Consider the following 230,686-nt stretch of genomic DNA (forward strand, 5'->3'; position numbering starts at 1 on the left):
GGATCAGGTCGTCGGTCGGCTCGCCGCGGCCGGAGTAGCGGTTGGCCAGGTGACGCGCGAGAGGCAGCCAGGCCTCGATCGCCTTGTCCCGCAGCCGCGACCGGTTCCGGCCGGTCGGCGCCGCGGTCATCGCGTTCAGCAGATCGGTCGCGGTCGTCTCGGCGGTCAGGAACTCCTGCTCGTCATGAACCTCGATCACTGTCATTTTGGTGGTCCTCCATCAGCGGGCAGAGAGCCGTGCCCGCACGCGGCGACCGTTCTGAAAAGCAACGCTAGACGAGAAGCCTAGCCGTGACTAGCCGAAAGTATGAGTGACCTAGCGTGAGCGGGGAATCTACGGAGAGAGTTCATCCTTCGGTGCCACCCGTATCGACCCAGGAACGCGCAGGATTCGATGTCGGACCTTCGTGATAGACACACGGACGAATGACCAGCAGGAAGACGGGAAGACACGGATGACCATCCTCGGCATCGACATCGGTGGCTCAGGCGTCAAGGGGGCGCCCGTCGACACGGTGCGCGGCGAACTGCTCGACGAGCGCTTCCGCGTGCCCACTCCGCAGCCGGCCGACGTGGACAGCGTCATGGACGCGGTCGCCGAGGTGGCGACCAAATTCGACGGCTACGACAGCGTCGGCATCACGTTCCCCGGCGTGGTCGTCGACGGCGTGACCCGCACCGCGGCGAACGTGCACAAGTCCTGGATCGACGCGCCCGCGGCACGGCTGTTCGCCGAGCGGCTGGGCAAGCCGGTCACCCTGCTCAACGACGCCGACGCAGCGGGCGCGGCCGAGGTGGCGTTCGGCGCCGGCCGCGACCAGTCCGGGCTGATCATGATGGTGACCCTGGGCACCGGCATCGGCACCGCCCTGTTCATGGACGGCGTGCTGCTGCCCAACACGGAGCTCGGCCACCTGGAGATCGACGGCAAGGACGCGGAGCTGCTCGCCTCCGACCGGGTGCGCGAGGCCGACGACCTGAGCTGGGAGAAGTATGCGCACCGGGTGAGCCGATACCTGAGCCACGTGGAGATGCTGCTCTCCCCCCGGCTGTTCATCATCGGCGGCGGGGTGAGCAAGAAGGCGGACAAGTACTTCCCGCTGCTCCAGATCCGCACCCCGGTCGTGGCGGCCACGCTGCTCAACAACGCCGGCATCATCGGCGCGGCGGTCAGTGCCGAGCAGGCCGCGGCCGGTCCCGGCGGGCAGCACCCCGGCGCGATCCCGGTGCACGCCGGCAGCTGAAAAGACCGCGGGCCGGCACCCCAGGAGGACAGGGGTGCCGGCCCGCGGTTCCAGCCCTCTCCACAGGGGGTCCGGCGTGCTGTCCGGCGGGCGCGAACGCCCCAGCACACCGGGCGGAGAAGGCTGGGTGGGGGGTCACAGACTCAGGCGAGTTCCGCAAGGGTTGACCTAACCCACCACGGATCGCGCCGGTCGTTGTCGAGGGCGCCGAAATCGGCTAGGCGCAGCCGTGGTCGATTTCGGTGCCCTCGACAACGACTTCAGGCGGCGCGATCCCCGCCGAGCGGAGCGAGGCCATAAGCAGAGCCCTCAGGCGGCGCGATCCCCGCCGAGCGAAGTGAGGCCATCGGGCACAGCCTCGGCGTCGAGCAGGTACAGCAGGGCGTCGCGGTGCATGGAGGCGATCGGGTCCAGCAGGTCGGGGTGGCGCAGCAGCACGGCGGCATCCCGGTCCCGGGCGTCCGGCTGCAGCAGCCGGCGGAACTCGCTGGGCAGTCCGCCCATCCGGCGCGCCTGCGGCCGCGGGCGGGGCTCGGTGGGCGCCGGCATCGCGGCGATCACCGCGTCGACGCCCCGGCGGGCCAGTGCCGGGTCCGCGAGCAGGCAGGCGGCCCAGCTGACGACGACCTCGTCGACCCAGGTGCGCCAGCCCTCGCCGTCGGCGTACTCGTCCTCGGGCTCGCTGCCGACCCGCCAGTCCAGCAGCGCGGACCCGCCCGGTCCGGCGATGGCGACCAGGGCCGCGTCGATCTCGGTCGGGTAACGCAACCATGCCGCGACGGTCACCGCCTGCCGGGCCTGCAGCTCGGAGAGCGTGTGCGCGACCGTGTTCGACTCCCCGCCGGGGTAGGCCCGGGCGAGCCAGTGGGTGCTGGCAGCGATCACGGGCGACAGTGCGGTGGACGGACCGGCCACGTCGTTCTCCTTGTCCTGCGGTGCGGCCGGCGTTCGGCTGCGTCAAGGGGATAACTCGGTCGGCACTCCCGCTCTTTGAGCAGGGTTCCTCGATGGCAACGCACGGCAACCGACGCACTCCCGAGCGCGGGAGATCCGCCGTCGGTGCCACCGAGCCGGTCCCCGGCCCGGCCCGGCGCCGCTGGTGGAGATCGTCGGCGGCGACGTGCGGGAGGCGGCGGAGCGGACACCCGATCGGGTGTACGACGTCATCATCACGGAGGTCTTCGCCGGTGCCGCGATCCCGGCGCACCTGGGCACGGTGGAGTTCGCGCGCGAGTTGAGGCGGGTGTTGCGACCGGGTGGGTCGCTGGTGACGAACCGGACGCGGGTACCCCGATGGCCTTGACGAGGACTCAGGTGCGACCGCGGCCGCCGCGTTCGACCAGGTGGGGCTCCTGAGCGAGACCGGGGTCCGGCGCGGGCGCCGGGCCGGCGACGTGATCGTGCCGGCCGGAGCCGTTCCACCGCTGCGGATGAGCCGCGCCGAACAGCTGTTGCGAGATGGTGAACTTGTTGTGTTTTTCAGCGGCGCACGGCCACGTACGGATGCGAAGCCGTAGGGGGTCTCCGGTAGGTTGAGCGGCATCGGCGATCGACCGTTTCAAAGGTCTCCACCCCGGAGAAGTCATGGAACGTGACCGCGGTGGTTTCTCCGGTCGCCGGATCTGCTGAACCCCTCTGACTACGGTGGAGATCATGACCGGTCGCTTCCCCATCGAAGACGTGACGCCGGCCGTTTCCGGTGGCCGCTACCCCGCCAAGGCGGTGGTCGGCGAAGTGGTACCGGTCTCCGCGGTGTCCTATCGCGAAGGTCATCACGCGCTCGGCGTGAGCGTGGCGTGGCGCGGCCCGGACGGGAAGACCATGCCGTTCACCCGGATGACCCCCGGCACGCCGGGACTGGACCAGTGGCACGCGACGATCCGCCCGGACCAGGTGGGCCGCTGGACGTTCTCGATCGAGGCGTTCGATGATCCGTACCGGACGTGGCGGGACGCCGTGGTGAAGAAGATCGGCGCCGGGCAGGGCGCCGAGGACCTGGCGAACGACCTCTCCGAGGGCGCCGACATCCTCGACCTGGCCACCAAGATCGTACCGGCCGAGCACGAGGAGCGGGTCCGGGACGCGGCGGCCGCGCTGCGCGACCGGCAGCGCTCGCTCTTCTCCCGGGTCACCCCCGCCCTCGACCTGGAGGAACTGCTCTGGCACAACCCGGTGCGGCATCTGGTCACCACCACCCGCTCGTTCGCCGTCTGGGTGGATCGCAAGCGCGCCCTCTACTCCGCGTGGTACGAGTTCTTCCCCCGCTCCGAGGGCGCCGAGATCGGCCCGGACGCCACCCCGATCAGGCACGGCGACTTCCGCACCGCCGCCCTGCGGCTGCCCGCCATCGCGGAGATGGGCTTCAACGTCGTCTACCTGCCGCCGATCCACCCGATCGGCAAGATCAACCGCAAGGGCCGGAACAACACGCTGGTGGCCCGCCCGCAGGACGTCGGCTCGCCCTGGGCGATCGGCTCCGACGAGGGCGGGCACGACGCCATCCACCCGCAGCTGGGCACGCTCGAGGACTTCGTCGCCTTCCGCGAGCGGGCGGAGGAGCTCGGCATGGAGGTCGCGCTCGATCTCGCGCTGCAGGCCGCGCCGGACCACCCGTGGGTGCGTGAACACCCGGAGTTCTTCACCACCAAGGCCGACGGCACGATCGCGTACGCCGAGAACCCGCCCAAGAAGTACCAGGACATCTACCCGATCAACTGGGACAACGACTACCGCGCGCTGCGCGACGAGGTCTACCGCGTGGTCATGCACTGGGTGAACGCCGGTGTGAAGATCTTCCGGGTCGACAACCCGCACACCAAGGCGGTCAACTTCTGGCAGTGGCTGATCCCCAAGGTCAAGGAGACCGACCCGGACGTGCTGTTCCTGGCCGAGGCGTTCACCCGGCCGGCCATGATGAACGGGCTCGGCAAGATCGGCTTCACCCAGTCGTACACGTACTTCACCTGGCGCAACAGCGCCGCCGAGATGCGCGAGTACCTGGAACAGCTGCTCACCTCGATCGACTGGATGCGCCCGAACTTCTGGCCCAACACCCCGGACATCCTGCACGAATCGCTCCAGCACGGCGGCCCGGCGATGTTCAAGATCCGTTCGGTGCTGGCGTCGATGCTCGCCCCGTCCTGGGGGCTGTACTCCGGCTACGAGCTGTTCGAGCACGTGGCACGACCGGGGTCGGAGGAGTACATCGACAACGAGAAGTTCGAGCTGAAGCCGCGCGACTACGCCGGCGCCGAGCGCTCCGGCCGGTCGCTCGCCCCCTACCTGACGAAGCTGAACCGGATCCGGGAGCAGAACCCCGCCCTGCACTGGCTCCGCAACCTGCGCTTCCACGAGATCGACAACGGCGCGCTGCTCTGCTTCTCCAAGCGCGACGCCGAGACCGGCAACACCGTGCTGGGGATCGTCTCGTTCGATTCCACCGATGTGCAGTGGGGTAACACCACTCTGGACATGCCCGCGCTGGGTCTGGACTGGCACGACCGGTTCACCGTCGTCGACCAGATCACCGGGGCGACGTACGAGTGGGGGCAGTACAACGCGGTCCGGATCGACCCGTACGTCGAACCGGCGCACATCTTCGTGGTGCGGGCGGGGTGAGGGGATACACCTGATGGAGTCGACGAGCGAGTACGACCCGGCAGAGGGAAGTCACACCGAGGACGGGAAGGTCGAACACCCGTCCGCGGACGATTTCGGTCACGCCCGGGTCCTCCCGGCCGACCGCACCTGGTTCCAGCGGGCGGTCTTCTACGAAGTGCTGGTCCGGGCGTTCTACGACTCGGGGACGGACGGCGGCGGCGACCTGCGCGGCCTGATCGAACGTCTGGACTACCTGCAGTGGCTCGGCATCGACTGCCTCTGGCTGCCGCCGTTCTACGACTCCCCGTTGCGCGACGGCGGCTACGACATCCGCGACTTCTACAAGGTGCTGCCCGAGTTCGGCACGGTCGACGACTTCGTGGCCCTGCTGGACGCGGCGCACAAGCGCGGCATCCGGGTGATCACCGACCTGGTCATGAACCACACGTCCGACTCGCACCCGTGGTTCCAGGCGTCCCGGCACGACCCGGACGGGCCGTACGGCGACTTCTACGTCTGGAACGACACCAGCGAGAAGTACCCGGACGCGCGGATCATCTTCGTCGACACCGAGGAGTCGAACTGGACGTTCGACCCGGTGCGGCGGCAGTTCTACTGGCACCGGTTCTTCTCCCACCAGCCGGATCTCAACTACGAGAACCCGGCGGTGCAGGAGGCCATGCTCGACGTCCTGCGGTTCTGGCTGGACCTGGGCATCGACGGGTTCCGGCTGGACGCGGTGCCGTACCTCTTCGAACAGGAGGGCACCAACTGCGAGAACCTGCCGGCCACCCACGCGTTCCTGAAACACTGCCGCAAGGTGATCGACGACGAGTTCCCGGGCCGGGTGCTGCTGGCCGAGGCGAACCAATGGCCGGCCGACGTGGTGGAGTACTTCGGCGACCCGAAGTCCGGCGGCGACGAGTGCCACATGGCGTTCCACTTCCCGCTGATGCCGCGGATCTTCATGGCCGTACGCCGGGAATCGCGTTTTCCGATCTCGGAGATCCTGGCACAGACGCCGGCCATCCCGGAGAACTGTCAGTGGGGCATCTTCCTGCGTAACCACGACGAGCTGACGCTCGAGATGGTCACCGACGAAGAGCGCGACTACATGTACTCCGAGTACGCCAAGGATCCCCGGATGAAGGCCAACGTCGGCATCCGCCGCCGGCTGGCCCCACTGCTGGAGAACGACCGCAACCAGATCGAGCTCTTCACCGCCCTACTGCTGTCGCTGCCCGGCTCGCCGGTGCTCTACTACGGCGACGAGATCGGGATGGGCGACAACATCTGGCTCGGCGACCGGGACGGGGTGCGCACCCCGATGCAGTGGACGCCGGACCGCAACGCCGGCTTCTCCACCGCCACCCCCGGCCGGCTCTACCTGCCGGTCAACCAGGACCCGGTCTACGGCTACCAGGCGGTCAACGTGGAGGCGCAGCGGGACAGCGCGACCTCCCTGCTGAACTGGACCCGGACCATGCTGGCGGTGCGCCGCCGACATGAGGCGTTCGCCGTCGGCACGTTCCGTGAGCTCGGCGGCTCGAACCCCTCGGTGCTGGCGTACCTGCGCGAGTTCGGCGACGACGTGGTGCTCTGCGTCAACAACCTGTCGCGGTTCCCGCAGCCGATCGAACTCAATCTGCAGCATTGGAACGGGTACACCCCGGTGGAGCTGACCGGCCACGTCAACTTCCCGCGGATCGGGCAGTTGCCGTACCTGCTGACCCTCCCCGGACACGGCTTCTACTGGTTCCAGTTGTGCGGGTCTGAGGAGAAGCAATGACGCTGCCCTACGCCGAGTGGCTACCGAAACAACGCTGGTACGCGGGGCGCAGCCGGGTGCTCGCGGACGTGAAACAGGCGTCCGCCACCCCGCTGGGCGACGATCTCGAACTGGTGCTGATCGACGTCTCGTACACCGACGGCAGCTCCGAGCGGTACCAGGTGCTCGTCGCCCGGGGCGCCGAGCTGCTGCCGGAGTACAGCGCGGTGGCCACCATCGGCACCGACGAGCACGGCCGGATCGCCTACGACGCCCTGTACTCCCCGGAGGCGGCGAGGCACCTGCTCAGCCTCTTCGACCGGGCCGAACCGGTGGGCGACGTGACGTTCGAGAAGGAGCCAGGCGTCGAGCTGCCGCTGGACCTGTGGCCGCGGGTCTTCGACGCCGAGCAGAGCAACACCAGTGTGATCTTCGAGGAGGACGCGATCCTCAAGGTGTTCCGCCGGGTCACCTGCGGGATCAACCCGGACATCGAGCTGAACCGGGTGCTCGGCCGGGCCGGAAACCCGCACGTGGCGCGGCTGCTCGGCTCCTTCGAGACGTCCGACGACACCGGTCGGTGCTCGCTCGGGATGGTCACGGCCTATGCGGCGAACTCGGCCGAGGGCTGGGCGATGGCCACCGCGTCGGCCCGGGACCTCTTCGCCGAGCAGGACCTGCGCGCCGACGAGGTGGGCGGGGACTTCCAGGGTGAGTCGTACCGGCTGGGCGAGGCGGTGGCCTCGGTGCACCTGGCCCTCGCCGCGGAGCTCGGCGCGGGCCCGTCCCCGTTCCCGGTCGACGCGGTGCTGGCCCGGCTGCGCACCGCCGCCGATGCGGTACCCGAGCTGCAGCAGTACGTGCCGGCGATCACCGCGCGGTTCGTCGGCCTGACCGGCGAGCAGGTGACCGTCCAGCGGGTGCACGGCGACCTGCACCTCGGGCAGGTGCTGCGTACCCCGGAGGCCTGGCTGCTGATCGACTTCGAGGGTGAGCCGGGGCAGCCGCTCGACGAGCGGCGGCTGCCGGACTCGCCGCTGCGCGACGTCGCCGGGGTGCTGCGCTCCTACGAGTACGCGGCGTACCAGTTGCTGGTCGATCAGGACGACGACTACCTGGCGGGCCTGGCCCGGGAATGGGCGGACCGCAACCGGGCGGCGTTCTGCGACGGGTACGCGCACGCCGCCGGGGTCGACCCGCGCGCCCAGGGTGCGCTGCTGTCGGCGTATGAGCTGGACAAGGCGGTCTACGAGGCCGCTTACGAAGCCCGACACCGCCCCGGCTGGATGCGGATCCCCCTCCGCTCCATCGCCCGGCTGGTCGGCTGACCCCCTCGCAGAAGGAAAACCAGAGATGATCGGGCACAGCACCCCCCGCCTCGCCGCCGACCGGCGCGCCATGGACAACGTCGTCGCCGGCGACACCCACGATCCGCACGCCGTCCTGGGCGCGCACCCCGGCGGGGGGCACACCGTCGTCCGGACCCTGCGCAAGGGCGCCACCAAGGTCGCCGTCCTGCACGAGGGCGAGCGGTACGCGATGACCCGGGTCCACCCGGACGGGATCTTCGCCGCCGAGCTGCCCGGCACGGTCCTGGACTACCGGCTCGACGTGGACTCCGAGGAGCACGACGACCCGTACCGGCACCTGCCCACCCTGGGCGAGCTGGACCTGCACCTGATCGGCGAGGGCCGGCACGAGAAGCTGTGGACGGTGCTCGGCGCGCAGCCGCGCGGCACCGGTGTGGCGTTCGCGGTCTGGGCGCCGAGCGCCCGCGGTGTCCAGGTGATCGGTGACTTCGTCGGGTGGGGGCCGTACGACGGGTGGCCGATGCGCTCGCTCGGCTCCAGCGGCGTCTGGGAGATCTACGTCCCGGACGCGCACCTCGGCAGCAAGTACAAGTTCAAGATCCTCGGGCGGGACGGGGCGTGGCGCGAGCACGCCGACCCGCTCGCCCAGCACACCGAGGTGCCGCCGGCCACCGCGTCGGTCGTCTTCGAATCGTCCTACGAGTGGCAGGACGAGGCGTGGCTGCGGGCGCGGGCGTCGAAATCGTGGCACCAGGAGCCGGTGAGCTGCTACGAGGTGCACCTGGGCTCGTGGCGGCCCGGATTGACGTACGTGGAGCTGGCCGAGCAACTGGTGGAGTACGTCGTCGAGACGGGCTTCACCCACGTCGAGCTGATGCCGGTGATGGAGCACCCGTTCGGCGGATCGTGGGGCTACCAGGTCACCGGATATTTCGCCCCTACCAGCCGTTTCGGAAGCCCCGACGAATTCCGGTATCTGGTCGACAAGCTGCACCAGGCCGGCATCGGCGTGATCCTGGACTGGGTCCCCGCCCACTTCCCGAAGGACGAGTGGGGCCTGGCCCGCTTCGACGGCACCCCGCTCTACGAGCACGGCGACTGGCGGCGCGGCGAGCACCCGGACTGGGGCACGTACGTCTTCGACTTCGGCCGCCGCGAGGTGCGCAACTTCCTGGTCGCCAACGCGCTCTACTGGTGCGAGGAGTTCCACGCCGACGGCCTGCGGGTCGACGCCGTCGCGTCGATGCTCTACCTGGACTACTCCCGCAAGGACGGCGAGTGGACCCCGAACCAGTACGGCGGCCGGGAGAACCTCGACGCGATCAGCTTCCTGCAGGAGATGAACGCGACCGTCTACAAGAACCACCCGGGCGTGATGACCATCGCCGAGGAGTCCACCGCGTGGCCCGGCGTCACCCGCCCCACCCACCTCGGCGGCCTCGGCTTCGGCTTCAAATGGAACATGGGCTGGATGAACGACACCCTGGCCTACCTGGTCAAGGAGCCGATCCACCGGCAGTGGCACCACCACCAGATGACCTTCGCGACGATCTACGCCTGGAGCGAGAACTACATCCTGCCGATCAGCCACGACGAGGTCGTGCACGGCAAGGGCTCGCTGACCGGCAAGATGCCCGGCGACCTGTGGCAGCAGCTGGCCAACACCCGGGCGCTGCTCGGCTTCATGTGGGCGTTCACCGGCAAGCAGCTGCTCTTCATGGGCTCCGAGATGGGCGACCCGCGGGAATGGAGCGAGGAGCGCGGCCTGGACTGGGCGCTGCTCGACGACCCGCGGTTCGGCGGGATCAAAGTCCTGGTCGGCGACCTGAACCGGGCCTACCGGGACACCCCCGCGATCTGGACCCAGGACACCTCCGCATCCGGCTTCCGCTGGATCACCAGCGACGACTCGCACCACAACACGTTCTCGTTCGTCCGCTTCGCCCCGAACGGCGACACCATCGCGTGCATCGTCAACTTCGCCGCGATCCCGCACGAGAACTACCGCATCGGCCTGCCGAAGGCCGGCCGCTGGGCCGAAGTGATCAACACCGACAGCGAGCTGTACGGCGGCTCCGGCGTCGGCAACATGGGCGCGGTCGAGGCCGAGAACGTACCTTGGCACGGCTTCGACCACTCGGCCGCCCTGCGCGTCCCGCCGCTCGGCGCCCTCTGGCTCAAACTCGAAAGCTGACAGCACCACGTGCCTAGGGGACGGGCCTCAGCCCGTCCCCTCGGGACCGCCCGCTGCCCTCTCCGCGCCACTCCCACCACGCACCGCCGCACGCCGCTGCTCCCCCCGCCGCACCTCGCTCCTCCCCACCGCGCACCGCCACACGCCGCTACTCCCTCACCGCCGCACCTCGCCGCTCCCCACCGCGCACCGCTACTCCCCCGCCGCACCTCGCCGCGCACCGCCACACGCCGCTACTCCCCCGCCGCACCTCGCCGCTCCCCACCGCGCACCGCTGCGCGACTTGCGACAACCCGCGCATCCGCTCCCGATAGACGGTGGTCCTTGTACAACCCTTCTTCGATACGACCTGTGGAGTCTCGTGGCCAGGCCACAGGCCAAGCCCAGTGACGATCTCGCGCCACGTCGCCCCACTCCAGGTCCGCACCGCGCCTCCCGACCGCCCGCAACCCGCACGTTGACCGTGCAGGACGCCCGGCTGGCCCGCAATTTGGCATCAACCGTGGCGTCCGTTACGACGCTGACAACCAGCCAGGCCGACCCCAGTACCGCTTAGCAAAGTCGATCTTGAATGGAATCGCATGCGTCGTACCAGCGGTGCCGCTGAGGGCGCTCGCCAGCCACCATCCGCCTCTGGCCACTACCCGCGCGGCTTGCGGATGGGTATTGGCGCTCGCAAGCCACCGTCCGCCCCGGGTCACCACCCCGGCCGCCACCCTCGGTTCACCGGTGGGCACTGGCGCCCGCCAGCCACCATCCGCCCCGGGTCACCACCCCGGCCGCCGCGTACGGTTTGTGAGTGGGCGCTATCGGCTGCAACCCGCCAGCCACATCGCATGGCATCCAAACCCAGCTACCCAACCCACTCCCATCGCGAACAACTCCCGAGAGGCCGTGCCTTCCGCCTGCCGCCACGTCCAAGATCAACGACTGGTGGATTGACCCCGACCCGGCCGGCCCCAGAGTGGCATCAGCCGCCTTGGGTGGCTGGCAACCAGCCCTGGGATCGGGCGCGGGCGGATCTGGAGTCGGAGCCGCCTCGGGTGGTGATCGCCTCAGGCCCAGCGCGCGCTTGCTGCCCGCAATGGTGCGAGCGTCGCGCGAGATCAATGCCACGGGGCTTGGTCCGAGAGGACTGGCCACGGGACTACCCAGGTCGTACCGGCGAAGGGTTTGAGCAAGGACCACTCCCTCACCCGCCGCTGGCCGGAAACAGTTCGCGCAGCGCTGGATATTCGCCGATCTGGCTCCAGTCCGGTGGGAACGGATCACTGCGGGTCCGGAAGCCCCGCGCCGCCAAGGCCTTCTCAAGATCACCGGGATGAGCCTGGCCGGGAACGTAGGCGAGCGACTCCCACCAGGGCCACTCCTCCTCCGCCCAGTCGTGGAACGTCCGGCCGGCCAGGCGCCGGATCGACGGCAGGCCGGCCAAGGCGTCCGGCGCGGCGGCGATCTCCTCGAAAGCCTCGCGGCCCTGGCCGATCAGCCAGCACTGGAAATACCAGAACGTGTCGGTGGAGGCACCGCCGTAGACCACGTCGACGGCCGCCCACATCGCCGCGTTGTCGACGCGGTCGCGGCATTCCTGCAAGCGGATCGCGAAGTCCTCGATCTGGGTGCCACCGAGTTTCCGCAGCTCGCCGATCAGCCACTGCTCGCGCCCGTCCAGCGTGTCCCGCTCACGGCCGCTGCGCTCGATCAGCGCCCAGAATCCCTCGACGTCCATGCCCCGGATCCCATCACGCGGGTACGACATTTGTCGCGCGCCGATCGCGAAGTGAGTCGCCGGGGGCCGACGCCGATCGCCGCGTCGCCGTCGGCAGCCTGGGTTCCCGGACTCGCCGTCGGCCGCTCCGCCGGCAGGATGAAAGTAGGACCGTGAAACTGAGCATCAGCGTTCCGGACGACGTCGCGGCCTATCTGCAGAGCCGCGGCAACGCCTCCGCGGCCGTCACCGAAGCGGTTCGCCGAGTGCCGCCGGACGCCCGTCGGGACCGCCGGCGTGCCGCCGCGCAAGCCACCCGCGTGCCGCCGCGCAAGCCTTCGGTGAGTTCTACCGTTCCCGCACCCCGGAACAGCTCCAGGCCGACCGCGACCTGATCGGGAGCAGTAACGACATCGCGCTGCGCGACGCCGAATGGTGAGCCGCGGGCAGTGCGCGGCAGGGCACGGCACCGCGTGCTGGTGATCAGCAACGACGAGTACAACGCGGTCGAGGAGCCGGCGATCTGGGCCCTCGCGGTCGTCCGCAAGGTGCCGCACCGGAATCATCTCGCCGTCCGGCTCGGACCCGGCGCCCCGCTGAGCGGAGCCTACGTGCGGCTCCACAACGTGGTGCAGATCCTCGACAGGTCCGCCCTGCGCGACAATCACGGCTATGTGTCACACGCGACCATGAACGCTGCCGAGGACGCCGTTCGAGAGTTCCTGGACCTGCCCTGACCTCGGTAGCTATTTGACCGAACAGGCGCGGGCAGGGCTTGTCAGTCCCGGTCGCGGGCCAGCCACTCGGGGGCGAGGATGCCGAAGAGCAGGTCGTCGGTCCACTCCCCCTTGATGAAGGTCTGCTGCCGCAGCAGCCCCTCCCTGGTGAAGCCGAGCCGCTCCATCAGCGCCGCCGACGCCGTGTTCCGGGCGTCGCACTCCCCCATCACCCGGTGCAGCCCCTGGAGGCGGAACAGACGGTCCAGGACGGCGCTCACCGCCTCGGTCGCGAAACCCATCTTCTGGTACGCCGTGGCGACCGTGAACCCGATCTCCGCCTGCTTGTGGTTCTCGTGCAGCCGCACCGCGACGTCCCCGATCAGCACCCGCTCGGCGGCGTGCTCGATCGCGTACTGGAACCAGCCCGGCTGATCCGGCGAGCTCGCCGCGAAGTTCCGTACCGCCGTCTCCGCCCGGTCCAGCTCGAACGGCGCCTCCCAGGACTGGTAGCGCGCCACAGCCGGATCCGACCGGTACTCCGACAGCGTCGGCGCGTCCGACGCCCGGAACCTCCGAAGGATCAACCGCTTCGTCCCCATCAGCACCCGCCGAGAATACGGTGTCGCGTGGCCGGTCGGCCGATCGATGTGACGCCCTCGCCCGGCTGATGATCGCGATCGATGTCGGCCCCTAGAATCGGGCCCGTGAAGCTCGCCGACGTTCTGCAGGTCATCTCGCTGATCGCCGTCGCTGTCGCACTGTTCCTGAACTACCGGCAGGCCCGCGAGACCGCACGTCAGGCCCGGGAGGCGGCCCGGCAGGTGGAGCTCTCCACCGCCGCCCTCCGGCAGGACTCCTACCGGCAGCTGGTCACGCACGGGACGAGCGCGAACCAGACGCTGCTCGCCGGCAACCCCGGCCTGCTCGACTGGTTCCTGGCGAGCCGGGGCGTGCCGACCGGCACACACGAGGAGAACCTGCGGCACATGTTCGTCTTCTGGCGGATGGACAGCCACGAGGAGATCTTCCGCTCGCACGCGGCCGGTCAGCTGCCCGGTGACGCGTGGCAGGCGTGGCGCAACGTGATCGAGGCCGACGCCGCGCTGCCCGAGTTCGGCACCGTGTGGGCCCGGGTGCGACCGCAGTACACCCGGGACTTCGCGGATTTCGTCGACACGCTGCTCCCCCGCCGTGACGCCCCGGCGGAGTAGACCGGAGGCGGCCGGTCAGACCTCGACGACGTCGGCGATGATCACCGTGACGTTGTCCGGGGCGCCGTTCTCCAGGGTCCGGTTGACCAGCTCGGCCGCGCAGGTGCGCCGGTCCGGGTTGTCGCGCAGGGTCTGGGCGATCACCGCGTCCTCGACGTAGTCGGAGAGGCCGTCGCTGCAGAGCAGGTACCGGTCGCCGACGCGGGCCGGGATCATCCGGCCGGCGGGGCGGAACGGGCCGCCCTGCACCGCCTGGGTGACCAGCGCCCGCTGCGGGTGCCGGCGGGCGTCGTCCGGGGTGAGCACACCCTGGTCGACCAGCGCCTGCACGTACGTGTCGTCGCGGGTGAGCTGCTGGAAGTCGCCCTCGCGCAGCAGGTAGCAGCGGGAGTCGCCGACGTTCAGCGCGGCCAGCCGGTCGCCGGAGAGCAGCAGCGCGGTCACCGTCGTACCCATGCCGTCGCGGGCGTCGTCGTCCGCGACCGCCTTCTCGATCTGCTTGTTGGCGGTCTGCAGCGCCTCGATCAGATCCTGTAGCGGCTCCCCCGTGTCGGGTTTCTGGTCGACCTCCCCGAGCGCCTGCACGAGGATGTCACTCGCCAACTCACCGGCGGGCAACCCGCCCATGCCGTCCGCGACCACGAAGAGGCGATTACCGACGAAAACCGCGTCTTCGTTGTTGGACCGGACCAGGCCCTGATCAGTGGCGGCGACCGCCCGGACAGCAAGCGTCATGTAGCAAGAGTGCCAAAGCCCCGAAGGGTTGTCTCTAGTAAACGTCCACCTCCGCGCGCGCCGTCTCCGCCGGTCCGGTGTTTCCGCAGGTCGCGGCGGTTCACCCGGCCGGGCGGTTCACCCGGGAGTCAGACATCGGCGCGGCGCGTCGCGGACGCCCGGCCGGCGCCCTACGGGTGATCATCCACGGAGATGTCTGCGGGGCGGCGCGACAAGGCCCCGCGGCCTCGGTAACAATCGTCGGCGTGACTACAGCGATCCATCAGCGCATTGCCTCCGAGTTGGGCGTCCGGGAGGGCCAGGTCTCCGCGGCGGTCGAGCTGCTCGACGGCGGGGCCACGGTGCCGTTCATCGCCCGTTACCGCAAGGAGGTGACCGGCACCCTCGACGACGCCCAGCTGCGCACGCTGGAGGAGCGCCTGGGCTATCTGCGGGAGCTGGAGGACCGGCGGGCCGCCGTGCTGGAGTCGATCCGCGCCCAGGGCAAGCTGGACGACGCGCTGGAGCGGCAGATCCTCGAGGCCGACACCAAGGCCCGGCTGGAGGACATCTACCTCCCGTTCAAGCCGAAGCGCCGGACCAAGGCGCAGATCGCCCGGGAGGCCGGCCTGGAGCCGCTCGCCGACCGGTTGCTGGCCGACCCCACCCTCGACCCGCGCGCGACCGCTGAGGGCTTCGTGGACGCCGAGAAGGGCGTCGCAGATCCGCAGGCCGCGCTGGACGGCGCCCGGGCCATCCTGATCGAGCGGTTCGCGGAGGACGCCGACCTGATCGGTGACCTGCGGGAGCAGATGTGGAACCGGGGCCGGCTGGTCGCCAAGGTCCGTGACGGCAAGCAGAACGACGGTGCGAAGTTCTCCGACTACTTCGACTTCGCCGAGCCGTACGGCAAGCTTCCCTCGCACCGCATCCTGGCGATGCTGCGCGGCGAGAAGGAGGAGGTCCTGGACCTCACCATGGAGCCGCACCCGGAGGAGGACGAGGGCTACTTCGAGGGCCGGATCGCCGGGCGCAACGGGATCACCGACCACGGCCGGCCGGGCGACAAGTGGCTGGTCGACACGGTCCGCTGGGCGTGGCGCACCCGCATCCTCATCCACCTCGGCGCCGACCTGCGGGTCCGGCTGCGCGAGGCGGCCGAGGACGAGGCCGTCCGGGTCTTCGCCGCCAACCTGCGCGACCTGCTGCTGGCCGCCCCGGCGGGCACCCGCGCCACCATGGGCCTGGACCCGGGCTTCCGCACCGGCGTGAAGGTGGCCGTGGTCGACGCGACCGGCAAGGTCGTCGCCACCGACACGATCTACCCACACGTGCCGCAGAACAAGTGGGACGAGTCGATCCACCGGCTCGCCGCGCTCGCCTCCAAGCACCGGGTCGACCTGATCGCGATCGGCAACGGCACCGCGTCCCGGGAGACCGACAAGCTCGCCGCCGAGCTGATCAAGCGGCACCCGGAGGCGAACCTGACCAAGGCCGTCGTCTCCGAGGCCGGCGCGTCGGTCTACTCCGCCTCCGCGTACGCCTCGCAGGAACTGCCCGGCATGGACGTCTCGCTGCGCGGCGCGGTCTCCATCGCCCGCCGCCTGCAGGACCCGCTCGCCGAGCTGGTCAAGATCGACCCGAAGTCGATCGGCGTCGGTCAGTACCAGCACGACATCTCCGAGGTGAAGCTGGCCCGCTCGCTCGACGCGGTGGTCGAGGACTGTGTGAACGGCGTCGGGGTGGACATCAACACCGCCTCCGCCCCGCTGCTCACCCGGGTCTCCGGGATCACCGCGGGCCTGGCCGAGAACATCGTGCTGCACCGGGACCAGAACGGCCCGTTCAAGAACCGCAAGGAGATCAAGAACGTCGCCCGGCTCGGCCCGAAGGCGTTCGAGCAGTGCGCCGGCTTCCTGCGGATCCGCGACGGCGAGGACCCGCTGGACTTCTCCAGCGTGCACCCCGAGTCGTACCCGGTGGTCCGCACGATCGCGGCCGACGCGGGCGCCGAGATCCGGTCGCTGATCGGCAACAGCCCGCTGCTGCGCGGCATCCGGCCGGACAAGTTCGTGACCGACAAGTTCGGCCTGCCGACCATCACCGACATCCTCAAGGAGCTCGAGAAGCCGGGTCGCGACCCGCGACCGGCGTTCACCACGGCCGCCTTCGCCGAGGGCGTCGAGAAGATCTCCGACCTGCAGCCGGGCATGATTCTGGAGGGCCAGGTCACCAACGTGGCCGCGTTCGGCGCGTTCGTCGACATCGGCGTGCACCAGGACGGCCTGGTGCACGTCTCGGCGCTCTCCGAGAAGTTCGTGCAGGACCCGCGCGAGGTGGTCAAGTCGGGCGACGTGGTCAAGGTCCGGGTCCTCGAGGTCGACCCGGTCCGCAAGCGGATCTCGCTGACCATGCGCCTCTCCGACGAGCCGAACAAGGGCCGGCAGCCGCGCGACGACCGGGACCGCGGCGGTCGCGGCGGGCAGCAGGGCGGCGGCCAGGGCGGCCAGCGGGGCGGTCAGCCTCGGCAGGGTGGCGGCCAGCCGCGCCAGGGCGGTGGGCAGCCCCGGCAGGGTGGCGGTCAGCCGCGCCAGGGCGGCGGGCAGGGCGGCCAGCGCGGCGGCGGGAACTCGTTCGGCAACAGCGCCATGGCCGATGCCCTGCGCCGGGCCGGGCTGACGAAGGACTGACGGCAGGCCGGGCTTGCGGTTACCGCTTTGTCCGTACGTACGGACAAAGCGGTGACCGCAACCGGCGCCGGCGTTCGTATCCGGCATCGCCGGTTCTGGCCGGCAGGGTCTGGTGGTGACTCCGGCGCCGGTCGAACAGCCGGTCAGGGATCAGTTCGAGAGGGAGCGACCTGCTCAGTACCAGAGCTTGATGTCGCTGAAAGCGACCTCGTAGGGTCCCTGCCCCGAAGCCGACGGGTCGTTGCAGACGCCCAGCACCACCCGGCCCACGGTCAGCCGCGAATCGGTCAGCGCCAGCGTCCCGACCGACTGTCCGTCCTGAAACACCTCGACCGAGTTGCCGTGGACCTTGAGGCGGATCCGCGTGGGCGTCGCGGCGAAGAACGGGATCGACTTCGGCAAATGCAGCTGGTCCTGCACCTTGATGTCGTTCCCCGCGTGCACGGCGAGATGCACGTCCTTCTCGCAGACCCGCAGCTGGTAACCGCCCAGGCCGTCGTCGATGGCGTGGTCAGCCAGCCGGAACCAGATCCCGGCGCAGCTGAGCCGCCGGTCCAGGCGCACCCCGACCTCGACGGTCACGTCGGACATCTCGGTCTTCAGCCCCCTGCACCGGTAGATCCCGGTGTCCTCCCGGCGGGCCACCAGCACGCCGCCGGCGAACTCACAGCTCGCCTGTTCACTGTTCTGCTCGGTCGCGGACCAGACCCTCGCGCGGTCCAGCTTGTCGGTGACCTGCGGCGCCGGCTCCGACGTGGTGGCCTCGGTCACCGGCGTCGAGGTGGAGGCGGCCGGCCCGGTGGGGCCGGTCTTGAACTCATCGCGCAGCAGCAGGCCGATCATCCCCACGCCGGCCGCGAGGATCAGCACGGTCACCGTGGCCAGCAGGGCCGGCAGCACCCGGCGCCGGGGTCGGCCGGACAGCTCCGAGCCGGTCAGGGTCGGTTCCGGAACGGCCTCGATCGGGACCGTGACGATCACGTTCTCGTCGTAGCCGACGAGGCCGGGCGGGATGTCCAGGAGCGGGGCGGGGGTGAGCACCGGGACCGGGGCCGTGGCGGTGGGCGGCAGCGCGTACCCGGTCACGGCCTGCGCCTCGACCGCGGCGGCGCGCAGGTCGGGCTGGTCGGCCAGGGCCGCCGAGATGGCCGCCGGCCGGTCGCCGGAGATCAGCAGGTCGAGCAGCTCACGGGCGCTGGGCCGGTTCGCCGGGTCCTTCTCCAGAGCGTGCGCGACCAGGTCGCGCAACGGCCCGCTGAGGCCGTCGAGGCGGGGCGGCTGGGTGAGGATGCGGGCCGCGGTGGCGGTCGGCGAGTCGGCGTGGAACGGGGTCTTGCCGGTGCCCGCGTACGCCACCACGCCACCCCAGGCGAACACGTCGGCGGCCGGGGTGACCACCGGCGAGTCGGAGTCGGTGTCGAACCGCTCCGGCGCCATGTACGCCACCGTGCCGACCATCTGGTCGGGCCGGGTGTTGCCGCTGGTCGCCGACATCGCCCGGGCGATCCCGAAGTCGATCACCTTGGGCGAGCCCGGGGCGAGCAGCACGTTACGCGGCTTGAGGTCGCGGTGGATCACCCCGGCGCCGTGGATCGCGGTCAGCGCGGTGGCCACGCCGATCGCGACACTGTGCAGGTTCGCCGAGGTGAGCGGGCCGCGCTCCTCGACGACCTGGGCCAGGGTGGGCCCGTCGACGAACTCCACGACGAGATAGGGCTGCTCGTGGTCGGGGTCAGCGTCGAGCACCTCGGCGGTGCAGAACGGCGGAACCTGCTGGGCACGCTCCACCTCGCTGCGGAACCGGAGCCGGAACTCGTCGTCGTGCGCCAGGTCCAGGCGCACCACCTTGACCGCGACCAGGATCTCGCTGCTCTTCTTGCGACCGAGGTAGACGGTACCCATGCCGCCCTCGCCGAGCCGGCCGAGCAACTCGTACTCGCCGACCGCGGCTGGGTCGTGCGGACGTAACGGTTGCGTCCGCTCGCCCGGCATCGTGCTGTCGACCATGGTGTCCCGCGTCCCCCCAGTTCCCGCTCGCAGCACTGTATAGGGCGGGTTCGCTCCCGAGTAGTCCGGTGTCCGGTTGGGATCGAACCGTCATGGAGGACCCTGAGATCCGGCTCCGGGATCGATCCGGGTGGTGCCGGATGGTAACCGCCGTGTCCGGGTAGCACTCTTGAGACATCACCTCCCCGCCGGGGAGGGCAACCAAGGAAAGCGAGAGACCCGCCATGAACGCCGTGCACGACACGATGGCCCGCCAAGGCCTGGTCCGCCCGCGTGACGGCCGCATGCTCGGCGGCGTCTGCGCGGGTCTGGGCCGCCGCTTCGGGCTCGACCCGTGGATCGCCCGCCTGCTCTTCGTCCTGATCCTGTTCGTGATCCCGGGCAGCCAGATCCTGATCTACCCGATCCTCTGGATCCTGATGCCGGCCGAGCAGACGGTGTACGAGCCGCCGGTCCCGCCGGCCACCTGGTGACGTCCCGGGCCGGCCGGCTCCGCCCCGCCCGGCCCACCATTCCCCCACGGAGCAGCTCATGACCATCGTCGGCACGCTCATCGTCGAGGGCCCGCCGCGGTCCCTGACGAACTTCGCCGGGTCCGTCCCGATCTCGGTCGACGGCTCGGTGAAGGGTCAGGTCAGGTCCGGCCGACGGCTGTCGCTCGCGCTGCCGCCCGGGTCGCACTCGATCCAGGCGGGCGGCGGGCCGGCGTTGCCGGTGCGGCTCGGCCCGGGTCTGGTCACCCGGGTCCGGGTGGAGCGCGACGGCGCGGGCCGGGCACACCTCGTCGAGGTCGGCCCGCTCAGCTGACCAGCTTCCTCAGGGCCGCGGTGAGCTGCAGATCGTCCAGGTAGCTGCGGGTCACGATCTTGCCGGCCGCGTCGAGCAGGACGTAGGTGCTCTGCTCGACGATCGCGAACTTCGACCAGATCTTGCCGCCCGGATCGTTCAGGTGGGTCACCTTTCCGACCTCGAGGTCGGAGACGAACTCACGCATCGCCTCGGTGGTGCCCATTCCGGCGACGCCCAGGAACGTGAGCCGGCCGGCGTACTCGTCGTGGAAGTCGCGGACCGACTGGGCCTCGCTGGCGCAGGTGGCGCACCACGGGGCCCAGAACCAGAGGACGGCCGGCTTCCCGGCGAGCTGGGCGGCGTCGAACTTCGCGCCGTCCAGCGTCGTACCGGAGAATCGCAGGGTCTCGGGAATCGGCCCGGACCCGCTGGATGACGACGCCGCGGCCGGTTGCGCGGTCGTCGCCGAGGGCGACGACGCGCAACCGGCCACCGCCATGGCCAATGGCAGTGTCAGCAGGACGCGGCGGCTGGTCATCAGTGCGCCGCGGCCGGGTCGATCAGACGCAGGGCCAGCGCCGGGCAGACGTTGACCGCCTTGCGGGCGCCGTCCTCCAGCCACGGCGGCAGCGGCGTCTGGGGGAACGCCGGGAAGCCGTTGTGGTCCAGCCGGATGATCTCCGGGGCGACCGCCGAGCAGAGCCCGTGACCGTCGCACCGCGACCAGTCCAGGGCCAGCTTCCGGGCGCCCTTCTCGGCGGTGTACGGCAGCGGCAGGATGCCCCGGGTCTGCTTGCCGCAGCCCTCCCCGTTCGCGTGCGCCTCGACCTCCTTGTGGAACACCTCGAGCGCGGAGAGCGCGAACCGCGAGGTGCCGTCCGGGTGGCTGCACGCGCCCCGGCCCTTGACCAGACCGGCCGCCTGGCGCACCTGCTCCAGGGCGGAGCCGCCGAGCGACACCAGGGTCACCGCCCGGGCCAGGTCGGGCAGGCCGAGCCGGCACGGGCCGCACTGACCGGCCGACTCGCCGGCCAGGTACTGCACGACCTGGGCGACCTCGCCGAGCGCGCAGGTCTTGGAGCCGATCGGGATCAGCATGCCGGCGCCGAGCGTGCCGCCGACCTTGGCGAACCCCTTGCGGGAGATGGTCACGGTCTTCGCCTGCTCGGCGGTGATCCACTTGCCGTGGTAGCCGCCGACCAGCAGGCCCGGGCCGATGTCCGCGCCGCACATGGTGAGCACGTCCATCAGCGGGGTGCCGCTGGGCGCCTCGACCACGGCCGGTGCGCTGGACGCGCCGCCCACGGTCAGCATGACCGTGCCCGGCTCCTCTGGGATACCGACCGAGTTGTACTCCCACGGTCCGAGCCGGGCCGCGATCGCCAGCTGCGAGTACGTCTCGGCGTTGGAGAGCAGGGTGGGCAGCCCCATCACACCGTTGTCGCTGGACCGGACCTTGCGGCCGGGCGGGATGTGCGCCTCGCCGTTGATGCCGCGGACCAGCGCGCCGCCCTCGCCGGAGATGAACCGGTGCGGGACCGTGACGATCCGGGTCGGGCAGGGCATGTTCCGCTCGGCCAGGGCCGCGGTCAGCGAGTTCTGGCCGATGCCGTCGTCGGCGATGCCGATGACGATCTCCTCGGCGTCCAGGGCGGCGGCGGCGAGCGCCGCGCCGTCCAGGATCAGGTGCGGGCTGCGCGTCAGGATCGCCTTGTCCTTCCAGGACGGCGGCTCACCCTCGGTGGCGTTGACCACGATCACCGGGGGCAGGTCCTGGCGCTTGCAGGAGTCGATCACGGCGCGCACCTTGCGGGCGTACGGGAAGCCCGCGCCGCCGCGGCCGCGCAGCTCGATCCGGTCGGTGAGCCCGATCAGCTCACCCGAGGTCAGGGCCGCGAACCCGCCGTGCACCTCCTGGTGCGCCTGCAGGTCGAGGCGGCCGTACTCGTCGTAGCCCGCGGTGATCCGCGGGACCCCGATCGCGGTGACCGGGGGAACCTGTGCGGTGCTCAATTCGAGTCACCACGCAGCTGCGAGAAGTACGAGTCGTCGTCGTCCCGGCCACGGCCACGGCCGGCCGGGGCGCCACCGCCGCGGGGCTGGTCGTCGCTCAGGTCGACGAACTGGCTGCGGCTCTGCCGGCCGTCGTCGGCGCGGCGGCGGCCGCGCGGCTCGTCGTCCTCCTCGTAGCGCGGGGCACGCTGGCGGGGGACGTCCTCGTAGCGGTCGTCGTCGGCGCGGCGGCGACCACGGCCGTCGTAGTCGTCGTCCTCGGCGTAGCGGCGCATCCGGGTCTGGGTGTCGTCCAGGCGCATCCGGGTGCCGGTCTCGCCGGCCCGCAGCCGGGTCCCGGTCTCGTCCGCGCGCAGGCGGGTCCCGGTCTCGTCCGCGCGCAGCCGGGTCCCGGTCTCCTCCATCGACGAGCGGGAACGGCGGCCACGGGGCTCCTCGTCCTCGTCCGCGTACCGGCGGCCACGCGAGCGGGGGCCGTCGTCGAAGTCGTCGTCCCGGCGGCGCCCGCGGGCAGCGGGCTCCTCGTACCGGTCGTCGTCGTAGTCGCGACGGGGCATCGCCCGGGTCGGCTCGTCGAAGCGGTCGTCCTCGGCGGAGCGGCGCTGGCGCGGGGCCGGGGCCTCCAGCTCACGCTGGCTGGCGACCGGAGCCGGGGCGGGCTCCGGGGCGGCCGGGGCGGCGGGCTGCGCGGCCGGCACCCAGTTGCTCACCGCCGGGGCGGCCGGGGCCATCAGGTCGGCGTTCTGCTGCTCACCCCGGCCACCGCCGCCCCAGCGGTTGCGAGGCGCGCTGGCGGTGGGTACCACGTTGTTCGACGACGGCTTGGACGCGCCGACGCCCGCGGCGGAGGCGAAGTCCTTGCGCCGGTTGAGGCTGACCGAGAGCCGGACGGCCAGGCCGATGAGCACGGCCAGGACGCAGACGACGTAGCTGACGATGACCCAGGTCGCCGCGGCGCGGCCGGCGCTCAGGCCGTGCACGAGGGCGAGCGGCCAGATCAGGTACGAGATCGAGTGGATCGCGCGCCACATCCACGGCTTGCCGCGGCCGATGAACTTGGCCCGGACCAGGCCGCTCCAGGTCACCACGATCATGACGATCCCGGAGATCTGACCGAGCCCGATGAAGACCGTGTTGGTCGGCGTGATGAAGGGGACGAAGATGTCGATCACGCGGATGTGGCTCTCGACCGTCTTGGTCCAGAGGTGGAACGCCAGTGCGGAGATCGCCATCACGCCGGTGGTCCGGTGGGTGGACTGCAGGAACACCCGCTGCCTGATGGAGAGGACCAGGCGGTCGGTGGAGACCAGCCCGACCATGATCGTGATGGAGAGCGATACAAGGGTGAGCACACCCATGTAGAACTCCGCGTAAGTGAAGAAGTAGACGTACCCGACACGACCGGGCACGGTCATCATCGCGACCGCCCAGAGTGCCGCCAGCACGCATACCACCAGCAGGATGACCGCGCCCGTGGGGACGTTGCCTTTGCCGGTGGAGCCGATGTCGACCGCGACCCTACTCGCGGTGCGCTCATTTTTCTTCGACCGGGCCATTTACTCCTCGTTTTCCGCAACGGTCACGTCCCGTGGGCGGTGGGACGCCGGCGTCCGTGGGGAACGCCCCGTGCTCAAGTTGTTCCGGACCCGTCCGTGGCGGTGCTTTCCCCTGCGTTGCCACGGCCGCGTCCTCCCCGGTTTACGTGCCAGGCGGGGCTTCGGATGAACGCGTGCGAAATTTCTGGGCGACTCTTTTAAGTGATCCTCTCGCTACGTTTCGCACAGGCCATCTGACCTGCGTAAACGGCGGTTCTCCGAGCGCCTTAAGGAAGATATAAGGTGCGCGATGGAGTGACCGCCGCCACCCGGTGAACCATTCGGCCCAGCCCGGCGAACTTACTGGTGAAGGGGACGTCTGAGAAGGGGGATCGACGTGCGGCATTCCACCATGCGGCTGCTGGCGGTGTGCACCGGGGTCGGGCTGGGCGCGGCCGGCGTGACGACACCGGCGCTCGCCGACGTTCCGGGGTTCGGGGTGCGTGTCACCGCGCCGGCCACGTTCCAGGCCGATGGGGCGGCGAAGACCCTGACCGCGGTCGCCACCTCGGAGCAGCTGCGCTGCCGCAAGGTGCGCTGGACGCTGCTGGTGCGCGGTGGAGATGTGCCGCTGGAGCGGATCCGGGTCGCCCGGGTCGAGGACAACGGCGAGTTCCCCACCCGGGTCGCCGTGAACGGCGACACCGCCACCATCGTCGACGAGCAGCTCGACCCGGGCACCCTGTGCCGTAACCGGACGGTGACCGGCAGGTGGCAGATCGCCTTCAGCGGGAACGACGGCGGCGAGGTGCGGTTCGAGGCGCGGGCCTTCGACGCCCAGAACACCCTGCTCACCACAAGCTCGGCGACCACCGAGGTGGCGACCCGGGTGGCCACCTCGTCACCGTCTCCGTCCCGGACGACCGCCTCGCCGGAGCCCACCGAGGACGAGCCCACGGAGGAGACCGACGAGCCGACGGAGCCGGCCGACCAGACGCGGAGCGCGTCGGCGCTCGTCCCGGCGTCGGCCGGCGACAGCAACGTGCTCGGCCCCGGGCTGATCGTCGGCGGCGTGTTCTTCCTGCTCGGCCTGGTCCTGCTGCTGCGGCTGCGGTCCCGGACGCGGCAGGCGCGCCGCCGGGCCGCGACTCCGCCGACCGGTTTCTACACGATGCCGTAATCCGTCCGGTTATTCCCTGATCTCCTCGGTGATTCCGTCTCTAAACGGGACGAATACGTCTACGGTGCCCGTACCGTGATCCACAACGTCACCGTCCATAGGGGAGGGGCCCCGTGGCACATTCCGCAAAGATCGCGGGCGCGGTCGGCACGCTCGCGCTGGTCTCCATCGCCGTACCGGCCGGGGTGTCCTTCGCCGGCACCGACCGGCGCGCCCCGGAACCGGTCTCGCGCCCGGCCACCAGTCAACAGGAGAGCTTCCTGGGTGGTCCACCGCAGGTCCCGGCCGCGCTTCAGCCACCGCCCGACAACACGCTGCAGGCCGTGCTCAAGGCCCGCGGCGTGCAGCTCTACGAGTGCAAGCGCGGCATGTGGGAGCCCCTCGAACCGGCCGCGTCGCTGACCGGCATCACCATGAGCCCGGTCAAGAAGGTCACCGCGCTGCACTTCCGCGGCCCGGCATGGGTCTCCGACCAGGACGGCTCGATGGTCGAGGGCGCCGAGCCGGTCGCCGTGCCGGCCGTGGGCGCCGGTAACGCGCCGCAACTGCTCTACAAGAGCGCCAAGAACCGGGGCGGCGGCCTGTTCGGCGCGGTCACCTACATTCAGCGCATCGACACCCAGGGCGGCGCGGCCCCGGCCAGATCCTGCGGCGGCGACCAGCCGATCGCGGTCCCGTACCACGCGGTATACCGATTCTTCAGTAAGAAGCAGCCGGCCGTGGTCAACTGACCGCCAGCACGATCGCGGTGGCGTTGTCCTCGCCACCGGCCCCCAGCGTCGCGTCCAGCAGGGCATTGACGACGACGGCCGGGCTGCCCGAGGCCAGCAGACGGGCCAGGTCGTCGTAACCGACCTGGCCGCAGACGCCGTCGGTGCAGAGCAGCAGCCGGTCACCGGGGTGCAGCGGAATGTCGAGCACGTCCGGATCGGGCCGGTCCGGGTGGCCGGCGTAGCGGGTCAGCCGGTAGCCGTCGGCGTGGGCGCGGGGGTCGCCGGCCGCGTACCAGCCGTGCACCAGGCCGAGCCAGGCGACCGTGTGATCGACGGTGAGCAGTTCGAGCAGGCCGGCCCGCAGGCGGTAGGCGCGGGAGTCGCCGAGCTGCACGATCCGCGCGGCGGCCGTCGCACCCTCGGCGACTCCGGCCAGGGCGGTCAGGGTGCATCCGGTCAGCTCGTTCAGGGTGCGGGCCTTGTCCCGTACGCGGGAATGCACTTGCGCGACGGCGGCCCGCAGCGCGGCCGGCGAGGGATCACCGAACTCGCCCGCGAAGGTCGCCACCGCGATGCGGCCCGCGGCCGCGCTGCCCTCCCCCGCGCCCATCCCGTCCGCGACGATCGCCAGCGGCCGGTCGGCGTCGAGGTGCGACACGTCGTAGTTACGGTCGTAGCGCTGCCCGATGACGCTCCCCGCGGCCGCGCTGATCCGGAGATCACCGACCGGCCACGACACCTCGCTGATCATGCCGTCATCATTTCATGCAGGAGGACCCCCGCCCCGGGCGTGATTCGGGGCGGGGGTCCGGTCTGCTGAACCGTTGTTACAGGGCCGGGTAGGCGTTCGCCATCAGCTGCTGGAACTGCGCCGAGAACCAGGCACCCGAGATTGGGGCGTTGGGCAGGGCACCGCTCATGCTGTTGCCGTTGCGGGCGTTACCGGTGTAGGTCGGGTCGCACATCTGGTCGAAGCCCTTGCCCTCGTCGTTCGGGATCAGCGAGGACGAGCCGTCCGACTCACCCGGGGGCTTCACCCAGACGTAGGCGTCGATGCCCGTGGCCGGGGCAGCCTTGGGACGCTCGCCGAGGCCCGCACCGGACTGGTTGCACCAGTTGCCGGCGTGGATGCGACGGTCGATCCGCGACTCGTTGACGTAGGTGTCGATGACGGTGGAGGTGCTCGCCTTGGTCGGCCGGGCCGAACCGCCCCAGCCGTTGCGGGAGGTGTCGATCAGCATGCCGATGTTGGAGTTGAAGCCGATCGAGACCAGCTTGGTCCGGAACGCCTGGGCAAAGGTCAGCTCATCGCTGTACTGGTTCCAGTCGATCCACTTGGACTGCCGGATGCTCTGGCCACCGACCGTCGTGCTCGGCTGGATCCACGGCTCACTGAGCGCGGAGTAGTTCGCCGTGTTGGTGATGAAGCCGGTGACGTTGTTGACGCTGCCGGAGGCCTGCGCGGCCTGCAGCATGATGTCGGCGGTCGGGCCGAAGTTCGAGTCCCAGCCGATCCAGCCGTGGTGGGCGGCGTCCACGTAGTTGTAGACGTTGCTGATCGCGCCGAGCTTGTTCAGCGCGTAGCCGACGCCCTGCACGTACCCGCCGTTGGCCTTCATCGTGTCGCACATCGCCGTGGCGCCGGCCTGGCCCGAGGTGTTGGTGACCAGGTTCGGCAGGGAGTCGATCTCGACGACGTTGATGATCCGCAGGCTCTTGTACTTGGCGTCGTTCTCGATCGCCGCGATCGGGTCGATGTACGCCGACTTGTAGCGCGGCAGCTCTGTCGGGCCGAGCTCACCGTTGGAGGCGAGCGCGGCGCAGTCCCGGCCGGGCAGGTTGTAGATCACGAACTGGATGTAGCCGGCACCCTGGGCGAGCGCCGCGTCCAGGTGGTCCCGGACGCCCATCGAGCCGTTCGAGCTGCTGTCGTCGGTGCCCTCGATGGCGGCGATCCGGTCCAGCCAGACCGCGGTCGGGTTGTTCGAGACGCGGCTGCCGCCGGCCTCGGCGTCGGCCTTGGCCTTCCACTCCGGGTTGACGTAGCCCTTCGCGCCGGCGTAGGGGTTGTCCACCTTGGTGCCGGGGTTCGTCGGCGTCGACGGGCTGGTGGACGGCGAGACGCTGGTCGACGGGCTGGTCGACGGGCTGCTGGACGGCGACGTCGGGACGGTGCCGGTGCAGGTGACGTTGTTCAGCTTGAACGACGAGGGCGCGGTGTTCGTGCCCGAGTAGTTCGCGTTGAAGCCGAAGTTGGCCGTCCCGTTCGTGCCGAGCGAGGTGGACCACGACGGGTTGGTCGCGGTGACGTTCTGGCCGGACTGGGTGATGGTGGCGCTCCAGCCCTGCGTGATCGTCTGGTTCCCGGGGAAGGCCCAGGTGACGTTCCAGCCGCCGGAGATCGGGTCACCGAGGTTGGTGACCGTCACGTTGCCGGTGAAGCCGGTTGACCACTGGTTCACCGCATAGTCGACGCGACAGCCGGCGGCGGCGCTGGCCTCGGTCGAGATGGCGACCGCGCCGGCGCCGGCCACGACACTCACGACGGCGGCAGCCGTGAGGGCACGGGCCCGGGTGGGAATGGGTCTCATGAGGACTCCTCGAGACGTACGGCGGCGCAATGATGAGCGCCAATGGGAGCGACGACCGACGCATCGGTGGGGATCGAAGGCCGACGCGCACAGCATTACATGGGAGCGCTCCCAGCGCAATGATCCCGAAACAGCCGAGCAACTACCCGTTCACCGCGAAAAGCCGGCCCGCTATGCGGACCGGCGACAAACCTTCCTTCCAGTACGACCATGGAGCCCCGCGAACACGCCGCTCGGCCGAGCGGACGGAGTTGCGCGGGGACGACCGCGGCGATCCTGGCGACTCCCGCCCCGTACGGGGGGCTCGAGTCGCCGGGATCGCATCGAGTCTCAGGTCGTCAGCCGAACCCCGCCGCCGGACCGCTTCGCCTCGTACATCGCGGCGTCGGCGTCCTTCATCAGGTTGCTGAACTCGGTCGCGTGCTTCGGGAAGAGCGCCACCCCGATGCTCGCGCCGATCTGCACCGTCTGGCCGTCGATCTCGAACGGCTCCTTCAACCGCGCGCAGATCCGCTCGCCGACCTTGACCGCCACCTCCGCGTCCGGGTTCCCGGTGACCAGCACCGAGAACTCGTCGCCGCCCAGCCGGGCGACCAGGTCCGGCTTGCGGATCAGCTTGTCCAGCCGGTCGCCGACCAGCTGCAGCAGGATGTCCCCGGCGTGGTGGCCGATGGTGTCGTTGACCTGCTTGAAGCCGTTCAGGTCGAGCAGCAGCAGCGCCAGCCGGGTACCGGTGGACATCGCGATCTCGACCGCCTGCTCACCCCGGTCCAGCAGGTGCTTGCGGTTGGGCAGGCTGGTCAGCGAGTCGTGGTACGCCTGCCGGGTCAGCTCCTCGACGTGCATCTGGTTGGCCTGCCGCATCCGGGCGCTGTCCATGACCAGCGCACCCTCTGCGGCGAGCTGCTGGGCCAGGATACGGTCCCGGCCGCTCCACTCCCGCAGGCCGGAGGAGTCGCCGCAGATCACCAGTCCGACCGGGCCGAACCCGGACATCAGCGGCATCGCGATGAACGAGCTGAGCCCGAGCGTCTCGGTGATCCCACCGGGCCGGACCTTGACGCTGGCGGCGTTGTTGACCAGCACCGGCTCGCCGGACTCGACCGTGCTGCGCCAGATCGGCGACTCGATCGCCGACTTGCCGACCAGGTTCACCATCAGCTGCTGCTGGCGCTCCTCGGGGCAGCCGACGCTGTAGACGTACCGGATCCGCCCATCGCCGTCGATCAGGTGCAGGCCGGCATGCTCGGCGCGGAACGCCGTGGCGCAGGAGTGGGTCAGCAATTCAGCCGCCTCCTCCACGTTGCCGGCCTTCATGCCCTTCTCGAACAGCTCCTGGATGGTGGCGCTGGTGTGCGCCACGAACTGGCGCGCCTTCTCGGCGAAGAGCCCCTGCAGCGTCGTGGCGAAGTGCAGCGCGATCGTCGAGATGGTCTCCGGCCGCAGCTGGTCCAGGGTCTCGCCGGTCAGCAGCAGCACACCGACGGTCTGCCCGCCGATCCGCAGACGAATCGCCATCTGCTGCCCGTTGATCACCGGAGGACCACCGGCCGCCGTCCGGAACACCTTGCCGGCGACCACCTGATCTCGCCGGCCCGGCTCGCCGAACTGGGCGGTCCCGGCCATCAGACCGGTCTCGGAGTCCAGTTCGAAGACGGTCGCCGCGGTCAACCCGGCGATTTCCCGCAGATGCGGGGTCATCAGGTCGAGCACATGCTGAACCGAAGGAGTGTCCTTGGTCATGAAGCCGACCAGTTCCGCCAACAGCAAGACCTGCCGGTCCGGCGTCACACCTGTGTCGCCGGGGGCCTCCAGCTGAGGTCCGGTTGTGTGCAATCCGCTGCCCACGCTCATGGCCCTAGTGGTCGGCACTGACGGGGCCGGGTTGAGCCGGGCGAGCGACTCGGCCGGTCTCAGTTCGGTTGCGGACCGGTTGCAGCGCCCGCACCGGACAGCTGAAAGGGCGTGTCTGACCTGGTAATCGACCCGATGGGCGGTTAGCGTCGGTGACGACCCGCGCGCTGACTGAGCCGGAGGGCCCGTGGACGCGTACCCGAAAATCGCCCCACCGTCCCGAATCGTGACCGCCGTCGCGGTCACGCTCTTCGTCACGGCCGCCCTCGCGGCTGCCGTTCTCTCCTGGATCGACCACCACAGGCCGGTCCTGCCCGTCTCCGTCGCCACCCGGCCGCACACCGGTCTCGGCAACAGCCCGGAGTCGTGGCCGTCCGCGACCGCCGGGCCGCAGGCCGAGCTGGACTTCACCCACCGTGATGACCTCGCCACCCTCGACCTGCTCGGCCAGTACGCCGCCGAACTCGCCGCACCTCCCGCCGGCCGCACCGGCCCGGCCACGGTCCTCGCCGAGCACCAGCGCCTGCGCCGGGCGATCTCCAGCGACGAGCACCTGGTGGTTCTGCTGCTCAGCACCGACCTGGCCCATCCGGCGAGCGACGCGGGAAGGTGGCTGACGCTGGCGCTCGGCGACTTCCCCGATCCGGCGTCGGTGACCGCGTGGTGCCACACCGTCGACGCCCCGCACTGCGTCCCCCGGCGCCTCGACCCGCCACGCTGAGCAGTGGTGAGGCCGGACAGCGGTCGCTGAAAGGTGTAAAGATCACCGGCGGGCATATTCGCTGGCATTCCGTGCGGGGCCGGGCCCTAGACTTCGGCGCATGCTCACCATGCAGGAGGCTCTGTCCCGTTTGACGGCGTACTGGACGGCGCAGGGTGCCCTCGTCGTCCAGCCGATGAACACCGAGGTGGGAGCGGGCACCCTGAACCCGGCCACGTTCCTGCGCGTGCTCGGTCCCGAGCCGTGGCGGGTCGTCTACGTCGAGCCGTCGGTGCGGCCCGACGATTCGCGCTACGGCGAGAACCCGAACCGGTTGCAGACCCACACCCAGCTCCAGGTGATCCTCAAGCCCGACCCGGGCAACTCCCAGGAGCTCTATCTCGGCAGCCTGGCCGCGATCGGTATCGACGTGGCCGCGCACGACGTGCGGTTCGTCGAGGACAACTGGGCCTCCCCCGCGCTCGGCGCCTGGGGGCTGGGCTGGGAGGTCTGGCTGGACGGCCTGGAGATCACCCAGTTCACCTACTTCCAGCAGGCCGGTGGGCTGAACCTCGACCCGGTGTCGGTGGAGATCACCTACGGCATCGAGCGGATCATCATGGCGCTGCAGGAGAAGCAGCACTTCAAGGAGATCGAGTACGCGCCGGGCGTCAGCTACGGCGAGGTCTTCGGCCAGTCCGAGTACGAGATGTCCCGCTACTACCTGGACGACGCGGACATCGAGGCCAGCCGCGGGCTGCTCGATCTCTACGCGGGCGAGGCCCAGCGGATGATCGACGCCGGGCTGCCCGTGCCCGCGCACACCTTCGTGCTCAAGTGCTCGCAGGCGTTCAACGTCCTCGACTCGCGCGGCGCGGTCTCCACCGCCGAGCGGGCGTCCGAGTTCGCCCGGATGCGCCGGCTCGCCGGTGAGGTCGCCAAGCTGTGGGTGGATCGCCGCACCGAACTCGGGCTGCCGCTGGGGACCACCGTCGCACCGGAACCGGCCCGGCCGATCAGCGCCGTGCAGACCGACGACCGGCCGCGGACCCTGGTCTTCGAGATCGGCGCCGAGGAGCTGCCGCCGGCCGAGCTGCGCGCCGCGCGGGAGCAGGTGCTGCGCCTGGTCACCGAGGGACTGGCCGGCACCCGGCTGGAGCACGGGGAGATCCGGGTCTTCGGCACGCCGCGCCGGCTGATCGTGGTGGTGCAGCAGGTGGCCGCGCGCGAGGACGATCACGTGCGGACCGTCAAGGGCCCGAAGACGCAGGCGCCCGCCAAGGCCATCGAGGGCTTCGCCCGCGGTCACGGGGTCTCGGCCGACGACCTGGAGACCGAGGAGTTCAACGGCGTACCCCATCTGGTGCTGCGCAGGCACGAGGCCGGGCGCGCGGCACCGGAGGTCCTCGCCGACGTGCTCGCGAAGGTCGTCAGCGGCCTGCGGGCCGCCAAGAACATGCGGTGGAACGACCCGAAGCTGGCGTTCAGCCGCCCGCTGCGGTGGCTGACCGCGCTCTGGGGTGACGACGTGGTCCCGGTCGCGGTCTCCACCCTGGCCGCCGGCCGGCAGACCCGGCTGCTGCGCACCGCGGTCCCGCCGGTGGCCGACATCGCCTCGGCCGAGACGTTCCTGGAGACGCTCGGCGTCAACGGCATCGTCGCCGACCACGAGGACCGCCGGGAACTGATCGTGATCGGCGCGCAGGACCTCGTCTACCCCGACGGCCGGATCGACGTGAAGGGCGAGGCCGCGCTGATCGACCAGATCACCGACCTGGTGGAGCAGCCGCTGCCGCTGCTCGGCACGTTCGACGAGGGCTACCTGACGCTGCCCGACGCCGTACTGACCACGGTGATGCGCAAACACCAGCGGTACCTGCCGGTCCGCGACGAGGACGGCAAGCTGCTGCCGATGTTCGTCACGGTGGCGAACGGGCCGGTCGACGTCGAACTGGTCCGCGGCGGCAACGAGGCGGTGCTGCGCGCCCGGTACGAGGACGCCCGCTTCTTCTACCGCGCCGACCTGGACACCCCGCTCGCCGAGATGACGGCCCGGCTGTCCCGGCTCACGTTCACCGACAAGCTCGGCTCGATGGCCGACCGGGCGGGCCGGATCGGGGCGCTCGCCCGGCAGCTGGGCGACCGGCTCGGCCTGGGCTCGCCGACCCTCGACCGGGCCGCCGAACTGGTCAAGTTCGACCTGGGCTCGCAGCTGGTCACCGAGATGACCAGCCTGGCCGGGGTGATGGCGCGGGATTACGCCCTGCACGCCGGCGAGTCCCGGGCGGTGGCCGAGGCGGTCTTCGAGGCGGAGCTGCCACGCAACACCGGGGACGCGCTGCCGCGGACGCTCCCGGGCGCCCTGCTGTCGCTCGCCGACCGGCTCGACCTGGTGGCCGGCCTGGCGGCGACCGTCGGGCTGCCGACCGGCTCCAGCGACCCGTTCGCGGTGCGCCGGGCGGTGCTCGGCCTGCTCGCCGTGCACCGGTCGACGCCGGAGTTCGCATCACTCTCGCTCACCGACGCGCTGGCCGTGGCCGCGGCGGCACAGCCGGTGCCGGTCGGGCCGGAGGTGCTCGCCGCGGTGAGCGACTTCCTGGCGAAGCGGCTGGAGCAGGCGCTGACCGAGGAGGGGCGGCCGGTCGACCGGGTCCGGGCGGTGCTGCCGCACTTCGCCCGGCCGTCGGTGGCGGACACGCTGCTGGCGCAGCTCTCGGTCGCGGTCGGCGACGCGGACTTCGCCGCGGTCGCGGCGGCGATCCAGCGGGCGCGGCGCATCGTCCCGGAGGGCACGATCGCCTCCTACGACACGGGCGCGCTGAAGGAGCCGGCCGAGCTGGCGCTGCACGACGCGGTCACGGCGGTTCGCGGCGGCCTCGACCCGTCCGTCGTGGACCTGCCGCGGTTCGTGACGGCTACCGGCCAACTGGTCGAGCCGGTCAACAGGTTCTTCGACGACGTGCTGGTGATGGCGGAGGACCCGGCGATCCGGGCGGCACGGCTGGGTCTGCTGGCGGCGGTCCGTGACCTCGGTGAGGGGCTCCTGGACTGGCCACAGCTGCGGATCTGAACCGCAGGACACGCTGACCGCTGACCGCCGCCGGGCCACCCGGCGGCGGTGGGCGGCGCCGCGGTCGGTGCGGTCGCAGCCCGTTCATGGCGAACGTGACGGTCACGCCGCGCGCGGAGCACGGAGACCCGGACGGCCGCGGATGATCCACTCGGCGACGAGGATGTTGATGATCCAGCCGGCGGCCATCATGACCGCGCGGGCACCGACGCTCGGCGTCCCGCCGATGAGCAGGGCGGGGAGGTGGGTGAAGACCTGGGTCCCCGCGCCCTGCGCCAGCGCGTAGGCCCGGATCATCCAGGCCCGGTGGCTCGCGATGTCCCGCCGGCGGATCGTCACCACGGCCAGGACCAGGGACACGACCATCACGGTCCCGACGATCAGGCGCATGATCTCCACGAGCACGCCGTCGACCGGCGGGAGGTCGTAGAAGACGGCCATCCACATCCCGCTGACCGCCACGGTCGACCCGGCCGCCACGAGGAACCGGCCGGCGACCCGGTGCCAGCGCGGACGCCGGCGCCGGAACGCCGGGGCGAACTGGAACGCCCCGACCACGCAGTAGAGGATCGCGGCGATGATGTGCGCCACGACCGGCACCGGCATGTCGAAGAAGCGCGCGTTCTCCTCGGTGACCGGCACGTTCGTGGCCAGCTCGCCGAGCCGGTGCGCGCCGGCGATCGAGGGCACCAGGCTGAGGGCGATCAGCGCCGCCGGAATCCGCCAGCCACCCCGTCGCCGCGGCCCACGCCGCCCGTCGCGCCCCGGCGGCGCCACGGGCCGCGCGTCGCCCCCGGCCGTGGGGAGCGGGCTGTCGCTTCCGGACCGTCCCGGCTCCAGGTCCGCGTTCGTCGTCATGCGTCGATGGTGGCCGCCGGAGACGTCCGGGACACCGGTCCGAAGACCGGTCCCCACCCTTCTTCGGAACGGTTCGAAAACCGTACTTCCGGCCGGTTACCGTCGCCCGTTCTCGTATGCCCACATGGCTATCTCGACCCGGTTCCGCACCCCGAGCTTCGTCATCAGATTGGCCACGTGCGTCTTCACGGTGCTGAGGCTGATGTACAGGTCGGCGGCGATCTCACCGTTCGTCCGCCCGCCCGCCACGGCCAGCAGCACCTCCTCCTCCCGCTCGGTCAGCGGATCGGCCGGCCGCCGCGGTGGCCCCGCGGAACCGCCCCGCGCGAAGGTCCGCAGCAGCCGCGCGGTCACCGCGGGCGCGATGAGCGCGTCCCCCGCGGCCGCCGCCCGGACCGCCTGGCCCAGCAGCTCGGCGCCGGCCTCCTTGAGCAGGAAGCCGCGGGCACCGGCCCGCAACGCCCCGTAGACATGCTCGTCCAGGTCGAACGTGGTGATCACGACGACCGCGATCGGGTCGGCCACACCCGGACCGGCCAGCTCACGGGTCGCGGCGATGCCGTCCACGCCCGGCATCCGGATGTCCAGCAGGCACACGTCCGGGCGCAGCCGCCGGGCCAGCTCGACGGCCTGGTGACCGTTCGCCGCCTCGCCGATCACCTTGATGCCCGGCTGAGCATTGAGAATCATGGTCAACCCGGTACGCACGATCTCCTGATCGTCCGCCACCAGCACGCGCACGGTCACGCCGGCAGCACCGCCTCGACGTGCCAGCCGCGCTCCGGGCCGGGCCCGGCCGTACACCGGCCGCCCAGCAGCTCGGCGCGCTCCCGCATGCCGCTCACGCCGTACCCGGAAATCGTCCCGGACCGTCGCAGACCCGGCACCGCGCCGTCGTCGGTGACAAGTAGCCGGACCTGATCCTTCTCGGCCACCACCCGGACCAGGATGCGGGTCGCACCCCGCGCGTGCCGCCGCGCGTTGGTGATCGCCTCCTGGGCGATCCGGTAGATCGCGGCGCCCACCGCCGGTGCCACCGCGCCCAGGTCATCGCCGACCTCTATCTCCACCTTCGGCCCGGCGCCGCCGGACAGAGCGGCCAGGTCGGCGAGCCGCGGCGGGTCCGGTTCGTCGGTGCGCAGTGCTCGGATCACCGTACGCATCTCGGTCAGCGCCTCCTTTGCCTCGCTCTCGATCAGGCGCAGCGCGTCGGTGGCCGCGTCCGGATCACTGCCGGCCGTGGCCAGCCCCGCCTGCGCCCGGATCGCCATCGCGGAAACATGGTGGGCCACCGTGTCGTGCAGGTCGCGGGCCAGGCGCTCCCGCTCCCGGAGGCGGACCTGCTCCAGCTCACGGGCCCGGGCGCCGGACCGGAACCGCATCGCCGCACCGAGGGCGAGAACCGCGAGGGTGAGCGCCGTCCCACCCACCGTGTCACCGGCGTTGACCTGGCCGGACCCGAACGACACCAGCTGCTTGACGATGATCACCACGAGCCCCAGCGCGGCCTCGCGCCCGGAACCCCAGCGGAACAGCGAGTAGAGCACGATCAGCAGGTAGACCAGCGCGTACTCCTCCGGCGGCACGTTTCCCGAGAAGACCGGCGCGATCAAGGTCGCTCCGAACGCGACGGTCACCGCCAGCAGCGGCCGGCTGCGCCGGATCAGCAGGGTCGGGGTGAGCGCGACCGCGAGCACCGGTGCCGCCACTCCGCCGGGCGGATCGGGACGAAGAACCCCTTCCAGTACGGCGACGAGCGCGCACACCGCGACGAGCGTCCAGTCGCGCCGGCCGACGGGGCGGCCGCCGGGAGGACGCGGTTCCGCGAGGAACGAACGCAGGGCGCCGGGCACGCCCCGATCGTACGATCGCGCCCGGATTTTGTCGGACCCCGGATCTAGGGTGGCCGCATGTCGATCAGCTGGGACGCGATCCTGGTGCGGGCCGGTGACGCCGCCGCCGTCACCGAGCTGCTGCTCGCCACCCCGGAGCGGGAGCGGCGGGCGTTCGGGCCGGAGCTGCTGGCCCGGGTCAAGGCCCTGTCCGACGCGGACCTGTGGCAGGCCCATCCACGGCCCGGCCCGGTGATCGCGCTGGCCGCGATCGGCTGCCTGCCCAGCCCGGCCCAGGCCGCCACCGTGCTCGGCCGGCGGTGGGTCCGCGAGTGGCCCTGCATTCCGGTGCCCGAGTTCCTGACCATCGCCCGCGCCCGACAGCTCGACTGGCTGGGCGACCTCGGTCTCCGGCTCGCCGAACGGGTCGGCGCGGGTGCCGGCGGGCCGCGGGCCGCCGAGTGGGCCCTCGTCGACGCGCTGCTGGTCGAGGGCGGGGTTCGACCGCCGATCACCCGGAGCTTCGTCCAGGGCTGGATCCGCACCCTGCCGGAGGGGCTCACCGCGGGGCTGCGCGACAGTCCGTGGCTGGACGTCGCGTTGCCCGCGGTGTTCGAGCTCGACGGCATGGGCTCCGAGCTGCCCGAGCCGGGCTTCGCCGAGGCAGTCGTCCAGTTGATCGCCGAGGGCCGTCTCGACCGCGCGACGATCCTGGACGCGACGATCGACCGGCAGCTCCGCGGGGATCGGCCGGCCTTCCTGCGACCGTTCACGCAACTGCACGACCGGCTCGCGCCCACCGTCGACGAGGTGGCCGCGCGGGCGTCGGACTACGCACGGCTGATCGGCTCGGCGCCGTCCCCGATCGCCGGCAGCGCCCAGCGGGCGTTGCGCGCCGCCGACGAGGCCGGACGGCTCGATCCCGATGTGCTGCTGGCGGCGAGCACGGAGGTGCTCACGCGTAAGGAGAAGGCGCTCGTCCGGGCGCAGCTGTCCTGGTTGGAGCGGGTCGCCGCGCGCGAACCGGCCCGGTCCGACGAGATCGCCGGGACGATCGCGATCGGTTTCGAGCACCGGTCGCTGGACGTGCAGGAGTGGGCGCTCGAGGCGATCGGTCACCTCGTGTCCCGGCTCTCCCCCGCCACCCGAGCCGCGATCCTGAAGGCGGCCGGCTCACTCTCCGGTGCCCTTCCCGCCCGAGCCACCACCCTGCTGTCTCCCCGATCCGGCACCGGCCCGCCCGAGGCCACCCCGCCCCGACCCGCCCTGCCCGGGTCGGCGCTGCTCGGGACGCACGCCGGTGAGCCCCGAGCGGCCGCGATGCCACCGCCCTTCCAGCGCCCGGCCGAGCTCGCCGAGGAGTTCCTGGCGCTGATTCACGATCAGACCGCCATCGGCTGGGAGCGCGTCCTGGCCGCGCTGGTCGCCCTCGGCTCGCGCGGCGACCGGACCGCCATCGCCGAGGCGCTCGGCCCGGTACTGACCCGGCACACCGACCTCCTCAGCGGCTACGGCTGGTCACGGCTGCTCTTCCTCGGCGAGGCGACCCGGGCGATCCTCGACGGCGCCGAGGGGCCGATGTCGGGCCGCGTCCGGTGGGAAGCCGTCTACGCCGGTGACGACGCGTCCCTCATCCACATGCCGGACGACGTTCTGAAGCTGCGGATCGCCGAGGTCGCCCAGCGCTGGACCGCCGCCCCGGTCCCGATCCTGTTGGCCACCCCGACCCATGTGGACGGCAGCCTGGACGCGGGCGTGCTCGCCGACCGGCTGGCCCGGGCCGAGACGGAGGGCTGGGAGCCGTGGCCGCTCGACTACGAGCAGGCCCTGCTCCGCGTCGTGGTCGATCCGGCGGTGGTGCCCCGCGCGGAGCGGCTCACCTCGGGTCGCGGCCGGCAGTTCGCCGAATGGCTGTCGACCGGCGGGCTGCCCGAGCCGGTCAGCACCCGTTTCGAGCAGCGGGGCAGTGCCCTGATCCGGGTGGTGGCCAACCTCGACCCGGCCCGGTCGGACGGCCCCGGCCTGATCCTGGAGAACGCGCTCTGCACGCTGTCCCGCTCACCCCGTCCGGGCTGGAGCGGCGGCCACGACTTCACACCGGACATCCTGGCCATGGTGCTGCCACGGAACCGCGAGGTGGCCGCGGCCTGGACCCTGCCCGCCTTCGCGGCCCTCGCCGACCAGGACTGCCGGGACGCGTCCCTGCTTCCGCTGCTCGCCGACGCCGCCGGACCGATCGGCCCGGCGATGGCGCTCGCTCTGGTCTACGCGCTGGCCGCCCGGCACGAGCCGGACCGGTTCGCGGCGGTGGACGCGTTCCTGGCCCTGGCCGGTCGCCCCGAGCCGTTCGCCGAGGCGGTCGGCGCGGAGCTGGGTGCGCTCGGCAGGGACGGCGTCATCAAGCTTCCCCGGGTGGCGGTCGCCCTCGCCGACGCCCTCCGAGCCGGGGCCACCACCCCGGTCTGGGTGACTCTGGCCGCCGCCCTGCCGATCATGCTGCCGGCCGCCCCGCGCGGCCTGCCCGACCTGCTGGAGGTCGCCACCCAGGCCGCCGGCGCGGTCCACGCCCGGACCGACCTCCCGGAACTGACCGCCATCGCCGACCGCAAGGGCGGCTCCCGCCTCATCCGGGAGGCCCGGCGCCTGCGGGAGGTGCTGGGCGGTTGATGACCATTGGCCGGGCGTTCGCGGACACGCCATGAGATCGTCGCTTGGCCGACGAATCCGTCACCTGGACTTCCTGTCGGTGAATCCGGTCACCGGGCCGGACCCAGGATTCCGTGGAGGAAACGTGGCAGATCGCCGTCAGGTGCTGCGCTTCGGCGCGGTGGCCGCCGCCGCTCCGGCGCTGGGTGGGGCCGTCGCCTCTCCCGCGTTCGCACACGACCGGCCGGGCGGTCACGAGCGGAGGACGACGCTGGTCGTCGGCCATCGGGGCGCCTCCGGATACCGTCCCGAGCACACCCTGGCGTCGTACGAGCTGGCCGCCCGGATGGGGGCCGACTACCTGGAGCCGGACCTGGTCAGCACGAAGGACGGCGTCCTGGTCTGCCGGCACGAGCCGGAGATCGGCGGCACCACTAACGTCGCGTCGCACCCGGAGTTCGCCGACCGCAGGCGCACCGTGGTCCTGGACGGCGTGAGCGTGACCGGCTGGTGGACCCAGGACTTCACGCTCGCCGAGCTGAAGACGCTGCGCGCCACCGAGCGCATCCCCGGCACCCGCCAGCACAACACCCTGTTCGACGGCCTGTTCGAGGTGCCGACCTTCCAGGAACTGCTGGACCTGCGCAAGCGCCTGGTCAAGGAGCTGAACCGGGACCTCGGCGTGTTCCCGGAGACCAAGCACCCGACGTTCTTCCGCGACCTCGGTCTCGAGCTGGAGACCCCGCTGGTGCGGGTGCTGCGCCGCAACGGCCTGGATCGCCGTGGTGCGAAGGTGTTCATCCAGTCGTTCGAGGCGAAGAACCTGAGGACGCTGGCCGACCAGCACCGCGTCGAGGTCCCGCTGGTCTTCCTGAGCAGCGCGTCCGGCACGCCGTTCAACGACACCCGCACGTACGCGGACTACCTGACCCCGGTCGGTCTCAAGGAGCTGTCCGAGTACGTCGACGGCCTCGGCCCGGAGAAGGGCCAGATCATCCCGCGCAAGGCGGACGGCACCCTCGCCACGCCGACCACCCTGGTCCGGGACGCGCACCAGGCCGGGCTCAAGGTCATCCCGTACACCTTCCGCGCCGAGAACTCGTTCCTCCCGGCGGAGCTGCGGGTCGGCACCGACCCGAACGCCTATGGCAAGGCGATCGACGAGCAGGTCACCTTCCTGCGCGCCGGCATCGACGGCCTCTTCACCGACCAGGCCGACATCGGCGTCCTGGCCCGCAGCCTCGCCTGACGACCCGGGCACGAAAAAGCGGGCACACCAAGCGGGCGCGACGAAGCGGGTCCCGAAAGACACCAGGACCAGTCCGGGGATACCGGGCTGGTCCTGGTGGTCGTTTTCGCCGGGTGAAGCCCCGGAACCGACTACTTGGGGACGATGGTCGGGTAGATGTGCTCGAAGCTGATCTTGTTACCGAAGCCGGAGGCCACGATGAAGGTCAGCCCGAGCAGCACCCCGGCCACGACGATCGCGAACAGCAGGTAGCCGAGGACCGTACCCAGCGGCCGCTTCGTTCCGGCGGTGACGCCGGAGGCGTCGACCGAAGCCTCACCCGCCCCCCACGCCAGCGAGCGGATCCCGAGTGCGAACAGCACCGGCAGCCCGGCACCGAGGACCAGGCCGGCCAGCAGGACCCGCCACGCGCCGTCGAGCGCGAAACCCAGGTTGTGCATGTCGACTCCGCTCAGTTCGCCGCGGCCACGGGGGCCGGGTCGGTGATCGCCGCATCCGTCTCGTCCTCGGCCGGGGCCTGGACCACCGCTTCCACGTCGGCCAGGGCCGAGGCGTGGGGCACCGAGTCCGCCTCGACCGGGTCGGAGTGGAACGCGGCCGAGTCGCCGGCGGGAGCCGGACCGGACGGGGTGGCCTCCCACTCGTCGTTGACGTTGTCCGAGGAGACCTGGTGGGCGCGGGAGCGCAGCCACATCGCCACCGAGGCGGCGACCAGCAGCACGAAGACCACGACCGCGCCGGGAATGCCGCCGATCAGGTGACCGATCCACCACATCACGGCGCCGATCAGGCCGGCCGCGGGCAGGGTGATCAACCAGGCCGCGACCATCCGGCCGGCGACGGCCCAGCGCACCTGGGCGCCGGGCCGGCCGAGGCCGGAGCCGAGCACCGAACCGGTGGCGACGTGCGTGGTGGAGAGCGCGAAGCCGAGGTGGCTGGAGGCCAGGATGACGGCGGCGGCGCCGGACTGCGCGGCGGTGCCCTGCGGCGGGTTGATGTCGGTGAGACCCTTGCCGAGGGTACGGATGATCCGCCAGCCGCCCAGGTAGGTACCGGCCGCGATGGCGACCGCGCAGGCCGCCTTGACCCAGAACGGGATGTTCTTGGTGTCGCTCCAGTCGCCGGAGGCGATCAGGGCGAGCGTGATGACACCCATGGTCTTCTGCGCGTCGTTGGTGCCGTGCGCGAGCGAGATCAGCGAGGCGGAGCCGATCTGGCCCCACTTGAAGCCCTGCTCGGTGAAGCGGGCCGCGATCCCGGCGGTGATCTTGAAGATCAGCCAGGTGCCGACCGCGGCGACGACGGCCGCGATGACCGGCGAGAGCACGGCGGGCAGCAGCACCTTGCCCACCACGCCGTCCAGCTTCGAGCCGTCACCGCTCCAGTTGACGCCGGCCCAGCCGAGACCCGCCACGGTGGCGCCGATCAGGCCGCCGAAGAGCGCGTGCGACGAACTGGAGGGGAGGCCGACCAGCCAGGTCAGCAGATTCCAGACGATCCCGCCGACCAGACCGGCCAGGATGATCAGGAGCAGTCCGGATCCGCCGTCCGCCAGGAGTTCGGCTTTCGGCGCGCCGGTCTTGTCCTGGATCTTGACGACCGCGTTCGTGACGGTCAGCGCGACCTCGACGGAGAGGAACGCCCCGATCAGGTTCAGCACACCGGAGAGGGCTACGGCGGTTTTGGGCCGCAGGGCTTTGGTAGCGATGGAGGTGGCCATCGCGTTCGCCGTGTCGTGGAACCCGTTGGTGAAGTCGAAGGCGAGTGCCGTCACTACTACCAGCGCGAGGATCACGGAGGTTTCAGTCACGCAGTGATCGTGAATGGTCAACCGGGTCCACTGCCAGAGGGGGAACGCAACATGTACAAGGTTCCACCGTCGTTAACCTGATGTTTCCCCAAATCTCACATAACGCACCCGGCCGACTACACGGGGTGTCTGTCAACAAAGGATTGGTGAACATTCGCCAGATAATCGACGTGGACCTATCCGGACATCCAGAACAATGTTCCGAAGACGTTACTATCGGGTAAATCGAGACGATCTTGGGTGCCGGCCGGACCTGACGGCCCGGCCGGCGTCCATCAACCGGTCGGGGTCAGCACGACGGTCGCGGTCCCGGTCCGCCGCGGGGTGCCCGAGTCCGTGTACGACGCCACGAACACCGCCGTGAGGTTGCCGGCCCCGGCGTGCCCGGCGTCGACGAAGGTGGCGATCGTGCCGGTGCAGCCCGACGAGGTGGAGAGCGGGTGCCCGTGCTGGTCATGACCGAGGATGTAGGTGACGGTCACGTTCGCGCAGTTCACCGGGGTGTCGTCGGCAACCGTGACCGCGTAGCTCACAGTCTGCCCGAACTCGAACGGCTGGCCGGTCACCGGGCTGACGAACGTCACCTGCGGGGCGAGCGGGCCGACCGGCAGGATCACCTCGGCGGAGGCGGAACGACCGGTGCTGTCGGTGACCTTCAGAACGGGGCGGTAGTCGCCGTCGGCGGTGTAAGTGTACGAGGGGTCCGGCTCCGTCGAGTCGACGTGCCCGTCGGCGTCGAAGTCCCAGGCGTACCTCAGTGCGTCGCCGTCCGGGTCGGCGGTCCCCGCGCTGGAGAACGACACCGTGAGCGGCGCCCGGCCGTTGCCCGGGTTCGCGCTGACCCGCGGGATCGGGGTCCGGTTGCCGCGAACGTAGTCGATCCGGGCCAGCTGCGCGTCCGGGTTCTCGCTGAAGTACCCGTCGCCGTACTCCAGCACGTAGAGCGCGCCGTCCGGGCCGAACTCCAGGTCCATCGGGTTGTCGAAGACGATCTCCGGCAGCACCGGGTCGATCTGCGTGACCCGGTTGCGCCGATCCAGGTGGAACCCCTTCACGTAGTCACGGGTCCACTCGGCGAACAGGGGCACCCCGTCGAATGCCGCCGGCCACTTGAACGGCGACCGGGACCGGGCGGAGTAGTCGTAGGCCGGTCCACCCATCGGGCCGATCCCGCCGGTGCCCAGCTCCGGGAACTCGGCACTCACCCCCGTACGAGTAGATGATCTCGGCCTTCTCCACCGGCGGCAGCTCGCGCAGGCCGGTGTTGTGCGGCGAGTCGTTCACCGGCCCGGCGCAGTCGAACGGCGCGCCGGACACCCCGGTGGCGAAGTCGTAGTCCACGTACGGCACGTCCGGCGCCACGCAGTACGGCCAGCCGTAGTTCGCCGGCCTGTCGATCGCCATCCAGCGTCCCTGCCCGGCCGGGCCACGCGCCGGGTCGGCGGCCCGCGCGTCCGGCGAGTAGTCGGCCAGGTAGACGACGTCCGTGGCCGGGTCGACGGTGAAGCGGAACGGGTTCCGCAGGCCCATCGCGTAGATCTCCGGCCGCGTCCCGGGGGTTCCCGGGCGGAACAGGTTGCCGCGCGGGACGGTGTAGCCGCCGTCGCGGCCGACCCTGATCCGCAGCAGCTTGCCGCGCAGGTCGTTGGTGTTCCCGGCGGTCCGCTGGGCGTCGAAGGCCGGGTTGCGGTTCGCCCGCTCGTCGAGCGGCGCGAAGCCGCTGGAGAAGAACGGGTTGGTGTCGTCACCGGTGGACAGGTAGAGGTTGCCGGCCCGGTCGAAATCGATCTTGCCGCCGACATGGCAGCACATGCCCCGGTCGGTGGCCACCTCGATGATCTTCTGCTCGGTCTCCAGCCGCAGGGTGTTGCCGGCCAGCTTGAACCGGGAGAGCCGCATGACGCCCTGGAACGGGGCGAAGTCGGCGGCGGTCCCCTCCGCGGGCGCGTCGCCCTCGTTGACCGTCGGCGTGGCCGGATCGTCGACCGGCGTGTCCAGCATCGGCGAGTAGTAGATGTACACCCACTTGTTGCGGCTGAACCCGGCGTCGATCGCGACGCCCTGCACGCCCTCCTCGTCGTGCAGGTAGACCGGGATCCTGGCGGCGAGCACGTTGCGCCCGGTGGACGGCTCGTGGATGCGGACCTCGCCGCCCCGGGCGGTGTGCAGCACCCGGCGGTCGGGCAGCACGGCGAGCGCGATCGGCTCGCCCGGGAAGTCGTCGAGGGTGACCTTCTGGAAGTCGGTGGACGGCGGCAACTCGTGCCCCGGATGGGCCACGGCCACGGCCGGGGTGACCAGCACGGCCACGCCGACGGCGCCGATCAGTGCGAGGCGCCGGAACATCAGAACCTCAGCCCGTCGAGGTACGCGTATCCGCGCCGGGCCGTGACCAGGGCATCCGCGGGTGTACGGGGCGGGGTGCCGGCATCGTCGCGCTCGACGATGTACTCCACCAGGCCCGCCTCCCGGGCGTGCCGGAAGATCCGGCCGAAGTCGATCAGGCCGTCGCCCGGATCGGCGAAGCCACCCGCCACGTTGAGGTCCTTGACGTGCACCTGCCGGATCCGGCCGCGGTGCTCGGCGATCAGGTCGACCGGGTCGTGGGCACCGCGGAACGCCCAGAAGAGGTCCACCTCGAGGTGCACCAGGCGTGGATCGGTCTCGGCGGTGAGGATGTCGAACCCGGTCCGGGCGGTGCCGTCCTGCCGGAGGAACTCGGCCTGGTGGTTGTGGTAGCCGAAGCTCAGCCCGGCCCGGCGGGCCAGCTCACCGGCCCGGTTCAGGTCACGGGCGAAGGCGCGGTAGACGGCGGCGTCCCGGATCGGGCCGGCCGGCCCCTGCCCGAAGAACGGGTGGACGATGAACCTGTTGCCGACGACGGCGGCGTCCTCGAGCGCGCGCTGCCAGGTGGCGGCGTCGAACGGCTGCGGGATGCCGACGTGGCCGGAGGTGGCGCGCAGGCCGGCACCGTCCAGGGCGGCGCGGAACCGCGCCGCGGTGCGCCCGACGAAGCCGGCGTGCTCGACCCTGGTGTAGCCGATCGCGGCGAGCTCGGCGAGGCTCGCCTCCAGGTTCAGGCCGAGCTGATCGCGCAGCGTGTACAGCTGCACGCTGATCTGGTCCCTCGGGACCCGGTGCGCGGAGCCGGCCCCGCCTGCGGCGGCGGCTCCGGGAACGGCGAGTGTGCCGGCGGCGCCCGCGGCGGCGGCGCCGAGAAGTTGACGGCGGCTGAGAGACGGCTTCATCGCGGCCCTCTCCATCGATAAATCGATATGCGTGTGGAGGCTACCGAGATGTTTCGTCCCCAGTGAAGGCAAGTTTCTTCAGAACAAGCCAAAGTTCGCGAGCCGCCGACGAAACCCGCCGGCGCCACGCGTCAGGCGATCCGGGACTCCGCGTCGGCCGTCGCGATCGCGTCGACCAGGACGGCCAGCCCCTCCCGGGCCTCGTCCTCGGTCAGGGTCAGCGGCGGGCCGATCCGGAGCACATTGCCGTACAGGCCGCCCTTGCCGACCAGCAGGCCACCGGTCCGGCAGAGCTCGAATACGCGCAGGGTGGCGGCCGGGTCGGGCTCGGAGGTGCCGGGGCGGACGAACTCGACGCCGATCATCAGGCCCCGGCCGCGGACCTCACCCAGGATGTCGTACTGCAGATCGCGCAGCCCCGCCAGCAGCAGCGAGCCGACCCGTTGCGCGTTGCCCTGCAGATCGTGCGAGAGCACGTAGTCCAGCACCGCGTTCCCGGCGGCCGCGCTGATCGGGTTGCCGCCGAAGGTGGAGAAGCTGAGCGCCGGAACCGCGTTCATGATCTCGGCCCGGCCGACCACCCCGCCGAGCGCGAACCCGTTCCCGATCCCCTTGGCGAAGGTGATCAGGTCCGGGGTGACCCCGTGCGCCTGATAGCCCCAGAAGTGCTCGCCGGTGCGCCCCCAGCCGGTCTGCACCTCGTCGGCGATCAGCAGGATGCCGTGCTCGGCGAGCACCTTGCGGTACGCCCCGAGCAGCCCGTCCGGCCCGTGCACGATCCCGCCGACCCCCTGGATCGGCTCCGCGATCAGGCCGGCCACGTCGCCGGCGGTGACCGTGGCGAGCACCTCGCGCAGGTCGTCGACGGCCGCGTCGATCAGATCGCTGTCGGACAGGCCGGCCATCCGGCCGTGGAGCCGGTCGGCCGAGGCGAGCCAGTGCACGGTGAGCGGGCTGAGCGAACTGGACGACCAGCCGCGATGCCCGGTCACCGCCATGGTGGCGAAGGTCCGGCCGTGGTAGCCGTTCTTGATCGCCAGGATCTGGTTGGAGCGGCGCGCGTTGGTGGCGAACAGCAACGCCGACTCGTTCGCCTCGGTGCCGGAGTTGGTGAAGAAGACCCGGGCGTCCGGGATGCCGGAGACCCGGGCGATCTTCTCGGCCAGCTCGACCTGCCGCCGGATCAGGTAGAGCGTCGAGGTGTGCGCGACCCCGGTGGCGAGCTGCGCCCGTACCGCGTCACTGATCTCGGCGATGTCGTAACCGACCATCGTGGTCAGCACACCGCCGAAGAAGTCCAGGTAGGAACGGCCGGTGGCGTCGGTGACGCGGCGGCCGGAGCCGGAGACGATCTCCAGCGCGTCGTCACCGTAGTAGAGCGGCATCCATCCGGGCATGACGGCCCGGTGCCGGTCGAGAAGAGACATGGCTACCTCCGCGAGTGTGAGTCAGCGCCAACCGTGCGGGTGTCCACGACCGCGCGCGCCGCTGCCGCGGCCGGTCTGGAAGACGGCCGAGGCGAGCACCTCGGCCAGGTCGTCGAATCCGCCGGCGACCAGGCCGGCGGTCAGTCGTAGGTGGTCACCGCCGAGCGGGGTGACGCAGAACGGGGCGCCGGGCGCCGCGCCGATGCCGTGCGCGGCGAGCGTCACCATCGCGTTCTGCTGATCCGGAACGGACATCCACAGGTTGATGCCGTCGGCCGCCGTAGCCGTCACGCCGCGCCTGCCCAGCGCGGCGAGCAGGGCGGCGCGGCGCTCGGCGTAGGCGGTCCGGGCCGCCGCGACGCTCTCGATCACCCCGGGATCGGTGAGCAGATCCAGCAGTACGCCCTGCAGGAGCCGGCTGGACCAGCCCGGCCCGAGCAGCCGCCGCTCGATCACCTGGTCGACCACCGCCGCCGGCCCGCCGACAGCGGCGAGTCGCAGGTCCGGTCCGTGTGACTTGGAGAAGCTCGCCACGTGCACGGTCCGGCCGGGCAGGTGCGTGCCGAGGCTCACCGGCGGCGCGGTCGCGATGTCCCCCGCGTGGTCGTCCTCCACGACCAGCAGGTGCGGCGCGCCCCGCAGGACCCGGGCGAGCGCCGCGGCGCGCGCGGCGGTCATGCTGACCCCGGTCGGGTTCTGCGCCCGGGGCTGGAGGAAGAGCGCGACCGGGCGGCGCTCGGCGAGCAGCTGACGCAGGACGTCCGGGTCGAGCCCGGCGTCACCGAGAGGCACGCCGATCACCGTGGCACCGGCCGCCTGGAGCCGGTCGAGCAGCGGCGGGAAGGCCGGGTTCTCGACGAGCACGTGGTCGCCGTAGCGCACCACGACGTCGACGAGGCGGTCCAGCGCGTCCAGGGCGCCGTCGACCACGGTCAGCCGCTCCGGCGGGAACGGCCACCTGTCGCGCAGCACGGCCTCCAGGGCGGGGAGCACCGGCTCGTCGAGGTAGCTGCCGGCCCAGCGGCCGTCCCCGATCCGGCCGAGCGCGTCGCTCAGGTCGGGGAGCAGCTCCGGATCCGGCACGCCGGTGGACAGATCCCGGGCGAGGGCGACGGACGGCCGGCCGAGCTGGGCGAAGCGCGGCAGGGCGGGGCCGGAGACGTACGTCCCGGACCGTCCCCGGGTGTCGATCGCGCCGGCCAGGGTCAGGTTGCGCCACGCCTCGCTGACCGTCGTCGGGCTGACGCCGAGCGACCCGGCGACCGCGCGCACGGTCGGCAGCCGCTCCCCCGCCGGGAGCCGGCCGGTCGTGATCAATCGGCTCACGGCCGCGGCGATACCCCGGGCGCTACGGTCCTCGACCGCCCCCGTGATCAACGGAAGCAAATTACCTCTCCGAAACAGTCGGTTACATATTGGCAATTGTTCGGCTCAATGTGTGTCGTTAAGGTCCTACGGCATCAGACGCTGCTAAGCAAGCCCTAGCGCTGGGGATACTGCGAGGAGTAGACACACGATCACAGGCGCCTCTCCGGCGCACTGCGCGTGCTGAAGATCAAGAGAGAGGGGCCGCGATGACGACCGGAGTCGTCCGTGCCGCCCTCGTCCAGACCAATTGGACGGGCGACAAGGAATCGATGATCAAAGCGCACGAGGATTACGCCCGTGACGCCGCCGCTCAGGGCGCGAAGGTGATCTGCTTCCAGGAGCTCTTCTACGGGCCCTACTTCTGCCAGGTGCAGGACGCCCAGTTCTACGAGTACGCCGAGTCGATTCCCGGCCCGACGACCGAGCGCTTCCAGGCGCTCGCCGCCGAGCTGGGGATGGTGATGGTCCTGCCGATGTACGAGCAGGAGCAGGAGGGCGTGCTCTACAACACCGCCGCCGTGCTGGACGCCGACGGCACCTACCTCGGCAAGTACCGGAAGAACCACATTCCGCAGGTCAAGGGCTTCTGGGAGAAGTTCTACTTCCGGCCGGGCAACCTCGGCTACCCGGTGTTCGACACCGCTGTCGGCCGGGTCGGCGTCTACATCTGCTACGACCGGCACTTCCCGGAGGGCTGGCGGGCGCTCGGCCTCAACGGCGCGCAGATCGTCTTCAACCCGTCGGCCACCAGTCGCGGCCTGTCGTCGTACCTCTGGCAGCTGGAGCAGCCGGCCAGCGCGGTGGCGAACGAGTACTTCATCGGCGCGATCAACCGGGTCGGCGTCGAGGAGTTGGGCGACAACGACTTCTACGGGCAGTCGTACTTCGTCGATCCGGAGGGCAGGTTCGTCGGCGAGGTCGGCGACACCCACCACCCCGAGCTGATCGTGCGTGACCTGGACCTGAGCCTGCTCAAGACGGTCCGGGACCGCTGGCAGTTCTTCCGCGACCGCCGCCCGGACAGCTACCACGGGCTGGTGCAGCCATGACCACTTTGCTCAAGGGTGGGACTGTCGTCGGGCCGACCGGCGCCGTGCCCGCGGACGTGCTGATCGACGGCGAGACCATCGTGGCGCTCTTCGCCCCCGGCACCGCGCCGGAAGGTCCCGAGATCATCGACGCGACCGGGAAGTACGTGATCCCGGGCGCGGTCGACGCGCACACCCACATGGAGCTGCCGTTCGGCGGCACACACGCCAGTGACACGTTCGACACCGGCACCAGGGCCGCGGCGATCGGCGGCACCACCACGATCATCGACTTCGCGGTGCAGCGCACCGGCGAGGTGGTGCAGGACGGGCTGGCCGCCTGGCACGGCAAGGCGGACGGCAACTGCCACATCGACTACGCGTTCCACCAGATCCTCGGCGGGGTGGACGACGAGTCGCTCAAGGCGATGGATCACCTGGTCAACAACGAGGGGATCACCAGCTTCAAGCTGTTCATGGCGTACCCCGGCGTCTTCTACTCGGACGACGGGCAGATCCTGCGCGCGATGCAGAAGGCGCGAGACAACGGCGCCATGATCATGATGCACGCGGAGAACGGGCCGGCCATCGACGTACTGGTCAAGCAGGCCCTGGAACGCGGCGAGACGGACCCGATCCACCACGGCATCACCCGCCCGCAGGAGCTCGAGGCGGAGGCGACCAGCCGGGCGATCTGGCTGGCCGCGGTCGCCGCCGACTGCCCGCTCTACATCGTGCACCTGTCCGCGTCGAAGGCCCTGGAACAGGTCAGGGCCGCCCGCGACCTGGGCCGCAACGTGTTCGCCGAGACCTGCCCGCAGTACCTCTACCTGACCCTGGAGGACCAGCTCGGCGCGCCCGGCTTCGAGGGCGCCAAGTGGGTCTGCTCGACGCCGCTGCGCAGCAAGCACGAGAGTCACCGCGCCGACCTGTGGCAGGGCCTGCGGACCAACGACCTGTCGGTGGTCTCGACCGACCACTGCCCGTTCTGTTTCAAGGACCAGAAGGAGCTGGGCCTCGGCGACTTCTCCAAGATTCCGAACGGTATCGGCGGCGTCGAGCACCGGGTGGACCTGCTCTACCAGGGCGTCGTCGACGGCAAGCTGTCGCTGGCCCGCTGGGTGGAGACGATCGCGACCACCCCGGCCCGGATGTTCGGCCTCTACCCGAGGAAGGGCGTGATCCAGCCGGGCTCGGACGCCGACATCGTGCTCTACGACCCGAACGGACGCACCCGGATCAGCGTCGAGACGCACCACATGAACATGGACCACTCGGCCTGGGAGGGCTGGGAGATCGACGGCCGGGTCGACACGGTCATCTCGCGCGGCGAGGTGATCGTCGCCGGCGGCGAGTACACCGGGCGGGCCGGGCGCGGCCGGTACGTCAAGCGCGGCCTCTCCGACTACCTGCTCTGAGGGGACTCGTATGGACATCGGAGTGGTACTGCAGAACGACCCACCGGCGCTCGAGATCGTCGAGTGGGCGAAGAAGGCCGAGGCGGCCGGCTTCAGTCATTTCTGGACCTTCGACTCGCACGTGCTCTGGCAGGAGCCGTACGTGGTCTACTCGGCGATCCTCGGCGCGACCGAGCGGATCATGGTCGGGCCGATGGTGACCAACCCGGGCACCCGGGACTGGACGGTCACCGCGTCGACCTTCGCCACCCTCAACGAGATGTACGGCAATCGCACCGTCTGCGGCATCGGCCGGGGCGACTCGGCGCTGCGGGTCCTCGGGCTCACCCCGCAGACCCTCGGGCAGCTGCGCGAGAGCGTGCAGGTGATCAAGGGGCTGGGCAACGGCGAGAAGGTGGCCGTCCGGGGCAACGAGATCCAGCTGGCCTGGGCCTCGGAGAGCCGCCTGGAGGTGTGGGTCGCCGCGTACGGTCCCAAGGCTCTCGCCCTGACCGGGGAGGTCGGCGACGGCTACATCCTGCAGCTGGCCGACCCGGACATCGCGGAGTGGATGATCGGCGCGGTAAGGAAGGCCGCCGTTCTTCACAAGAGGGACCCGGACACCATCAAGTTCTGCGTGGCGGCACCCGCCTACGTCGGCGGCGACCTGGCCCACCAGCGGGACCAGACCCGCTGGTTCGGCGGGATGGTCGGCAACCACGTGGCGGACATCGTGGCCCGGTACGGCGAGGGCGGCGCGGTGCCGCGCGCGCTGACCGACTACATCAAGGCGCGGCAGAGCTACGACTACGCGGAGCACGGTCGGGCCGGCAACGTCCACACCACGTTCGTGCCCGACGAGATCGTCGACCGGTTCTGCGTGCTCGGGCCGGTGGAGAACCACGTCAAGCGGTTGCAGGAGCTGAAGGAGCTGGGGGTCGACCAGTTCGCCGTCTACCTCCAGCACGACGCGAAGCAGGAGACCCTCGCCGCGTACGGCGAGCAGATCATCCCGGCGTTCAGCGGATGAGGAGGGTGCTCGCGGTCCTGGCCGGCCTCCTGACCTTCGCGGTGCTCTGGGAGGGCTACAAGGCGGTCGGCAGCCCGGACGGAACGGTGCTGTTCGGCGTGCGGATCCTGCCGCGCGCCGACGACCTCTCCATGCCGCACCTGCTGACCGTCCTGCGGCGGCTGGGCCGGCCCGAACTGGCCGGCGGTGACCCGGTGTGGCTGGTGGTGCTGCGGGCGTGCCTGTTCACGCTCGGCATCACCGCGGCCGGGTTCGCCGCCGGCGCCCTGGTCGGGCTGCTGCTGGCGGTGGCGATGCAGCGGTTCCGGATCGTCGAGCGCGGGCTGCTGCCGTACGTCGTGCTCTCCCAGACCGTGCCGCTGGTGGCGCTCGCGCCGCTGGTGGCCGGCTGGGGCGGCAGCATCATGCCGCCCTGGGCGACGGTCGCGGTGATCGCGGCGTACCTGGCCTTCTTCCCGATCGCGGTGGGCATGCTGCGGGGTCTGCAGTCCCCGCCCGCCGCCGGGGTGGAGCTGCTGCGCAGTTATGCCGCCGGGTGGTGGCGCACCCTGGTGAAGCTCCGGTTCCCGGCGTCGCTGCCCTACCTGTTCCCGGCGCTGCGGCTGGCCGGCGCGGCGGCGGTGGTCGGCGCGGTGGTCGGCGAGATCTCGACCGGCACCCGGGGCGGGATCGGCCGCCTGATCATCGAGTACTCACGGGAGGCCACCTCGGATCCCGCCAAGGTCTACACGGCGATGCTCGGGGCGGCGCTGCTCGGCCTGCTCGTCGCGGGCGCGGTGAGTCTGCTGGAGATGCCGCTGATGCGCCATCGCCGCCATGTGGAGGTGGCCACGCTATGAGCGCCGTGGAGATCAAAAGTGTCGTCAAAGTCTTCAACCAGGGGCGCGCTGACGAGGTACTCGCTCTCTCCGATGTGGACCTCACGGTGGGCGTCGGCGAGTTCGTCTCGCTGATCGGGCCGTCCGGCTGCGGGAAGAGCACACTGCTGCGGCTGATCGCCGACCTCATCCCGGCGACCACCGGCACGGTGACGGTGGCCGGCAAACCGGCCGGGCAGGCGCGCCGCGAGCAGGCCTACGGCCTCGCCTTCCAGCAGGCCGGCCTCTTCGAATGGCGGACCGTCCGCAGGAACGTGGAGCTTCCCCTCGAACTGCGCGGGATCGGCAGGGCCGAACGCAGGGCCCGCGCCGAGGAGATGCTGGCCCTGGTCGGCCTCGCCGAGTTCGCCGGCCACTACCCCGGCCAGCTCTCCGGCGGCATGCAGCAGCGGGTCGCGATCGCCCGGGCCCTCGCGGTGCAGCCGCCGCTGCTGCTGATGGACGAGCCGTTCGGCGCGCTCGACGAGATGACCCGGGAACGCCTGCAGTCCGAGCTGCTGTCGATCTGCGCGAAGACCGGCACCAGCACCGTCTTCGTCACCCACTCGATCTCGGAGGCCGTCTTCCTCTCCGACCGGGTGGTGGTGATGTCCGCCCGGCCCGGCCGGATCACCGCCGCCATCGAGGTCGGGCTGCCGTCGCGGGACGAGGCCGCACGCCAGTCCCCGGCGTTCTTCGACCGGATCACCGAGGTCCGCCGGGCGCTGCGCGGCGCGCCGCTGGCATCGGAGGCGACCAATTGACGCGTACGATCGGACGCGCCCTGCCCCCGCTCCTCTTCGGCGTCCTGGCCCTGGCCGGGTGGGAGCTCTTCGTCAAGCTCGGCCGGGTCGCCCCGTTCATCCTCCCGGCCCCGTCGGCGATCTGGACGGAGCTGGTCGAGCAGCGCGGCAACGTCTGGGACGCGGCCCTGGCCAGCGGCCGGAACGCGCTGATCGGCCTGATCGGCGGCGCCCTGGTCGCGATCCTCGCGGCACTGGCCGCCGGCCGGTTCCGGGCCCTGGGCGAGATCTCGGTGCCGTTCGCGGCGGTGTTCAACGCGCTGCCGATCATCGCGCTCGCCCCGATCCTGAACAACATGTTCGAGTCGACCAGCAGCGTCCCGCGTCGCCTGGTCACCGGCATCGTGGTGTTCTTCCCGGTCTTCCTGAACACACTGCGCGGCCTGCGCGAGGTGGATCCGGTGCACCAGGAGCTGATGCGCACCTACGCGGCGAGCGGCTGGACGTTCGCGGTCAAGGTGCGCCTGCCCGGCGCCCTCCCGCACCTGTTCACCGGGCTGCGGCAGGCCTCGTCGCTGGCCGTCATCGCGGCGGTCGTCGCCGAGTACTTCGGCGGGCTGCAGGACGGGCTCGGGTCGCGGATCACCTCGGCGGCGGCCTTCACCGCGTACCCGAGAGCCTGGGCCTTCGTTGTCGGCGCCTGTCTCCTGGGGCTCGCCTTCTACCTGGTGACGCTCCTGGTGGAGCGTCTGGCGATGCCGTGGCGTGAGCGGCTGATCGCCTGATTCCCCCGCACCGTTTCGAGGAGGATGTTGTGCCACGTAACCGGATAATCGCCGCTGTAGCCGCCGCTTCCGTTCTTGTGCTCACCGCATGCGGCACCGCGGACACCCCCACCGCCACCGCCCCCAGCGGCGCGCTCCTGCCGGTCAAACTGCAGCTCCAGTGGTTCTACCAGGCCCAGTTCGCCGGCTACATCGCCGCTGTCGACCAGGGCTTCTACCGGGCGCAGGGCCTGGACGTGACCCTGCTGGAGGGCGGGGTCGACATCGTCCCGCAGACCGTGCTCGCCCAGGGCAAGGCCGACTACGCGGTGGCCTGGGTGCCCAAGGCGCTCGCGTCCCGGGAGCAGGGCGCCGGGATCACCGACGTCGGGCAGATCTTCGCCCGCTCCGGCACCTATCAGGTCGCCTGGAAGACGAGCGGCATCAGCACCGCCGCGGACCTGAAGGGCAAGAAGGTCGGCAACTGGGGCTTCGGCAACGAGTTCGAGCTGTTCGCCGGCATGACCAAGGCCGGGCTGAACCCGGGCAAGGATGTCACCCTGGTGCAGCAGCAGTTCGACATGCAGGCGCTGCTGAAGAAGGAGATCGACGCCGCCCAGGCGATGAGCTACAACGAGTACGCCCAGCTCCTGGAGGCGAAGAACCCGGCCACCGGCAAGCTGTACACCGCCGACGACTTCTCGATCATCGATTGGAAGACCCAGGGCTCGTCGATGCTGCAGGACGCGGTCTGGGCGAACACCGCGAAGCTCGGTGATCCGGCGTACCAGCAGCAGACCGTGAAGTTCCTGACCGCCACGATCCAGGGCTGGGCGTTCTGCCGGGACAACGCGGAGAAGTGCCGTGACCTGGTCGTCGCCAAGGGCTCCAAGCTCGGTAAGAGTCACCAGCTGTGGCAGATGAACGAGGTCAACAAGCTGATCTGGCCGGCGGCCGGCGGGATCGGCGTGGTCGACGGGGCGGCCTGGCAGCAGACCGTGGAGATCTCGCAGACCACCAGGAACCAGACCGGCGACACGGTGCTGAAGAAGGCGCCGGAGGGCCTGGCCTACACCAACGACTACATCAACCAGGCGATCGACCGGGCCAAGGCCGCGGGCGTCGACGTCAACGGCGCCGGCTTCCAGCCCGCCACGGTGACCCTCACCGAGGGCGGTGCCTGACGGCTAGACCGGGATGATGCGAGCCGCGAGGGCGATCGTGATCAGGTCGCCCTCGCGAAGCTTCTCCGCCGCACCCGGATCACCGTAGGCCTCCAGGCGCAACGCGGACGCCTCGATCAGGGCCGCCTCACCCGCCAGCAAGCGGCGCGCGAACCCTGCCTGGGCCGGGCTGAGTTCCGCGTACGCGAGCTGGCCCAGCGCGTTGGCCGTCGCCTCGTCGAGAGCGTCGGCCATCGCCCGCTCGGTGACGACCTTCAGCAGCCAGCTTGGCCACCACGCGTACTGGCCGACCACCTGGCCCGAGCGCAGGGCCTTCGCCGGCTCCTGCCCGGCGATCAGGAGCTTCACCGCGAGGTTGCTGTCGAATTTCTCCAGCCGCAGCGCGCTCATGAAGCATTGCAGCATCGGCTCCACCTTCAGGAACTCCTGGGCCTCGTGAGCCGCTTCGCCGGGCTTGCCCTCCAACAGAAGAATCGCAGCGCGCTCCTCGTGCAGCACGACATCCTCGCCGGAGGTCTTCTCGATCCGCGCCACCGTGGCGACGAGCCGTTCCACAGAACTGGCCGACCGCTCAGCCAGCTCCTTGGCCTGAGGCTTGTTCAGGTGCCGGACCCGCAACTCCAGCGCGGCCTCGACCTCTCGTCGCAGCAGCGGCGCCGAGATCTTGCGAGAGATCTCGGAGCCCAAGCTCTCGGTGATTATGGCGAGGTCGAACTTCTCGGATGCCTGTTGGAACTGATCCCACCACGCTACTGGCTGCTGCTGTCCAATCACACAACCAAGAGTGACCCACTGATCACTCTGCGACAAGTGGTTCGGCCATCAGCCGGAATGCGGTCTCTCACTCGCGGCCTTGCTCAACCCAGCCGTATCCAGCAGGCCCGCCTTCACGATCGTCCGGCTCAGCGGGCGGGTCAGCTCGGCCAGCCGCAGGCAGCCCCGCTCGCCGAGCGTCTCGTACGCCGGGTCGGCCAGCCGATCGGTGGTCGCCTCCAGCTCCGCCCGCAGGCGGCGGCCCTCGCCGGAGAGCTCGTCGCCGGCGAGCAACCCCCGCTCGCGCAGCCCCTCGGCGGCGGCCGCCCACCGGTCGGGGCTCCAGCCCCGGGTGGCCCGCAGGAACCTGCTGTCGGCGCCGGCCGCGACGTGCAGGATGATCGCCTCCAGGCCGCTGATCCCGGCGGCCATCAGCGCCGCGACATGCCCGTCGCCACGGAACTCGCGCAACAGCGTCTGTGCGTGGAAGAGCACCAGGTGCGGAGCCTGCGGCCAGGGCAGCTCCGCGTGCGCGGCGAACAGCGGCCGCCCGCTCGGGATCTCGGCCGCGTGCAGCGCCGCCGTGCGGGCCAGCCCGGCCGCCTCGGCCACCTCCGGGCCGGCCAGCGTGTCCGCGCCCAGCCCGCGGGTCAGTGCCCGGTCGGCGATCTCCAGCCGGGCCGCGATCATCTGCGCCGGGTTCACCGTCGACCAGGCCGCCGGCAGTGCCCGGGCGATCACCGCGGGGTTGAAGTTGTAGAAGGTGGCCGCGACCAGCCCCGGACCGGCCTCGCCGAACGCGGCGCCCCGGGCGGCGAAATAGCCGGCCATCGGGTCCAGCCCGGCCCGGGCGTAGACCTCCGACGCCTCCGGCACCAGGTAGACCAGGGCGTGCAGCGGCTCGGTGACGCGCCAGGCCAGGCGGGACGGGCTCTCGGTCACGGATTCCACGGCAGCTCCTCGGCCTCGGCGACGACCGGGCCTGTCCCGGAGTGCTCCGGGGCGGGCCGTTCGGACACCGTATGCCACTTCCCGGAGCGGCGCGCCGCCTGCCTGGTCACCATGTGCACCGGCAGCGGCGGGGGCGGGAACGGTCCGGGGCCCCAGCGGACCCAGATCGCCACCCGGCCGGCGGCTGCCTCGGCGAGCAGCTTGTCGACCGTGCGCTGCCGGTCCAGGCGGTCCACCTCGATCGCGACCGGGGCGACGCCGCCGGGCCGGGCACAGGCCACGTCCAGCACGGAGTTTCCGCGCAGCGGCGGCGGCAGCGGAAAGACGCTGGGCGCCCGGCGGTAGACCCGCCACTGCCGCTCGGTCGCCCACTGCTCGATCGCGTCGACGATCCGGGCCGTGGCCTCGTTCTCGGTCAGGTCGGCGAAGGTGACCCGTTCCAGCCAGGCTGCCAGCGAATCCGCCGTGCCGGTTCCGTCGTCCGCGATGTCCATCGCCGGTACCTTATCGGGATTTCGCACTCGGTTTTCCGACCGGTCACGCGACGAGGGGAACGCGCTGCCGCTGGTCCAGCAGCCGGGCGGTGAACTCCTCCGAGCTGACCGGCCGGCCCAGGTGATAGCCCTGGCCGACGGTGTAACCCAGCTTGAGCAGCCGCTCCACCTGCTCCTGGTTCTCGATCCCCTCGGCCACGGTGGCCAGGCCCAGCGCGTCGGCGAGCTGGACCACCGCGCGGGCCACGGCCTGCCGGGCCCCGGCCGCCGCGCTGTCCGGCTCGTCGAGCTCGATGTTGTCGACGAACGACTTGTCCAGCTTGACGACCGCGGCCGGGAACGCGCGCAGCAGGCTGAGCGACGACTCGCCCGTGCCGAAGTCGTCCAGCGCCAGCCGCACGCCCATCTCGTGCAGTTCGTGCAGCACCCGGAGCACCTGGTGGCCGCGGAGCACGGCGGACTCGGTCAGCTCCAGGACCAGCCGGTTCGGCGGCAGGCCGCTGTCGGCGAGCGCGGCCCGTACGTCGGCGACGAAGTCCGGGTCGTGCAGCTGCCGGATCGAGACGTTCGGGGCGGCCTTCTCCAGCGCCTCCGGCCCGAACCGCTCGAGCCAGGCGGCGGCCTGCCGGCACGTCTCCCGCAGCACCCACCGGCCGAGCGGGACGATGAGGCCGCTCCGCTCGGCGGCCGGGATGAAGTCGGCCGGCGACACCATGCCGCGCTCCGGGTGGATCCAGCGGGCGAGGGCCTCCACCCCCGTGATCCGGCCGGTCCGCAGGTCCACGATCGGCTGGTAGACCAGCTTGAACTCGCCGGCGTTCAGGGCCCGGCGCAGGTCTCCGCCGAGCTGGGCGTGCGCCTGGGCGGGCTTCTCCATGCCGGCGGCGAAGCGGACCCAGTTGGCCTTGCCACGCTGTTTGGCGGTGTACATCGCGGCGTCCGCGGCGCGCAGCAGGTGGCTGGCCGGGGTGCCGGCCGGCGCCGACGCGATGCCGGCGCTGGCGTGCACCAGCAGCCGGTGCGCGCCGATCGGTGTGGCGATCTCCGTCATGATCCGCTCGGCCACCGCCTCGTCCCGGCCCGGCGTGGTGACCAGCACCGCGAACTCGTCGCCGGCCAGCCGGGCCGGCACGCCGTCGGCCCCGGCCGCGGCACGCAGGACGCCGGCGAACGCGATCAGCAGCTCGTCGCCGACGTCGTGGCCGAGCGAGTCGTTGACCGTGTTGAAGTCGTCCAGGTCGACCAGGAGCACGGTGGCGGCACCGGCGGCCAGGACGGTGTCCAGGCGTTCCCGGAACAGCACCCGGTTGCCCAGGCCGGTCAGGGCGTCGTGGGTGGCCTCGTAGCGCAGGCGGGACTCGGACGCCTCACGCTCGCGCAGCAGCCGGGCGTTGTCCCGGTTGACCAGGTACTGACGCAACGACACGAGCATGGTGACGGTGGCGGCCGCGCCGGCCACCAGCCGGATCTCCGGGGTTCCGCCGTGCACCGCCGGCGTGCCGAAGATGACGTCAGCGAGCGGGACTTCGACCGCCAGCACGGTGAGATAGGGCAGCCAGACGTTACCGCGGCGGGTCGGCGGGCGCCCGGCCGCGTTCCGTTGCCGGTAGGCCGCGACGGTCACCAGCAGCGGCACCAGCGGCAGGCACAACGCCTGCCCGGGCAGGATCCCGTCGTAGCCGTACTTGCCGTGCAGCAGCGCCACCCCGCCCGTCGCCAGCCCCACCGACGCGACCATGCGGACCGCGATCCGATCCACCGGGCCGCCGACGATGTAGGAGACCTTGGTGATCGCGCCGGCCGCGAAGGCGAACGACAGCATCATGATGATCAGAGTCGTCGGCTTCCACGGCACGTCCGCGGTCAGCAGCGGAAACAGGCCGAAGTGCCAGAGCACCGCGAAGCAGCCGAGGAACGCGATGGTCCGGTCCAGCCACTGCCGGACCCGTTCGCGGCGGCTGGTCACACCGAGCGGGACCCGGGCGACCGCCCAGATGGCGGCGAGCAGCCCGGCGCAGGTGAACATCGCGCCCGCCGTCGGCATGGACGGCATGTCCGGCGTCGGGGTAAGGGCCGCCCACGCGAGGAGCGCGAACCCGATGGTCCCCAGCAGGCAGCCGACCTCGATGGCCCGCCAGAACCGGAGGCCGACCGGGGTCAGCGACGTCTCGCGGCGCAGGGCACGCACGGAGAGTGCGGCGACACCGGTGGCGAGCGGCATGAACACGTAGCCGACGGCGATCGGGCCGAGGCCGGTCGTCGCCCACAGCACCAACCAGAGGGCGCTGAGCAGCACGAGCGTCCCGGTGACCACGGCATGACGCCAGGGCCGGGTCGTCACGCGAGCTCCCGGGAGCGTTGCTTGTCGGCGTACATCCGCAGGTCGGCGTTGTGCAGCAGGCTGTCCTGCCGTTCGGCCGGGCCGGACGCGACGCCAACGCTGGCGCCGACCACGAGCCGGTGGCCGCCGACCTCGACGGGCTCGGTCAGGGCCGCGTGGAAACGGCCGGCGATCCGGTCCGCCTCGTCGGCGCCGTCCTCGACCAGCACCGCGAACTCGTCCCCGCCGAGGCGGGCCACCAGGTCGTCGGGGCCGGAACCGGCCAGCAGCCGCTGGGCCACGTAGCGCAGCACCGCGTCTCCGGCGGCATGGCCGTACGTGTCATTGATCTGCTTGAACCCGTTGAGGTCCACCAGCAGCACCGCGACCTCGGCGGTCCCGGCCGCGCGGATCCGATCGGTGAACAGCCGCCGGTTCGCCAGGCCGGTGAGCGCGTCGTGCCCGGCCTGGAAGCGCAGCCGTTCGCGCAGCTCCCGCTCCTCGGTCATGTCCCGGGCGTTGATCACCACGCCGCCGATGCCGCGCTCCTCGACCAGGTTGACCGCGACCACGGAGAGCCAGCGCCAGCTGTCGTCCTCGTGCCGTACCCGCATCTCGAAGGTCGCCTTCGTCCCCGGCGTGGCGTACACCTCGGCCATCTCGGCGGCCACACGCGGCACGTCCCCCAGATGGATCAGCTCCAGCATGGGCCGGCCCAGGTACTCGTCCACGGTGCCGCCGACGATCCGCTCGACGGCCGGATTCATGTATCCGACGATGCCGGCGGTGCTGACGATGGCGGTGATGTCGGAGGCGTGCCGGAGCAGCGCCTCCTGCCGGCGCTCCCGGTGGCGGATCTCGGCGAGGCTCTCGTCGAGCCGGTCCAGCAGGGTGTTGTTCTCGGCCAGCGCCAGCAGTTGCCGGGCGACCACCAGGGTCACGTTGAGCAGCAGGCCGACCAGAGCGCCCCAGGCGGTCAGCCCGAGACCCTCGGCGAGCAGCACCGCCACCAGGATCGCGGCGCAGAGCGCCGTGCCGAGGTAGGGCAGCCAGCTGTAACGCCGTCCGGACCCGGTCCCGCGCCGCGCCTGCTCGCCCCGCCCGGCGCGCATCTCCAGCGTCTGCATCCGCGGCGCGGCGACGATGAACAGGCACGGGATGATCACCAACAGGGCCGGCACGACGACGCCGTCGACGCTGGCGGTGGAGAGCAGCGCGTTGCCGAGCGCCTGGGTGCCGGCGGAGACGATGATCGGGACGGCGGCCGGCATGACGAGCGGGCTGACGCCGCTCAGACCGAACCGCACGGCCAGGAAGGCGCTGCAGAGCGCCACGCCACAGCCGAACAGCGCGGGGTAGTAACCGGCCGGGCCGGCCTCCACCACGCTGTGCCGGGTCAGCAGGCACCAGACCAGCACACCGGCCCCGGTGTTCACCATCGCCGCGTCCAGCGCGACCCGGATCCGGCCGCCCCGCGACCACTTCTGGTTGGGATGGAAGAGCGCCACGGCACAGACCAGCAGTACGCCCCCGACCGCGCAGACGATCTGCATGGGATGCAGGACGAACTCCCTCAGCCCGCCGGTCAGCTCATAGACGAGTTGGGTGAGGTCGCCGGTCGCGAAGATCAGTCCGGCCGCGCCCATCGACCGCCAGAACCGGCGGGTCGCCCGGGGCAGGCCGGGAGTCCGCCACACCTGCCGGGCGAGCGCGAAGAACGACAGGTCGGCGAGGGGCACGACGACCCAGCAGAGCAGGATCCGCTCCCGGTCGGTGCCCAGACCGAGGGCGTAGAAGCCGCATACCGCCGCCGTCACCAGAGCCAGCGGGCCGAGCACTCGGTCACGCCAGAGCATCTCCGCCTCCTGCCATCACTCGGCCCACGACCTGTCCGAGGCTCGATCGGCGCGGTGATCCACGCGTTTAGGGTTTCCGCGTCCGGCCTTGCGATGAACTTCGCCCGATGGTCATCGAACACCCCTATATTCATTGATCTGAATCTCTTGACAGAGGGGGAAGTCGATGCGACTGAGCGGTGCGATCATCGCCGGAGTACTGCTGGCGGCCGTGGGGGCCGTCCCGGCGCGGGCCGCGGCGAGCAACGCCGATCTGGCGCTGCGCTGGGCGCCGATCCACTACCAGGACGTGGACGCGACCGGCAGTCACGCCCTCGGCGGGAAGTCCGACTACATCACCCGCTATGACTTCGACGGTGATCTGAACGGGCGGAACAACTGGGACAACGCCGGACAGGAGAGCACCGCGTACGCGTACTACTCGGTGGTGGAGACCGGCACGCACTGGTACCTGACGTACTTCTTCTTCCACCCGCGCGACTGGGTCGACCACCCGTTCTTCGAGACCGAGCACGAGAACGACGGCGAGGGGCTGCTGGAGATCGTCGAGAAGGACGGCTCGGAGTACGGGCAGTTGCGCGCGGCGGTCACGGTGGCGCACAGCGACTTCTACTCGTACACGCCGGCCGGCAGCACCTGGACCTCCGGAGGCGAGACGATCGACGGCACCCTGCAGACCCAGTCGTCGCCGCACGACTCGTTCCAGCACCCGGTGACCGCGCAGGAGGCCAAGGGCCACGGACTGAAGGCGTACCCGCAGTACACCATCAACGGCGACGGGATCGTCTACTACCCGTCGACCGTCGCCGAGGCCCCGTCCGGCACGAACGACCGGGACGTCCGCTACAAGCTGGTCGACATCTTCGCCTCCGGCGGGATGTGGGCGCAGCGCACCAACACGAACCTGTTCGCGGCGCTGGGGACGTTCGCCGGGGACACCACCGGCGGCTGTGGCACCGGCACCTACGGCTGCGGCACCAACTCGGCGAACGCGCCGTGGGGCTGGGACGACGGGAACGACACGCCGGCCCGTGGTGAGCTCGCGACCGATCCGGCCAAGCTGGCCGTCGCGTACTTCACCGTGCCCGGGTCGCTGTCCCGGACCTACACCGCCAACGGGTACGCCGTCGCGGCCGCCGCACTGCGCGCCGCCGCCGAGACCCTTCCCCGGACCATCGACTGATCCACTGTCCAGCGGGCACCCCGATAAAACACCACTGATACGGAGAAATCAGTAGATTTTCCGGCGCCGCTGAGCCTGCGGCGCCGGAAAATCTTGGTTCCACCGGCCACAAAGGCGCTCCGCCACCCGGCGAAGTGGAGCCGGCCCTCGGACCTCCGGTTGACACGCGGGGCCGTGCTGGGCGAATGTTCCGGCATGCACGATGTTTGGCCGGCGCCGGGTGCCCTTCTGGTCTCGCGGTACCGCCTCGTCACGTTGCTGGAGACCGGCGGCATGGCGCAGGTCTGGCAGGCCACCGACGACCTGCTCGACCGCCCGGTCGCGGTCAAGCTCCCGGCCGGCGACATCCGTGCCGCGCACCTGGCCTGGCGGGAGGCGCGCCTCGCGGCCCGGCTCTCGCACCCGGGCATCGCGGCCGTGCACGACTACCGGGAGGCCGTCCGCCCGGACGGCTCGGTGGTCCCGTTCGTCGTGATGGAGCTGCTCGCCGGCGAGACCGTCGCGGCCCGGCTCTGCGACGGCCCGATCCCATGGCCGGCCGCCGCCGCGGTCGGTGCCGCGGTCGCCGGGGCCCTCGCCGCCGCGCACGCCGCCGGGGTGGTGCACCGGGACATCAAGCCGGGCAACGTGATGCTCTGCGAGGGCGGCGTGAAGCTGCTCGACTTCGGGATCAGCGCGGCCGCCGGGGAGCCGGACGACGACGACACCGGGGCCACGTTCGGGACGCCGGCGTACGCCGCCCCGGAGCGCCTGGACGGCAAGCCCGCCGAGCCCGCCACCGACCTGTACGGCCTCGGGGTGCTGCTCTTCGAGATGGTCGACGGGGAGCCGCCGTACAGCGTGGACACCTGGGAGGAACTGGCCCTGGCCCGCCAGGCCGGGCCCACCACCCTGCCCCGGGGTCTGCCCGGACCTCTGACCGAGCTCATCCACCGCTGCCTGGACGACGACCCGGAGCGCCGGCCGTCCGCGGCCGAGGCCTGGAAGGCGCTCACCGAGCTGGCCCCGTCGCAGAACAAGAGGACGCCGACCGTGCCGCTGCCCGGGGCCCGGCCGACCGGGCACGCCCGGGTTCCGGCCGTGGAGCCGCCCGGGCCGATCACCCGCGGCCGCAAGATCGCCGTGGGAGCGGCGGTGGCCGCGACGGCTATCGGGTTCCTGGCCCTGGTCCACGTGGTGTCGCAGTCCGGTGACGACCTGACCCAGCCCCCGGTGGTGCCCTCGGCCGCACCCTCGGCCACGGCCTTCGCGCAGCCGCCGTCGGCTCCCGCCGTGGAGAAGGCGACCGTGTCCCCGTCCGTGAAGAGGACGACCGCCTCGCCGACCGTGACGCTGACCGTCGACGCCGCCCTGACACGCGTGCGGACCGCGATCGACCAGGGCGAACGGGCCGGGGACCTCCGTCCGGACGTAGCGCAGGATTTCCGGAATCTTCTGGGCCAGCTGTCCATCCAGGACAACCCGGACATTCGCGGTCAGGTCGACCTGCTCCGCAAGAAGATCCGGCAACGGCTCAGCGAGGGCGGCATCACCGCCGACCGGGCCGCGGTCCTGCAGGGCCGCCTGGACGATCTCGCCAGAGCCGGCACCTGAAATTCCCGGGTACGACGACGGAGCCCCGCGCCCAGGCTCGAGCCAGCCCCCGTGACACCCTCACGCAAGGCCCACGGCAGGCTCGGCTGGTCTGCACGGTCGTATCGGCGGCCTCGAGCCGACCGTGACGCCCAGCCGAACCGCCGGCGCGGGCGATGCCGCTATGAGGTCGTCACCGTCACGGTGCCGCGGACGAGACGGTGGTCGGAGCAGGGGCCACCGCACGAGTTCGAGATGGCGACGCTGTCCGCGTCGTACGTCGTGTAGCGGTTCTCCCGGACGAAGATGAGGTCGAGCTTCTTGCCGAGCCCGCACGGCCCTTCGGTGTTGCCGGCCGGGGAGGTCGTCTCCCCGTACCCGTAGCAGTGGAAATCGGTGTCGTCGAGCTCGCGGTAGTGGCCCCGGTTGCCGGCGTTGTTCGCGTGGTCGAGCGTGCTGGAGTACCAGCGGTCCATCCGGCCGTAGTTCGGCTGGGCGTTGAAGTCACCGCCGATGATGACGGTGTAGCCGTCCCGCTCGAACTCCTCGACCCGGTCCAGCACGTACTGCAGCTGGATGCCGTTGATGCCGACGACACCGTTCTCACCGGTGTTCAGGTGGGTGATGTGGGTGGTACAGAACTTCACCTTCGGCTGATCGGCCGGCGGGGCGCAGATCAGCTTGCGCTGTTCCACCCGGCCGTCATCGGGGAGCGTGAAGCGGCTGGCGTTACCGAACGGGGTCCGGCTGAAGATGGCGATGCCGCCGGACTTGCTGTTGCAGCTGCCATCGCGGCCGTCGTTGGTGGCCTCGAAACGGGAGAAGTTACTCGAATCCTGCGGCCAGCCCTGCGCCCGGAGCGCGTCCTGCACCGCGTGCAATTGATCGAAGCAGAGTTCGTTGAGGGCGAAGAAGTCCGCGTTCGCGTCGTTGACGGCTTTGACGACCGCGGCCGCGAGCCCATCGGTGGCCGAGCCCCGGTGCAGGGTCCACCCGGCCACGTTCCAGGTCATCACCCGGTACGTCAGGTTGTTCGCCGCTTTCGCCGGAGCCGGGCCGGTGAGTACCAGCAGAATCGCCGTCGCGGCGGCCGCGGCGGCACGGAACAGTTTTCTCATGATCCCCCCGATTGAAGATCCTGATTGTATGCACACCCGCCGGCAGCGCGGTGACCGGCCCCGTGGCCACCACTGACTCTTACCATGATGAATATGCTGTTAACCTTTTCGAATGATCGTGGCCTTGACCTCCATCGATGCCTTGACTTAATTTGAAGCATTCCAGAGGTCACGGATTCCCTATGTCGCACCCCCTTATAGTCGCTTTGCCGCACGGGGGGTAAAAACGTAGATCAATGGATCAGCGGCCCCCCTGTGCCCGACGGCGATGCAGCCCAAACACTGCATCCGGCCCGATTCCTGCGAAAAGGGGACACATGCTGCGACGCCTCAGATCACTATTGATTGCGGTTCCGCTTTCCGGAGCACTCGCCGGAGCGGCCCTCTCGGCCCCGGCCCAGGCCGGCCCGGCGGCCGCCACCCGCGGTAACGTCGGCACCTCCGTGGCCTCGGCCACCACCCGCACGGCAGCCGGCTACTGGACCGCGGAGCGCATGCGCAACGCGAAGCCCGTACCGCTGCCCGAAGTGGATGCGGCCACCAACGCGAGACTGTCCGCGCAGGCGGCACCCCAGGGGCCCACCGGCCGGGTCGACGGCGCGGCCGACGCGACAGTGAGGCAGGGTCCGGTCGCACGGCTCGCCGACCCGGGCGCCACCGCCGCCACCTGGGCGGGCTCGTCGAGTTCGCCGCCGAAGGCGACGTCGGGCAAGGTCTTCTTCGTCGGCGCCGACGGCGGCAACTACGTCTGCTCGGGCAGCACCGTCAACAGCGACGGCAAGAACCTCGTCTTCACCGCCGGCCACTGCGTCTCCAACGGCTCCGGCACCTGGTACAACAGCGCGCCATGGACCTTCGTGCCCGGCTACGACAACGGCAGCGCGCCGTACGGGTATTGGACGGCCCGCGAGCTCTGGACCCGGACCGCGTGGCACAACGGCGCGAACCGGGCCGAGGACATCGGCGCGGGGGTGATGAACACCAATGCCGGCGGCACCCGGATCGTCAATTACGTCGGCGGGCAGGGCATCGAGTGGAACTACCCCCTGTCCCAGTACCAGTTCCAGTTCGGCTACCCGACCAGGACGCCTTTCAACGGGCAGGTCCTCAAGTACTGCACGGGGCAGTCGTACAGCGACGGCGGACACAACGGGATCAACTGCAACATGACCGAGGGCGCCAGCGGCGGGCCGTGGCTGGACGACTTCGACGGCACCTTCGGCTGGCTCGACTCCGTCAACAGTTGGGTCTTCTGGAACTCCAGCGGAGTCCGGTACAAGTGGAACGGACCGTACTTCGGAAATAACGCCCGCGATTTCTACAACACGGTGGCCAACCTGTAAAGAATGATCGAAGGGTGCCGGCCGAAACAGGCCGGCACCCTTCGCATGGAACCGGTGAGTCCGCCGCGACGTCCCATCGGTCGACGACGAGTCAGGAGGATCTCATGGGCGCTGCCCGAATCAATATCACGATCGCGATCGGTGTATTGATCGTCCTGTCCGGATGCGCGAGGCCGGACGCGGGCGGCCGATCGCCCGGCCACGACGAGGTCCTCACCGTGCAGGAGGCGATCGACGCCGGCACCGGCCAGGTTCGGGTGCGGGGCTACGTCCTGATCGCCGCGGACCAGGTCACCCGCCTCTGCACCGGGCTCGCGGGCTCGTATCCCCCGCAATGCGGCGCCCCGGCACTGGTCGTCCAGGGACTGGCCGCCGAGGCCATCCCGCACCGGGAGTCGGCGCAGGGCATCGTCTGGGGCGGCGAGATCACCCTCCGGGGCAACCTGGCCGCAGGCGTGCTGACCGTGGGCTAGGCGGAACCCCGCAGGATCAGCCGCGTCGGCAGGACCGTCTCCCGCTCCACCGGCTCCTCACCGTCCAGCTTCGCCAGCAGCAGCCGGACCATCTCCTGGCCCATCTGCTCCACCGGCTGATACACACTGGTCAGCGGCGGATCGGTGTGCCGCGCGATGACCGAGTCGTCGAAGCCGACCACGGCCACGTCCTCCGGCACCCGCCGGCCGGCGCGGCGCAGCACCCGCAACGCCCCGGCGGCCATCATGTCCGAGGCCGCGAAGACCGCGTCCAGCTGCGGATAGTTGGTCAGCAGCCACTCCATCGCCATCGCGCCGCTGATCTCGCCGAAGTCGCCGGCCGCGGCCGGGCCGTCCCCGACGACGTCGCGGTAGCCCTGGTAGCGCGCGAGCCCGGGAGCCGTGTCCATCGGGCCGGTGATCGTGGCGATGCAGCGCCGTCCCTGATCGTGGAGGTAGGCGACCGCGGCCCGGGCGCCGCCCCGGTTGTCCGCGTCGACGAAGCTGATCGGCCCCGGTTGCGCCGGGCGGCCGGCCCGGACGGTCGGCACGCCACGCTCCTCCAGCACCGCCGGCAGCGGGTCGTCGCCGTGCACCGAGAGCAGCAGCGCGCCGTCGACGTGCTGGCGGGTCAGGTAACCCTCCAGCTGGTGCCGCTCCTCGGGGGCCTGCGCGATCATCAGGACCATCTGCAGGTTCCGCGCGACCAGCACGGACGAGACCGATTGGACGATCCGCCCGAAGAACGGCTCGGCGAAGAACCGCTCACCGGACTCGAAGACCACCAGGGCGATCGAATCGGTTCGCTGGGTGACGAGGGCGCGCGCGGCGCGGTTGGGCACGTAACCCATCTCGTCGATCGCGTCCTGGACCGCTTTGCGAGCTTTCGGGCTGACCTGGGCCGAGCCGTTCACCACCCGGGAGACGGTGCCCCGGCCGACGCCGGCCCGGGCCGCGACCTCCTCCAGGGTCGGCCGCCCGGCCGAGCGGTTGCTGTGGTCCCTCATCGCCAGCTGTCCTCTCCACGTCACCGGCTTGAGACAAGGTACAACCGCCACACCGCCGGGCCAGTGATTCTAGTGGTCGCCTTTCCGACCGCGGGAGCGCTCTCGGTCGTTCGGGTGGCGCGATCCTTGCGACAGTGCGCCGGACAGCCACTTTCCGGGCACCCGGCACACCCGGCACAGTGGTGACATGCGGGGACATACAGTGGCAACGCTCATCCTGCCCGGGGCCGCGCCCCTCGACGTCGGCATCCCGGCGCAGGTCTTCGCTCCCCGGCACGGCCTGAACTACCGGTCGGTGCCGTGCGCGGTGCAGGCCGGCCCGGTGCCCGGGCGCGACGGCCTCGGCCTCCACGTCGACGCCGGGCTGGAGGCGCTCGACGAGGCCGGCACGATCATCGTGCCGGGCTTCGCGAACCCGGCCGGCCCGATCGACCCCCGGGTGCTGGACGCGCTGCGGACCGCGGCGTTCCGCGGCACCCGGATCGTCTCCATCTGCGGCGGCGCGTTCGCGCTGGCCGCGGCCGGCCTGCTGGACGGGCTGCGGGCCACCACGCACTGGCAGCTGGCGCCGGTGCTGGCCCGCGAATACCCGAAGGTGACGGTGGACGGCAGGGTGCTCTTCGTCGACGAGGGGCAGGTGCTCACCTCGGCCGGGGTGGCCGCCGGGATCGACCTGTGCCTGCACCTCGTCCGGCGCGACCACGGCGTACAGGCGTCGAACGCGATCGCCCGGGTGCTGGTCGCGGCGCCGTACCGCAGCGGCGGCCAGTCCCAGTACGTGCCGCGCACCATCCCGGAGCCGCTCGGCGACGTCTTCGCCGTGACCCGTGAGTGGGCGCTGCGCCACCTGGAGGAGCCGCTCACGGTCGACGTGCTGGCCCGCCACGCCGGCGTCTCGGCGCGCACGTTCGGCCGCCGCTTCGTCCAGGACACCGGCTACACACCGATGCAGTGGGTCCTGCGCGCCCGCGTCGACCTCGCTCGCGAGCTGCTGGAACGCAGCGGACTCGGGATCGACCAGATCGCCGCGCGGGTGGGCGTCGGCACCGGCGCCAACCTGCGCATGCACTTCCAGCGGATCCTCGGCACCTCGCCGAGCGAGTACCGGAAGACCTTTGGCGGCAAGCTTGCGTAGCTTGGCGCTGCGCCACCTGCCCCGCGGCCGGCCGGCACACGACGCTGGAGACATGACAGCACCAGTCACTGCAAAACGGGTCGCCATCAACGGTTTCGGACGCATCGGCCGCAACGTCCTGCGCGCGGCCACCGGCAGCGACGTCGAGATCGTCGCGATCAACGACCTGACCGATCCCGGCACCCTGGCCCACCTGCTGCGCTACGACAGCTCGCTGGGTCGTTACACCGGTACCGTGCGGGCCCACGCGGATCACCTGGTCGTCGACGGTCGCCGGATCGAGGTGACCGCCGTCCGTACCCCCGGAGATCTGCCCTGGAAGGACCTGGACGTCGACGTCGTCCTCGAATCCACCGGCCGGTTCACCGCCGCCGCGGACGCCCGCGCCCATCTCACCGCCGGCGCCCGCCGGGTCCTGGTCGGCGCCCCGTCCAAGGGCGCGGACCTGACCATCGCCTACGGTCTCAACCACGGCGACTACGACCCGGCCGCGCACCACGTGCTCTCGAACGCCTCCTGCACCACGAACGCCCTGGCCCCGATCGCGTCGGTCCTCGACGACCTGGCCGGGATCGAGACCGGCTCGATGACCACGATCCACGCCTACACCCAGGAGCAGAACCTCCAGGACGGCCCGCACCGCGACCTGCGCCGCGCCCGCGCCGCCGCGGTCAACATCGCCCCGACGACGACCGGCGCCGCCACCGCCATCGGCCTGGTCCTGCCACGCCTGGTCGGCCGGCTCACCGGTTACTCGGTCCGCGTCCCGGTCCCGGTCGGATCCCTGGTCGAGCTCAACGCCGTGGTCGAACGCCCGGTCACCGCGGAAGAGATCAACAGCGCCTTCGAGGCGGCCGCGAGCGGTCCGCTGCGCGGCATCCTGGAGTACTCCACCGATCCGCTGGTCTCCAGCGACATCACCGGCAACCCGGCGTCGTCCATCTTCGACTCGCAGCTCACCGCCGCCAACGGCCGCCTGGTCAAGGTCGTCGCCTGGTACGACAACGAATGGGGCTTCGCCAACCGCGTCATCGACACCCTCTCCCTCCTGGCCCGCTGACCCCAAAACCCCTTCTCCGGTACGACCTGGGTCTCCCGCCGAGCATTCCCGTCCCGTGGCACCACCGCGCGACGCGCCGCCCGCTCCGGGCGCGCCGCGCGGCCTCGGGCCCGGCTGGGTCCGGGCCCGATGGTGACGCTGCCGGGCGGGGCCGACACGCCCGGCCGGAGGTGGGCCGCCGAGCGGACGGATCTTTATCTATGCTGTGCGGATGGCGGTCACCCTGGCAGACGTGGCCCGGCTGGCCGGGGTCTCCCCCGCCACCGTCTCCCGCGTGATCAACGACAGTGCCAAGAAGGTCGCGCCCGAGCTCCGGGAGCGGGTCCTGGCCGCGGTCGCCCAGCTGCACTACGTGCCGAACGCGCACGCGCAGAACGTCGCCCGGCCACGCAAGTCCGCGGTCGGGGTGATCGTGCACGACGTCTCCGACCCGTACTTCGCCGAGATCACCCGGGGCCTGCAACGGCAGGCCGCGGCACACGACCGGCTGCTGGTGATCTGCAACAGCTACCGTGAGCCGGAACGGGAGCTGGCGTACGTCGCGCTGCTGCGGGCGCAGCAGGTGCACGCGCTGATCCTGGCCGGCTCCGGCTATCACGACGACGAGTTCACCGCCCGGCTCAACGGCGAGCTCAACGCGTACCAGCAGGGCGGCGGGCGGGTCGCGGTGATCGGCCGGCACGAGCTGGTCGGCAGCGCGGTGCTGCCGGCGAACGAGGCCGGGGCGTACGAGCTGGGCTGCCGCGTGCTCGGCCTCGGCCACCGCCGCTTCGGCGTGATCGCCGGCCCGCGAGCGCTGACCACCACCACCGACCGCCTCTCCGGGGTCCGCCGGGCCGCCGACGAGCTGGGCGTCCCGCTGCCGGCGGAGCGGATCGTCTACGCCGACTTCACCCGGGACGGCGGTGCGGCTGCGGCCGCCGAGCTGCTCGCCGCCGCACCCGACCTCACCGCGATCCTGGCGCTCAACGACTCGATGGCCGTCGGCACCCTCGCCACCCTGCGCGAGCGCGGCATCGCCGTCCCCGGCCGGATCTCGGTGACCGGCTTCGACGACATGCCGATCGCCCGTGACGTCACCCCCGCGCTGACCACGGTCCGGCTTCCCCTGGTCGACATGGGTGAGCGCGCGATGGCGCTGGCGCTCGGCGACGACGCGGGGCCGCTCTCCGAGCCGGCCCCGGCCGACGTCATCTGGCGGGAGAGCTGCGCCGCCTCCACGTCCTGACCGGGCTCCTACCGGCCGGGACCTGCGGGTACATTGCGCGGGTGACTGACCTCGACCCGGCCCACCGGCGCTCGACCACCGGACGGGCCGTGGTCGCGACGCAACTCGTGCTGCTCATCGCGTACCTGACAGGCAGTTACGGGATTTTGATCATCGCGGCCGTGCGCGCCGGCGACCTCGGCGCGGTTGTGCATCCCTTCCTGGATCGGCTCGGCGATCCGAAGGATTCGATACCCGGGATCGGGCCGGAATCGTTGTGGAACCCGCTGATCTGGTTTGTCGGCGCCTGCCGGCTGATCGCGTTGCTGATCTTCCCGATCGGCTTCGCCATGCTGTCGTTCGGGGCGGCGACGCTGGTGCAGGCCTGGCGGCGGGGCGACCGCCGGATGTCCACCTGGCTGGCCGTGCTCACCGGGATCTGGCTGGCCCTGACGATCCTCGCGACCACGACTCACGGCATGCACCTGACGGGCTGGCTGGCGGATTGAGAAAAGCGGCCCCGGAGGAATCCGGGGCCGCTTTGTCGAACAGTAGGTCAGGCCGGAGTGGTCTCCGCGGCCTGGTCCTCGATGGCCGCCTTGATCCGGTCGGCCTGCAGCCGGCTCTTGACACCGGTCACCGCGGTCACCCGGTAGCGGGTGAGCTTGCCGGTGGCGCGCAGGTGGTCGTGCAGCTGAGCGCCGAAGAGCTCGAGGACCTCCTCGTCGCTCGGACCACGGCCGCCCTGCGGCCGGGGCAGCAGGTGCTGCCACGGCTGGTCGGCCCCGGTCGGCTGACCGCCGAGGGCGGCGAGGTAGTCGTTGACGAACTCGCGGATGGTCGCCTCGTCCAGCCGCGGCACGCTCGGCGCCAGCGTCATCGCCAGCTCGCGCGGGTCCGTCTCGTCGCTGCCCTCCATCTCCTCGACGAGGGCGGTCTGCAGGTCCTCGATCGCCGCCATCCAGGTCGCGGAGCCCACCGGCGCGGTGACCGGGGCCGGGAGCAGGTCACGCCAGGGGAAGGCGGGCTCGCCCGGCTCACCGTTCATCTCGCGCACGTAGTCGTTGACGAACGACCGGACCACGCCCTCGCCGAGGTCCGGCACCCGCGGGGCGAGGGTCCGGACCAGCTCAGCGGTGCGGGTGTAGGTCATCTCGGGCAGGTTGTCGGCGTTGATCTCGCTCGCGACCATGCGGCTGAGGCGCTCGACGGCGAGCCGCCACCACGGGGAGCCGACGATGTTGACGGCCCGCTGGGCACCGGTCGGGGTGGCCGCCCAGGAGGGCACCTCGCGCCCGCCGGCCGCACCGGCGCCGTTGGCCCCGTTGGCCCCGTTGCTGCCGTTGGTTCCGTTCGCCCCGTTGGCGCCGTTCGTCGGCGTGACCGGAGCGGTCGAGATGAAGGGCCGGGGCGCCGGGACGGCCGGGATCGAGCCGAGCACCGCGGGCACCGCACCGGGCACGGCCGCCGGGCTGCCGTTCTCAGCGGGCAGACGCGGTGCCGGAACCTCCGCCGAGGTCTCGGCGGGCGCCGGCATCCCCAGCAGCTCCTCCGGGGTGACCGCCGCGGCCAGCCGCTCACCGAGCGACGGCGTCTCCGTGGTCGAGTTCACCAGCGCGGCGAGCCGCGCCACCGTCGGCCGGACCACGACCGGCTCGTCCGCCGGCTCCTCCACCGGCTCCTCCTCGGCCACGGGGGCGAGGGCCGGCGGCGTGAACTGCACCGGCTGAACCGGGCGACCGGCGGCGACCGGCTCGGCGGGAGCGGCGGGCGCGATCGGAGCGGCGGCGGGCGCGACCGGAGCCGGAGCGGCGATCAGCTCGGCGACGGACGCCGGGGCGACCGCCGCGGCGGGCCGCGCCTCCGCGGGGATCAGCAGGTCCATCACCCGCTGGATCCGGGCGAGCTGCTCGATCACGTCCTCGACCACCGGCTCGCCGGCGGTCCGGGCGTCCTTCAGCAACCGGCTGCGCCACCAGCCCTTCGGCCAGCGGCCCGAGCTGACCCGGTGGTGGTTGATCACCATGCGGCGCATCTGCCGCTCGCCGGCCATCCGCTCGAGGTCCGGGTCGTCATCCGGGATCAGCCAGCCCCAGCGCTCGGCCATCCGGCGTGGGCTGTACGCGAACCGGCCGCGGCGCACCCGCTGCCCGGCCGCGGTCAGCGCGGCCCACCACATCAGGAAGATCACGCAGGGCACGGCGAGACGCAGCAGCTTCTCGGTGCCGGTGACCGCGTTGCTGGCGACGATGATGCCGGAGACCGCGGCGATCAGCGCGGCGATCCAGAGCATCGGGCCGGGGTGACCGGGGGTCAGGATCTTGCCGTCCGGGCCGTAGACCGAGGTGTTGCGGTACTGCTCCGCGGCGAGGCTGGTGGCGGTCAGGAAGCAGATCTCGAAGACCGCGAAGACCAGGATCGCGAACACTTTGGGCAGTTGCAGCTGCTCGGTGGCGATCACCCACATGCCCTCGGCGTTGAGCAGCAGCGCCAGGTTCATGCTGAACGAGAGCGCGATCGGCCGCAGCGGCTTCTTGGAGCGTTTCGCCCAGACGGCGAAGCCGATCAGCAGGGCGACGCCCAGCACACCGCCGGCCAGCAGGACCAGCGCGGCGTAGTCCTGCCAGAAGTTGGCGATCTGGCTGTTGAACTGCTTCATGCGGGGAGGCCCTTCATTGGAACCGAGAAGGTACGCGTGGAGCGCGGGCCGACCGCGAGATGCACGATCACACTGCTCCCAGTGATCATGCGTGCACTGCCTGGCACCGCGGGCCCTCCTCGTCGTCGGGGCATTCTTGCTGGCCCGGATTTCTATCACGTATCCGGGGTCGCCCGCGAAAGGAGCGCGTCACAGGCACTGTCCGAAGCCGTACGCGCCGCGCGATGTCAGGGCCTAGATGCCCCGCTCCTGCCGCTCCTTGCGAAGCTGCACGAAGGAGGTCCAGCGTGGATCCTCCTGCCGGCTCTCCGCACGATAGAAGTCGGTCACCGAGAGACCCGACAGGTGGGTCGCGGCGGCGATCAGCGCGCCGATGAGGAGCAGGTCCAGCTGCACGGAAAGGTACCCGTACCACTCGGCGAGCGGGTAGGTGCCGAGATCACGGTGCGCGTCGGCCACGCTGGCCAGGTCGGGGATCGGCGAATCGCCGCCGGAGGAGTCCATCGCGATGCTGGCGACACCGACGATCAGCAACATGACGGCGAGGCCGGCGAACCAGAAGGCGGTCATCCGCGCCCACGGCCACGGGCGTCGCAGCGCGAACGTCAGTACCGCGGTGACCACGGCGGTCACCGGCCCGACGACCATGTTGAAGGCGAGTCCGAAGCGCAGGCCGTCGGCGTCCTGGTCCAGGCTACGAAACTCCTGGTCGGTCCACGCCAGCGTGTGGTAGGCGTCGGCCACCGCCCCGACCCGCACCCAGCAGGCGATCGCCGCGACACCGAGGATCGTGGCCGCCACCGCGCACACGCCGAACAGCACCGAGCTTCGCCGGACCAGTACCGGCGGTCGTACGTCCACAGTCTCCCCCGTTCCAAAAACGAGAGCGAGCATAGCGGGACCGGCAAGTGAGAAAAGGGGCCCCGCAGGGCCCCTTTCTCACCGGGTTGTCACTGGTTGAGGGAGCAGGTGGAGAGCCCCTCGGCGTTCAGGTTCGGCTTGGCCGCGGTGCGCCCGATCGCGGTCTCCATCCGGTTGATCGTGGAGAACCGCTTGTCCTTCAGCGGGCCGAGGATCGCGTTCTGGATGAAGTTCGGACCACCCTGACCGACGGTGCTGGCCAGGCGCTTGTTCGCCTCCTGGATCTGGGTCTGCAGCAGCGCCAGGTTCCGGTCGATCTCGGCCTGCGCCGACGCCGGGATCGCGACATTGATCTTCACGTCCGGGCAGTTGACGGTCGGCACGGCGCCGTTGTTGCCGCCGGCCGGCGCGGCCGTGGTCGCGGCGGCCGTGGGCGCCGCCGTGGCGCCGGCACCCTGGTCACCCGTGGCGCCACCGCCGTTCTCGTTCAGCGTGCAGGCCGACAGGCCCTCGGCGTTCAGGTTCGGCTTGGCCGCGGCCCGCCCGATCGCGGTCTCCATCCGGTTGATCGCCGCGAACCGCTTGTCCTCCAGCGGGCCGAGGATCGCGTTCTGGATGAAGTTCGGACCACCCTGACCGACGGTGCTGGCCAGGCGCTTGTTCGCCTCCTGGATCTGGGTCTGCAGCAGCGCCAGGTTCTGATCGATCTCGGCCTGCGCCGACGCCGGGATCGCGACATTGATCTTCACGTCCGGGCAGTTGACGGTCGGCACGGCACCGGCGCCGTTCGCTCCGGCGTTCCCGGCCGCGGCCGTCACCGCCGTCGGCTCGGGCGCGGCGTTCCCGCCACCGTTCTGGTTCAGCCCGCAGGTCGCGAGCGAGTCGACCGGCAGGTTCGGCTTGGCCGCGCTCCGGCCGATCGAGATCGCGATCCGGTCGATCGTGGACGCCCGCTTGCCCTTCAGCGGGCCGAGGATCGCGTTCTGGATGAAGTTCGGACCACCCTGACCGACCGTGCTGGCCAGGCGCTTGTTCGCCTCCTGGATCTGGGTGTTCAGCAGTGCCAGGTTCCGCTCGACCTCGGCCTTCGCCGAGGCGGGGATCGCGGGCAGCTGCGGCGCGACCTGCGGGCAGTTGACGGTCGGTACGGCGTCGGAGGTCGCCGCGTTCGCCACGCCCAGCCCGACACCGACCAGGGCCACCGCGACGCCCGCGATGCCGGCGACCCGCCAGCGCCGGACGTTGGATCCACCCGCGTTGCTCCGGTAGCTCCGGTAGCGCTTCATGTGTGCCGCCTTCCTGCTCGGACGTTCTCAACCGTCCTTACGGGAACGCTCCCAAGCCGGATCGAACTAAAGGAAAACTTAAGGAACGAGGGGCAGCGGTGTTAAGACTCGCCTCTCAAAGCGGCCTGCCATACCGCCGATGAGCTGGGGAAACACCATTCCTAACGGATAAGGATCTTTCCGGTACGGCCGACCCCCACCTGTGTCCGCGACCACGGTTTCCCGCCGAATCCTGTGCCAGACTCGGCGACCATGAATCTCCCTCCCGAGGTCCGCGCGATCGTCCGCACACGTTTCGCCGAGGAGACGGCGACGGCCTACCTGGAGATGACCCGGCCATCGATCGGCTACGCGCCGGCCGACGAGGGCTGGAGCGCGTTCGGCGGCGACCCGTCGGTGGCGGCCTTCCCCTGGCCGGCCTACCAGGGCGTTCCCATGCTCATGCTGGCCCAGATCGACTGCGCCGAGGCGGCCGAACTACTCGGCGACGCCTGGCCGTTCACCGCCGACGGCCGCCTGCTGTTCTTCCACGACGACGACTTCGCGGCGCCCTACTCCGGGGCCGAGGGCGACGAGGCCTGCCGAGTCATGCACGTGGCCGGCTCCCCCGTCGCCCCGCTCCCGGCCGGGCGCCGGACGATCCCGCCGCTCCCGCTCGTCCCGGCCCCGCTCGCCGCGCTACCCAGCTGGCAGAACGACGCGGACAAGGCCCTCGGCGTGGGGGTCCTCGACATGATCGACCTCTGGGAGGACCTCTCCCCGCTGCTGCCGGCGCCACGTCACCGACTGCTCGGCTACCCCGACAAACAGGGCCCCGAGGTCACCGGTCACCGTCCGCTCCTGCAGGTGGAGGCCGAAGAGGGCACGGCCTGGGGCGAGATCGTGAGCGTGACGTTCTGGATCACCGACGCCGACCTGCGCGCCGGCATCCTTACCAACGTCCGCCGCTCCTACCAGGTCGCCTGACCGGTCCGGCATGGGAGAATGCCCTGGTGGAACTGCGCCCTGAACTCTGTGCGCCGGTCATCTCGCAGGAGCGGCTCGCCGAGCTCCGTGCCACCATCGAACGAATCGGCGACCTGCTGGAGAACGGCCGATCCGTGGTGGCCGAGATCGCCGCACTGAACGCGGACACCGGGCACGACTACATTCCGGAGGACTTGCGGCGCTGCTGCGACCAGGACGTTGAGTGGCTCGTGCTCGACGCCAGGTACCCCGCCCGGCCGGAGGTCCCCGACATCACCCGCGACGAGATGGTCGAGATCGCCCACCGCATGCTCGGTGGTGACCTCGAGGAGCGGCAGTTCTACATGCGTCTCTTCGATGCGAACGTCGACCCCAACACCACGTCCGCGCTGTTCGTCTACCCGCCGGGGAGCCTGCTGGACGCTTCGCCGGAGGAGATCGTCGACTACATCCTGGCCTACCGCCCGACCCCCCATTCGCCGATGCCGTTCACCCCGCTGACATTCGGCGCATGACGCTTCCCGCGGATGCCCCGGCGAGATGTGGACCGCCCCGAGCGGTCCACATCTCGCGGCTGAGCTCCGTCAGCTGAGGCAGAGGCGGCCGGCGCCGGACCGGGCCGTGACCACCGACGGCACCTGGGCCGTCGGGATCAGCGGACCGGGGCGCAGCACCGGCGTCCAGCCGGCGTCGGTGCCCAGGTCCGGGTCGTGGGTGGCGTTGTACTCGGCGAGCAGGTTGACCTCGGCGATCCTGCCGGTGCCGACGCGGATCAGGGTGCCCTTCTCGGTCATGCCGGGGCCGCCCCAGTTGTAGACGACGGCGTCGAGCGGGATGTCGGCGCTGCGCAGGAAGAAGTTGTTCTCGGCGTAGATCGCCGAGTAGACGCCGACGCCCCAGGAGTACTGGTAGAAGTCCTCGTCGGTCTCGTAGTAGTAGTTGTCGTAGACGTCCACCTGGCCGAAACGCACGCGCGGCGCCCGCTGGCCGATGTTGGCGAACCGGTTGTGGTGGACGGTGACCCGGAGCTTGCCGACGTCCGCGCCGACCGTGTTGGTGGAGCCGATCAGCATCGTCTTGTCGTGCTCCTGGAAGACGTTGTACGAGATCGTCACCAGGTCGGACGCCCGGATCACGTCCAGCGCCCCGTCGTGGACCTGGTACGGCCGCCCGTAGTGGAGCGGCTGCAGCGAGTCCACGTTGTCGCCGTCACTGAACGTGTTGTGGTCGGCCCAGACGTGTGTCCCACCGGTCAGCGTGATCAGGTCGTACGCGGAGTTCCAGTTGCCGGCCGAGCCGTCGGTCGGATCCCAGGCCGGGAAGCAGTCGGCGGCGTCCTCGAGGCGCAGGTTACGGACGATGACGTTGTCCACGCCGGAGATCAGCAGGTTGAGGCCGATCAGCCGGGCGTTCGCCAGCCCGAGGATCGTGGTGTTGGACGGCACCTTGAGCTGGATGTCCGCGGCCTGGTTCTTGGCGGAACGAACCCGGGCGTCCTCGAGCGGGCCGGTGGGTTTGACGGTCGTCCCCTGGTAGGCGGCCAGGAACGCGTCCAGCGAGTACTCCGGGTCGGTGTAGGTCGCGCAGTCACCGTTCGGGCGCAGCGTGCCGGCGACCAGCACGATCCGGGGCGCGGTGTCGGTGCCGGCCAAGGCGGCGGCGAGTTCGTCCCGGGTGCGGACGACGAACACGTGGTCGTCGGTGGCGGCGGAGCCGCCCGTGGTTCCGGTGGTGGAGGAGGCCCAGCCGTCGTTCGCGGGGAGGACTTCCCGGGCGGCGGCGGGAACGGTGACGGTCGCGGCGGATGCGGGGACGGTGGCGACGCCGGCGAGGAGGAGGCCGGACGTCAGCACGAGAGCGGTTCTACGAAACACGGTCACTCCAAAAGCGACACGAGAGGTTATTGAGCGGGCTCCAGGTGCATCCACACGAAGATCAGCGGCTGGTCTCCCCGGCTGATCAGATGGTGGTCCTCACCCGGTTCGAAGAGCACCGCCTCACCCGTCCGGAACTCGTCCACCTCGACGCCCTCGATCTCGATCACACCGCTGCCCTGCACGATCACGAAGATCTCGGGCACGGTGTGCACGTGCCGTCCCGGCTCGTCGTGGGTGCGGAAGCCCGGTTCCGCGTAGACCCGGAAGCCGCCCTTCTGCACGACGTGGCCGGGCAGAACGCTGGTGAACGTCGGGCCACGGTGGTGTTCCTTGAGCTCAGCGGTGCTCAGCTTGCGCATCGGACACTCCTTTCGCCTGTTGGAGGGACACCCGGTGCGGCGCGACCGCCCAGGTGATGTCACTTTCGGACGGCAGGAGGCCGGTGGCGGCGACCTGCCGGACGAGTTCGTGGACGCCGGGCAGGATCCTCCCGCCGCCCTCCGGGTGCGGCCCGAGCTCGCCGGGCGGGATCGTCGCCGGCATCGGGGCGGCGACGATGGCCTCGGCCACCACCGTGAAGGTCCTGGTCCGTTCGAGCGGGGCGATCAGGGCCGCTCCGGAGAGGAGGTTCTCGAGCAGTCCGATCCGGCCGGGGATCTCCTCGAACGGGGCGTCGGCTCCGAGCCGGAGCCGGTCGGTCGGGTACTCCAGAACCGCTTCGCCGACCTGGATCTCCCCGGCGACGAAGACCTCGGAGGCCAGCGTCACCGCCACCACGATGGTCCGCCCGTCCGCCCCGGTCAGCCGCAGGAACGTGCAGTCGTCGGTCTGGATCTCCCGGGTCCGGTAACGCTCCAGCTCCATCAGGACCGGCTCGAACCCGTCCGCCACCACGAGCGCCTGCATCAGCGCGTGTGCGAACGGGTTGACCAGCGCGCCGTCGAACGTGGCCTGCCGGCCCGCCCACGGCGCCCGGCGGTAGTAGCTGTCCGGCCGCCACCACGCCCCGGCCGCGGAGACCGGCTCGGTGCTCCCGGCGGTCGCCGCGCACAACCGCCCCAGCGCCGCCGACCCGAGCGCCTGGAACCCCACCTGGCAGCGCCGCCCCGACTCGCGCACCGCCGCGGCGAGCCGGGCGTGCTCGTCGAGGGTGGTCACCGGCGGCTTCTCCAGCAGCAGGTCCGCACCGGCCGCGAGGCAGTCCAGCGCGATCGGCAGGTGCGTGTGCGGCGGCGTACAGATGATCACGACCTCCGGCCGGACGGCCTCGAGCAGATCGCGGTGATCGTCGAAGAACGGCACCCCCGGCTCCGGCTCGACCGGGTTTCGGTCGCAGAACGCCGCGATCTTGAGGACCCCACGACCTTCGAGATCCTTGAGCGTACGGCGATGAGAGATGCCATGTCCGCCGGCGCCCACCAGTGCGACCCGGGGAATCATCGCCCGACCGCCGCGATGGTCGCCGCCGCGCCGTGTCTCGCCAACTCCCCCGACCAGCGGATCAACTCGGTCCGCAGCCCGGCGTCCGCGGCGATCCCGGCCGGGAACACCTCGGAGAGTCCGAGCAGCGCGTCGACCAGCCCCTGCGGGGTGTCCGGCGCACCGGCGAGCACCTCCCGGATCCGCCCGGCGAGCGGATCGTCGAGGGGCAGCACCGAGCCGTCGTCGGCGTATCCACGGGCAAATCGCATCCACCCGGCCAGCACCAGCGCGGCCCACACCGGCATCGCACCCTCGCGGCGGCGGTCGGCGATCGTGCCGAGGAGCCGGTGCGGGAGTTTCTGCGAGCCGTCCATGGCGACCTGATGCGTACGATGGCCGAGTTCTTGATTGGCGAAGCGCTCGAGCGCGGTCTCGCCGTAGCCCTGGACGGTTACCCCGGCCGGCGGGTCGATGGTCGGCGCGATGTCCTCGACGAGAAACCTTCGCAGAAGACCGCCCATCCCGGGCAGTTCCAGCGCCTCCGCGATCATCTCGCGCCCGGCCAGGGCCCCGAGGTACGCGCAGGCCGAGTGCACCGAGTTGAGCGCCCGCAGCTTGAGCAGCTCCCAGGGCGCCACGTCGGTCGTCATGATCGCGCCGGCGGCTGCCCAATCGGGTCGCCCGCCCGGGAACCGGTCCTCGATCACCCACTGGTGGAACGGCTCGGCGACCACCGGCACACTGTCCGCCACGCCGAGCGCCAGGGCCGCCCGCCGGAGGTGATCCGCGCTGGTCGCGGGCACGATCCGGTCCACCATGCTGGCCGGGAACTCGACGCCGCCCGGCATCGAGGCGCCGGCCACCTCGAGGGCCTGCTCGACCATCCCGCGGATCCGGGGGCCGTTGTTCTGCAGGTTGTCGCAGCACAGCACGGTCAGCGGCGCCTGCCGGGTGAGCAGCGCCCGGACCAGCAACGCGGGCACGCTGGTGGGTGGCGCGGCCCCGGTCAGCTGCGCTCGCAGATCGTCGTCGAGCAGCAGTCTCCCGTCCGGGCCCAGCCGGTACGCCTTCTCGGTCACGGTCATCGTCACGATCCGGATCCCCGGGTCGGCGATCGCCGCGACCACTCCGTACGGATCCCCGGCGGCATGACCTAATCCGGACAGGATGCCGACCGTGCGGGCGTGATCCCCACCGTCGCCGCCGACCGTGAGCACGCTGTAGAGCCGGTGCTGCGCGCGCAGCTTGTCCAGGACGTCGCGGGAGCGCGGCGCGACCCCGAGGATCCCCCAGTCGCCGCCGGCCACGGCGACCGCGGTCTCGGTGTAGATGGCCTGGTGGGCCCGGTGGAACGCGCCGAGCCCGAGGTGCACGATGCCGGACCGGACGTCACCGGGGCGCACCGCGGGGCGGCGGTCGGGGGCGAGGCCGTTCAGGGCGGCGAGGCCGAGTCTCGTGGTCACCGTCATGCCGATCCGTCCAGGCGGAAGACCTTCTTGGGCAGGTGGTACGCGAGGTCGGCGATGGTCTCGGCGGCCTCGTCGAGCGGCAGGCGCCCCTCGGCGACCAGGCGGGCCAGGAAACCGGCGTCGACCCGCCGGGCCACGTCGTGCCGGGCCGGGATCGAGCAGAAGGCGCGGGTGTCGTCGACGAAGCCGGCGGTGTTGTAGAAGCCGGCGCTCTCGGTGACCGTCTCCCGGAACCGGCGCAGGCCCTCCGGGCTGTCCAGGAACCACCACGGTGCGCCCAGGTAGAGGGCGGGGTATCCGCCGGCGAGCGGGGCGAGTTCGCGGGTGAACGCGGTCTCGTCCAGGGTGTAGAGGACGATCCGCAGGCGCGGGTCGTCGCCGTGGGCGTCCAGCAGCGGGCGCAGCGCCTGGACGTACTCGGTGGCGGACGGGATGTCGCCGCCCACGTCGCGGCCGTGCCGGGCGTGCAGCGCCCGGTTGTGGTTGCGCACCGAGCCCGGGTGCAGCTGCATCACCAGGCCGTCGTCGAGGGACATCCGGGCGAACTCGACGAGCATGTGCGCGCGGAACGCCTCGGCGTCCTTCGCGTCGGCGGCGCCGCCGAGCCCCTTGCGGTAGAGCACGGCCGCGTCGGCGTCGCTCAGGTTCAGGGTCACCGCCGTGGGGTGGCCGTGGTCGGAGCTGGTGGCGCCGGCCGCGACGAACACCTCACGGCGGGCCCGCAGCGCGGCGAGGAAGCCCGGGTAGGTCCCGACGTCGCGCCCGGTCAGCTCGCCGAGCGTCGCCACCCGCCCGGCCCAGCCTGCCCACTCCATGTCGACCAGGTTGTCCGGCCGGAACGTGGTGATCACCCGGCCGCCCGGGCCGCCCCAGCCGTCGGCGGCGAGCTTCGCGTGCACCGACAGGTCGTCGATCGGGCTCTCGGTGGTCGCCAGGACCTCGATGTTGAACCGGGTGAACAGCGCCCGCGGCCGGTACGCCGGCTCGGCCAGCCGGGCGGACAGCTCGTCGTAGATCTCGTCCGCGGTCTCCGCGGACAGTCGCTTCTCCACCCCGAAGACCTCGGCGAAGACCTTCTCCGTCCACAGCCGGGACGGGGTGCCGCGGAACAGGTGCCAGTTCGACGCGAGCAGCCGCCAGATGGCCCGGCCGTCCGTCTCCACCTCGCTTCCGTCGACGCTGGGCACGCCCAGCCGGGCGGGCGGGATGCCCTGGCTGGCCAGCATCCGGGTGACGTAGTGGTCCGGCACCACGAAGAGCCGGGCGGGGTCGGGGAACGATTCGTCGTTCGCCAGCAGCGCCGGGTCGACGTGGCCGTGTGGGCTGATCAGCGGCAGGTCGCGGGCGTGGGCGTAGAGCTCACGGGCGATCTCACGCTGGGTCGCCTCGGCGGGGAACAGTGTCAACTGAGCTCCTCGAGATCTAGGAGGTCTTGCACGCGGACGGCCTGTCCGGTTGCCAGGCTTTCGTTGGCGGCCAGGCCGGTGAGCAGGGCGCGGGCGCCGTCCACGGCGTTCGCCGTCCGGCCGAGCGGGTCGGCGGGCGCGTCGGGCCGCAGCAGGTCGGCGAGCATGCGCACATCGGCTCCACCGTGCCCCTGCCGGGAGTAACCGTCCACACTGATCTCACACGGCGGCGCCCAGAACGGCCGGACCAGCAGGCGCCGCCAGCCCCGCTCGGCGGTCGAGACCGAACCGGGCTCGCCCTTGACCCCGGCGGCCGCGGCCGGCGCGACGTGGTCGGTCTCGACGACCTCGAGCTCCAGGCGGCCCCGGCTGCCGTTGAACATCACCCGGTAGCCCTCCCAGGGCGCGTACGCCGTCAGGTGATAGCTCATCGAGGCGCCCTTGGCGAAGCGGACCAGCACCGCCATGTCGTCCTCGATGGTCACGCCGGGCCCGAAGACGTTGCGGTCCCGGAGGTATCCGTCGTGCCTCTCCGCCTCGAGGTAGAGCTCGCGCATCGCCGGCTCGTCCGCCATCCGCAGCGCGAACGGGTCCCCCTCGGCCGCGGGCGCGCCGTGGGCACGCTCGTAGTCCCGGGCGTACCCGTGCCGCCGTCCCGTCTCGCCGTAGAAGAACAGCCGCCCGGCCGCGAACACCTGCGCGGGCGCGTCGTCCAGCCACCAGTTGACCAGGTCGAAGTGGTGGCCGGCCTTGTGCACCAGCAGGCCCCCGGAGTTCGCCTTGTCGCGGTGCCAGCGGCGGAAGTAGTCGGCGCCGTGCCGGACGTCGAGCAGCCACTCGAAGTGCACCGAGCCGATCTCGCCGATCTCGCCGGAGCTCAGAACCCGCTTCACCGCCTCGTGCAGCGGGTTGTACCGGTAGTTGAAGGTGACCCGGACCCGGCGGCCGGTCCTGCGCTGGGTTTCCAGAATCCGCCGGCACGAGGCGGCGTCCACGGTCATCGGCTTCTCGGTGACCGCGTCGCAGCCCGCTTCCATGGCCGCCACCAGATACTGCTCGTGGTAACGATCGACGGTGGTGACCAGCACGACGTCGACCCGTTCGCGCTTGAGCATCTCGGTGAAGTCGGCGGCGTCGTAGACGGGGATCTCCGTCCCGAGCCGTCTGGTGTGGACGGCGAGCCGCGCGGGGTTGGTGTCGGCAAGGGCGACCAGCGAGGCCACGTCGGCGTGGTCGGTGGTGAGCGCCCGGAGGAACATCCCGGCCCGGGCACCGGCGCCCACCAAGGCAAACCGGATCATTCCGACGCCTCCATTCGGCAAACGTTTGCAACAGATTAGGGATCAGATGACGATGGAAGTCAATGGACGACCCGAGTATGTCCAAATTTGCCGCATCTACGACATGCGGCGGCAACAGATAGGACATTGAAGGCCGTTGACACGTCAGCAACCGTTTGCATTAATGGCTCCACCAGAGAGAGCCGGATCACATCCGAGGGGGAGCAACCGTGGCCGTGACCATCCGGGACGTCGCTAAGGCATCCGGAGTGCACATCTCCACGGTGTCGCGCACCTTCTCGGCGCCGCACCTGGTCAACCCCGAGACACGCACGCGGGTGCTGGCCACCGCGGAGCAACTGGGCTATCGCCCGAACCGGGCCGCACGGGCACTCATCACCGGGCGGACCCACAACATCGGCCTGATCGTGGCCGATATCGCCAACCCGTTCTTCCCGCCCATGATCAAGGCGGCCGAGACCCACGCCCGGCGGCGCGACTACCACGTCTTCGTCGCCGACACCGACGAGGACCCGGTCGTCGAGGCCGACCTCGTCCGGGCCTTGGCCAAGCAGGTCGACGGGATCCTGCTCTGCAGTCCCCGGATGAGCGACGACCAGATCGAACTCGCGCGCCGCGAGGTCCCCCTGGTCGTCGTGAACCGCCTGATCGACGGGCTTCCGGCGGTGGTGATGGACGTCGGCACGGGCGCGCGCTCGGCCGTCCGCCATCTCGTCGACCTGGGCCACCGCCACCTCGTCTACCTGTCCGGTCCGCGCGGCTCGTGGACCAATCGGGAGATCCGCAAGGCCGCCGGGGCCGCCGCCCGGGCCGGTGGAGCGGAACTCACCGTCCTCGGCCCGCACCAGCCGATCTCCTCGGCCGGCGCGGACGCCGCCGAGGCGGTGCTCGCCACCGGCGCCACCGCGGTGCTCGCCTACAACGACCTGATGGCCATCGGCCTGCTCCAGGCGTTGCAGGACCGTGGGGTCGCCGTACCCGAACGGATCAGCGTCGTCGGCTTCGACGACATCGCGGCCGGCGCGCTGGTCCGTCCCACCCTCACCACCGTTGCGAACCCGACCGCGGCCGCCGGGCGCGCCGCCGTCGACATGCTGCTTCAACAGGGCGACGACGGCGCCACCGGACAGGTCACCCTCCGGACCGATCTGGTCATCCGTAACTCCACCGGGCCCGGGCCGTACGCCCCGGCCGGCGCGACCGCCACGCAGGTCGCCGCATACGCCAAGGAGTGACCCATCCCCATGACCGCACCCCGAATGTTGCGCGGCCTGATGGCCGCCGCTCTCGTCCTGCCGCTGGCCCTCGCCGGTTGCGGCGGTGACGACTCCGGCAGCAAGGACGGAAAGACGGAACTCACCTTCTTCTGGTGGGGCGGCGAGGCCCGGGCCAAGCTGACCCAGCAGGCGCTCGACCTCTACACCTCGAAGCACCCGGACATCAAGTTCAAGACGACGTGGCAGGCGAACCAGGGCTATTTCGACAAGCTCGCGACGCTGACGGCCGGCTCGGACGCGCCGGACATCTTCCAGATCGACGACAACTACCTGGCCGAGTACGCGACCCGCAACGTCACCGAGGACCTCACCCCGTACAAGGACAGCGCCAAGCTGGACATCACGAAGTTCCCGGAGAGCCTCTGGAAGTACGGCGTGGTCGACGGCAAGCTCGCCGGCATGGCCATGGGCGAGAACACCCAGGGCCTGGTCTTCAACAAGACCAAGCTGGAGGCCGCCAAGCAGGAGCTGCCCAAGACCGGGATGAGCTGGGAGGAGCTGATCGCCTGGGCGCAGAAGGCCGGCCCCGCCACCAAGATCCCCGGCACCATGGACCCGAGCGCCGACTACAAGGCGATGTGGGTGTGGCTGCGTCAGAACGGCAAGGACCTCTACAACGGCAACCAGCTCGCCTTCACCAAGGAGGACGTGCAGAAGTGGTTCGAGTTGTGGAAGGGCGCCCGGGACGCGAAGGCGACCCCGACCGCGGACGTGATCCACGAGGGCAACGAAACCGACATCACCAAGCAGACCGTGGTCACCGGCAAGGCGCTCACCTCGTGGGTGTGGGCCAACCAGATGCCGGACATCCAGAAGAACACCAAGGACGAGCTCGGCGTGGTGGCCTACCCGGGTGACCCGTCGGCGCAGTGGGCGCGCGCCTCGATGTACCTCTCGATCTACCGGGGCAGCAAGCACAAGGACGCCGCGATCGATGTGCTGAACTTCCTGGCCAACGACCCGGAGGCGGTCAAGATCCTCGGCACCGACCGCGGCCTGCCGTCCAACCTGGACCTGCGGGCCCAGGTCGCGGCCACCGTGACCGACCCGGCGATGAAGGCCTCCATCGCGCTCGAGGACGAGCTGGTCAAGAAGTTCGGCCCGTCGCCGGCCGTACCGCCGAAGGGCCACAGCACGGTCAAGACGGAGCTTCGCAAGGCCGCCGAGGCCGCCCAGTTCGGCACCGCCACCCCGGCCCAGGCCGCCGAACAGTTCTTCAACGCCGCCAAGGCCGCGGTCTCCGGGTGAGCAACGTGTCCGTCACCACCCGGCCGACCCAACCCCGGCCGCAGTCCGGGCCCGCCGCTCACCAGCGGCGGGCCCGGCCCGCCCGGCACCGCGACGACGGGCGCGCCGGATACGTCTTCCTGTCCCCGTGGCTGCTCGGCCTCGCGCTGGTCACCGCGATCCCGATGCTGGTGTCGCTCTACCTGAGCTTCACCGACTACGACATCCTCAGCCCGTGGTCCGACATCCAGTGGGTCGGGCTGGACAACTACCGCACGATGTTCACCGACGACCCGGCCTTCTGGCACGCGGTCCGGGTGACACTGGTCTTCGCGCTGATCGGCACCCCGCTCAAGCTGGGCGCCGCGCTGGGCGTGGCGCTCCTGCTGAACCGCTCGTTCCGCGGTGCCGGGCTGTTCCGCGGCCTGTTCTACCTGCCGTCGCTGCTCGGCGGCAGCGTCGCCGTGGCGATGATCTGGCGCAGCATCTTCGACCGGACCGGCGCCTTCAACGTCTTCCTCGGCTGGTTCGGCATCGAGGGCAAGGCCTGGGTCAACGACCCGTCGACCGCGCTCGGCACGCTGATCCTGCTGGCCGTCTGGCAGTTCGGCGCTCCGATGGTGATCTTCCTGGCCGGGCTCAAGCAGGTGCCGGTCGAGCTCTACGAGGCGGCCGAGGTGGACGGTGCGGGCACCGTGCGCAAGTTCCTCAGCGTCACGCTGCCGATGCTCTCCCCGGTCATCTTCTTCAACCTGGTGCTCGAGACGATCCACGGATTCCAGGGCTTCACCTCGGCGTTCGTGCTCTCCGGCGGCACCGGCGGCCCGGTCGACTCGACCCTGATGTACACGCTCCAGCTGTATCTGAAGGGCTTCGCCAACTTCGAGATGGGCTACGCCTCCGCGATGGCCTGGGTCTTCCTGCTCACCATCGGCCTGGTCACCGTGGTCCTGTTCCGTACCGGCCGATTCTGGGTCCACTACTCCGACGGAGACGACTGATGGTCACCATGACCGCCGGCCGCAGGCCGTTCATCACCCCACGCGCCGTTCTCCTGCTGGTGCTCACCGCGATCGTGCTCTATCCGCTGGTGTGGATGGTGGGCAGCTCGTTCAAGGCGCCCGAGGAGATCCTCAACAACGTGTCGGTGCTGCCCGACACCTGGACGCCGGAGAACTATCCGGACGGCTGGACGCACTTCGACGTCGCGTTCGGGCGGTTCTTCCTGAACAGCGCCATGGTCGCGAGCCTCACCGTGGTGGCGAACTGCACGTCCTGCCTGCTCGCCGCGTACGCCTTCGCCCGCCTGCGGTTCCGGCTGCGCGGCTTCTGGTTCGCCATCATGATCGGGACGCTGCTGCTCCCCAGCCACGTACTGATCGTGCCGCAGTTCGTGATGTTCCGCTCGTTCGGCTGGGTCGGCGGGCCGTGGCCGTACCTCCCGCTCATCGTGCCGCACCTGCTGGCCACCGACGCGTTCTTCGTCTTCCTGATGGTCCAGTTCATGCGCGGCATCCCCCGGGAGCTCGACGACGCCGCGAAGATCGACGGCTGCAGCGCCTACTCGGCCTTCCGGCACGTGATCCTGCCGCTGTCGCGGCCGGCCCTGGTCTCGACCGCGATCTTCTCCTTCATCTGGACCTGGAACGACTTCTTCCGCCAACTGGTGTACCTCTCCGACCTGGAGAAATACACCGCCCCGGTGGCGCTGACACTCTTCATCGACTCGACCGGGCAGTCCTCGGTGGGTCCGATGTTCGCGATGTCGGTGCTGTCGCTGGCGCCGGTCTTCCTGTTCTTCGTCGCCTTCCAGCGGCTGCTGGTCGAGGGCATCAACACGACGGGCCTTAAGGGATGACCATCCCCCATCGCGAGCATCCGCTCCCTCCTGCCCTTTCCGGTACGGCGCAGGCCCCGCCGGACCGGCCCACGGAGACGCCAACGACGGCAGGACCGGACCGGCCCACGGAGACGCCAACGACGGCAGGACCGGACCGGCCCACGGAGACGCCAACGACGGCAGGACCGGACTGGCCCGCGGAGGAGCCGCCACCGGCACGGCCGGACTGGCGGGAGCGGCTGACCCTCGCCACCGACCTGGCCCTGATCGGCCTCGCGGTGACCGTTCTCGCCCTGCCGCTGGTCACCGCGCCGGCCGCGCTGGCCACCGGCTCCGCGGCGGTCCACGGCCGATACTCGGACGGACGCCTGCCGCCCTGGCGTCCGCTGCTGCGCCAGTACCGCCGGAGCATCCTGCCCGGCCTCCCGGGACTGCTCGCCGCGGTCGTGCTCGTGATCGACCTGGTCGCTGTCCGCGGCGGCTCGGTCCCCGGGGGCCCGGTCCTGCTGGCGGTCACCGCCCTCGCGACGATCTGGCTCGCCGGCGTGGCGGCCCTGGTCCTGGTCGCCCTCGGCCGGGACCCGGATCTCCCCTGGCTCACCGCCGCCCGGTGGGCCGGGAACCGCCCGAAATGCGCCACCGCGCTGGCGGGGCTCGGCCTGATCGCGTTCTTCCTGGCCCTGGCCGTCCCGGTCACCTTCCCGGTGGTGATCGGCTTCCACCTCTTCGCCATCCACATGGTCAGCGACCGTCTGGCCCGCTGACGCGGCCACCGGCCCGCGGCGCTGTCCTCCCGCCCCGGGACAGCCCACGGGCCGGCCTGTCATTCAGCCTCCCCGACGCTGCCCGCTAACCCCGGCCTACCGTTCAGCCGCCCTCGGCGCGGGCCGGTTGCCCCGGCGCTGGCCCGCCATGCCCGGCCTACCGTTCAGCCGACCCCGGCGCGGGCTGGTTGCCCCGGCGCTGCCCCGCATGCCCGGCCTACCGTTCAGCCGACCCCGGGCTCGGCCCGGTTGCCCGGCGCTGCCCCGCATGCCCGGCCCGCTGTTCAGCCGACCCCGGGCTCGGCCCGGTTGCCCGGCGCTGCCCCGCATGCCCGGCCCGCTGTTCAGCCGCCCTGGCGGTGCCCTGCCATCCCTGGCCCGCCGTTCTAGCAGCCCCTGCGGTGCCCTGCCATCCCCGGCACGCCGTTCCAGCTGCACCTGCGGGTGCTCTGCCACTCCGGCACGCCGTTCAGCTTCCCCTGCGGTGTTCGAAGATCAGGTATGTCTCCGTGCCCGCGATCAGGCGGGTGCCGCTCAACCGCTCGGTGATCACCGAGCGCAGATCGTCGACATCCGCGGCCGCGACATGCAGCAGAAAGTCATAATTGCCGGAGATGAAATAGACGTCCCGGACCGCCGGGATGCCGGCGAGGGATTCGGCGAACTTGCCGATCGCGTCGCGGGCATCGGACCGGATCCGGACCGCGATCATCGCCTGGATCGGACGGCCGATCCAGGCCGGGTCGACATCGGCATGAAAGCCCCGGATCGCCCCGAGCTCGCGAAGACGGCGAATCCGGGTCAGACAGGTCGAAGGGGCGATGCCGACCTGCTCGGCCAGGGCATTGTTCGGCATCCGGCCGTCGGCGCGCAGCAGGCTCAGCAGCTCCAGATCGATGTGATCCAGGCCTCGAACATCCTTCGGTAGATCCGTCATGAGACGCGATCGAATCGAAGGAAATGTGGCGCCGACACCACGAGCAGAATCTTGTTCGCTCCGCTTGCCGGGTCACTGCACATCGTTTCACTCTAACCGCAACGGACGTCACAATCGGCGCCGGGCGAAAGGACATCCCCATGCACATCGGCGTGCCCAAAGAGGTCAAGAACCACGAGTACCGGGTGGCGGTGACACCCGCGGGCGTCGTGGAGGCCGTACGCCATGGGCACGACGTCGTCGTGCAGGCCGGCGCCGGGGCGGGCTCGGGGATCAGCGACGACGACTACGTGGCGGCCGGTGCCCGGATCCTGCCCGACGCCGACGCCGTCTGGGACACCGCCGACATGATCCTCAAGGTGAAGGAGCCGATCGCCGAGGAGTACCACCGGCTCCGCGCCGGCCAGGTCGTCTTCACCTACCTGCACCTCGCCGCCGACGCCGAGGGCACCAAGGCGCTGCTGAACAGCGGTACGACCGCGATCGCCTACGAGACCGTCCAGCTCGCCGACGGCTCCCTGCCGCTGCTCGCCCCGATGTCGGAGGTGGCCGGCCGGCTCGCCCCGCAGGTCGGCGCGTACAGCCTGATGCGCAACAGCGGCGGCCGCGGCGTCCTGCCGGGCGGCGTGCCCGGTGTCGCGCCCGCCAAGATCACCGTGATCGGCGGTGGCGTCTCCGGTGCGAACGCCGCCACCATCGCGCTCGGCCTCGGCGCCGAGGTGACCGTGCTGGACCTGAGCATCCCCCGGCTGCGGCAGCTCGACGCCCAGTTCGGCGGCCGGCTCAAGACCCTGGTCTCCAGCACGTACGCGATCGAGCAGTCCGTCCTCGAGGCCGACATGGTGATCGGCGCGGTGCTGGTGCCCGGCGCGAAGGCGCCGACCCTGGTCAGCAACGACCTCGTCAAGCGGATGAAGCCCGGCTCGGTGCTCGTCGACATCGCGATCGACCAGGGCGGTTGCTTCGAGGACTCGCGCGCGACGACCCACCAGGACCCGGTCTACCAGGTGCACGGGTCGGTCTTCTACTGCGTGGCGAACATGCCCGGCGCGGTGCCGAACACCTCGACGTACGCGCTGACCAACGCCACCCTGCCGTACGTCCTGCGCCTCGCCGACCTGGGCTGGAAGGACGCCCTGCGGGCCGACCCGGCACTCGCCGCCGGCCTGAACGTCCACGCCGGTGCCCTCACCAACGACCTGGTCGGGAAAGCCCTCGGGCTCCCCACCGAGACCGTCAGCTCGGTCCTGGCCTGACCCGACCCACCAGCGCGCCCTCCGTCATCGCAACCGCGACGGAGGGCGCGCCACGTTTCGCGGCGGCGGATCGACAGGACAGCCGGCGGACGTGACCGGAGAGCACGTCACGTTTCTCAGCGGTTGACCGGCAGGCAGTCACCGGACGTGACCGTGACCGCCTTGCGGTTGGTCAGGGTGACCTTCCCACCGCTGTACTTGTAGTCGTAGGTCAGCTTCAGGTTCGGGCAGGCCGTCGGGGCCTTCTTGCCGACACCGTGCGCCGTGATCGTGAGCGTCCGGCCGCTGAGCCGCACGGACCGGACCGACGGCATGTCGAGGTCGCCCCCGAGCAGGGTCGCGATCCGCTTCGGGTGCCTGCTGCCGGCGGCGCCGTCGAAGATCTCCACCGTGCTCGGGTAGTACGAGGTGATCGCGGTGCAGGAGCGCGACACCACGACGTCATCGACCCCGTCGCCGGTGAGGTCGCCGGTCACGATCTTCTCGACCTCGACCTTCTGTTCCTTGCTCCGGCAGGGCGCGAGGGCGGGGATCCAGTCGTCGCCGTCGATCTCCGGGGCGGGCTTCGCCGTCTTGACCGGGGTCGCCACCGGCTTCACGGTGGTCGGCGCGGCGGCCGGCGTCGAGGCCGACTCGACCGGCGCCGGGGCGGCTGAGGTGGCGACCGGGACCGGGGCGGAGGGCGCCGTGGCCGGGGTGGGCTTGTCGGTGCAACCGGCGGTGAGCAGGGCGATCGCGGCCGCGCCGGCAAAAACGACAATCTTGGTACGCATGATGGCTGGTCCCCGTGGGTTCAGTCGCGGCCGTCCGTGGCGGTCCGTCTGCAGAGGACTCTAGGAATGATCCGGCGACGTTACGTCACGCCTTCGTGCCACCCGGTCGTCCACGCCGCCAGGTGTCACCAACGAGACTCGTGCACCAGGATCGCGACCTGCACCCGGTTGGCGCAGCCCAGCTTCTCCAGCAGCCGGGACACGTAGGACTTCACGGTCGGCACGCTCATGTGCAGCTGGGCGCTGATCTCGGCGTTGGAACCGCCGGTCGCCACCGCCTCGGCGACCTCGCGCTCCCGCTCGCTGAGCCGTTCGAGGGCGGCCCGGGCCCGCACCGCCGCGCTGTCGGCACGCGGCGGAGCATCCACCCCGCGACCCCGCCCGTCACGGCCGGTGCTGCCGTCATCCGCCGCTTCCCGGCCGACCGCGTAGCCGATCAGCCGCGGCACCACCGACGGCGCGAGGATCGACTCGCCGGCCGCCGCGCGCCGCACCGCGTCCAGGATCGCCTCCGGTGCGATGTCCTTGAGCAGGAACCCGTTGGCGCCGAGCCGGAGCGCGCCGAGCAGATGCTCGTCGGTGTCGAAGGTGGTCAGCACGATCACCGCGGGCTCCGCGCCCTCGCGCCGGATCTCCCGGGTGGCGCTCAGGCCGTCCATCCGCGGCATCCGGATGTCCATCAGCACCACGTCGGGCCGCAGCCGCCGGGTCAGCTCGACCGCTTCGGCACCGTCACCGGCCTCACCGACGATCTGCAGGTCCCTCCCCGCCCCCAGCACCAGGGAGAGCCCCACCCGGACCAGCGGATCGTCGTCCACGACCAGTACCCGGATCACGACGCCCACGGTAACCGCCCGCTCGGGCCGGCGAGCGACCGCCGTGCGCTCACCCGGATCACGACGCCCACGGGAGCCACGCCTCCAGGCGGAAGGTCAGCACCCCGTCCTCGGCACGGTGAATGCCGTGCTGGAACCGGCCACCCACCAGGTCGACCCGTTCACCGAGACCGACCAGCCCCGCGCCGGCACCGGGCGGTGCCGCGACGGGGGCGGGCTGCTCGGGCAGCGGGTTCGTGACCAGGACGTGCAGCGTGCCGGTGTCGAGACGGGAGAGGGTGACGCGGACCGTCGTACCGCAAGCGTGTTTTCCGGCGTTGGTGAGGCCCTCCTGGACCAGGCGGTAGACGGTGCGGCCGACGGCCGCGCCGGGTGGGACGCCGCCGGCGTCGTCGGTGAACTCCACCGGTACGCCCGCGGCGCGCGCGTCGGCGATCAGGTCGCCGACGTGCTCGAGGTCGGGCTGCGGGCGCAGCCTGTCGCCCGGGTCCCGGGGCCCGGCGCGCAGCACGCCGAGAATCTCACGGAGGTCTTCCAAAGCCTGATGGGCGCTGTCCCGGATGGTCCGGGCCGCCTTGTCGACCTCCTCCGGGGTCAGGTCAGGACGGATCACCAGCGCACCCGCGTGCAGGCTGACCAGGGAGATGCGGTGCGCGAGGGCATCGTGCATCTCCCGCGCGATCCGCTCCCGTTCCTCCGCGCGCAGGCGCTCCGCGCGGATCCGGGCTTCCTCCTCGGCTCGGGCCGCACGCTCGCGCAGCACCTCGACCAGGTCCCGGCGGGCCCGCATGGCGACCGCGACGGCGACGGTCGCGGTGAGAATCGCGGCGGAGAGGACGAGCTCCAGCGCCGCGGAAAGGTCCGGATCGGGCCGGATCAGGCTGTACGCGACGCCGGCCAGCAGATGCAGCACGAGCACGACCGGGATCACCCGGCCGCGCCGCCGGGTGATCAACGTGTAGAGCGCGATCAGCACGGCGACGCTGGCGAAGTCGGTCACCACCGCGACCGGCACCAGCAGGACGGCCACCGCGACCGGATGAGCGCGCCGCCACCAGAGCGCGAGCGACGCCGCCCCGGCCAGCAGGAGGCTGCCGAACGTCGCGTCGCCGCTGATCCGGCCGCTGGCCTCGGCCTCCGCCGCGAGCAGCAGCGCACCGAACCCGGACGCCGCGATCGCCGTCAGGTCGAAGGCGCGAGCGCCGAGCGCGGCCGTGACCCGCTCCTCCCACCGCCCCGGACGATCACCGGCAACCGGGCCGGTCATGAGCGGACCAGCGGTCGCCAGAGCTGCCGATCACGGTCGTCCCGGACCGAATAGCCCAGTTTCTCCAGGGTCGCGCGCAACTCGGTGGCCTCGCGCGCCGCCTTCTTGCGCAGCGCGACGGCGCGGGCGGAGAGCACCGCGTCGGCCGCGTCGGGCAGGACCCCGCTCGCCGCCGGCCACGGCTGATAGAGGTGGGCGAAGGGATCCGTGTCCTGCCACGGATAGCCGAGCTCATGGAACGTGCCGGCCACGAGCCGGCGCCTCGCCCGCGGGATGCAGCGCACCGCCTGCCGGGACTCCCGGTCGAGCACGACCAGGGTGTCCCCGTCCAGATAGACGGCCGCGACCTCGGCACGGGCGAGCCGCACGGGCCCGGCCCGCAGCTGATCGGGGCCCACCGTGACCGGGGTCAGGTGCTCATACAGCGACGCGGTGACGCACAGCCCCACGACGACCAGTATCGCCGCCTGGATGGCCAGCTCCCACGGCGAGTCGATCCGGCTGAGCACCCGGAAGACCGGCCCGAACGGGAGCCCGATGTGCAGGTCGAGCAGCCATCGCGCGGCGGCCGGCAGAGCCGCGGTCAGCAGCAGCCCGCACACCGCCGGACCGCACGTGACCAGCACGCGGTCCGGTGCGGAGAAGCCCAGCTCGGTGGTGTCCCTGACCATGCCCATGACGCTAGGCCCGGGGGCACCCGTGGGCCACCCGTCGAAAGTCGGGGACACCTGACTTTGGTCTACGCCTCGGCGACCGGCACCGCCAGGGCGATCGTCAGCGCCAGCACCCACTGCGGATCCTTCAGCCGCTCCCCGTACAGCTCCCGGAGCCGGGCCATCCGGTAGCGCACCGTCTGCGGGTGCACGAACAGCTCCGCCGCCACGTCCTCGCGCCGCCCGTGGTGCAGCAACCAGCTGCGCAGCGTCTCGAGAAGGCGGGCCGCCGCCGCCCCGCGCTCCCCGGCGAGCGGCGCCAGCGCCAGGTCCCGCAGGTCCGCGAGCGCGCCGCGATCGGCCGAGACGACCAGTTCGGCGAGGTGGTCCTCGGTGTCGACGACCGCGCCCTGGGCCGGGGTGTACAGCTGGTGGACCCGGACCGCGCGCTCCACCGAGCACTGCGCCCGCAGCCACGGCCGGGCCGGGCCGAGCACCGCGTTGTGCCCGCTCAGCAGCCGGGTCAGGTGCGAGCGGGAGGTGCCCTGCGGGTCCGGCACCAGCAGCACCGCCGTCCCGGGCAGGTCCGGCAGCGCTCCGGCCAGCGACAGGGTGCGCGGGTCGAGCAGGTCTATCAGCGACCGGGACGACCGCTCCGGCAGCAGGATCGCGGTGAGCGTCTGCGGCGGCGTCCACTCGGCCCGCTCGGCGGCCGCCTGCAACACGTGCGCCGGCTCCCCGGCGGTCAGGGCCTGGGCGAGCTGCTGCAGGTGGCGGATCCGGATCCGGCCGGAGGTGGCCAGCTCGTCGGCGTGCCCGGCGACGCTGGCCGCGGAGAGCTCGTCGATGTACGCGAAGACCAGCTCGGCGAAGTCGGCGATGGTCCCGGCCGGTTGCCCCGCCCCCACGCTGATCCCGCCGAGTTCCCGCCACGCCACCCGGGCGCCCACCCGGTACGCCGCGAGCAGCGCGTCCAGGCTGCGGCCGGAGCGCGCCTCGCCGCGGCCCAGCGCGTACGCCGCCTCGAGCGCCGAGTCCAGCGGCGTGCCCGGGTCGCTGCCGGGCCGGGAGACCAGGTTGAGGAAGGTGCCGAGGGCGGCCCGCACCGCCATCTCGATCTTGTGCCCCAGCTCCCCGGCGAACGGCTCGGCGTACGCCGGCACCTCCATCGTGATCGCGGCGATGGTCTGCACGGCCACCTCGGGCAGGCCGATCCGGAGCGGGTCGACGACCTCCGCGGGCAGGCGGTAGGACCGTACGTCACGCAGCGGCTCGATCACACAGACTCCCTTGCTTCGGTCCGGCCCTTGTCCCCGTCGAACAATTATGCCGTCTCGGATTCACTTCCCCTGGTCATGCTTTCGTCCGCCAGACCTACCAGGCTTGGTCAGGTGCCTGTTACACAGAGATTGCGCAACGGAGCGTGGCGTGTCGTCGAGTTGATCACCACTCCGGTGGTGCCGACCGACTACCTCGACGTCATCGCTCCCCTGCGCAATCCGAACGTCCTGCGCGCCCGAATCGAAGCGGTCCGGCCGGAGACTGCGAACTCGGTCACCCTGGAGCTGCGGCCCGGTCGCGGCTGGCGGCCGCACCAGCCCGGTCAGTACGTCCGGCTCGGCGTCGATGTCGACGGCGTCCGGCTGTGGCGCGCCTACTCGGTGAGCAGCGCGGCCGGGCACCCGTCCGGACGGATCAGTGTGACCGTCAACGTCGTACGCGACGGGGTGGTCAGCGCGTACCTGCACAAGAACGCCCGTCGCGGCATGATCGTGCATCTGGACCTCCCGGCCGGCGATTTCGTCCTGCCGCGGCAGCGGCCGGCGAAGAGCCTGTTCGTCACCGCCGGCAGCGGGATCACGCCGGTGATGGGCATCCTGCGCAGCGCCGTCGACGAGCTGTCCGACGCCGTCGTGGTGCACTGCGCCCGGACCCCCGAGGACGTGGTCTTCGGCGCCGACCTGCGGGAGCTCGCCGCGCTCGGGAAGATCACCCTGATCGAACGGCACACCGGCGTCGACGGCCGGCTCAAGCCCGCCGACCTGGACGAGCTGGTCCCCGACCTGTTCGAGCGGGAGACCTGGGCCTGCGGGCCCGGCGAGCTGCTCGACGCGATGACCGACCACTGGTCCGAGGCGGGCGCCGGCGAACGACTGCACATCGAGCGTTTCCGGCCCACCGTGCTGATCGCGGGTGAGGGCGGCACGGTGACCTTCGAACGTTCCGGCGCCACCGTCGAGGCGCCGGCCGGCGTCTCGATCCTGGACGCCGGTGAGGCCGCCGGGCAGCTGATGCCCTCCGGTTGCCGGATGGGGATCTGCCACTCGTGCGTGCTGCCGCTGCGCGAGGGCATCGTCCGCGACATGCGCGACGGCACCGTCACCACCGCCGTGGAAGGCGACAACATCCTCGTCCAGACGTGCATCTCGGCCGCCGCCGGGCCGTGCCACCTGGACGCCTGAAAGCCCCCCGCAGAGAGAGAACGAGGAACTCGTGACGACGCTGCAACGCCAGGAGAACAACCCGATCGCGCACCTGAGCGCCGAGGACATCGAGGCGATCGGCCGGGAGCTGGACGCGATCCGGGACGAGGTGCTCGCCGTCCGGGGGGAACGCGACGCCGCCTACATCCGCAAGGTGATCAAGGTTCAGCGGAGCCTGGAGATAGGCAGCCGCGCCGTGCTGCTGTTCTCGCTCTTCCCACCGGCCTGGCTGATCGGCACCGCCGGTCTCTCGGTGGCGAAGATCCTGGAGAACATGGAGATCGGCCACAACATCCTGCACGCCCAGTACGACTTCATGCGCGACCCGAAGATCCACTCGACCACCTGGGAGTGGGACCACGCCACCCCGGCCGACCAGTGGAAGCACTCGCACAACGAGGTCCACCACAAGTACACCAACGTGGTCGGCAAGGACAACGACCTCGGTTACGGCATCATGCGGGTCGACGAGAACCAGCGCTGGCACCCGTTCTTCCTGGCCCAGCCGCTGTGGAACTTCATCAACGCGTGCTTCTTCGAGTACGGGATCGCGGCCTACGACCTGGAGCTTGGCAGGAACCTCGGGAGCAAGAAGCGGCGCAACAACCCGGAGTTCCGGGCGAATGTCCGGGCGGTCGGCCGCAAGATCCGCCGGCAGATGCTGAAGGACTACATCCTCCACCCGGCGCTCTCCGGCCCGTCGTTCCTGCACACCATCGCCGCGAACTTCACCGCGAACCTGATCCGCAACCTGTGGAGCCATTCGGTGATCATGTGCGGTCACTTCCCGAACGGCGTCTCCACCTTCGAGCGGACCTCGATCAAGGGCGAGACCCGCGGCGAGTGGTACCTGCGGCAGATGCTCGGCTCGGCCAACATCTCCGGCGGCAGGCTCCTGCACATCATGACCGGCAACCTGTCCCACCAGATCGAGCACCACCTCTTCCCCGACCTGCCGAGCAGCCGCTATGCCGAGGTCGCGGTCAAGGTCCGGGCGCTGTTCGAGAAGTACGACCTGCCGTACGTCACCGGCCCGATGCCGAAGCAGGTCGCCTCGGCCTGGTGGAAGGTGATCCGGCTGTCGTTCCCGAACCGCAAGCCGATGCTGGCGGCGGACCACTCGATCCCGCCGCGGCGGCCGGCCGCCGAGCCCGCCACGGTCTGAGCTAGCTCCGGAGGTGCGCCCCGCTGGGCCGCACCTCCGGATCCCTCAGGATCAGGATCGCGAAGAGCCAGATCGTCCCCCACCCGAAGAGCAGCGCCGCGAAGAGCGGAAAGTCCGAGCAGGCGAAGACCGCGACGACGATCAGGGTGAAGACGAAGCCGAGCAGGTAGGCGCCGACAGCGGTGAGGGCCGGGCGCTTGCCGCCGCGCCGGGTGTAGCGGGTCGCGACCGCGTAGGTGAACGGGATCGCGCCTGGCTGCACGATCAGCACGACCAGGCCGAGGACGGCGAGAACGGTTCCGGCGGAGACCTCGACGTGCGGCACCCACACACCCCCTGCACCCATCGACGACCAACAGGATTCCCGCAGGTTACTCGGCGGTATCCCGGTGCGCCAGACACGTTCGGCCGGCAGGACCCCGCGCCGGGACCCGATCCGGCTCCACGGTGGAATCCCCGGCTCCGGACGACCTCGACGGCCGGCCGCTGATCATCGCCGCCGCACCGGGACGCAATGTTCAACTTCTGGACATGTGCCGGCAATTCATGAGAACCATCATCCCGGGATGATCCGCTCCACCGCCGCGGTCGCGGCTTCGACCTCCGTCTCCGGATGGGTGGCCCTGCGCCGGGCCGCCATCGGCGCGGGACTCGCCCTGGCCGTCTGCCTGCTGATCGGCGCGGTCGGCCGCCCGATCGGCAGCCTCCTCGAACCGACGGTGATCATCTGGTCGGTCGGCGCGCTGTACAGCGGATTCGACCGGCACCGCCGCCTCGCCTGTGCCGCCGCCGGGACGACCGCCGTTCTGCTCTGGCTCGGCGTCGGGCAGGTGCTGAACGCCGGACTTCCCGGACACGTGACGCGAACGGCCGTCGGCATCCTCGCCGGCAGCCAGGTGTACGCCCTGGTCACCCGCGTCGGTCGGGACGGATGAGAACGACGGATCAGGACAGGTAGGCGAGCTCGGGAAGCTCGGCCCGATAGGCGTCGACCAGCCGCTCGGCCAGCGCCGGGTCCCCCACCAGCGGATGTGTCGTCATCGCCCGGACCGCGGCGGCCCGGGAACCGGTGGCGACCGCCTCCAGGATCAGCCGGTCGGTGGCCTTGACCGCACGCACCAGACCGACCGCGTGCCCGGGCAGCGGCGCGACCGGCAACGGCACCGCACCCTTCGCGCCGACCGTGCACGGCACCTCGACCACCGCGTCGTCGTCCAGGATCTCCAGGGTGCCGCGGTTGCGGACGTTGAGGATCAGCGTGGCCGGCTCGTCGCGGGCCAGCGCCCGCATCACGGCCAGCGCCACCCCCTCGTACCCGGCCGGCCGTGACTCGTCGTGCTCACGCTCGCCCGCCCCGGCGAGCTCCCGGTTCTCGGCCATGTAGGTCGCCTCCCGCTCCCGCCAGGCGGCCAGCCACGCCTCGAGGGGATCGCCGGCGGCCATCTCGTGATAGCAGCGCTCCTGCTGCTCTCGCAGGAACGCGCCCCGGGTCTGCGGCGCGTCACGGACGGCGGCCAGCGTGCCGGCCGGGTCGTAGTAGTAGTGCAGGTACTCGTTCGGGATGGCGCCCAGCTCCGGAAGGTTCCCGAAGAGCCGCCCCTCCTCGATCGTCTGCAGCCGTTCGGCGTCGGCGAGCAGCCCGGGCAGCAGGTCCCGCCCCTCGGCGTCGTGCACGCCGTAGAGCCAGCCGAGGTGGTTGAGGCCGGCGTAGTCGATCCGGCGTACCGCCGAAGGGCTCAGCCGCAGCGTCCGCAGGACGCGGTCGACGAGCCCGGCCGGTGAATCGCAGATCCCGATCACCCGGTCACCGAGGCGACCGGACATCGCCTCGGTGACCAGGCCCGCCGGGTTGGTGAAATTGATCAGCCAGGCGTCCGGGGCGAGGCGGGCGACCCGCTCGGCGATGCGCAGCGACTCCGGCACGGACCGCAGGCCGTACGCGATGCCGCCGGCCCCCACCGTCTCCTGCCCGAGCACCCCCGCCGCCAGCGCGACGCGCTCGTCGACGACCCGGCCGCGCAGCCCGCCGGCCCGGATCGCGCAGAACACGAACGCCGCCCCGGTCAGCGCCGCGTCCAGGTCGGTGGTGGTGACCACGGCGGGCGCGTCCGGCACGTCCCGGGCCAGGGCCGCGAGCACCCGGCCGATCCCGGTCAGCCGCACCGGGTCCACGTCGTGCAGGGCGACCTCGGTGATCCCGGTGTTCCGGTGGTCGGCGAGCAGCGCCTTGTACACCAGCGGCACCCGGAAGCCACCACCGCCGAGAATCGTCAAACGCACCGCATCCCCTTTCCTGCCGGGCCTGCCCGTCGCCGGGCGGCCGGCTCAGCCCGCCATCGCCGCGTTGCCCGCGTCCTGCGCCCGTCGCAATCCTTCCGCAACGCCGATCCGGCCGAGGAAGACCTCCTGGAGGATCGGCGTGTACGCGGTCTCACCGGCCCCGACCCGCGGCCCGAGCGGCGCCGGGAACGTCGTCCCGGACCCCGAGTCGAGAAACGGTCGCAGGTCGACGCCCCGCCGCCGCCAGTGGTCGACGAACGCCGGCTGCACCGCGGTCACGCCCGGAAACGCGTAGCCGCCCTCCGCGATCGGCTCCTGCCCGTCCGCCGTGCCGATCCACTTGAGCACCTCGACCGTCGCGTCCCGGTGCGCGGTCCTCGCCGAGGCGACCGCGGCCACCCCGTGCACCACGCCGACCCGCCCGGCCGGGCCCTTCAGCAGCGGTGCGATCCCCCAGCTGAAGCCGGCACCCTCCTGGATGCTCCGCAGGTGGTACGACCCGGACTGGAACAGCGCCATCCGGCCCTGGGTGAACAGCCGCAACGTCTTGTCACCGTCGGTGCTGGTCTCCGCGGCCGGCGGCGCCACGTGGTCCTCGTCGATCAGGTCGACGAGGTACCGCACGGCCTGCACGGTCTCCGGCCGGTCGGCGAAGTCGAACGAGTCGCCGGACTGCCACGTGCCGCCGTTCGACCCGACGAAGTCCCACACGATCGCCTGCGAGTCGAAGGCGGCGTTGAAGCCGTACGTCGCGATCCGCTCGGGGTCGAAGCCGGCCTCGCCGGCGTGCCGGCCCGCGCTGTCGGTGGTGAGTCGCCGCGCCGCCGCGCGAAAGGTGTCCCCGGTCCCGGCGGGATCCCAGGCGAGCGCGGCGGGGTCGATGCCGGCCGCGGTCACGAGGTCCCGGTTGTAGTAGAGCGCGATCGAGTCCCAGAGTTGGGGCACGCTCCACAGCCGGCCGCCCCGGGTGTAGAGGTCGACGACCGATTTCGTCCATCCCGGCACGGGGTCGACCGGCAGCAGCCGGTTGTTGTCGGCGTACAGGCCGAAGTTGGAGGTGTTGGTCCAGAAGATGTCGGCGGACGTGCCGGCGGCGAGGTCCGCCGGCAGCTTCGTCCAGTAGTCGGCCCACGGCACCACCTGCACGTCCACGTGGAGATCCGGATGCGTCGTCTCGAACGTGGCGAAGGACCGCCGGTACGCCCCGGCCACCTGGTCGTCCCAGAGCCGGAAGGTGACCGTGGTCCGGCCGTCCCGGTCGCCGCCGGCGATCGAGCAACCGGCCACCAGCAGGACCCCGAGCAGCAGGGCCGGCCGTCGCACGCGGTCACCTCATCCCGGTGACGGTGATCGACCGGACGAGGTGCTTCTGGAAGATCACGAAGAGCACGAGCAGCGGCAGGGTGGCGAGCGTGGTGGCGGCCATGACCAGGGTCCAGTCGCCGTTGTACTGACTCTGCAGGGCGGCGACCGCGACGGTGAGCACCTGCCAGCGCACGCCGCTGGTGACCACGAGCGGCCAGAGGAAGTCGTTCCAGTGCGTGACCACCGTGATGATCAGCAGGGTGGCCAGGATCGGACGGCTCAGCGGCAGGACGACGTGCCGCAGCACCCGGAGGTGGCCGGCGCCGTCGAGCCGCGCGGCGTCCAGCAGTTCCCGCGGCAGGGCGCGGAAGAACTGGCGGAGCAGGAAGATCGCGTACGGCGAGCCGAACATCGACGGCAGCACGATCCCCCAGAACGTGTCGGCCAGGCCGGCCGCGCCGAGCAGCACGAACCGCGGCACCAGGACCGCCACCGCCGGCACCATCAGGGTGGCCAGGTAGACCCGGAAGATCGCGTCCCGGCCGGGGAAGTCGAGCCGCGCGAACGCGTACGCCGCCAGCACCGAAGAGGTCAGCTGTCCGATCACGACCACCAGCACCACCTGGACGGTGATCACCAGCGGTGGGATCAGGCTGTGCCCGCCGACCAGCAGCTCCGCGTAGTTCGCCCCGGTCGGCGGCCTGGGCGGGGCCAGCGGCGGCCGCTGCGCGAACTGCCCGGGCGTCTTCAGCGAGGTCTGGACGCTCATCAGGTACGGCGCGAGGATCAGGACCGCGGCGACCCCGAGCGCGAGGTAGGTGAACACGGCGCGGCGCATCCCTCACCCCACCTCGTACGTCGTTCGCCCGCGAAAGTACGACCGCTGAGCGATCGTCACGGCGGTCAGCAGCAGGAACAGAACCACCGACATGGCCGCCGCCCGGCCCATCCGGTAGTCGACGAACGCCTCCCGGTAGATCGCGTACGCCACCACCTCGGTCCGCCCGGCGGGACCGCCCCGGGTCATCGCGTAGACGGTGTCGAACACCTGGAAACTGCTGATCACGCCGGTCACCAGGACGAAGAACGTGGTCGGCCGCAGCAGCGGCAGGGTGACCCGCCGGAAGCCCTGCCACGGCCCGGCCCCGTCGATCCGGGCGGCCTCCGAGTACTGCGGCGGGACGCCGGCCAGCCCGGCGAGAAAGAAGAGCGCGACGTAGCCCACATTGGTCCAGACGGTGACCGCGGCGACCGCCGGCAACGCCAGAACGGGGCTGGTCAGCCACTCGATGCGGTGGCCGAGCAACTGGTCGACCGCGCCGTCGGCGGGGTCGAGGAGCCAGCGCCAGACCACGCCGAGGGCGAGCGGGGCGCTGATCCAGGGCAGCACCAGGATCGCGCGGAACCAGGTGGAGCCGGGCAACCGCCGGTCGAGCAGCAGCGCGACGAGCAGCCCGAGCGCGGTCTGCAGCGGGAGGACCAGCAGAACGAAGCCGGCGGTGACGGCGAGGGAGCGACCGAAGGCGGGATCGGTGAGGATCGCGCGGTAGTTGTCCAGGCCGGTCCAGCGGGCGGGGCTGACCAGGTCCCACCGGGCGAGGCTGATGCCGAGCACGGCCACGACCGGGAGCAGCAGGAAGCCGCCGACGCCGACGAGGCTGGGCGCGAGCAGAAGATAGCCCGCCAGGGTGTCACGTCGCGGAGGTTCAGTGGTCGGCATGCGCGTCGGAGAGGCGGGCGATGGTCGCGGTGGCCCGGTGCACGGCGTTGCGCCGGCCGGGCGGGATCACCTCGGGAAGGAAGGCGTAGCGACGGGCCAGCTCACCCTCGCTGGACTCGGGATGCCGCCGCTGCGCGGCGTAGAGCGTGGCCTGCCACCAGTCGGCGATGTCACCCCAGCCGGGGGCGGAGAGGGAGCCGCCGAAGTGCTGGACGGAGAGCGCGGCGACCAGGTTCGCGAAGGCCACCCGGTCGGCGAGGGGCCACCCGCCCAGGGTCCCGGCGATGAAGCCGGCGGTGAAGACGTCACCGGCGCCGGTCGGGTCGAGCGCCTCCACCGGCACGCCCGGCACCGTCGCCACCTCGCCGGTGGCCGAGTCGGCGGCGAGCGCGCCGTCACTTCCGTCGGTCACCACCACGATCGGGACCAGCCCGGTCAGCTTGTCGAGCGCCGCGCCGGGCGTGCTCGTGCGGGTGTAGCGCATCGCCTCGACCGCGTTGGGCAGGAACGCGTGACAGTCGGGCAGCACCGACAGCGCCTCGAAGGACCACTCGTCGGTCTCGTCCCACCCGACGTCCGCGAAGATGAGCGTGCCGCCGGCGCTGGCCCGGGACATCCAGCCGGTGCCGGAGCCGCCCAGGCTGACCGCCGCCGCGCGGGCCGCCGGCAACCCTTTGACCAGGCCCTCCGCGTCGGTGGGCAGGGGATGCTCATGCGTGATCATGCTGCGGTCCCGGTCGTACGCCAGCGAGACGGTGACCGGGGAGTGCCAGTCGTCCAGGCGCCGGGAGGCGGAGAGATCGATTCCCTCCTGTCGGCTGAGCACCTGGTGACAGAATTCGCCGTAGGCGTCCGTGCTCAGCGCCGTGCCGAGCCCGGTGTGCAGCCCGAGCCGGCTGGCCGCCACGGCCAGGTTGGCCACGCCGCCGGGGCACGACCCCATCCCGGACGCCCGCACCTCGGTGCCGGGGCCCGGCAGGTCCCGCAGCCCGGTGAAGATGACGTCGAGGAACACCATCCCGGGTACGAACAGGTCGAGCTGGCGCGCCATTGGACGATCTTACCTCCGTCCCGATAGGTCCAGTGGTGATTGATCACCTGCCGCGGCGCAGGTCCGCGTGGGCCGCACGCAGGGTGTCCACCTGACGGTCGGTGCCGGGTGGCCGGAGGGTGTCCAGCATCCGCCACGCCTCGTCCAGAGCCTGGGACAGCTCATGGACCCGGCCGGCGTGCTGGCGGCGCACGTCCTCGCGAACCTTCTCGATGCGGCGTAACCAGCCGGCACTGTTCTCCGGACCGGCCTGGACCGGGATGGAGCGCGTCTCCGGGGCGGGCCGTATCTCCGGGCCGCCCGGGGCCGGGGCCGGGGCCGGGGCGGGCTGGAGGACGTCGGCGGCCGGGACGATCGCGGCGATCGGGCGGCCACCGTCGACCACGATGGTGACCTGGCCGGTCAGCCCGGTCAGCCGGACCAGTTGCTGGAAACGCAGGCGGGTCTCGGCGATGGACAACTCGATCCGGCGTCGGATCGGCATGGCTGCTTCTCCCATACCGTGATGATGCGCGCGGGGTATGACAGTTTTATCCCACGAGGCCGCCGGACCCGCTCGGATAGGCTCACCGGATGCCCGACTCCCCTGTGGATCACCCCACCGCCGAGGACGTACGACGCGTGACGAAGCAGGCCGTCGCGGCCCTGAGCACGGTCCAGGACGAGGACTGGCGGGTGCCGGCCGGCGACCTGTCGTGGAGCTGCTGGGAGACGGTGGAGCACGTCGCCGACGATCTGTTCTCCTACGCCGGGCAACTCGCCGCCGAGCAGCCGCCCGCCGACGGCTACGTGCCGTGGGGCTACCGGCGCGCGCGGCCGGACGCGCCCGCGCTCACGATCTTCGTCGATCCGGAGAGCGGCACCGCGGGCCTGTTGCGGGTGCTCGAGGCGTCCGGCGGGTTGCTGGCGGCGAGCGTCCAGGTCAGCCCGCCGCAACGGCGGGGCTTCCATCCGTACGGTGTCTCCGACGCCGCCGGGTTCGCCGCCATGGGCATCGTCGAGATCCTGATCCACCTGTACGACGTCGCGCAGACCCTGAAGTTCCCCTGGTCCCCGGAGGCCGGCCTGTGCACCCGGGTCCTCAACCGGATCTTCCCGGACGTGCCGGCGGGCGACGATCCATGGCCGGCGCTGCTCTGGGCCACCGGCCGCGTCGAGTTGCCGGGCCGCCCGCGCCGGACCGAGTGGCGCTGGTACGCGCGGTGATCAGCGGCGATGCCGCAGCAGGGCCGCCATGGCCTCGTCCGCACTGTCGCTGAGCACGGCCAGGTCCACATCGGTGTAGATCCGCCGACGCCGGTCCACCACGCAGTGTGCCCCGAGCATCACCCCGTCCGGCGTCGCCAGCGGAACGCCCAGGTAACTGCGCAGCCCGGTGGTCGCCAGGAACGGGTTCGCCGCGTGCGCGGGGTCCGCACCGAAATCGGTGACACAGTACGGCTCACCGTTGAGCACGGTCCGGCTGCACACCGCCCACTCGGCGGGCGCGTCCTGGGCGACGGCCTCCCAGTCGCCGAGGCCGTACGCGCCGATGATCCGCTGGGTGTCCGCGTCGAGCACGGAGACGAGCGACACGGGCGTCTCGAGGAGCTTCGCGCTCCGTTCGGCCACCTCGTCCAGCGTCGCTCGCAGCGAGGCGCCGGACAGGTCGTAGCGGGCCAGTTCCGCCAGCCGGGAGGCTTCGGCCAGACGGTCGTACAGGTGGGGCTTCATCGAGCCTCCGTTCCGCCGAACCCGGTGCCGGTCCTCTACAAGAACGATCGGCACCGGGTCCGGACTGCTGAGCGCCGGCCGGCACGCCCGGTGAACGGGGCGCGGACGTCAGCCGACCAGCAGTCGCGCGCGCCGTGCGCGCAGCCGTCCGGCGCTCAGGCCGGGGCCGTCGCGGAGGCATCCGTCGGGCGGGCGTCCGTCCGGTCATGGCGAGTAAACCTTCGGTTACCGGGCGACGGGGCGCCGGCCCGCTCCCAGCACGACGGCACGGGACTCGGCTTGTAGCCCAGCCACGGGGCTCCATCGGTCGTACCAGGGAAGATCTTTTATCGTCGGTCGATGGCGCCGCGGCCGAAAGCCCGCTCGAACGCCTCCCGGGTGCGGCCGCCGCGGTCCAGGACGGCGAAGACCACCCGGTCGAACCAGGGGGCGGCCGCGAGGGCCGTGGCGAAGGCGGCGGCGACCTGGTCCGGATCGTTGCCGAAGACGCCGCAGCCCCAGGCACCCAGGATCAGCTCGCGGTGGCCGTGCGCGGCGGCGACCCGCAGCACCCGCGCGGCGCGGCGCTCCAGCGTGTCGCCGATCTCGGGCAGCGACTCCGGCTGGCCGCGGGTGATGGCGGACCGGTTCGGCGCGGCCGAGACCAGGAACGAGACCGGGTGCGGCGCGGGCAGCAGGCGGCCCTTGTCGTCGCGGAACACCGGCACGGACGGGGCGTAGATGACCCGATCGGTGTAGAGCAGCGAGCGCTCCGCCCGGTGGTGATCGTAGAAGTCGCCGGCCGCGAGCAGGCACGGATAGAGGGCCGAGCTGCGGGCCAGACTCTCCTCCTGGGCCTGGGCCCCGGTGCGGAAACCGCCGCCGGGATTGCGGGCCGAGGCGAAGTTCAGCGCCGCCGGGTCGCCGCCGATCCGGCGCGCCGCCCAGAGGGTGGACTCGGCGGTCACCTCGATCACCGGCGGCCCGGCCGCGGGGACGGGCTCGGGCAGGTCGTCGCCGGGCAGGTGCAGCCGGGTGCCGGCGACCGACCGCGCCACCTGGTCCGCGATCGCCACCCGGCCGTCCGGGCCGTCGTAGTGACCCCGCTCGGTGATCTCGACCGTCTCCTGGGCGATCGCCCGCAACCTGGCACTCATGGCGATTGATCATGTCGGACACCCGGCCGGGCCGCGACCGGTTTACCCCGGAGGTGAGCACGGATCGGAGAATTCGCCGCTGCAAATCTAGTTCATCGGTAGGACATATAGGTAAGCTGCGCGGCATGAGCGCCGTTTCACTGGTACTGGACGGTGTCGGCAAGGTGTTCAGCGCCGGAGGCCGGCAGCGGGCGGTGCTGTCCGAGGTACGACTGAGCGTCGCCGCCGGCGAGGTGGTGGCCCTGCTCGGACCCTCCGGCTGCGGCAAGTCGACGCTGTTGCGGCTGGTCGGCGGGCTGGAGGCGGCGAGCTCCGGAAGCGTGCGGGTGGACGGGCGTGAGGTGCGCGGCATCGAGCCCCGGTGCGCGGTGGTGTTCCAGGAACCGCGCCTGCTGCCCTGGCGCACGCTCGAGCGCAACGTCGCCTACGGACTGCCCCGCCGACGACGGCGCGGAGCGGTCGAGAAGCAGGCCCGGGCGGAGGTACGGCACTGGCTCTCCGTCGTCGGGCTGGCGGAGTTCGCCCGGCACCGGCCACGACAGGTCTCCGGCGGCATGGCACAACGCGCGGCGCTGGCCCGCGCCCTGGCCCGGCGGCCGGGAGTGCTGCTGCTGGACGAACCGTTCGCGGCCCTGGACGCCCTGACCCGCCTGCGGATGCAGGACCTGCTGGCCGAGGTGCAGCGCGCGGAGGGCACGACCGTGCTCCTGGTGACCCACGACGTCGACGAGGCGCTGCACCTGGCGGACCGGGTCGTCCTGCTCGGCGCCGGGGAATCCGCACCGGACGGCGCGGCCACGGTCCGGTCGATCGTCGAGGTGCCCGGAACCCGGCCCCGCGACCGGGGTGACGCGGAACTGGCGGCGCTGCGGGTGCGGCTCCTGGCCGAGCTCGGCGTGCACACCCCGGCGGCAGCGCCGGCCCACCCCTGACGAGAGGAGACCGAACCGATGAGGATCACGCGCACGCTGGTCGCGGTGGCGACGGCGGCCACGCTGCTGACCGGATGTGTCGAGGGCGAGGACGCGGCCGACGGCGCCGGCACGCGGAGCACCACGCTGCGGCTCGATTACGCCTACTACAACCCGCTCAGCCTGGTGGTGCGCGAGCAGAAGTGGCTGGAGAACGACCAGCATCTCACGGTGAGCTGGCAGCTCTCGGCGGGCAGCAACAAGGCGAACGAGGCGCTGCGCGCGGACGCCATCGACATCGGCTCGACGGCCGGCGCGGCGGCGCTGGTGGCCCGGGCGAACGGCGCGCCGATCAAGACGATCGAGGTCTTCAGCCAGCCGGAGTGGGCCGCCGTGGTGGTCCCGAAGGGTTCCGCGATCACCGACGTCAAGGGGCTCAAGGGGCGGAAGGTCGCGGCCACCAAGGGCACCGACCCGTACTTCTTCCTGCTCCAGGCGCTGGACCAGGCCGGACTGAAGCCGAGCGACGTGACCGTGGTCAACCTCCAGCACGCGGATGGCAAGGCCGCTCTGGAGCGCGGGAACGTGGACGCCTGGGCCGGACTCGACCCGCTGATGGCGACGTCCGAGCAGGAGGCCGGCTCGAAGCTGATCTACCGGAACGTGGCGTTCAACTCCTACGGCGTCCTCAACGCACGGGAGGCGTTCCTGACCGAGCACCCGGACCTGGCGCAGGCGGTGGTGAACGCGTACGAGAAGGCCCGCCAGTGGATCAAGGACAACCCGGACGAGGCGGTACGGCTGTACGCGCGGGAGGCGAAGATCTCGGAACCGATCGCGAAGGCGGTGCTCGACGAGCGTACGAGACTCGACGTCGATCCCGTCCCCGGCGCCGCGCAGCGCGCCGTCCTCGAGAAGATCGTCCCGGTGCTGGTCGCGGACGCCAACGTCAAGTCGCCGGAGAGCGCGCGCGACGCCCTCGACACGCTGTTCGAGCCGAAGTACGCCACCGCCCGGAGTTCGCAGTGACCCTGGTCCAGGCCCGGCGCGCCGGCGCCGGACTGGTCCTGCCGGTTCTGCTGCTCGCCGGCTGGCAGTGGATCGCGGCGGCCGGGGTCTTCTCCGCGGCGCAGCTCCCGCCGCCGGGTGAGGTGCTGGACGCGCTCGGTGAGCTGCTGAGGCGTGGCGAGCTCTGGCACCACCTGGCGATCAGCACGCAGCGGGTGCTGATCGGCTTCGCCGCCGGTTCCGCGCTCGGCCTGACGCTGGGCGGTCTGGTCGGCCTCTCCCGGTGGGCGAGCACCGTCCTCTCCCCCACCGTGCAGGCGATCCGCGCGGTGCCGTCGCTGGCCTGGGTGCCGTTGCTGCTGCTCTGGCTCGGGATCGGGGAGACCCCGAAGATCGTGCTGGTGGCGATCGGCGCGTTCTTCCCGGTCTACACCACGGTGTCGGCGGCGCTCGCGCACACCGATCCGCACCTGGTCGAGGTCGGCCGGGCGTACGGAAGATCCGGCGTCAGCCTGCTCGCCTCGATCCTGTTCCCGGCCGCCACCCCGGCGATCCTCTCCGGACTGCGGCTCGGCCTGGCCCAGGGCTGGCTGTTCCTGGTCGCCGCCGAGCTGATCGCCTCCTCGATGGGGCTCGGCTTCCTGCTGATCGACAGCCAGAACACCGGCCGGACCGACGTCATGCTCCTGGCGATCATCCTGCTCGCGCTGCTCGGCAAGCTCACCGACACCGTTCTCGGCCTGGCCGAGCGGCGTCTCGCGGCGACGTCCCGATGAGAAGTCCCGGGTGCTGCCTCCCCCATACCGAGGCAGCACCCGGGACCCTCGTGGGAGGACCGTCCGGGGGCATCTCCGGACGGTCCCCGTCCTATCCGGCCAGCCGGAACCGTTCCGCGTGCACCTGGCGGGACGGCACCCGCAGCCGGCGCAGGCTGTCCAGCACGGCCGTGGTCATGGCGTCCGGGCCGCAGACGTACACGTCCCGGGCGGTGATGTCGGGGACCAGGGCGAGCAGCCGCTCCGGCCCCAACGGCTGGTAGCCGCTCGCGGTGCGACCGGTGAGCACGTGCAGCCGCGCCTTGCGGGCCTCCGCGAGGTTGCGCAACTCCCCCAGCAGGACGGCGTCCGCAGCGTCCCGCACCCGGTAGAGGACGACCAGGTGGCCGGTCAGATCGGGGTCCTCGAGCAACGCCCGGATCGGGGTCACCCCGATCCCGCCGCCGATCAGCACCGTCGCGCCACGGGTCCGGTGCGCCGACGTGAACGCGCCGTACGGCCCCTCCGCGTACACCTTCGCGCCGATCGGAAGGTCCCGCAACCCGGCGCTGGTCGACCCGATCCCCTTCGCGGTGAGCCGCAGCGAGCGGCCGTTCGGCGCGGCGGACAGGGAGAACGGGTTGACCTGCCACCAGCCGTTGTGGCCGGGGAACCGCCAGAGGAAGAACTGACCCGCCCGGGCCGGCAGGCGGTCCAGTTCCCGGCCGGTGATGTGCACCGACACGGTGTCGGTGGCCTCCTCGACGACCGCGGCCACCCGCAGCCGGTGCCGCGAGTTACGGATCAGCGGCACCACCAGGCGGCCGGCGATCAGGGCGCCGAGGGCGAACGCCCACAACCCCCACCAGTACACCTGGGTGACCAGGTTGACCTTGAACGCGCTGCCCTCGTAGACCTGGTGCAGCACGCCGAGCAGGACGACCACGTAGAGCAGCAGGTGGACGGCGTGCCAGGCCTCGTACGAGAGCCGCCGCCGGGCCGCCCGGACGGACAGCCCGACGATCACCACGATCAGGACGACCGCGATCATGCCGAGCAGGACCGGAAGCTGCTTCGCGAGGCTCACGGTCGTGGCGAAGAACGAGACCTGATCCAGCCTCGAGAAGCCGAGCAGCACGAACGCGGGGTGCGCCAGGGCCAGCCAGAAGATCGCCATGCCGGTCCAGCGGTGCCAGACGGTGAGACGGTCCATGCCGTACGCCCGATCGACGACCGGCAGCCGGGCCACGAGCAGCAGTTGGAGGGCCATCACGAGGGCGAGGTACAGACCGAGGAAACGGCCGATCGTGCCGAGAAGGTTCTTCCCGGGGCCGGCGGCGATGAACATCAACTGAACGGCGACGAGATTGAAGGCGATGAACGCGATGATCGCGACGCGCGCGACCTGGACGTTGCGACGGAAGGTTAGGGCTCGAGGCTGGGTCACGACGGTCATCCCGGTCTCCCCCCTGCTGGGAGCTGCTGTTACCCGGGTGTACCACGACTGCCCCGCCTCGGTTCAACCAGAGCATGGCCGAATTCCAACCGAAGTGTGCCACCGCGCGCCCGCGTCTCGGCCATCAGACCGATCCGCCGATGGGCGGGATGTGCCGGCGACTCAAGAGATCGCAGCCGGATTCGAACCGGCGTATACCGTTTTGCAGACGGTTCCCTGACCACTCGGGCATGCGATCGTGCGGGCGGCAGGATTCGAACCTGCTCAGCGAAGCACCCGGTTTACAGCCGGGCCCGACTCTCCAGCGTCGGCGCGCCCGCGCGGCGTGTCAGCCACGCTTCGTGCCCTCGGCGCGATTCGAACGCGCACCACTGGCGTCCTCAACGCCAGGCCTCTGCCAGTTGGGCTACGAGGGCTCGTTCCACTTCTCGGGGAACAAAAAAGCCGCCTTTCCCGGACGGGGGAACGGCGGCGCTGAATGCACGAGCGGTCTCAGCCGCGCCACCGGTCCGGGGCGAGATAGAGGTACGTACACAGCATGATCGTGATCTCCCTGATCGTTCGAAGCTGTGCCTGAACCTATTCGGCCCACCCCGGACCGGCAACGTATTTACGCGACGCCCACGTGGAATCGCTTGTCCACGGCGAGCGCGGCGAGCTGCTGCGCGGTGAACGGCGCCGCGGGGAGCTTCGGCTCGTCGAAGATGGACTGCCTCGCCTGCGCCACGAACACCACGGTGCCGTCGTCGTACCGGTAGGCGGCCCACCGGTCGAGCCGGTCACCGGGACCGGCGGGGCCGGCGACGGCCACCTGCACCTTGCCGACCTGGACCAGCTCACACCGGCCGCCGGGCGAGTCCGGGTAGCGGGCCTTGGAGGGCGCGAGCGTCTCCTCCGTCGCCGCCTTGACGCCCCAGAAGGACTCGGCCAGCTCGCAGGGATCGCTGGGCAGTTTGTTGTCCGGTTCGTGCACCTCGACGTACAACTGCCCGGCAGCGCCATCCTTGGTGATCTTCACGCTCGCCAGGTAGCTCCACTCCGGGTCCTCGATCGCCCCCTGGTGCGACCGGAACTCGGTTCCGTCCGGTGCGCTGCCCACCGGCGCCTCGTACCCGCTGGGCACGACCGTCAGCAGCGTGTCGAGGACCTTCTTACCGGTCTGATAGTGCGGGCCACTGTCGGCGGTCGCGTCGCCGCTCGCCTCGGCCGGCCAGGACGGCTTGGTCACGTCCGGGCCGGGAACCCCGTTCGCCGGCGCCTTCGAGCTCAGGCCCGGCGTCGGCGCCGGGCCGGCCGCCTGGTGGCCCGCCGGGGTCGATCCGCCGGATCGGTAGAGCGCCGGGACGGCGACCACCGCGGTCAACGCCACGACGGCGCCGGTGCAGGCGGTCACGGTGCGCCGCCGGGCAGCCCGCCGACCCGCGGCGATCGCCGTCGACGACTGCATCGGCGGTGGCTCGGGGCTCTGCGTCAGCACGGTACGCAGGGCGTCGCGGAACTCGTTCTCCTCCATGGTGTTCCCCCTCATTCGGCCGGGACGGGCGCGCCGATCACCGCGCGTAGAGTGGCCAGTCCGCGGGCGGCCTGACTCTTGACCGTGCCGGTGGTGACGCCGAGCGCCGCCGCGGTCTCCTCGATGCTGAGGTCCTGCCAGTAGCGGAGCACCAGCACGGCGCGTTGCCTCGCGGGCACCTCGGCGAGGGCGCGCATCAGCATGAGCCGGTCCTCGACGGGCGCTCCGGGTGCCGCCGGCCGATCAGCCGGCGCGTCGTGCGGGCGTTCCCGCCGCCACCATCCCCAACGGCCTTCGTCGATGAAGATGCGGATCATCACCTGGCGGACATAAGGGTCCAGCGACTCCTGCCGGCTCACCTTGTTCCACCGTAGGTAGAGCTTGATAAAAGTGGCTTGTACCAGGTCCTGGGCCCGATGCCAATCGCCGCACAGCAGGTAAGCGGTGGCCCGCATACTGCTCGATCGTGCGGCGAAATACTCCGCGAACGCCTCGTCACGGTCGCTCATGCCGCCACCTCCGCTGCGCTCCGGCGTCGACATGAGTTCCAAACTGAGCCAGCCGATTCGCTCGCAAGCTCACTCATGCATCCCCCATCGTTCTTCGGTCGCGGTATACACGAGGTCACCGGCCGCCAGGGTTGCACGCCTTCGGCTTCGAACGAGAATGAGTTCGGGCCCCGGAGGAGGCCGGGATCACCATGGCAAGCCCGGCCATCCGGTCACCTAGGGGCGTTCAGCTCGTCGAGCGCTTTCTCGGCGCCGCGATGCAGCGGAACCGGAGAGGTCTTGCGGGCGGTGTCGAGGGTGATCTCCTTGGCCGCGGCGCTGGCCTGCTCGAGCTGAGCCTTCCGCTCGAAGAGCGTCCTGGTCAGCACGCAGGCCACGTTCGGGTCGAGGTCGGCACGGACCAGGAGCACGTTCGGCACGATGATGGTCTTGACGTCGGCGGGCCGCTGATAAGTCGCGGCCGGGATGACGCCCTCCTGGTACACCTGATTGATCTTCTGAAGCTCGGGCAGCAGCGGCGTGACGTCGAGGAACTCGACCTGATCCTTCGCGGTCGTCAACAGATCAGTGATCCCGGGCGTCGGCAGGCCGCCCGACCAGAACAGCGCGTCGATCGTGCCGTCCTTCATGCCGTCGACGGTCTTGGTGAGGTCGAGCTTCTGGGCGCTGACGTCCTTCGCCGGATCGAGCCCGGCGGCGGTCAGGATCCGGCCGGCGATCACCTCCGTGCCCGACTTCGGCGAGCCCGTCGAGACGCGCTTGCCCTTCATACCGGCCACGTCCTTGATCCCGGCGGCCTTCCGGACGATCACCTGGGTGTAGTTGGTGTGGATCCGGGCCAGGGCGGTGACCGGCTGCTTCGTGGTGAAGCTGCTCGTGCCGTTGAACGCGTCCGCCGCGGTGTCGGCCAGCGAGAACGCCACGTCATAGGTGCCCGCGACGAGTTGCTGGATGTTCTGCACCGACGCGCCGGTCTCCGCCGCGGTCGCCCGCACCTTCCCGCCGGCTGCGTTGACCTGCTCAGCGAAGGCATTACCCAGCGCGAAGTAGACGCCGGTGGCGTTGCCGGTCGCGATGCCGATCCGGGTGTCCTGGGCGACCTGGCAGGTGACCTCGCCGCCGGTGTCGGTCGCCGCGGTGTTCTGGCGGCCGCCGCAGGCGCCGGCGGCCAGGGCCAGCGTGGTGATGGTGGTGACGGTCAGGATTCGTCGCATACAAGTCCTCCGGTCACTGCTGAGAGGGTTCGGGCCGCGCCCGCGGCGCGACATCATCGGTGGTCGCGGCGGGCGGCTCCGCTTCCGCTTCTCCTCCGGTACGACCATCGCCCTCCCGGGTCCGGCCGAACGCCGCCAGCAGCGCGGATCCCGCCAGCGCCGCCAGGCCGACACCGACCGCGACCGGGTCCAGATAGAGCAGCAACAGGCCGGCGACCCCGCCCAGCACCCGGCCGGCCACCCCGGCCCGGCCCACGCCCGGCACCCATCCACCGGTCGCCACCGCCAACCCGGCCACCGCGAGCGCCGCCACCACACTGGTCCACAGGATTCCCGTCACCGGCCCTCTGGCCAGCAGATACTCCCCGTGGTCGGTGAGCACGAAGGCGATCGGCGCGAGGAAGGCCGGCAGGGCGTACTTCAGCGCCTGCCACATCGTCGGCATGGTCCGGCCGCCGGTGATCGCGCTCGCGCCCACCGCGGCCAGCGCCGTCGGCGGGGTCACCTCGGAGAGCACCGAGTAGTAGAAGACGAACATGGCCGCCGCCGGGGCGCTGACACCGAGCCCGAGCAGCGCCGGCCCGATGATCACCCAGCCGATGATGAAGCTCGCGGTGACCGGCACCGCGAGACCGAGCACGGAGAGCGCCACCGCGGCCAGCAGCACGGTCAGCGCGAGCACCGCAGTCGGGTTGTCGACGATCGCCCGGGCACCGTTGACCAGCAGGGACGCGAGCTGCGCGCCGAGACCCGTCTTGGTGGTGACCGCGGTGATGACGCCGGCCGCGGCACAGACCGCGACCACCGGCAGGACACCACGCACCCCGGCGGCGAGCGCGGTGAACAGCCGGGGCGGGGTCAGCCGCGCGCCACGGTCCAGGAACGACAGCACGACGGCGAGCAGCGTCGCGTAGACCACGGCCCGGGCGGCACTCTCGCCGGCGGCCAGCAGACCGACGATCAGGATCAGCGACGAGAAGTGGTAGCCGGACCGGAGCAGCAGCTTCCACGCGCTGGTGGCGGGCAGGTCCACGGCGCGCACCCCGAACCGCCGTACGTCGATCTCGACCGCCAGCAGGATCCCGAGGTAGTACAGCAGCGTCGGGATCATCGCCCAGCCGAGCACGGTCAGATACGAGACGTCCAGGTACTCCGCGACGATGAACGCGGCCGCACCCAGCGTCGGCGGCGACAGGATCGCGCCCACCCCGGCGGCGGCGAGCATCCCCCCGGCCTGCTCCGGCGGATACCCGGCCCGGCGCAGCATCGGCCAGGTGACGGCGCCGACGCTGACCGCGGTCGCGGTCCCCGAGCCGGAGACGGTCCCGAGCAGGAACCCCGCGGCCACCGCCGTGCGACCGGCCGCGCTGCGCGACCGCCGGAAAGCGGCCACCGACAGGTCGACGAAGAACCGGCTGGCGCCGGAGAGATCCAGCACGGCACCGTAGATGGTGAAGAGCACGATGTACGTCGCGGCGACGTCCAGCGGGGTGCCGTAGAACCCGCTGCCCGAGTTGTAGAGCGCGTCGACGATCTGCGCGAAGTCGAGTCCGGCGTGGGCGATCGGCCAGGTCTGCGGGAGGAGGCCGCCGTAATACCCGTACAGCAGGAAGGCGAAGCAGACGATGGGCAGAGCGAGCCCGGTCGTCCGCCTGGCCGCCTCGACCACCAGGATCAGTAGGACGGCGCCGAAGGCGACGTCGATGGGTTCGAGCAGCGCCTGCCGGTCCAGGAAGCCGTCGTAGCCACCGCCGAACGGGCTGACCGGGTAGAGGCAGGCGATCAGCGCGGCCGCCGCCAGGATCCAATCGGTCCAGGTGGGACCGGTCCGGCTGCCACCCCTTGCCTGGTACGCCAGGAAGACCAGCGGAAGCGTCATCGCCAGGAAGATGATCAGGTAGAACTGGCTGCCCTGGGCGAGCGGCCGGAACACCTGCCAGAGGGTGAGGACCCCGGCCGCGGCGGCGACGACCGCGACCAGCAGCCCGACGCGACCGGGCAGGTCACGGGCCGGTCGCTCCTCTTCGTCGTAATGGACGGCGGGTGGGTCATCGACACCGAGAGATCGATCATCGCCCATGAATGGACCCTACTACGACGGCACCCGCCGACGGTCCGATCAGCCGATGGTGGGCGCGGTGAACCCGCAGTACGTCGCATACCGAGCGAGCCTGCGCCGGACGTCCTCTTCGGTCGTGTCCGCCTCCCGCGCCGCCAGCCGGATCCAGTCGTCGGTGATGTCGTCGTCGGTGATCAATTGCTGGCCGTCCAGCTCAGGCGTCAGCAGGATGACGTCCCGCCAGTCGGGCACGATGTCGGCCGCTTCCTCGGGAACCTCCGGCGCCGGATCGTCGAGCAACGGCGCGAGCCGGGTCACCCGCCCCCCGATATCCCCGATCGTCCTGCCGAGCCGCCCCGCGATCCGAACCACGTGCAACGCGTCCCAGCGATAGTTCGCACTCTCCTCCTGGTCCGCAAGGTTCCAGCGGTTGGGCACCAGCGCCACCAGCACATCGACCTCGTCGGGAACGAACGCCATCTGCCCATACGCTTGCTCGGCGACGGGACTCCGCCCGGACATCGTCAGGAGCGCCGCGAAGGTCTGGATCACCTCCGAGACCGTGGTCTCGGTGTGACCTGCGAGATGGACCAGCGCCCCCGCGAGATAACGGACGGGCTCGGGAGACAGACCGAACTGGTAGCGCGCCATCTCGCGACCCAGGCTGCTCGGCAGTCGAATGCTCCACATCCCACCCCAGTCGAAATCGGGTGCGGAGACCGGAAACCGCCGGCCGAGTCGGACCAGCCGCGAGGTGGTCTGCTCGATGGTCTCGTCATTGGCCTGCGCGAGACCCAGCATGTATGCCGGAGATCGCTCCCCCAGATAATACGGCGGTATGCCGTCACCATCGGCCGAAAGAACGACGCGGTCGCGCTGATGAAGCCCAGTCAGATCAGCGAACGGATCTTCCTGGGGCCAAGCAGGTTCCACCTCGGTGGTCTCAATCAGGCGCACCCCGAGCATCACTTGGAACGGCGCGAGACGTTCCAGCAACTCGCCTGGGGACCCGCCGGCGGAACCAAGCATCCTCAGCAGCGCCGTCACATCGACTACATCTTCGGTACCGGCCCGCTCGGCGACCATGCTGATTTTCCCGAGCATCGCTCGCAGCTCCGGCGCGACCGCATGATCCGGCAGACCAGAAAGATCGGTTGCCAACCGGAAGCCGAGAGTCGACGCGAGCGAGGCGACCCGGGCGGCGATCCGGGCAGGCGTCTCCCCGAGCTCAATGGCGGCATGAATCAGCTCCAGCCTGGTCAGTCCGTCATGAATCAACCGGGCGACGGACACGGCTCCGGAATCGCACACGTAATCCGGATCGGGACGGAAGGCGATCGGTGATTCACGCCGCAGCCGCTGAACAGCTCTCATCCGCTCGCATATCAAGGCAAGCGGCAGCCCGGTCTTATGGGACATGGTGGCAAGCGCCGGAAGCAGGCTCTGGAACTCGTCGCTCGTACCGGCGACCTGAACGTCGAGGTCGTCTGCCGGCCGTTCCCAGGATCCATCCCCGGCCGGGGCCGGAACGGCTCCATGGATCGCGAATCGACGCACTCGCCGCAGGAGTCCCGCCACCGGGAGACCGGTCCGACGACTCAACTTCACAATCGTCAGCACCCCGCCCTCCGAGGTCGCCCAATCGCCGTCCCCGGATCTGTCCACGAGCACGAGCAGGTCAGCCGGCTTGAGAACCGGTTGGCCGTCGGTTGACACCGGCGCGACCTTGAACCCGGCTTCATCCAGGTCGGAGGGCACGCCTGCCGTCTCTCCGAAATAGGTCGCCGATACACCGGCAGACCGCCACAGCGCCACAGCGGCGGAATCCAGCAGATTCGAGGAAATGTTCCAATACAGGTCCCAGCGCTTGACCCGCAAGTTCGGGACAGGCGAATAGAAACCGGCGGGCGAGCCGGGTAACGGCCAGAGACCGACCCTTTCGAAGGGTGCCGAACGCGGATCACCCGGCCGGTTCGGCAGCGACACACCGTCCCGGACCAACTCGGCGACGAGTTCCTCCGCCACCTCCGGCTCCTCGTCCGCGAAACATTGCACCCAGCCGTGCGTCAGGTCCGGGTGGTGGGCCAGGCCGGCCAGACTTTCGCCAAGCTGCGACCGCACCCAGGGTTGGTCCCAGGACTCCAGGCGATTCCGGTCGACCGAAAGCTGAGGGCTGCGGCCATCGCGCAGGTTTACGACGTAGCCGAAGGGAGTTTCGTCGCACACGATTCCGTCAGCCAGGATCCTGCCGTCGGTGGCGACCCACCAGATCTCACCGGTGCGCTGCATCCACGGATAGGGCTCGGGCGGACAGAGCTGATCCGCCGGCCAGCGCCTGAACGCCGAGTCGAACCGCGCCTCGACGTCGAACTCGGAGTACCAGAGCATCTGACGCAGTTTGTCCACGCACGATATCGGCTCTGCCATCTGGCGCAGGTAAAGGCGGACCCGGGTGCCCCCGATGCGGGAGACGTCGTCCGGTCCGGCCGCGGCATCCGTCGTGGTGATACGGAACAGGCTGCCGCTGCTGGAGATGTGGACATGCAGGGTTTCCCGCGGGGTGTTGGTCGTGCGGTCGACCCGGGCGGTTTCGATGAAGATCTCGTCGGCGAGCATGAAGTAGCTGAATACGCCGATGCCGAACCGGGAATTGGCCCAGAGGCGCAGGCTCTCGTCCTTCTGCAGCCACTCGGCCTGCTCCCAGAGGAAGTCTGTGGAGTTGACGAAACGACGGCCGGCCTTGGAGAACGTGTTTTCCAGCTCGTTGCGGCCCATCCCGACCCCGTTGTCGGTGCACTCGATGAACTCCCGGCCATCGGCGTCCCGGTCCTGGAGGAAGCGGATCCGGCCCTGATAAGGCTGATTCCGGAACCGGGCGCGCAGGCTGCGGTACCGGCACGCGTCGAGGGCGTTCTGGTACAGCTCGCGGATCGCCAGGGCCGGGTCGCCGTAGAGCCGGGCACCCATCAACAGATCACGAATCTCGTGGTGAGCCAGGCGGAACTGCAGGAGCGGGGTTTCGTAGACCGGGCGGCCCGCAACGTCCGCCTGGGCCTTCAGGTCAGCCGTGTTGACCGTGACCGGAAGGCCGGTGAGCACCTCGATACCATTGCCACCGGTCTCGTCCAGCCAGTGACGGACCGCCTGAAGCTGCTGCTGAATCGCGTCGGCGACCTCCTGCATCGCCAGATGAGTGGCCGGGTGGACGCAGCGCGCCGCCAGGAGCAACGTGGTGCGGTCGGTCGTGACCGACCAGCGCGCCTCGCAGACCGCTTGGCGCAGGGCGGCCGGTTCGAGCGGATCGTGGATGCCGATGTGGTCGACAACCACCTCGCCGAGGCGGCGCAGGTCGAAGGCCATCGCACCGGCCACCCCGAGGAGCAGGGCGAGCAGCTTTCCGCGTACTGGAAAAGCCTTTGCCTTGGCCGCACCGGCGCGGTCGCCTTGCGCCTGGCCGGACAGGAAGACCGTCAGGTCCTCGGCGCCGGCGCCGAGCATCGACGCCGCCCCGCGGATCACCGCGGCCTGTTCGGCACGGAATCCCTGGCGTTTCTCGACGACCTCGGCAAGCCGCGCGGACAGCGCGGTGACAGGTTTCCGCTGCCAGAGGCCGACCTGGCGGAAGACGCAGCGGTGCGCCAGCCAGAGCGCGAGCGCGTCGGCGTCGGCCGGCCGCGGCTCGGCGAGCGCGGTCGCCTTCTGCCAAACCCGGGCGTGTGCCGAGTGGACCGCCTCCAGCTCGCGGCGCGTGGGTTCGTCGCTCAAACCCGGGGCCAGGTCGAGGGGGCGATGCTTGGCCAGCTCGTCGATGCCGGCGGCATGCATGGCCTCGGCCAGCAACGGGGCGGTGAGCAGGAGCAGGATCTCGGCGGGCGACAGGTCCACGCCGGGCGGGACGAGCAGGTCGAGGGCCGCGACGCAGCGGCGGTAGTGGTCGGCGTCGCGCCACGGGTCGTCCGGCAGGACGTCCACGTTGCCCTGCCAGAGTTTCCACACCTCGGTGGCGATGGCGACAGCGGCGTCGATCTCGGCCTGGACCGCGGCGCGATCCGGGCCCCAAAGGGCCGAAGCGGTGATCGCGTCCCGCCACGGGTCGGCGCCGCTGACACAGATGACCTGGTCGCGAATGTCTCCGGCGCCCTGGTCGCCGAGCAGGTGCACACGTTGGAAACGGCCCGGTTTGTAGCGCGTTACCAGGGTCTGCAGAACTTTGTCGGCGCTGTCGACGACCTCGGTCAGGGTGCGGGCCGGATATTCCGGGGCGAGCACCGTGACCAGTGCCTTGGTGAACAGGCTCATCCGCAGCTCGTCGCTGTAGTAACAGTACTGCTCGGCGTCGCAGCCGAAGATCGTGCTGACCCGGGTCTTGTGTTCGGGGGCGACCGCACCGCGCCCGAACTCGGGGGTCGCGCGCAGGCCGAGGCCCTTGCCCGGGTCGAGGGTCTCCCGGCAGGCGTCGACGGCGAAGACCACCGCCCGGGCGTCGCAGTTCTTCAGATGGCGGCTGAGATCCGTCTCGACCAGGTACTGCGGGTCGGCGAGCGCATCGGCCAGGGACGGAATGTCGCTCGGAACAAGATAGTCCTTGCCCTCGTAGGAGACCCCGTGGCCGCTGAAGTAGACGAAGAGGACGCCACCGGCCGGCGCGTCGCGGCAGGCTTCCCGGATCAGCCGGGAGATCACCGGCGCGGTGACCACCGGGTCCTCGGCGGCCGGGTCGGGGAAGACCCGGACGTTGTCCGCGTATCCGGAGGACTCCAGCGCCAGGCGCAGCTGAGTGAGGTCGTTGCGCACGGTGGAGATGTCGGGGAAGTCGTCCGACTGGTAGTGCGGGACGCCGATCAGCAGCGCGCTGAATCCGATCACGACTGTCGCCAGTGGAGGCCGGCCCCTAACATTGCGCCAAGCTACCACTACCGAGGGGCGTCACCATGACCGATCCGTACCGGGAGGAGACGCCGGACGGCTGGTCCGGCCGCGTGGAGCAGACCTGGGAGGTCGAGGAGGTCACCGACGGTTTGCGCCTGTTCGGCGACTGTCCGACCTGCCGTCATCCGAGCGAGACCCGGGTGTTGGTGGTGCGGACCGCGCCCGGGGCCCGGCCCGAGCCGGACCACAAGTCACTGGAGCTGACCCGGCCGGAGCCGGTGCTGGTGGTCTGCGAGTGCGCGGAGGAGCACGAGGGCCGCCCGGCCGGACGCACCGGATGTGGCCGCGCGGCCTACCTCCAACTGGTGACGGATCAGCCGTGATCAGACTGCGTGCGATGCCGGGCACGGTGACCGCCGTGGACCGGGAGTGGCAGGCCCGGGCGCGGCGGCTCACCCTCGACTCGATCTACGACGTGCGGGCGGTGGCCGGGCGCTGGGCGGCCACGATCGGGTCGCTGACCGGGCTGCTCAGCCTGGTGGCGCTGGTCGCCGGGCCGCGGGCGGTGGATCAGCTGCCGGTCGGCTGGCGGATCGTCACCGGGGTCTGCGTGCTGGCCGCGATCGGTTGCGCCGGGCTTGCGACGTGGTGGGCCGCGGAGGCGGCGCAGGGCAGCATCGGTTCGGCGCTCAGCACGTACGCCCAGGTCCGGGACCGGTTCCGCGAGCAGGAACGGACCGCCGTGGCGCTCCTTCGCCGGGCGCGGATCCTGGTCGTCGCCGCGATGTCCGCGCTGGTCCTGGGCATCGCCCTGACCTGGTTCGTGCCCAAGCCGGAGACCACCGAATACCTGCTGGTCCGGCGGGGATCCGCGGTGTCCTGCATCCCGTTGAAGGACGGCCTCGCCCTCTCCCTCGCGATTGACGCGGCCTCGACCGTCACCGTCGTCAAGCGCTGCCCGGCGGGCTGAGCGCCGCCGTGGGCCCGCCGGCTCTTCCGGCGGGCCCACGGGCGGTGTCAGCCGATGGAGACGGTGGCGGAACCGATGACGATGCGGTGGTCGGAGCAGGAGCCGGCGGGGTATTCGCTGGTCGCGGCGTTCCCGGCGCAGTCGGTGGAGATGCCCAGGGAGTCACCGCTGTAGCTGCCGACGATCCGGCTCTGGCGGGCGAAAATGTGGTCGATCTTGGTGAGGGTGGAGCCGCACGGGGTCGGGTTGTTGACGTTCGGCCTGGTGGCGGTCCACTCGCCGTAACCGAGGCAGTTGCCGGAGTCGTTGTCGTCCAGCTCGCGGTAGGCGCCGGTGTTGCCGGAGTTGTTCGGGACGTTGAGTGACGAGGAGTAGAAGCCGTTGAGCCGGCCGTAGTGCGGCTGGGCGTTGAGATCGCCGGCGAGCACCGCGGTGTGCCCGGAGTTGTTGAAGGCTTCGAGCTGGCCGAGCACGTCGGCGAGCTGATGCCCGCTGTACAGGTTGCCGTCGGCGTCCTTGGTCTGCTCGGCGGTGATGTGCGTGCCGCAGAAGTGCATCTTGGGCTGGGCGGTCGGGTTCACGCAGGTGAGCGAGTGGATCTCACCGGTGGTGTCCGAGGTGAGCGTCCAGCGCTGAGCGCCGTCCAGCGGGTACCGGCTGAAGATCGCGTTGCCGAACGGGCCCTTCGCGTCACCCGGGGCGCACGCTCCCTTGGGGGTGGCCGGGGTGAAGCGAGCGAAGTTTGTGCTGTCCTGCGGGTAGCCGAGCTCCCGCAGTTCGGCGATCAGCGCGTTGAACTGGGTCTGACAGATTTCGTTGAAGACGGCGAAGTCCGCGTCGCGGTTGACGATGGACCGGGCGGCGACGCCGATCATGCCGTTGGTGGTGCTGCCCGCGTTGATCTTCGCGCCGGCGACGTTCCACGTCCAGAAGTTGTAGGCGACGTTGACCGCCGCCGACGCCGGGCCGGCCGGAGCGGCCACGACACCGACGGCGAGCAGCAGCGTGGCCGCGACGCGCGTGGCCCATCCCTTGGTTCGCATGGAGATCTCCCCCGTAGAGTTCCGTTCGTATGGTTCGATATTCAAGATCATCCAACCACACGGGACCGCCGGCCCGGCGCCCGCGACGGAGGCGACCTGCGGCGGGATGCCGGTCAGGCGACTTCGCGGAGGCGGGCGGCGATCTTCTCCGGGGTGGTGTCGCTGATCCAGGCGGCCATCGCCGACTCGACGCCGGCCAGATACTTCAGCTTGCCGGGCGCGCGCAGGACACTGAACACCTGCAGATGCAGCCGGAACAGGTCGCGGCCCAGGTGGACCGGGGCCTGGTGCACCCCGGCGATGTAGGGCAGCGGCTCCGGCCCGGGGAAGTACCGGTCGAGCCGCCCGAGCACGTCCAGGTAGATCCGGGCCAGGTCGTCGCGTTCCGGGCCGGTCAGCGCGGGCAGGTCGGCGACGTCGCGGTGCGGGGCCAGGTGCACCTCGACCGGCCAGCGCGCCGCCGCCGGCACGTAGGCGGTCCAGTGTTCGGAAGCGGTCACGATGCGGCTCCCGGCGCGCCGCTCCGCGTCCAGGACGTCGCGGAACAGGTTGCCGCCGGTCCGGTCCCGGTGCCGTTCGGCCATCTCCAGCATCCGGGCGGCCTTCGGCGGCACGAACGGGAACGCGTAGATCTGGCCGTGCGGGTGCGGCAGGGTCACCCCGATCTCCTCGCCGCGGTTCTCGAAGACGAACACGTGCTCGATGCCGGGCTGTTCACCCAGTTCGCGGGTGCGGTCGGCCCAGGCTTCGATGACGGTCCGGGCGCGGTGCGGGGTGAGGCTGCCGAACGACCCCTTCGGGGCCGAGGAGAAGCAGACCACCTCGGTACGACCACCGGCCGGCCGCACCGGCCACAGCGGATCGCCGTCGACGTGCCCGTCGAGCAGGTCGTTGCGCGGGGAGAACGACGGGAACCGGTTCTCGAAGACGACCACGTCGTAGCCGGCCTCGGCGATCTCGGTCGGGAACCCGCCCGGCACGGTCGGGGCCAGCGGGTCCTGATCGGCCGGTGGCATGAAGGTGCGGTCGTTGCGGTGTGCCGCCATCGCGATCCACTCGCCGGTCAGCTGGTCGTACCGGAGCTGGGCACCGCCCTTGAGCACCTCCTCGGCCGGCGGGAGCGGCCGGGTGTCCTCGGCCCGCCGGGCGGCGGCGCCGGAGACGTACGGCTCGGTGTCGTCGAAGTAGATGATCTCCCGGCCGTCGGCCATCCGCCGGGACGTCTTGCGCACCCGGTGTTCCGGTGCGGGCTCGGTGGTGAGACTGCGCCCGGTCACCCGGATCGCGTCGATCGCCAGCAGCTGGGAGCCGGCGGCGACGAGGCGGTCACGGGCCTCCGGGGGCAGCGAGACCCGGGAGACCGTGGCCAGCGGCAACAGGTGCAGGGTGACCCGGGCGCCGCGGCGGTGTCCGGCGTCGGTCAGGTTGACCTGCCAGCGGGAGCCGTCCCAGAAGCGGTCGGTGACGGTGACACCGTCGACCCGCAGCTCACCGGCGTCACCGGCCCAGTCGATCTCCAGCAGCGCGTCGTGTTCCGGGTCGGCGGCCCACTCCGGCAGCTCCAGGTGGAAGACGGCGGCGTGCTGGTCGAACGCCGCCCGGACCGGGGCGGACACGCGCCCGTCGTGCTTGCCGTACTCGGCCGGGACGGCGGTGGCGGCGCGCAGCTCGGTGGCGGTGACGTCCACCCGCAGCGGGGCGCGGTCCGGTGTGATCGGCAGGTCGGCGAAGGCGCGGGCGGCCGGGTCGTACACCCGTACCGAGGCGATCGAAGCGGTCTTGAGCGTCAGCCGCCCGGTGGCGTCCCACTGCAGTTCGTCGTCGCTGAGCAGGAGCCGGCGGCCGGCCTCCTCGCTGACCCAGACGGACCCGGCGGTCCCGGCCGGGAGCGTGAGGATGTCCAGGACGCCGGTTTCGGTCTCGACCCGCAGCGGCTCGAGGCCGGGGGTGAGCTCCCGGACGACCACCGAGCCCTGATCGAAAACGGCCAGCTCGGGCGGGATTCCGGCCTCGGCGAGCAGCACCAGGGTGGGCACCGCGCCGGGCAGCAGGGTGAGCGCGGAGGCGGTGGCCCAGGGCAGGCGGACGCCGCCCGCGGTCAGGTTGACCGGCCAGCGGGCCAGCGTGCCGGCCGGGATGTCCACCGGCCGGGAGGGGAACTCCAGCTCGCCGTCGTCGAGGACGACCTTGAAGCGGGCGCCGCGGTAGGTGTCCAGCGGGAAGTGCGGCTGGTGCCAGGCGATGAAGAGGAAGCCGCTGCGGCCGTCACTGCGCAGCGCCCAGCGCAGGGTCCGGCCGTCCTCGACACCGTTCGGGCGTACGTCGGGCAGGCTGGACGGCATCTCGGCCAGCTTCGCGCCGAAGGCGGCCAGGAAGATGTGCTGGCGGCGCAGCTCGGCGTGGCTCGGGGCGAGCGCGCCGGCCTCGCCGATCGGGGCGTGGAAGTCGTAGCCCAGGCGCGGCAGGTCGTTGGGGTAACCGGTGGCGTGTGATTCCTGCATGCCCCCTGAATCCCCCATGTCGGTGCCGACCGGATTCGTGCCGCCGGCGTACATGTAGTAGCCCTGCCAGGCCGACCCGTTGCCGATCTTGCAGTGCGCGATGGTGGCGACGTCGAGCGCGGACGGGCGCGGCCGGCGGTGGTACGCGGTGGCCATCCCTCCGGCGAGTTCACAGGTCGCGGCCGGGAAGAGCTCGGACGGGGTGCGCGGACCGCCCTTGGCCGCCTCGATGTTCTGCGCCCGCCGCACGTCGGCGCCGATACCCGGGTCGTCCCAGACGTGCGAGAAGAAGTAGTGGTCGCGGAAGTTCGGCGCCCACGGCGCGTCGGAGTCGACCCAGAAGCCGTCACCGTAGCCGCCGTAGAGCGGGAGGACCTCCTCCTCGGGCAGTTCGGCGCTGTCCCAGGCGGTGGCGGTCCAGATCGGCGCGGACATCCCGGCCGCGCGGGCCATCCGTTTGAGCGTGCGCAGGTGCTCGGGCTGGGTGTACAGCTCGTTCTCGAGCTGGATCCCGAGGACCGTGGCGAATCGGTCGCCGACCGCGGCCCCGATCGCGGCGAACCACTCCTCGACCAGGCGCAGGTAGCCGGGGTCGTCGGTGCGGTGCCGGACCGGGGCGTTCCGCACCCAGTCGGGGAAGCCGCCGTTGCGGCTCTCGGCGTGCACCCAGGGGCCGAGGCGCAGCACGACGTCGAGGCCGGTCTCGACGGCCAGGTCGACGAAGGCGGCCACGTCCAGGTTGCCGTCGAAGCGGTACTCGCCGGGGGCCGGCGAGTGGTGCAGCCAGAAGAGGTAGCTGGCCACCACGGTGACGCCGCCCGCCTTCATCTGCCGCAGGCGCTCCGCCCAGCGGTGCCGGGGCACCCGGCTGTAGTGCAGCTCGCCGGAGACCGGGATGACCGGCGCGCCGTCCTTGATCAGGTACCGGTTGGTCAGGGACACGCCCGGCCGGACGTCCTCGTCGTTGCTCATCCGCGGCCGGGTCAGCGGTGTCGCCCACCCGGTGTGGCGAACGGAGAGCGGCTCGGGCCACGTCAATGGGTCAGTGGGCACGAGAACCCCTCCTCTGGCATTTGGCTGTAACCGGTCACAGCCCGGCGAGCCCGAACGATACACAGGCGTAACGGGGAGGAAGCAAGGGCTTGACACATCGCCGTAACAGCAGCACTGTAACCGGTCACAGGCACCGACCTGACTCTGAGCCCGATCCCCCGCCTTCTCTTCCCGATCAAATGCGATCAAGGAGAATCGATGTATAAAAAGCTCGCCCCTGTGCTGGCGACCCTCACCGCCGCCGCGCTCTTCACCTCAGCGTGCAGCAGTTCCGGCGACAAATCCGACGATGCCGCCACCAGCACCGAGAAGGTCGCGCTGACCTACTGGAGCTGGGCGCCGAACATGGACAAGGTCGTCGAGGGCTGGAACTCCACGCACCCGAACATCCAGGTCACGGTCAACAAGCAGGACGGCGGCGACCCGGCCGTCACCAAGCTGCTGACCGCGATCAAGGCCGGCTCCGGCGCCCCCGACGTGATGCAGGCCGAGTACCAGAAGATCCCGACCCTGGTCTCCGCCGACGCCCTGGCCGACATCGGCAAGGAGGCCGGCTCGCTCAAGGACAAGTTCCCGGCCGCCGCCTGGAACGCCGTGACCCTGGGCTCCGAGGCCGTCTACGGCGTCCCGCAGGACTCCGGCCCGCTGATGTTCTTCTACCGCTCGGACATCTTCGAGAAGAACAAGCTGCAGGCCCCGAAGACCTGGGACGACTACGCCGCCGCGGCCGCGACGATCCACAAGGCGAACCCGAAGCAGTACCTCGGCACGTTCTCGGCGAGCGACGCGGGCCTGTTCGCCGGTCTCGCCCAGCAGGCCGGGGCGTCCTGGTGGGGCGTGAACGGCGACTCGTGGACCGTCAACATCAACGACGCCGCGACCCAGAAGGTCGCCGGGTACTGGGGCGGCCTGGTCGAGAAGGGCGTCATCGACAACAAGCCGATGTACACCCCGGAGTGGAACGCCGCGCTCAACGACGGCACGCAGGTCGGCTGGGTCTCCGCGGTCTGGGCGCCGGGCGTGCTCGAGGGCAGCGCCAAGGACACCAAGGGCAAGTGGAAGGCCGCCGCGATGCCGCAGTGGGACGCCGCCGGCCCGGCGACCGGTAACTGGGGCGGCTCGGCGACCAGCGTCACCTCGCAGAGCAAGCACCCGAAGCAGGCCGCCGAGTTCGTCGCGTGGCTCAACAGCGACCCGGCGGCCCTCAAGCTGCTGGCCGGCACCGCGAACGTCTACCCGGCCGCGAACGACGCCACCAGCGTGCTGACCACGCCGCCCGCGTTCTTCGCCGACCAGGCCGACTTCTACACCATCGCCGCGGAGGCCGCGAAGGTCACCAAGCCGTTCACCTACGGCCCGAACGTGAACGTCGCGTACAGCGCGTTCAACGACGCCTTCGGCAAGGCCGCCGAGTCGAAGAAGGCCGCCGCCTTCACCGAGTCGCTCGTGACCATGCAGAAGGCGACCGTGGACGACATGAAGAACAGCGGTTTCACCGTCGCCGGATGACCTGCACCGGGCGGGACGCCGTCTCCAGCGTCTCGCCCGGTCCCTCCCAGGAAGGTTTCGGCGATGACGCTGACCACCACCAGACCCAGTTCCACCGCCGCGCCGGTCGCTCGAAAGCCCGCGCCGTCCCGGCGCGCCCGCGTCCCGTACGCCTTCCTCGCCCCCGGTCTGCTGCTCTTCACGCTCTTCCTGGCCGCGCCGATCGTCTACGCCGGCTACCTGAGCCTGCGCAAGGTGAAGGTCAGCGGCCTCGGCCTGGGCTCCAAGTCCCGCACCGAGGTGTGGGCCGGGCTGAGCAACTACACCCGGTCGATGACCGACCCGGAGTGGCTGCCCAGCGTCTACCGGATCCTGGGCTACGGCCTGGTCGTCGTCCCGGCCATGCTCGGCCTGGCGCTGCTGATGGCCCTGCTGCTGGACGCCGGGCGCACCCGGCCCGGGTTCAGCGGCTTCGCCCGGATCTCGATCTTCCTGCCGTACGCGGTGCCGGCCGTGGTCGCCTCGCTGCTCTGGGGCTTCCTCTACCTGCCCCGGGTCAGCCCGTTCGTCTACACCCTGGACAAGCTCGGGATCCACGCGCCCGAACTGCTCTCCTCGTCCTGGGTGCTGTACGCGGTGGCGAACGTCGCGGTCTGGGGCGGCACCGGTTTCAACATGATCGTCCTCTACACCGCGCTGCGAGCCGTGCCGACCAGCCTGTACGAGTCGGCCCGGATCGACGGCGCCTCCGAACTGGCGATCGCGTGGCGCATCAAGATCCCGATCGTGCTGCCGTCACTGATCATGACGTTCGTCTTCTCGATGATCGCGACGCTGCAGGTCTTCGCCGAACCGATGACGCTCAAGCCGCTGAGCAACACGATCTCGTTCACCTGGACGCCCCTGATGAAGGTCTACCGGGACGCGTTCGTCCGCAACGACATCTACGCCGCGGCCGCAACCTCGGTGGTCATCGCGGTGGCCACGTTCGTCCTGTCCTTCGGCTTCCTCAAGCTCGTCGGCCGTCGCGCGTTCAACCAGGAAGAGTCATGAGAACCAGCAAGACCGCTACGACACTGCTGCTGCTGGGCGCGGCGTACTGCCTGTTCCCGGTGATCTGGGTGCTGATCGCGTCGAGCAAGAGCAGCGGCGAGCTCTTCTCCACGTTCACCCTCGCCCCGAGCACCCACCTGTTCGACAACCTCGCCGACCTGAGCGGCTACCGGGACGGCCTGTACTGGCGCTGGATGGCGAACACCGCGCTCTACGCCGGTGTCGGCGCGGCCGTCTCCACGTTCATCTCCGCGATGAGCGGGTACGCCCTGGCCAAGTTCGAATTCCCCGGCAAGGGCTTCGTCTTCAACGTGATCCTGGCCGGCGTCCTGGTGCCCGGCGTCATCCTGGCCATCCCGCAGTACCTGCTGCTGGCGAAGGTCGGGCTGACCAACACCTACTGGGCGGTGCTGCTGCCCAGCTTCATCAGCCCGTACGGCATCTACCTGGCCCGGATCTTCGCCGCGGCCGCGGTGCCCGGCGAGATCCTGGAGGCGTCCCGGATCGACGGGGCGGGCGACTGGCGGACCTTCGCCCGGGTGGTCCTGCCGATGATGCGCACCGGCCTGGTCACGGTGTTCCTGTTCCAGTTCGTGGCGATCTGGAACAACTTCATGCTGCCGTACATCATGCTCGGCAACGACAAGCTCTACCCGCTGACGGTGGGCCTCAACGGCCTGCTCAACCAGGGCGCGAGCCAGCCGTCGATGTACACGGCGGTGGTGACCGGCGCGCTGGTGTCGATCATCCCGCTGATCGCCCTCTTCCTCACGCTCCAGCGGTACTGGCAGGTCGACCTGGCCGCCGGTGGCGTCAAGGCGTAGGGGCGGTGGAGACTATGATCCCGAACGTGTCGCGCAAACGCCCCACCATCCGCGATGTCGCTCGCGAGGCCGGGGTGTCGTATGCAACCGTCTCGCGGGTTCTCAACGGGCGCGACTGGGTGAGCCCGGAGGCCGTGCGCGCGGTCCAGGACGCCATCTCCCGGACCGGCTACACCACCAACCAGCACGCCCGGTCCCTGGCGACCGGGCGCTCCGGCTCGATCGCGTTCCTGCTCACCGAGCCGCAGCACCTGCTCTTCGAGGACCCGAACTTCTCGGTGCTGCTGCGCGGTGTCGCTCAGGCGCTCTCCGACCGGCAGCTGACCCTGATCCTGATGATCGCCTCCACCCCCGAGGAACGCAGCCGGACGATCGCGTACCTCAACGGCGGCCACGTCGACGGGGTGCTGCTGGTCTCCCCGCACTCCGGTGACCCGCTGCTGAAGCAGCTGGTGCAGGCGCAGGTCCCGATCGTGGCGTGCGGGCAGGTGCTCGGCTTCGAGGCCGCGATCAGCTCGGTGTCGGCCGACGACCTGGGCGGTGGCCGGAGCGCGGTGGAGCATCTGCTGGCCGCGGGCTGCCGGCGGATCGCCACGATCACCGGGCCGCAGGACACCTTCGGTGGGGTGTTCCGGCTGCGCGGCTACACCGACGCGCTCACCACCCACGGCCTCGCGGTCGATCCCGCGTACGTCGTGCACGGCGACTGGAGCCGGGAGAGCGGCGCGGCCGGGATGCGTACGCTGCTGGAACGGGTCCCGGACGTGGACGGCGTCTTCGCGGCCTCGGACGCGATGGCCGCCGCCACCCTGCCGGTGCTGCGCGAGGCCGGCCGGGAGGTGCCGGGTGACGTGCGGGTCGTCGGCTTCGACGACTCGGGTCTCGCGGCCACCACCGATCCACCGCTCACCACGGTGCGGCATCCGCTGGAACGCATCAGCGAGGAGATGGTCCGGCTCCTCGTGGACGTGATCAACGGCCGTACGCCGCTCTCCATCACCGTTCCCACCAGCCTCGTCCTGCGGGCCTCCTCCCCCGCCTGATCCTGATCGGCCCCTTCCTGGGGCGATTTCACCGTGCAACGTCCCTTTTGTCGACAATGGACTGTCTTCAAGGAGCGTCATGAAAATCGCTGTTGCCCTGGCCGCCACCGCTCTCCTGCTGGTGCCGGCCGCCCCCGCGCAGGCCCATCCCCGGCTGTCGATGCTCGGCGCGGACGTGTCCACCCTCCCTCGCGCCCTCGACCTCGGCGCGAAGTTCTACGACGTCCGCGGCCACCGCGCCGACCCCTACGAGATCCTGAAGAAGGCCGGCGTCAACTACGTCCGGCTGCGCATCTGGAACGACCCGACCAGCGGTTACAACAACAAGACCGAGGTCGTGCGGCAGGCGCGCGAGGCCAAGCGGCACGGGCTCAAGGTGCTGATCGACTTCCACTACTCGGACACCTGGGCCGACCCGGGCAAGCAGTTCACCCCGGCGGCGTGGGCCGGCCACGACCTGGCCCAACTGGCGCGGGACGTCTACGACTTCACCTACGACGTGTGCCGCGCGACCGGCCCGGACAGCGTGCAGATCGGCAACGAGATCAACACCGGCATGCTGTGGCCCAGGGGGCAGGTCACCAACAGCGACTTCGCGCCGCTCGCGTCGCTGCTCAAGGCCGGCTACGACGCCGCCAAGGCCTGCTCGCGCAAGACCCAGGTCATCATCCACACCGCGAACGCCGGCAGCATCGGCGCCGCGCACTGGTTCTACGACGGGATCGCCGCGCAGGGCGTGAAGTGGGACATCACCGCGCTCTCCTACTACTGCATGTGGCACGGCGACCTGACCAACCTGGCGACCGTGCTCACCGACGTCCAGGCGCGCTACGGCAAGCCCACGGTGATCGCCGAGACGGCCTACCCGTACACCACGGACAACTACGACCACCTGGAGAACATCATCACCTCGGCCGCGCCGTGCGACGGGATCCCCGCGTCGCCGCAGGGCCAGGCGACCGAGTTCACGCAGGTGCAGGATGTCGCCCGGGCCTCCGGGGCGCTCGGCGTCTTCTACTGGGAGCCCACCTGGACCGCGATCGACGGCAACGGGTGGGACACCGAGGACCTCGAGAACTCCGGCAACGCCTGGGAGAACATGGCGACCTTCGACGACACGGGCCGGATCAACCCGTACATCGTCTGGCGTCGCTGAGGTTTCACGGGGGATCCACCACCCCTTCTCCTCCCCCCTTAAGGAGAGCAATGAAAACATCCCTACGTGCCCTCATCGGGTCCGCGGTCGCCGCGGTCACGCTGCTGGCACTCAACCCCGCACCCGCACAGGCCGCCTCGCTCACCATGCTCGGCGCCGACGTGTCGACGCTGCAGCGCACCCTCGACCTGGGCGGCAAGTACTACACCGCGTCCGGGACCCAGGCGGACCCGTACGACATCCTCGCCGGCGCCGGCGCCAACTACATGCGCCTGCGGGTCTGGAACAACCCGGCCAGCGGCTACAACAACAAGGCCAAGGTGCTCCAGCAGGCGAAGGCGATCAAGGCCAAGGGCCTGAAGCTCCTGATCGACTTCCACTACTCGGACACCTGGGCCGACCCGGGCAAGCAGTACCCACCGGCGGCCTGGAGCTCGCACAGCCTCACGCAGTTGCAGACCGACGTCTACAACTACACGTACGACGTGTGCACCGCGCTCAAGTCGCAGGGCACCACCCCGGACAGCGTGCAGATCGGCAACGAGATCAACGTCGGCATGCTGTGGCCCAAGGGGCAGGTCACCAACAGCAACTTCGCGCCGCTGGCGAGCCTGCTCAAGCAGGGCTACAACGCGACCAAAGCCTGCAACAGCGGCACCCAGGTCATGATCCACACGGCGGACGCGGACAGCGACGCGAACGCCCGCTGGTTCTACGACGGCATCAAGGCGCAGGGTGTCACCTGGGACATCACCGCGCTCTCCTACTACTGCATGTGGCACGGCACGCTGGCGAACCTGTACAACGTGATCGCCGACGTGAAATCCCGCTACGGCAAGCCGGTCGTGATCGTCGAGACCGCGTACATGTACACCACGGCCAACGCCGACGGCCAGTCGAACTCGATCCCCGGCACCACGACCTGCGACGGCCAGGCCGCGACGAAGGCCGGCCAGGGCACCGAGTTCACCTGGATCCAGAACACGGCCCGGAACGCGGGTGCCGTCGGCGTCTTCTACTGGGAACCGACCTGGTACGCCATCGCCGGCAACGGCTGGGACCCGGCGAACATCAACGGCACCGGAGACGGCTGGGACAACATGGCCACCTTCGACGCCTCCGGCAAGTTCAACTCCTATGTGAAGTGGACCGCCTGACCCTGTTCCGTCCCCGGTAGGGCCGGCCCGGCGTTTCCCCGAGCGCCGGGCCGGCGCCATTCCTGACGCCGGCCCGGAACCCGTGAGCGCGGCGCTCTATCGAGACGGAGACGCGGAGGGCGACGGAGCCGACGAGCGGGCCGGCGCCGGGGCGGAGACGGACGCCGAAGGCGAGACCGCACCACCCGCCGGGCGCTCCGAAGCCGATGCGGCCGGAACAGCGGCGGACGCCGGGACGGAGGAATCCGGGGAGGGGGTCACGTCGTCGGTCGGGGACGGGGGCGGGGAGCGGAACGGGTTGACCTGCGGACAGTGCGGATAGCCGCGCTGCCAACTCGTCCACGAATCACCGGTCCGCTGGTCGACACAGTACTGACTGCCGAGTCGCAGGGGCGCGCCGTTCTGGTCGTAGAGCAGGGCGTCCTCGACGAGGCGGCCCTGGGAGTCGTAGACGAAGACGTCCTGCACGCTGTCGTACGGACTGCCGCCGCTGTAGGTGGCATCCATGTACGGCGTGCTCCGCGAGCTGCTGTCGGCGCCGGCGAACCCGGCCAGCGCGAGCAGGACCAGCACGGCGGTCCCGGACCAGAGGGCGTACCGCGGCCAGGGCTTGTCGGGCAGCTCCCGGCGGCCGAACCAGATCGAGGCGACGACGCACCCGGCCAGCAGGGCCAGGGCCACCAGCACGCTGTCGCCGATCCTGGGCAGCAGGCCGACCGGCCCGGATCCGCCGTCGAGCAGGTGCGCCAGCACCATGGCGACCAGGTAGCCCCGCAGCACCCACCAGGCCGGGCGCAGCAGGACCAGGAACTCGCTCGCCCGCTCGTAACCGAGGACCGGGCCGACACGGACGTCGACGGCCCGCAGCCACCGCAGGACCCGCTCACGCACCTCGTCGGGGCGTACCCAGGGCGACATATCCTTCGGCGACTCGGTGGCGAGACCGGCCGCGGCGAGCAGTTCGGCCGCGTACGCCGAGGGTGCCCCGAGCCGCTCGACCAGCGTGCCGTTGCCCTCGGCGAGAACCTCGGCCAGGTGCTCCGGAAGGTCGTCGAGCAGCTCCTCACGGGTGGCCTCGGGCAGGCCGCCGAGCGCCAGGCGCACCTCGGCGACGTAGCCGGTGATCTCGTCCTCTGCGATGTCGTTCACGCGGTCCCCCGGTCGCGAAGCAGATCGTCCATGATCGACGCGAAGCCGCGCCAGGTCTTCCCGTTGCGTTCCAGTTCGGCCCGGCCGGCGGCGTTCAGCGCGTAGTACTTGCGGTGCGGGCCCTCGTCGCTGGGCACCACATACGTGTTCAGGAAGCCGTTGGCGAAGAGCCGGCGCAGTGTGCCGTAAACCGAGGCGTCGCCGACGTCCTGCAGGCCGGCTGCCCGGAGCCGGCGCAGGATGTCGTAGCCGTAACCGTCGCCCTCGCGCAGCACGGCGAGGACGGCCAGATCCAGCACGCCCTTGAGGAGCTGGGTCGTATCCACGCACGGCACACTACTGCGCTATCCGAAGTACCGTCAACGCCGCGATACCGCACGATCCGATGTGGGCTGTGAACGCGGGCGAAGGGCACCGTTCGTACCCCGGAAAAGGGGTTCGCGACGGCGAACGGAAACGGGCGGCGCCGCGGAAGCGGCACCGCCCGTTGTCTCGGGTCAGACGGACGCGGAACGCGTCTCGTCCGCAGCGGAGCCGGCGGCGGACGGCTCGACGACCGGAGCGGACGGCTCGGCCGGGACGGCGGATGCCTTACGCTCCAGCGCCGCACCCTCGACGTCGAGCTCCGGCAGCCACCGCAGCCAGCTCGGCAGCCACCACGCCGACCGGCCCAGCAGCGCGAGCGCCGCCGGAACCGCGATCATGCGGATCACGAACGCGTCGAACGCGATGCCCACCGCGAGGGCGAACGCGATCGGCTTGACCGTGTCGTTGCCCTCGGGAACGAACGCGGCGAAGACCGCGAACATGATCGTCGCGGCGGCGAGCACGACCGGGGCGGCCTGCCGGAAACCGGTGACGATCGCGTCGCGCGGCGACGCGCCGTGGGCGTGCGCCTCGTGCATCCGGGACACCAGGAACACCTGGTAGTCCATGGCCAGGCCGAAGAGGATGCCGACGATGATGATCGGCGCGAGGCTGATGATCGGACCGGTGGAGCCGGCGTTGACCACGTCGGCGAGCCAGCCCCACTGGAAGACCGCGACCGTGGCGCCGAACGCCGAGCCGATGGTGAGCAGGAAGCCGAGCACGCCGACGACCGGCACGAGCAGCGACCGGAACACCAGCACCAGCAGCACGAACGCCAGGCCGACGACGAGCGCGAGGTAGACCGGGAGCGCGTCGTTGAGCTTCTGCGAAACGTCGATGCTGATCGCGGTCTGGCCGGTGACATACACCTTGGCGCCGTCACTGTCGGCGATCTTGTCGCGGATGCCGTGCACCAGGTCGACGGTCTTCTGGTCCTCCGCGCCGGAGGCCGGGATGACGGTGATCAGGGCGGCGGACCCGCTCTGGGCGGGCTGGGCCGGGGTGGCCAGCGCGACGCCGGGCAGCGTGGCGATCTGCTGCTGCACGGTGGTCGCGTACGCCACCGCGTTCGGCCCGTCGACCAGGATCAGCAGCGGCGCGCTGACGCCGGGGCCGAACCGCGCTTCGATGAGGGCGTCGGCCTTGGCCTGGGTGCTGCCCTCGGCCGAGCGCTGCGCCAGGGTGGTCTGCATCTTGAAGAACGGCAGCGCGATCACGCCGAGCGCGACCAGCGCGACCAGCAGGCTGGCGACGGGCCGACGGGTGACCGTGTGCGCCCAGCCGCGGATGAAGCCGCGCCCCTCGGTGACGGTGTCGTCGGCGGGCGGGGCGTCGCGCAGCTTGCGCGGCAGCGCCTTCCGGCCGATGAACCCGAGGATCGCCGGGACCAGGGTGATCGCGACGAGCACGGCGACGACGATGGTGGCCGAGGCGGCCAGGCCCATCTCGGTGAGGAACGGGATGCCGACGACGGAGAGGCCGGCGAGGGCGATGACCACGGTCAGGCCGGCCGTCACGACCGCCGAGCCGGCGGTGCCCACCGCGTACGCCGCGGCGGACTCGACGTCCTTGCCGGCGCGCAACTCGTGCCGGAACCGGGTGACGATGAAGAGCGCGTAGTCGATGCCGACCGCCAGGCCCAGCATCACCGCCAGGATCGGGGTGGTCGACTGCAGCTGGACGAAGCCGGAGAGGGTGGTGATGCCGGCGACGCCGATGCCGACCCCGACGATCGCGGTCAGCAGGTTCATCCCGGCGGCCACCAGCGAGCCGTAGCTGAGGGCGAGGACGATCAGGGCGACCACGACGCCGATGAGCTCGGAGGCGCCGCCGACGTCGGCCGGGTTGCTCAGCGCCTCACCGCGGGCCTCCACGGTCAGCCCGCCCTGGCGGGCCTGGGCGAGCGCCTCGGTGATCGCGGCGCGCTCCTCGTCGGTCACCTCGGACGGCTGCACGCCGTAGGTGACCGTGGTCAGCGCCGTGCTCAGGTCCCGCGACACCGCCGGGCTCCGCTGGTCGAACGGGTCGCTCGCCACCGCGACGCCGGGCAGCTTGCCGAACGTGGCGACGGACTGCGCGACCTGCCCGGCGAGCGCCGGGTCGGTGATCTTCTGACCGGCCGGCGCCTCGAACACGACCTGCACCCGCGCGCCGGCGGACGCGTCCCCGAACTGATCCTTCATCAGGTCGAGCGCGGTGGTGGACTCCTGGCCGGGAATGCGGAACGTGTTGACGGTCTCGCCGGAGAGCTTGACCGCACCGAAGGCCACGGCCAGCAGGGCGAGCAGCCAGACGACCGTGACGATGATGCGATGCCGGACGGCACCGAGGCCGAGGCGATGCAGCAGCGTTGCCATAGGGGTCCCTTGTTCAGTGAGTGGGTGGATGGCCGAGCGCGTCATAGGCGACGTCGACAAGGGTGTTGACCGAATCAGGGGTGAAACAGTCGCGCAGGGCGACGCCGGCCACCGCCAGCGCGCCGAGCGCGCCGACGACCCGGATCGCCCGTCGCGGATCGGCGACCGGACCGGCGCCGAAGGTGGTGCCGCTGAACGGCTCGTCACCGAAGGCGGCGGCCACCTCGTCACCGATCACCCGCAGCGCCGCGCCGACCTCGCTCTCCCCCTCGGCGAGCAGACAGGAGAGCAGCAACGCGACGGCGCCGGGCTGCCCGACGGCGAGCCGGGCCACCCCGGTGATCACCGACCGGTCGCGCTCCGCTCCGGGCGGCAGGTTCGCGGCGAGCGCGGCGACCTCCCGGATCTGCCGTACACAGCGCTCGACGACCGCCTCCTGCAGCGCCTCCTTGGTGGGGAAGCGGTGCAGCAGGCCGGTCTTGGAGTAGCCCACCGCGTCGGCGATGCGCTGCACCGACGTCTCCTTGAAGCCGTGCCGGGCGAACAGCGTGGCGGCGGCGTCGAGGATCTCGTCGTCGATCTGCTGCTTGGTGGGGCGGGGCATGGGACCACCGTAGACCTTTCTGGACCAGATTGGTCCGTCGGGGACCGTGGCGGTCCCCACACATCATCGGAGTTTGAATCCTCGCAAAAACGCTGCAACACCACGCGCACCCGACCGGCACCCGAGTCACACCCAGCGGCGCCCATCCGGCTGCCGTGGATTCCCGCCCCCACCGGCCGCGGACGGCACCGCGCGGGGGCCGGGTGGTCGCCGCCCCGAACGCCGCACCCGGCTCACCACGAAAGACCACGTCCGGTCCGGGTAGCCGGTGCTCCTTGTCAACCCTTTCCGCCGGTACGACCTACGGGGCACCGTGGCCAGGCTACGGGCCGAGCCCCGTGCCGATCCCGCGCGACGTCCGCGCCCCTTGCGGACCACAACGCGCCACCGGCCCCGGTCTACTTTCCGGATCAGGTGGCCGGGACCGCGGCGGTCACCTCCACCTCCAGGGTCAGGCCGGGCAGGAACAGGGCGCTGACCTGGACCGTCGTACTCGCGGGAGGATCGGCGGGAAAGACCCGGCGGCGAACCGTCGCGTAGGCCGGCAGGTCGGCCATGTCCAGCAGGTACGTCCGGACGTGCAGGACGTCGCGGAAAGTGGCGCCGTGGGCGGCGAGCAGCCCACCGATGATCTCGAAGATCCGGGTGCTCTGCGCCCCGGTGTCCCCGGGCGCGACGACCGCGCCATCGTCGTCGACCGCGACCTGTCCGGAGAGGGTGAGCAGCGCCCCGCCGGGCAGGTCAAGGCGGGCGACGTTGGCGAACCGGTCCGCGTACGGGGCGGCGACGGTCTCCGGGTTGTCCAGGGTGAGCTTCATCGATCCTCCAGGTTGATCAGCGCGGCCAGGTCCGCGGACTGTTCGGGTACGGCCCGCAGCAACCGCAGCGTGGCGGCGACGACCGGGGTGTCGGCGTGGGTGAGCCGCAGATCCTTGACGGCGAGCGCGACGGGGAAGTCCGCCGTGGTGCTGGCCGCCCGGCGGAGCGCCGTCCCCAGCGGGCCGCTCGCCAGCAGGTCGAGCGCCAGTTCACGCTCGACGCCGAGGCCGGCGGCGAGGGCGAGGGTGTCGTGCAGGCCGCCGAGGGCGGTGAGCATGGCGGTGTTCTGCATCAGCTTGACCGCCGACCCGGATCCGGCCCGCCCGCATCGGCGCACGGTACCGAGCTCTTTCAGCACCGGCTCGGCCCGCTCCACCGCGTCCGGCTCGCCGCCGGCGAACAGGGCGAGGGTCCCCGCGGCCGCCGCGTCGACGCTCCCGCCGACCGGGGCGTCCACGAAGTACACCCCGACCGGCAGCCGCTCCGCGATCGCCGCCGTCTCCGCCGGGCTGATCGTGGACATCTGCACCAGCACCGTCCCGGGTCGCAGCGCGGCCGCGGCACCACCGTCGAACAGCACCGCGCTGACCGCGGGGCCGTCGGTGAGCATGGTGATCACGACCTCCGCCGCGGCGACCGCGGCCGCCGGGGTGTCCGCCACGGTCGCCGGGACAGCGGGCGCGGAGGCGGTCCGGGTGCGGTTCCAGACCGTGACCTGATGACCGGTGGCGAGCAGCCGGGCGGCCAGCGCGCTGCCCATTCGGCCGGTGCCGAGCACCGCGATGTTCGTCATGACCTTGAAACTAGGTGAGCCGAAGGCATGCGACCAACGAGTGTTCGGCATGGCTGCCATGCCTGGCTAGCATGGCTCGGTGGAGACCCGACTGCTCGAGGTGTTCCGTACGGTCGCGCACCTCGGTTCGATCACCGCCGCGGCGCAGCGGCTCCGGTTCACCCAGTCCGCGGTGTCCCGCCAGATCGCGGCGCTGGAGGCCGAGGTGGGTGCCCGCCTGCTGGACCGGCTGCCGCGCGGCATCGCCCTGACCGAGCAGGGTCGCGCGCTGCTGCCGTACGCCGAGGCGGTTCTGGACCGGCTGACCGCGGCCCGGCAGGCCGTCGACGACCTTGATTCCCTCGACGCCGGCCGGCTGCGGATCGGCGCCTTCGCCACGGCGGTCGCCGCGCTGGTGCCGCGCGCCCTGTCGGCGTTCCGGACCGCGTTCCCCGGTGTCACGCTGTCCCTGGTGGAGGGCTTCACGCCGGTGCTGCTGGAGCGGTTGTCCGCCGGGGAGGTGGACGTCTCGGTGGTCAGCACCGTCCCGGCCGGGCCGCCCGACCCTGACCGGTTCGACCTGCACCACCTGCTCGACGAGCGGATGCTGGTCGCTGTTCCCCGGGACCACCGGCTGGCCGGCCGCCGCACCGTGCGCCTCGCCGAGTTGGCCGACGAACCGTTCATCGCCAACTCGACGCGCCCGGAGGAGACCCTGCTCGGGGTCAGCGCCGCCGCCGGTTTCCGCCCGCGGATCGACTTCGCGGTCGGTGAGTGGACCGGCAAGCTGGGCTGTGTCGCCGCCGGCCTCGGGGTGACCCTGGTGCCGTCGCTCGCGGCCCGTGGCACGCCGGCCGACATCACGCTGCTCGGGCTGCATCCGGACGACCAGTCGGTGCGCCGGGTCTATGCCGCCACGGTCGCCGGGCGTTCGCTGTCGCCGGCCGTCGCGCGGTTCCTGACCTATCTGCGGGAGACCGCGCGGGATCTGCGCCGGCCGGACGGGGCCGGCTGAGATGCAAGGCGGGCCCGCGGCGATCAACGCCACGGGCCCGTCCGATCGTCCTGAGCGCCGGGCCGTGCCCGCCGCCGCTGATCTGAGAAGGTCAGCGATCCTGCTCGTCGTGCTCGGCGATCATCTCGGCGTCCTCGACCGCGTAGTGGCCGTGCCGCGGCGCGGCCTCGATCTCCTCGGCGGCCGGCTCGTCGTCGATCACCTCGGCGGTGACCTGCGGCGCCTCCGCCCAGAGGGCGCGCAGCTGGCCCTGCATGAACTGGGTGAGGCGGCCCCGGTACTCCCGGTCGAAGCCCTCCAGAGCCTCGATCTGGCCCTGCAGCGCCTCGCGCTTGGCGCCCAGGCTGCCGACCACGTCGTCGTAGCGCTGCTGGGCCTGCAGCTTCAGCTGCTCGGCGCCGTGCATCGCGTCCGCGGCGATGGACTCGGCCCGCTGCCGGGCGTCCGTAACGATCTTGTCGGCGGCCCGGCGAGCCTCCTCGGCGCGCGCCTGCGCCTCGCGGGCCATCAGCTCCGCGGCGGCGCGCGCCTCGTTGAGCACCCGGTCGGCCTCCTGGCGCACGTTGTTGGCGTGGGCCTGGGCGTCGCGGGCGATCTGCTCGGCGGTCGCGAGCGCGTCGGTGCGGATCTTGTCCGCGTGGTGCTGGGCGCTCGCGACGTGCTCCTCCGCGGTGCGCTGGGCCAGTGCCAGCACCTGGAGAGCCTGGTTCGGCAGGCCCGAGTTGGGCAGGCCCGGGTTGGGGGCGATCACCTTGTGCTCCGAGGTCTCACTATCAGTCCCATTCAGCAGCACTTCGACACGATCCTTATCTGAAAAGTCAGTCTTTCCCAGGCACCGGACCTGCTGGTGCCGCTCCGCGGAACCCCGGCCGGAACGTCATGGCGGTCGAGGGGTTGTCAGCCATGATCGGCGGGATGCTACCAAGCTGAACCGGCACTTAGCGAGGGTCGACGACCACCCCGCAGATGACGATTAATCGCATTCGGGAATAAAGGCACCTTATTCCTGTTTAGTCTCAAGGAGACTCCAACCCGACATCCCGCAAGGAACTCCCATGCGACGCTGGTTGACGCTCCTGGCCACGACCCTTCTGTTGACCGGTATGCCGGTGACGGCGCACGCCGCGACCGTCACCCAGATCGCCCGCTGGGAGATGAACGAGCCAGGTGGCTCCACCCGGATGTCCGACAGCAGCGGGAACGGACTAGACGGACAGATCGGCGGCGAGGTTCGGATCGGCGGATCGATAAACGGTTCGACCGCCTACCGGTTCGACCGGCTCGAGCCGGACACTCCGCCGACCCACCCCGGCCACCTGGTTGTCGTCCCGGCCAACCCGGCACTGGACCCCGGTGATCGGAACTTCGCGGTGACCCTTCGGCTGCGTACCACCGAACACTTCGGCAACATCATCCAGAAGGGCCAGTCGACGACGCCGGGCGGGAACTTCAAACTGCAGATCCCGAACGGACGGGTCGGGTGCTACTTCCGCGGGAGTCGCGGCGTGCTGCAGGCGATCGCGCGGGACCCGATCAACGACGGGGCCTGGCACGTGGTCACCTGCGTACGGGTGAGTACCGGGGTGGCCCTCGCCATCGACGGGCAGCGGGTGGCCGGCCGGCAGGGCTGGACCGGGCCGATCAACAACAGCTGGCCGATCACGATCGGCGGGAAGATCGACTGCGACCAGAATGAGGTCGGCTGCGACTACTTCGCCGGCGACATCGATCAGGTGATCATCGAAACCGCCGGCGCAGCGTGGTGACGTCGCTCAGAAGCCACGGGCCAGGCGGTAGTACGCCTGATTCCAGCGGACCTCCTTGGTGAACCGCCGGGACGTGGTGTCCCCGTCGATCAGCAGCAGCTCGGTGCCGACCATGTCGGCCAGGTCGGCCAGCTCCTCCGCACCGACCGCCGAGGAGAGCACGGTGTGGTGCGGGCCGCCCGCGGTCAGCCAGCACTCGGCCGACGTGGAGAGCGACGGGGCCGGCTTCCAGACCGCGCGCGCGACCGGGAGCCGGGGCAGCGGCTCGGTCGGTGCGACCACCTCGATCTCGTTGGCGACCAGGCGGAACCGCTCCCCCAGATCGGCCAGCCCGAGCACGATCGCCTTACCGGGCGCCGCGTCGAAGACCAGCCGGACCGGATCCTCGCGGCCGCCGATGCCGAGCGGGTGGATCTCCAGCTTGGGGCGGCCGGCCGCGATCGACGGGCAGACCTCGAGCATGTGCGCGCCGAGGATCACCTCGTTGCCGGGCGTCAGGTCGTAGGTGTAGTCCTCCATGAAGGAGGTGCCCCCGCCCGGAACCATCGCCTTGAGCGTGTGCACCAGCACCGAGGTCTTCCAGTCGCCCTCGCCGCCGAAGCCGTAGCCGTCGGCCATCAGCCGCTGCACGGCCAGGCCGGGTAGCTGCCGCAGACCGCCCAGATCCTCGAAGTTGCTGGTGAACGCTTTGAAGCCGCCCTCGGTGAGGAACTGCCGGAGCCCGAGTTCGATGCGGGCGCCGTAACGCAGCGACTCCTTCCGGTCCTCGAGCAGGCTCTGCTGGATCTCGTAGAGGTCCTGGTACTCGCCGACCAGCTTGTCGATCTCGGCGTCGCCGATCTGGTCGACGACCGCGACCAGGTCGTTCACGCCGTACGTGTTGACCGAGACGCCGAACCGCAGCTGCGCCTCGACCTTGTCGCCCTCGGTGACCGCGACGTCCCGCATATTGTCGCCGAACCGGGCCAGCTTGAGGCCGCGCATCGCGGCGTAGCCGCGGGCGGCCCGCACCCAGGTCGCGATCCGGGCGACCACCGCCGGGTTGCTGACGTGCCCGGCCACCGTCTTGCGCGGTACCCCGAGCCGGCTCTCGATGAAGCCGAACTCGCGGTCGCCGTGCGCGGCCTGGTTCAGGTTCATGAAGTCCATGTCGATCTCGGACCAGGGCAGCGCCACGTTGTGCTGCGTGTGCAGGTGCAGCAGCGGGGCACGCAGCGCGTCCAGGCCGGCGATCCACATCTTGGCCGGGGAGAACGTGTGCATCCAGGTGATCACGCCCAGGACGCCGGGAGTCGACGAGGCGCGGCGGCAGATGTCGAGGATCTGCTCCGGGCTGGTGAGCACCGGCTGCCAGATCACGTCCGCGTCGAGTTCGCCGTCCAGAGCGGACGCGATCTCCCGGGACTGGGCGGCGACCTGTTCCAGGGTCTCCGGCCCGTAGAGCCCCTGACTGCCGGTCAGGAACCAGATTTCCCCGTGACTCATCTTGCCCTCCTAGTGACCAGCCGCTGCAGCACGATGAAGCCGAAGAGCAGGATGCCGACGACGATCCGGGTCCAGGCCGCGTTCAGGTCGCCCTGGAAGTTGATGATGGTGGTGATCAGGCCGAAGACCATCACGCCGAGCAGGCTGCCGAAGACGTATCCGGCGCCGCCGGTGAGCAGCACGCCACCGATGACGCAGGAGGCGATCGCGTCCAGCTCGGTCCCGGTGCCCTGCAGCGCGTGCCCCGACGTGGAGTTGATCGTGTAGAGCACACCGCCGAGCGCGGCGCAGAACCCACTGATGGTGTAGACGGCGATCCGGGTGCGGGCCACCGGCAGGCCCATCAGCAGAGCGGAGTCGGCGCTGCCGCCGATGGCGTAGACGTTGCGGCCGAACCGCGTCCAGGCCAGCACTCCGGCGGCGATCAGCACGACCGCCAGGGCCACGATCGCGGTCAGCGTGGTCTTGGTGGTCTCCCCGAGCGGGATGCGCAGGTCGGAGAGGGCGATCCAGAGCTTGTCCCGGATCGGGATCGAGTTCTGGTTGATGAACAGCGCCAGGCCGCGGGCCAGGAACAGCCCGGCCAGGGTGGCGATGAACGGTTCCACCTTGAAGTAGTGGATCACCGCACCCATGCCGGCACCGAGCAGCGCGCCGAGCAACAGCACCAGCGGCAGGACCAGCAGCGGCGGCCAGCCGCCCTGCAGCAGGGTCGCGGCCAGGGTGGTGGTGAGCGAGATGACCGCGCCGACCGACAGGTCGATGCCGCCGGTGAGGATCACGAAGGTCATGCCCACCGCGACCGCCAGCAGGACCGCGTTGTCGCGGAACAGGTTGACGATGACGCTGGGCTGGTCGAAGTTCTCGTAGTTCACCAGGCCGCTGATGTACATCACGACCAGCAGCGCCAGGGTGGCCAGGATCGGGATGTACTTCGTGTTCGGCCGGTAGACACGGCGGCGCCGGTTGAGCGCGGCGCCCTTCTGGTCGGCGGCCGGCGGAGTCGCGTCGATGGTGGTCATGCCGGAACCCCCGTCCGGATCTTGAAGCGGCCGAAGACCTTCTCCCGGAAGGTCGCGGACTGGGACAGGCAGAGCACGACGACCACGACCGCCTTGAACAGCAGGGTGGCCTTGGACGGGACGCCGATGCCGACGACGGTGACCTGCAGCGTCTGGATCAGGATCGCGCCGATGACGGTGCCCAGGATGGAGAACCGGCCGCCGATCAGCGCGGTGCCACCGATCACGACGGCCAGGATCGCGTCGAGCTCGATCAGGTTGCCGGCCGCGATGCTGTCCGCGCTCTTGATGTTGGCGCTGTAGATCAGTCCGGCGAGACCGGCGAAGGCGCCCGAGACCACGTACACCATGACGATGATCCGCTTGGCCCGGATGCCGGCCAGCCGGCTGGCGCTCGGGCTGCCGCCGACCGACTCGAGCAGCAGGCCGAGCGCGGTCCGCCGGGTCAGCACCGAGATCAGCACGACCGCGGCCATGGCGATCAGGAACGCGACCGGCAGGGTGAGGAAGAAGCCGGTGGCGATCGTCGCGTACGGGCTGGACTGCACGTTGATGATCTGCCCGTCGGTGACCAGCTGGGCCAGACCGCGGCCGGCCACCATCAGGATCAGGGTCGCGATGATCGGCTGGATGCCCACGACCGCGACCAGCGAGCCGTTCCACAGGCCGAGCGCGGCCGAGACGACGATCGCGACGCCCACGATGAGCAGGACCGAGCCGACCGCGTTCTGGTCGCCCAGATCCTTGATCAACAGACAGGCCACCGCTCCGGAGATCGCCATCACCGAGCCGACCGAGAGGTCGATGCCGCCGGTCGAGATGACCAGCGTCATGCCGAGCGCGACCAGGATCAGCGGCGCGCTGCCCCGGAGGATGTCGATCAGCGTGCCGAACAGGTGCCCGTCCTGCAGGGTGATGAACTGGTTGGACGTGAACACGTTCACGATCAGCAGCGCCACGAGGATGGCGACCGGCCAGAAGAGCCGGTTCTTGAGGATGGTCATGAGGTTGCTCCGCTGGCGATGGTCTGCATGATGCGGTCGGCGTCGACCCCGGCGGTGTTGTCCAGTTCCTCCACCAGCCGCCGGTCCCGGAGGACCGCGATCTTGTGGCTGAGCCGCAGGACCTCCTCCAGCTCGGCGCTGACGAACAGGACCGCCATGCCGCCGTCGGAGAGCTCGGCGACCAGCTTCTGGATCTCCGCCTTGGCGCCGACGTCGATACCGCGGGTCGGCTCGTCGATGATGAGCAGCCGCGGCTCGGTGATCAGCCAGCGGGCCAGCAGCACCTTCTGCTGGTTGCCGCCGGACAGGTTGCGGACCGGGCGCTCCGGGTCGGCCGGCCGGATCTGCAGCGCCTTGATGTACTTGTCGACGATCTCGTCCTGCTTGCGGCGCGGGATCGGGCGGGTCCAGCCGCGGGTGGCCTGCAACGCCAGGATGATGTTCTCCCGGACACTGAGATCACCGATGATGCCCTCGGTGCGGCGGTTCTCCGAGGAGAAGGCGATCCCCCGCTTCATCGCCACCTGCGGGTCGCGCAGCGTGACCGGCTTGCCGTCGAGGCTCAGCTCGCCCTGGTCGGGCCGGTCCGCGCCGAAGAGCAGGCGGGCCAGCTCGGTCCGGCCGGAGCCGAGCAGGCCGGCCAGGCCGACCACCTCGCCCTTGTGGATGGTCAGGTCGAACGGGGCGATCGCACCCGTCCGGCCGACGCCCTCGGCTCGCAGGAGCGGGTCGGCGGCGGCCGACTTCGTACGGGACTGCTGCGCCTTGTCCTCGAGGCTCTCCAGCGTCGCCAGCTCCTTGCCGATCATCTTCTCGACGAGCTGGACCTGGGGCAGCTCAGCGGTCCTGTACTCGCCGATGAGCTGGCCGTTGCGCAGGACGGTGAGCCGGTCGGAGATCTCGTAGACCTGGTCGAGGAAGTGCGACACGAACAGGATCGCGACCCCGTCGGCCTTGAGTCGGCGCATCACCCGGAACAGCTGCTCGACCTCGGAGGCGTCCAGGCTGGAGGTCGGCTCGTCGAGGACCAGGACCTGGGCCGAGATGTCCACGGCGCGGGCGATCGCCACCATCTGCTGGATGGCCAGCGAGTACGTGCTGAGCGGCGCGGACACGTCGAGGTCCAGGTCGAGCCGCTGGAGCAGCTCGGCCGCCCGTTTGCGCATCGCCCCCCAGCGGATCTTGCCGAACGTCCGCGGCTCCCGGCCGATGAAGATGTTCTCCGCCACCGTGAGGTTGGTGCAGAGGTTGACCTCCTGGTAGACGGTGCTGATCCCGGCCTTCTGGGCGGCGAGCGGGCCGGCGATCCGGACCTCCTCACCGCCGAGCCTGATGTCGCCGCCGTCGATCCCGTAGACGCCGGTGAGCACCTTGATCAAAGTTGACTTGCCGGCGCCGTTCTCGCCCATCAGGGCGTGCACCTCACCGGGGAACAGACGGAAGTCGACGCCGTCCAGGGCGACGACGCCGGGAAAGACCTTGCGAATGCCGGTCATCTCGAGGACCGGGTTTGTGGCGGGTTCGCCCATCATGAACTCCGTTCCGCGGCGTACGGGCCACCCCGGCTTCCCGGGGTGGCCCGTACCTGCCTCAACTCAGTACTTGCGGTCCGGGAGGGCGGCCTTGGCCTGCTCCTGGGTGAAGGTGGTCTCCTCGGTGAGGATCCGCGGCTCCACCGTCTCGCCGGCGTGGACCTTCTTGGCCAGGTCCATCAGCTGCGGGCCGAGGAGCGGGCTGCACTCCACAATGAAGTTGATCTTGCCGTCGGCAAGCGCCGTCATGCCGTCCTTCACCGCGTCGACCGTGATGATCGTGATGTCCTTGCCCGGCTTCTTGCCGGCCGCCTCGATCGCCTCGATGGCGCCGAGACCCATGTCGTCGTTGTGCGCGTAGAGCACGTCGATCTTCGGGGTGGACTGGAGGATGCCCTCCATCACCGTCTTGCCCTCGGCCCGGGTGAAGTTACCGGACTGGGACTTCACGACCGTGATGTTCGGGTTGGCCTTGATCGCCTCGGCGAAGCCCTTCTGCCGGTCGATCGCCGGCGCGGCGCCGACGGTGCCCTGCAGCTCGACGACGTTGACCGGGGTGGTCTTGCCCTCGTTCTGCTTGACCAGCCAGTTGCCGGCCTCCGTGCCCTCCTTGACGAAGTCGGAGCCGAGGAACGTCTTGTAGAGCGACTTGTCCTGCGAGTCCACCGCGCGGTCGGTCAGAATGACCGGGATGCCAGCATCCTTCGCGTCCTTGAGCACCGAGTCCCAGCCGGAGGTGACCACCGGCGAGAACGCGATGACGTCGACCTTCTGCGTGATGAAGCTACGGATCGCCTCGATCTGCTTCTCCTGCTTGCCCTGGGCGTCGGAGAACTTCAGCTCGATGCCGGCGTCGGCCGCCGCGGTCTGGATCGAATTCGTGTTCGCGGTACGCCAACCGCTCTCCGCGCCGACCTGGGAGAAACCGAGGACGAGCTTGCCGTCGTCCTTGCCCGAGCCTGCGTCGTCCTTGCCGCCACAACCGGCGAGCGCCGACACGGCCAGCAGGCCCGTCAGCGCCGCCGCCATCATCTTCACGCGCACCATAACCTCCAGAAAAGTTGTTACCGTTAACAAACCGGCCGGCAGCGACATGCACGTGCCAGCACCAGAGAGATCTTCGAACCACTGCGACCGGCGTCACAGCTTGCGTTTCGTGAGTGTTACCGTTCTCAACGTGCACGTCAAGAGATCACGATCGTTGTTTCACCTAGATCGCAAGAATGGCGATGTCACGCATGGCCATCAAGTGATCACCTGATAGATATCGTCCAATGCCGACCTCAGACCCGGCGCCGGACCTCGAACCGGCTGCCCAGACGCCTTTCCCCGCCCCACGGCCGCGGCCCGGCAAGGAGCGGGGAAGCGTCATGCGCGACGTCGCCAAACTGGCCGGCGTCTCGCACCAGACGGTCTCCCGGGTGATCAACGATCATCCCAACGTCCGGGCGGAGACCCGGGAACGCGTGCTCGCCGCGATGCGCTCACTCAACTACCGGCGCAACCTCGCGGCCCGCACCCTGGCCACCCGGGAATCCCACACGCTCGGCATCATCGGCTTCGAGACCACGCTGTTCGGCCCGGAATCGATGCTCTACGGCATCGAGAGCGCCGCCCGCGCCGCCGGATACCTGGTCAGCGTCGCCACCGTGCGCGAACTCGCGCACCGCCCCGTCCTGGAAGCCGTGGACCGGCTCGCCCAGCACGACGTGGACGGCATCATCGCGATCGCCCCGAAACCCGCGGTCACCACCGCGCTCACCCACGCCCCGACCGGTCTGCGGTGCGTCGCGGTGGGCGGTGCGGGTTCCGGCATCGACCCTTTCCCGACGGTACGGGTGGACAACGTCGCCGGAGCCCGGCTCGCCACCCAGCATCTGCTCGATCTCGGACACGCCACCGTGCACCACGCGGCCGGCCCACCCGACTGGCCGGAGGCCCAGGCCCGCGTCGACGGCTGGCGCGAGACTCTCTACGCGGCCGGCGCGATGGTCCCGCCGATCTCCCCCGGGTGGTGGGACGCGGCCGCCGGATACGAACAGGGGCGCCGGCTCGCCAACGACCCGTCGGTGACCGCGGTGTTCTGCGCCAACGACCGGATCGCGCTGGGGGTGCTGCGGGCCCTGCACGAGGCCGGGCGCCGGGTGCCGGACGACGTCAGCGTGGTCGGCTTCGACGACATGCCGGACTCGGGGTACTTCATGCCTCCGCTGACCACCGTCCACCAGGACTTCGGCGAGTTGGGGCGGCGGGCTCTGGCGCTGCTGCTGCACCACATGTCCCGGGGTGACGGGGACGCGCCACCGGCCGATGTGGTGGTCGCGCCGGAGATCGTCGCGCGCTCCAGCACCGCCCCGTGCCGCCGCTGACCCCACGCCGCACGGAGATCCCCACGCTCATTCCTGGCCACACGGAGATCCCACGCTCATTCCTGGCCACACGGAGATCCCACGCTCATTCCTGGCCACACGGAGATCGCCACACGCTCCAGCACACCACCACCCCTCGCCACACGCTCCAGTACACCCACCGTCACCCCTCGCCACACGCTCCAGCACACCACCGTCAGCCCTCGCCGCACGGTCCAGCAGCGCCCCTGCGCCTGCCGATGCCCCTTGGCGACGACCGCCGGTCCGGGTATCGCCGACGTCACCTCACCCGCGGCGGTGAATGAACCCGCACCTCACGTCGCGGGCCCGATACAGTCCGAGGGGTGTTCGACGGCGACACACTCGGTCCGCGCTCCCGGGGATCCACTCCCGACGGGGTCGGTCCCGCACGCCGCCGACATCGCCGGCCCGGCTCGCACCCGGCGGCGCCACCGAGCGCCCGCCCGAGGCCGTGCCGCCGCCGCAATACCAGCCGAAGCCCCCGGGCTTGCGGCTTTCTCACCTCCCCCACCCCGAAATTTCGGAGTATTTCTGCTCATCGCACGCCGGCGGACGTCTCCGAACCGCTGCATCGAGCGACGAAAGGACAGGTGAGCACATTGGAGTCGGAATCCGGCCTCTTCAGACACCTCCCCGAATGGCTACGCCGCCGACACCCACGACTCTCCGGGACCCTGCGGATCCGCGAGGCGCCCGGCCACATCACCACCATCCCGCTGCGCGGCCGCGCCGCCGTCCTCACCGCCGGCGGCACCGGACTCGCCGGCGAGGGCACGGTCTGGGCCGTGCACACCGACCCGGACGCCACGGTCGTCAGCCTGATGATCAGCTACGGCCGCACCGGCCGCCCGGCCGACCGCGAATCCGGCCTCTGCCCGCCCGGCGCCACCATCACCCTGGCCGGCGCAGACTTCACCTGGCACCGCTCCACCGGCCCGGCCCGCCCGCAACCCGCCACGATCGGCGTTCCCCGCCCGCGCCCCGGCGAGAACACCCCGGCACACCCCGCCGAAACCACCTCGACGCACTCCGCCGAGAGCACCCCTGCGCACCCCACCGAGAGCACCCCTGTGCGCCCCGGCGAGAGCACTCCTGTGCGCTCCGCCGAGAGCACCCCTGTGCGCCCCGGCGAGGGCACCCCCGCCGTCACCCGCGCGCCCGGGAACGTCGCGCCCGCGGTGAGCCGTGATCCCGGCCCGATCCGGAACAGCCGCACCCCACGCACCCGCTCCGCCAACGCCCGCCCGATCACCCCTACCTTGCGTCAGCGCGTCCGGGCCATCGTCCGCGACCTCACCGGTCCGCCGCACCGGTGACCACGCGGACCGGCTCCACGAGTCGATCAGGCCACGGTGACCCACGCAGACCGGAACGACGAAACGAACAAGCCGCAAAGACCCACACAGGCCGACTCGACGAGCCGAGCAGGACGCAGCTACCCACACGCACCCACTCGACGAAACGATCAAGCCACGGTGACCCACGCAGACCGGAACGACGAAACGAACAAGCCGCAAAGACCCACACAGGCCGACTCGACGAGCCGAGCAGGACGCAGTTACCCACACGCACCCACTCGACGAAACGATCAAGCCACGGTGACCCACGCGGACCGGATCGGCGGAGTGAACGGGCCGCAGTGATCCGCGCAGGCGACTCGATGAAGTGAGCGGGCTACGGTGGCCTACGCGGATCGGCTCGACGAAGCGATCAAGTCGCGGTACACCGCGAAGGCGGGTTTCGGGGTGTAGTCCGATCGCAGCAGCCCGAGCTGGAAGAGCGGGTTCGGGTTGTCCGAATCGGCGTCACGCAGGGCGAAGTGCTCATATGTGTCGATGTTGAGCGTCGCGGCTTGCTCGGCGACGATGCCGATCACCAATGTGAGCACCTCGGCCTGGCGGGCGTAGGAGCGGTCCGGCCCGGTCCCCCAGCCGTGTTCGGTGATGCGCATCGGCACCGAGTCCGGGATACCGGCCGCAGCCAGGCTCAGCGTCCGGAATCCGGTGAGCGCGCCGGTCACGATCGCGGGCAGCCGGTCCGCGGGGAGGGGATGGAAGACGTCCGGGAAGAAGTCCAGACCGACGTAGTCCAGCGCGGCTCGGAACTCATCCCCGCCACGTTCGCCCAGGTCGGTCCAGAACTCCTGCTCCGGCGAGAAGTCCAGGGTGGAGTTGCAGCCGATCCGCACGTCCAGACCCAGCCGCACGGCTTCCCGCTTGGCCTCGATCACGCCGGTGACCAGGGCGTCCCGGACCGCCGGCGAGCGCCCGTCGCCGCCGGGGCCGGCGTGGTTCGCCTCCTCGGTGATCTGCAGGGAGGCGAGCCGTGGCCCGTGCACCCGCAGCTGCTCGCGCAGGAAGTCGTGCCAGCCGGTTAGGTCGCTGCCGCACTCCCGGAAACAGGCGACCAGATCCAGCCGGCGCCGCCCGGTCGCGTACTGAAACGGCTCGGGCGGCGCCTCGAGCACCCGCAACGCGGAAACCGACGCGTAGCCGGTCGGCACCGCGGAGATCGGGGCGGAGCCGGTCGGCACCGCGGAGATCGGGGCGGAGCCGGCCGGCACCGCGGAAACCGGCGGGGAGGCGGTCGACATCAAGGAAGCCGAGGCCGAGCTTGACGGCGCCACGGAAGCCGAAGCCGGGCCGGGCGGCGCGACCGCAGCCGGGGCAGGCCCGGACGACGCCGCCGAGAGCCGGGCGGCCCGGTGCGTGGCGTCGTCGTAGTGGACGTAACCCCGTACCAGAAAAGGGTTGTCTCCGTGCAGCGCGTCCAGCGCCGCCGCGATCTTCTCGGAGTCTTCCGGCGGGCCCTGGGTGACCAGGTCGTCGTCGGTGACACCGAGGCCACCGGGGTAGATACCGAAGGTGAGCGTCATGCCGCGAGCATAGGCAGATTTTTGGTGTCACACCAAATTTTGAGTGACGCTATGATTCTCCGATGGGGTTGCGGGCGGAGAAGAAGCAGGCCACACGGACCGCGATCGCGGACGCGGCGCTGGGCTTGTTCCTGGAGCGGGGCTTCGACCGCGTGACGGTCGCCGACGTCGCCCGCGTCTCGCGGGTGTCGGTGAACACCGTCTTCAACTACTTCCCGGCCAAGGAGGACCTGTTCTTCGACCGGCAGGACGAGGTGATCCAGCGGCTGCCCACGGCGATCCGGGAGCGTGCGCCCGGCGAGCCCGCGGTGGCGGCGGCACGGCGGGCGTTCCTGGCCGAGCTCGACCGGGACGAGGTGACGCTCGGGCTGCATCCGGGGATCGCGCCGTTCTGGCGGGTGGTCGAGGAGAGCGCGGCGTTGCAGGCCCGCCTGCGGCACCTGCGGGACCGGACCGAGGAGGCACTCTCCGAGACCCTGCGGACGGAGACGGGAGCGGACGCGGACGATCCGATGCCACGGATCGCCGCCGCGATGCTGGCCGCGGCGGATGCCTCGTTGCACGCGGAGATCCGGCGGCGGGTCCTGGTGGGAGAGGATCCCGATGCGGTACGGACCGGGGTGCGCCGGATGGCCGAGGCCACCTTCGAGGCACTGGAGAGCGGCCTCACGACGTATGCGTTGAGGAGCGCGACCGGGCGGCCCGGCTAGATCCGGCCCGGGACACAGGCGCCCCGGCACGCGGAGATGGTCACGAAAAACGGGCCACGCCGCCGGGAGGGCATGGCCCGATTTCGTCCGGGTCGGTTCGCCGACCCGGCTCGTGCACGGAATCAGTCGGTGTTCAGGTGCTGACTCGGCTGCGCGGTGAGAGTGCCGGTCGATGTGGTGCTGTCGAGGTCGCTCACCAGCCAGGCGACGGCTTCGGCACCGTCGCCCACGGTCCAGAGGTCGCCGATGCCGTCGCTGTTGACATCGGCGGCGTGCAGGGTGACGTCCTCGCCGGTGTGGAAGTTGTCGGACAGCAGGTAGGACGCGTATTCGGCGGTACCGGCGTCGGTCCGGACGAAGTCGTTCCAGAGGAACAGCTTGCCGGTGGCGGCCTGCCGGAGGAACAGCGCGGTCCCGGTGCCGGTCTGGGCCGTGGCGATGGTCCAGGTGTTCCAGTCGGTGCCACCGGTCGGCGTCCGGACCGGCAGGACGGCGAGGTCGTTGTAGCCGCCGATCCCTCCGTGGTTCGCGTAATACGTGAGGAAGCTGCTGCCGTCGTCCTTGCCGGCGATCCCGATCAGGTCCGGGTAGACGGTCGAGTGGTGGGCACCGGCGTTGACGAGCTGGCTCGGGCTGTTGATCGTCTGGAAGTCGTCCCAGTCCATGCCGCTGAAGGTGCCGGCGTTGATGTTGCTGAAGCTCTGGTCGAGTTCGGCCCGGATCACCGAACCGTCACCGGTGCCGTGCAGGATGACCGCCCCACCCGGATTCCTCGAGTGGGTGGGCGGGTAGTAGACGAGGATGTCCTGCAGGGCGCCGCCGGCGAAGTGCCCGGTGACGACCTGAGCCCCGTCGAAGTCGGCCGGGCCTTCCGGTAGGCCGGGGTGGAACACACCGTTGCCATGGGCTCCGATGTCGGTCGGGACAGCCGCGATCCGCCCGTCACTCTGGCCCGAGGCGAGCCAGAGACCGGAGGCGAGGCCGTGCTCACCGCCGGCGGTGAGCAGGTCGGTGAGGTTGTCGCCGTCGAGGTCGGCGTCGACTGCGGGCGCCGGCGACGCGGCCAGTGCGGGCGTCACGGACAGCGGAGCGAACACCGCCGCTCCGGACAGGACGCCGGCGACCGTGGCGAGTGAGAGCGCCCGTACACCGGCACGAGATCGAATCCCCGTTTTCAAGACTTCTCCATCCGCGAGATCAAAGATCGATGGCAGACCGTACACAAAGGATCTTGTATCGGACCTTCGATCCGCGGCAATCCAACAAATCGACCGATGCAAGATCGTTAATTGGATCGGTTCACGGCGAGGAAAGTCTGCCGGCCCGGGCGGTGCTCCCAGCCACGCCCGGGCCGGCGGGCCACCCCTCCCCCTCCCAGCTCGGCGAAGCCGGAGAGGAACGACCCGCGAGGGCCCGCCCACGGACGCATCGCGCACTGTTCGGCGTCGGCCGTTCGCTGCCGCGACGGCCGGCTACGGATGCGTCCCGAGCGGGTCAGGACTTGGTGGCGCCGGGATTCCCGTAGTAGGCACCCGGGCCGTGCTTGCGTTTGAAGTGACGCTCCTGCAGGTGACGCGGCGTGAACGCGTCCGGGTTCAGGGCGAGCGTCTTGATCGCCATCTCGGCGACCGCCTCCACGATGATCGCGTGCTCGACCGATTTCTTCGGGGTGGCGCCCCAGGTGAACGGGCCGTGGTTGGCGACCAGCGCGCCCGGCATGCCGGCCGCGGCCTCGTCGTCGCCGATCAGCTCGATGATCACCTGACCGGTGTTGAACTCGTAGTCGGTCTCGCACTCGGCCGGGGTGAGCCCGCGGGTCACCGGCACGGGGCCGCTGAACGTGTCGGCGTGTGTCGTGCCGAGCACCGGGATGTCCCGGTCGGCCTGGGCGAACGCGACAGCGTTGGTCGAGTGCGTGTGGGTGATGCCGCCGATCGACGGCCAGGCCAGGTAGAACGCGCGGTGTGACTCGGTGTCGACCGAGGGGCGCAGGTCGCCGCCGAGCACCTTGCCGGTCTCCAGGTCGACCGGGACCAGCATGCCGGGGGTGAGGTCGTCGTACGAGACGCCGGACGGCTTGATCAGGAAGTAACCGCCGTCGCGGTCGACTCCGCTGACGTTGCCCCAGGTGAGCTGGGCCAGCCCGGCTTTCGGGATCACCTGGTTGGCCAGCCAGACGTCCTGGCGCAGAGCCTCCGAGCCGATCGTCACTTCGTCATCCTTCGCTCCGGAATGTTAGCGCTCACCTTACTCGATCCTGAGCTCCAGAGTAATGCCGGAAGTTTGTGCTTGTGAGCGCAAACACCGGGAGTTACCGCAGGTTGGCGACCACCGCGGCGACCCGCTCGCGCAGCGTGTCCGGCAGCGGCGCGTACCCGGCCGCGCCGGCGGCGGCCTGACCCGCCGGGCTGGCCGCGTACGCCAGGAAGCCGCGCGCCACCGCCGACGCGCCCGACCGGCACACCACCTCGTACGTCACCTGCACCAGCGGATAGGCACCACCGTACAAGTCGGCGTAGTTCAATTCGAGCCGCAGATCGTCACCACCGGCCGGTGTCGCGGTGGCCACCGCGGCCGCCGCCGCCTCGTCGGTCGGTGGCACGAAGTCGCCGCGCGCGTCCCCGACCAGCACCGTGGCCAGCTCGTCGACCCGGGCGTAGGAGGCCTCGACGTACCCGATCGCGCCGTCCGTCCGGGCCACCGCCGAGACCAGCCGGTCGCTGCCGCTGACCGCCACCCCACCCGGAGCCGGCCAGGCGCCGGCCGGCTCGTAGGGCCAGTCCGCCTTCGCCGTACCGGCCAGGAACCGGGTGAAGTTCGCCGTGGTGCCCGAGCCGTCCCGCCGGTGCACGGCCCGGACCGGGGTGGCCGGCAGCACCACGCCCGGGTTGTCCGCGGCGACCGCCTTGTCGTTCCAGGCGGTGATCCCGCCGTTGAAGATCTTCGCGATGGTGGCCGGCGCGAGCCGCAGCTCACCGACGCCGGCCACGTTGTAGGCCAGCGCGATCGGGCCGATCACCATCGGCAGGTGCACAGCCGGTTCGCCGCCGCAGCGGGTCGCGGCGGCGGACCGGTCGGCGTCACCGAGCGCGGCGTCGGTGCCGGCGAAGTCGCCGGTCCCGGCCAGGAACGTTCGCACGCCGGCGCCGGAGCCGACGCTCGCGTACTCGACGGCCGCCGACGCACAGGCGATCTGGTACTGCTTGATCCACTCGTTGACCGCGTTGGCCTGCGCGGACGACCCCTGACCGGCCGCCGAGCCGGCCGCGCACGGAACCGGGTCGGCGGCCCGCTCCGGTTCGTCGCAGGCGGCGAGCAGCAGGAGGGCGGCGAGGGCGGCCGCCGATGCTCTCTTCATCTCGGACCTCTCAGCGGTATTCGGCCAGCCGGCGGCGGACGCCGAGCGGAACCAGCACGACGACCAGGCCGAGAACCACCAGCGGGATGATCACCCAGCCGCGCAGCGTGTGTTCCGCGCCGCGCAGGGCACGGTCGAAACCCTGCTTGCGTACGTCGGTGACGGCACCCACCTCGGCGTCGAAGTAGGCGAAGTCGAACGCCGCGTCGCCGCGCCGGATGCCGGTCAGCGCGTCCACCGCCGCCGCGGTGCGGCCGGTGCCGGCCAGCGCGACCACCTTCTCGTGATCCCGCCGGTAGGACTCCCAGCGCCGCAGCGTCTCGGCCCCGCCCAGCCCGCCGAGCTCCGCGCTCAACTGACCGGACTTGCTCGTGAAGCCGTCCTCGTAGAGCGCCAGATTGGCACTGACCAGGTAACGACTGGTGTCGGCGGCGGCGTCGTAGCCGACCGCGCGCAGGCGCGACAGCGCGAGATAGGGGTTCAGGTCGTCCGCGCGGGCGCTGGACATCCGGCCGGCCTGGGCACTGAGCACGAGCATCGAGGCGAGCACGAGCAGCAGGCTCAGCACCGTGGCGGTGAGCAGCGCCGGATTCCACGACCGGCGGAACCGGCGGGCCAGCCAGACCTGCAGGACGATCAGGAGGGTCAGGAGGGCGCCGCCGAGCAGGAGCGCCAGGGTGTAGCCGGTGGACTCGGTGACGCGCTTGTCGGCGTAGGCCAGGTCGAGCCGGGCGGTGGCGGCGTCGCGGAGTTGCTGGGCGGCCGGGAGCAGGCGCAGGTGCACGATGTTCGTCGCCTGCGTGTAGTAGCCGAGGGCGTCCGGCGGGAGGGTGCCGGGAGTCTTCGCCGGAGCGCCGCCACCGGCCGCGGCGATCGTCTGGCCGACCCGCTGGCGGTAGACGGCGAGGCCGTCCAGCAGGTCGAGGGCGACGGCCCGTTCCGACGCGCCGGCCGCGGTGGTCAGCGACCGGTGCAGGTCCGCGTCGACCTGGCGGGAACGTTCCCGGTACGCGCCCTGGGCGTCCACCCGGGTGCCCGCCAGCGCGTCCGAGTCGCCGGTCAGCAGCAGCCGGGTGACCTGCGCGTCCATGTCGCTGAGTGCGAAGTAGAGGTCGGCCGCGGTGGCCGCCTGCGGGGCGGCCTCCCGCCCGATGATCCGGACCTGGTCCTGCACCCGGGCCATCACCAGGCTGGTCGCGACGAGCAGGGCGGTGGCCGCCAGGACCACCAGCGCCGCCCACAGCCGCAGGCGGGCGGGAGTTTCGTTCCGGACCAGGCTGCGGGTGGTGTTCCTGGTCGCTTCCAAGACCGCTGGCACGCCGCCACGGTAATCCATTCCCGCTATTCATCAATGCTCGCGGTAACCGATTTCCCGCAGTTAACCTATCGTTTTCCTGTTAGCCATTTCCGCAGGTAGATCACGCCCGGCTCGACCCGATTCGATCATTTCCGGGCAGCCGCGAAAATCCTCCGGAATTCACGCACCGGCCGCCCCGTGGTGGGCGGGGCGGCCGGTGCTCCAGGGAGCGGATCGTCAGCGGTGCGCGTGCCGGCGAGCCGCTTCGTGGCGGGGCAGCCCGGCGGCGTCCGGCAGGCCGTGAGCGGCGGAGAGGCCGTCGGGCTGCTGCCGGAGATGCCCCTCCGCGACCAGGTCGGCCAGCAGCCCGGTCAGGCGGGCGTCGAAGTCGGTGGAGCGGCGTACCGGCCAGCCGTAGAGGCTGGTCACCTCGGCGAGCACGGTGTCCACCGACACGACCCCGCCGTCGATCACCAGGTGCTCGCACGCGACCGTCAGCTCGGCGTCGGCGACCTGGTCGGCCCGGCGGGCCACGTCGTCGGTGCGGTACCGGACCTCCGGGACCTCCCGGCCGGGGTCGTCGAGGAAGCTGCCGTCCCAGATCACTCCGGCCTCCTCGATCACGGCCTCGATCACGGCGCGGGCCGGGCGGGTGATCCGGGCCAGGCCCCACTCCTCGCGCATCCGCTGCAGGGCGACGCTGATGTGCACCGGCCCCTCGACCTCGGCCAGGCGCCGCACGGCAGCGATCAGATCGGGGCGCAGGGCCGGGTCGGTGAGGGAGGCGCTGGGCCCGAGCGGTGCGAGGGTCGCCTTCCGGTACGGGTGAACCCACTCGCCGGTCTGCGGCACCGCCTCGGCGGTCGCCTCCGCCGTCCGGGCCGGGACGTCACCGTCCGCACCGGTCTGCGGGACCGCCGCGGTGTGGGTCCAAGCGGGCGGGGCGGCCATCGTCTCCTCGAACTCGACGACCCCTTCGGCGACCTCGTGCTGCTGTTCGATCTCGCGGTACCACGCGGGCCGCTCGGGCGTGACGGGCCGGACGAACCGCTCGGCCACCCCGGCGGCGGCGCCGGTGGATCCGGTCATCTCCGCGCGGAGCTGGGAGATCGCGCTGAGCCGGTCGACCGGTTCCACGGTGTCGTCCAGGCCGGCCAGGAACTGGGCGGCGGCCGCGGCCAACTCCTCGGTGTCGACCCCGAAGCGCTCGGCGACCTCGGTGAGGTCGTCCCGGCTGGCGGCCGGCTCGTCGGCCCGGTGCATCGCCGGGTGTGCGCCGACCGGCGGTTCGGCGGGTACGCCCTCGCCGTCGCTCAACCGGGCGACCGTCGTCTCCAGCTCGGTGTCCAGATAGGCCTCGGCGGTGGCGAGCTCCTCCGCGCCGGCCTGGGCGAAGGCGAACTGGGCGGCGATGCCGGCCAGGGCCCCGCGCTCGGCCGGCTCTTCCCGCTCCGGGCCGGTGACCGGCCCCTGCTGACCAGCATCGGCCATGCTGACGGAGTCGGGGAACCCAGCGGCGGCCAGGTCCGACTCGACGGTGAACAGCGCGTCGACGGTGTCGGCCTGGCCGGGTTCGGGGCCGGACGGCCCGTGGGCCGGCGCGAAACCCGTCTCGGTGACGGCGTTCACGTCGTACATCAGCGGGGTGGCGGCCTCGGCCTGCGCGGACGTGGCGGCGTATCCGGCGACGTAGCCCTCGGCCGCCTCGGCCACCGGGTGTTCGGCGGGGCCCTCCGGCGCCTGCGCGAGGCCCACGCTGATCGACAGCTCCGGCGCCTCCTCATCGGGCAGCTGCGCGAACGCGGCCTCGATCGCCGCCCGCAGCCGCGTCTCCTCCCGTTCGCGGTCCAGATACCAGGCGGTGCCCCAGATCCGGTGCAGCTTCCAGCCCAGGCCGTCGAGCACCTGCTCCCGGATCCGGTCGCGGTCCCGGGCGGTGGGCGCCGAGTCGTACGTCGTACCGTCGCACTCGATGCCGAGGGCATAGGGCGCGTGGCGCCGCGCCGAGCGGCGCACCGCGAGGTCGATCCGGAACGCGCCGGCGCCGACCCGGGTCTGCACCTGGTAACCCCAGCCGCTGACGACGTCGTACACCGAGTCCTCGAACGGGGTCTGCAACTCGTCGGGGTGCGGCTCCCGCAGGCCGAGCGCGGTGATCCCGCGGGCCGCGTAGTCCAGGAACACGGCCAGGTGCCGCAGGCTGTCATCGGTGTCCGGCAGTTCGCCGGCCCGGATCGCGGACACCACCTCGAGGCGGCGGCGGGCGCGGGTGGTCGCCACGTTGAGCCGGCGCCAGCCCTCCCGGCCCTGCAGGCCGCCCAGGTCGTCGCCGATCGCGAAGATCATCACGTCCCGCTCGTCGCCCTGGACGGCGTCCAGTTCCTTGACGAAGAAGCCGCGCAGCCGGTCGGCCTCGGGCGGCACGACCATGTCCGCGACCGCGGCCTCGACGTCGTACGCGTCCTTCGCCGTGCACACCACGACACCGAGGCTGAGGTTCGGCCGGGTGACGAGGTGGTGCGCGACCCGGGCCGCGACCAGTTCGGCCATCGGCATCTCGTCGCCGGCCGGGAAGAGCTGGACGCCGGCGTCCGGGCCGGCCGGCGCGAACGCCGGGAAGGTGTTCAGCCGGCCCTGATAGAAGGCGTGGTTGGCGAACGCGATCAGCGACTCGTCCCGGCTGCGGTAGTGGGTGGTCAGGTCGAGCACCCGGAACGCGCCGCGGCTGAGCGCCAGTTCGAGGATCGAGCGCGGGTCGCCGCCGGGGATCGGGGTGGCCGGCAGCTGCCGGTCGTCGCCGCAGATCACCAGGGCGTTGCCACGGTAGGCGCAGGCGATCGCGTCCGGCACCGGCACCCGGGAGGCCTCGTCGATGATCACCACGTCGAAGTTCAGGTCGGCGGGGAGCAGACGGCTCACGTCGGCCGGGGACATCACCAGGCACGGCTTCACGGCCGTCGCCGCCTGCGGGGTGCGGGCCAGCAGCTCCCGCACGGGCGGGCAGCGAACCCCTGCGGCGGCGGCCGCGCGCAGCACCGCGACCTCGCCGGCCGCGATCTCGGCCGGCTGTTGCGCGTCGACCGCGTTCATCACCTCGCCCGCGGCGGCGCGCTGGAGCCCGGCGTCCCAGAGCCGGAACTCGTCGACCAGGCGGTCCCGGGAGATCCCGTCGAACGGGACGAGCCGCTCGTCCTCCCGGATGACCGCGTCGGCCCAGGACTGGAAGAGGGCGCGCCCGAGGACCGGCAGGATCTGCTCGACCGGCAGGTCCGCCTCGGCGCAGAAGTCGACCACGGTGTCCAGGCCGTGTTCGGCCAGCACCGCGCGGGCGGTCTGGTAGTCGAACCACTCCTGCTGGCCCCGGCTGTCGGCGAGGAGCTCGAGCAGCAGCTCGCGGGCGGTCTCCAGGTCGTCCAGCGCGCTGCTGAGCGCCGGGTGCCGGCTGGGTGCGAAGGCGCGCAGGATCCAGTCCCGGGCGGACTGCCACTCGGCGACCCGGGCCGGCAGGACGTCGGTGGGGCGCGCGCGGCCCAGCAGCTCGGCCTGCTCGGCGGTGAACGGGATGTCGGCTCCGTTGCGGAGCCGCCGGGCCTCGGCGGTCCAGGACATCGCGGTGGCGAGCGCCTCCACATCGGTCTGGGTGCCGCGGTAGCCCCTGCCGAGGACCTTCGCGTACTCCTGAGCGGAGGCCGACAGCGCCGCGGCCGCCTCCGACGCGTTCTCCCGCAGCAGACCGACCGCGGCCGACTCGGCCAGGGTGAAGTCCCGGGCGGCCGCACCGCTGTACGCCTGCACCAGGTCCCCGACCGCCGTGAACGGCTCGACGTGGGCTCGCAGCCAGAGGATCGCGTCGTGGATCAGGCCGGTGGCGAGCTGCGGACGGGGCCCGGGCTCGGGTGGTGGGCGCAGCGTGTTGACCCAGCGGTCGAACTCCCTGCCGGCCTCGCCGACGATCCGGATGATCGCGCTGTTCGGGGTGGGCGCGCAGATCCGCTCGATGAGTGTGGGCAGCGCCTCGGGCGGGGTGATCCGCAGCGCCTCCCCGGTGGTCTGCAGCGCCCGCTCGATCGCCTCGAAGTCCGTGTCCAGCCGCTTCCAGTGTCTGCCGAGCAGGCCGGCGTACTCCTGTTCGGTCTCGTTCAGCTCGTCGAGGGCGCGTTTCCAGGCGGCGGCCGCGTCCAGGTGGGCGACCGCCTCGGAGCGCTTGACGTCCGGCCGGGCGATCTCCGCGGCCGCCTTCTTGTCCCGCCGGTACGGCGCCCGCAGCTTCCGGATCCCCTTGTGCTCATGGGCGAACCGCTCAGCGAGCTCATCCACCGGCCCGGTCAGGGCGTTCTCGCTGAAGTGCTCGCGGGCCCGGGCCTCGGCGGCCTTCACCACGTTGACGACGCGTCGCAGGTTCCGCATCGCGGCGTGCGCGGCGCCGGCGCCGTCGCTGTCGAACCAGCCCGGCTCCGGTTTGTCCGGGCGCGACAGCAGGTCGACGATGACGGCCAGCCGGGGCAGGTCGGCGAACGCGACCACGTTGGGCAGTCCGAGCCGGGCGGTGACCCGGTCCAAGCTGTGCTGGTGCTGCTCGAGCCGGTCGGCGTCGTCGGCGAAGCGGCGGGCCAGGCCGCGGGCCTGGGCCGCGGTCAGCGGCAGCAGGTCGACCGCGGGCGGCTTGAGGTGGGCCAGGCTCGGGATGACCGGCAGTCTGCCGGGGGCGGGCAGCGCGCTCCAGGTGACCCCGGTGCGGGCCCGGACCGCCTCCTCGGCCTGGTGCAGCGCCTTGAGGTGGTGCAGCAGGCCCTCGGCGGCGCGGGCCACCGGCTCCAGGCTGGGCATGGTGAGCCACTCGTCGGGCGCCTCGGCCGGGCGCCGGGCGGCATGCCCGGCCAGGGTGGTCAGGGTGATCGCCTCACCGATGGAGCCGATCATGAAAGCCTCGGCGAACGGGTCCCGTTCGATCGCCTCGGTCAGCTGCTCCAGGGCCGTCCGAGCCTGGTGCAGCCGGGCGTCCAGCCGATTGTGGTCGATCACGTCGCGCCAGAGGTAGTCGTCGCCGTCGCGGGCCGGGCGCCAGGCCTGGCCGAGTCGTTCGGCGGCGTCCCGCACCTGCTGCAACGACTCGGTGGTGAGCGGCAGCGGCAGCTCAGGCGGGGCCGGGGCCTGCGGCACGTCGGTCATCTGGGCGCACATGCCGAGCACGTCGTGCAGGCGGTGACCGAGCGGTTCGCGGACCTCGTTCATCGCCTCCGCGTACGCGTTCAGCCGCTGCCGGTGCTCGCGCAGCGCCTCGCGTTCGTCGGTGGAGAGGTCCGGCGGCGGCAGCGGGATGAAGTCGAGCGCGGCGGCCAGGCTGGCCGCCACGTGTTCCCGGCCGCTTCGGCCGCTGTGCAGTTCGAGCAGGTAGTCGTGCAGGCCGATGGGCTGGAGGCGGTCCCGGACCGTGTCCAGGGCCGCGGCCTTCTCGGAGACGAACAGCACCCGCCGACCGGCGTGCAGCAGGCTGCCGATCATGTTGGCGATGGTCTGCGACTTGCCGGTGCCGGGCGCGCCGCGCATCACGAAGGTGTTCCCCTGCAGGGCCGCGACGACGCAGGCCCGCTGCGCGGCGTCGGCGTCCAGCACCAGCGGCACGTCGTCCGGGCTGGCCACCTCGTCGATCCGGCGGCCGGGGATCACGTCGAACCCGAACATGTCGGGCTGCACCCCGGGCTCACCGGTCAGCGCCTGGATCACCGGGTTACCGGCGATCCGCTGCTCGTTCTCGAGCAGGTCGGTGTACATCACCTCGCGGTGCACGGCGAACCGGGCGAGCAGCACCGCCTCGTCCGCGTTCCAGTTCGGGTGGTCGGCGAGCGCGGCGTCCAGGTGGGCCCAGTAGACCGTGATGTCCAGGGCGGCCAGGCTGTCCACGGCGGGCAGTTCGATGCGGTGCCGGCGCAGGCAGATGTCGAGCGCCGGGTTGACGAGCGGGTCCTCGGCACGGACCCGCAGCCGCGGGTAGTCCCGCGGGTCCGGGATGACCAGGTCGACCGGGATCAGCAGGATCGGGCTGAGACGCTCGTTCGGCCCGTCCTGCCAGCGGATCATGCCGACGCACAGGTAGAGCGTGGTGACGCCGTTCTCGAGCAGGTCACGGCCGGCGGTCCGGCGCAGGGTCCGCAGCGTGGCGTCCATCTCGGCGTCGTCCAGCGCGGTCTGGAACACGTTCGCGGCCCGTGGCCGCGGGCCTTCGGCCTGTTCCTCGATGCCCAGGAAGCCGCATTCACGGCCCTGCTGGAGCGCCTCGACCACGCTGCGCGGTGACGGGCTGACGATCTCCACCGTCGCCGGCGTCATCGCCCGCACGTCGATCAGCGGGTTGGCGCCGGTCAGGTCGAGCAGACCGTCCCGCCACGCGTCCAGCGTCGCCCGCACTCGGGCCTCAGGCCGCCCGGTCGACCCGTCCGATTGATCCCACCGCATTTTCCCATTCCAGCAAGGCCACGGGCCGGATGGTGGCGTTTTTTCGGGTTAATCCGACGTTCCGCACGGATCGGGCAATCCTGGAGCCACATGGGCCCCAGCAGCCCGAGGACTTCACTCCCAGGTCGGGACCCACCACTGCCAGCCCGCGGGCGCGGGCGGCCAGGTCGCGTCCGGCTGCCAGCTCTCCGGCGGGTACCACCCGTCCGGCGGGGCGGGCCAACCCGGCGGGACCTGGAACTTGATCCCGGTGGGCGCGGGCGGGATCGGCGCGTGCCGGGTGATCTCGGGAACCGACGACACCGGGGCGGACCCGGACGCGGAGGTCCCCTGCCGGTTCGAGACCACCGCGGACAGCGCCGGGATGACCGTGGTCTCGGCGATCTCGCCGGTGCCGCCGAACATGGCGGCCGACGGACCGCCCACGTTCGGGGCGGCCGGGCTGATCGAGACGTTACCGCCGACGGAGACGGGCGAGCTGGAGACGCCGGAGACCGGCGCGCTCGAGAACCCGGAGACCGGCGAGGTCGGCACGCCCGGGATCGGCGGCGCCGCGACGCCGGGGACGACCGGCTCCTCGACCTGGGTCCGGCCGGCGATGGTCGGCACCGGGCCACTGACCGAGGCGGCCCAGCCCGGCACCGCGCCGCTGGGCTGCACCCAGGTCGGCACCAGCTCGCTGCGGTCCATCCAGGTGGGCTGCGCGTCGCTGGGCGCGGACGCCCAGGTGGGCATGGCGTCGCTGGAGTTCATCCAGCTCGGCATGGCGGAGGTGCCGGCGCCCGGCAGGTCGGGGCCGGACGTGGTCGGCACCACCTGGGTGGTGGCCGGCGGCGGGGAGACCGGCGTGACCCGGCCACTCGTGGCGCCCCGTCCGGCCGGGCCGGTCCAGGCCTCCGGCAGGTCCTGGATCCGGGCGACGTAGAGCAGCACCTCGGTCTTGACGGCGTTGCTCTTGACCACCGCGCGGGCGGCCACGACCAGGCCCCGCTCGGCCTGGTAACGCAGAACCGGGGTGAGCTCAAAGCTCATCTTCGGGCTCAGGTCGCCGATCCTGGTATCACCGAGGCGCACCTCGACCAGGTGGTCGGCCATCTCGTGCAGGGTCACGTAGGCCCAGCACTCGCCCTCCGGCCGCTGGAACGGGACCAGCGCGTCGAGGTGCTGCTCCTGGCCACTGACCTGGAGCGCGGACCCGGTCGGCAGCAACCGGTGCTCGTGGACGGGCGGGTCGTTCGCCGGCACCAGCATGTGCGGCTCGGCCAGGTCGAGGCGGATGGTGCCGACGAAGGCGGGCGGGCGGCCGTCGTACTCACCCCACTCGCGGCCGTGGATCTGCGCGTTGACCTCGGGGTCCAGGTTGCGCTTGGCCAGCGCGGCGATCACGCTGATATACCGCGCGGCCTCGGGACGGGGCAGGTGGCCGAGCAGGGCGTGGTCCGACCAGACGCCGACGGCGTTGCGGTCGTGGCGATTGCTGCGGTCGGGTTTCAGCAGGACCGGCACGGTTATGTCGGTTCCCTGTGGGTTGAAGCCGTCGCCGAAGAGCGCGCGGATCGCCTTCGCGTAGTGGGTCTCGCCGACCACCTCGGCGCTCGCCCAGCCCGCTTGTCCCCAAAGTTGGAACCGATTTGCCACACCGGAACGCTAGTGTCTGCTTTCCGTCAGTGACGTCGTCCATACGGATGAGTACCGATAGCCGGACGGTCCGTATCCGTAAGATCAACTCTACGCGGCCGGCGGGTGAAGCCCCGGATACATCCGGGGCTTTTCACCCGATCAGCCGAGCTTGACGACCATCTTGCCGGTATTCTCTCCGCGCATCAGCCCGAGGAACGCCTCCGGGGCGGCGGCCAGACCCTCGACCACGGTCTCCCGGGACTCGATCTCGCCGGCCCGCAACCAGCCGCCGACCTCCGCGACGAACTCCGGCATCCGGTCGCGGTGGTTGCCGACGATGAAGCCGCGGAGGTTGAGCTCCTTGCCGATCGCCAGCGCCAGGTTGCGCGGGGTGGCCGGCGCGGAGGTCTCGTTGTACTGGGCGATGGCGCCGCAGAGGGCCACCCGGCCGAACTTGTTCAGCGAGCCGATCGCGGCCTCGAGGTGGTCGCCGCCGACGTTGTCGAAGTACACGTCGATGCCGTCCGGCGCCGCGTCGCGCAGTTGCTGCCGCACCGGGGCGTCCTTGTAGTTGAAGGCGGCGTCGAAGCCCAGGTCGTCGACGAGGTGGCGGACCTTCTCCGCGGAGCCGGCGCTGCCGATCACGCGCTTGGCCCCGCGGAGCCGGGCGATCTGGCCCACCACGCTGCCCACGGCACCGGCGGCGCCCGAGACGAAGACGACGTCGCCCGCGCGGAACTGCGCGATGTCGAGCAGTCCGACGTACGCGGTGAGACCGGTCATGCCGAGCAGCCCGAGGTAGGCCGAGAGGGTGGGCGCGGCGGCCGGGTCGACCACCCGCACGTGCGCCGCGTCGGCCACCGCGAAGTCGCGCCAGCCCAGCCCGTGCAGCACGGTCGCGCCGACCGGAACCTGCTCCGCGTTCGAGGCGACGACCTCGCCGATCGCCGCGCCGTCGAGCGCCTTGCCGATCTCGAACGGCGCGACGTACGACTCGACGTCGTTCATCCGTCCCCGCATGTACGGGTCGACGGACATGAACCGGTTGCGGATCAGCACCTGCCCCGGGCCCGGGGCAGGGGTGGGGAGCTCGGCCAGCTCGAAGTTGTCGGCGGTCGGCCACCCGGTGGGCCGGCTGGCGAGACGGATCTCCTGCATGAGGGCACTCCTAACGGTACGTCGGTAGTGATCGACAGTACGTCGAAAAAGTCGACACCGCGTCGACTCCGCACTGTTATCCGCGTTACCGTGATCCTCATGAGTCCTGCCCCCGCCGGCCGCCGCCGCGGTCCCAGCAAGGGCGACCTGCGCGAGAAGGCGATCCTGGACACCGCCCGGGACCTGCTCAGCCGCAAGCCGCTCGCCGACATCACCATCGACGAACTGGCCGCCGGCGCGGAGATCTCCCGGAGCAGCTTCTACTTCTACTTCGACTCGAAGCTCGCCGTCGTGGTCGCGCTGCTGCACGGCCTCAGCGGCGAGGTGAGCCGTGACGCCGGGCCGTGGCTGGACGGCACCGGCCCGGACGCCGAGGCGCTGCGCCGCTCGCTCGCCGCGCTCGCCACGCTCTGGCGCGACCAGGGCCGGCTGCTGGCCGGGGCGCTCGCCGCCGCGCCCGGCTGCCCGCCGATCGCCCGGTGGCGCGCCGCGCTGCGCGAGGCGCACGTCGAGCGGCTGGCCGCCCGGATCACCCGGGACCGGGCCGCCGGGCACGCGCCGGACGGACCCGCGGCACACGTCCTCGCGGCGATGATCGACGACCTGCGCTCCGCGGCGTTCGCGGCGGCCACCGACCCGGAGGCCCTGGTGGACGACCTGGTCACGGTCGAGCTACGGATGATGTACGGCAATTTCCGGGTTCACCACCCGGACGAGTGATCCGCCGGGCACCCTGAAATCATGAATATCGGTGTCATTGGGGCAGGACAGCTCGGCGGCACTCTCGCAACATGGTGCGCCGAGAACGGGCACGACGTCGCGGTCACCTCGCGGCATCCGGACCGGCTGACCGACCTGGTCGAGCACGGCGACGGGCACATCCGGGCGATGACCATCCCAGAGGCGGCGGCCTTCGGCGACGTGCTGTTCTTCGCGCCGAACTGGGAGTCGGCCCGCGAAGCGATCGACCTGGCGCACGACGCGATGGCCGGCAAGGTCGTCATCGACGCCACCAATCCCGTACCCATCCTCACGTCGGCGATGTCGGATGCAATGTCGGATCCGATGTCGAGCACGACCGACCCGAGCGGTCTCGGATCGTTCTCCCCCGGCTTCCCGTCCACTCTCGACATCCCGTCGTTCCTCCGGGTCCCCGAGGCGCCCGGGACCGCCCATCCCACCGCCGACCTCACCACCAGCGGCTTCGAGCAACTCATCGCCCTGGCGCCGGAGGCGCACTGGGTGAAGGCGTTCAACACCATCTCGACCGAGGTGCTCGACCGCCGGCGCGGCCACGACCCACTGCTCGCCGAGTACGTCTGCACCGATCAGCGGGACGCCCGCGACGCCGCCTGCCACATCATCCAGGAACTGGGGTTCGCGCCGTTCTTCGCCGGGGGCCCGGAGGCGGCCCGCCTGACCGAGACCGGCGGTCCGCTGCAGATGTGCGAGGTCGACGTGAAGGACGCCAAGGACGTCCTCGCCGCGGCGCTCGCCACGGTCCACTGACCGCACCGGCCGGCGACGGCTCGTCAGTGCTCCGCGGGTGCCGCGGAGGGCATCTCCACAACGGTGTCCCGGGCGACGTCCGGCCGTCCGCGGCCGCCGCCGTCCGGCCCCTGGCGCTCCGCGGCCGCCAGGTCGACGAGCGGCTGGTAGTCGGCGCGCAGCCGGAGCCACGCGGCGTGCGTCTCCCAGGCGGACGACGTGGTCGAGGTACCGATGCTGATGCTCATCTCAACTCCCTGATCTTGCGGCGGCCTTGACCATCGGCCGCCGCGGCCGGAGTTGAGGAATTCGCCACAGCGCTTTTCACCGCGCCCGGATCACGCCGTCCCGGCCGTGCTCGGCTCCGGCGCCTGGTCGCAGCCGTCGAAGACTCCCGGCAGGTCATCCATCAGGTACCGCTGCACCGACGGCCCGACCGCCGCCACGATCGCCTCGGCCGGCGCCGACGCCATCGGCTCCACCTTGATCACATAGCGCGCCAGCGCGACCCCGACCATCTGGCTGGCCGCCAGGGCGACCCGCAGCCGCCCCTCCGCCTCGTCGAGCCCGAGCTTGGGCACCGCCCGGCGGAGGATCTGGGTGACCACGAACTCGCGGAACAGCTTGGTGGTCCACTCGGTGCCGACCGCGGAGCGCAGCAGCGCCACCCCGGCCGCCCCGCCCGGCCCGTCCCAGATCCGCAGGAAGAGCCGGACGAAGCGGACACCGACCTCGCTCCGATCCCCCTCGGCCGCCGCGCTGATCACGTCGAGCGGATCCATCGGGGCCTGCATCGTGGCCAGGAACAGCTTGTCCTTGGTGCCGAAGTAGTGGTGCACCAGCGCCGGGTCGACCCCGGCGCCGGTGGCGATGGCACGGATCGAGGCCCCGTCGTAACCCTTGTCGGCGAACGCCGCTCGCGCGGCGGAGAGGATCGCCTCCCGGGTGTCCGGGTTGCCGGGCCGGCGCCCGGTCCGTCGTGCCATCAAGAACCCCTTTCCGGTACGGACATCGCCCGCACGGAACGCTATCCGGCGTACGAACCAGTGAACATTCTTCAACCTGGCGACGGGCCTGAAGCCGCCGGGCCGTTGACCGGCGCCGGCGCAGCGGGCCCTGGCCACGTCGAAGAATGTTCAATCGTCATCCGGTCCGGCGGCGCAGGGTCGCGGCACCCACCGCGAGCGCGACGACGACCGCGCCCAGCACGATCGCCAGGTCCCGCCACATCGTGCCGGTCGGCTCGGAGTGCGCGCCGACCTCGGTGAGCGCCTGCACGGAGTACGACATCGGCAGTACGTCGCTGACCCCCTGCAGCCACCCGACCATCCGCTCCCGCGGCACGAACAGCCCGCAGAGCAGCAACTGCGGTGCCACCACGAGCGGCATGAACTGCACCGCCTGGAACTCGGTGCGGGCGAACGCGCTGCACAGCAGGCCGAGCGCGACCCCGAGCACGGCGTTGGCGACCGCGATCAACACGACCAGGCCGAGGCCGCCGGCGGCGTTCATGTCGAGCACCCAGTAGGCGAAGCCGGCGGCCACCCCCGCCTGGATCGCGGCCGCCCCACCGAACGCGATGCCGTACCCGAAGAGCAGGTCGAGCTTGCCGACCGGGGTGGTGAAGAGCCGCTCCAGGGTGCCGCTGGTGCGTTCCCGGAGCATCGCGATGGAGGTGATCAGGAACATCACGATGAACGGGAAGATGCCGAGCATCGTCAGGGCGATGCGGTCGAAGACCCGGGGCTGGTCGTCGTACATGAAGTAGATCAGGGTGATCAGCAGCGTCGGCACCACGACGATCAGCGCGATGGTGCGCGGGTCGTGCCGCAGCTGGGTGAGGATCCGCCGGATCGTGCTCGCGAGGATCATTACGCCGCCACCTTCTCGTGCGCGCGGATCAGGTTGAGGAAGGCCTGGTCGAGGTCGTCGCTGCCGGCGGCCTTCTTGACCCCGGCCGGGGTGTCGTCGGCGATCAGCACGCCCTCGCGGATCAGCAGCAGCCGGTCGCAGCGGTTCGCCTCGTCCATCACGTGACTGGAGACCAGCACGGTGGTGCCGTCGGCGGCCATCCGGCGGAAGTGCGCCCAGAGCTCGTCGCGCAGCACCGGGTCCTGGCCGACGGTGGGCTCGTCGAGCACGAGCAGCTCGGGGCGGCCGACGATGGCGCAGGCCAGTGAGGCACGGCTGCGCTGCCCGCCGGAGAGGTCGGCGACCAGCTGGTTCGCGGCGCCGGTCAGGCCGACGGTCTCGACGGCGTTGTCGGCGGCGTCCCTGCCGAGCCGGTAGAGGGAGGCGAAGTAGCGCGCGTTCTCCCGGACGGTCAGGTCGGCGTAGATGCTGGGGGCCTGGGTCAGGTAGCCGATCTTGCTGCGCAGCACCGGGGAACCGGCCGGGCTGCCGAGGACCGTCACGGTGCCGGCGGCGACGACCTGCACACCGACGACGGTGCGCATCAGGGTGGTCTTGCCGCTGCCGCTCGGGCCGAGCAGGCCGGTGACGCTGCCGCGTGGGACGGCGCAGTCGAAGTGGTCGAGAACCGTCTTCTTCCCACGTCTGACGACGAGGCCGGTGACCTCGATCGCGGTGTCCATCGTTCCTCCAGGAAACTCATCAAGTGTTGAACTCAACGCTAGATGAATTCCTCCGGAAGGTCGAGGGGCTATTTCAACGCATGATGAAATCTCCGCAACACCTCGTCCACGTCATCGTCGGTGAGCTGCCCGAAGTCCTCGTACCAGTAGCCCACCGCGGAGAACTCGGGCGGCGCGCTCAGGCAGATCACCCCGTCGGTCTCCGGCGCGAGCAGATCCCGGGCCTGCGGCGCGCAGACCGGCACCGCGAGCAGCACCCGGGCCGGATCCCGGCCGCGGATCCAGCGCAGGGCGGCGTGCGCGGTCACCCCGGTGGCCAGGCCGTCGTCGACGAGGACGACGACCCGGCCGGTTACCGGTGGGGCGGGGCGACTGCCCCGGTAGCGGTGCACCCGGCGGTGCAGCTCCGCGCGCTCGGCCGCCAGGGTCTCCGCCATGTCCTGCTCGGTGGTTCGGGCGTACCGCAGATTGTCCCGGTCGTAGACGGGTGGCCCGTCCTCGGCGATGGCACCCACGCCGAACTCGGACCAGCCCGGCGCGCCCAGTTTGCGGACGACCACGATGTCCAGATCGGCGCCGAGCCGCTCCGCGATCGGCGCCGCGACCGGCAGGCCGCCGCGCGGGAGCGCGAGCACCAGGGCGTGCTCGCCCTCGCCGACCGTCTCGGCGACACGTTCGGCCAGCAGACGCCCGGCCTCGGTCCGGTCCCGGAAGATCACTCGACTCACCCCCAGCGCGGCGCCGCGGCGACGTGGTCCAGGGCCGGGTGCCGATTGGCCGGCACCGGGGTGAGGAACGCCGCGAACCAGTCCCCCGCCTCGTCGGCCACCGTCTCCAGGGCACCGGGCTCCTCGAAGAGGTGGGTGGCGGAGGGGATGATCCGTAGCTCGGCGTGCACCCGCATGGTGTTGCGGGCCTCCTCGTTGAGCTCGAGCACCGCCTCGTCCCGCTCCCCGACGATCAGCAGCGTCGGGGACCGCACGTCGATCAGGGCCGGACCGGCCAGGTCGGGGCGGCCGCCGCGGGAGACCACCGTGCGTACGTCGTCGGGCCGCGCCGCCGCCGCGACCAGCGCGGCCGCGCCCCCGGTGCTGGCGCCGAAGAGCCCGAGCGGCAGTCCCGCGGTGGCCGGATGGGCCCCGACCCAGTCGATCATCCCGACCAGGCGGTCGGCGAGCAGCCCGATGTCGAAGCGCCGCCGCCGGCTGTCCTCCTCCGGCGCGAGCAGGTCGGCCAGGAGCGTGGCGAAGCCACGGCGGTTGAGCTCCCGGGCCACGGCCCGATTGCGCGGGCTGTACCGCGAGCTTCCACTGCCGTGCGCGAACAGGACCATGCCCGTGGCGTGCTCGGCGAGAGTGAGGTCGCCCTCGAGGTAGACCCCGCCCAGTTCGATCCGTTCCGTTGTGGTCCAGGTGGTCACGTCCATCCCTTTCTGCTCGGCCATTACTGAGCGTGCATTCCGGGGAGACACTTCCCACCGTACGCGTCCTGAGTTGCCCTGGTACCCGACGGATCAGGAGGATTTCGCACCGTGGCGGCACGACTCTCGGTGCGGACCGGTCAGTGGGCGCGGTCGAGCAGGTGGCGCCAGTGGCGGATGAGCGGCGCCGGGCAGGCGAGGTCCCGGACGCCGGCGGTGACCAGTTGGTCGTGCAGCCGCGGGCTCGGTCGCAGGTCGAGGGCCACCCGGAACGGGATCGACCGGGCGACCGCGACCGACGCGGCCCACTCGACGAGCTGGGTGACCACGGGCGGCAGGCGGTCCGGGGGCAGCAGCAGGTCGTTGCGGACGCTGCGATCCCAGACCAGGATGTGCTGGGCCAGGTCACCCGTGCTGACGCAGAGCAGGTGGCAGTCGTCGACCAGATCGGCGACGCCGAGCGCGGCGGCCGGGGTGGCGATGTCCAGGCCGAGCCGCCAGCGCGTGCCGGTGGCCGCCACGAACGCGGAGATCTCCTCACGCGTCGCCACCATCGGCAGGATCACCAGCGGGTCGTCGTCCGGGCAGCCGCTCACGACCGTCCGGAAGGAATCGACAGCGTCCGGGTGCAGGACGCGGACCCCGCGCCGGCCCAGGGAGGCGGCGGGCGGCCCGCCGACCGGCTCGTCGAAGTAACGGATCGCGGGGAGCGGCCGCCCGGACTCGGCGAAGAAGCGCCACAGCTCGGCGCACTCCGCCGCGGGCAGGGCGCGCAGGTCCTCGGCCCGCAGCGGCGCCCAGCCGTCGGCGAGATGGCCCGCCTCCCGCGCCTCGGCGAGGGACGCCACCTCGGCGTGCAGCCGCAGGCCGGCGATGGACGGGGCGGGCGGTGCGGTGATCGCCGCGTCGAAGTCGACGACCACCTCGTGGTCGAGCCAGCTGTCGTCGACCCGGATGCCGGTCAGGACCGGCACGGGCAGCGCCCAGAGCGCCCGGGCCTCCGGGGCGTACGGGGTGACCGGCTCCTCGACGATCACCCCGGACAGCCTCGGCGCCAGGACGCGAATCAGGTCGACATCGGGTTTCTCCAGGTAGAGCAGGACCCGGCCGTAGACGATCTCCTCGATGCCGTTGCGGTCCACCAGGAGCCCCCGGTGACGGCCGAATCCGTACGCTATCCCTGGATATTGATCTCTCTCGGTCCGGTCACTCACGCCGCCACCTCCGCTGCGGGACGGTAACCCCGACCGGGGTCCTCCCGCAGCCCGCCGAGCGGCGCGAGCGTACGGATCAGTACCGGGTGTAGATGAACCCCAGCTTGTCGGCTTCGGCTCCCGCGCGCCCGTGCAGGCCGCTGATCTGCCAACCGGAGGGAGCCGTGCGGGTCACACAGTCCGATGTGGTCGTCCCGCCGGACAGGGTGTTGCCCAGGTTGGTGGTGAATCTGGTGTAGAAGATCCGGGTGTGCGAGTTGTAGACCCCACGGCACAGATAGGCACTGGTCACATATTCGCCGCTGCCCAGGGTCAGCGACTTCGCCGTCCCGCCGGTGCCTCCGTGGGCCTGCCCGCCGACGGTCACCTGGTCGACCCGTGAGCCGGCGCGCAGCCCGATCGTCCGTACCCGGGCGTCGAACCTCTCGATGTCGTTGAAGTAGTCGCCGTGCGGGCCGCCGAACTGCTCACTGAACTGGTACGCCGTGTCGGTCGTCCAGGAGAGCCCCACGCTGATCGGGTCGTGGTCGGAGAGCATCAGCCCGGCGCCGGTGAGGAACGACGCGTGCTCGTTGTGGTACGCCGTCGCCCGCAGGCCGACAAACCGGCTGCCCCGGTACAGGATCTTGTCGACCACCTCGCAGGTGTCCTCGGCGCACAGCAGCGGGTCGGAGCCCTTGGCCGGGGCGACGCCGCCGCGCTCCAGTTCGACCCAGGCGTCGGTGAGGCCGTTGGCCGCGACGAACTCGGCGATGGTGTCGCCGGTGCGCGTGTACCGGGTGTTGGTGTCGCCCATGACGACGACCGCGTTGCCGTTCGAGTGGGTGCCGATGAACGAGGTGAGCTGGCTCAGGTTGTCGGCCCGTGACGCCAGGTCGCCGTCGTTGGTGCCGGCGTTGGTGTGCAGGTTGTAGAGGTCCACATAGACGCCCTCGGCCAGCCGGACCCGCGCGAAGGTGAAGCCCTTGGGGGTCAGGCAGTCCCCCGAGTCGTACTGGCAGGAGTTCCAGCGGACCCGCTCGAAGTCGTCGGTGTCGTAGGCGTACCCGGAAAGGGTGTTGAGGCCGGAGCCGATACCCGCGCCGCCGCTGGTGGGGGTGCGGTAGGCGTGCGTGTCGGCCGCGTACAGGTAGGCGTGGTAGTTGAAGTCCTCCTGCGCGTTGATCACGTCGTAGCCGCCGATCCGCTGACCGATCGCGGTCGTGGCGGACTTCCGGTCGGTCTCGGCGCTGGACAGGATGTCGGGGAGTCCGGCGATGTTGTAGGTGAGCAGTTCGAGGGTGCCGCTCGAGGCGGCGGCGGGGGTCGCGGGGACGGCGACGGTGAGGGCGGCCGTCAGGGCCGCGATCGCGATGACGGGGATGCGAGTCTTCATCACGACCGGGACGCTAGGGCCGAAACCGCCCGGACGGAACGTGCGCTACTGGCAAGTAGCACAATGTTCACGTTCACATCGTTGCGTGTTGACCACGCCTTCGTAACCCGTGCCGACGCCGGCACCGCCACGCTCGGCCCCGGCGTCACCCTGGCCGTCACGGTCACCCCGGGGCGGCGGTACGACGCTCCGATCCCGGTGCTCCGGGCCGGTCGCCTGCGGGGCCGGTTCGCCGAGGTCGTTGTGACCACGCCGGGCTTCAGGGCCGATCCGGTAACCTACGGCGACACCATCGCGGTCCGGCTGCGCACCGTGTGACGCCACGCTGTCCACCCCGGAGGCGCCGTCCTTGACAAACGTCGATGCCCGGCCATTTCATTTGTCCGGGAGGTAACACGATGACCATGCGCCGGAAGTGCCTCGCCGCCGTCGCCGTCGCGCTGGGCCTGGTCACCGCGCTGAACGCGCCGGCCTCCGCGGCGCCGGCCGCCTGCGCCGCGCCCGCGCCCAGCACGACCCACCCCGGATACCTGGTCCTCGACCCGGCCTGCGACGTCTCCGGCGCGCCGTTCACCCCGCTCACCGACTCCTCCGGCAAGGCCGTCTCCCGCGTCTACACCGGAGTCAAGGACGGCGCCGGGTACCGCGTTGAGGTGCCGCTGCGCTGGAACGGGAAGCTGGTCATCTTCGCGCACGGCTACCGCGGCACCGGCAACGTGGTCTACGCCGACAATCCGGATCTGCGCGCGCACTACATCGACAGCGGATTCGCCTGGGCCTCCTCCAGCTACGCCACCAACGGGTACGACGTGGGCCAGGGCGTCCGCGACTCGTACGCGCTGATCGACACGTTCCGGCAGGTCACCGGCCGGCGAGCCCGCTCGGTGGTGATGAGCGGGAAGTCGATGGGCGGCCACGTCACCGCGGTGGCGATCGAGCGCTTCCCGCACGCGTTCGACGCGGCCATGCCGTACTGCGGCGTGCTCGGCGACACCAAGCTCTACGACTACTTCCTGGGTGCCGGCGTGACCGCGGCGGCCCTGACCCGGGTGAAGATCGACTTCCCGCTGGCGCCGGCCGCGGACTACCCGGTCCAGTGGCGCGCGCAGGCCGCCCAGATCACGGCCGCGCTCGGCGTGAAAGCGGGCAGCGCGCCCGTGCTCACCCAGGCAGGCAGAGCCTGGTCGCGGGTGGTCGAGCGCCTCAGCGGCGGCCCCCGGCCCGGCTTCGACTCGGCGTTCGCGTACTGGAACGCGGTGCCGTCCCTGACCCCCTACAACGACCTGCCGTTCCTGTTCGGCCTCTACCCGGGCCTCTCCGGCGGCACCGGCGGGATCGCGCCCGGCAACGTCACCGACAACCAGTACGCCTACTACCGGATGGCCGACGGGCCCCTGCCCACCGTGGGCGAGCTGCGGCTGAACGCCGAGGTGCTACGGGTGCGGCACACCGCGACCGCCGACCCGGGCCTGGCCGGCATCCCGCGCGTCGAGGGCCGCCCGTCCGTGCCGGTCCTCTCCCTGCACGACCTCGGCGACCTGTTCGTGCCGTTCTCGATGGAGCAGGAGTACGCCCGGCGTGCCCTCGCCAACGGCCGCGCCGGCCTGTTCGTCTCCCGCGCCGTCCGCGGCGTCGGCCACTGCGACTTCACCCAGGCCGAGCTGACCCGGGGCTTCGACGACCTGATCCGCTGGGTCGACACCGGCCGTCGCCCGGCCGGCGACGCCATTCTGGACCGCCGCACCGTCGCGTCCGACTTCTTCGGCTGCCTTTTCACCGACGGCTCCCACCCCACGTTCGTCAGCCTGGCCTGCCCCGCCAAGAGCACGTTCCCGCCCGTGCCGCCCCGCTTGTGAGCCGCTTTCAAAAACGTATTCCGATCAGATACCTGCATATCTGAAATAGGTCCGATCGCCACCTGGCAGATCGCCGCGACGCAATTTTGTCGCGGAGTGAATGAATGTCCGCGGCCTCCCGTTCACCGGGCACACTTGCGACATAGGTGCCGAGGGGGTTGAGATGACCACTGGGGACTCCGCGAGATCGAGAGAAGACACCGTTCGCCGGGTGCTGTTCACGGTCGGCGCGCTCGTCGTCGCCGCCGCGATGGCAGCCACCATTTTCGCGCCGCTGATCCTGAGCCGGTTCCACCCCACCGGCGAGGACCGTCTCGGGTCCGGTGGCCTCGGCCAGACGTACGGCGTGGTCGCGGCGGTCGCGTCGACCCTGGCGCTGGGCGGGGTGCTGATCGGGCTCGCGATGCAGTACCGGCAGTACACCGACGCGCGCCTGCAGAAGCTGGAGGACTCGACCGAGGAACTCGTCCGGCTGGCCCTGACGGATCCGTTCTACCGGCAGTGCTGGGGCGGGTGGTCGGCACCCGACGGATTGGACGAGCGGCTCTTCCTCTACTGCACGAGGGTGCTGAAAACGTGGCGGAGGGCCTGGGTGATGAACGAGCTCACCGAGGATCAGATCCGCTCGCGCCTCGCGGTCTTCTTCGACAGCGAGATTCCGCGACTGTTCTGGAGATCGCACGGCGACCTGGATCTGCAGACCAGTTCCTCGAATCGACACGAACGTTTCCGCGTCATGGTCAACGAGGAATATCTACGGGCGGAGAAGGCCGGACCGCCGTCCCGGCGGCACGACTCCCGGGGCCGCCGGACGCCGATCACCGAGATGAACATCAACGGGCACCGGGCCACCCCGTGACCGGGCCCGGCGGTCCCTCGTGACCGCCGCTGGGCGCGTCCTTCACCGTCTGCTCCAGTAGCCGGCGGAAGGCGCGGGCCGCCGGTGACTCGGCGCCCGCGAGCCGCTGGGCGGTGAAGATGGTCCGGCGCGGGCTGCCCTGCAGGGTCAGCAGGCGACAGGAGGTGGGCCGGCCCGCCCACACCAGGTCGGGGATCAGGGCGACGGCGTTACCGGTCTCGACCAGCCGCATGTGCGCCTGCAGGTCGGCGGTCTCGTAGCGGACGTCCGGCTCGAAACCCGCCTGACGGCAGAGCTGCTCGGCGAAGTGGCGGGACGCGGCCCCGCGCGGCTCCATCACCCAGGGCATCCGGTGGGCCGAGTCCAGCGAGTCGACCGGGTGCAGCGACTCGGACTCCGCGGGCAGGGCGAGGCGGATCGCGTCGGTCGTGAGATCGCGCCGGTCCAGGCCGGGATGGTGCGGAGCGGCGTGAGCCGGGTATTGCTCAGCGATGACCATGTCGAAGTCGCGCGCCCAGGTCTCCCGCAGGGCCTCTTCCGGCTCACGCTGGACCATCTCCACCCGTACGTCGGGAAATCGAGCGGCCGTGACGCGCAGCGCGGCCGGCATGAAGGCCAGTGCCGCGGATTGGAAGACCGCGACCCGGACCGTGCCGGTGACCCGGGTCGCCGCCGCCTGCAGCCGCGCCTCGGCGCGCTCCAGGGTGTCCAGCACCTCGCCGACCGACGCCACCAGGACCTCGGCCTGCGGGGTCAGCTGGACCCGGCGGCCGGCCTTGCGCAGCAGCACTGTGCCGGTCTCCTTCTCCAGCTGGCTGAGCTGCTGGCTGACCGCGGACGGGGTGAAGTTGAGCGCCTCGGCGACGGCGGCCAGGGTGCCGCGGATGGCCAGCTCGCGGAGCAGGATCAGGCGGCGGATCTCCAGCATGCCGTCACGTTAGCTGAACTGAAGAGTACCGGTCATAAAGCATCGCTTTTCCTAACCGGATCACGGCTGCACACTGGCGCCCATACTGGAAGGAGTATCCCGATGTCTGAGATCGCTGACGAGACGATCGCTCTGGTGCGTCGCTGGCTACGCGAGGCGTCGACCGTCCCGGTCGGCGGCTCCGCGGCGCAGCTGGCCGGTCTGCTGCGCGACCCGAAGGGCCTGGCGTTCGCGGTCGGCTTCGTGGACGGCGTGGTCCGGCCCGAAGACCGGCAGGTCAGCGCCCGCGCCCTGCACGCCCTGGCCGGCGACGTGCCGGCATTCCTTCCCGCGCACCTGCGCGCCGCGGTCAAGCTCGGTGGCGCGCTCGCCCCGATCATGCCGGGCGTGGTCGTTCCGGTGGCCCGGCGCGCGCTGCGGCAGATGGTCGGCCACCTGATCGTCGACGCGACCGACGCCCGTCTGGGCCGCGCGATCAAGAAGATCCGGAAGCGCGGGGTACGGCTCAACGTCAACCTGCTCGGCGAGGCCGTCCTCGGCCGCGGGGAGGCGTCCCGGCGGCTCGGCGACACCGAGCGGCTGCTGGCCCGCGCCGACGTCGACTACGTGTCGATCAAGGTGTCGTCGACCGTCGCCCCGCACAACCCGTGGGCGTTCGACGAGGCCGTGGACGACATCACGGAGAAGCTCCTGCCCCTGTTCACGCTCGCCGCCCAGACCGGCAAGTTCGTGAACCTGGACATGGAGGAGTACAAGGACCTCGACCTGACGATCGCGGTCTTCACCCGCCTGCTGGACCGGCCCGACCTGCTGGGCCTTTCGGCCGGCATCGTGCTGCAGGCCTACCTGCCGGACGCGCTCAGCGCGATGATGCGGCTGCAGGTCTGGTCCGCGTCGCGGCGCGAACGTGGCGGCGCCGGCATCAAGGTGCGCCTGGTCAAGGGCGCGAACCTGCCGATGGAGCGGGTCGAGTCGGCGCTGCACGGCTGGCCGGTGGCGACCTGCGACAGCAAGCAGGCCACCGACACCAACTACAAGCGGGTGCTGGACTACGCGCTGCACCCGGACCGGATCCGCAACGTGCGGCTCGGCGTGGCCGGGCACAACCTCTTCGACGTCGCGTACGCGTGGGCCCTCGCCGGGCAGCGTGAGGTCCGCGACGGCATCGAGTTCGAGATGCTGCTCGGCATGGCCGAAGGCCAGGCCGAGGCGGTCCGGCGCGAGGTCGGCGGGCTGCTGCTCTACACGCCCGTGGTCCGGCCGGAGCAGTTCGACGTGGCGATCGCCTACCTGATCCGCCGCCTCGAGGAGGGCGCCAGCTCGGACAACTTCATGTCCGCGGTGTTCGAGCTGCACCAGAACGAAGAACTGTTCGAGCGGGAGAAGGAACGGTTCCTCGCCTCCCTGCGCGACCTCGACGACTCCGTCCCGGCGGCCAACCGGGTGGCCGACCGGCACGCCGCCGTCCCCGCCTCCGTGCCCGGGCGCTTCGAGAACACCCCGGACACCGACCCGGCCGTCGCCGTCAACCGGGACCGGATCCGGGCGATCCTGGCCCGGGTGCCCTCCTCGCAGCTCGGGCTCCCGATCGAGAAGATCGACGACGCGGACACCCTGAACTCGATCCTGGAGAAGGCCGCCGCCGCGAACTGGGGCGGCGCCGACCGCCGCGCGGTGCTGCACAAGGTCGGCGAGGCCCTCGAGGCGAACCGGGACGTCCTGCTCGAGGTGATGGCCGCCGAGGCCGGCAAGACCGTCGACCAGGCCGACCCGGAGGTCTCCGAGGCGATCGACTTCGCGCACTACTACGCGGAGCTCTCGGCCCGGACCCCGGACGGCGCCACCCCGGTTCCGGCCCGGGTCACCCTGGTCACGCCGCCGTGGAACTTCCCGGTGGCGATCCCCGCCGGCTCGATGCTGGCCGCCCTCGCCGCCGGCTCCGCCGTGGTGATCAAGCCGGCCGGGCCGGCCGAGCGCTGCGGCATGGTGCTCGCCGGGATCGTCCGAGACGCGCTCGCCGCCGCCGGCGCCGACCCCGGCCTGGTCACGCCGTTGCAGGTGGACGAGGAGACGCTGGGCGAGCAGCTGATCGCCCACCCGCTGGTGGACCGGGTGATCCTGACCGGTGCGTACGAGACCGCGGAGCTCTTCCGGTCGTTCCGGCCGGACCTTCCGCTGCTCGCCGAGACCAGCGGCAAGAACGCGATCATCGTGACCCCGAGCGCCGACCTCGACCTCGCGGTCAAGGACGTGGTCAACTCCGCGTTCGGGCACGCCGGCCAGAAGTGCTCGGCCGCGTCCCTGGTGATCCTGGTCGGATCGGTGGCCCGCTCGCAGCGGTTCCGCACCCAACTGCTCGACGCCGTCTCGTCCCTCGAGGTCGGATGGCCGTCGGAGATCCGGACGCAGGTCGGTCCGCTGGTCGAGCCCGCCGCCGGCAAGCTGCTCGACGGGCTGACCACGCTCGGCGCCGGGGAGACCTGGCTGCTCAAGCCGGAAAAGCTCGACGAGTCCGGCAAGCTGTGGAGCCCGGGAATCCGGGACGGGGTGCGGCGCGGATCCGCGTACCACCGGACCGAGTACTTCGGACCGATCCTCGGCATCATGACGGCGGACACCCTGGACGAGGCGATCGACCTGGTCGACGAGGTCGACTTCGGACTGACCTCCGGGTTGCACTCGCTCGACGCGGGCGAGGTGCGCACCTGGCTGGACCGGGTGCGGGCCGGCAACCTCTACGTCAACCGGGGCATCACCGGCGCGATCGTCCAGCGGCAGCCGTTCGGCGGCTGGAAGCGCTCCGCGGTCGGCCCCGGCACCAAGGCCGGCGGACCCAACTACCTGGTCGGGCTCAGCGGTTGGGCGCCGGCTCCGGCCTCGGTCCAGGCCGACCTCCAGAGCCCGGCGGTACGGACCCTGCTCGCCGACGCCGCCGGTTCGGTCACCGAGGAGCAGCTCGCCTCGATCACCCGCGCGGCCGGCAGCGACGCGGCCGCCTGGGCGGACTCGTTCGGGCGCGCCGAGGACGTGTCGGCGCTCGGCGTCGAGCGCAACGTCCTGCGCTACCTGCCCACGCCGGTGACCGTGCGGCTGTCCGCGGGCGCACCGGTCGCGGACCTGGTCCGGATCCTCGCCGCGGGCCTGCTCGCCGGCGCCCCGCTCCGGGTCTCCGCGGCCGAGGACCTGCCCGAGGCGGTCGCGGCGCACTGCCCCGAGCTGGTCGTGGAGTCCGACGCCGACTTCGCCGCCGGACTGGACGACACCGAACGGGTGCGACTGATCGGCGGCTCGGGGCCGGAGCTGGCCACGGCCACCTACGGCCGTCCCGACCTGGCGATCTGGGCCGGTCCGGTGGTCGAGGCCGGCCGGGTCGAGCTGCTGCCGTTCCTGCGCGAACAGGCCATCAGCATCACCGCCCACCGCTTCGGCAACCCTCTCCCCATGGCCGCCGAGGTACTGAATTGATCAGGGTGACAGGCGCATGTTGAGCTAGCTTGGCTCCGCTTCGCTCCGCGGCAAAACGCCTGGTGACCGGTGCGGAGCAGGGCTAGCTTGGCTCCGCTTCGCTCCGCGGCAAAACGCCTGGCCTCCGCACCGGCGGCGTTTTGCGGGGTGTGAAGTCCCTGATCGTGGGGTTTGTTGACGGGCGGGCGCCGAATTCCGGGTGTTCTGGAAGTCGGCGATTTGCCGTTTTGGGCCTCGTGTTCGCGATTCGGTGTCTGGCTTTGACGAGGAATCTGGCCGTTCGGGGGAGGTCGTTATCGGTCGAACGATCGACGGGTTCGGGAACTCGAATTGATGGCTGAAGAGTCGTGATCGGCTTGGGGTGTCAACAGTTCTTCGGGAGGAGAGAACCTTGAACGTCATGACACGCACGCTGATGGTGGGCATCGGGCTCGTTGCCGGGGGCACGGTCGGAGTGGGGCCGGCGCTCGCTTCTTCGAGCGGCCCGGTCACGACGGAGACCGTCAGCGCCCCAGCGCCTTGGCCTGACGCGGATGTGGACGTGGATCGGAACTATGGATCGCCGCGCCGCGACACGGACGTGGACATCGACCGGGACTACGGATACGGCCACGGCGATATCGACGTGGACAGGGACCGGAACTACGGGTCGCCCCGTCGCGACACGGACGTGGACATCGACCGGGACTACGGATACGGCCACGGCGACATCGACGTGGACAGGGACCGGAACTACGGGTCGCCCCGCCGGGACGCGGACGTGGACATCGATCGGGACAGGCCCTACGGACCTCCGTGGTGACGGGCTGAGTTAGCTTGGCTTCGCTTCGCTTCGCGGCAAAACGCCTGGTAACCGGTGCGGAGGCAGGGCTGGCTTGGCTTCGCTTCGCGGCAAAACGCCTGGTGACCGGTGCGGAGGCAGCTGATTTCCCGCCGCTGCAAAAAACGCAGTGGCGGGAAATCAGTTGCCTCCGCACCGGCGGCGTTTTGCGGGGTGTGAAGTCGATGGTTGTGGGGTTTGTTGGCGGGTTTAGATCATTGAGAAGTTTGGGGGGAGTGGGGAGCGGCCGGTCAGGGCGCGTAGGAGGGGGATGCCGGCGCCGATCGCGAGGGTGGTGCGGGAGGCGAGGGTGAGCGACTCGGCGATCGTCTCCAAGGGGAGGTCGAGCGGGAGGTCGAGCGCGGCGGCGGTGTCCAGGCCGTGTACGACCAGCTCGAACGTGCGGGTGGGGATCCAGTCGCGGACGCGCATCCCGCCGACCGGTGTGGTTACCACGTCGTCGTCGTTGACCCGGGACAGCGCTTCGGTGGCGCGTCCGATCAGTGCGCTGACGTGGTCGGACGGCCGGTCGCCGAGAAGTTTCCCGCCGGCACGGGCGTCGTCGGCGGAGGCGGCGGTCGCGGCGGCGAGCAGCTCCGCCGGGGCCTCGCGGGCGAAGGCGAAGTATCCCTCCGCGGTCTCCACGTCGACCTGCGGAGAGCGGGTCCCGAGCACGTCGGGGACCTGGCGCAGCGCGGAGCTCACCGTGTGCCCGAGCAGTTCCCGCAACGTCCACTCGCCGAGGGCGGGGACGTCGAGGTGGTCGGGCGGGAGGGTGGCGACGAGTCCGGCGTACGCGATCGCGGCGGACCGGAAGGTGCGACGGAAATCCATCACACCAATCTGCCAGATCCACTCACCGCGCAAAGATCACCAATCTGCCGCGGACACCCAGCACGGGAAGATCACCAACCCGCTGCCGACGCCCGTCGCAGGAGGATCACCGACCTGCCGTGGCCACCCACCGCGAAAGCGTCACCAGGCGGCCAGGTCCGAACGCGGCGGGAAGGCGCCGATCTCGGCGCTCCAGTCGCCGGCCGCGCGGGCCAGCGCGTCCTCGCTGACCTCCAGCTGGATCCGGTGCACCCGATTCAGGCCCGTCCCGGGCAGCCACGGCGGCAGGCTCTCGTGCGAGAACGCCACCTCGAGCAGGTGCTCGCCGGGTTCGGCGGGCAGCTGCCGGAACGCGACGTTCGGCTCGATGAACGCCAGCTCGTCGGAATCGTCGCGGCCGTGCAGCCAGTCGGCCAGCTCGATCGTCTCGGCCACGGTCAGGCACGGGCTCTCCGACTGCCAGGTGTGCCCATCCAGGCCGGCCGCGGCGACCGACACCACCAGCCAGTCCTCGGTCGGGTCGCCGGGCGCCGCCTCGAACTCGTAGCGCAGCGGCCGCATCCGCAGCCAGCCACCGGTCTCGGAAGCGATCTCCATGACAACATTCTTCCGGTCCGACAAGATCACTGGGTAACGTTCGCCCGTGCTCCTACCCCTTCCTCCCGGTGACTTCCAGGCTTATCTCTTCGACTGCGACGGCACCATCACCGACTCCATGCCCCTGCACTACCGGGCCTGGCTCGACGCCCTGGCCGAGTGGGACTGCCACTTCCCGGAGGAGCTGTTCTACGCGTGGGGCGGCCGCCCGGTCGTCGACATCGTGGCCGAGCTGAACCTGCGGCAGGGACTGAACATGCCGGTGGCCACGGTTGCCGAGCGGCAGGAGACGCTGTTCCGGGCCGGGCTGGGCACGATGCGGGCGGTGCCCGGGGTGCTCGCGCACATCCGGGAGGCGCACGGGCGCCTGCCGTTCGCGGTGGTCTCCGGCAGCACCCGGGAGAGCGTGATCGACTCGCTGACCGCGCTCGACCTGCTTGCGCACTTCCCGGTGCTGGTCTGCGCCGGGGACTACGCCGAGCCGAAACCGGCCCCGGAGGCGTACCTGACCGGCGCCCGGCTGCTCGGCGTCGACCCGTCGAAGTGCCTGGTCTTCGAGGACACCGAGCTCGGCGTGCAGGCCGCGCGGGCGGCCGGGATGGCGTACGTCCGGGTGCCCCCGCCCTGGGAACGCCTTAAGTGAGGTTAAGGTCGATGACCATGAGCGCAGACTTCCGGCAGATCCCCCCGACCACGCTCGCTGACGTGCTCGGCCGCGACCAGGTGATGGACATCGGGATCCGGCCGCTCTGGACGCCGGTCCCCCGCGTCGCCGGGCCGGCGTTCACGGTCCGCTGCGAGCCCGGCGACAACCTGATGCTGCACGCCGCGATCTACCGCGCGGAGCCCGGGTCGGTGATCGTCGTCGAGTCCGGCGACCTCGACTACGCGCTGGCCGGCGGCAACGTCTGCGCGGTCGCCCACCGGCGCGGGGTCGCGGCGTTCGTCCTGGACGGTCTGATCCGTGACCTGGGCGAGGTGCGCGACCTCGGCTTCCCGGTCTTCGCCCGCGGCGTCATCCCGATCCCGGGCACGAAGGACAAGCTCGGCACGCACGGGGAGCCGGTCCGCTGCGGCGGGATCACGGTACGACCGGGCGACGTGGTCGTGGCCGACGAGGAGGGCGTGGTCGTCGTCCCCGCCGACCGGCATGACCAGGTCCTGGCGGCCGCGCGGGCGAAGCTGGCCAAGGAGGCCGCCGAGTCGCTCGACGACTGGGAGGCGGCCCACCGCGCCCGCATCGGGAAGGCCCTCGGCCAGCCGGTGTGATCACCAGCGGTTGCGCGCCTCCTCGGCCCAGCCGGTCAGGCCGTCAAGGTCGATCATGCGGCCGTCGGAGGCGCGGGCCCAGCCGGAGAAGCGGCCGAAGCACTGGTGGGTCTCGCCGGCCAGGACGCCGAGACTCGTCCGGGACACGCGCTCGTGGAACGGCTCGAAGGTCACGTCGACGCCCTGGCCGGTGACGCGCCACGGTTTGAGCCAGTCCGTGCGGTCGTACTCCCAGCGCAGGTCGGCGCCGATCTTGTGGAGCCGGCCATCCTCGAAGAGCGCGTTCTCGGTGTTGCCGGTGCCGTCGGTCCACTTCCCGCCGAGCTGGATCGCCCGGTCCTGGTCCGCGCCCGCCGCCCAGTTCCAGGTCACCGAGTACGGCCAGCGGCCCCGCCCGTGGTCCAGGGTCGCGTGTGAGCCCCGCTCCGGAACGAGGTGCTCGACGCCGCCGACCACGAGGCGGCCGTGGACCGGGCGGCCGACGTCCTTCACCGTGTACTGGAACTTCTTCCTGCTCCAGGCGACCACGACACCGAGCGAGTCACGGTCCTCGACCGCCGGCATGGTCAGGTCGACTTCCACGTCGCGAGCTTGCGCCCGTACCGACGTACCGTCGAAATTCTGCTCGATCTCGATGGTGAGGCCGCCACCGGAGGCCGCCACCCGCCCGGATCCGCTGCGGTCCGGAAGGACCGCCCCGCGGGCGAGCGGGACGGTCGCGTCCACCGCGATCTCCTTGCCGCTGACCCGGTCGAGCAGGTAGAGGCCGTGCACGCCGACGTAGTCCAGCGACGAGGCGACCACGCCGATGATGTGTGCGGGGGTGACGACGCCCCAGTACTCCCAGCGCTTGTTGCGACCCCAGCCGCGCAGGTTCGCCCGGTGCAGCGGCTTGCGACTCCAGCCGACGGCGGCCGGGTTGAGCCGACCGCTGGGCAGGCAGAGGTCGATCGGCTCGGTGATTTGGATCTCGTGCGTCACGGCCGCAGGTTACCGCCGCGTCAACCTGCGGTCTCGCCCAGGGATAGTCAGATATCCAGCTGTCCGGATCCTGCCGCGCGGCCGCATCCGGAATCGATTTCGGATATTGGAACACCTTCCGGAACCGGGGCGATACAGCGGCGAAACCCGACCATCCCGCATCAGATCCCACCTATGGCCACCGGCACGCCGATCCGGGTCGTCGCCGCTGAGAAGGTGGTTTCGGGCTCGTTACCATCCGCCCGGAAGCCTTGCCAACCATGCACACTCATCAATAATGGGCGCCATGAGAAGACCCGACCCGGGAGGCCGAAACACCGATTCCGACCCTGCGGCCGAGCCCCGCCCACCAGATTTCCGCAGGCAGGTGGTGCCATGAGCGAGCTTGCGAGCGATTCGGTCAGCTCAGCAGGTGGCCCACGTCGACGCCGCCGCGAGGCGGAGGTGACGACATGAGCGAGCCGACGAGCCGATCGGGCAGCTCAGGTCGACGCCGCCGCGAGGCGGAGGTGACGACATGAGCCCGGTGACCCACCCAGCAGCCGGACCAAGATCATCCGGCATACGCCGAACCCCGCTCCCGGCCCCCGCCTCCCGCGGCGGCGGGACCCACCCTCGAGGCCGGAAGACCATGCGGACGCCCGGCGCCGCGAAATTCCGACCAAAAACCCTTTTCCGGTACGACCTACCGGTCCCGCCGAGCAACCACGCGCTGCCCCGGGCCGAGATCCACGCCGCGCACCCCAGCCCCGCGGCCTCCGCCCACCAGGCCCCCGTCACCCCGGCCGCCGCGGCGACAACCGCCCCGTCCAGGGAAGACCCGACTCCGGCCGCCGCGCGGGAAACCCCCGCAGCCGTCACCGCCCTGGAGTCCCCCGCCTGCGCCCCGGCCCCCGAGTTTCCCACAGACGCCCCGGCCCCGAGGTTGCCCGCGCACGCCCCGGCCCCCAAGCTCCCCGCCGCCGCCCGGGCGACGAGCCTCGCCGGCACCACCCGGTACCCGAGCCGCGCCACATTGCCTCCCCCGGCCGCGCTCGCCGGTCTCGCCCGCCCACCACCCGGGCAGCACGTTCCCGGCCGGCGCCCCGGCAGCACGTTCTCAGCCGGCACCCGGCAGCACGTTCTCAGCCGGCACCCGGCAGCACGTTCTCAGCCGGCACCCGGCAGCACGTTCTCAGCCGGCACCCGGCAGCACATTTTCAGCCGGCACCCCCGGCAGCGCGTTCCCGGGCCGGCGCCCGGGGAGTGCGTTGCCGGGCCGGTGGCGGCTGCGAGCAGGATCGGCTTTGGTTGGCGAGGCTACTTTCGCGGGTAAAGGCTGGACTACCACCGACTTTCCCAGGGGGAGTGTTTCCCATGCCCGAGGTGCCCACGATCGAGCTCAACAACGGGATAGCCATGCCGCAGGTCGGCTTCGGCGTGTTCCAGGTCCCGGAGGCCGACACCGCGCAGGTGGTCGCCACCGCCCTGGACGCCGGGTACCGCAGCATCGACACCGCCGCCATCTACGGCAACGAGGCCGGCGTCGGTGCCGCCCTCAAGGCCTCCGGGATCCCACGCGACGAGCTGTTCATCACGACCAAGGTCTGGAACAGCGACCAGGGTTACGACACGACACTGCACGCCTTCGAAGCCAGCCTGGCCCGGCTCGGTCTGGACCAGCTCGATCTCTACCTGATCCACTGGCCGACCCCGAAGCACGCGAAGTACCTGGACACCTGGCGGGCGCTGGAGAAGATCTACGCGGACGGCCGGGTCCGGGCCATCGGCGTCTCCAACTTCCTGCCGTCCCACCTGCGCGCGATCGCGGACCTCGGCGGGACGATCCCCGCGGTGAACCAGATCGAGGTGCATCCGGCCTGCCAGCAGCGCGAAGCCCAGGAGGCGAACGCCTCGCTCGGCGTCGTCACCGAGGCGTGGAGTCCGCTCGCCCAGGCCGGCGTACTCACCGACCCGGCGGTGACCTCGATCGCCGGGACCTACGGCCGGACCGCGGCCCAGGTCGTGCTGCGCTGGCATCTCCAACGCGGCCGCGTGGCGATCCCGAAGTCGGTGACCCCGTCCCGGATCCGGGAGAACCTGGACCTCTTCGATTTCGAACTGACCGCCGATCAGCTCAACGCCATCGACGCCCTGGAGTGCGACGGCCGCATGGGCCCCCACCCCGACTTCTTCAACTGATCAACCACCACGCCCGCCCACCGATCAGCCGGCCCGGCCCGCCACCATCGGAGCGGATCGATCAGGGGCGCCACCTGCGGCGATGGGGAGGTTGCGGAACGTAGGCCAGGTCACAGCCAGTCTTCAGCAGTTTCCCAACCGGAGGCGTCACAGTTGGGGGGCACATCCCCATACCTGGAGGTAAGTGATGGGTCTCCTCAGCATCGTCAGCTGGGCTCTGCTGATCGTGCAGTTCCTGCTGATCGCCCGGGCGGTGCTGGACTGGAGCGTGGTGCTGGCCGGCCCGGCGACGCCCGGCTCGGTCCGCTCACGGGTCTACGGCGGCGTCTTCGCCGTCACCGAGCCGATCCTGGCCCCGGTCCGCCGGCTGATCCCCCCGCTGCGCGCCGGCGGCATGTCCATCGACCTCTCCTTCATCGTCGTCTTCCTCGCCGTCGTCATCCTCCGGAGCCTGATCGCCTGAGCAGACCGACGAAAGGCCGCGCACCCCTCTCTTGAGGTGCGCGGCCTTTCGTGACGGATCGGAGAAGTGGGACCGGGACGGGTCAGAGCAGTGAGGTGACCGAGTCCGCGCTGTTGCTGTCGAGCGGCGTGGTCACCTCGCAGAAGCGCCATTTCTTGTCGGTGGCCCGGAACAGATCGACCCGGACCGTGGCGGCTTTGAGCTCCGGCAGGTACGAGATCACCTGCGTCTCCTGACCCACGGTGCGCATCGTCAACGCCTCGGCCGGCCGGCTCACCTGGAAGAAGAGGGTCGCCTGGTCCCCGAACGGCACCGTGCCCCCCGAAGGCGACGGCGACGCCCACCGCAACCCGGTCACGGTCGGGGCGGTGGTCGTCACGTAAGCCCCCTGGGCCACCAGCGACCGGGTCTCCCGGATCAGGTCGTTGCTCGCCGCGCACCCGGGCATGGCGATCTCGGAGACCCGCTCCGGGTCGGGGTTGGCGATCAGCCACTGGCCGTACTTGATCAGCGATGCGACCACGACCGGAAGGTTCGTCCCGGTGTTGGAAAGGCTCGGCGCGGAGGTGTTCGGCACCGCCGGGGTCTGCACGAAGGTGCTGACCGGGCCGGGTGTGACGGTCGACTCGGGGGACACCGTGGTGGTGGCTGTCGAGGCGAGCACGCCACATCCGGCCAGGGCAGAGCCCGCGGCGAGCACGGCGGTCAGCCGCAGGGCGCGGCGATGGGTCGGCTGCATGGTGGGCTCCTGAGATACAACGGTTCGCGAAGAGTCCCGTCGGTACCGCGAGCCCGGGGTTGAGGAATCGGCGCCCCGCTAACCGGACCGCACCCGTCCTGGCCCACCACCCGGTGGCGAGGTCAGAGCCGCAGCACGGAGGCGGCGAACTCCAGCGCCTTGACGTCGAAGAACGACCTGCCGCCGTCGTGCCCGTCCCACTCGTAGACCTCGATCTCCTTCGGGCCGGTGAGCTCGTTGTACGCGGCGAAGACCCCGGACGGCGGGCAGACCGTGTCCATCAGCGCGGTGGAGAACAGGGCCGGCGCGACGATCCGCCGGGCGAGGTGCACCACGTCGAAGTGGTCCAGCGTCGCGAACGTCCGCGCGGCCTTCTCCGGGTTGGCCCGCAGGAACTGGACGATCTCCTGGAACGGGAAGCTGTCGGAGATGGTGACCGCGCGCCGGATGTCGCAGAGGAACGGTACCCCGGCGACGACCGCGGCGACCCGGTCCGGCAGCAGGCCGGCGGCCGCGATCGACAGCGCGCCGCCCTGGCTCTTGCCGGTGGTGACCAGCTTGGACGTGTCGACTCCGGGCAGCTCGGCGGCGGTCTCGACGGCCCGGGCGGCGTCGGTGAACAGCCGGCGGTAGTAGTGCGTCTCCGGGGAGCGGGCGCCCCGGGTCAGGAATCCGGGCGCGGACGGGCCGGCGCCGTCGAGGTCCCGGTCGGGGGTGTCGCCGCCGCGCCAGTTGCCGCCCTGGCCGCGGGTGTCCATCACCAGGTGCGCGTAGCCCGCCGCGTTCCAGATCAGCCAGTCGATCGGCAGGCCGCGGCCACCGCCGTACCCGATGAACTCGATCGCGAGAGGGAGCGGGCCGGGGGCGCCGGCCGGGACGTTGAGCCAGGCCTTGACCGGCTGGCCGGCGAAGCCGGAGAAGGTCACGTCGTAGGTGGTGATCCCGCGCAGCGGGGTCGGCACCTCGGCGAGTTCGACGGGCTTCGCCGCGGCGCGCGCCTCGTCGAGGGTGCGTTCCCAGAAACCGTCGAAGCCCTCCGGGGCGGGTGCCGTGGAGCGGTACGTGCGCAACTCGGGAAGCGTGAGATCAAAAAGCGCCATGGTCGCCACGGTAGGGGCTGTTCTTTGCGGAAACCACAACACCGTGCACGATGGTCGCCATGCCCGCCGCGCAACAGACCTCCCGGCCGGCTCCGCACGTGCTGGAAGCCGTGCTGGAGCGGCTGACCTATGTGAACGAGGAGACCGGCTACACGGTCGCCCGGGTCGCCACCGGGCGGGGTGACGACCTGCTCACCGTGGTCGGCGCGCTGCTCGGCGCGCAGCCCGGGGAGAGCCTGCGGCTGTCCGGCTGGTGGGGTTCGCACCCGCAGTACGGCCGCCAGTTCGAGGTGGTGTCCTACACCACAGTCCTGCCGGCGACCGTGCAGGGCATCCGCCGGTACCTCGGGTCCGGCTTGGTCAAGGGCATCGGGCCGGTCTTCGCCGAGCGGATCGTGGACCACTTCGGCCTGGACACCCTGGAGATCATCGAGGGGTCGCCGGAGCGGTTGATCGAGGTCACCGGCCTGGGCCCGAAACGCACCGCGAAGATCACCGCGGCCTGGGCCGAGCAGAAGGCGATCAAGGAGGTGATGCTCTTCCTCCAGGGGGTCGGCGTCTCCACCTCGATCGCGGTGCGGATCTACAAGAAGTACGGCGACGCGTCCATCTCGGTGGTCCGGAACAGCCCGTACAAGCTGGCCGCGGACGTCTGGGGCATCGGCTTCAAGACCGCGGACACGATCGCGCAGGCGGTCGGCATCCCGCACGACAGCCCCGAGCGGGTGAAGGCCGGCCTCCAGTACACGCTGTCGCAGGCGACCGACAACGGTCACTGCTTCCTGCCGGCGGCCGAGCTGATGGAGGACGCCGCGAAGATCCTCGAGGTCCCGGCCGGGCTCATCCCATCCTGTCTGGACGAGCTGGTCGAGGAGGAGGGCGTGGTCCGCGAGGAGGAGAACGTCTACCTCGTGCCGTTCCATCGCGCCGAGGTGTCGCTCGCCTCCACACTCGTCCGGCTCTTGCGGGACAGGTCGGACCGGATGCCGCACTTCGCCGATGTGGACTGGCCCAAGGCCCTCGACTGGCTGCACAAACGCACCGGCTCCACCCTCGCCCCCGAGCAGGAGGCGGCGGTCAGGCTCGCCCTCACCGAGAAGGTCGCGGTCCTGACCGGCGGACCGGGCTGCGGAAAGAGCTTCACCGTCCGCTCGATCGTCGAGCTCGCCGCCGCCAAGCGCGCCAAGATCCAGCTGGTCGCGCCGACCGGCCGGGCCGCGAAACGGCTGGCCGAGCTGACCGGCCACCCCGCCGCCACCGTCCACCGGCTGCTCAAGCTACAACCGGGCGGCGACGCGACGTACGACCGTGACAACCCGCTCGACGCCGACCTGGTGGTCGTCGACGAGTCCTCGATGCTGGACCTGATCCTGGCGAACAAGCTGGTCAAGGCGATCCCGCCGGGCGCGCACCTGCTCCTGGTCGGCGACGTCGACCAGCTGCCCTCGGTCGGTGCCGGCGAGGTGCTGCGCGACCTGCTCGCCGCCGACGTGATCCCCCGGGTCCGGCTCACCCAGATCTTCCGCCAGGCCGCGGAGAGCGGCGTGGTCACCAACGCGCACCGGATCAACCAGGGCCGGCCGCCGCTGCTGGACGGGATGCGCGACTTCTTCCTGTTCCCGTGCGACGACACCGAGGCGACCGCGGGCCTGACCGTGGACGTCGCGTGCGCCCGGATCCCCCGCAAGTTCGGCCTGGACCCGCGCCGCGACGTGCAGATCCTCACCCCGATGCACCGCGGCCCGGCCGGCGCGGGCGCCCTCAACACGCTGCTGCAACAGCAGCTCACCCCGGGCCGCGAGGGCCTGCCGGAGCGGCGGATGGGCGGGCGGGTGTTCCGGGTCGGCGACAAGGTCACCCAGATCCGGAACAACTACGACAAGGGCGCGGCGGGGGTCTTCAACGGCACGGTCGGCGTCGTGACCGGGCTTTCGCCCGAGGAGCAGACCCTGACGGTCCGTACGGACGAGGACGAGGTGATCGAGTACGACTTCGACGAGCTGGACGAGCTGGCCCACGCGTACGCGATCACGATCCACCGCTCGCAGGGCTCGGAGTACCCGGCCGTGGTGATCCCGCTGACCACCAGCGCCTGGATGATGCTCCAGCGGAACCTGCTCTACACCGCGATCACCCGCGCCAAGAAACTGGTCGTCCTGGTCGGCTCCCGCAAGGCCCTGGCCGCCGCGGTCCGCACGGTCAGCGCGGGCCGCCGGCACACCGCCCTGACCGAGCGCCTCAGCTGACCTCCTGGTCCTCGAAGACGGCCCACCGGCTCTCGACGGGCGGCCGCCGGTCGGCGAGCTCGTCGACCTGACCGCCCACCGGGTTGCGCCCGGGCTCCTCGTCGCGCGCGCCGCCGAGCGACCGGTGCGCGAAGAACGCGGCCAGAGCGGTGGTGATCGGCACCGCGGCGATCAGGCCGATCGTGCCGACCGCGCTGCGGACCAGCTCCTGCGCGATCAGCTGGCCGGTGAGCAGCTCGCCGACCGGGGTGCCGCCGGTCGCGAAGAGCAGCATCAGCGGCAGGGAGGCGCCCGCGTACGCCAGCACGATCGTGTTGATCACCGAGGCGATGTGCGCCCGGCCGATCCGGGTGGCGGCACCGTAGAGGCGGCGGAAGCCGTACGCCGGGTTCGCCAGGGCCAGCTCGGTGACCGTGGCCGACTGGGTGACCGTCACGTCGTCGAGCACGCCGAGCGACCCGATCACGATGCTGGCCAGCAGCAGGCCCTGCATGTTGACGTCGCCCTGGGTGATGGAGAGGAAGTTCGAGGTGTCGTCGGCGACGCCGGTCAGGTGCACCACGACGACGCTGATCTCGGCCAGCACGGTGGTGATGACCAGGCTGGCCAGGGTGCCCGCCACCGCGATCGTCGTGGTGATGTTCAGGCCGTGCGTCAGGTACAGCACGCTCAGCATGATCGCGGCGGAGCCGACCACCGCGACAAGCGTCGGCGACCGGCCGTCCAGGATCGCCGGGACGATGAAGAAGAGCAGCACACCGAAGGTGACCGCGAGACCGGCCAGGGCGGTCAGCCCCCGCCAGCGGCCGAAGGCGATCACCGCCAGCGCGAACGCCGCGCCGAGCACCCACAGCTCCCGGGTCCGCTGGTGGTCGGCGATCGAGTAGGCGAAGCCGCCGTCCCCGGTCTCCAGGGCCAGCAGGACCACCCGGTCGCCGGTCTCGATCTCCGGGGAGCCCGGCCCGTACGGCAGCTCGGCACCGGCCGTCGTCCCGTCGCTCAGCCGCACCGTGGCGGTGCCACAGCCGACCGGCTGCTCGTCACCGGCCGGGGCCGGCGGGCACTCCTGGCGGGTGACCGACTGGACGACGCCGTTCACCTGCGCCGGGCCGGCCGCCTCGGTGGCCCGTGGGGTGTCCCGCGGCCAGAGCAGCAGCATCCCCAGCGCGGTCACCAGGACCGCGGGGACGAGCAGGAGCAGCGTGAGGCGGCGAGCCTTGGGGAGTGGGCCGCCGCCGTGCGCGTGGCTGTGGGGTTCGGGCATACCGCACTCTATCGGGCGGTCGGCGGGCCTCAGCGGGGGCGGGCGGCGGCCCGATCCTGCGCGGTACGCCCGAAGACCAGCCAGAAGTCGGTGATCGCGAGGGTCAGCACCGGACGCCGGCCCGCCAGGTAGGCGAGCGGGCCGGCAGGGTCGGGGCGCCACGCCGCGTTGGCCGTACGCAGACCGGCACGGCCTCGCACCGGGGTCCGCTTGACCTGACCGCCCAACGCCTGCGCCACGGTGAAGCCGAGCGGGAAGCGGCCCGGAACCCGCCGTTTCAACCTGACGAGGGCGGACCCGATCGGGGCGCCGCCGGGCGCCCCGGCGGTCGCGTCCACCAGCTCGTCGTCCGCGTCGAGGGTGAACTCGGCCAGCTCCTTCGGGATGCCCCAGAGCCGGCGGCCGCCCTCACGGGAGGCCACGCTGTCCACCCAGATGTCGGTGATGCTGACCCGGGGCCGCCCGCGCTCGTGCACCAGCACCGCGCTGAGCAGTTCCCGGTAGTGCAGCACGCCCCCGGGCTGGTAATCGACCCAGGCCGCGCCGACAGCGGCCCGGCCACCGAACGACAACGGCCGCACCGCCGCACCCAGGACTTCGGGAAGCGGCGGCACGGCGGAGGCCGGGATCAGGAAGACCGACAGATACATCTGTCCGCGCAGGTGCCAGGGTTCAGGCGGGTACATGCCCTACACAGTGGCATCGATGTGGCACCGGCGGAAGCGCCTTGCCTCAGTAACGGAAGCGGGAGACCACGCTCTGCAGCTGACCCGAGGTCGCGGTCAGCTCGTCGGCCGCCCGCCGGGTGTCACCGACCGTGGCGGTGGTGCGCCGGGTCGCCTCGGAGACGCCGGTGATGGTCGCCGCGATGTCACCGGCGCCGCCGGCCGCCTCGACCAGGGTCCGGTTCATCTCCTGGGTGGTCGCGGTCTGCTCCTCGACCGCCGACGAGATCGTCATCTGCAGGCCGTTGATCCGCTCGATGATCGCGCTGATCTCCTCGATCGCGCTGACCGCGCCGCTGGTGTCGGCCTGGATCGACTGCACCCGCTGGGAGATGTCCTCGGTCGCCTTGGCGGTCTCCTGGGCCAGGTCCTTGACCTCGCCGGCCACCACCGCGAAGCCCTTGCCCAGCTCACCGGCGCGGGCCGCCTCGATGGTCGCGTTCAGCGCGAGCAGGTTCGTCTGCTCCGCGATGCTGGTGATCACCTTGACCACGGTGGCGATCTCCGCGGACGACTCGCCGAGCCGGCCCACGATCTCGTTGGTCGCCGCGGCCGCCCGCACCGCCTCGCCCATGACCTGCGTCGCCTCCGCGGTCGAGGCGCTGATGTCGCGGATCGCCGAGCCCATCTCCTGGGCGCCGGCCGTCACGTACTGAAGGTTGTTGGAGACCGTCTCGGCGGCGGAGGAGACCGTGCCGGCCTGCGAGGAGGCCTCGTTGGCCGCCGCGTCGACCGCGGTGGAGACCGAGGTCAGCTGGCCGGCCGCGTGCTGCAGGGTGGTCGCGCTGGCGGCCAGTTGCACCACGTCCTCACGCAGCCGGGCGATGCCCTTGTCCAGCGCGGCGGCCATCTGGCCGACCTCGTCCTGCCCGGTCACGCCGGAGGTACGGGTCAGGTCGCCCTCCGCGAGGCCCTCGGCCAGCCGGGAGACGCCACGGACGCTGTTTCGCACCAGGCCGGCCACCCGGAGGCCGATCAGCACGCTGAGCAGCACGCCGGCGGCGAGCACCGCGGCGATGGTCCAGGCCGCCCGGTTCGCCGCCGAGTTCGCGTCGTTGATCTTCTGCTCGGCGATCGTGGCCACCTGCGTCTGCAGGGCGCTGGCGTCCGCGGTGAGTTCGTCGTGCAGTGCCCGGTACTTGGTGAGGAACTGGACCAGCTCCGCCGGGGTGGTCACGTTCTTGTCCCCGGCCATGTGCTTGAGCAGGGCCGCCCAGTCCGCCTGCGCCTTCTCCACCATCGCGTTCCCGGGCAACGCGTTGTTCAGGCTCGCCAGCGCGGCCTCGGCGGCATCCTTGTTCTCCTTCCAGACCACACCGATCTGCTGGGCCTGAAGGGGGTACAGCTTCATGGCCGTGGTGTTGCCGACGAACGCCTCGAGGCTCTTGCTGAAACTGGTGACGTCCGACCCGATCGCGTTCGACTGGCGCAGCGTGTCCGCCGCGTCCCCGTTCAGGTCGCGCACCGTGGTGATCGCCAACCCACCCACGATCATGCCGGCGACCGTCGCGGTCAGGACCGCCGCGCCGATCTTCGTCCGCAGGGAACGATTGTCGAAAGCCCCGATCAAGCCCATCGCCGTACCTTTCCTCGACAGTGTCTGCCACTCGTTGATCGGCACGGTCCGCCGATGCTTAAGCAACCTGCGAGAGCGCCTTGAACATCAGACTTGTCGAGGTGGCGCCCGGGTCCCGATGACCGACGCTACGCTCACCGAGGTAGGACGCGCGGCCCTTTCGGGCCTGTAACGGCACGGTCGCCTCGGCCCCCGCCTCGGCGGCACCGGCCGCGGCGGCGGCTGCCCCGGCCAGGTCCGCTCCCGCGGCCACCGCCTGTTCGAAGGCGTCCACGGCCGGGCCGTACGCGTCGACGAGAGTCTTGTCACCCGGAGCCGCACCACCCAGCCCACGCACCGCCTCCAGACCGGCCCGCAACGCCACCACCAGTTCGGACGGCCGCACCTCGGCGGTCGGCGGCAGGGCCTTGCCGGCCGCCCGCAGGGCACTGCCGTAGAGCGGGCCGGAGGCGCCACCCACCCGGGACATCAGCGTGACGCCGGCCTTGACCAGCACCTCGGACACGGTCTGCGGCGGCGCCTGCTCCAGGGCGGCGACCACCGCGGTGAAGCCGCGGTTCAGGTTCACCCCGTGGTCGCCGTCGCCGATCGCGGCGTCGAGCCGGGTGAGCCGGTCGGTGTCGGCCGCGACCGCGGCGGCCGCGGCCCGCATCCAGTCCCGGGCGAGCGTGGCGTCCATCCGCTCAGGCACCCCGGTGCAGTCCGGGGGTACGCGCCGGCGCGTCCCAGAGGCGGATCATCTCGTCGGTGGCCCGGCACAGGGTGAGCGACATTCCGGCCATGTCCAGGCTGGTCACGTAGTTGCCGACCAACCGGCGGGCGATCGGGACACCGCGCTCGGCGAGGTACTCCGCGACCTCGCCGTAGACCAGGTACAGCTCGATCAGCGGCGTGCCACCGAGACCGTTGACCAGCACGATCACCGGGCCGTCGAACGACTTGGCGTCGAGGATCACATCGAGCGCGGAGCGGACCAGGTCCCGTGCCGGGCGCAGCTTCTCCCGGCGGCGGCCCGGCTCCCCGTGGATGCCGACCCCGGCCTCGATCTCGTCCGCCGGCAGTTCGAACCCGGGGCGGCCGGCGGCCGGTGTGGTGCCGGCGGTCAACGCGTACGCGAAGGAGCCGGAGGCGGCGTTGACCTCGCGCCCGATCGCGGCGACCTCGGCCAGCTTGCCGCCCTCCTCGGCGCGCGCCCCGGCGATCTTCTCGACCAGCAGCGTGGCGCCGGTCCCGCGCCGCCCGGCGGTCCAGGTCGAGTCCTCCACCGCGACGTCGTCGTCGACCAGCACGGTCTCGACGCTGATCCCCTCGTCGGTGGCGAGCTCCGCGGCGAGCTGGAAGTTCAGCACGTCGCCGGTGTAGTTCTTGACGATGTGCACCACCCCGGCGCCACCGTCGACGGCCTTGGTGGCGGCCAGGATCTGATAGGGCACCGGGGAGGTGAAGACCTCGCCGGGGCAGGCGGCGTCGAGCATGCCGGGGCCGACGAAGCCGCTGTGCAGCGGCTCGTGCCCGGACCCGCCGCCGGAGACCAGCGCCACCTTGCCGGGGCGGGGCGCGTCGGCGCGGACGATGTACTGCTCCTCGACGTCCACCCGCAGCTCGGGGTGGGCGGCGGCGATCCCGGCGAGGGCCTGGGCGACCACATCGGCGGGGTCGTTGATGAACTTCTTCACGGCCGGTCCCTTCCGTCCGGTGATTTCTCCATCACCCACTGCATCCTCGCGCGGTCTAGAGTCTCGATCCATGGGGCTCGTGGGAATCGTGCTGGTTTCGCACTCCGAGCAGTTGGCGTCAGGGCTCCGGGAGCTGTTGCGGCAGGTCGCGACTCCCGAGGTACGTATCGAGCCGGCCGGCGGCACCGACGACGGGGAGCTGGGCACGAGTCCCTCCAGGATCGCCGCCGCGATCGAGACCGCCGACACCGGCGCGGGGGTGGTCGTCCTGGCCGATCTCGGCAGCGCGGTGCTGACCGCGCGGGCGGTGCTGGCGGACACGCCGGGCCCCGAACTGGTGGACGCCCCGTTCGTGGAGGGGGCGGTCGCGGCCGCGGTGACCGCGTCGACCGGCGCCGATCTCGCGGCGGTCGTCGAGGCCGCCCGGGAGGCGCGCGATGTCCCCAAGTTCTGAGGTCGAGGTCGTGCTGCCGGCCGCGTTGCACGCCCGCCCGGCGGCCGAGGTGGTCCGGGTCGCCGCGGGTTTCCGGGCCACCGTCGAGGTACGCCACGGCGACCGCTCCGCCCCGGCGCGCAGCGCCCTGCGGCTGATGTCGCTCGGCGCGAAGGCCGGTGCCACGGTCACCGTCCACGCCGCCGGCGACGACGCCACCGGTGCGGCCGAGGCCGTCGCGACGGCGCTGCGCCTCACCAAGTGAAACAATCGTCGAATCTTCCGGAAGTTTCGGAGACTGCCAACTGCGGAATCATGGGCTGAACCGGTTGAGGTTTCCGGAAGGTATCGGTAGCGTTTCGAGCGGCTTCGATGCCTGTCGATGCTTCCAGATCCCCGACTGGAGCTCCCATGAGACGAACCCACGCCATCCTCTCCGTCCTGACGGCCGGCGCCCTCGCCGCGGCCGCCGTCCTCACCCTCTCTCCCAGCGCGAACGCGGCGACCACCCTCGGCTCGGCCGCCTCGGCGAAAGGCAAGTACTTCGGCACGGCCGCGGCCGCCTACAAGTTCAGCGACTCGGTCTACACCGGGCTCCTGGACCGCGAGTTCACCATGGTCACGCCGGAGAACGAGATGAAGTGGGACGCCACCGAGCCGTCCCAGAACTCGTTCAGCTACTCCAGTGCGGACACGATCGTGAACCGGGCCAAGGCGAACGGCCAGCGCGTCCGCGGTCATGCCCTGGCCTGGCACTCACAGCAGCCGGGCTGGGCGTCCTCGCTCTCCGGCACCGCGCTGCGCAACGCCATGGTCAACCACATCACCAACGTCGCCACCCACTACAAGGGTCAGCTCTACGCCTGGGACGTGGTGAACGAGGCCTTCTCCGACAACGGGGACGGCTCCCGTCGCAGCTCCAACCTGCAGCAGACCGGCAACGACTGGATCGAGGTCGCGTTCAAGACCGCGCGGGCCGCCGACTCCACCGCCAAGCTCTGCTACAACGACTACAACACCGACGGGGTCAACGCGAAGAGCACCGCGATCTACAACATGGTCAAGGACTTCCTGGCCCGCGGCGTCCCGATCGACTGCGTCGGCTTCCAGTCGCACATCAACTCGGCGTCCCCGCTGCCCAGCGACTACCAGGCGAACCTGCAGCGCTTCGCGGACCTGGGCGTCGAGGTGCAGATCACCGAGCTGGACATCGCCGGGTCGGGCACCACGCAGGCGAACACGTACGCGAACGTGGTCAAGGCCTGCCTGGCGGTCACCAAGTGCACCGGCATCACGGTCTGGGGCATCCGCGACTCGGACTCCTGGCGCTCCGGTGACACCCCGCTGCTCTTCGACAACAGCGGCAACCCGAAGGCCGCGTACAACTCGGTGATCTCCGCGTTCGGCGCGACCACCAGCCCGTCGGCCAGCGTCAGCCCGTCGGCGAGCACCAGCAGCCCGCCGAACACCGGTGGTGGTTGCACCGCGACGTTCTCCAACAACGCCTGGACCGGCGGCTTCGTCACCACGGTCACGGTCAAGGCCGGCTCCACCGCGCTGAGCGGCTGGAAGGTCGGGATCACGCTGCCGTCCGGCGCCGCGATCACCAACTCCTGGAGCACCACGGCGAGCGGGTCCAGCGGCGCGGTGACGTTCAGCAACGTCAGCTACAACGGCGGCGTCGCGGCCGGCGCCAGCACCAGCTTCGGTTTCCAGGGCACCGGCTCCGCCCCGTCCGGAACGGCGTCCTGCACCGCGTCCTGACCAGGAAGGACGAACCGGGTCGCCCTGTCGTTCACGGCGACCCGGTCTCCCCTGACGGCGCGTGGCGGTCCTGAGCGGGGATCACCCCGCGCGGTATCGGCACGGGCAGCCGGCGTGTCGCCTGGGCACGGGCGCCCCGGCCCGTACCGCCACGATGGTTTTGAATCTCAGCGTTCCAGGATGGCGACGACGCCCTGGCCGCCGGCGGCGCAGATGGAGATCAGACCGCGGCCGGAGCCCTTCTGGGCGAGGAGTTTGGCCAGGGTGGCGACGATCCGGCCGCCGGTCGCGGCGAACGGGTGGCCGGCCGCCAGGGACGAGCCGTTGACGTTGAGCCTGCTCCGGTCGATCGAGCCGAGCGGGGCGTCCAGGCCCAGCTTCTCCTTGCAGAACTGCGGCGACTCCCACGCGGCCAGGGTGGCCAGGACCTGCGAGGCGAACGCCTCGTGGATCTCGTAGTAGTCGAAGTCGCGCAGGGTGAGGCCGTTGCGGGCGAGCAGCCGGGGCACCGCGTACGCCGGGGCCATCAGCAGGCCCTCGTCGCCGTGCACGTAGTCGACCGCCGCGGACTCCGAGTCGACGAAGTAGGCCAGGACCGGCAGCGAGTGCGCGGCCGCCCACTCCTCGGACGCCAGCAGCACGGTCGACGCGCCGTCGGTCAGCGGGGTCGAGTTGCCCGCCGTCATCGTCGCGTTCTCCTTGCCGTAGACCGGCTTGAGGCTCGCGAGCTTGTCCAGGCTGCTGTCGGCCCGCAGGTTCTGGTCGCGGGTCAGCCCCAGGTAGGGCGTCATCAGATCGTCGAAGAACTGCTTGTCGTACGCCGCGGCCAGGTTCCGGTGCGAGGCCAGGGCGAGCTCGTCCTGCGGCTCACGGGCGATGTTCCACTTCAGCGCGGTGATCGCGGCATGCTCGCCCATCGACAGGCCGGTGCGCGGCTCGGCGTTGCGCGGGATCTCCGGCTGGAGCGCGTGCTGCGGGCGCAGCTTGGCGGCCGCCTTGAGCCGGGCGCCCAGCGTCCGGGCCCGGTTCAGCTCCAGCAGCGCCTGCCGCATGTCCTCGTTCACCTGCAGCGGGGCGTCCGACGTGGTGTCCACACCGCCGGACACGCCCGAGTCGATCTGGCCCAGCGCGATCTTGTTGGCGACCAGGATCGCCGCCTCCAGGCCGGTGCCGCAGGCCTGCTGCAGGTCATAGGCTGGGGTATGCGGGTCGAGGCGGGAGCCGAGGACCACCTCACGGGTCAGGTTGAAGTCCCGGGAGTGCTTGAGCACCGCGCCGGCGACGACCTCGCCGAGCCGCTCGCCGGCCAGCCCGAACCGGGCGATCAGACCGTCCAGCGCGGCGGTCAGCATGTCCTGGTTCGAAGCGGCGGCAAACTTACCGTTCGACCGGGCGAACGGGATACGGTTACCGCCCAGGACGGCGACGCGGCGCACGGTCGACACGGCGATCCTCCAGAGATCGAAACTGAATCATCTACAACACTGAATCATTTACAACCATGAAAGCTACTGACCGGTAGGGTACTCGCATGGCTGACAGGTACGCGAACTTCGCCAACTCCGGTCTGGGCCGGACCGTGGTCAAGCGTCTCGGGCTGCCCGACCCGCCCCGCCTGCGACGCTACCGCCCGGGCGACACGATCGCCGCGGGTCCGGTGCTGCTCGGCGCGGCGCCCGGCGGACGGCTCGCCGAACCAGTCGCCAAACTGCTGGAGAACGCGGGGGTGGGAGTCGTCGAGACCGGCTCCGCCGACACCAGGTACGCGGCGCTGATCTTCGACGCGACCGGGATCACCGACTCGGCGGGGCTCCGGGCGCTGTTCGACTTCTTCCATCCGTACGCGCGAAGCCTGAGCGTCTCCGGCCGCGTCATCGTGCTGGGCACCGCGCCGGAAGCCACCGCCGGCCCGAAGGAGGCGACCGCGCAGCGGAGCCTCGAGGGTCTGACCCGCAGCATCGGCAAGGAGTTCGGCCGGGGCGTCACCAGCCAGCTGGTGTACATCGCCCCCGGCGGGGAGCAGTCCGCCGAGTCCACGCTGCGCTTCCTGCTCAGCGGGCGGTCGGCCTACGTGTCCGGCCAGGTGATCCGGATCGGTGCCGGCGACGCGCCCGCCCCGGCCGACTGGGAGAAGCCCCTCGCCGGCAAGCTCGCCCTGGTCACCGGTGCGGCCCGGGGCATCGGCGCGTCGATCGCCGCGATCCTCGCCCGGGACGGCGCCGAGGTGATCGCCCTCGACGTGCCCGGCGCCGGCGACGCCCTGGCCGACGTCGCCAACCGGGCCAAGGGCCGGGCACTGCAGCTCGACCTCACCGCGGACGACGCCCCCGCGCGGCTCGCCGGCTACCTGGCCGCCGGCGCGCACGGCGGCATCGACATCGTGGTGCACAACGCCGGCATCACCCGCGACAAGACCGTCGCCAAGATGGACGAGAGCCGCTGGGACTCGGTGATCGGGGTCAACCTGACCGCTCCGGAGCGGGTCAACGACATCCTGCTCGAGCAGGGTCTGATCAGGTCGGGCGGCCGGATCGTCGGGGTCGCCTCGATCGCCGGGATCGCCGGCAACCGCGGTCAGACCAACTACGCGACCAGCAAGGCCGGCGTGATCGGCCTGGTCCAGTCGACGGCGCCGCTGCTCGCCGGCCGGCAGATCACCATCAACGCGGTGGCGCCGGGCTTCATCGAGACGGCGATGACCGCGAAGATGCCGCTCGGACTACGCGAGGCCGGCCGCCGCCTGAACAGCATGTCGCAGGGCGGGCTGCCGGTCGACGTGGCCGAGACGATCGCCTGGTTCGCCTCACCCGGGTCGGCGACGATAACCGGGAACGTGGTCCGGGTCTGCGGCCAGAGCCTGCTGGGGGCCTGAGATGGTCGCGGTCGTCGAGCTGACCGAGGGTCCGGGGACGAGCGCGGTGTACGCCAGAGCGGCACTCGGCCTGCTGCGCCGGGGTGGCGGGACCACGCTGCCCGATGTGGAACTGGTGCGGCGCGGCGTCACCGTGGACCGCTCGCACCTGGCGCGTTACGACCGGGTCTGCGGGCTGCGGCTGACCGACGCGCTGCCCGCGACGTATCCGCACATCCTGGCGTTCCCGCTGGCGATGCGGCTGATGTCGGCGGCGGACTTCCCGCTGCCGATGATCGGGCTGGTGCACGTCGCGAACCGGATCACGGTCCGGCGGGCGATCGACGCCGGCAGCCGGTTGGATCTGGCGGTGCGGGCCGTCGACCTGCGGGACCATCCGCGCGGCCGGCAGTTCGACATGGTCGCCACGGCGTCGGTCGACGGCGCCGAGGTGTGGCGGGGCGTGTCGACGTACCTGCGGATCTCCTCCGCGAGCACCACCAAGGGCGACCGCCCCGCCGGCCCGGCCCCGGACCAGGCCGACGGCGCCGTCTGGCGGCTGCCGGCCCGGATCGGGACGGACTACGCCGCGGTCTCCGGAGACCGCAACCCGATCCACACGTCCCGGCTGGGTGCGCGGCTGTTCGGTTTCCCGCGCCCGATCGCGCACGGCATGTGGACCAAGGCGCGGTGCCTGGCCGCGCTGGAGGGACGACTGCCGGAGGCATACTCCGTGGAGGTCGCCTTCAAGCAGCCGATTCTGCTGCCGTCGACGGTCCGCTTCACCTCGTCCCCTTCGGACACTGGCTGGGAGTTCCGGGTCGATTCCAAGCGCCCCCACCTGACCGGGACCATCGCCTGAGGTGCTGGTCCGGTCGCCCGGACCGGCACCTCAGCCGGGGCGCCTACTCGGAGATGTGCTTGTGCTCGCAGGAGCTTCCCGTCGTGTCGCTTGAACCGTCGACGAGGCACACCTGCATGTCGTAAACGCCCGCGGCGGCTTTGACGTCGTACGTGAAGGTGTTGCAGTTGCCCGAGCCCAGACCGTTGTACTTGGTCGCGACCCGATCTCCCGCGTGGTAGAGGGATCCGCGCACGCCGTGACTGTCCCCGTAGAGGTCGCAGACCGTGAATTTGTCGCCGTCGTCGTGGTAGCTGATCGACGCCACGTTGGTGAAGCTGTTGGTGATGTAGATGGTGATGTCCGGGGTGGCGGCCTGGGCGGTGCCGGGCATCAACAGCGCCGTGGCGAGTGCGGCACTCGCGGACAGAACGGCACCCCTGAGGGATCGCTTGAACATTTCGCTCCTATACGGACAGGCGTTGATCGCCATTCATTTCACCCCACGTCGCACTCACCATTGATCAAAATTGATTGACCGGTGCTCTGGGCGCGCGCTGAACAGCGACGATGTACATTGTGGAGGCTTAATCCGAGCAGCTCATGCCCGCTGCTGCCGAGGTCCGCCTCACTCGTCGATCTCCAGGAAGGGCGGGAAGTTCGCCGTGGATGCCAAGCACCCCCACCCGATGGCCCGTCAGATGTGGCGGCTGATCGAGCCGCTGCACGCCGTGCTGTACTACGCGCCCGAGGTGACCGCCGAGGCGGAACGGCTCGGCTACGCCGTCGACACCCGCTGGCCCAGCTACTTCGCCTGGCGTGCCGCACTACTGGGAGAGGCCGGAACGGCGGCGGTCTCCTCGGCCTTCTACAGCTTCAGCCCTCGAGTGGTCGCCGAACACATCCCGGCGGCCTGGAAGGTCGCCGCGCCCTCGACAGTCCTGGAGAGCCGCTACGCCGCGGTCGGCCGGGCACTGGGCACCCTGCTCGGTCCCCTCGCCGAAATCCCGGAGGCCGCCACGCTGGCCCGCCGGGCCGCCGAGGCGGCGGTACCGGCCGGACGCCCCCTGGCCGCGGCGAACGCCGATCTCGCCTGGCCGGACGACCCCGCTCTCGCCCTCTGGCACGCCGCGACGATCCTGCGCGAGCACCGCGGTGACGGCCATGTCGCGGCGGCCCTGACGGCCGGCCTGGACCCTTGCGAGCTGCTGGTCTCGTTCGCGGCCGTGGGCGCCGCACCGGTCGAGGTCTTCGCCGGCCGCGGCTGGACCGATCAGGAGTGGACCGCGGCGCGGGACCGTCTGGTCACTCGCGGCCTGCTGCACCCCGACGGCACCACGACCGAGCGGGGCTTCGCGGTCCGCGAGGAGCTCGAGGCCCGCACCGACGAGCTGGCGAGCGCGCCCTGGCAGGCGCTGGGGCCGGCGATCGGTCGCTTCGCCCACCTCGTCGGCCCGATGGTCCAACGCATCGCCGGGTCCGGCATCCTTCCGCGGCAGAGCACGCTCGGGCTCAGCGCCCCGCCACCGCGCTGACGAACACCGGCCTCAGCGCCCCGCCACCGCGCTGACGGACACGGGGCTCAGCGGGGCAGCTCCCGGGTGACGACCTTGCCGGTGGCGTTGCGCGGGAGCGCCTCGAGGAAGATCACGTCGCGGGGCACGCTGAACCGGGCCCGGTGACGCCGCACGTGGTCCCGGACCGCCTCCGGGTCGAGCGTCTCGCCCTCGCGGAGGACCAGGTAGGCCGCGAGCCGCTGACCGTACTCCTCGTCCGGCACGCCGATCACCGCGACCTCCCGCACCTGCGGCAGGTCGGCGAGCAGCCCCTCGACCTCGGCCGGGTACACGTTCTCCCCGCCGGAGATGATCATGTCGTCCTCCCGGCCGTCGACGAAGACCAGGCCGGAGGGGTCGACGTGCCCGAGGTCGCCGGTGGCCAGCAGACCCTCGTGCATGGATTTGGAAGCGCCGTCGGTGTAGCCGTCGAACAGCATCTCGTTGCCGACGAAGAGCCGCCCGACCTCGCCCACCGGCACCGGGCCGCCGGCCTCGTCGAGCACGGCCACCGTCGTACCGTGAGGGGGTCTGCCCGCGGTGCTGGGCGCGGAGCGCAGATCGGCCGGGGTCGCGATCGACGCCCAGGACGCCTCGGTCGAGCCGTACAGGTTGTACAGAACGTCCCCGTAACGGTCCATGAATCGCGTCGCCAGGCCGCCCGGCAGGGCCGAGCCGCTGACCGCGACCACCCGCAGCGCCGGCTTCGCCGAGGCGACCGGCAGCTCCATGAGCTGCTGCACCATGACCGGCACCGCGATCATTCCGGTGCACTCGTGCCGGACCAGGTCGTCGAGGACGGCCGCGGGGTCGAACTTGCGGCGCAGCACGATCGTCGCGCGCAGCGCGAGGGCGATCTGCAGGCCGGCGAAGCCCCAGGTGTGGAAGAGCGGCGCGGCGATCATCACGCGTTCCTGGGCGCGCAGCGGAATCCGGTCGATCACCGAGCAGAGTGGGCGGAAGCCGCCCGGCGTCGGCCGCCGGGCGCCTTTCGGCACGCCGGTCGTCCCGGAGGTGAGCACGATCGTGCGCCCGGGGCGCTCCGGCGGCGGCATCCGCGGGACCGGCGGCGCGCCGGCGATCAGCTCCTCGACCCGCTCCTCGCTCAGCTTCTCGACGCCCTCGACCAGGGCGACGCGCTCCGCGAACTCGTCGTCGAAGAGCAGCGCCCGCAGGCCCTGGTCCTTGGCGACGGTGGCCAGCTGGCTCGGCGACAGGCCGGTGTTCATCAGCACCGGGTCCGCGCCGAGCGTGGTCACCCCGATCAGCGCGGAGATCATCCGCGCCGAGTTGCGGCAGAGCAGGCCGACCCGCTCCCCCGGCGCCACCGGCAGGCCGCTGGCCAGGCGCTCGGCGCGGTCCAGCAACTGGGCGTACGTCAGTTGCCCCTGCTCGTCGATCACCGCGATCCGCCGCGGGCTGCGGGCGGCGGCCTGCCGCAGCTCGCCGGCGAGGCCGAAGCCCCACCGGCCCAGCGCCGCGAACTGCCGCACGATCCGGACCGGGTTGCCCGGGGTCAGCAGGCCGCGCCGCAGCATGGTGCCGCCGACGAAGAGAGGGTCCATGTCAGCGGATCTGCAGGCCGGAGATCGCCCGGGAGATGACCAGGCGCTGGATCTCCGAGGTGCCCTCGAAGATCGTGTAGATCTTGGCGTCCCGGAACATCCGCTCCACCGGGTGTTCGCGCAGGTAGCCCGCGCCACCCAGGATCTGCACCGCCTTCTCGGTGACGGCGACGGCCACCTCGCCGGCCTTCAGTTTGGACATCGAGCCCTCGCCGGCGCTGAACGGCTTGTCGTTGCGCCCCATCCAGGCGGCCCGCCAGACCAGCAGGCGGGCCGCGTCGATCTCCATCCGCATGTCGGCGAGGGCGAAAGCGATCGCCTGGTTCTCGATGATCGGACGGCCGAACTGGACGCGGGTCTTCGCGTACTCCAGGGCGTATTCGTAGGCGGCGCGGGCGATGCCGATCGCCTGGGCGCCGACCGCCGGGCGGGAGAGCTCGAAGGTACGCATGGCGGCGTTCTTCCGGCCCCCGGCCTTGGCCCGGGCGAGCCGCTCGTCCAGGGCCTCCTTGCCGCCGAGCAGGCAGCTGCCGGGGATCCGCACGTCGTCGAAGAAGACGTCGGCGGTGTGCGAGGCGCGCAGGCCGAGCTTCTTCAGCTTCCTCGACCCGGCCAGGCCCTCGGTGCCGGGCGGGACGATGAACGCGGCCTGGCCGCGGGAGCCGAGCGAGGGGTCGACGCTCGCGGTGACCACGTGCACGTCGGCGATGCCGCCGTTGGTCGCATACGCCTTCTGCCCGCTGATCACCCACTCGTCGGTGGCCTCGTGGTAGACCGCCCGGGTGCGCATCGAGCCGACGTCGGAGCCGGCCTCCGGCTCGGTCGAGCAGAACGCCGCCACCTTGGGCGCGTCCGGGTCGCCGAAGCACTGCGGCACCCACTCGACCAGCTGTTCCGGGGTGCCGGAGCCGTAGATCGCGGCGACCGCGAGCGAGGTGCCGGAGATCGCCATGCCGATCCCGCCGTCGCCCCAGAACAGCTCCTCGTTGGCGATCGGCAGCGACAGGCCGGAGTTGTCGGACCAGGTGTTGATCAGGAACTCGAAGCCGTAGAGGCCGATCTTCGCCGCCTCCTGCAGCACCGGCCAGGGCGTTTCCTCGCGCTCGTCCCACTCGGCCGCGGCCGGTCGGACCACCGACTCGGCGAAGCCGTGCACCCAGTCACGCAGGTCCGATTGTTCCTCGTTGAGATCGAGCCAGAACTCCACGGCAGGGCCATACCCTTCGACAACGGCGGAAACTTAACCCGTCGGTAACACTAAGGGCGCGGCAACCCACCTCACAACCCCCCGAGGTTTCTCATTATTCGCGGACCGGTGACGGCCAGTGCCGCACGTCCCGGCCCGCCGGCCGGGAGCGCGGAATCATGCGAAAGCAGGTCGCTCTTTCGGGTCCGCCGGCGTCCGCTACCGGTTCGTGCGCGAGGTGTCCGATGTGGGCTGAGCCTCGTGGAGGGCATCCTCGCGGTACGGCAGCGTCGCCACGTCCGGCAGGTCCAGCAGGTCGTTCTCCGGGGCGGCGATCAGGCCGTTGCGGTGCGCGATCAGCCGCCCACCGGCGACCAGATCGTCCAGCATGGCGGCCATCCGGGCCGCACCCGCCTTGTTCGAGCCCCACCCGAACAGCCGGGCCGCCGCGGCGAGCAGGTCGTCGCTCTCCACCAGCCCGGCGTCCAGCACCAGGTATTCCAGGGCCAGTTGGAGCTCGGACTCGGCGACCTGGTCCGGCTTGCGCACCACACCGTCGCCGGGCACCCGGACCGCGGGGATCGGCGCCTCGACGGCGGTGACGAACGTACCGTCGAAACGGACTCCGGACTCGGTGACCGCCGCCTCGATCGCCTGCCGGATCGGCTGGGTGACCCGGCTGATGCCCCAGGCCTCACGGATCCGGTGGATCAGCACGGCGATGTGGACCGGGCCCTCCACCTCGGCGATCCGCTCGACGGTACGGATCAGCAGGGCCCGGGCGGTCTGATCGTTGACCCGGGCCGCCGGCGGCAGCGACTCCAGCACGGCCTGCTGGTAGGGCAGCGCCCACTCCGGCGGTTGCGCGGGCCGGGTGACCAGCTCCAGGTCGGGCACGGCGAAGACGTCGGGGATCGCGAGGGCGTTCTCGATCGAGGTGCGCAGGCGGCCCTCCTCCTCGGCGCGGTCGCGGTACCAGGCGCCGCTCCAGATCCGGTGCAGGTGCCAGCCGAGTCCGTGCAGCACCTGCTCCTGGAGGCGGTCGCGGTCCCGGGCGAGGGGCATCGAGGCGTAGCCGGGCCCGTCGCACTGGATCCCCAGGGCGAACCCGTCGAGGGACGGATGCCGTACGCCCAGCTCGACGCGGCATCGACCCACGCCCACCTGGCGCGTCAGCCGATATCCCCAGGCCTCGACGAGATCGGCGACCGATTCCGACAGCGCGGAGAGCTCGCCCGCGGGTACGGCGAACTCGGCGTGATCGAGGTACGCCGCCAGCCGCCGCTCCCCCTCGTCGGCGGGCTCCTCCCGCCGCGCCTCGGCGATCGAGGTGACGACCTCGACCCGCATCCGGGCCCGGGTGATCGCCACGTCGAGCCGGCGCGCACCGGCCGGCCCGCCCGCGGCGGAGAGCTCCGCCCCGGTGGACAGGATGATCACGTCCCGCTCGTCGCCCTGCACCACGTCGGCGTGCTTGACGAAGAAGCCGGTGAGCGGGTCGTCGCCGAGGAACCGTTCCAGGTCGGGCCGGGCGCCGAGAACGGTCTCCACCGCGTCGGCGACCGCGTCGGCCTGGCCCGCGGTCAGCGTGACCACGCCGAGCGACAGCGTCGGGCGGGTGGTGAAGTGGTGCGCGACCCGCTCGGCGACCAGCGCGGCCTCGACCGGCCCGTCGGTGACCGGCAGCAGTTCCAGGCCGAGGTCGGGCCCGGCCGGGTACGCGCTCGGGAAGGTGACCAGGCGAGCCTGGTAGAACGTGTGGTTGGCGAAGCTGATCAGCGATTCGTGCCGGCTGCGATAGTGGCGGGTCAGGGCGAGCCGGGTGAAGGCCGCGCAGTCGCTCGCGGCCACCAGCACCGACGGGCCGCCGCCGGCCGGGGCCAGCTGGGCGTCGTCACCGATCACGATCAGCGACTTCCCGCGATAGGCGCAGGCCACCGCGGCGGCGGCGGTCATCCGGGACGCCTCGTCGATGATCACCACGTCGAAGCTCTCGCCGGCGGGCAGATAGCGGCTGGCCGCGGCGGGCTGCATGACGAAGCACGGCTTGAGGGCGGCGGCGATGTCCCACGTCCGTTCCAGCAGTTCCCGGACCGGTAGGTGACCGTCCTGCTTGAGCCCCTCGGCGCGGATCAGCGCGGGCACCCCGTCCGCGGTGACCGCCGGGCGCCGGGCGTCGATCGCCGCGATGATGGTGCCGGCCGCGTCCTGCATCAGGTCGGCGTCGAGCCGGCGGAACTCCTCGACCAGCTCGTTGCGCTCGAGCGAGGCCAGCGGTTCGAGGCGCTCGTCGCCGGCGAGGACCGCGTCGGCCCAGGCTTTGCAGACGGTCCGCTCGATCACCTGGCCGAGCCGGCCGACCTCGATGCCGTTGTCGGCGCAGTAATCGACGGCGGAGTCCACGCCGAACTCGGCGAGCACCTCGCGGGCGGCCAGATAGGCGAACCACTCACGCTGGCCGGTGTCGTCCTCGCGCAGGTCGCGCAGCAGGTCACGGGCGGTCTCGGAGCGGTCCAGGGTGGTGCCGAGCCGGACCTGGCGGGCCGGCCCGAACGCCTCGATGATCCGTTGGCGGGCCCGCTGCCAGAGTTCGATCAGGGGTGACAGATCCGGGCTCGTCGCGCGGTGCAGCGCGGCGGCCTGCTCCGGGGTGAGCGCCGCGTCCGTGCCGCTGCGCAGCGTACGGGCGTGCGCCGCCCACTCCAGAGCCCGGTCGACGGCCCGTTGATCGGTGTCCCGCCCCCGGTAGACGTCCCCCAGCAGCGCCTGCAGCCCCGGCGCGGCCTCGGCGAGCGCGCGCGCCGACTCCACCACCTGTTCGCGCAGCTCGGCGATCTCCGCCGCGGAGGCCAGGTCCAGCTCCCGCCCGGCGGCGGCACCGAGCTGCTCGACCGTCTCGGCCGTCGCGCGCAGCGGCTGCACCTGAGCGCGCAGCCAGGCGATCGCGGCCGCCACCGAACCGTTCGCGAGCTCCGGCCGGGCGGCCGCCTCGGGCGCCGGCCGCAGCGTGTCCCGCCAGTGCTGGAACGCCTCCCGGGCGTCGGCCACCGCGCGGATCGGCTCACCGTCGCCGGCCGGGCCACACACGTACTCGATGACCGCGGGAAGCGCCTCCGGCGGGGTCACCCGCAGCACCTCGCCGGCCGTCTCCAGGGCCCGGCCGATCGCCAGGAAGTCGGTGTCCAGCCGCCGCCAGTACCGGCCGAGCAGGGCGGCGTTCTGCCGTTCGGCCGCGATCAGACCCTCGTTGGCCCTGTGCCAGGCGACCGCGAGGGGCAGGTTGGCGATCGCCTCGTCGGCGCTGACGCCCGGCTCGGCGAGCGCGGCCACGGTCTCCCGGTCCCAGCGGTAGCCGGTGAAGAACTTCCGCACGCCACGGTGCGTGGTCGCGAACCGCTCGGCGAGCTCCTCGACCGGCTCGTGCAGCACCGCCTCGGTGAAGTACTCGCGGGCCTGGGCGCGGGCCTCGGCGACGGCTTCCACGTGCCGGCGCAGCGCGCCGGCCGCGGCGTGCACGTTGGCCTGTGCGCCGGGGCCGAACCAGGCCCGTTCCGGCCGGTCCGGCCGGGCGCCCAGACCGGCGATCACGGTGACCAGCTCGAGGTCGGAGAAGCCGACCACCTCGGGCAGGCCGAGCCGGCCGGTGATCCGGTCCAGGCTCTGCTGCTGGTGTTCCAGCTCGTCCGCGTCGGCGGCGAACCGGCTGGCCAGGGCCTTGGCACCGGCCGCTGTCAACGGCGCGAGATCGATCGCCGGCGGGTCCAGCTCGGGCCGGGCCGGCAGCTCGCCGACGTGATGGCGGGCCAGTTCGGCCGCGGCCGGCCCGATCCGGGCGCGGGCCCGCTCCTCGGCCCGCCGGACCTCGTCGATCAGGTGGGCCAGGGTCTCCGCCGCCTCGCGGACCGGGCGCAGGCTGGCCGCGGTGAGCCAGTGGTCGGCGACCGCGACCGGCCGGGACTCGGCGTGGGCGGCGAGGTCGGCCAGCGCCTCGGCGTCGACCGGGAGCCGCACGTGGAAGGCGGTGGCGAGCGGTGCGAGCGCGTCGGTGGCCTCGGTCAGCGCGTCCAGCGCGAGCTGGGCCTCCTCCAGGGCGGCGTCGAGCGGCGCCTTCTCCATGACCTCGCGCCAGCGGAAACCGCTGCGTTCGGTGGCCGGCCGCCACGCGCCCCGCAGGCGCTCGGCCGCGGCGAGGAGGCGGTCCAGGGCGGCCTCGGTCAGCGCGAGGGGTTGCAGGACGGGGGCTGGGCTCTCCGGCACGCCGTCGAGCCGGGCATACCGGCCGAGGATCTCGTGGAGGCTGAGCCCGAGCGGTTCGCGTCGCTCGTTGAGCGCCTTCGCGTACGAGGTGAGCCGCTCCCCCCGTTCGCGCAGCAGGTCCCGCTCGGTCTCGTCCATCCCGGGCGACGGCAGCGGCACGGCCTCCAGCGCGGCGGCGAGGGCGGACGCCACCCGCCGGCGGCCGGCCCGCTCCCCGTGCAGGTCGAGCAGGTAGTTGCCGAGCCCGGCGGCGGCCAGCCGCTGCTGGACCACGTCGAGCGCGGACGCGGTCTCGGAGACGAACAGGACCCGTTTCCCGGCGTGCGCCAGGGCCCCGATCATGTTCGCCACGGTCTGGGACTTGCCGGTCCCGGGCGGGCCGTCGATCACGAAACTGTGCCCGTCCAGGGCGGCGGCGATGCACACCCGCTGGTCCGCGTCGGCGTCCAGGAGCAGGGGCGCGTCCCGCTCGTCGGCCTCCTCGGCGCCGACCGGCTCGAAGCCGAAGCTGCCGTCCTCGGCGGCGAGGGCCCGGATCACCGGGTGGCCCAGGATCTGCGCCTCGTGCTCGGTCAGGTCCTGCCGGATCGCCTCGGCGGCCAGGTCGAAGCGGGCCAGCACGGCCGCGTCGGCGACCCGCCAGCCGGGCTTGGCGGCGATCCGCCCGCGCAGCTCGCCGGCGTCCGGCGTGAGCTCGACGCCGAGCGTCCGCAGCCGCCGGGCGAGCGCCGGGTTGAGGACCGGGTCGCCGGTGGCGGCGCGGAGCCGGGGCACGTCGCCGGGGCCGAGCGCGACCAGGTCGACCGGGGTGAGCAGCACCGGGCTGGCGTGCTCGGTGCCGTCGTCGTCCTGCCACTGCAGCAGGCCGGTGGCCAGGTGCAGAACGTCCTCGCCACGGTCCAGGCCCTCCTGGCGGGAGTGCCGGTGCAGGTGGCGCAGCACGGTCTGCAGCCGGTCGGGCGACAGCTCGGTGGCGAGCTGCCCGGTGCCGTCGGTGCCGAACGACCAGTCCCGCCCCTTGCGCAGTCGTTCGATGACGGCGGCAGGGCCGGGGCCGGTGATCTCGACGAGGTCGGACCCGGCCCGGGGCAGGTCGATGAGCCGGTCGGCGGCGCCGGGGTCGGTGATCGCGTCCCGCCACGCGGCGAGGGCCGCGCGGGCGTCTTCGCCCGGCCCGGTCTGTCCTTCTGCATCATCCGGCCGCATCTGCCCATTGCAGCAAGGCAACCGATGGCTTGCTGGCGATTCGCTCGGATGAACGCCCTCCAGGGTGGGTTTTCCCGCTGCCGACGCCGGGACCGCGTGCTGAAGTCCGGGCCTATGCCGGTTGCGTGGTCTCCCGCCGGCGATATCCGGCGACCGCGTCCCGGGTCTCCTCGGCGATCAGGTCCATGTTGATCATCGCGGCGGCGGTCTGGCCGGCCGCGGCGGCGACCGCCACCGTGGCGGCCAGGTCGGTGACGTTGCCGGCCACCCAGACGCCGGGCACCGAGGTGGCACCGCTCGCCTCGGCCGGGATCCGCAGGCCCAGCACCTGCCCGTTGAGCTCCATCGGCGCCGGTGCGAGGCCCAGCGACTCCAGGAACGCCGAGCGGGCCACGAAGTGCGGGCCGACCGCGACCGCGTCCAGGGCGACCACCCGGCCGCCGGCCAGGCGTACCCCGGTGATCCGGTCGTCGCCGATCTCGACCGCCTCGATCGGCTCGTGAACCACCGGGATGCCCCGGGCCGCGAGCTGCTCGGCCTGCTCGGGCGCCGGGGCCGGGCCGCCGTTGAGCAGGTACAGCACGTCGTCGCTGAGCTGGCGCCACAGCTGAGCGCCGTGCAGGCTGTGCGGGCCGGTGGCGAGCACGCCGATCCGCCCGCCACGTAGTTCCCAGCCGTGGCAGTACGGGCAGTGCGCCACGTCCCGGCCCCAGCGCCCGGCCAGCCCCGGGAGGTCCGGCAGCTCGTCGACCAGGCCGGTGGTGACCAGCAGCCGGCGGCCACGCACCCGCGCCCCGTCGGCGAGGGTGACCAGGAACCCGTCGCCGTCGCGTTCCGCCTTCTCGGCGGTGCCGGCGCACAGCTCACCGCCGTAACCCGCGACCTCCGCGCGGCCCGCCCGGTACAGCTCGGCCGGTGCGACGCCCTCCCGGCCGAGCAGGTTGTGCACGTGCCCGGCGGGGGCGTTCCGGGGCTCGCCGCCGTCGATCACCAGGACCGAGCGGCGGGAGCGGGCCAGGGTCACGGCCCCGCTCAGCCCGGCGGCTCCGCCACCGACGACCACCACGTCGTACGTCTGCTTCATGAGATCTTCCTGTCGCCGTCGTTGCGCCCACCGTGCCCCGGGGCGGCGAAAGCAGCAAGTAGCCTTGCTGTTATGGCAAAGGATCTGGAGGGCGCGCTCGCCGCCGTCGGCCCGCAGCTGCGCGCCCTGCGACAGAAGCGCGACATCACGCTGACCCAGCTCGCGGAGACCACCGGCATCTCGGTCAGCACGCTCTCCCGCCTCGAGTCCGGCTCCCGCCGGCCCACCCTGGAGCTGCTGCTGCCGCTCGCCGAGGCCTATCAGGTCACCCTCGACGAGCTGGTGGACGCGCCGGAGACCGGCGACCCGCGGGTGCGTCAGCGGCCGATCGAGCGCAACGGGCACACGTACATCCCGCTGACCCGCCGGCCGGGCGGGATGCAGGCGTTCAAACAGATCATCCCGGCCGACGCGCCCGACTGCGACCGGGAGCAGCAGACCCATGAGGGGTACGAGTGGATCTATGTCCTGAGCGGCCGGATCCGCCTGCGGCTGGGTGAGCACGACATCGTGCTCACCCCGGGCGAGGCGGCGGAGTTCGACACCCGGCTGCCCCACCTGATCCTCAACCCCGGTCCGGAGCCCGCCGAGATCATCAACCTCTTCGGGCCGCAGGGGGAACGCGTTCACGTCCGTGCCCGGTCGAGGGGCTAGGTTCGGTCCCGTGGATCTTTCTGTGACGATGGACGACGGGATCGCGCTGCTGGAGATCCAGCGGCCGCCCGCCAATCACTTCGACGAGGCGCTGATCGGGCGGATCGTGGACGCCGCGTTCACGCTCGACGACGATCCGGCCTGCCGGGTGATCCTGCTCGGGTCGGAGGGCAGACACTTCTGCGCCGGGGCGGACTTCGGCGGCGGGGACTTCGCCGCCGACCACGTGGCCGCGGCCGAGCGGCTGTACCGGCGGGCGGTCCAGCTCTTCGACGTGCGGACGCCGATCGTCGCCGCGGTGCAGGGCACCGCCGTGGGCGGTGGACTCGGGCTGGCCTGCGCAGCCGACTTCCGGGTCGCCGAGCCGGCCACCCGGTTCATGGCCAACTTCGCGAAGCTCGGGTTCCACCAGGGCTTCGGGCTCAGCGTGACGCTGCCCGAGCTGATCGGCCGGCAGAAGGCGACCGACCTGATGCTGACCGCCCGGCGGGTCGGCGGCGAGGAGGCGTACCGGATCGGGCTGGCCGACCGGCTCGCCGAGCCGGGCATGGTGCGCGCGACCGCGCGGGCCCTGGCGTGCGAGATCGCCGCCTCCGCGCCGCTGGCGATCCGATCCATGCGCGCCACGCTCCGCGGCGATCTGGCCGAGCGGGTCCGGCGGGCCCTCGACCACGAACTGGCCGAGCAGAAGGTGCACTGGGCGACCCGGGACGCGGCCGAGGGCATCGCGGCGAGCCTGGCACGGCGCACCCCGGTCTTCACGGGCAGCTGAACCCGGCCGGCTGAGCCCGGCGGATCAGGCGACCTGATTGCGGAGGGGGCGGCCGGCCAGGAAGGCGGCCACGTTCTCCTCGATCAGGGCGGCCGCCCCGAGCGGGCGGCCACCGGCCGCGTGCGGACTGATGATCACATTGGGCTCGTCCCAGAGCCCGGAGGTCACCGGGAGCGGCTCGGTCTCGAAGACGTCCAGGGCCGCCCCGGCAAGCCGGCCGGAACGCAGCGCGTCGAGCAGGGCGGCCTCGTCCAGGGTGCTGCCCCGGCCGACGTTGACCACCCAGGCGTGCGGCGGCAGCTTCGCGAGAACGGAGGTGTCCAGGATTCGCTCCGTCTCCGCCGTCGCCGGCAGGATCGAGATCAGCACGTCCGCGGTCGGCAGCAGCGCCGGCAGCTCCGGGGCGGCGACGACCGGGAAGCCGCCCCGTTCACCCGCCGTCCGGGCCACCCCGGTGACCCGGGCACCGAGGGCGGCGAGCAGCGGCGCGAGGGTCCCGGCGATCCCGCCGAAACCCCAGATCACCACGTGCGCGTCCCGCAGCGTACGGAACGATCCGGTCTCCCGGACCGGTTGCAGCCCACCCAGCTCGCCCGCCCACCGGCGCCCGACCTGTGCCCGGACCAGCAGGTTCAGCCGGCGGGCGGCGGCCAGCACGAGGGCCAGGGTGTGCTCGGCGACGGTCCGGTCGTGCAGCCCGAGCCCGGCGGTGACCGGGATGCCCGGGCCGAAGCCGGCCCGCAGCACCGCGTCCGGCCCGGCCGCCAGGGTCTGCACCCAGCGCAGCCGCTCGAGGCGCCGCGCCGCGTCTGCCAGTTGCGCGGGCGGGTTGCCCCAGACGACCAGCACCTCCGCGTCGGTGTGCTCGGCGGGAATCGGCTCGCCGGTCGCGTAGACCACGCCGGTGACGCCCTCCGGCAGGGTGACGTCGAGTTCCACGGAGTCGGGCAGCAGCACCTTCATGGATCGAGAGCTTGCCAGGTGGCCCGGCCGGTTCCCATCGCCGTACCGGGCCTCGGGACACCGTCACCACGACCGGCGGGCCCCGGCGAGCAGCCGGCGCGGGGGACGCGCGTCGATCCCGGATCTGACAGTAAACCGGCCTGTTTTTCCGTCGGCCGACCCTGTCTGCGTTAACGCTAACAAGCGATCCGATATCGAGCCTTTTTCCAGGTTTCAGCAGGCAGGACATAGACGTACCCCTCTTGACAGAGGCTTCGATGTTTGCGTACACATTGCCTAGCTCCCGGCACGGAAACATCCCCGACACACCTCGGTGGAGGACCCCACATGCCCCGAATCCGATCCCGCCTGGTCGGCGCCGCCGCCGTCCTGGTGTCGCTACCGCTGGCGGTCGCCCCGCCGGTCTCCGCCTCCGCGGTGGCGCCGGACTACACGATCAAGGTCAGCCCGAGCGCCGACGGCGCGGCACTGTCCAAGCAGCAGTACGGCGTCTTCTTCGAGGACATCAACTACGCGGCCGACGGCGGCCTCTACGCGGAGTTGATCCGCAACCGCTCGTTCGAGTTCAACGCCACCGACGCCTCCGGCTTCACCGGCCTGACGGCGTGGACCACAGCCGGCACGGCGACCGTCGTCAACGACGACCAGCGGCTCAACGACCGCAACCGCAACTACCTGAAGCTGACCGGCGGCGTCACCAACGCCGGCTACAACAGTGGCATCGCCCTCAAAAAGGGTGACAAATATGATTTCTCCGTCTGGGCCCGGGGCGACGCCGCGTTGCGGGTCTCGGTGAACCTCGCCGACGGCACCGCCCTCGCGGCGCCGATCACCATCGCCGTCGCCGGTGACACCTGGACGAAGTACACCGGCACGCTGCGCGCCACCGCGACCACCGACCGGGGCCGGCTCACCGTGAGCACTCCCGGGGCGCTGCGGCTGGACGAGATCTCGCTCTTCCCGCGCGACACCTACAAGGGACGGTCGAACGGCCTGCGCCGGGACCTGGCCGAGAAGGTCGCCGCCCTGCGCCCCGGCTTCGTCCGGTTCCCCGGCGGTTGCCTGGTCAACACCGGCAGCATGTACTCCTACGACGGGGCGTTCAACTACCCGCGCGCCCGGTCCTACCAGTGGAAGGACACCGTCGGCCCGGTCGAGACCCGTGCCACGAACAAGAACTTCTGGGGCTACAACCAGTCCTACGGCCTCGGCTACTACGAGTACTTCCAGTTCTCCGAGGACCTCGGCGCGATGCCGCTGCCGGTGCTGCCGGCCCTGGTCACCGGCTGCGGGCAGAACCGGGCGACGGTCGACGAGGCGCTGCTGCAGCGGCACATCCAGGACGCTCTGGACCTGATCGAGTTCGCCAACGGGCCGGTCACCTCGACCTGGGGCAAGCTTCGCGCGCGGCAGGGCCACCCGAAGCCGTTCGGGCTGACCACCGTCGCGATCGGCAACGAGGAGAACCTGCCCGACGCGTACTGGGCGAACTTCCTGAAGTTCGAGGCCGCGATCAAGGCGAAACACCCGGAGATCACCATCGTGAGCAACTCCGGGCCGGACGACCAGGGCGGCACGTTCGAGAACCTGTGGGCCAAGAACAAAGCCAACGGTACGGACATGGTGGACGAGCACTACTACAACAGCCCGTCCTGGTTCCTGCAGAACAACGCGCGCTACGACTCGTACGACCGCAATGGTCCGAAGGTCTTCCTGGGTGAATACGCGTCGCTGGACGCCAAGTTCTACAACTCCCTGGCCGAGGCCGCGTACATGACCGGCCTGGAGCGCAACGCCGACGTGGTGAAGATGGCGTCCTACGCGCCACTGCTCGCCAACATCGACAACGTCCAGTGGAAGCCGGACCTGATCTGGTTCGACGGCGACGAGTCGTGGGGCTCGACCAGCTACCAGATGCAGAAGCTGTTCATGAACAACGTCGGCGACCGGGTCGTGCCGAGCACGGTAACCGGCGGCGGTGTGGTGCAGCCGAAACCGATCACCGGGGCGATCGGCCTCTCCACCTGGCGGACCGCGGCCACCTACGACGACGTCAAGGTGACCCGGCCGGACGGCACGGTGATCTTCAGCGACGACTTCAACGACGGGAACGCGGACGGCTGGACCGCGGTGCAGCCGCGCGGCAACTGGACGGTGACCAGCGGCGGCTACGCGCAGACCACCACGGACACCGAGGACACCATGGTCAAGGCCGCGACCGTCACGGACACCGACTACGACTACACGCTCAAGGCCACCAAGCAGGCCGGCGCCGAGGGCTTCCTGGTCGCGTTCGGCATCCAGGGGACCGGCAACTTCTACTGGTGGAACCTGGGCGGCTGGAACAACACCCAGGGCGCCGTCGAGAAGGGGATCACCTCCGCCAAGGAGCAGCTGATCACCAAGCCGAACTCGGTCAACACCGGCCAGACCTACGACCTGAAGATCTCCGTTCGCGGTACGAAGGTGACCCTGTACCTGGACGGCGTCGAGTGGGGCGGCTTCGACGACAACGCCGTCACCGAGCCGTTCGCGCAGGTCGTGACGACCGACGCGAAGACCGGTGAGCTGATCGTCAAGGTGGTGAACGCGCAGGACAAGCCGGCCGTCACCAAGATCGACATGGGTGGCCGCAGGGTCGCCGGCACCGCGCGGATGACCGTCCTGGCCGGTGACCCGGGTGAGCAGAACACCCGTACCGCCGAGCCGATCCTGCCGGTGACCAGCACGATCAAGGGCGTCTCGGCGAGCTTCACCCGCGAGTTCCCGGCGAACTCGGTCACCTTCCTGCGTATCCGGACCCGATGAGGAGCCCGATCATGAATCGTCGGACTTTGCTGACCGGCGGCGCCGCCCTGGGCACGCTCGCCGTCGTCCTGCCCGTCGGCGCCGAGGGCGCCCCGCACGCCGACCCGGTTCGCGGCGACGCCGAGATCTACGGCGTGCCGACCGCCCAGCCGCTGGTCAGCCAGCGGGCCGACCCGTTCATCAGCCGGCGCTACGCCGGGAAGTACTACTTCACCGGCTCGGTCCCCTCGTACGACAAGATCGTGCTGCGCGGCTCGGAGACGCTCGCCGGGCTGACCGACGCGCCGGAGACGACCATCTGGACCCGGCCGTCCGGCGGCAAGATGGGCGGCTTCGTCTGGGCGCCGGAGCTGCACCGAATCGGCGGGAAGTGGTACGTCTACTTCACCAGCAGCGACGCGAACGACATCTGGCACATCCGCCCGTTCGTCCTCGAGTCGTCGCTCGACGACCCGATGGACCCGTCCGGCTGGACGGTCAAGGGCGAGATCGCCCTGGAGTGGGACAGCTTCGCGCTGGACGCCACCGTGTTCAGCCACCGCGGTAGGCAGTACCTGCTGTGGGCGCAGAGCGAGCCGGAGATCGTGGCGAACTCCAGCATCTACATCGCGGAACTGGCCAACCCGTGGACGCTCAAGAGCAAGCCGACCCGGCTCACCACGCCGACCAGGAGCTGGGAGATCCAGGGCTACCGGGTGAACGAGGGCCCGGCCGTGATCATTCGCAACGGGCGGGTCTTCCTGACCTTCTCGGCCAGCGCGACCGACGCGAACTACTGCATGGGCCTGCTCACCGCGGACGCCCACTCCGATCTGCTGGACCGGGCGAGCTGGACGAAGAACCCGGACCCGATCTTCGTCAGCAACGACGACACCGGGCGGTGGGGCCCCGGGCACAACTCGTTCACGGTGGCCGAGGACGGGAAGACCGATGTGCTGGTCTACCACGCCCGCGACTACAAGCAGATCACCGGCGATCCGCTGTACGACCCCAACCGGCACACCCGGGTGCAGAAGCTCTACTGGCACCCGGACGGCACGCCGCTGTTCGGTGTACCGGTGGGCGACGGCGGCCCGATCGTGCGGCTGTCGCCGTCCGGCTCCCCGCAGCAGTTCGTCCACCACGCCGGTACGGCGGTGCAGGTCGCCCCGGCGCCGCACGACCTGGGCGCCACCCAGTTCCGGTTCGTGGCCGCGGCGGACGGCACGGAGACCATCCAGTCGGTCGACAAGCCGTCCCTGTTCGTCCGGATCGACGGGACGTCGGTGCTGCTGGACACCGCCGGGACACCGGTGCGCCGGGTCCCGGCCCGCGGCGGGGTACTGATCCGCAGCTCCGCCGACCCGGCGGCCTATCTGCGGGAGACCGCCGGTGTGATCACCGCCGCGAGGAGCGGCACGGTCTTCCGGCTCAGCTGAACAGCCGGCGGACGGCCCGGTTGATGCGGGGCTGAAAGCTCAGGTCGGCCATCGGCGGCCCGATGATGCGAGGGTGTTGACAGCCACGCAGATCACCGAGCAACCGGTGGCCGACGGCCGTTCCCGCGCCGTCGACGCGACCACCCTGGCGTACATCCAGGTCGACCGCGACGGCCTGATCCAGGACTGGAACCCGGCCGCCGAGCGCCTGTTCGGCTGGAGCCGCGCCGAGGTGCTCGGCCGGCCGCTGGCGGACACCATCGTCCCGGCGGCCCTGCGCTCCGCGCACAACGCCGGGTTCGCCCGGCGGCTGGCGATCGGCGACCGGCCGGACATGAGCCGCCGCTTCGAACTGCCGTCCGTACACCGCGACGGCTCCGAGCTGACCGTCTCGATGACCCTGGACGCGATCGGCGCGGAGGGTTTCTGCGCGTTCATCTCCGACCAGACCGAATGGCACCAGGCCCGCCAGGAACTGCAGCGCAGCAACACGCTGATCAGCGCGATCCTGCAGCACACCAGCGCGGTGATCTCGGCCAAGGACCTCGACGGCCGCTACCTGTTCGTCAACGGCGAGTACGAGCGGGTCTTCCAGGTCAGCGCCGCCGACATGGTCGGCCGGGGCGAGGAGGACGTGATGCCGGCCGCGATCGCTGCCGGCAGCCGCGCCCACGACGTCGAGGTCGCCGACACCGCCACCGCCCGGACCGTCCTGGAGCGGCTCCCGTTCGGCGACGACATCCGGGAGTACGTGGTCACCCGGGTCCCGCTGACCGACCCGGACGGCTCGGTCTACGCCGTCTGCACGATCGCCATCGACGACACCGAGCGCCGCCGCACCGAGGCCGCCCTGGCCGCCGGCGAGGAGCGCTTCCGCAACACCGTCAACAACGCGCCCGGAATGGTCTACCAGTTCCGCCTCGAGCCGGACGGCACCTCCGGCTTCAGCTTCGTCTCGGAGGGCTGCTGGGACATCTACGGCGTCGGGCCGGAGACGGTGGCCGCGACCGGGACCGTGATCGTGAACTTCATCGCCGAGGAGGACCGGGCGTCCTATCTCGCCTCAGTCCAGCGGTCCGCGCAGACCCTGGAGCCCTGGGAGTGGCGGGGCACCATCGTCCGCCGCGACGGGCAGCGCCGCCAGATCTACGGCGTCTCCCGCCCGCACCGCGAACCCGGCGGCGCCACCGTCTGGGACGGCATGCTGGTGGACCGCACCCGCGAGCTCCTCGCCCGTCGTGACCTCGAGGATCTCTCGCACCGGCTGGCCGCCCTCTCGTTCACCGCCGACAGCGACGAACCCACTTCCGAACTGGTGGGCCTGATCGATCCGGCGCACCACGAGCGGCTCGCCGAGCTCTGGGCGACCGCCCGCGCCGGCGAACCGGCCGACGCCGAATTCGCCGTCACCAGCCCCGGCTGCGGGCAGCTCTGGGTCCGCCTGCGCCCGCGCACCGACGGGCTCGTCGACGGTGCCTGCTTCCAGCTGGCCGGGCGCTCGTGACCGGGCCGCGTCTGCCCCGCAAGCTGGGCGAGATCGGCATCCCGATGAACCCGCTCGCGGCCAGCACACCGGTCAGCGAAGTGGTGGCGATGCTGGACGCTGACCGGCACGCCCCCGGCGTCATCGTCCAGACGGCGACCGGGCATCAGCTGGTCAGCCGGGCGCTGGTGGAGAGGACCGCGGCCGGGCCGGCGCCGGACGCCCCGCGGACCGCGGCCGACCTCCCCCGCCATGACGTGCTCGCATTGCCCGCCGACACCGACATCGACATGGCGGCCGAGGCCGCCCTGGGCCGCCCGGCCGACGAACGCGAGGAGCCGGTGCTGGTCACCTGGCCGGACGGTCGCTACGGGATCGCCCCGATGATGGACCTGCTGGCCGCGATGGCCGGCCGGTACGCCCGGCTGTCCCGCACCGACCAGCTCACCGGCCTGCCCAACCGGGCGATGATCACGGCCGAGGGCCGGCGCCGCCTCGACGCCGGAAACCTGCTCGCCGTGCTGCACCTGGGCCTGGACCGGTTCCAGGACGCCAACGACGTGCTCGGCCACCACGGCGCGGACGCGTTGCTCCACCGGGTCGGGGTCGCCCTGAACGCCGCTCCCGGTCCCGGCAATCTGGTCGCCCGGCTCGACGGCGACCAGTTCCTGGTGCTGCTCTCGGAGCTGCCACCCGGGCACACCCCGCAGAGCATGGGCCGGCACATCGCGTCCCGGATCCGCGGTCCGCACACCATCGACGGCCTGCCGATCGGCGTCGAGGTCAGTATCGGGATCAGCCCGGCCGACTACCACGACATCGCGGTGCTGCAGCGCCGCGCGGCCGCCGCGATGCGCCGCGCCAAGCGGGAGCGCACCGGCGTGGTCGAGTGGACGCCCGGCCTCGACAGCACCCAGCGGGTCGACCTGCGCCAGCTCACCGAGCTGCGTTCCGGGCTGCGCAACGGGCACCTGCGGCTGTTCTACCAGCCGCTACACGAGGCGACCAGCAGGAAGATGAGCGGGGTGGAGGCGCTGGTCCGCTGGCAGCATCCGCAGCGTGGGCTGTTGCCGCCCGGTGTCTTCCTGCCCGACGCGGAGCGCTCCGACGTGATCCTGGAGCTGACCGACTGGGTCCTCGCCGAGGCGCTGCACCAGGCCGCGCTCTGGAAGCGGGCCGGTCACCACGTGCCGGTGTCGGTGAACCTGCCGCCCGCGTACCTGGCCCAGGAGCGCGCGGTGCCGACCATCCTCGCCCTGCTCCAGCTCGAACAGGTGCCGGCCGACCTGCTCACCGTCGAGATCACCGAGACCGCGGTTCTGACCAACCCGGACGAGGTCGCCGCCCAGCTCTCCGCGCTGCGGTTGCGCGGCGTCCGGGTGGCGATCGACGACTTCGGCACCGGGTACACATCGCTGGGGCTGCTCCCCCGGCTGCCCGTCGACGAGCTGAAGATCGACCGGTCGTTCGTGGTGCAGATGCACGACTCGCCGGCGCACGCCACGATCATCGACTCGGTGATCGCCATCGCGCGGGCGCTCGGCATGATGGTCGTCGCCGAGGGCGTGGAGGACGAGCCCACCGCGGCCGACCTCGCGCGCGCCGGTGTCGACCTGTTGCAGGGCTACCACCTCAACCGGCCGACCCCGCCCGAGGCGGTGCCCCTGGTGCCGGCCCGCCCGCTGACCGCCGTCGTCTGACGGCGGGTCAGCCGGGTCCGGGCCGGTCGGGTGCGGGCCGGCCGGCCAGGAAGTCGGCCGGGCGCAGGCGGGCGGTGCGGCGGCGGTACTCGGCGGCCATGCCCGGCCAGTTGGTGACCACCCGGCCGCCGGCGTTGCGGTACCAGCTCTCGCAGGCCGCCCACACGCTGCCGGCCAGCCGGGACTGAAGCTCCTCGTCGTAGCGGGCGGCGACCTCCGGCCGTACCTCCAGCGGAATTCGATCTTCTGCGAACCGGCGGACAGCCTGGACGATCCAGCGGGCCTGGGCCTCGTGGAAGTAGACGACCGAGGTGTTGCCGGTGTTCGTGTTCGGGCCGTAGACCAGGAACAGGTTCGGGAAGCCGGGCACGGCCATGCCGAGGTAGGCGTGCGCGCCGTCCTTCCAGACCTCGTTCAGGCGGGTCCCGTCCCGGCCGGTGACCTCGATCGGGACCAGGAACTCGGTGGCGGCGAAGCCGGTGCCGTAGACCAGCACGTCAGCCGGGTGCTCGACGCCGTCGGCGGTCCGGATCCCGTCCGCGGTGACCGCGATGATCTTCTCGGTGACCAGGTCGACGTCCGGGCGCTGCAGGGCGGGCAGCCAGGCGTTGGTGAACAGCACCCGCTTGCAGCCCATCGGCTCGTCCGGGGTGACCTTGCGGCGCAGTTCCGGGTCGCGGACCTGCCAGCGGCGCTGGGCCGTCGAGATGCCGCGCATCAGCGCCCCGGCCGCCCGGTTGCCGGTCACCGCGAGGCCGGTGACCAGGGTCATCAGCCAGGTCCCGGCGCGGGCCGGGCCCATCAGCCCCGGGATCGACCGGTACAGACCGCCGCGCAGGCGGCCGTAGCGCCGGTCCGGTTTGGGCAGGGTCCACGGTGGCGTGCGCTGGAAGACGGTGATGTGCGCGGCCGTGCCGGCGATCGCCGGGACTAGCTGGATCGCGCTGGCGCCGGTGCCGATCACGGCGACCCGCCTGCCCTCGACGGAGACGGCCGGATCCCAGAGCGCGGTGTGCATGGCGGGGCCGCCGAAGACCCCGGGCAGCTGCGGAATGCTGGGCCGGGACAGCTGGCCGACCGCCGGGACGAGGACGTCGGCCTCGATGGTCCCGCCGTCCGCCGTCGTCACCCGCCAGGCCGTGCCGGTCCACTCCGCGGCGGTCACCTCGGTGCCGAGGCGGAGCTTTCCGGCAAGACCGAATTCGGACACGCAGCGTTCCAGGTAGGCGAGGATCTCCGCTTGCGGCGGGAAGCGGCGGCTCCAGGCGGGATTCTGAGCGTACGAGTACGAGTAGAGCGGCGCGGGGATGTCGCACGCGCACCCGGGGTAAAGGTTGTCCCGCCAGACCCCGCCGACCCGGTCCGCCCTGTCCACCAGCACGAGGTCGGTAAAACCGGCCTTGAGCAGGGCGTTCGCGGCCGCAAGCCCGCCGAATCCGGCCCCGATGATCAGGATCCGGGTGCTCATCGCTCCTCGCTCCGGATCAGCCGCAGGGCCGCCGGCGCGGTCGCCGGCACGGCCGGATGACGTGGCAGGACCGGATCGACCTGAACGTAGCCACCGGCGGGCCGCGAGTCCTGGTCCCCCGCGTTGGGCCAGAGCGCGACCGCCCGCTCGGCGAGCGCGGTGATCGTCAGTGACGGGTTGACCCCGAGGTTCGCGGCGACCACCGACCCGTCGATCACGTGCAGGCCGGGATGGCCGAAGAGCCGGTGGTACGGGTCGACGACGCCCCGCGCCGGATCCGCTCCGATCGCGCAGCCGCCGATGAAGTGCCCGGTCACCGGCTTGCCGACCAGTTCGGTGTACGACCCGAGCGGCACCCCGCCGACCTTCTCCGCGGTACGCCGGGCCACGTCGTGCGCGGACGGCACCCACTCCGGGTTCGGCTCGCCCACCCCGGGCCGGCTGGTCAGCCGCCCCCACCTACGGAACACCGTGATCGAGTTGTCGAGCGGCTGCATCGCGAGCAGCACCACGGTCTGCCGTGACCAGTCCCGTGGCGACAGGTAGAGCCGCAGGTCCCGGCCCGCCGCGGCGAGCTGTTTCAGCCCCGCCCACCAGCGCGGCCGCCCGCCGGCGTCGTCGACCAGGACGGTGGAGAGCAGGGCCAGCAGGTTGCTGCCCGGCCCGTACCGCACCGGTTCGACGTGGGTCACCGGATCCGGGTGGATCGAGGAGGTGATCGCCACGCCGTGGCTGTAGTCGCGGTCCTTCCGGCGGGTGCGGGCGCCCAGAATCGACTCGGAGTTGGTCCGGCTCAGCTCGCCCAGTCGCGGGGAGATCTCCGGGAGGCGGCCCCGGTCGCGCAGGCGGTGCAGCAGCCGCTGGGTGCCGAGCGCGCCGGCCGCGAAGACCACCTGCCCGGCCGTGAACGTGTGCCGGCGCAGCCCACCGGTCCGGCGGGTGTCGACCGCGTAACCGCCCCCGGGCAGCGGCCGGACGTCCCGGACCGTGGTGAGTGGATGGACCCGCGCACCGGCCCGTTCGGCGAGGTAGAGATAGTTCTTGACCAGGGTGTTCTTGGCGTTGTTCCGGCAGCCTGTCATGCACGAGCCGCACAGCGTGCAGCCGCGCCGGTCGGGGCCGGCCCCGCCGAAGAACGGGTCCGGTGCCTCGGCGCCGGGTTCGTCTCCGAAGAAGACCCCGACGGGGGTACGCCGATAGGTGTGCCCCACCCCGAGATCGTCGGCGACCGCCTTCAGGGCCCGGTCGGACTCCGTCTCCACCGGGTTGGTGGTCACCCCGAGCATGCGCCTGGCCTGGTCGTAGTAGGGGGCTAGCTCGGCCTTCCAGTCCGTGATCCCGGCCCATTGCGGGTCGGTGTAGAACGCGTCCGGCGGCTCGTAGAGGGTGTTCGCGTAGCCGAGCGAGCCGCCGCCGACCCCGGCGCCCGACATGATCAGCACGTTCTTGAGCAGGGTCATCCGGAGGATGCCGTAGCAGCCGAGGGCCGGCGCGTAGACGTAGTCCCGCAGCCGCCAGGAGGTCTTGGCGAACTGATCGTCGGTGAAACGGCGACCGGCCTCGAGGACGCCGACGCGATAGCCCTTCTCGGTCAGGCGCAGCGCTGTCACGCTGCCGCCGAACCCGGACCCGATCACGAGGACGTCGTAGTCATGCGACATCGCCGTAGCATCACGCCCTTATTGGCAACATGTCAACAACGGGTTTCCAGTCTTGCTCGCAGCGCGAATCCACCCGCTCGGCGGGTGCCTTCCCCGGCTCCGCCCGGCAGGGTGCCCACATGACGTCGCTGACCCACGACCGCCGCGGCTCCGGCCCGCCGCTGCTGCTGATCCACGGCATCGGCAGCCACTGGCAGGTCTGGAATCCCCTGCTCCCGCTGCTGGCCCCGGAACGCGACGTGATCGCGATCGACCTGCCGGGCTTCGGCACCTCCCCGATCTGGCCGCCCCCCGCCGGCGCCACGATCCCGGGCTCGGTGCCGCACCTCGCCGACCTGGTGGAGTCGTTCCTGGACTCACTCGGCCTGGGCGAGGTGGAGATCGGCGGCAGCTCGATGGGCGGTGGGATCGCCCTGGAACTGGGCCGCCGCGGCCGGGCCCGGGCGGTCACCGCGTTCTCCCCGGTCGGCTTCTGGCCCCCGGGCGGTGGCCGCTGGGTACGCCTCGCCGTCACCGTCGGCCACGTCGCGGGCCGCGCCCTCGATCCGCTGCTGCCGCG

Annotated in this window: 194 protein-coding genes, 3 tRNA genes and 1 pseudogene (1 of these 198 cut by a window edge); 86 read left to right on the forward strand and 112 right to left on the reverse strand. The window is 71.2% G+C overall.

Annotated elements, in window-relative coordinates:
- A pseudogene (locus CHC09_RS17650) lies at positions 1–205 on the reverse strand (RNA polymerase sigma factor SigF); the annotation flags it as partial.
- A gap of 250 nt (positions 206–455) precedes the next feature.
- Here CHC09_RS17650 and ppgK point away from each other — a divergent pair.
- The gene (ppgK, locus tag CHC09_RS17655) at positions 456–1,244 is read left to right on the forward strand and encodes a polyphosphate--glucose phosphotransferase (RefSeq protein ID WP_089294229.1); all 789 of its coding nucleotides are present in this window, start codon (positions 456–458) and stop codon (positions 1,242–1,244) included.
- A gap of 309 nt (positions 1,245–1,553) precedes the next feature.
- Here ppgK and CHC09_RS17660 read toward each other — a convergent pair whose 3' ends face one another.
- The gene (locus CHC09_RS17660) at positions 1,554–2,159 is read right to left on the reverse strand and encodes a hypothetical protein (protein ID WP_089294230.1); all 606 of its coding nucleotides are present in this window, start codon (positions 2,157–2,159) and stop codon (positions 1,554–1,556) included.
- Positions 2,160–2,343: 184 nt separating this feature from the next.
- On the opposite strand from CHC09_RS17660, the gene CHC09_RS46345 reads away from it, so the two are divergent.
- From CHC09_RS46345 to glgB, 5 genes are all read left to right on the forward strand, one after another.
- The gene (locus CHC09_RS46345) at positions 2,344–2,547 is read left to right on the forward strand and encodes a fused MFS/spermidine synthase (protein WP_089294231.1); all 204 of its coding nucleotides are present in this window, start codon (positions 2,344–2,346) and stop codon (positions 2,545–2,547) included.
- 350 nt (positions 2,548–2,897) lie between these two features.
- Positions 2,898–4,862 (forward strand): alpha-1,4-glucan--maltose-1-phosphate maltosyltransferase, encoded by a 1,965-nt coding sequence (locus CHC09_RS17675; RefSeq protein WP_089294566.1) that lies wholly within the window; start codon positions 2,898–2,900, stop codon positions 4,860–4,862.
- A gap of 13 nt (positions 4,863–4,875) precedes the next feature.
- Positions 4,876–6,633, forward strand: a complete 1,758-nt coding sequence (gene treS, locus CHC09_RS17680; RefSeq protein WP_089294233.1) for a maltose alpha-D-glucosyltransferase — start codon at positions 4,876–4,878, stop codon at positions 6,631–6,633.
- Positions 6,630–7,940: a maltokinase N-terminal cap-like domain-containing protein gene (locus tag CHC09_RS17685; protein WP_089294234.1), complete on the forward strand. Its 1,311-nt coding sequence runs from the start codon at positions 6,630–6,632 to the stop codon at positions 7,938–7,940. The genes treS and CHC09_RS17685 overlap by 4 nt, the downstream gene beginning before the upstream one ends.
- A gap of 25 nt (positions 7,941–7,965) precedes the next feature.
- On the forward strand, positions 7,966–10,116 hold the full coding sequence (glgB, locus tag CHC09_RS17690; protein ID WP_239138453.1) for a 1,4-alpha-glucan branching protein GlgB: 2,151 nt from the start codon (positions 7,966–7,968) through the stop codon (positions 10,114–10,116).
- A gap of 1,192 nt (positions 10,117–11,308) precedes the next feature.
- On the opposite strand, the gene CHC09_RS17695 is transcribed toward glgB, so the two are convergent.
- Positions 11,309–11,842, reverse strand: coding sequence for a DUF4240 domain-containing protein (locus tag CHC09_RS17695; protein ID WP_089294235.1), 534 nt, complete (start codon positions 11,840–11,842; stop codon positions 11,309–11,311).
- A 152-nt stretch (positions 11,843–11,994) separates the two neighbouring features.
- Between CHC09_RS17695 and CHC09_RS17700 the strand changes: the two genes are divergently transcribed.
- Together CHC09_RS17700 and CHC09_RS17705 are read left to right on the forward strand one after the other, a co-directional pair.
- The gene (locus CHC09_RS17700; protein ID WP_089294236.1) at positions 11,995–12,216 is read left to right on the forward strand and encodes a hypothetical protein; all 222 of its coding nucleotides are present in this window, start codon (positions 11,995–11,997) and stop codon (positions 12,214–12,216) included.
- A gap of 54 nt (positions 12,217–12,270) precedes the next feature.
- Positions 12,271–12,558 carry a type II toxin-antitoxin system PemK/MazF family toxin gene (locus CHC09_RS17705; RefSeq protein WP_143232399.1) on the forward strand — a complete coding sequence of 96 codons (288 nt, stop codon included), beginning with the start codon at positions 12,271–12,273 and terminating at the stop codon, positions 12,556–12,558.
- A 41-nt stretch (positions 12,559–12,599) separates the two neighbouring features.
- Here the strand turns inward: CHC09_RS17705 and CHC09_RS17710 are convergent, their stop codons facing one another.
- Positions 12,600–13,139 (reverse strand): GNAT family N-acetyltransferase, encoded by a 540-nt coding sequence (locus tag CHC09_RS17710; protein ID WP_089294568.1) that lies wholly within the window; start codon positions 13,137–13,139, stop codon positions 12,600–12,602.
- 105 nt (positions 13,140–13,244) lie between these two features.
- On the opposite strand from CHC09_RS17710, the gene CHC09_RS17715 reads away from it, so the two are divergent.
- The gene (locus CHC09_RS17715) at positions 13,245–13,751 is read left to right on the forward strand and encodes a hypothetical protein (RefSeq protein WP_089294238.1); all 507 of its coding nucleotides are present in this window, start codon (positions 13,245–13,247) and stop codon (positions 13,749–13,751) included.
- Between the two features lie 15 nt (positions 13,752–13,766).
- Here the strand turns inward: CHC09_RS17715 and CHC09_RS17720 are convergent, their stop codons facing one another.
- Positions 13,767–14,486: a PP2C family protein-serine/threonine phosphatase gene (locus tag CHC09_RS17720; RefSeq protein ID WP_089294239.1), complete on the reverse strand. Its 720-nt coding sequence runs from the start codon at positions 14,484–14,486 to the stop codon at positions 13,767–13,769.
- Positions 14,487–14,731: 245 nt separating this feature from the next.
- Here CHC09_RS17720 and CHC09_RS17725 point away from each other — a divergent pair, with 245 nt between their 5' ends.
- Positions 14,732–17,155 carry a Tex family protein gene (locus CHC09_RS17725; RefSeq protein ID WP_089294240.1) on the forward strand — a complete coding sequence of 808 codons (2,424 nt, stop codon included), beginning with the start codon at positions 14,732–14,734 and terminating at the stop codon, positions 17,153–17,155.
- Positions 17,156–17,329: 174 nt separating this feature from the next.
- On the opposite strand, the gene CHC09_RS17730 is transcribed toward CHC09_RS17725, so the two are convergent.
- Positions 17,330–19,162, reverse strand: coding sequence for a serine/threonine protein kinase (locus CHC09_RS17730; protein WP_089294241.1), 1,833 nt, complete (start codon positions 19,160–19,162; stop codon positions 17,330–17,332).
- A 224-nt stretch (positions 19,163–19,386) separates the two neighbouring features.
- Here CHC09_RS17730 and CHC09_RS17735 point away from each other — a divergent pair, with 224 nt between their 5' ends.
- Both CHC09_RS17735 and CHC09_RS17740 read left to right on the forward strand, forming a co-directional pair.
- Entirely contained in the window at positions 19,387–19,635 is a 249-nt protein-coding gene (locus CHC09_RS17735; RefSeq protein WP_089294242.1) for a PspC domain-containing protein, read from the forward strand.
- Between the two features lie 58 nt (positions 19,636–19,693).
- On the forward strand, positions 19,694–19,969 hold the full coding sequence (locus tag CHC09_RS17740; RefSeq protein ID WP_089294243.1) for a hypothetical protein: 276 nt from the start codon (positions 19,694–19,696) through the stop codon (positions 19,967–19,969).
- On the opposite strand, the gene CHC09_RS17745 is transcribed toward CHC09_RS17740, so the two are convergent.
- The 3 genes from CHC09_RS17745 to CHC09_RS17755 are packed head-to-tail and all read right to left on the reverse strand — an operon-like array spanning position 19,962 to position 23,520.
- Positions 19,962–20,489 carry a TlpA family protein disulfide reductase gene (locus CHC09_RS17745; protein WP_089294244.1) on the reverse strand — a complete coding sequence of 176 codons (528 nt, stop codon included), beginning with the start codon at positions 20,487–20,489 and terminating at the stop codon, positions 19,962–19,964. The genes CHC09_RS17740 and CHC09_RS17745 overlap by 8 nt on opposite strands.
- The gene (locus CHC09_RS17750) at positions 20,489–21,964 is read right to left on the reverse strand and encodes an NADH-quinone oxidoreductase subunit NuoF family protein (RefSeq protein WP_089294245.1); all 1,476 of its coding nucleotides are present in this window, start codon (positions 21,962–21,964) and stop codon (positions 20,489–20,491) included. The genes CHC09_RS17745 and CHC09_RS17750 overlap by 1 nt, the downstream gene beginning before the upstream one ends.
- Positions 21,961–23,520, reverse strand: coding sequence for a DUF4405 domain-containing protein (locus tag CHC09_RS17755; RefSeq protein WP_089294246.1), 1,560 nt, complete (start codon positions 23,518–23,520; stop codon positions 21,961–21,963). Before CHC09_RS17755 ends, CHC09_RS17750 begins: the two co-directional genes overlap by 4 nt.
- Before the next feature lie 376 nt (positions 23,521–23,896).
- Here CHC09_RS17755 and CHC09_RS17760 point away from each other — a divergent pair, with 376 nt between their 5' ends.
- Entirely contained in the window at positions 23,897–24,679 is a 783-nt protein-coding gene (locus CHC09_RS17760) for a hypothetical protein (RefSeq protein WP_143232400.1), read from the forward strand.
- A gap of 113 nt (positions 24,680–24,792) precedes the next feature.
- Positions 24,793–25,410 (forward strand): DUF3455 domain-containing protein, encoded by a 618-nt coding sequence (locus tag CHC09_RS17765; protein WP_089294248.1) that lies wholly within the window; start codon positions 24,793–24,795, stop codon positions 25,408–25,410.
- Here the strand turns inward: CHC09_RS17765 and CHC09_RS17770 are convergent.
- The 3 genes from CHC09_RS17770 to CHC09_RS17780 all read right to left on the reverse strand — a co-directional run bounded on the left by CHC09_RS17770 (position 25,403) and on the right by CHC09_RS17780 (position 29,747).
- Positions 25,403–26,143: a PP2C family protein-serine/threonine phosphatase gene (locus CHC09_RS17770; RefSeq protein ID WP_089294249.1), complete on the reverse strand. Its 741-nt coding sequence runs from the start codon at positions 26,141–26,143 to the stop codon at positions 25,403–25,405. The two genes, CHC09_RS17765 and CHC09_RS17770, sit on opposite strands and share 8 nt — an antisense overlap.
- A 76-nt stretch (positions 26,144–26,219) precedes the next feature.
- Entirely contained in the window at positions 26,220–27,983 is a 1,764-nt protein-coding gene (locus tag CHC09_RS17775; protein ID WP_089294250.1) for a glycoside hydrolase family 6 protein, read from the reverse strand.
- A gap of 330 nt (positions 27,984–28,313) precedes the next feature.
- Positions 28,314–29,747 carry a sensor domain-containing diguanylate cyclase gene (locus CHC09_RS17780; protein ID WP_239138452.1) on the reverse strand — a complete coding sequence of 478 codons (1,434 nt, stop codon included), beginning with the start codon at positions 29,745–29,747 and terminating at the stop codon, positions 28,314–28,316.
- 316 nt (positions 29,748–30,063) lie between these two features.
- Here CHC09_RS17780 and CHC09_RS17785 point away from each other — a divergent pair, with 316 nt between their 5' ends.
- Together CHC09_RS17785 and CHC09_RS17790 are read left to right on the forward strand one after the other, a co-directional pair.
- A complete protein-coding gene (locus tag CHC09_RS17785) occupies positions 30,064–30,558 on the forward strand; it encodes a hypothetical protein (RefSeq protein ID WP_089294251.1) in 495 nt (164 codons plus the stop codon).
- A 100-nt stretch (positions 30,559–30,658) separates the two neighbouring features.
- The gene (locus tag CHC09_RS17790; protein ID WP_089294252.1) at positions 30,659–33,607 is read left to right on the forward strand and encodes a glycine--tRNA ligase; all 2,949 of its coding nucleotides are present in this window, start codon (positions 30,659–30,661) and stop codon (positions 33,605–33,607) included.
- A 102-nt stretch (positions 33,608–33,709) separates the two neighbouring features.
- Here CHC09_RS17790 and CHC09_RS17795 read toward each other — a convergent pair whose 3' ends face one another.
- The 3 genes from CHC09_RS17795 to CHC09_RS17805 form a co-directional block, all read right to left on the reverse strand.
- Entirely contained in the window at positions 33,710–34,465 is a 756-nt protein-coding gene (locus CHC09_RS17795) for a DUF2306 domain-containing protein (RefSeq protein ID WP_089294570.1), read from the reverse strand.
- Between the two features lie 96 nt (positions 34,466–34,561).
- Positions 34,562–35,212: a response regulator gene (locus tag CHC09_RS17800; RefSeq protein ID WP_089294571.1), complete on the reverse strand. Its 651-nt coding sequence runs from the start codon at positions 35,210–35,212 to the stop codon at positions 34,562–34,564.
- Entirely contained in the window at positions 35,209–36,318 is a 1,110-nt protein-coding gene (locus CHC09_RS17805; protein WP_089294253.1) for a sensor histidine kinase, read from the reverse strand. The genes CHC09_RS17800 and CHC09_RS17805 overlap by 4 nt, the downstream gene beginning before the upstream one ends.
- A gap of 57 nt (positions 36,319–36,375) precedes the next feature.
- On the opposite strand from CHC09_RS17805, the gene CHC09_RS47125 reads away from it, so the two are divergent.
- Both CHC09_RS47125 and CHC09_RS17815 read left to right on the forward strand, forming a co-directional pair.
- A complete protein-coding gene (locus CHC09_RS47125; protein ID WP_089294254.1) occupies positions 36,376–38,964 on the forward strand; it encodes a DUF6493 family protein in 2,589 nt (862 codons plus the stop codon).
- Between the two features lie 124 nt (positions 38,965–39,088).
- Positions 39,089–40,192 carry a glycerophosphodiester phosphodiesterase gene (locus CHC09_RS17815; protein WP_089294255.1) on the forward strand — a complete coding sequence of 368 codons (1,104 nt, stop codon included), beginning with the start codon at positions 39,089–39,091 and terminating at the stop codon, positions 40,190–40,192.
- Between the two features lie 131 nt (positions 40,193–40,323).
- Here the strand turns inward: CHC09_RS17815 and CHC09_RS17820 are convergent, their stop codons facing one another.
- The 7 genes from CHC09_RS17820 to CHC09_RS17845 all read right to left on the reverse strand — a co-directional run bounded on the left by CHC09_RS17820 (position 40,324) and on the right by CHC09_RS17845 (position 48,099).
- The gene (locus tag CHC09_RS17820) at positions 40,324–40,632 is read right to left on the reverse strand and encodes a hypothetical protein (protein ID WP_089294256.1); all 309 of its coding nucleotides are present in this window, start codon (positions 40,630–40,632) and stop codon (positions 40,324–40,326) included.
- An 11-nt stretch (positions 40,633–40,643) separates the two neighbouring features.
- Entirely contained in the window at positions 40,644–42,002 is a 1,359-nt protein-coding gene (locus CHC09_RS17825) for an inorganic phosphate transporter (RefSeq protein ID WP_089294257.1), read from the reverse strand.
- A gap of 275 nt (positions 42,003–42,277) precedes the next feature.
- A complete protein-coding gene (locus tag CHC09_RS47650; RefSeq protein WP_239138451.1) occupies positions 42,278–43,090 on the reverse strand; it encodes a PKD domain-containing protein in 813 nt (270 codons plus the stop codon).
- Positions 43,062–44,348, reverse strand: a complete 1,287-nt coding sequence (locus tag CHC09_RS47655) for a PQQ-dependent sugar dehydrogenase (RefSeq protein ID WP_239138450.1) — start codon at positions 44,346–44,348, stop codon at positions 43,062–43,064. Before CHC09_RS47655 ends, CHC09_RS47650 begins: the two co-directional genes overlap by 29 nt.
- Positions 44,348–45,250 carry a sugar phosphate isomerase/epimerase family protein gene (locus CHC09_RS17835; protein WP_089294572.1) on the reverse strand — a complete coding sequence of 301 codons (903 nt, stop codon included), beginning with the start codon at positions 45,248–45,250 and terminating at the stop codon, positions 44,348–44,350. Before CHC09_RS17835 ends, CHC09_RS47655 begins: the two co-directional genes overlap by 1 nt.
- Positions 45,251–45,381: 131 nt before the next feature.
- Positions 45,382–46,677 (reverse strand): aspartate aminotransferase family protein, encoded by a 1,296-nt coding sequence (locus CHC09_RS17840; protein WP_089294258.1) that lies wholly within the window; start codon positions 46,675–46,677, stop codon positions 45,382–45,384.
- Positions 46,678–46,698: 21 nt separating this feature from the next.
- A complete protein-coding gene (locus CHC09_RS17845; RefSeq protein WP_342352358.1) occupies positions 46,699–48,099 on the reverse strand; it encodes an aminotransferase-like domain-containing protein in 1,401 nt (466 codons plus the stop codon).
- A gap of 152 nt (positions 48,100–48,251) precedes the next feature.
- Between CHC09_RS17845 and CHC09_RS17850 the strand changes: the two genes are divergently transcribed.
- Genes CHC09_RS17850 through CHC09_RS17880 form a run of 7 tightly spaced genes read left to right on the forward strand, consistent with a single transcriptional unit; the run spans position 48,252 to position 55,048 of the window.
- On the forward strand, positions 48,252–49,094 hold the full coding sequence (locus CHC09_RS17850; protein WP_089294260.1) for a nitrilase-related carbon-nitrogen hydrolase: 843 nt from the start codon (positions 48,252–48,254) through the stop codon (positions 49,092–49,094).
- Positions 49,091–50,491: a dihydropyrimidinase gene (gene hydA, locus CHC09_RS17855; RefSeq protein ID WP_089294261.1), complete on the forward strand. Its 1,401-nt coding sequence runs from the start codon at positions 49,091–49,093 to the stop codon at positions 50,489–50,491. Before CHC09_RS17850 ends, hydA begins: the two co-directional genes overlap by 4 nt.
- A 10-nt stretch (positions 50,492–50,501) precedes the next feature.
- Entirely contained in the window at positions 50,502–51,500 is a 999-nt protein-coding gene (locus CHC09_RS17860; protein ID WP_089294262.1) for a TIGR03842 family LLM class F420-dependent oxidoreductase, read from the forward strand.
- A complete protein-coding gene (locus CHC09_RS17865; protein ID WP_089294263.1) occupies positions 51,497–52,339 on the forward strand; it encodes an ABC transporter permease in 843 nt (280 codons plus the stop codon). Before CHC09_RS17860 ends, CHC09_RS17865 begins: the two co-directional genes overlap by 4 nt.
- Entirely contained in the window at positions 52,336–53,121 is a 786-nt protein-coding gene (locus CHC09_RS17870; RefSeq protein WP_089294264.1) for an ABC transporter ATP-binding protein, read from the forward strand. Before CHC09_RS17865 ends, CHC09_RS17870 begins: the two co-directional genes overlap by 4 nt.
- Positions 53,118–53,885: an ABC transporter permease gene (locus tag CHC09_RS17875; protein ID WP_239138448.1), complete on the forward strand. Its 768-nt coding sequence runs from the start codon at positions 53,118–53,120 to the stop codon at positions 53,883–53,885. The genes CHC09_RS17870 and CHC09_RS17875 overlap by 4 nt, the downstream gene beginning before the upstream one ends.
- Positions 53,886–53,914: 29 nt before the next feature.
- On the forward strand, positions 53,915–55,048 hold the full coding sequence (locus tag CHC09_RS17880; RefSeq protein WP_089294265.1) for an ABC transporter substrate-binding protein: 1,134 nt from the start codon (positions 53,915–53,917) through the stop codon (positions 55,046–55,048).
- A gap of 3 nt (positions 55,049–55,051) precedes the next feature.
- Here the strand turns inward: CHC09_RS17880 and CHC09_RS17885 are convergent, their stop codons facing one another.
- From CHC09_RS17885 to CHC09_RS17905, 5 genes are all read right to left on the reverse strand, one after another.
- Positions 55,052–55,735: a hypothetical protein gene (locus CHC09_RS17885; protein WP_239138447.1), complete on the reverse strand. Its 684-nt coding sequence runs from the start codon at positions 55,733–55,735 to the stop codon at positions 55,052–55,054.
- Between the two features lie 135 nt (positions 55,736–55,870).
- On the reverse strand, positions 55,871–56,752 hold the full coding sequence (locus CHC09_RS17890) for an SCO6745 family protein (RefSeq protein ID WP_203833174.1): 882 nt from the start codon (positions 56,750–56,752) through the stop codon (positions 55,871–55,873).
- Positions 56,740–57,246, reverse strand: coding sequence for a hypothetical protein (locus CHC09_RS17895; RefSeq protein ID WP_089294268.1), 507 nt, complete (start codon positions 57,244–57,246; stop codon positions 56,740–56,742). The genes CHC09_RS17890 and CHC09_RS17895 overlap by 13 nt, the downstream gene beginning before the upstream one ends.
- Positions 57,247–57,289: 43 nt before the next feature.
- Positions 57,290–59,587 carry a putative bifunctional diguanylate cyclase/phosphodiesterase gene (locus CHC09_RS17900; protein WP_089294269.1) on the reverse strand — a complete coding sequence of 766 codons (2,298 nt, stop codon included), beginning with the start codon at positions 59,585–59,587 and terminating at the stop codon, positions 57,290–57,292.
- Positions 59,584–61,422: a sensor domain-containing diguanylate cyclase gene (locus tag CHC09_RS17905; RefSeq protein ID WP_089294270.1), complete on the reverse strand. Its 1,839-nt coding sequence runs from the start codon at positions 61,420–61,422 to the stop codon at positions 59,584–59,586. The genes CHC09_RS17900 and CHC09_RS17905 overlap by 4 nt, the downstream gene beginning before the upstream one ends.
- Positions 61,423–61,588: 166 nt before the next feature.
- On the opposite strand from CHC09_RS17905, the gene CHC09_RS17910 reads away from it, so the two are divergent.
- Together CHC09_RS17910 and CHC09_RS17915 are read left to right on the forward strand one after the other, a co-directional pair.
- Positions 61,589–62,605 carry a hypothetical protein gene (locus CHC09_RS17910; protein ID WP_089294271.1) on the forward strand — a complete coding sequence of 339 codons (1,017 nt, stop codon included), beginning with the start codon at positions 61,589–61,591 and terminating at the stop codon, positions 62,603–62,605.
- Positions 62,606–62,800: 195 nt separating this feature from the next.
- Positions 62,801–64,198: a serine/threonine-protein kinase gene (locus tag CHC09_RS17915; protein ID WP_089294272.1), complete on the forward strand. Its 1,398-nt coding sequence runs from the start codon at positions 62,801–62,803 to the stop codon at positions 64,196–64,198.
- A gap of 161 nt (positions 64,199–64,359) precedes the next feature.
- On the opposite strand, the gene CHC09_RS17920 is transcribed toward CHC09_RS17915, so the two are convergent.
- Positions 64,360–65,295: an endonuclease/exonuclease/phosphatase family protein gene (locus tag CHC09_RS17920; RefSeq protein WP_089294273.1), complete on the reverse strand. Its 936-nt coding sequence runs from the start codon at positions 65,293–65,295 to the stop codon at positions 64,360–64,362.
- A 317-nt stretch (positions 65,296–65,612) separates the two neighbouring features.
- On the opposite strand from CHC09_RS17920, the gene CHC09_RS17925 reads away from it, so the two are divergent.
- Positions 65,613–66,638, forward strand: coding sequence for a trypsin-like serine peptidase (locus tag CHC09_RS17925; RefSeq protein ID WP_143232401.1), 1,026 nt, complete (start codon positions 65,613–65,615; stop codon positions 66,636–66,638).
- A gap of 104 nt (positions 66,639–66,742) precedes the next feature.
- Positions 66,743–67,111, forward strand: a complete 369-nt coding sequence (locus CHC09_RS17930) for a hypothetical protein (RefSeq protein ID WP_089294275.1) — start codon at positions 66,743–66,745, stop codon at positions 67,109–67,111.
- Here CHC09_RS17930 and CHC09_RS17935 read toward each other — a convergent pair.
- Positions 67,108–68,118 (reverse strand): LacI family DNA-binding transcriptional regulator, encoded by a 1,011-nt coding sequence (locus CHC09_RS17935; protein ID WP_089294276.1) that lies wholly within the window; start codon positions 68,116–68,118, stop codon positions 67,108–67,110. The genes CHC09_RS17930 and CHC09_RS17935 overlap by 4 nt on opposite strands.
- Before the next feature lie 187 nt (positions 68,119–68,305).
- Between CHC09_RS17935 and CHC09_RS17940 the strand changes: the two genes are divergently transcribed.
- The 4 genes from CHC09_RS17940 to CHC09_RS17955 all read left to right on the forward strand — a co-directional run bounded on the left by CHC09_RS17940 (position 68,306) and on the right by CHC09_RS17955 (position 72,029).
- Positions 68,306–69,253 carry a GlxA family transcriptional regulator gene (locus CHC09_RS17940; RefSeq protein ID WP_089294277.1) on the forward strand — a complete coding sequence of 316 codons (948 nt, stop codon included), beginning with the start codon at positions 68,306–68,308 and terminating at the stop codon, positions 69,251–69,253.
- Between the two features lie 52 nt (positions 69,254–69,305).
- On the forward strand, positions 69,306–70,313 hold the full coding sequence (gene gap, locus CHC09_RS17945) for a type I glyceraldehyde-3-phosphate dehydrogenase (RefSeq protein ID WP_089294278.1): 1,008 nt from the start codon (positions 69,306–69,308) through the stop codon (positions 70,311–70,313).
- A gap of 211 nt (positions 70,314–70,524) precedes the next feature.
- Positions 70,525–71,541, forward strand: coding sequence for a LacI family DNA-binding transcriptional regulator (locus CHC09_RS17950; RefSeq protein ID WP_089294279.1), 1,017 nt, complete (start codon positions 70,525–70,527; stop codon positions 71,539–71,541).
- Positions 71,542–71,630: 89 nt separating this feature from the next.
- Complete coding sequence (locus CHC09_RS17955; RefSeq protein ID WP_143232402.1) at positions 71,631–72,029, forward strand: hypothetical protein; 399 nt, start codon at positions 71,631–71,633, stop codon at positions 72,027–72,029.
- A gap of 47 nt (positions 72,030–72,076) precedes the next feature.
- Here the strand turns inward: CHC09_RS17955 and CHC09_RS17960 are convergent, their stop codons facing one another.
- The 3 genes from CHC09_RS17960 to CHC09_RS17970 form a co-directional block, all read right to left on the reverse strand.
- Positions 72,077–74,179, reverse strand: a complete 2,103-nt coding sequence (locus CHC09_RS17960) for a polycystic kidney disease 1-like 3 (protein WP_089294281.1) — start codon at positions 74,177–74,179, stop codon at positions 72,077–72,079.
- A gap of 234 nt (positions 74,180–74,413) precedes the next feature.
- On the reverse strand, positions 74,414–75,040 hold the full coding sequence (locus CHC09_RS17965) for a hypothetical protein (RefSeq protein WP_089294282.1): 627 nt from the start codon (positions 75,038–75,040) through the stop codon (positions 74,414–74,416).
- An 89-nt stretch (positions 75,041–75,129) separates the two neighbouring features.
- A complete protein-coding gene (locus CHC09_RS17970) occupies positions 75,130–76,326 on the reverse strand; it encodes a hypothetical protein (protein ID WP_089294283.1) in 1,197 nt (398 codons plus the stop codon).
- 252 nt (positions 76,327–76,578) lie between these two features.
- Here CHC09_RS17970 and CHC09_RS17975 point away from each other — a divergent pair, with 252 nt between their 5' ends.
- Positions 76,579–77,292: a DUF1963 domain-containing protein gene (locus CHC09_RS17975; RefSeq protein WP_089294284.1), complete on the forward strand. Its 714-nt coding sequence runs from the start codon at positions 76,579–76,581 to the stop codon at positions 77,290–77,292.
- A gap of 26 nt (positions 77,293–77,318) precedes the next feature.
- Entirely contained in the window at positions 77,319–77,807 is a 489-nt protein-coding gene (locus CHC09_RS17980; RefSeq protein WP_089294285.1) for a hypothetical protein, read from the forward strand.
- 69 nt (positions 77,808–77,876) lie between these two features.
- On the opposite strand, the gene CHC09_RS17985 is transcribed toward CHC09_RS17980, so the two are convergent.
- Genes CHC09_RS17985 through CHC09_RS18010 form a run of 6 tightly spaced genes read right to left on the reverse strand, consistent with a single transcriptional unit; the run spans position 77,877 to position 84,767 of the window.
- Positions 77,877–79,166: a pectate lyase family protein gene (locus tag CHC09_RS17985; RefSeq protein ID WP_089294574.1), complete on the reverse strand. Its 1,290-nt coding sequence runs from the start codon at positions 79,164–79,166 to the stop codon at positions 77,877–77,879.
- 26 nt (positions 79,167–79,192) lie between these two features.
- The gene (locus tag CHC09_RS17990) at positions 79,193–79,528 is read right to left on the reverse strand and encodes a cupin domain-containing protein (RefSeq protein WP_089294286.1); all 336 of its coding nucleotides are present in this window, start codon (positions 79,526–79,528) and stop codon (positions 79,193–79,195) included.
- Positions 79,506–80,609 carry a Gfo/Idh/MocA family protein gene (locus CHC09_RS17995; protein ID WP_089294287.1) on the reverse strand — a complete coding sequence of 368 codons (1,104 nt, stop codon included), beginning with the start codon at positions 80,607–80,609 and terminating at the stop codon, positions 79,506–79,508. Before CHC09_RS17995 ends, CHC09_RS17990 begins: the two co-directional genes overlap by 23 nt.
- On the reverse strand, positions 80,606–82,060 hold the full coding sequence (locus CHC09_RS18000) for a mannitol dehydrogenase family protein (RefSeq protein WP_089294288.1): 1,455 nt from the start codon (positions 82,058–82,060) through the stop codon (positions 80,606–80,608). Before CHC09_RS18000 ends, CHC09_RS17995 begins: the two co-directional genes overlap by 4 nt.
- Complete coding sequence (uxaC, locus tag CHC09_RS18005) at positions 82,057–83,466, reverse strand: glucuronate isomerase (RefSeq protein WP_089294289.1); 1,410 nt, start codon at positions 83,464–83,466, stop codon at positions 82,057–82,059. Before uxaC ends, CHC09_RS18000 begins: the two co-directional genes overlap by 4 nt.
- A complete protein-coding gene (locus tag CHC09_RS18010) occupies positions 83,463–84,767 on the reverse strand; it encodes a Gfo/Idh/MocA family protein (protein ID WP_089294290.1) in 1,305 nt (434 codons plus the stop codon). Before CHC09_RS18010 ends, uxaC begins: the two co-directional genes overlap by 4 nt.
- Before the next feature lie 209 nt (positions 84,768–84,976).
- Here CHC09_RS18010 and CHC09_RS18015 point away from each other — a divergent pair, with 209 nt between their 5' ends.
- Genes CHC09_RS18015 through CHC09_RS18035 form a run of 5 tightly spaced genes read left to right on the forward strand, consistent with a single transcriptional unit; the run spans position 84,977 to position 89,875 of the window.
- Positions 84,977–86,002, forward strand: coding sequence for a LacI family DNA-binding transcriptional regulator (locus CHC09_RS18015; RefSeq protein WP_089294291.1), 1,026 nt, complete (start codon positions 84,977–84,979; stop codon positions 86,000–86,002).
- A gap of 9 nt (positions 86,003–86,011) precedes the next feature.
- Positions 86,012–87,292: an ABC transporter substrate-binding protein gene (locus CHC09_RS18020; protein WP_089294292.1), complete on the forward strand. Its 1,281-nt coding sequence runs from the start codon at positions 86,012–86,014 to the stop codon at positions 87,290–87,292.
- 5 nt (positions 87,293–87,297) lie between these two features.
- On the forward strand, positions 87,298–88,272 hold the full coding sequence (locus CHC09_RS18025; RefSeq protein WP_089294575.1) for a carbohydrate ABC transporter permease: 975 nt from the start codon (positions 87,298–87,300) through the stop codon (positions 88,270–88,272).
- 8 nt (positions 88,273–88,280) lie between these two features.
- On the forward strand, positions 88,281–89,129 hold the full coding sequence (locus CHC09_RS18030; RefSeq protein ID WP_179277180.1) for a carbohydrate ABC transporter permease: 849 nt from the start codon (positions 88,281–88,283) through the stop codon (positions 89,127–89,129).
- Positions 89,126–89,875, forward strand: a complete 750-nt coding sequence (locus CHC09_RS18035; protein WP_089294294.1) for a hypothetical protein — start codon at positions 89,126–89,128, stop codon at positions 89,873–89,875. Before CHC09_RS18030 ends, CHC09_RS18035 begins: the two co-directional genes overlap by 4 nt.
- A gap of 469 nt (positions 89,876–90,344) precedes the next feature.
- Here CHC09_RS18035 and CHC09_RS18040 read toward each other — a convergent pair whose 3' ends face one another.
- A complete protein-coding gene (locus tag CHC09_RS18040) occupies positions 90,345–90,812 on the reverse strand; it encodes an Lrp/AsnC family transcriptional regulator (protein WP_089294295.1) in 468 nt (155 codons plus the stop codon).
- 140 nt (positions 90,813–90,952) lie between these two features.
- Between CHC09_RS18040 and ald the strand changes: the two genes are divergently transcribed.
- Positions 90,953–92,068 carry an alanine dehydrogenase gene (gene ald, locus CHC09_RS18045; protein ID WP_089294296.1) on the forward strand — a complete coding sequence of 372 codons (1,116 nt, stop codon included), beginning with the start codon at positions 90,953–90,955 and terminating at the stop codon, positions 92,066–92,068.
- 116 nt (positions 92,069–92,184) lie between these two features.
- On the opposite strand, the gene CHC09_RS18050 is transcribed toward ald, so the two are convergent.
- The 5 genes from CHC09_RS18050 to CHC09_RS18070 form a co-directional block, all read right to left on the reverse strand.
- Complete coding sequence (locus CHC09_RS18050; protein ID WP_179277164.1) at positions 92,185–92,841, reverse strand: hypothetical protein; 657 nt, start codon at positions 92,839–92,841, stop codon at positions 92,185–92,187.
- Between the two features lie 125 nt (positions 92,842–92,966).
- Positions 92,967–93,686 (reverse strand): response regulator, encoded by a 720-nt coding sequence (locus tag CHC09_RS18055; protein ID WP_089294298.1) that lies wholly within the window; start codon positions 93,684–93,686, stop codon positions 92,967–92,969.
- 49 nt (positions 93,687–93,735) lie between these two features.
- The gene (locus tag CHC09_RS18060; protein ID WP_089294299.1) at positions 93,736–94,944 is read right to left on the reverse strand and encodes a sensor histidine kinase; all 1,209 of its coding nucleotides are present in this window, start codon (positions 94,942–94,944) and stop codon (positions 93,736–93,738) included.
- The gene (locus CHC09_RS18065; protein WP_143232404.1) at positions 94,941–95,615 is read right to left on the reverse strand and encodes a YqeB family protein; all 675 of its coding nucleotides are present in this window, start codon (positions 95,613–95,615) and stop codon (positions 94,941–94,943) included. Before CHC09_RS18065 ends, CHC09_RS18060 begins: the two co-directional genes overlap by 4 nt.
- A gap of 68 nt (positions 95,616–95,683) precedes the next feature.
- Positions 95,684–96,877 carry a PucR-like N-terminal domain-containing protein gene (locus tag CHC09_RS18070; protein WP_089294301.1) on the reverse strand — a complete coding sequence of 398 codons (1,194 nt, stop codon included), beginning with the start codon at positions 96,875–96,877 and terminating at the stop codon, positions 95,684–95,686.
- Between the two features lie 75 nt (positions 96,878–96,952).
- Here CHC09_RS18070 and CHC09_RS18075 point away from each other — a divergent pair, with 75 nt between their 5' ends.
- Together CHC09_RS18075 and CHC09_RS18080 are read left to right on the forward strand one after the other, a co-directional pair.
- The gene (locus CHC09_RS18075; RefSeq protein WP_089294302.1) at positions 96,953–98,059 is read left to right on the forward strand and encodes a ferredoxin reductase; all 1,107 of its coding nucleotides are present in this window, start codon (positions 96,953–96,955) and stop codon (positions 98,057–98,059) included.
- Positions 98,060–98,099: 40 nt separating this feature from the next.
- Complete coding sequence (locus tag CHC09_RS18080) at positions 98,100–99,245, forward strand: fatty acid desaturase family protein (protein ID WP_089294576.1); 1,146 nt, start codon at positions 98,100–98,102, stop codon at positions 99,243–99,245.
- 1 nt (position 99,246) lies between these two features.
- Here the strand turns inward: CHC09_RS18080 and CHC09_RS18085 are convergent, their stop codons facing one another.
- A complete protein-coding gene (locus tag CHC09_RS18085; RefSeq protein ID WP_143232405.1) occupies positions 99,247–99,570 on the reverse strand; it encodes a hypothetical protein in 324 nt (107 codons plus the stop codon).
- A 241-nt stretch (positions 99,571–99,811) separates the two neighbouring features.
- On the opposite strand from CHC09_RS18085, the gene CHC09_RS18090 reads away from it, so the two are divergent.
- On the forward strand, positions 99,812–100,180 hold the full coding sequence (locus CHC09_RS18090; RefSeq protein ID WP_089294304.1) for a hypothetical protein: 369 nt from the start codon (positions 99,812–99,814) through the stop codon (positions 100,178–100,180).
- Positions 100,181–100,190: 10 nt separating this feature from the next.
- Here CHC09_RS18090 and CHC09_RS18095 read toward each other — a convergent pair whose 3' ends face one another.
- From CHC09_RS18095 to CHC09_RS18120, 6 genes are read right to left on the reverse strand one after another with little or no spacing between them, the layout of a single operon-like run.
- Positions 100,191–101,525 carry a family 4 glycosyl hydrolase gene (locus tag CHC09_RS18095; RefSeq protein WP_089294305.1) on the reverse strand — a complete coding sequence of 445 codons (1,335 nt, stop codon included), beginning with the start codon at positions 101,523–101,525 and terminating at the stop codon, positions 100,191–100,193.
- Between the two features lie 45 nt (positions 101,526–101,570).
- Complete coding sequence (locus tag CHC09_RS18100) at positions 101,571–102,848, reverse strand: ABC transporter substrate-binding protein (protein WP_089294306.1); 1,278 nt, start codon at positions 102,846–102,848, stop codon at positions 101,571–101,573.
- A gap of 4 nt (positions 102,849–102,852) precedes the next feature.
- Positions 102,853–103,668, reverse strand: coding sequence for a carbohydrate ABC transporter permease (locus CHC09_RS18105; protein ID WP_089294307.1), 816 nt, complete (start codon positions 103,666–103,668; stop codon positions 102,853–102,855).
- A 3-nt stretch (positions 103,669–103,671) separates the two neighbouring features.
- Positions 103,672–104,550 (reverse strand): carbohydrate ABC transporter permease, encoded by an 879-nt coding sequence (locus CHC09_RS18110; protein WP_089294308.1) that lies wholly within the window; start codon positions 104,548–104,550, stop codon positions 103,672–103,674.
- Positions 104,537–105,601, reverse strand: a complete 1,065-nt coding sequence (locus CHC09_RS18115; RefSeq protein ID WP_089294309.1) for a PfkB family carbohydrate kinase — start codon at positions 105,599–105,601, stop codon at positions 104,537–104,539. The genes CHC09_RS18110 and CHC09_RS18115 overlap by 14 nt, the downstream gene beginning before the upstream one ends.
- A 43-nt stretch (positions 105,602–105,644) precedes the next feature.
- A complete protein-coding gene (locus CHC09_RS18120; protein ID WP_239138441.1) occupies positions 105,645–106,085 on the reverse strand; it encodes a hypothetical protein in 441 nt (146 codons plus the stop codon).
- Between the two features lie 89 nt (positions 106,086–106,174).
- Between CHC09_RS18120 and CHC09_RS18125 the strand changes: the two genes are divergently transcribed.
- On the forward strand, positions 106,175–106,807 hold the full coding sequence (locus CHC09_RS18125) for a DinB family protein (RefSeq protein WP_089294311.1): 633 nt from the start codon (positions 106,175–106,177) through the stop codon (positions 106,805–106,807).
- Here the strand turns inward: CHC09_RS18125 and CHC09_RS18130 are convergent, their stop codons facing one another.
- Together CHC09_RS18130 and CHC09_RS18135 are read right to left on the reverse strand one after the other, a co-directional pair.
- On the reverse strand, positions 106,808–107,314 hold the full coding sequence (locus CHC09_RS18130; RefSeq protein WP_089294312.1) for a GAF domain-containing protein: 507 nt from the start codon (positions 107,312–107,314) through the stop codon (positions 106,808–106,810). It lies immediately after the preceding gene.
- A gap of 326 nt (positions 107,315–107,640) precedes the next feature.
- Positions 107,641–108,450, reverse strand: coding sequence for a TIGR02452 family protein (locus CHC09_RS18135; RefSeq protein ID WP_089294313.1), 810 nt, complete (start codon positions 108,448–108,450; stop codon positions 107,641–107,643).
- Between the two features lie 125 nt (positions 108,451–108,575).
- Between CHC09_RS18135 and CHC09_RS18140 the strand changes: the two genes are divergently transcribed.
- Genes CHC09_RS18140 through CHC09_RS18150 form a run of 3 tightly spaced genes read left to right on the forward strand, consistent with a single transcriptional unit; the run spans position 108,576 to position 111,145 of the window.
- Positions 108,576–109,382 carry an ABC transporter ATP-binding protein gene (locus CHC09_RS18140; protein ID WP_089294314.1) on the forward strand — a complete coding sequence of 269 codons (807 nt, stop codon included), beginning with the start codon at positions 108,576–108,578 and terminating at the stop codon, positions 109,380–109,382.
- A gap of 18 nt (positions 109,383–109,400) precedes the next feature.
- A complete protein-coding gene (locus tag CHC09_RS18145; protein ID WP_089294315.1) occupies positions 109,401–110,390 on the forward strand; it encodes an aliphatic sulfonate ABC transporter substrate-binding protein in 990 nt (329 codons plus the stop codon).
- A complete protein-coding gene (locus CHC09_RS18150; protein ID WP_089294316.1) occupies positions 110,387–111,145 on the forward strand; it encodes an ABC transporter permease in 759 nt (252 codons plus the stop codon). Before CHC09_RS18145 ends, CHC09_RS18150 begins: the two co-directional genes overlap by 4 nt.
- A 91-nt stretch (positions 111,146–111,236) precedes the next feature.
- On the opposite strand, the gene CHC09_RS18155 is transcribed toward CHC09_RS18150, so the two are convergent.
- From CHC09_RS18155 to CHC09_RS18195, 9 genes are all read right to left on the reverse strand, one after another.
- Complete coding sequence (locus tag CHC09_RS18155) at positions 111,237–112,580, reverse strand: ferredoxin reductase family protein (RefSeq protein WP_089294317.1); 1,344 nt, start codon at positions 112,578–112,580, stop codon at positions 111,237–111,239.
- Between the two features lie 167 nt (positions 112,581–112,747).
- A tRNA-Cys gene (locus CHC09_RS18160) sits at positions 112,748–112,818 on the reverse strand.
- A gap of 1 nt (position 112,819) precedes the next feature.
- Positions 112,820–112,900 (reverse strand) — tRNA-Tyr (locus CHC09_RS18165).
- 22 nt (positions 112,901–112,922) lie between these two features.
- Positions 112,923–112,996, reverse strand: a tRNA-Leu gene (locus CHC09_RS18170).
- Positions 112,997–113,190: 194 nt separating this feature from the next.
- Entirely contained in the window at positions 113,191–114,093 is a 903-nt protein-coding gene (locus CHC09_RS18175) for a hypothetical protein (protein WP_089294318.1), read from the reverse strand.
- An 11-nt stretch (positions 114,094–114,104) separates the two neighbouring features.
- The gene (locus CHC09_RS18180; RefSeq protein WP_089294319.1) at positions 114,105–114,602 is read right to left on the reverse strand and encodes a SigE family RNA polymerase sigma factor; all 498 of its coding nucleotides are present in this window, start codon (positions 114,600–114,602) and stop codon (positions 114,105–114,107) included.
- A 212-nt stretch (positions 114,603–114,814) separates the two neighbouring features.
- The gene (locus CHC09_RS18185; RefSeq protein ID WP_089294320.1) at positions 114,815–115,816 is read right to left on the reverse strand and encodes a TAXI family TRAP transporter solute-binding subunit; all 1,002 of its coding nucleotides are present in this window, start codon (positions 115,814–115,816) and stop codon (positions 114,815–114,817) included.
- 13 nt (positions 115,817–115,829) lie between these two features.
- On the reverse strand, positions 115,830–117,896 hold the full coding sequence (locus CHC09_RS18190; RefSeq protein ID WP_089294321.1) for a TRAP transporter permease: 2,067 nt from the start codon (positions 117,894–117,896) through the stop codon (positions 115,830–115,832).
- 39 nt (positions 117,897–117,935) lie between these two features.
- A complete protein-coding gene (locus CHC09_RS18195; RefSeq protein WP_089294322.1) occupies positions 117,936–122,789 on the reverse strand; it encodes an HD domain-containing protein in 4,854 nt (1,617 codons plus the stop codon).
- A 17-nt stretch (positions 122,790–122,806) separates the two neighbouring features.
- Here CHC09_RS18195 and CHC09_RS18200 point away from each other — a divergent pair, with 17 nt between their 5' ends.
- Together CHC09_RS18200 and CHC09_RS18205 are read left to right on the forward strand one after the other, a co-directional pair.
- Positions 122,807–123,127, forward strand: a complete 321-nt coding sequence (locus tag CHC09_RS18200) for a hypothetical protein (protein ID WP_089294323.1) — start codon at positions 122,807–122,809, stop codon at positions 123,125–123,127.
- A complete protein-coding gene (locus CHC09_RS18205; RefSeq protein ID WP_089294324.1) occupies positions 123,124–123,714 on the forward strand; it encodes a hypothetical protein in 591 nt (196 codons plus the stop codon). Before CHC09_RS18200 ends, CHC09_RS18205 begins: the two co-directional genes overlap by 4 nt.
- Before the next feature lie 47 nt (positions 123,715–123,761).
- Here CHC09_RS18205 and CHC09_RS18210 read toward each other — a convergent pair whose 3' ends face one another.
- Both CHC09_RS18210 and galT read right to left on the reverse strand, forming a co-directional pair.
- Positions 123,762–124,757 (reverse strand): endonuclease/exonuclease/phosphatase family protein, encoded by a 996-nt coding sequence (locus CHC09_RS18210; protein WP_143232406.1) that lies wholly within the window; start codon positions 124,755–124,757, stop codon positions 123,762–123,764.
- Between the two features lie 113 nt (positions 124,758–124,870).
- Complete coding sequence (gene galT / locus CHC09_RS48710; protein WP_307833939.1) at positions 124,871–128,311, reverse strand: galactose-1-phosphate uridylyltransferase; 3,441 nt, start codon at positions 128,309–128,311, stop codon at positions 124,871–124,873.
- Between the two features lie 198 nt (positions 128,312–128,509).
- Here galT and CHC09_RS18220 point away from each other — a divergent pair, with 198 nt between their 5' ends.
- The 6 genes from CHC09_RS18220 (at position 128,510) to CHC09_RS18245 (ending at position 135,032) form a co-directional block, all read left to right on the forward strand.
- Positions 128,510–129,820, forward strand: a complete 1,311-nt coding sequence (locus CHC09_RS18220) for an ABC transporter substrate-binding protein (RefSeq protein ID WP_089294326.1) — start codon at positions 128,510–128,512, stop codon at positions 129,818–129,820.
- A gap of 63 nt (positions 129,821–129,883) precedes the next feature.
- Positions 129,884–130,852, forward strand: a complete 969-nt coding sequence (locus CHC09_RS18225) for a carbohydrate ABC transporter permease (protein ID WP_089294327.1) — start codon at positions 129,884–129,886, stop codon at positions 130,850–130,852.
- A complete protein-coding gene (locus tag CHC09_RS18230; protein WP_089294328.1) occupies positions 130,849–131,676 on the forward strand; it encodes a carbohydrate ABC transporter permease in 828 nt (275 codons plus the stop codon). Before CHC09_RS18225 ends, CHC09_RS18230 begins: the two co-directional genes overlap by 4 nt.
- Before the next feature lie 26 nt (positions 131,677–131,702).
- The gene (locus CHC09_RS18235) at positions 131,703–132,719 is read left to right on the forward strand and encodes a LacI family DNA-binding transcriptional regulator (protein ID WP_239138440.1); all 1,017 of its coding nucleotides are present in this window, start codon (positions 131,703–131,705) and stop codon (positions 132,717–132,719) included.
- A gap of 79 nt (positions 132,720–132,798) precedes the next feature.
- Positions 132,799–133,875 (forward strand): glycoside hydrolase family 53 protein, encoded by a 1,077-nt coding sequence (locus CHC09_RS18240; RefSeq protein WP_089294330.1) that lies wholly within the window; start codon positions 132,799–132,801, stop codon positions 133,873–133,875.
- Positions 133,876–133,925: 50 nt separating this feature from the next.
- Entirely contained in the window at positions 133,926–135,032 is a 1,107-nt protein-coding gene (locus CHC09_RS18245) for a glycoside hydrolase family 53 protein (protein WP_089294331.1), read from the forward strand.
- Between the two features lie 96 nt (positions 135,033–135,128).
- Here CHC09_RS18245 and CHC09_RS18250 read toward each other — a convergent pair whose 3' ends face one another.
- The 6 genes from CHC09_RS18250 to CHC09_RS18275 form a co-directional block, all read right to left on the reverse strand.
- Complete coding sequence (locus tag CHC09_RS18250; protein WP_239138439.1) at positions 135,129–136,181, reverse strand: HAAS signaling domain-containing protein; 1,053 nt, start codon at positions 136,179–136,181, stop codon at positions 135,129–135,131.
- Positions 136,178–136,507 carry a PadR family transcriptional regulator gene (locus tag CHC09_RS18255; RefSeq protein ID WP_089294332.1) on the reverse strand — a complete coding sequence of 110 codons (330 nt, stop codon included), beginning with the start codon at positions 136,505–136,507 and terminating at the stop codon, positions 136,178–136,180. Before CHC09_RS18255 ends, CHC09_RS18250 begins: the two co-directional genes overlap by 4 nt.
- A gap of 171 nt (positions 136,508–136,678) precedes the next feature.
- Complete coding sequence (locus tag CHC09_RS18260) at positions 136,679–138,907, reverse strand: MMPL family transporter (RefSeq protein WP_089294333.1); 2,229 nt, start codon at positions 138,905–138,907, stop codon at positions 136,679–136,681.
- A 13-nt stretch (positions 138,908–138,920) separates the two neighbouring features.
- Positions 138,921–139,511, reverse strand: a complete 591-nt coding sequence (locus CHC09_RS18265; RefSeq protein ID WP_089294334.1) for a TetR/AcrR family transcriptional regulator — start codon at positions 139,509–139,511, stop codon at positions 138,921–138,923.
- A 410-nt stretch (positions 139,512–139,921) separates the two neighbouring features.
- On the reverse strand, positions 139,922–140,329 hold the full coding sequence (locus CHC09_RS18270; RefSeq protein WP_089294335.1) for a RidA family protein: 408 nt from the start codon (positions 140,327–140,329) through the stop codon (positions 139,922–139,924).
- Positions 140,326–141,123, reverse strand: a complete 798-nt coding sequence (locus tag CHC09_RS18275) for an NAD(P)-dependent oxidoreductase (RefSeq protein WP_179277167.1) — start codon at positions 141,121–141,123, stop codon at positions 140,326–140,328. Before CHC09_RS18275 ends, CHC09_RS18270 begins: the two co-directional genes overlap by 4 nt.
- A gap of 79 nt (positions 141,124–141,202) precedes the next feature.
- Between CHC09_RS18275 and CHC09_RS18280 the strand changes: the two genes are divergently transcribed.
- Positions 141,203–142,117 (forward strand): LysR family transcriptional regulator, encoded by a 915-nt coding sequence (locus CHC09_RS18280; protein ID WP_089294337.1) that lies wholly within the window; start codon positions 141,203–141,205, stop codon positions 142,115–142,117.
- A gap of 91 nt (positions 142,118–142,208) precedes the next feature.
- Here CHC09_RS18280 and CHC09_RS18285 read toward each other — a convergent pair whose 3' ends face one another.
- Positions 142,209–142,868, reverse strand: coding sequence for a DivIVA domain-containing protein (locus CHC09_RS18285; protein ID WP_239138438.1), 660 nt, complete (start codon positions 142,866–142,868; stop codon positions 142,209–142,211).
- A 304-nt stretch (positions 142,869–143,172) separates the two neighbouring features.
- Between CHC09_RS18285 and CHC09_RS18290 the strand changes: the two genes are divergently transcribed.
- A complete protein-coding gene (locus tag CHC09_RS18290) occupies positions 143,173–143,883 on the forward strand; it encodes a laminin G domain-containing protein (protein WP_089294339.1) in 711 nt (236 codons plus the stop codon).
- A 6-nt stretch (positions 143,884–143,889) separates the two neighbouring features.
- Here CHC09_RS18290 and araA read toward each other — a convergent pair whose 3' ends face one another.
- The 5 genes from araA to CHC09_RS18315 form a co-directional block, all read right to left on the reverse strand.
- Positions 143,890–145,368, reverse strand: a complete 1,479-nt coding sequence (gene araA / locus CHC09_RS18295; protein ID WP_089294340.1) for an L-arabinose isomerase — start codon at positions 145,366–145,368, stop codon at positions 143,890–143,892.
- A complete protein-coding gene (yjfF, locus tag CHC09_RS18300) occupies positions 145,365–146,390 on the reverse strand; it encodes a galactofuranose ABC transporter, permease protein YjfF (RefSeq protein ID WP_089294341.1) in 1,026 nt (341 codons plus the stop codon). Before yjfF ends, araA begins: the two co-directional genes overlap by 4 nt.
- Entirely contained in the window at positions 146,387–147,394 is a 1,008-nt protein-coding gene (locus tag CHC09_RS18305; RefSeq protein WP_089294342.1) for an ABC transporter permease, read from the reverse strand. Before CHC09_RS18305 ends, yjfF begins: the two co-directional genes overlap by 4 nt.
- A complete protein-coding gene (locus CHC09_RS18310; RefSeq protein ID WP_089294343.1) occupies positions 147,391–148,923 on the reverse strand; it encodes a sugar ABC transporter ATP-binding protein in 1,533 nt (510 codons plus the stop codon). The genes CHC09_RS18305 and CHC09_RS18310 overlap by 4 nt, the downstream gene beginning before the upstream one ends.
- A gap of 66 nt (positions 148,924–148,989) precedes the next feature.
- Positions 148,990–149,973, reverse strand: a complete 984-nt coding sequence (locus tag CHC09_RS18315) for an ABC transporter substrate-binding protein (RefSeq protein ID WP_089294344.1) — start codon at positions 149,971–149,973, stop codon at positions 148,990–148,992.
- Between the two features lie 323 nt (positions 149,974–150,296).
- Here CHC09_RS18315 and CHC09_RS18320 point away from each other — a divergent pair, with 323 nt between their 5' ends.
- Positions 150,297–151,295 (forward strand): LacI family DNA-binding transcriptional regulator, encoded by a 999-nt coding sequence (locus CHC09_RS18320; RefSeq protein WP_089294345.1) that lies wholly within the window; start codon positions 150,297–150,299, stop codon positions 151,293–151,295.
- Positions 151,296–151,906: 611 nt separating this feature from the next.
- Positions 151,907–152,632, forward strand: coding sequence for a hypothetical protein (locus tag CHC09_RS18325; protein WP_143232407.1), 726 nt, complete (start codon positions 151,907–151,909; stop codon positions 152,630–152,632).
- Between the two features lie 368 nt (positions 152,633–153,000).
- On the opposite strand, the gene CHC09_RS46350 is transcribed toward CHC09_RS18325, so the two are convergent.
- Positions 153,001–154,191 (reverse strand): hypothetical protein, encoded by a 1,191-nt coding sequence (locus CHC09_RS46350; RefSeq protein WP_089294347.1) that lies wholly within the window; start codon positions 154,189–154,191, stop codon positions 153,001–153,003.
- 62 nt (positions 154,192–154,253) lie between these two features.
- On the opposite strand from CHC09_RS46350, the gene CHC09_RS18335 reads away from it, so the two are divergent.
- The gene (locus CHC09_RS18335) at positions 154,254–154,901 is read left to right on the forward strand and encodes a TetR/AcrR family transcriptional regulator (RefSeq protein WP_089294348.1); all 648 of its coding nucleotides are present in this window, start codon (positions 154,254–154,256) and stop codon (positions 154,899–154,901) included.
- Positions 154,902–155,023: 122 nt separating this feature from the next.
- Here the strand turns inward: CHC09_RS18335 and CHC09_RS18340 are convergent, their stop codons facing one another.
- The 7 genes from CHC09_RS18340 to CHC09_RS18370 all read right to left on the reverse strand — a co-directional run bounded on the left by CHC09_RS18340 (position 155,024) and on the right by CHC09_RS18370 (position 168,787).
- Positions 155,024–156,079 (reverse strand): hypothetical protein, encoded by a 1,056-nt coding sequence (locus CHC09_RS18340; protein ID WP_143232408.1) that lies wholly within the window; start codon positions 156,077–156,079, stop codon positions 155,024–155,026.
- A gap of 316 nt (positions 156,080–156,395) precedes the next feature.
- Positions 156,396–157,112, reverse strand: a complete 717-nt coding sequence (araD, locus tag CHC09_RS18345) for an L-ribulose-5-phosphate 4-epimerase AraD (protein ID WP_089294350.1) — start codon at positions 157,110–157,112, stop codon at positions 156,396–156,398.
- Positions 157,113–157,212: 100 nt separating this feature from the next.
- Positions 157,213–158,259: a phosphate ABC transporter substrate-binding protein PstS gene (gene pstS / locus CHC09_RS18350; protein WP_089294351.1), complete on the reverse strand. Its 1,047-nt coding sequence runs from the start codon at positions 158,257–158,259 to the stop codon at positions 157,213–157,215.
- Positions 158,260–158,269: 10 nt separating this feature from the next.
- A complete protein-coding gene (locus CHC09_RS46355) occupies positions 158,270–159,577 on the reverse strand; it encodes a hypothetical protein (RefSeq protein ID WP_089294579.1) in 1,308 nt (435 codons plus the stop codon).
- A 216-nt stretch (positions 159,578–159,793) separates the two neighbouring features.
- On the reverse strand, positions 159,794–166,009 hold the full coding sequence (locus CHC09_RS18360; protein ID WP_089294352.1) for a DUF3320 domain-containing protein: 6,216 nt from the start codon (positions 166,007–166,009) through the stop codon (positions 159,794–159,796).
- Between the two features lie 114 nt (positions 166,010–166,123).
- The gene (locus CHC09_RS18365) at positions 166,124–167,647 is read right to left on the reverse strand and encodes a hypothetical protein (RefSeq protein WP_143232409.1); all 1,524 of its coding nucleotides are present in this window, start codon (positions 167,645–167,647) and stop codon (positions 166,124–166,126) included.
- Positions 167,648–167,788: 141 nt separating this feature from the next.
- Positions 167,789–168,787, reverse strand: a complete 999-nt coding sequence (locus tag CHC09_RS18370) for an NADP-dependent oxidoreductase (RefSeq protein WP_089294354.1) — start codon at positions 168,785–168,787, stop codon at positions 167,789–167,791.
- 99 nt (positions 168,788–168,886) lie between these two features.
- Between CHC09_RS18370 and CHC09_RS18375 the strand changes: the two genes are divergently transcribed.
- Positions 168,887–169,507 carry a TetR/AcrR family transcriptional regulator gene (locus CHC09_RS18375; RefSeq protein ID WP_089294355.1) on the forward strand — a complete coding sequence of 207 codons (621 nt, stop codon included), beginning with the start codon at positions 168,887–168,889 and terminating at the stop codon, positions 169,505–169,507.
- A gap of 21 nt (positions 169,508–169,528) precedes the next feature.
- Complete coding sequence (locus tag CHC09_RS18380) at positions 169,529–170,296, forward strand: NADPH-dependent F420 reductase (RefSeq protein WP_089294356.1); 768 nt, start codon at positions 169,529–169,531, stop codon at positions 170,294–170,296.
- A gap of 23 nt (positions 170,297–170,319) precedes the next feature.
- Here CHC09_RS18380 and CHC09_RS18385 read toward each other — a convergent pair whose 3' ends face one another.
- From CHC09_RS18385 to CHC09_RS18420, 8 genes are all read right to left on the reverse strand, one after another.
- The gene (locus CHC09_RS18385) at positions 170,320–170,523 is read right to left on the reverse strand and encodes a hypothetical protein (protein WP_089294357.1); all 204 of its coding nucleotides are present in this window, start codon (positions 170,521–170,523) and stop codon (positions 170,320–170,322) included.
- Positions 170,524–170,613: 90 nt separating this feature from the next.
- Positions 170,614–171,261: a TetR/AcrR family transcriptional regulator gene (locus CHC09_RS18390; RefSeq protein ID WP_089294358.1), complete on the reverse strand. Its 648-nt coding sequence runs from the start codon at positions 171,259–171,261 to the stop codon at positions 170,614–170,616.
- Between the two features lie 157 nt (positions 171,262–171,418).
- Positions 171,419–172,147 carry an ABC transporter permease gene (locus CHC09_RS18395; RefSeq protein ID WP_089294359.1) on the reverse strand — a complete coding sequence of 243 codons (729 nt, stop codon included), beginning with the start codon at positions 172,145–172,147 and terminating at the stop codon, positions 171,419–171,421.
- Entirely contained in the window at positions 172,147–172,869 is a 723-nt protein-coding gene (locus tag CHC09_RS18400) for an ABC transporter ATP-binding protein (protein ID WP_089294360.1), read from the reverse strand. Before CHC09_RS18400 ends, CHC09_RS18395 begins: the two co-directional genes overlap by 1 nt.
- A 68-nt stretch (positions 172,870–172,937) precedes the next feature.
- Positions 172,938–173,588 carry a phosphoribosyltransferase gene (locus CHC09_RS18405; protein ID WP_089294361.1) on the reverse strand — a complete coding sequence of 217 codons (651 nt, stop codon included), beginning with the start codon at positions 173,586–173,588 and terminating at the stop codon, positions 172,938–172,940.
- A 5-nt stretch (positions 173,589–173,593) separates the two neighbouring features.
- A complete protein-coding gene (locus tag CHC09_RS18410; protein WP_373871935.1) occupies positions 173,594–174,313 on the reverse strand; it encodes a dienelactone hydrolase family protein in 720 nt (239 codons plus the stop codon).
- A 116-nt stretch (positions 174,314–174,429) separates the two neighbouring features.
- Positions 174,430–175,503 carry a putative PEP-binding protein gene (locus CHC09_RS18415; RefSeq protein ID WP_143232410.1) on the reverse strand — a complete coding sequence of 358 codons (1,074 nt, stop codon included), beginning with the start codon at positions 175,501–175,503 and terminating at the stop codon, positions 174,430–174,432.
- A 76-nt stretch (positions 175,504–175,579) separates the two neighbouring features.
- Positions 175,580–176,878, reverse strand: coding sequence for a jacalin-like lectin (locus CHC09_RS18420; protein ID WP_089294581.1), 1,299 nt, complete (start codon positions 176,876–176,878; stop codon positions 175,580–175,582).
- A gap of 81 nt (positions 176,879–176,959) precedes the next feature.
- Here CHC09_RS18420 and CHC09_RS18425 point away from each other — a divergent pair, with 81 nt between their 5' ends.
- From CHC09_RS18425 to CHC09_RS18435, 3 genes are all read left to right on the forward strand, one after another.
- Positions 176,960–177,196 carry a hypothetical protein gene (locus CHC09_RS18425; protein WP_179277168.1) on the forward strand — a complete coding sequence of 79 codons (237 nt, stop codon included), beginning with the start codon at positions 176,960–176,962 and terminating at the stop codon, positions 177,194–177,196.
- Between the two features lie 80 nt (positions 177,197–177,276).
- A complete protein-coding gene (locus CHC09_RS18430; RefSeq protein WP_089294363.1) occupies positions 177,277–178,734 on the forward strand; it encodes a phthalyl amidase in 1,458 nt (485 codons plus the stop codon).
- Between the two features lie 211 nt (positions 178,735–178,945).
- On the forward strand, positions 178,946–179,593 hold the full coding sequence (locus tag CHC09_RS18435) for a DUF6082 family protein (RefSeq protein WP_089294364.1): 648 nt from the start codon (positions 178,946–178,948) through the stop codon (positions 179,591–179,593).
- On the opposite strand, the gene CHC09_RS18440 is transcribed toward CHC09_RS18435, so the two are convergent.
- Entirely contained in the window at positions 179,568–180,521 is a 954-nt protein-coding gene (locus CHC09_RS18440) for a LysR family transcriptional regulator (protein ID WP_089294365.1), read from the reverse strand. The genes CHC09_RS18435 and CHC09_RS18440 overlap by 26 nt on opposite strands.
- Before the next feature lie 102 nt (positions 180,522–180,623).
- Here CHC09_RS18440 and CHC09_RS18445 point away from each other — a divergent pair, with 102 nt between their 5' ends.
- Both CHC09_RS18445 and CHC09_RS18450 read left to right on the forward strand, forming a co-directional pair.
- Positions 180,624–183,986, forward strand: coding sequence for a proline dehydrogenase family protein (locus CHC09_RS18445; RefSeq protein ID WP_089294366.1), 3,363 nt, complete (start codon positions 180,624–180,626; stop codon positions 183,984–183,986).
- Between the two features lie 391 nt (positions 183,987–184,377).
- Positions 184,378–184,788, forward strand: coding sequence for a hypothetical protein (locus CHC09_RS18450; RefSeq protein WP_143232411.1), 411 nt, complete (start codon positions 184,378–184,380; stop codon positions 184,786–184,788).
- Between the two features lie 228 nt (positions 184,789–185,016).
- Here the strand turns inward: CHC09_RS18450 and CHC09_RS18455 are convergent, their stop codons facing one another.
- Together CHC09_RS18455 and CHC09_RS18460 are read right to left on the reverse strand one after the other, a co-directional pair.
- Entirely contained in the window at positions 185,017–185,640 is a 624-nt protein-coding gene (locus tag CHC09_RS18455; protein WP_089294368.1) for a maleylpyruvate isomerase N-terminal domain-containing protein, read from the reverse strand.
- Between the two features lie 141 nt (positions 185,641–185,781).
- Positions 185,782–186,237, reverse strand: a complete 456-nt coding sequence (locus tag CHC09_RS18460) for a WapI family immunity protein (RefSeq protein WP_089294369.1) — start codon at positions 186,235–186,237, stop codon at positions 185,782–185,784.
- Between the two features lie 46 nt (positions 186,238–186,283).
- On the opposite strand from CHC09_RS18460, the gene CHC09_RS18465 reads away from it, so the two are divergent.
- A complete protein-coding gene (locus CHC09_RS18465; RefSeq protein WP_089294370.1) occupies positions 186,284–186,880 on the forward strand; it encodes an HAD family hydrolase in 597 nt (198 codons plus the stop codon).
- A gap of 17 nt (positions 186,881–186,897) precedes the next feature.
- Positions 186,898–187,506, forward strand: coding sequence for an RraA family protein (locus CHC09_RS18470; protein ID WP_203833171.1), 609 nt, complete (start codon positions 186,898–186,900; stop codon positions 187,504–187,506).
- Here CHC09_RS18470 and CHC09_RS18475 read toward each other — a convergent pair whose 3' ends face one another.
- Positions 187,507–188,487 (reverse strand): DUF2804 domain-containing protein, encoded by a 981-nt coding sequence (locus tag CHC09_RS18475; RefSeq protein WP_089294372.1) that lies wholly within the window; start codon positions 188,485–188,487, stop codon positions 187,507–187,509. It abuts the gene before it with no gap.
- Between the two features lie 1,356 nt (positions 188,488–189,843).
- On the opposite strand from CHC09_RS18475, the gene CHC09_RS18480 reads away from it, so the two are divergent.
- Both CHC09_RS18480 and CHC09_RS18485 read left to right on the forward strand, forming a co-directional pair.
- A complete protein-coding gene (locus CHC09_RS18480) occupies positions 189,844–190,668 on the forward strand; it encodes an aldo/keto reductase (protein WP_089294373.1) in 825 nt (274 codons plus the stop codon).
- Positions 190,669–190,855: 187 nt separating this feature from the next.
- Entirely contained in the window at positions 190,856–191,131 is a 276-nt protein-coding gene (locus tag CHC09_RS18485) for a YggT family protein (RefSeq protein ID WP_089294374.1), read from the forward strand.
- 82 nt (positions 191,132–191,213) lie between these two features.
- On the opposite strand, the gene CHC09_RS18490 is transcribed toward CHC09_RS18485, so the two are convergent.
- Positions 191,214–191,870, reverse strand: coding sequence for a hypothetical protein (locus CHC09_RS18490; RefSeq protein WP_089294375.1), 657 nt, complete (start codon positions 191,868–191,870; stop codon positions 191,214–191,216).
- Positions 191,871–191,992: 122 nt separating this feature from the next.
- Positions 191,993–192,970: an acetylxylan esterase gene (locus CHC09_RS18495; RefSeq protein WP_089294376.1), complete on the reverse strand. Its 978-nt coding sequence runs from the start codon at positions 192,968–192,970 to the stop codon at positions 191,993–191,995.
- 59 nt (positions 192,971–193,029) lie between these two features.
- Between CHC09_RS18495 and recD2 the strand changes: the two genes are divergently transcribed.
- Positions 193,030–195,216, forward strand: coding sequence for an SF1B family DNA helicase RecD2 (gene recD2, locus CHC09_RS18500; protein WP_089294582.1), 2,187 nt, complete (start codon positions 193,030–193,032; stop codon positions 195,214–195,216).
- Here the strand turns inward: recD2 and CHC09_RS18505 are convergent.
- The 5 genes from CHC09_RS18505 to dhaK are packed head-to-tail and all read right to left on the reverse strand — an operon-like array spanning position 195,209 to position 200,457.
- Positions 195,209–196,480 (reverse strand): YibE/F family protein, encoded by a 1,272-nt coding sequence (locus tag CHC09_RS18505; protein ID WP_089294377.1) that lies wholly within the window; start codon positions 196,478–196,480, stop codon positions 195,209–195,211. The genes recD2 and CHC09_RS18505 overlap by 8 nt on opposite strands.
- A gap of 29 nt (positions 196,481–196,509) precedes the next feature.
- Positions 196,510–197,166: an acetoacetate decarboxylase family protein gene (locus CHC09_RS18510; RefSeq protein ID WP_089294378.1), complete on the reverse strand. Its 657-nt coding sequence runs from the start codon at positions 197,164–197,166 to the stop codon at positions 196,510–196,512.
- Between the two features lie 46 nt (positions 197,167–197,212).
- The gene (locus CHC09_RS18515) at positions 197,213–198,781 is read right to left on the reverse strand and encodes a methyl-accepting chemotaxis protein (protein ID WP_089294379.1); all 1,569 of its coding nucleotides are present in this window, start codon (positions 198,779–198,781) and stop codon (positions 197,213–197,215) included.
- Between the two features lie 58 nt (positions 198,782–198,839).
- On the reverse strand, positions 198,840–199,460 hold the full coding sequence (dhaL, locus tag CHC09_RS18520) for a dihydroxyacetone kinase subunit DhaL (RefSeq protein ID WP_089294380.1): 621 nt from the start codon (positions 199,458–199,460) through the stop codon (positions 198,840–198,842).
- A 4-nt stretch (positions 199,461–199,464) separates the two neighbouring features.
- Positions 199,465–200,457: a dihydroxyacetone kinase subunit DhaK gene (dhaK, locus tag CHC09_RS18525; RefSeq protein ID WP_089294381.1), complete on the reverse strand. Its 993-nt coding sequence runs from the start codon at positions 200,455–200,457 to the stop codon at positions 199,465–199,467.
- Between the two features lie 70 nt (positions 200,458–200,527).
- Here dhaK and dhaM point away from each other — a divergent pair, with 70 nt between their 5' ends.
- From dhaM to CHC09_RS18540, 3 genes are all read left to right on the forward strand, one after another.
- Positions 200,528–200,911 carry a dihydroxyacetone kinase phosphoryl donor subunit DhaM gene (gene dhaM / locus CHC09_RS18530; protein ID WP_089294382.1) on the forward strand — a complete coding sequence of 128 codons (384 nt, stop codon included), beginning with the start codon at positions 200,528–200,530 and terminating at the stop codon, positions 200,909–200,911.
- Positions 200,895–201,155 (forward strand): HPr family phosphocarrier protein, encoded by a 261-nt coding sequence (locus CHC09_RS18535; protein ID WP_089294383.1) that lies wholly within the window; start codon positions 200,895–200,897, stop codon positions 201,153–201,155. The genes dhaM and CHC09_RS18535 overlap by 17 nt, the downstream gene beginning before the upstream one ends.
- A 146-nt stretch (positions 201,156–201,301) precedes the next feature.
- On the forward strand, positions 201,302–202,654 hold the full coding sequence (locus CHC09_RS18540) for a glycoside hydrolase family 10 protein (protein ID WP_089294384.1): 1,353 nt from the start codon (positions 201,302–201,304) through the stop codon (positions 202,652–202,654).
- 167 nt (positions 202,655–202,821) lie between these two features.
- Here the strand turns inward: CHC09_RS18540 and CHC09_RS18545 are convergent, their stop codons facing one another.
- Complete coding sequence (locus tag CHC09_RS18545) at positions 202,822–204,099, reverse strand: acetyl-CoA C-acetyltransferase (protein WP_089294385.1); 1,278 nt, start codon at positions 204,097–204,099, stop codon at positions 202,822–202,824.
- 86 nt (positions 204,100–204,185) lie between these two features.
- On the opposite strand from CHC09_RS18545, the gene CHC09_RS18550 reads away from it, so the two are divergent.
- Complete coding sequence (locus CHC09_RS18550; protein WP_089294386.1) at positions 204,186–205,526, forward strand: 3-oxoacyl-ACP reductase; 1,341 nt, start codon at positions 204,186–204,188, stop codon at positions 205,524–205,526.
- A 1-nt stretch (position 205,527) separates the two neighbouring features.
- Positions 205,528–206,367: a MaoC family dehydratase gene (locus CHC09_RS18555; RefSeq protein WP_089294387.1), complete on the forward strand. Its 840-nt coding sequence runs from the start codon at positions 205,528–205,530 to the stop codon at positions 206,365–206,367.
- A 43-nt stretch (positions 206,368–206,410) separates the two neighbouring features.
- Here the strand turns inward: CHC09_RS18555 and CHC09_RS18560 are convergent, their stop codons facing one another.
- The gene (locus tag CHC09_RS18560; protein ID WP_089294388.1) at positions 206,411–206,806 is read right to left on the reverse strand and encodes a hypothetical protein; all 396 of its coding nucleotides are present in this window, start codon (positions 206,804–206,806) and stop codon (positions 206,411–206,413) included.
- Between the two features lie 205 nt (positions 206,807–207,011).
- On the opposite strand from CHC09_RS18560, the gene CHC09_RS18565 reads away from it, so the two are divergent.
- Positions 207,012–207,881 carry an SCO6745 family protein gene (locus tag CHC09_RS18565; protein WP_239138436.1) on the forward strand — a complete coding sequence of 290 codons (870 nt, stop codon included), beginning with the start codon at positions 207,012–207,014 and terminating at the stop codon, positions 207,879–207,881.
- Between the two features lie 47 nt (positions 207,882–207,928).
- On the opposite strand, the gene CHC09_RS18570 is transcribed toward CHC09_RS18565, so the two are convergent.
- The 4 genes from CHC09_RS18570 to CHC09_RS18585 form a co-directional block, all read right to left on the reverse strand.
- Positions 207,929–209,467: an AMP-binding protein gene (locus CHC09_RS18570; protein WP_089294390.1), complete on the reverse strand. Its 1,539-nt coding sequence runs from the start codon at positions 209,465–209,467 to the stop codon at positions 207,929–207,931.
- Between the two features lies 1 nt (position 209,468).
- Positions 209,469–210,674 carry an acyl-CoA dehydrogenase family protein gene (locus CHC09_RS18575; protein ID WP_089294391.1) on the reverse strand — a complete coding sequence of 402 codons (1,206 nt, stop codon included), beginning with the start codon at positions 210,672–210,674 and terminating at the stop codon, positions 209,469–209,471.
- Positions 210,675–210,872: 198 nt separating this feature from the next.
- Positions 210,873–216,116 (reverse strand): DUF3320 domain-containing protein, encoded by a 5,244-nt coding sequence (locus tag CHC09_RS18580; protein ID WP_089294392.1) that lies wholly within the window; start codon positions 216,114–216,116, stop codon positions 210,873–210,875.
- 112 nt (positions 216,117–216,228) lie between these two features.
- Positions 216,229–217,200 (reverse strand): NAD(P)/FAD-dependent oxidoreductase, encoded by a 972-nt coding sequence (locus CHC09_RS18585; RefSeq protein ID WP_089294393.1) that lies wholly within the window; start codon positions 217,198–217,200, stop codon positions 216,229–216,231.
- 72 nt (positions 217,201–217,272) lie between these two features.
- On the opposite strand from CHC09_RS18585, the gene CHC09_RS18590 reads away from it, so the two are divergent.
- Positions 217,273–217,854 carry a helix-turn-helix domain-containing protein gene (locus tag CHC09_RS18590; protein WP_089294394.1) on the forward strand — a complete coding sequence of 194 codons (582 nt, stop codon included), beginning with the start codon at positions 217,273–217,275 and terminating at the stop codon, positions 217,852–217,854.
- Positions 217,855–217,864: 10 nt separating this feature from the next.
- Entirely contained in the window at positions 217,865–218,626 is a 762-nt protein-coding gene (locus CHC09_RS18595) for an enoyl-CoA hydratase/isomerase family protein (protein WP_239138435.1), read from the forward strand.
- Positions 218,627–218,650: 24 nt separating this feature from the next.
- Here the strand turns inward: CHC09_RS18595 and CHC09_RS18600 are convergent, their stop codons facing one another.
- On the reverse strand, positions 218,651–219,589 hold the full coding sequence (locus CHC09_RS18600; protein WP_089294396.1) for an NAD(P)-dependent oxidoreductase: 939 nt from the start codon (positions 219,587–219,589) through the stop codon (positions 218,651–218,653).
- Positions 219,590–219,916: 327 nt separating this feature from the next.
- Here CHC09_RS18600 and CHC09_RS18605 point away from each other — a divergent pair, with 327 nt between their 5' ends.
- The 4 genes from CHC09_RS18605 (at position 219,917) to CHC09_RS18620 (ending at position 226,998) form a co-directional block, all read left to right on the forward strand.
- On the forward strand, positions 219,917–222,397 hold the full coding sequence (locus CHC09_RS18605; RefSeq protein WP_089294397.1) for an alpha-L-arabinofuranosidase C-terminal domain-containing protein: 2,481 nt from the start codon (positions 219,917–219,919) through the stop codon (positions 222,395–222,397).
- 11 nt (positions 222,398–222,408) lie between these two features.
- The gene (locus tag CHC09_RS18610; RefSeq protein ID WP_089294398.1) at positions 222,409–223,815 is read left to right on the forward strand and encodes a family 43 glycosylhydrolase; all 1,407 of its coding nucleotides are present in this window, start codon (positions 222,409–222,411) and stop codon (positions 223,813–223,815) included.
- 73 nt (positions 223,816–223,888) lie between these two features.
- Positions 223,889–225,319: a PAS domain-containing protein gene (locus tag CHC09_RS18615; RefSeq protein WP_089294399.1), complete on the forward strand. Its 1,431-nt coding sequence runs from the start codon at positions 223,889–223,891 to the stop codon at positions 225,317–225,319.
- Positions 225,316–226,998, forward strand: coding sequence for a putative bifunctional diguanylate cyclase/phosphodiesterase (locus CHC09_RS18620; RefSeq protein ID WP_089294400.1), 1,683 nt, complete (start codon positions 225,316–225,318; stop codon positions 226,996–226,998). The genes CHC09_RS18615 and CHC09_RS18620 overlap by 4 nt, the downstream gene beginning before the upstream one ends.
- Before the next feature lie 7 nt (positions 226,999–227,005).
- Here the strand turns inward: CHC09_RS18620 and CHC09_RS18625 are convergent, their stop codons facing one another.
- Positions 227,006–228,466, reverse strand: coding sequence for a flavin-containing monooxygenase (locus CHC09_RS18625; RefSeq protein WP_089294401.1), 1,461 nt, complete (start codon positions 228,464–228,466; stop codon positions 227,006–227,008).
- Complete coding sequence (locus CHC09_RS18630) at positions 228,463–230,127, reverse strand: GMC oxidoreductase (RefSeq protein ID WP_089294402.1); 1,665 nt, start codon at positions 230,125–230,127, stop codon at positions 228,463–228,465. The genes CHC09_RS18625 and CHC09_RS18630 overlap by 4 nt, the downstream gene beginning before the upstream one ends.
- 119 nt (positions 230,128–230,246) lie before the next feature.
- Here CHC09_RS18630 and CHC09_RS18635 point away from each other — a divergent pair, with 119 nt between their 5' ends.
- On the forward strand, positions 230,247–230,686 hold the 5' portion of the coding sequence (locus CHC09_RS18635; RefSeq protein ID WP_179277169.1) for an alpha/beta fold hydrolase. The gene runs 373 nt beyond the window's last position; 440 of the gene's 813 nt are visible here — the first part of the coding sequence; it begins with the start codon at positions 230,247–230,249; its stop codon lies off the right edge, out of view.

It is taken from the genome of Actinoplanes regularis (assembly GCF_900188005.1).
GTDB lineage: Bacteria > Actinomycetota > Actinomycetes > Mycobacteriales > Micromonosporaceae > Actinoplanes > Actinoplanes regularis.

Coding starts and splice junctions, on each gene's coding strand:
- ppgK (WP_089294229.1), top strand. CDS start 456: ATGACCATCCTCGGCATCGACATCGGTGGCTCAGGCGTCAAGGGGGCG.
- CHC09_RS17675 (WP_089294566.1), top strand. CDS start 2,898: ATGACCGGTCGCTTCCCCATCGAAGACGTGACGCCGGCCGTTTCCGGT.
- treS (WP_089294233.1), top strand. CDS start 4,876: ATGGAGTCGACGAGCGAGTACGACCCGGCAGAGGGAAGTCACACCGAG.
- CHC09_RS17685 (WP_089294234.1), top strand. CDS start 6,630: ATGACGCTGCCCTACGCCGAGTGGCTACCGAAACAACGCTGGTACGCG.
- glgB (WP_239138453.1), top strand. CDS start 7,966: ATGATCGGGCACAGCACCCCCCGCCTCGCCGCCGACCGGCGCGCCATG.
- CHC09_RS17695 (WP_089294235.1), bottom strand. CDS start 11,842: ATGGACGTCGAGGGATTCTGGGCGCTGATCGAGCGCAGCGGCCGTGAG.
- CHC09_RS17710 (WP_089294568.1), bottom strand. CDS start 13,139: ATGGGGACGAAGCGGTTGATCCTTCGGAGGTTCCGGGCGTCGGACGCG.
- CHC09_RS17720 (WP_089294239.1), bottom strand. CDS start 14,486: ATGACGCTTGCTGTCCGGGCGGTCGCCGCCACTGATCAGGGCCTGGTC.
- CHC09_RS17730 (WP_089294241.1), bottom strand. CDS start 19,162: ATGGTCGACAGCACGATGCCGGGCGAGCGGACGCAACCGTTACGTCCG.
- CHC09_RS17735 (WP_089294242.1), top strand. CDS start 19,387: ATGAACGCCGTGCACGACACGATGGCCCGCCAAGGCCTGGTCCGCCCG.
- CHC09_RS17740 (WP_089294243.1), top strand. CDS start 19,694: ATGACCATCGTCGGCACGCTCATCGTCGAGGGCCCGCCGCGGTCCCTG.
- CHC09_RS17745 (WP_089294244.1), bottom strand. CDS start 20,489: ATGACCAGCCGCCGCGTCCTGCTGACACTGCCATTGGCCATGGCGGTG.
- CHC09_RS17755 (WP_089294246.1), bottom strand. CDS start 23,520: ATGGCCCGGTCGAAGAAAAATGAGCGCACCGCGAGTAGGGTCGCGGTC.
- CHC09_RS17770 (WP_089294249.1), bottom strand. CDS start 26,143: ATGATCAGCGAGGTGTCGTGGCCGGTCGGTGATCTCCGGATCAGCGCG.
- CHC09_RS17775 (WP_089294250.1), bottom strand. CDS start 27,983: ATGAGACCCATTCCCACCCGGGCCCGTGCCCTCACGGCTGCCGCCGTC.
- CHC09_RS17790 (WP_089294252.1), top strand. CDS start 30,659: ATGCTCACCATGCAGGAGGCTCTGTCCCGTTTGACGGCGTACTGGACG.
- CHC09_RS17795 (WP_089294570.1), bottom strand. CDS start 34,465: ATGACGACGAACGCGGACCTGGAGCCGGGACGGTCCGGAAGCGACAGC.
- CHC09_RS47125 (WP_089294254.1), top strand. CDS start 36,376: ATGTCGATCAGCTGGGACGCGATCCTGGTGCGGGCCGGTGACGCCGCC.
- CHC09_RS17820 (WP_089294256.1), bottom strand. CDS start 40,632: ATGCACAACCTGGGTTTCGCGCTCGACGGCGCGTGGCGGGTCCTGCTG.
- CHC09_RS47655 (WP_239138450.1), bottom strand. CDS start 44,348: ATGTTCCGGCGCCTCGCACTGATCGGCGCCGTCGGCGTGGCCGTGCTG.
- CHC09_RS17835 (WP_089294572.1), bottom strand. CDS start 45,250: ATGAAGCCGTCTCTCAGCCGCCGTCAACTTCTCGGCGCCGCCGCCGCG.
- CHC09_RS17840 (WP_089294258.1), bottom strand. CDS start 46,677: ATGTCTCTTCTCGACCGGCACCGGGCCGTCATGCCCGGATGGATGCCG.
- CHC09_RS17850 (WP_089294260.1), top strand. CDS start 48,252: ATGACGACCGGAGTCGTCCGTGCCGCCCTCGTCCAGACCAATTGGACG.
- hydA (WP_089294261.1), top strand. CDS start 49,091: ATGACCACTTTGCTCAAGGGTGGGACTGTCGTCGGGCCGACCGGCGCC.
- CHC09_RS17860 (WP_089294262.1), top strand. CDS start 50,502: ATGGACATCGGAGTGGTACTGCAGAACGACCCACCGGCGCTCGAGATC.
- CHC09_RS17865 (WP_089294263.1), top strand. CDS start 51,497: ATGAGGAGGGTGCTCGCGGTCCTGGCCGGCCTCCTGACCTTCGCGGTG.
- CHC09_RS17870 (WP_089294264.1), top strand. CDS start 52,336: ATGAGCGCCGTGGAGATCAAAAGTGTCGTCAAAGTCTTCAACCAGGGG.
- CHC09_RS17895 (WP_089294268.1), bottom strand. CDS start 57,246: ATGGACATCGCGGACGACGGAACCGGCACGGCGGATTCGCTGGCAGCC.
- CHC09_RS17905 (WP_089294270.1), bottom strand. CDS start 61,422: ATGCTCTGGCGTGACCGAGTGCTCGGCCCGCTGGCTCTGGTGACGGCG.
- CHC09_RS17910 (WP_089294271.1), top strand. CDS start 61,589: ATGCGACTGAGCGGTGCGATCATCGCCGGAGTACTGCTGGCGGCCGTG.
- CHC09_RS17915 (WP_089294272.1), top strand. CDS start 62,801: ATGCACGATGTTTGGCCGGCGCCGGGTGCCCTTCTGGTCTCGCGGTAC.
- CHC09_RS17920 (WP_089294273.1), bottom strand. CDS start 65,295: ATGAGAAAACTGTTCCGTGCCGCCGCGGCCGCCGCGACGGCGATTCTG.
- CHC09_RS17925 (WP_143232401.1), top strand. CDS start 65,613: ATGCTGCGACGCCTCAGATCACTATTGATTGCGGTTCCGCTTTCCGGA.
- CHC09_RS17930 (WP_089294275.1), top strand. CDS start 66,743: ATGGGCGCTGCCCGAATCAATATCACGATCGCGATCGGTGTATTGATC.
- CHC09_RS17935 (WP_089294276.1), bottom strand. CDS start 68,118: ATGAGGGACCACAGCAACCGCTCGGCCGGGCGGCCGACCCTGGAGGAG.
- CHC09_RS17940 (WP_089294277.1), top strand. CDS start 68,306: ATGCGGGGACATACAGTGGCAACGCTCATCCTGCCCGGGGCCGCGCCC.
- gap (WP_089294278.1), top strand. CDS start 69,306: ATGACAGCACCAGTCACTGCAAAACGGGTCGCCATCAACGGTTTCGGA.
- CHC09_RS17950 (WP_089294279.1), top strand. CDS start 70,525: ATGGCGGTCACCCTGGCAGACGTGGCCCGGCTGGCCGGGGTCTCCCCC.
- CHC09_RS17960 (WP_089294281.1), bottom strand. CDS start 74,179: ATGAAGCAGTTCAACAGCCAGATCGCCAACTTCTGGCAGGACTACGCC.
- CHC09_RS17970 (WP_089294283.1), bottom strand. CDS start 76,326: ATGAAGCGCTACCGGAGCTACCGGAGCAACGCGGGTGGATCCAACGTC.
- CHC09_RS17975 (WP_089294284.1), top strand. CDS start 76,579: ATGAATCTCCCTCCCGAGGTCCGCGCGATCGTCCGCACACGTTTCGCC.
- CHC09_RS17990 (WP_089294286.1), bottom strand. CDS start 79,528: ATGCGCAAGCTGAGCACCGCTGAGCTCAAGGAACACCACCGTGGCCCG.
- CHC09_RS17995 (WP_089294287.1), bottom strand. CDS start 80,609: ATGATTCCCCGGGTCGCACTGGTGGGCGCCGGCGGACATGGCATCTCT.
- CHC09_RS18000 (WP_089294288.1), bottom strand. CDS start 82,060: ATGACGGTGACCACGAGACTCGGCCTCGCCGCCCTGAACGGCCTCGCC.
- CHC09_RS18010 (WP_089294290.1), bottom strand. CDS start 84,767: ATGATCCGGTTTGCCTTGGTGGGCGCCGGTGCCCGGGCCGGGATGTTC.
- CHC09_RS18020 (WP_089294292.1), top strand. CDS start 86,012: ATGACCGCACCCCGAATGTTGCGCGGCCTGATGGCCGCCGCTCTCGTC.
- CHC09_RS18030 (WP_179277180.1), top strand. CDS start 88,281: ATGACCGCCGGCCGCAGGCCGTTCATCACCCCACGCGCCGTTCTCCTG.
- CHC09_RS18035 (WP_089294294.1), top strand. CDS start 89,126: ATGACCATCCCCCATCGCGAGCATCCGCTCCCTCCTGCCCTTTCCGGT.
- CHC09_RS18040 (WP_089294295.1), bottom strand. CDS start 90,812: ATGACGGATCTACCGAAGGATGTTCGAGGCCTGGATCACATCGATCTG.
- ald (WP_089294296.1), top strand. CDS start 90,953: ATGCACATCGGCGTGCCCAAAGAGGTCAAGAACCACGAGTACCGGGTG.
- CHC09_RS18050 (WP_179277164.1), bottom strand. CDS start 92,841: ATGCGTACCAAGATTGTCGTTTTTGCCGGCGCGGCCGCGATCGCCCTG.
- CHC09_RS18060 (WP_089294299.1), bottom strand. CDS start 94,944: ATGACCGGCCCGGTTGCCGGTGATCGTCCGGGGCGGTGGGAGGAGCGG.
- CHC09_RS18065 (WP_143232404.1), bottom strand. CDS start 95,615: ATGGTCAGGGACACCACCGAGCTGGGCTTCTCCGCACCGGACCGCGTG.
- CHC09_RS18075 (WP_089294302.1), top strand. CDS start 96,953: ATGCTTTCGTCCGCCAGACCTACCAGGCTTGGTCAGGTGCCTGTTACA.
- CHC09_RS18090 (WP_089294304.1), top strand. CDS start 99,812: ATGATCCGCTCCACCGCCGCGGTCGCGGCTTCGACCTCCGTCTCCGGA.
- CHC09_RS18105 (WP_089294307.1), bottom strand. CDS start 103,668: ATGCGCCGCGCCGTGTTCACCTACCTCGCGCTCGGGGTCGCCGCGGTC.
- CHC09_RS18110 (WP_089294308.1), bottom strand. CDS start 104,550: ATGCCGACCACTGAACCTCCGCGACGTGACACCCTGGCGGGCTATCTT.
- CHC09_RS18115 (WP_089294309.1), bottom strand. CDS start 105,601: ATGGCGCGCCAGCTCGACCTGTTCGTACCCGGGATGGTGTTCCTCGAC.
- CHC09_RS18120 (WP_239138441.1), bottom strand. CDS start 106,085: ATGCCGATCCGACGCCGGATCGAGTTGTCCATCGCCGAGACCCGCCTG.
- CHC09_RS18125 (WP_089294311.1), top strand. CDS start 106,175: ATGCCCGACTCCCCTGTGGATCACCCCACCGCCGAGGACGTACGACGC.
- CHC09_RS18130 (WP_089294312.1), bottom strand. CDS start 107,314: ATGAAGCCCCACCTGTACGACCGTCTGGCCGAAGCCTCCCGGCTGGCG.
- CHC09_RS18135 (WP_089294313.1), bottom strand. CDS start 108,450: ATGAGTGCCAGGTTGCGGGCGATCGCCCAGGAGACGGTCGAGATCACC.
- CHC09_RS18140 (WP_089294314.1), top strand. CDS start 108,576: ATGAGCGCCGTTTCACTGGTACTGGACGGTGTCGGCAAGGTGTTCAGC.
- CHC09_RS18145 (WP_089294315.1), top strand. CDS start 109,401: ATGAGGATCACGCGCACGCTGGTCGCGGTGGCGACGGCGGCCACGCTG.
- CHC09_RS18155 (WP_089294317.1), bottom strand. CDS start 112,580: ATGACCGTCGTGACCCAGCCTCGAGCCCTAACCTTCCGTCGCAACGTC.
- CHC09_RS18175 (WP_089294318.1), bottom strand. CDS start 114,093: ATGGAGGAGAACGAGTTCCGCGACGCCCTGCGTACCGTGCTGACGCAG.
- CHC09_RS18180 (WP_089294319.1), bottom strand. CDS start 114,602: ATGAGCGACCGTGACGAGGCGTTCGCGGAGTATTTCGCCGCACGATCG.
- CHC09_RS18185 (WP_089294320.1), bottom strand. CDS start 115,816: ATGCGACGAATCCTGACCGTCACCACCATCACCACGCTGGCCCTGGCC.
- CHC09_RS18190 (WP_089294321.1), bottom strand. CDS start 117,896: ATGGGCGATGATCGATCTCTCGGTGTCGATGACCCACCCGCCGTCCAT.
- CHC09_RS18200 (WP_089294323.1), top strand. CDS start 122,807: ATGACCGATCCGTACCGGGAGGAGACGCCGGACGGCTGGTCCGGCCGC.
- CHC09_RS18210 (WP_143232406.1), bottom strand. CDS start 124,757: ATGCGAACCAAGGGATGGGCCACGCGCGTCGCGGCCACGCTGCTGCTC.
- CHC09_RS18220 (WP_089294326.1), top strand. CDS start 128,510: ATGTATAAAAAGCTCGCCCCTGTGCTGGCGACCCTCACCGCCGCCGCG.
- CHC09_RS18225 (WP_089294327.1), top strand. CDS start 129,884: ATGACGCTGACCACCACCAGACCCAGTTCCACCGCCGCGCCGGTCGCT.
- CHC09_RS18230 (WP_089294328.1), top strand. CDS start 130,849: ATGAGAACCAGCAAGACCGCTACGACACTGCTGCTGCTGGGCGCGGCG.
- CHC09_RS18240 (WP_089294330.1), top strand. CDS start 132,799: ATGAAAATCGCTGTTGCCCTGGCCGCCACCGCTCTCCTGCTGGTGCCG.
- CHC09_RS18245 (WP_089294331.1), top strand. CDS start 133,926: ATGAAAACATCCCTACGTGCCCTCATCGGGTCCGCGGTCGCCGCGGTC.
- CHC09_RS18260 (WP_089294333.1), bottom strand. CDS start 138,907: ATGGCAACGCTGCTGCATCGCCTCGGCCTCGGTGCCGTCCGGCATCGC.
- CHC09_RS18265 (WP_089294334.1), bottom strand. CDS start 139,511: ATGCCCCGCCCCACCAAGCAGCAGATCGACGACGAGATCCTCGACGCC.
- CHC09_RS18270 (WP_089294335.1), bottom strand. CDS start 140,329: ATGAAGCTCACCCTGGACAACCCGGAGACCGTCGCCGCCCCGTACGCG.
- CHC09_RS18275 (WP_179277167.1), bottom strand. CDS start 141,123: ATGACGAACATCGCGGTGCTCGGCACCGGCCGAATGGGCAGCGCGCTG.
- CHC09_RS18290 (WP_089294339.1), top strand. CDS start 143,173: ATGCGACGCTGGTTGACGCTCCTGGCCACGACCCTTCTGTTGACCGGT.
- araA (WP_089294340.1), bottom strand. CDS start 145,368: ATGAGTCACGGGGAAATCTGGTTCCTGACCGGCAGTCAGGGGCTCTAC.
- yjfF (WP_089294341.1), bottom strand. CDS start 146,390: ATGACCACCATCGACGCGACTCCGCCGGCCGCCGACCAGAAGGGCGCC.
- CHC09_RS18305 (WP_089294342.1), bottom strand. CDS start 147,394: ATGACCATCCTCAAGAACCGGCTCTTCTGGCCGGTCGCCATCCTCGTG.
- CHC09_RS18310 (WP_089294343.1), bottom strand. CDS start 148,923: ATGGGCGAACCCGCCACAAACCCGGTCCTCGAGATGACCGGCATTCGC.
- CHC09_RS18315 (WP_089294344.1), bottom strand. CDS start 149,973: ATGGTGCGCGTGAAGATGATGGCGGCGGCGCTGACGGGCCTGCTGGCC.
- CHC09_RS18320 (WP_089294345.1), top strand. CDS start 150,297: ATGCGCGACGTCGCCAAACTGGCCGGCGTCTCGCACCAGACGGTCTCC.
- CHC09_RS46350 (WP_089294347.1), bottom strand. CDS start 154,191: ATGACGCTCACCTTCGGTATCTACCCCGGTGGCCTCGGTGTCACCGAC.
- CHC09_RS18335 (WP_089294348.1), top strand. CDS start 154,254: ATGGGGTTGCGGGCGGAGAAGAAGCAGGCCACACGGACCGCGATCGCG.
- pstS (WP_089294351.1), bottom strand. CDS start 158,259: ATGAAGAGAGCATCGGCGGCCGCCCTCGCCGCCCTCCTGCTGCTCGCC.
- CHC09_RS18360 (WP_089294352.1), bottom strand. CDS start 166,009: ATGCGGTGGGATCAATCGGACGGGTCGACCGGGCGGCCTGAGGCCCGA.
- CHC09_RS18370 (WP_089294354.1), bottom strand. CDS start 168,787: ATGCAGGAGATCCGTCTCGCCAGCCGGCCCACCGGGTGGCCGACCGCC.
- CHC09_RS18375 (WP_089294355.1), top strand. CDS start 168,887: ATGAGTCCTGCCCCCGCCGGCCGCCGCCGCGGTCCCAGCAAGGGCGAC.
- CHC09_RS18380 (WP_089294356.1), top strand. CDS start 169,529: ATGAATATCGGTGTCATTGGGGCAGGACAGCTCGGCGGCACTCTCGCA.
- CHC09_RS18385 (WP_089294357.1), bottom strand. CDS start 170,523: ATGAGCATCAGCATCGGTACCTCGACCACGTCGTCCGCCTGGGAGACG.
- CHC09_RS18390 (WP_089294358.1), bottom strand. CDS start 171,261: ATGGCACGACGGACCGGGCGCCGGCCCGGCAACCCGGACACCCGGGAG.
- CHC09_RS18395 (WP_089294359.1), bottom strand. CDS start 172,147: ATGATCCTCGCGAGCACGATCCGGCGGATCCTCACCCAGCTGCGGCAC.
- CHC09_RS18400 (WP_089294360.1), bottom strand. CDS start 172,869: ATGGACACCGCGATCGAGGTCACCGGCCTCGTCGTCAGACGTGGGAAG.
- CHC09_RS18410 (WP_373871935.1), bottom strand. CDS start 174,313: ATGGCCGAGCAGAAAGGGATGGACGTGACCACCTGGACCACAACGGAA.
- CHC09_RS18420 (WP_089294581.1), bottom strand. CDS start 176,878: ATGAAGACTCGCATCCCCGTCATCGCGATCGCGGCCCTGACGGCCGCC.
- CHC09_RS18430 (WP_089294363.1), top strand. CDS start 177,277: ATGACCATGCGCCGGAAGTGCCTCGCCGCCGTCGCCGTCGCGCTGGGC.
- CHC09_RS18440 (WP_089294365.1), bottom strand. CDS start 180,521: ATGCTGGAGATCCGCCGCCTGATCCTGCTCCGCGAGCTGGCCATCCGC.
- CHC09_RS18445 (WP_089294366.1), top strand. CDS start 180,624: ATGTCTGAGATCGCTGACGAGACGATCGCTCTGGTGCGTCGCTGGCTA.
- CHC09_RS18455 (WP_089294368.1), bottom strand. CDS start 185,640: ATGGATTTCCGTCGCACCTTCCGGTCCGCCGCGATCGCGTACGCCGGA.
- CHC09_RS18460 (WP_089294369.1), bottom strand. CDS start 186,237: ATGGAGATCGCTTCCGAGACCGGTGGCTGGCTGCGGATGCGGCCGCTG.
- CHC09_RS18470 (WP_203833171.1), top strand. CDS start 186,898: ATGAGCGCAGACTTCCGGCAGATCCCCCCGACCACGCTCGCTGACGTG.
- CHC09_RS18480 (WP_089294373.1), top strand. CDS start 189,844: ATGCCCGAGGTGCCCACGATCGAGCTCAACAACGGGATAGCCATGCCG.
- CHC09_RS18485 (WP_089294374.1), top strand. CDS start 190,856: ATGGGTCTCCTCAGCATCGTCAGCTGGGCTCTGCTGATCGTGCAGTTC.
- CHC09_RS18490 (WP_089294375.1), bottom strand. CDS start 191,870: ATGCAGCCGACCCATCGCCGCGCCCTGCGGCTGACCGCCGTGCTCGCC.
- CHC09_RS18495 (WP_089294376.1), bottom strand. CDS start 192,970: ATGGCGCTTTTTGATCTCACGCTTCCCGAGTTGCGCACGTACCGCTCC.
- recD2 (WP_089294582.1), top strand. CDS start 193,030: ATGCCCGCCGCGCAACAGACCTCCCGGCCGGCTCCGCACGTGCTGGAA.
- CHC09_RS18505 (WP_089294377.1), bottom strand. CDS start 196,480: ATGCCCGAACCCCACAGCCACGCGCACGGCGGCGGCCCACTCCCCAAG.
- CHC09_RS18510 (WP_089294378.1), bottom strand. CDS start 197,166: ATGTACCCGCCTGAACCCTGGCACCTGCGCGGACAGATGTATCTGTCG.
- CHC09_RS18515 (WP_089294379.1), bottom strand. CDS start 198,781: ATGGGCTTGATCGGGGCTTTCGACAATCGTTCCCTGCGGACGAAGATC.
- dhaL (WP_089294380.1), bottom strand. CDS start 199,460: ATGGACGCCACGCTCGCCCGGGACTGGATGCGGGCCGCGGCCGCCGCG.
- dhaM (WP_089294382.1), top strand. CDS start 200,528: ATGGGGCTCGTGGGAATCGTGCTGGTTTCGCACTCCGAGCAGTTGGCG.
- CHC09_RS18535 (WP_089294383.1), top strand. CDS start 200,895: ATGTCCCCAAGTTCTGAGGTCGAGGTCGTGCTGCCGGCCGCGTTGCAC.
- CHC09_RS18540 (WP_089294384.1), top strand. CDS start 201,302: ATGAGACGAACCCACGCCATCCTCTCCGTCCTGACGGCCGGCGCCCTC.
- CHC09_RS18550 (WP_089294386.1), top strand. CDS start 204,186: ATGGCTGACAGGTACGCGAACTTCGCCAACTCCGGTCTGGGCCGGACC.
- CHC09_RS18555 (WP_089294387.1), top strand. CDS start 205,528: ATGGTCGCGGTCGTCGAGCTGACCGAGGGTCCGGGGACGAGCGCGGTG.
- CHC09_RS18560 (WP_089294388.1), bottom strand. CDS start 206,806: ATGTTCAAGCGATCCCTCAGGGGTGCCGTTCTGTCCGCGAGTGCCGCA.
- CHC09_RS18570 (WP_089294390.1), bottom strand. CDS start 209,467: ATGGACCCTCTCTTCGTCGGCGGCACCATGCTGCGGCGCGGCCTGCTG.
- CHC09_RS18580 (WP_089294392.1), bottom strand. CDS start 216,116: ATGCGGCCGGATGATGCAGAAGGACAGACCGGGCCGGGCGAAGACGCC.
- CHC09_RS18585 (WP_089294393.1), bottom strand. CDS start 217,200: ATGAAGCAGACGTACGACGTGGTGGTCGTCGGTGGCGGAGCCGCCGGG.
- CHC09_RS18590 (WP_089294394.1), top strand. CDS start 217,273: ATGGCAAAGGATCTGGAGGGCGCGCTCGCCGCCGTCGGCCCGCAGCTG.
- CHC09_RS18600 (WP_089294396.1), bottom strand. CDS start 219,589: ATGAAGGTGCTGCTGCCCGACTCCGTGGAACTCGACGTCACCCTGCCG.
- CHC09_RS18605 (WP_089294397.1), top strand. CDS start 219,917: ATGCCCCGAATCCGATCCCGCCTGGTCGGCGCCGCCGCCGTCCTGGTG.
- CHC09_RS18610 (WP_089294398.1), top strand. CDS start 222,409: ATGAATCGTCGGACTTTGCTGACCGGCGGCGCCGCCCTGGGCACGCTC.
- CHC09_RS18625 (WP_089294401.1), bottom strand. CDS start 228,466: ATGAGCACCCGGATCCTGATCATCGGGGCCGGATTCGGCGGGCTTGCG.
- CHC09_RS18630 (WP_089294402.1), bottom strand. CDS start 230,127: ATGTCGCATGACTACGACGTCCTCGTGATCGGGTCCGGGTTCGGCGGC.